Origin of the sequence: Streptomyces sp. NPDC001351, assembly GCF_042896045.1 — a bacterium.
Lineage (GTDB): Bacteria > Actinomycetota > Actinomycetes > Streptomycetales > Streptomycetaceae > Streptomyces.
Map to the genome: position 1 here is coordinate 398,932 of NZ_JBIAWS010000005.1, position 230,686 is coordinate 629,617.

Annotated in this window: 184 protein-coding genes and 11 pseudogenes (2 of these 195 running past the window's edge); 114 read left to right on the top strand and 81 right to left on the bottom strand. The window is 71.0% G+C overall.

From position 1 onward, the window contains the following. From ACFY1U_RS20620 to ACFY1U_RS20655, 8 genes are all read right to left on the bottom strand, one after another. Positions 1–89 carry the 5' portion of a VOC family protein gene (locus tag ACFY1U_RS20620; RefSeq protein ID WP_390695555.1) on the bottom strand. It extends 340 nt beyond the left edge of the window, so 89 of the gene's 429 nt are visible here — the first part of the coding sequence; its start codon is at positions 87–89; its stop codon lies off the left edge, out of view. Between the two features lie 65 nt (positions 90–154). Beyond that, entirely contained in the window at positions 155–1,036 is an 882-nt protein-coding gene (locus tag ACFY1U_RS20625; RefSeq protein WP_390695556.1) for an AraC family transcriptional regulator, read from the bottom strand. A 33-nt stretch (positions 1,037–1,069) separates the two neighbouring features. Further along, entirely contained in the window at positions 1,070–3,355 is a 2,286-nt protein-coding gene (locus tag ACFY1U_RS20630; RefSeq protein WP_390695557.1) for a Tat pathway signal sequence domain protein, read from the bottom strand. 138 nt (positions 3,356–3,493) lie between these two features. Next, positions 3,494–4,138: a class I SAM-dependent methyltransferase gene (locus tag ACFY1U_RS20635; RefSeq protein ID WP_390695558.1), complete on the bottom strand. Its 645-nt coding sequence runs from the start codon at positions 4,136–4,138 to the stop codon at positions 3,494–3,496. A 63-nt stretch (positions 4,139–4,201) separates the two neighbouring features. Next, the gene (locus tag ACFY1U_RS20640) at positions 4,202–6,583 is read right to left on the bottom strand and encodes an ATP-binding cassette domain-containing protein (RefSeq protein ID WP_390695559.1); all 2,382 of its coding nucleotides are present in this window, start codon (positions 6,581–6,583) and stop codon (positions 4,202–4,204) included. 55 nt (positions 6,584–6,638) lie between these two features. Further along, complete coding sequence (locus tag ACFY1U_RS20645; RefSeq protein WP_390695560.1) at positions 6,639–7,901, bottom strand: MFS transporter; 1,263 nt, start codon at positions 7,899–7,901, stop codon at positions 6,639–6,641. A 277-nt stretch (positions 7,902–8,178) separates the two neighbouring features. Next, positions 8,179–8,913, bottom strand: coding sequence for a YqjF family protein (locus tag ACFY1U_RS20650; RefSeq protein ID WP_390695561.1), 735 nt, complete (start codon positions 8,911–8,913; stop codon positions 8,179–8,181). Between the two features lie 80 nt (positions 8,914–8,993). Continuing rightward, entirely contained in the window at positions 8,994–10,049 is a 1,056-nt protein-coding gene (locus tag ACFY1U_RS20655) for a LacI family DNA-binding transcriptional regulator (RefSeq protein WP_390695562.1), read from the bottom strand. Positions 10,050–10,241: 192 nt separating this feature from the next. Here ACFY1U_RS20655 and ACFY1U_RS20660 point away from each other — a divergent pair, with 192 nt between their 5' ends. After that, positions 10,242–11,294, top strand: a complete 1,053-nt coding sequence (locus tag ACFY1U_RS20660; protein WP_390695563.1) for a glycoside hydrolase family 5 protein — start codon at positions 10,242–10,244, stop codon at positions 11,292–11,294. Positions 11,295–11,367: 73 nt separating this feature from the next. On the opposite strand, the gene ACFY1U_RS20665 is transcribed toward ACFY1U_RS20660, so the two are convergent. The 3 genes from ACFY1U_RS20665 to ACFY1U_RS20675 are packed head-to-tail and all read right to left on the bottom strand — an operon-like array spanning position 11,368 to position 13,339. Further along, the gene (locus ACFY1U_RS20665; protein WP_390695564.1) at positions 11,368–12,174 is read right to left on the bottom strand and encodes an SAM-dependent methyltransferase; all 807 of its coding nucleotides are present in this window, start codon (positions 12,172–12,174) and stop codon (positions 11,368–11,370) included. Continuing rightward, positions 12,171–12,464 carry a DUF397 domain-containing protein gene (locus tag ACFY1U_RS20670; RefSeq protein WP_390695565.1) on the bottom strand — a complete coding sequence of 98 codons (294 nt, stop codon included), beginning with the start codon at positions 12,462–12,464 and terminating at the stop codon, positions 12,171–12,173. Before ACFY1U_RS20670 ends, ACFY1U_RS20665 begins: the two co-directional genes overlap by 4 nt. Beyond that, positions 12,461–13,339 carry a helix-turn-helix domain-containing protein gene (locus tag ACFY1U_RS20675; RefSeq protein WP_390695867.1) on the bottom strand — a complete coding sequence of 293 codons (879 nt, stop codon included), beginning with the start codon at positions 13,337–13,339 and terminating at the stop codon, positions 12,461–12,463. Before ACFY1U_RS20675 ends, ACFY1U_RS20670 begins: the two co-directional genes overlap by 4 nt. Before the next feature lie 190 nt (positions 13,340–13,529). Here ACFY1U_RS20675 and ACFY1U_RS20680 point away from each other — a divergent pair, with 190 nt between their 5' ends. Then, entirely contained in the window at positions 13,530–13,970 is a 441-nt protein-coding gene (locus tag ACFY1U_RS20680; protein ID WP_390695566.1) for an ATP-binding protein, read from the top strand. Between the two features lie 21 nt (positions 13,971–13,991). Here ACFY1U_RS20680 and ACFY1U_RS20685 read toward each other — a convergent pair whose 3' ends face one another. Beyond that, entirely contained in the window at positions 13,992–15,434 is a 1,443-nt protein-coding gene (locus ACFY1U_RS20685) for a PP2C family protein-serine/threonine phosphatase (RefSeq protein ID WP_390695567.1), read from the bottom strand. A gap of 45 nt (positions 15,435–15,479) precedes the next feature. Here ACFY1U_RS20685 and ACFY1U_RS20690 point away from each other — a divergent pair, with 45 nt between their 5' ends. Together ACFY1U_RS20690 and ACFY1U_RS20695 are read left to right on the top strand one after the other, a co-directional pair. Beyond that, positions 15,480–16,292, top strand: a complete 813-nt coding sequence (locus tag ACFY1U_RS20690; protein ID WP_390695568.1) for an SAM-dependent methyltransferase — start codon at positions 15,480–15,482, stop codon at positions 16,290–16,292. 127 nt (positions 16,293–16,419) lie between these two features. Then, positions 16,420–17,253 (top strand): SMP-30/gluconolactonase/LRE family protein, encoded by an 834-nt coding sequence (locus tag ACFY1U_RS20695; RefSeq protein WP_390695569.1) that lies wholly within the window; start codon positions 16,420–16,422, stop codon positions 17,251–17,253. 18 nt (positions 17,254–17,271) lie between these two features. Here the strand turns inward: ACFY1U_RS20695 and ACFY1U_RS20700 are convergent, their stop codons facing one another. The 3 genes and pseudogenes from ACFY1U_RS20700 to ACFY1U_RS20710 all read right to left on the bottom strand — a co-directional run bounded on the left by ACFY1U_RS20700 (position 17,272) and on the right by ACFY1U_RS20710 (position 19,035). After that, positions 17,272–18,444, bottom strand: coding sequence for an acyl-CoA dehydrogenase family protein (locus ACFY1U_RS20700; protein WP_390695570.1), 1,173 nt, complete (start codon positions 18,442–18,444; stop codon positions 17,272–17,274). A 105-nt stretch (positions 18,445–18,549) separates the two neighbouring features. Then, positions 18,550–18,708, bottom strand: a pseudogene (locus ACFY1U_RS20705) (helix-turn-helix domain-containing protein); the annotation flags it as partial. A gap of 15 nt (positions 18,709–18,723) precedes the next feature. Further along, complete coding sequence (locus tag ACFY1U_RS20710) at positions 18,724–19,035, bottom strand: hypothetical protein (protein WP_390695571.1); 312 nt, start codon at positions 19,033–19,035, stop codon at positions 18,724–18,726. On the opposite strand from ACFY1U_RS20710, the gene ACFY1U_RS20715 reads away from it, so the two are divergent. Both ACFY1U_RS20715 and ACFY1U_RS20720 read left to right on the top strand, forming a co-directional pair. Next, the gene (locus tag ACFY1U_RS20715; RefSeq protein ID WP_390695572.1) at positions 18,931–19,293 is read left to right on the top strand and encodes an NAD(P)/FAD-dependent oxidoreductase; all 363 of its coding nucleotides are present in this window, start codon (positions 18,931–18,933) and stop codon (positions 19,291–19,293) included. The two genes, ACFY1U_RS20710 and ACFY1U_RS20715, sit on opposite strands and share 105 nt — an antisense overlap. A 60-nt stretch (positions 19,294–19,353) precedes the next feature. Continuing rightward, positions 19,354–19,674 (top strand): hypothetical protein, encoded by a 321-nt coding sequence (locus ACFY1U_RS20720; protein ID WP_390695573.1) that lies wholly within the window; start codon positions 19,354–19,356, stop codon positions 19,672–19,674. A gap of 84 nt (positions 19,675–19,758) precedes the next feature. On the opposite strand, the gene ACFY1U_RS20725 is transcribed toward ACFY1U_RS20720, so the two are convergent. The 4 genes from ACFY1U_RS20725 to ACFY1U_RS20740 all read right to left on the bottom strand — a co-directional run bounded on the left by ACFY1U_RS20725 (position 19,759) and on the right by ACFY1U_RS20740 (position 23,794). Beyond that, positions 19,759–21,138, bottom strand: a complete 1,380-nt coding sequence (locus ACFY1U_RS20725) for a Tat pathway signal sequence domain protein (RefSeq protein WP_390695574.1) — start codon at positions 21,136–21,138, stop codon at positions 19,759–19,761. A gap of 215 nt (positions 21,139–21,353) precedes the next feature. Further along, a complete protein-coding gene (locus ACFY1U_RS20730; protein WP_390695575.1) occupies positions 21,354–22,064 on the bottom strand; it encodes a type 1 glutamine amidotransferase in 711 nt (236 codons plus the stop codon). Positions 22,065–22,171: 107 nt separating this feature from the next. Further along, entirely contained in the window at positions 22,172–22,744 is a 573-nt protein-coding gene (locus ACFY1U_RS20735) for a MarR family winged helix-turn-helix transcriptional regulator (RefSeq protein ID WP_390695576.1), read from the bottom strand. 48 nt (positions 22,745–22,792) lie between these two features. Then, a complete protein-coding gene (locus ACFY1U_RS20740; protein WP_390695577.1) occupies positions 22,793–23,794 on the bottom strand; it encodes an amidohydrolase in 1,002 nt (333 codons plus the stop codon). Here ACFY1U_RS20740 and ACFY1U_RS20745 point away from each other — a divergent pair. Together ACFY1U_RS20745 and ACFY1U_RS20750 are read left to right on the top strand one after the other, a co-directional pair. Continuing rightward, positions 23,789–24,082 (top strand): response regulator transcription factor, encoded by a 294-nt coding sequence (locus tag ACFY1U_RS20745; RefSeq protein WP_390695578.1) that lies wholly within the window; start codon positions 23,789–23,791, stop codon positions 24,080–24,082. The two genes, ACFY1U_RS20740 and ACFY1U_RS20745, sit on opposite strands and share 6 nt — an antisense overlap. Beyond that, on the top strand, positions 24,079–25,008 hold the full coding sequence (locus ACFY1U_RS20750; protein ID WP_390695579.1) for an LLM class flavin-dependent oxidoreductase: 930 nt from the start codon (positions 24,079–24,081) through the stop codon (positions 25,006–25,008). Before ACFY1U_RS20745 ends, ACFY1U_RS20750 begins: the two co-directional genes overlap by 4 nt. A gap of 112 nt (positions 25,009–25,120) precedes the next feature. On the opposite strand, the gene ACFY1U_RS20755 is transcribed toward ACFY1U_RS20750, so the two are convergent. From ACFY1U_RS20755 to ACFY1U_RS20770, 4 genes are all read right to left on the bottom strand, one after another. Next, on the bottom strand, positions 25,121–26,749 hold the full coding sequence (locus ACFY1U_RS20755) for a protease pro-enzyme activation domain-containing protein (RefSeq protein WP_390695580.1): 1,629 nt from the start codon (positions 26,747–26,749) through the stop codon (positions 25,121–25,123). A 140-nt stretch (positions 26,750–26,889) separates the two neighbouring features. Then, positions 26,890–29,823: an AAA family ATPase gene (locus tag ACFY1U_RS20760; protein ID WP_390695581.1), complete on the bottom strand. Its 2,934-nt coding sequence runs from the start codon at positions 29,821–29,823 to the stop codon at positions 26,890–26,892. Positions 29,824–29,887: 64 nt separating this feature from the next. Beyond that, entirely contained in the window at positions 29,888–31,327 is a 1,440-nt protein-coding gene (locus ACFY1U_RS20765; RefSeq protein WP_390695582.1) for a DUF2079 domain-containing protein, read from the bottom strand. Positions 31,328–31,482: 155 nt separating this feature from the next. Beyond that, positions 31,483–32,550, bottom strand: coding sequence for a glycerophosphodiester phosphodiesterase family protein (locus ACFY1U_RS20770; RefSeq protein WP_390695583.1), 1,068 nt, complete (start codon positions 32,548–32,550; stop codon positions 31,483–31,485). Positions 32,551–32,996: 446 nt separating this feature from the next. Between ACFY1U_RS20770 and ACFY1U_RS20775 the strand changes: the two genes are divergently transcribed. From ACFY1U_RS20775 to ACFY1U_RS20785, 3 genes are all read left to right on the top strand, one after another. Continuing rightward, complete coding sequence (locus ACFY1U_RS20775) at positions 32,997–34,112, top strand: GNAT family N-acetyltransferase (protein WP_390695584.1); 1,116 nt, start codon at positions 32,997–32,999, stop codon at positions 34,110–34,112. Between the two features lie 108 nt (positions 34,113–34,220). Next, a complete protein-coding gene (locus ACFY1U_RS20780) occupies positions 34,221–35,204 on the top strand; it encodes a S1C family serine protease (protein ID WP_390695585.1) in 984 nt (327 codons plus the stop codon). Positions 35,205–35,442: 238 nt separating this feature from the next. Beyond that, entirely contained in the window at positions 35,443–36,444 is a 1,002-nt protein-coding gene (locus ACFY1U_RS20785) for an alpha/beta fold hydrolase (RefSeq protein WP_390695586.1), read from the top strand. 6 nt (positions 36,445–36,450) lie between these two features. Here ACFY1U_RS20785 and ACFY1U_RS20790 read toward each other — a convergent pair whose 3' ends face one another. The 3 genes from ACFY1U_RS20790 to ACFY1U_RS20800 form a co-directional block, all read right to left on the bottom strand. Then, on the bottom strand, positions 36,451–36,999 hold the full coding sequence (locus ACFY1U_RS20790; protein ID WP_390695587.1) for a hypothetical protein: 549 nt from the start codon (positions 36,997–36,999) through the stop codon (positions 36,451–36,453). A gap of 781 nt (positions 37,000–37,780) precedes the next feature. Beyond that, on the bottom strand, positions 37,781–38,434 hold the full coding sequence (locus tag ACFY1U_RS20795; RefSeq protein ID WP_390695588.1) for a hypothetical protein: 654 nt from the start codon (positions 38,432–38,434) through the stop codon (positions 37,781–37,783). Between the two features lie 130 nt (positions 38,435–38,564). After that, positions 38,565–40,406 (bottom strand): glycoside hydrolase family 15 protein, encoded by a 1,842-nt coding sequence (locus ACFY1U_RS20800; protein ID WP_390695589.1) that lies wholly within the window; start codon positions 40,404–40,406, stop codon positions 38,565–38,567. Positions 40,407–40,662: 256 nt separating this feature from the next. Between ACFY1U_RS20800 and ACFY1U_RS20805 the strand changes: the two genes are divergently transcribed. Together ACFY1U_RS20805 and ACFY1U_RS20810 are read left to right on the top strand one after the other, a co-directional pair. Further along, on the top strand, positions 40,663–41,544 hold the full coding sequence (locus ACFY1U_RS20805) for an SIS domain-containing protein (protein WP_390695590.1): 882 nt from the start codon (positions 40,663–40,665) through the stop codon (positions 41,542–41,544). A gap of 28 nt (positions 41,545–41,572) precedes the next feature. Then, complete coding sequence (locus ACFY1U_RS20810; RefSeq protein WP_390695591.1) at positions 41,573–42,457, top strand: ketose-bisphosphate aldolase; 885 nt, start codon at positions 41,573–41,575, stop codon at positions 42,455–42,457. Here ACFY1U_RS20810 and ACFY1U_RS20815 read toward each other — a convergent pair whose 3' ends face one another. Beyond that, positions 42,458–43,591 (bottom strand): methyltransferase, encoded by a 1,134-nt coding sequence (locus tag ACFY1U_RS20815; protein WP_390695592.1) that lies wholly within the window; start codon positions 43,589–43,591, stop codon positions 42,458–42,460. It abuts the gene before it with no gap. Between the two features lie 68 nt (positions 43,592–43,659). Between ACFY1U_RS20815 and ACFY1U_RS20820 the strand changes: the two genes are divergently transcribed. The 16 genes and pseudogenes from ACFY1U_RS20820 to ACFY1U_RS20895 all read left to right on the top strand — a co-directional run bounded on the left by ACFY1U_RS20820 (position 43,660) and on the right by ACFY1U_RS20895 (position 68,812). Beyond that, on the top strand, positions 43,660–44,325 hold the full coding sequence (locus tag ACFY1U_RS20820; protein WP_390695593.1) for an alpha-ketoglutarate-dependent dioxygenase AlkB family protein: 666 nt from the start codon (positions 43,660–43,662) through the stop codon (positions 44,323–44,325). A 36-nt stretch (positions 44,326–44,361) separates the two neighbouring features. After that, positions 44,362–45,603 carry an ROK family protein gene (locus tag ACFY1U_RS20825; protein ID WP_390695594.1) on the top strand — a complete coding sequence of 414 codons (1,242 nt, stop codon included), beginning with the start codon at positions 44,362–44,364 and terminating at the stop codon, positions 45,601–45,603. Positions 45,604–46,387: 784 nt separating this feature from the next. Beyond that, entirely contained in the window at positions 46,388–47,887 is a 1,500-nt protein-coding gene (locus tag ACFY1U_RS20830; RefSeq protein WP_390695868.1) for an arabinofuranosidase catalytic domain-containing protein, read from the top strand. A 102-nt stretch (positions 47,888–47,989) separates the two neighbouring features. Continuing rightward, a complete protein-coding gene (locus ACFY1U_RS20835) occupies positions 47,990–50,440 on the top strand; it encodes an RICIN domain-containing protein (protein ID WP_390695595.1) in 2,451 nt (816 codons plus the stop codon). 59 nt (positions 50,441–50,499) lie between these two features. Further along, positions 50,500–51,633, top strand: coding sequence for a ricin-type beta-trefoil lectin domain protein (locus ACFY1U_RS20840; RefSeq protein WP_390695596.1), 1,134 nt, complete (start codon positions 50,500–50,502; stop codon positions 51,631–51,633). A gap of 73 nt (positions 51,634–51,706) precedes the next feature. Next, a pseudogene (locus tag ACFY1U_RS20845) lies at positions 51,707–53,179 on the top strand (endo-1,4-beta-xylanase); the annotation flags it as partial. Positions 53,180–53,575: 396 nt separating this feature from the next. Beyond that, positions 53,576–54,994: an arabinofuranosidase catalytic domain-containing protein gene (locus ACFY1U_RS20850; protein WP_390695869.1), complete on the top strand. Its 1,419-nt coding sequence runs from the start codon at positions 53,576–53,578 to the stop codon at positions 54,992–54,994. Positions 54,995–55,047: 53 nt separating this feature from the next. Then, positions 55,048–56,685 carry a glycoside hydrolase family 27 protein gene (locus ACFY1U_RS20855; RefSeq protein ID WP_390695597.1) on the top strand — a complete coding sequence of 546 codons (1,638 nt, stop codon included), beginning with the start codon at positions 55,048–55,050 and terminating at the stop codon, positions 56,683–56,685. Between the two features lie 71 nt (positions 56,686–56,756). After that, the gene (locus ACFY1U_RS20860) at positions 56,757–58,295 is read left to right on the top strand and encodes an arabinofuranosidase catalytic domain-containing protein (protein ID WP_390695598.1); all 1,539 of its coding nucleotides are present in this window, start codon (positions 56,757–56,759) and stop codon (positions 58,293–58,295) included. A 102-nt stretch (positions 58,296–58,397) separates the two neighbouring features. Further along, entirely contained in the window at positions 58,398–60,230 is a 1,833-nt protein-coding gene (locus ACFY1U_RS20865) for an RICIN domain-containing protein (protein WP_390695599.1), read from the top strand. Positions 60,231–60,283: 53 nt separating this feature from the next. After that, positions 60,284–62,692: a ricin-type beta-trefoil lectin domain protein gene (locus tag ACFY1U_RS20870; RefSeq protein WP_390695600.1), complete on the top strand. Its 2,409-nt coding sequence runs from the start codon at positions 60,284–60,286 to the stop codon at positions 62,690–62,692. 53 nt (positions 62,693–62,745) lie between these two features. After that, entirely contained in the window at positions 62,746–64,728 is a 1,983-nt protein-coding gene (locus ACFY1U_RS20875) for an alpha-L-fucosidase (RefSeq protein WP_390695601.1), read from the top strand. 45 nt (positions 64,729–64,773) lie between these two features. Continuing rightward, positions 64,774–66,093 carry a ricin-type beta-trefoil lectin domain protein gene (locus tag ACFY1U_RS20880; protein ID WP_390695870.1) on the top strand — a complete coding sequence of 440 codons (1,320 nt, stop codon included), beginning with the start codon at positions 64,774–64,776 and terminating at the stop codon, positions 66,091–66,093. Between the two features lie 82 nt (positions 66,094–66,175). Continuing rightward, complete coding sequence (locus ACFY1U_RS20885) at positions 66,176–66,631, top strand: RpiB/LacA/LacB family sugar-phosphate isomerase (protein ID WP_390695602.1); 456 nt, start codon at positions 66,176–66,178, stop codon at positions 66,629–66,631. 76 nt (positions 66,632–66,707) lie between these two features. After that, a complete protein-coding gene (locus ACFY1U_RS20890) occupies positions 66,708–67,859 on the top strand; it encodes a PfkB family carbohydrate kinase (protein ID WP_390695603.1) in 1,152 nt (383 codons plus the stop codon). Further along, positions 67,856–68,812 (top strand): pseudouridine-5'-phosphate glycosidase, encoded by a 957-nt coding sequence (locus ACFY1U_RS20895; RefSeq protein ID WP_390695604.1) that lies wholly within the window; start codon positions 67,856–67,858, stop codon positions 68,810–68,812. The genes ACFY1U_RS20890 and ACFY1U_RS20895 overlap by 4 nt, the downstream gene beginning before the upstream one ends. A gap of 335 nt (positions 68,813–69,147) precedes the next feature. Here the strand turns inward: ACFY1U_RS20895 and ACFY1U_RS20900 are convergent, their stop codons facing one another. Continuing rightward, on the bottom strand, positions 69,148–69,708 hold the full coding sequence (locus tag ACFY1U_RS20900) for a DUF308 domain-containing protein (RefSeq protein ID WP_390695605.1): 561 nt from the start codon (positions 69,706–69,708) through the stop codon (positions 69,148–69,150). Positions 69,709–69,959: 251 nt separating this feature from the next. Here ACFY1U_RS20900 and ACFY1U_RS20905 point away from each other — a divergent pair, with 251 nt between their 5' ends. The 3 genes from ACFY1U_RS20905 to ACFY1U_RS20915 all read left to right on the top strand — a co-directional run bounded on the left by ACFY1U_RS20905 (position 69,960) and on the right by ACFY1U_RS20915 (position 72,449). Then, on the top strand, positions 69,960–71,141 hold the full coding sequence (locus tag ACFY1U_RS20905) for a sensor histidine kinase (protein ID WP_390695606.1): 1,182 nt from the start codon (positions 69,960–69,962) through the stop codon (positions 71,139–71,141). Then, positions 71,138–71,800: a response regulator gene (locus tag ACFY1U_RS20910; protein WP_390695607.1), complete on the top strand. Its 663-nt coding sequence runs from the start codon at positions 71,138–71,140 to the stop codon at positions 71,798–71,800. Before ACFY1U_RS20905 ends, ACFY1U_RS20910 begins: the two co-directional genes overlap by 4 nt. 121 nt (positions 71,801–71,921) lie before the next feature. Then, positions 71,922–72,449 (top strand): SMI1/KNR4 family protein, encoded by a 528-nt coding sequence (locus ACFY1U_RS20915; protein WP_390695608.1) that lies wholly within the window; start codon positions 71,922–71,924, stop codon positions 72,447–72,449. 9 nt (positions 72,450–72,458) lie between these two features. Here the strand turns inward: ACFY1U_RS20915 and ACFY1U_RS20920 are convergent, their stop codons facing one another. The 5 genes and pseudogenes from ACFY1U_RS20920 to ACFY1U_RS20940 form a co-directional block, all read right to left on the bottom strand. Continuing rightward, a complete protein-coding gene (locus ACFY1U_RS20920) occupies positions 72,459–72,854 on the bottom strand; it encodes a tautomerase family protein (protein WP_390695609.1) in 396 nt (131 codons plus the stop codon). Between the two features lie 22 nt (positions 72,855–72,876). After that, a complete protein-coding gene (locus ACFY1U_RS20925; RefSeq protein ID WP_390695610.1) occupies positions 72,877–73,788 on the bottom strand; it encodes a phosphotriesterase in 912 nt (303 codons plus the stop codon). Beyond that, complete coding sequence (locus ACFY1U_RS20930) at positions 73,782–74,366, bottom strand: DUF4865 family protein (protein WP_390695611.1); 585 nt, start codon at positions 74,364–74,366, stop codon at positions 73,782–73,784. The genes ACFY1U_RS20925 and ACFY1U_RS20930 overlap by 7 nt, the downstream gene beginning before the upstream one ends. An 11-nt stretch (positions 74,367–74,377) precedes the next feature. Continuing rightward, positions 74,378–74,787 (bottom strand): annotated as a pseudogene (locus ACFY1U_RS20935) (cupin domain-containing protein). 12 nt (positions 74,788–74,799) lie between these two features. Next, positions 74,800–75,369, bottom strand: coding sequence for a TetR/AcrR family transcriptional regulator (locus ACFY1U_RS20940; RefSeq protein WP_390695612.1), 570 nt, complete (start codon positions 75,367–75,369; stop codon positions 74,800–74,802). 187 nt (positions 75,370–75,556) lie between these two features. Between ACFY1U_RS20940 and ACFY1U_RS20945 the strand changes: the two genes are divergently transcribed. From ACFY1U_RS20945 to ACFY1U_RS20955, 3 genes and pseudogenes are all read left to right on the top strand, one after another. Further along, positions 75,557–75,844, top strand: coding sequence for an SHOCT domain-containing protein (locus ACFY1U_RS20945; protein WP_390695613.1), 288 nt, complete (start codon positions 75,557–75,559; stop codon positions 75,842–75,844). Next, entirely contained in the window at positions 75,841–76,590 is a 750-nt protein-coding gene (locus ACFY1U_RS20950; protein ID WP_390695614.1) for an ABC transporter ATP-binding protein, read from the top strand. Before ACFY1U_RS20945 ends, ACFY1U_RS20950 begins: the two co-directional genes overlap by 4 nt. Beyond that, positions 76,587–79,148: pseudogene (locus ACFY1U_RS20955) on the top strand (ABC transporter permease). Before ACFY1U_RS20950 ends, ACFY1U_RS20955 begins: the two are co-directional and overlap by 4 nt. Before the next feature lie 332 nt (positions 79,149–79,480). On the opposite strand, the gene ACFY1U_RS20960 reads toward ACFY1U_RS20955, so the two are convergent. Together ACFY1U_RS20960 and ACFY1U_RS20965 are read right to left on the bottom strand one after the other, a co-directional pair. Then, positions 79,481–80,011: an ATP-binding protein gene (locus ACFY1U_RS20960; protein ID WP_390695615.1), complete on the bottom strand. Its 531-nt coding sequence runs from the start codon at positions 80,009–80,011 to the stop codon at positions 79,481–79,483. 227 nt (positions 80,012–80,238) lie between these two features. Continuing rightward, a complete protein-coding gene (locus ACFY1U_RS20965) occupies positions 80,239–80,562 on the bottom strand; it encodes a hypothetical protein (protein WP_266963703.1) in 324 nt (107 codons plus the stop codon). A gap of 329 nt (positions 80,563–80,891) precedes the next feature. On the opposite strand from ACFY1U_RS20965, the gene ACFY1U_RS20970 reads away from it, so the two are divergent. Then, positions 80,892–82,016, top strand: coding sequence for a PLP-dependent cysteine synthase family protein (locus ACFY1U_RS20970; RefSeq protein ID WP_390695616.1), 1,125 nt, complete (start codon positions 80,892–80,894; stop codon positions 82,014–82,016). Positions 82,017–82,149: 133 nt separating this feature from the next. Here the strand turns inward: ACFY1U_RS20970 and ACFY1U_RS20975 are convergent, their stop codons facing one another. Beyond that, a complete protein-coding gene (locus ACFY1U_RS20975) occupies positions 82,150–82,626 on the bottom strand; it encodes an SRPBCC family protein (protein ID WP_390695617.1) in 477 nt (158 codons plus the stop codon). Positions 82,627–82,714: 88 nt separating this feature from the next. Continuing rightward, positions 82,715–83,533 (bottom strand): DeoR/GlpR family DNA-binding transcription regulator, encoded by an 819-nt coding sequence (locus tag ACFY1U_RS20980; protein ID WP_351463382.1) that lies wholly within the window; start codon positions 83,531–83,533, stop codon positions 82,715–82,717. A gap of 286 nt (positions 83,534–83,819) precedes the next feature. On the opposite strand from ACFY1U_RS20980, the gene ACFY1U_RS20985 reads away from it, so the two are divergent. Then, positions 83,820–86,174: a hypothetical protein gene (locus ACFY1U_RS20985; RefSeq protein WP_390695618.1), complete on the top strand. Its 2,355-nt coding sequence runs from the start codon at positions 83,820–83,822 to the stop codon at positions 86,172–86,174. Here ACFY1U_RS20985 and ACFY1U_RS20990 read toward each other — a convergent pair. The 4 genes from ACFY1U_RS20990 to ACFY1U_RS21005 all read right to left on the bottom strand — a co-directional run bounded on the left by ACFY1U_RS20990 (position 86,144) and on the right by ACFY1U_RS21005 (position 90,825). After that, positions 86,144–88,588, bottom strand: a complete 2,445-nt coding sequence (locus ACFY1U_RS20990) for a right-handed parallel beta-helix repeat-containing protein (protein ID WP_390695619.1) — start codon at positions 88,586–88,588, stop codon at positions 86,144–86,146. The genes ACFY1U_RS20985 and ACFY1U_RS20990 overlap by 31 nt on opposite strands. A 108-nt stretch (positions 88,589–88,696) precedes the next feature. Then, a complete protein-coding gene (locus ACFY1U_RS20995; RefSeq protein ID WP_390695620.1) occupies positions 88,697–89,302 on the bottom strand; it encodes a hypothetical protein in 606 nt (201 codons plus the stop codon). 217 nt (positions 89,303–89,519) lie between these two features. Next, positions 89,520–90,347, bottom strand: a complete 828-nt coding sequence (locus ACFY1U_RS21000; protein ID WP_390695621.1) for an MOSC domain-containing protein — start codon at positions 90,345–90,347, stop codon at positions 89,520–89,522. A 43-nt stretch (positions 90,348–90,390) separates the two neighbouring features. After that, positions 90,391–90,825, bottom strand: a complete 435-nt coding sequence (locus ACFY1U_RS21005) for a DUF6643 family protein (protein WP_390695622.1) — start codon at positions 90,823–90,825, stop codon at positions 90,391–90,393. Positions 90,826–91,126: 301 nt separating this feature from the next. On the opposite strand from ACFY1U_RS21005, the gene ACFY1U_RS21010 reads away from it, so the two are divergent. Continuing rightward, a complete protein-coding gene (locus ACFY1U_RS21010) occupies positions 91,127–92,458 on the top strand; it encodes a TerD family protein (RefSeq protein WP_390695871.1) in 1,332 nt (443 codons plus the stop codon). Positions 92,459–92,463: 5 nt separating this feature from the next. Here the strand turns inward: ACFY1U_RS21010 and ACFY1U_RS21015 are convergent, their stop codons facing one another. Further along, a complete protein-coding gene (locus tag ACFY1U_RS21015; RefSeq protein WP_390695623.1) occupies positions 92,464–93,663 on the bottom strand; it encodes a glycosyltransferase in 1,200 nt (399 codons plus the stop codon). 39 nt (positions 93,664–93,702) lie between these two features. Here ACFY1U_RS21015 and ACFY1U_RS21020 point away from each other — a divergent pair, with 39 nt between their 5' ends. Together ACFY1U_RS21020 and ACFY1U_RS21025 are read left to right on the top strand one after the other, a co-directional pair. Next, positions 93,703–94,488: a glutamate racemase gene (locus ACFY1U_RS21020; RefSeq protein WP_390695624.1), complete on the top strand. Its 786-nt coding sequence runs from the start codon at positions 93,703–93,705 to the stop codon at positions 94,486–94,488. Between the two features lie 106 nt (positions 94,489–94,594). Next, complete coding sequence (locus ACFY1U_RS21025; RefSeq protein WP_390695625.1) at positions 94,595–95,140, top strand: hypothetical protein; 546 nt, start codon at positions 94,595–94,597, stop codon at positions 95,138–95,140. Positions 95,141–95,149: 9 nt separating this feature from the next. Here the strand turns inward: ACFY1U_RS21025 and ACFY1U_RS21030 are convergent, their stop codons facing one another. Then, the gene (locus tag ACFY1U_RS21030; RefSeq protein WP_390695626.1) at positions 95,150–96,217 is read right to left on the bottom strand and encodes an O-antigen ligase family protein; all 1,068 of its coding nucleotides are present in this window, start codon (positions 96,215–96,217) and stop codon (positions 95,150–95,152) included. Positions 96,218–96,462: 245 nt separating this feature from the next. Between ACFY1U_RS21030 and lnt the strand changes: the two genes are divergently transcribed. The 4 genes from lnt (at position 96,463) to ACFY1U_RS21050 (ending at position 101,501) form a co-directional block, all read left to right on the top strand. Next, a complete protein-coding gene (lnt, locus tag ACFY1U_RS21035) occupies positions 96,463–98,073 on the top strand; it encodes an apolipoprotein N-acyltransferase (RefSeq protein WP_390695627.1) in 1,611 nt (536 codons plus the stop codon). A gap of 67 nt (positions 98,074–98,140) precedes the next feature. Continuing rightward, positions 98,141–98,620 carry an NUDIX domain-containing protein gene (locus ACFY1U_RS21040; protein ID WP_390695628.1) on the top strand — a complete coding sequence of 160 codons (480 nt, stop codon included), beginning with the start codon at positions 98,141–98,143 and terminating at the stop codon, positions 98,618–98,620. A 54-nt stretch (positions 98,621–98,674) separates the two neighbouring features. Next, a complete protein-coding gene (locus ACFY1U_RS21045; RefSeq protein ID WP_390695629.1) occupies positions 98,675–99,475 on the top strand; it encodes a 3-hydroxybutyrate dehydrogenase in 801 nt (266 codons plus the stop codon). Between the two features lie 76 nt (positions 99,476–99,551). After that, positions 99,552–101,501 (top strand): helix-turn-helix domain-containing protein, encoded by a 1,950-nt coding sequence (locus ACFY1U_RS21050; protein ID WP_390695630.1) that lies wholly within the window; start codon positions 99,552–99,554, stop codon positions 101,499–101,501. Positions 101,502–101,541: 40 nt separating this feature from the next. Here the strand turns inward: ACFY1U_RS21050 and ACFY1U_RS21055 are convergent, their stop codons facing one another. The 6 genes from ACFY1U_RS21055 to ACFY1U_RS21080 form a co-directional block, all read right to left on the bottom strand. Next, a complete protein-coding gene (locus ACFY1U_RS21055) occupies positions 101,542–102,927 on the bottom strand; it encodes an MFS transporter (protein WP_390695631.1) in 1,386 nt (461 codons plus the stop codon). A 307-nt stretch (positions 102,928–103,234) separates the two neighbouring features. Then, positions 103,235–103,357, bottom strand: coding sequence for a hypothetical protein (locus tag ACFY1U_RS21060; protein WP_390695632.1), 123 nt, complete (start codon positions 103,355–103,357; stop codon positions 103,235–103,237). Then, positions 103,354–103,803, bottom strand: coding sequence for an ABC transporter permease (locus tag ACFY1U_RS21065; RefSeq protein WP_390695633.1), 450 nt, complete (start codon positions 103,801–103,803; stop codon positions 103,354–103,356). The genes ACFY1U_RS21060 and ACFY1U_RS21065 overlap by 4 nt, the downstream gene beginning before the upstream one ends. Before the next feature lie 117 nt (positions 103,804–103,920). Continuing rightward, a complete protein-coding gene (locus ACFY1U_RS21070) occupies positions 103,921–105,408 on the bottom strand; it encodes a protein kinase (protein ID WP_390695634.1) in 1,488 nt (495 codons plus the stop codon). Positions 105,409–105,453: 45 nt separating this feature from the next. Beyond that, positions 105,454–105,618 carry a hypothetical protein gene (locus ACFY1U_RS21075; protein WP_390695635.1) on the bottom strand — a complete coding sequence of 55 codons (165 nt, stop codon included), beginning with the start codon at positions 105,616–105,618 and terminating at the stop codon, positions 105,454–105,456. After that, the gene (locus ACFY1U_RS21080; protein WP_390695636.1) at positions 105,615–106,604 is read right to left on the bottom strand and encodes a hypothetical protein; all 990 of its coding nucleotides are present in this window, start codon (positions 106,602–106,604) and stop codon (positions 105,615–105,617) included. The genes ACFY1U_RS21075 and ACFY1U_RS21080 overlap by 4 nt, the downstream gene beginning before the upstream one ends. A gap of 81 nt (positions 106,605–106,685) precedes the next feature. On the opposite strand from ACFY1U_RS21080, the gene ACFY1U_RS21085 reads away from it, so the two are divergent. The 31 genes from ACFY1U_RS21085 (at position 106,686) to ACFY1U_RS21235 (ending at position 145,655) form a co-directional block, all read left to right on the top strand. Next, positions 106,686–106,997: a PadR family transcriptional regulator gene (locus ACFY1U_RS21085; protein ID WP_390695637.1), complete on the top strand. Its 312-nt coding sequence runs from the start codon at positions 106,686–106,688 to the stop codon at positions 106,995–106,997. Then, positions 106,994–107,752, top strand: coding sequence for a hypothetical protein (locus tag ACFY1U_RS21090; RefSeq protein ID WP_390695638.1), 759 nt, complete (start codon positions 106,994–106,996; stop codon positions 107,750–107,752). Before ACFY1U_RS21085 ends, ACFY1U_RS21090 begins: the two co-directional genes overlap by 4 nt. Before the next feature lie 516 nt (positions 107,753–108,268). Beyond that, the gene (locus tag ACFY1U_RS21095; RefSeq protein WP_390695639.1) at positions 108,269–109,570 is read left to right on the top strand and encodes an extracellular solute-binding protein; all 1,302 of its coding nucleotides are present in this window, start codon (positions 108,269–108,271) and stop codon (positions 109,568–109,570) included. A 7-nt stretch (positions 109,571–109,577) separates the two neighbouring features. Further along, positions 109,578–110,498: a carbohydrate ABC transporter permease gene (locus ACFY1U_RS21100; RefSeq protein WP_390695640.1), complete on the top strand. Its 921-nt coding sequence runs from the start codon at positions 109,578–109,580 to the stop codon at positions 110,496–110,498. Further along, the gene (locus tag ACFY1U_RS21105) at positions 110,495–111,376 is read left to right on the top strand and encodes a carbohydrate ABC transporter permease (protein ID WP_390695641.1); all 882 of its coding nucleotides are present in this window, start codon (positions 110,495–110,497) and stop codon (positions 111,374–111,376) included. Before ACFY1U_RS21100 ends, ACFY1U_RS21105 begins: the two co-directional genes overlap by 4 nt. Then, positions 111,373–112,728 (top strand): carboxylesterase family protein, encoded by a 1,356-nt coding sequence (locus tag ACFY1U_RS21110; RefSeq protein ID WP_390695642.1) that lies wholly within the window; start codon positions 111,373–111,375, stop codon positions 112,726–112,728. Before ACFY1U_RS21105 ends, ACFY1U_RS21110 begins: the two co-directional genes overlap by 4 nt. Before the next feature lie 8 nt (positions 112,729–112,736). Beyond that, positions 112,737–113,867 (top strand): ROK family protein, encoded by a 1,131-nt coding sequence (locus tag ACFY1U_RS21115; RefSeq protein WP_390695872.1) that lies wholly within the window; start codon positions 112,737–112,739, stop codon positions 113,865–113,867. 59 nt (positions 113,868–113,926) lie between these two features. Continuing rightward, entirely contained in the window at positions 113,927–115,489 is a 1,563-nt protein-coding gene (locus tag ACFY1U_RS21120) for a GMC oxidoreductase (RefSeq protein ID WP_390695643.1), read from the top strand. Positions 115,490–115,504: 15 nt separating this feature from the next. Beyond that, complete coding sequence (locus ACFY1U_RS21125; RefSeq protein ID WP_390695644.1) at positions 115,505–116,113, top strand: nucleoside deaminase; 609 nt, start codon at positions 115,505–115,507, stop codon at positions 116,111–116,113. Next, entirely contained in the window at positions 116,110–117,105 is a 996-nt protein-coding gene (locus tag ACFY1U_RS21130) for a sugar phosphate isomerase/epimerase family protein (protein WP_390695645.1), read from the top strand. Before ACFY1U_RS21125 ends, ACFY1U_RS21130 begins: the two co-directional genes overlap by 4 nt. 1,002 nt (positions 117,106–118,107) lie before the next feature. After that, positions 118,108–119,586, top strand: coding sequence for a sugar transferase (locus ACFY1U_RS21135; protein WP_390695646.1), 1,479 nt, complete (start codon positions 118,108–118,110; stop codon positions 119,584–119,586). Between the two features lie 103 nt (positions 119,587–119,689). Continuing rightward, positions 119,690–121,006 (top strand): nucleotide sugar dehydrogenase, encoded by a 1,317-nt coding sequence (locus ACFY1U_RS21140; protein WP_390695647.1) that lies wholly within the window; start codon positions 119,690–119,692, stop codon positions 121,004–121,006. Beyond that, positions 120,996–122,261: a glycosyltransferase family 4 protein gene (locus ACFY1U_RS21145; protein ID WP_390695648.1), complete on the top strand. Its 1,266-nt coding sequence runs from the start codon at positions 120,996–120,998 to the stop codon at positions 122,259–122,261. Before ACFY1U_RS21140 ends, ACFY1U_RS21145 begins: the two co-directional genes overlap by 11 nt. Then, positions 122,258–123,628 carry a Wzz/FepE/Etk N-terminal domain-containing protein gene (locus ACFY1U_RS21150; protein WP_390695649.1) on the top strand — a complete coding sequence of 457 codons (1,371 nt, stop codon included), beginning with the start codon at positions 122,258–122,260 and terminating at the stop codon, positions 123,626–123,628. Before ACFY1U_RS21145 ends, ACFY1U_RS21150 begins: the two co-directional genes overlap by 4 nt. Continuing rightward, positions 123,625–125,142 (top strand): Wzz/FepE/Etk N-terminal domain-containing protein, encoded by a 1,518-nt coding sequence (locus ACFY1U_RS21155; RefSeq protein WP_390695650.1) that lies wholly within the window; start codon positions 123,625–123,627, stop codon positions 125,140–125,142. Before ACFY1U_RS21150 ends, ACFY1U_RS21155 begins: the two co-directional genes overlap by 4 nt. Before the next feature lie 3 nt (positions 125,143–125,145). Continuing rightward, a complete protein-coding gene (gene asnB, locus ACFY1U_RS21160) occupies positions 125,146–127,080 on the top strand; it encodes an asparagine synthase (glutamine-hydrolyzing) (protein ID WP_390695651.1) in 1,935 nt (644 codons plus the stop codon). Between the two features lie 17 nt (positions 127,081–127,097). Continuing rightward, positions 127,098–129,278, top strand: a complete 2,181-nt coding sequence (locus ACFY1U_RS21165; protein WP_390695652.1) for a bi-domain-containing oxidoreductase — start codon at positions 127,098–127,100, stop codon at positions 129,276–129,278. Then, positions 129,275–131,233, top strand: a complete 1,959-nt coding sequence (locus ACFY1U_RS21170) for an alginate lyase family protein (RefSeq protein WP_390695653.1) — start codon at positions 129,275–129,277, stop codon at positions 131,231–131,233. The genes ACFY1U_RS21165 and ACFY1U_RS21170 overlap by 4 nt, the downstream gene beginning before the upstream one ends. A gap of 8 nt (positions 131,234–131,241) precedes the next feature. Further along, positions 131,242–132,783: a right-handed parallel beta-helix repeat-containing protein gene (locus ACFY1U_RS21175; RefSeq protein ID WP_390695654.1), complete on the top strand. Its 1,542-nt coding sequence runs from the start codon at positions 131,242–131,244 to the stop codon at positions 132,781–132,783. Between the two features lies 1 nt (position 132,784). Then, positions 132,785–134,065, top strand: a complete 1,281-nt coding sequence (locus ACFY1U_RS21180) for an O-antigen ligase family protein (protein WP_390695655.1) — start codon at positions 132,785–132,787, stop codon at positions 134,063–134,065. A gap of 2 nt (positions 134,066–134,067) precedes the next feature. After that, positions 134,068–135,312: a glycosyltransferase gene (locus ACFY1U_RS21185; protein WP_390695656.1), complete on the top strand. Its 1,245-nt coding sequence runs from the start codon at positions 134,068–134,070 to the stop codon at positions 135,310–135,312. Next, the gene (locus tag ACFY1U_RS21190; protein ID WP_390695657.1) at positions 135,309–136,568 is read left to right on the top strand and encodes a class I SAM-dependent methyltransferase; all 1,260 of its coding nucleotides are present in this window, start codon (positions 135,309–135,311) and stop codon (positions 136,566–136,568) included. Before ACFY1U_RS21185 ends, ACFY1U_RS21190 begins: the two co-directional genes overlap by 4 nt. After that, on the top strand, positions 136,565–137,359 hold the full coding sequence (locus ACFY1U_RS21195) for a glucose-1-phosphate cytidylyltransferase (protein WP_390695658.1): 795 nt from the start codon (positions 136,565–136,567) through the stop codon (positions 137,357–137,359). Before ACFY1U_RS21190 ends, ACFY1U_RS21195 begins: the two co-directional genes overlap by 4 nt. After that, on the top strand, positions 137,356–138,003 hold the full coding sequence (locus ACFY1U_RS21200) for a PIG-L deacetylase family protein (RefSeq protein WP_390695659.1): 648 nt from the start codon (positions 137,356–137,358) through the stop codon (positions 138,001–138,003). Before ACFY1U_RS21195 ends, ACFY1U_RS21200 begins: the two co-directional genes overlap by 4 nt. A 3-nt stretch (positions 138,004–138,006) precedes the next feature. Next, complete coding sequence (locus tag ACFY1U_RS21205; protein ID WP_390695660.1) at positions 138,007–139,032, top strand: NAD-dependent epimerase/dehydratase family protein; 1,026 nt, start codon at positions 138,007–138,009, stop codon at positions 139,030–139,032. Further along, positions 139,020–140,303 (top strand): DUF4910 domain-containing protein, encoded by a 1,284-nt coding sequence (locus tag ACFY1U_RS21210; RefSeq protein WP_390695661.1) that lies wholly within the window; start codon positions 139,020–139,022, stop codon positions 140,301–140,303. Before ACFY1U_RS21205 ends, ACFY1U_RS21210 begins: the two co-directional genes overlap by 13 nt. 4 nt (positions 140,304–140,307) lie before the next feature. After that, positions 140,308–141,597, top strand: coding sequence for a hypothetical protein (locus ACFY1U_RS21215; RefSeq protein ID WP_390695662.1), 1,290 nt, complete (start codon positions 140,308–140,310; stop codon positions 141,595–141,597). Next, on the top strand, positions 141,594–142,541 hold the full coding sequence (locus ACFY1U_RS21220) for a glycosyltransferase family 2 protein (protein WP_390695663.1): 948 nt from the start codon (positions 141,594–141,596) through the stop codon (positions 142,539–142,541). The genes ACFY1U_RS21215 and ACFY1U_RS21220 overlap by 4 nt, the downstream gene beginning before the upstream one ends. After that, entirely contained in the window at positions 142,538–143,758 is a 1,221-nt protein-coding gene (locus ACFY1U_RS21225; protein ID WP_390695664.1) for a polysaccharide pyruvyl transferase family protein, read from the top strand. The genes ACFY1U_RS21220 and ACFY1U_RS21225 overlap by 4 nt, the downstream gene beginning before the upstream one ends. Then, complete coding sequence (gene rfbC / locus ACFY1U_RS21230; protein ID WP_390695665.1) at positions 143,755–144,315, top strand: dTDP-4-dehydrorhamnose 3,5-epimerase; 561 nt, start codon at positions 143,755–143,757, stop codon at positions 144,313–144,315. The genes ACFY1U_RS21225 and rfbC overlap by 4 nt, the downstream gene beginning before the upstream one ends. Beyond that, positions 144,312–145,655 carry a glutamate-1-semialdehyde 2,1-aminomutase gene (locus ACFY1U_RS21235; protein ID WP_390695666.1) on the top strand — a complete coding sequence of 448 codons (1,344 nt, stop codon included), beginning with the start codon at positions 144,312–144,314 and terminating at the stop codon, positions 145,653–145,655. The genes rfbC and ACFY1U_RS21235 overlap by 4 nt, the downstream gene beginning before the upstream one ends. A gap of 2 nt (positions 145,656–145,657) precedes the next feature. On the opposite strand, the gene ACFY1U_RS21240 is transcribed toward ACFY1U_RS21235, so the two are convergent. From ACFY1U_RS21240 to ACFY1U_RS21250, 3 genes and pseudogenes are all read right to left on the bottom strand, one after another. Then, complete coding sequence (locus ACFY1U_RS21240) at positions 145,658–146,344, bottom strand: phosphatase PAP2 family protein (RefSeq protein WP_390695667.1); 687 nt, start codon at positions 146,342–146,344, stop codon at positions 145,658–145,660. Between the two features lie 143 nt (positions 146,345–146,487). Beyond that, entirely contained in the window at positions 146,488–148,668 is a 2,181-nt protein-coding gene (locus ACFY1U_RS21245; RefSeq protein ID WP_390695668.1) for an RICIN domain-containing protein, read from the bottom strand. A gap of 30 nt (positions 148,669–148,698) precedes the next feature. Continuing rightward, a pseudogene (locus ACFY1U_RS21250) lies at positions 148,699–148,947 on the bottom strand (chitinase); the annotation flags it as partial. A 440-nt stretch (positions 148,948–149,387) separates the two neighbouring features. On the opposite strand from ACFY1U_RS21250, the gene ACFY1U_RS21255 reads away from it, so the two are divergent. Then, positions 149,388–149,768 carry a hypothetical protein gene (locus ACFY1U_RS21255; protein ID WP_390695669.1) on the top strand — a complete coding sequence of 127 codons (381 nt, stop codon included), beginning with the start codon at positions 149,388–149,390 and terminating at the stop codon, positions 149,766–149,768. Positions 149,769–149,848: 80 nt separating this feature from the next. Here the strand turns inward: ACFY1U_RS21255 and ACFY1U_RS21260 are convergent, their stop codons facing one another. The 4 genes from ACFY1U_RS21260 to ACFY1U_RS21275 form a co-directional block, all read right to left on the bottom strand. After that, positions 149,849–151,120 carry an SGNH/GDSL hydrolase family protein gene (locus ACFY1U_RS21260; protein WP_390695670.1) on the bottom strand — a complete coding sequence of 424 codons (1,272 nt, stop codon included), beginning with the start codon at positions 151,118–151,120 and terminating at the stop codon, positions 149,849–149,851. A gap of 53 nt (positions 151,121–151,173) precedes the next feature. Then, positions 151,174–153,591: a glycoside hydrolase N-terminal domain-containing protein gene (locus ACFY1U_RS21265; protein ID WP_390695671.1), complete on the bottom strand. Its 2,418-nt coding sequence runs from the start codon at positions 153,589–153,591 to the stop codon at positions 151,174–151,176. Positions 153,592–153,680: 89 nt separating this feature from the next. After that, entirely contained in the window at positions 153,681–155,549 is a 1,869-nt protein-coding gene (locus ACFY1U_RS21270) for an alpha-galactosidase D (protein ID WP_390695672.1), read from the bottom strand. A gap of 128 nt (positions 155,550–155,677) precedes the next feature. Then, positions 155,678–156,865 (bottom strand): ROK family protein, encoded by a 1,188-nt coding sequence (locus ACFY1U_RS21275; protein WP_390695673.1) that lies wholly within the window; start codon positions 156,863–156,865, stop codon positions 155,678–155,680. A 228-nt stretch (positions 156,866–157,093) separates the two neighbouring features. Between ACFY1U_RS21275 and ACFY1U_RS21280 the strand changes: the two are divergent. Next, a pseudogene (locus tag ACFY1U_RS21280) lies at positions 157,094–157,225 on the top strand (IS630 family transposase); the annotation flags it as partial. Between the two features lie 74 nt (positions 157,226–157,299). Here the strand turns inward: ACFY1U_RS21280 and ACFY1U_RS21285 are convergent. Continuing rightward, positions 157,300–158,004, bottom strand: coding sequence for a hypothetical protein (locus tag ACFY1U_RS21285; RefSeq protein WP_390695674.1), 705 nt, complete (start codon positions 158,002–158,004; stop codon positions 157,300–157,302). Between the two features lie 335 nt (positions 158,005–158,339). Here ACFY1U_RS21285 and ACFY1U_RS21290 point away from each other — a divergent pair, with 335 nt between their 5' ends. From ACFY1U_RS21290 to ACFY1U_RS21310, 5 genes are all read left to right on the top strand, one after another. After that, positions 158,340–159,545 carry a glycosyltransferase gene (locus tag ACFY1U_RS21290; protein WP_390695675.1) on the top strand — a complete coding sequence of 402 codons (1,206 nt, stop codon included), beginning with the start codon at positions 158,340–158,342 and terminating at the stop codon, positions 159,543–159,545. 421 nt (positions 159,546–159,966) lie between these two features. Next, complete coding sequence (locus tag ACFY1U_RS21295) at positions 159,967–163,938, top strand: amino acid adenylation domain-containing protein (RefSeq protein ID WP_390695676.1); 3,972 nt, start codon at positions 159,967–159,969, stop codon at positions 163,936–163,938. Beyond that, complete coding sequence (locus ACFY1U_RS21300; protein ID WP_390695677.1) at positions 163,935–173,105, top strand: amino acid adenylation domain-containing protein; 9,171 nt, start codon at positions 163,935–163,937, stop codon at positions 173,103–173,105. The genes ACFY1U_RS21295 and ACFY1U_RS21300 overlap by 4 nt, the downstream gene beginning before the upstream one ends. A gap of 26 nt (positions 173,106–173,131) precedes the next feature. Then, positions 173,132–174,004, top strand: coding sequence for a TauD/TfdA dioxygenase family protein (locus tag ACFY1U_RS21305; protein WP_390695678.1), 873 nt, complete (start codon positions 173,132–173,134; stop codon positions 174,002–174,004). Between the two features lie 260 nt (positions 174,005–174,264). Then, on the top strand, positions 174,265–175,785 hold the full coding sequence (locus tag ACFY1U_RS21310) for a carboxylesterase/lipase family protein (RefSeq protein ID WP_390695679.1): 1,521 nt from the start codon (positions 174,265–174,267) through the stop codon (positions 175,783–175,785). Between the two features lie 40 nt (positions 175,786–175,825). Here ACFY1U_RS21310 and ACFY1U_RS21315 read toward each other — a convergent pair whose 3' ends face one another. The 3 genes from ACFY1U_RS21315 to ACFY1U_RS21325 all read right to left on the bottom strand — a co-directional run bounded on the left by ACFY1U_RS21315 (position 175,826) and on the right by ACFY1U_RS21325 (position 178,219). Continuing rightward, complete coding sequence (locus tag ACFY1U_RS21315; RefSeq protein ID WP_390695680.1) at positions 175,826–176,449, bottom strand: DUF6817 domain-containing protein; 624 nt, start codon at positions 176,447–176,449, stop codon at positions 175,826–175,828. Positions 176,450–176,510: 61 nt separating this feature from the next. Then, entirely contained in the window at positions 176,511–177,584 is a 1,074-nt protein-coding gene (locus ACFY1U_RS21320; protein ID WP_390695681.1) for an endonuclease/exonuclease/phosphatase family protein, read from the bottom strand. A 23-nt stretch (positions 177,585–177,607) separates the two neighbouring features. Continuing rightward, the gene (locus ACFY1U_RS21325; protein ID WP_390695682.1) at positions 177,608–178,219 is read right to left on the bottom strand and encodes a M15 family metallopeptidase; all 612 of its coding nucleotides are present in this window, start codon (positions 178,217–178,219) and stop codon (positions 177,608–177,610) included. A gap of 224 nt (positions 178,220–178,443) precedes the next feature. On the opposite strand from ACFY1U_RS21325, the gene ACFY1U_RS21330 reads away from it, so the two are divergent. Beyond that, a complete protein-coding gene (locus ACFY1U_RS21330; protein WP_390695683.1) occupies positions 178,444–179,736 on the top strand; it encodes an MFS transporter in 1,293 nt (430 codons plus the stop codon). A 93-nt stretch (positions 179,737–179,829) separates the two neighbouring features. Here the strand turns inward: ACFY1U_RS21330 and ACFY1U_RS21335 are convergent, their stop codons facing one another. Then, the gene (locus ACFY1U_RS21335; protein ID WP_390695684.1) at positions 179,830–180,237 is read right to left on the bottom strand and encodes a hypothetical protein; all 408 of its coding nucleotides are present in this window, start codon (positions 180,235–180,237) and stop codon (positions 179,830–179,832) included. Between the two features lie 207 nt (positions 180,238–180,444). Between ACFY1U_RS21335 and ACFY1U_RS21340 the strand changes: the two genes are divergently transcribed. Then, on the top strand, positions 180,445–182,091 hold the full coding sequence (locus tag ACFY1U_RS21340; RefSeq protein ID WP_390695685.1) for a sigma-70 family RNA polymerase sigma factor: 1,647 nt from the start codon (positions 180,445–180,447) through the stop codon (positions 182,089–182,091). A 29-nt stretch (positions 182,092–182,120) separates the two neighbouring features. On the opposite strand, the gene ACFY1U_RS21345 is transcribed toward ACFY1U_RS21340, so the two are convergent. The 4 genes from ACFY1U_RS21345 to ACFY1U_RS21360 all read right to left on the bottom strand — a co-directional run bounded on the left by ACFY1U_RS21345 (position 182,121) and on the right by ACFY1U_RS21360 (position 187,032). Continuing rightward, positions 182,121–182,903: a polysaccharide deacetylase family protein gene (locus tag ACFY1U_RS21345; protein WP_390695686.1), complete on the bottom strand. Its 783-nt coding sequence runs from the start codon at positions 182,901–182,903 to the stop codon at positions 182,121–182,123. A 274-nt stretch (positions 182,904–183,177) separates the two neighbouring features. Then, a complete protein-coding gene (locus ACFY1U_RS21350; protein ID WP_390695687.1) occupies positions 183,178–183,885 on the bottom strand; it encodes a LuxR C-terminal-related transcriptional regulator in 708 nt (235 codons plus the stop codon). Positions 183,886–184,032: 147 nt separating this feature from the next. Then, positions 184,033–185,484 carry a purine-cytosine permease family protein gene (locus ACFY1U_RS21355; RefSeq protein WP_390695688.1) on the bottom strand — a complete coding sequence of 484 codons (1,452 nt, stop codon included), beginning with the start codon at positions 185,482–185,484 and terminating at the stop codon, positions 184,033–184,035. 102 nt (positions 185,485–185,586) lie between these two features. Beyond that, complete coding sequence (locus ACFY1U_RS21360; RefSeq protein WP_390695689.1) at positions 185,587–187,032, bottom strand: glyceraldehyde-3-phosphate dehydrogenase; 1,446 nt, start codon at positions 187,030–187,032, stop codon at positions 185,587–185,589. A 196-nt stretch (positions 187,033–187,228) separates the two neighbouring features. On the opposite strand from ACFY1U_RS21360, the gene gndA reads away from it, so the two are divergent. From gndA to ACFY1U_RS21390, 6 genes are all read left to right on the top strand, one after another. Further along, the gene (gene gndA, locus ACFY1U_RS21365; RefSeq protein WP_390695690.1) at positions 187,229–188,668 is read left to right on the top strand and encodes an NADP-dependent phosphogluconate dehydrogenase; all 1,440 of its coding nucleotides are present in this window, start codon (positions 187,229–187,231) and stop codon (positions 188,666–188,668) included. A 138-nt stretch (positions 188,669–188,806) separates the two neighbouring features. Further along, complete coding sequence (locus ACFY1U_RS21370; RefSeq protein ID WP_390695691.1) at positions 188,807–190,312, top strand: purine-cytosine permease family protein; 1,506 nt, start codon at positions 188,807–188,809, stop codon at positions 190,310–190,312. Further along, complete coding sequence (locus ACFY1U_RS21375) at positions 190,309–190,866, top strand: cysteine hydrolase family protein (RefSeq protein ID WP_390695692.1); 558 nt, start codon at positions 190,309–190,311, stop codon at positions 190,864–190,866. The genes ACFY1U_RS21370 and ACFY1U_RS21375 overlap by 4 nt, the downstream gene beginning before the upstream one ends. After that, positions 190,863–191,585: a Type 1 glutamine amidotransferase-like domain-containing protein gene (locus ACFY1U_RS21380; RefSeq protein ID WP_390695693.1), complete on the top strand. Its 723-nt coding sequence runs from the start codon at positions 190,863–190,865 to the stop codon at positions 191,583–191,585. The genes ACFY1U_RS21375 and ACFY1U_RS21380 overlap by 4 nt, the downstream gene beginning before the upstream one ends. A gap of 108 nt (positions 191,586–191,693) precedes the next feature. Further along, complete coding sequence (locus ACFY1U_RS21385; RefSeq protein WP_390695694.1) at positions 191,694–192,935, top strand: acyl-CoA dehydrogenase family protein; 1,242 nt, start codon at positions 191,694–191,696, stop codon at positions 192,933–192,935. A gap of 132 nt (positions 192,936–193,067) precedes the next feature. Continuing rightward, complete coding sequence (locus tag ACFY1U_RS21390) at positions 193,068–193,469, top strand: SseB family protein (protein ID WP_030926690.1); 402 nt, start codon at positions 193,068–193,070, stop codon at positions 193,467–193,469. Positions 193,470–193,684: 215 nt separating this feature from the next. Here ACFY1U_RS21390 and ACFY1U_RS21395 read toward each other — a convergent pair whose 3' ends face one another. Genes ACFY1U_RS21395 through ACFY1U_RS21435 form a run of 9 tightly spaced genes read right to left on the bottom strand, consistent with a single transcriptional unit; the run spans position 193,685 to position 202,444 of the window. After that, the gene (locus tag ACFY1U_RS21395; protein ID WP_390695695.1) at positions 193,685–195,061 is read right to left on the bottom strand and encodes an FAD-binding oxidoreductase; all 1,377 of its coding nucleotides are present in this window, start codon (positions 195,059–195,061) and stop codon (positions 193,685–193,687) included. Beyond that, the gene (locus ACFY1U_RS21400; RefSeq protein WP_390695696.1) at positions 195,058–196,179 is read right to left on the bottom strand and encodes an acyl-CoA dehydrogenase family protein; all 1,122 of its coding nucleotides are present in this window, start codon (positions 196,177–196,179) and stop codon (positions 195,058–195,060) included. Before ACFY1U_RS21400 ends, ACFY1U_RS21395 begins: the two co-directional genes overlap by 4 nt. Further along, complete coding sequence (locus ACFY1U_RS21405; protein WP_390695697.1) at positions 196,176–197,180, bottom strand: ABC transporter substrate-binding protein; 1,005 nt, start codon at positions 197,178–197,180, stop codon at positions 196,176–196,178. The genes ACFY1U_RS21400 and ACFY1U_RS21405 overlap by 4 nt, the downstream gene beginning before the upstream one ends. Before the next feature lie 20 nt (positions 197,181–197,200). Further along, positions 197,201–198,301, bottom strand: coding sequence for an LLM class flavin-dependent oxidoreductase (locus tag ACFY1U_RS21410; RefSeq protein ID WP_390695698.1), 1,101 nt, complete (start codon positions 198,299–198,301; stop codon positions 197,201–197,203). 23 nt (positions 198,302–198,324) lie between these two features. Next, positions 198,325–199,296, bottom strand: a complete 972-nt coding sequence (locus ACFY1U_RS21415; RefSeq protein WP_390695699.1) for an ABC transporter substrate-binding protein — start codon at positions 199,294–199,296, stop codon at positions 198,325–198,327. Continuing rightward, on the bottom strand, positions 199,293–200,009 hold the full coding sequence (locus ACFY1U_RS21420) for an ABC transporter ATP-binding protein (protein WP_390695700.1): 717 nt from the start codon (positions 200,007–200,009) through the stop codon (positions 199,293–199,295). Before ACFY1U_RS21420 ends, ACFY1U_RS21415 begins: the two co-directional genes overlap by 4 nt. Before the next feature lie 2 nt (positions 200,010–200,011). Further along, complete coding sequence (locus ACFY1U_RS21425) at positions 200,012–200,890, bottom strand: ABC transporter permease (protein ID WP_390695701.1); 879 nt, start codon at positions 200,888–200,890, stop codon at positions 200,012–200,014. Between the two features lie 10 nt (positions 200,891–200,900). Then, entirely contained in the window at positions 200,901–201,743 is an 843-nt protein-coding gene (locus ACFY1U_RS21430) for a sulfurtransferase (RefSeq protein ID WP_390695702.1), read from the bottom strand. Next, complete coding sequence (locus ACFY1U_RS21435; protein ID WP_390695703.1) at positions 201,740–202,444, bottom strand: alpha/beta hydrolase; 705 nt, start codon at positions 202,442–202,444, stop codon at positions 201,740–201,742. Before ACFY1U_RS21435 ends, ACFY1U_RS21430 begins: the two co-directional genes overlap by 4 nt. 341 nt (positions 202,445–202,785) lie before the next feature. Between ACFY1U_RS21435 and ACFY1U_RS21440 the strand changes: the two genes are divergently transcribed. The 4 genes from ACFY1U_RS21440 to ACFY1U_RS21455 all read left to right on the top strand — a co-directional run bounded on the left by ACFY1U_RS21440 (position 202,786) and on the right by ACFY1U_RS21455 (position 206,621). Then, positions 202,786–203,640: a LysR family transcriptional regulator gene (locus ACFY1U_RS21440; RefSeq protein WP_390695704.1), complete on the top strand. Its 855-nt coding sequence runs from the start codon at positions 202,786–202,788 to the stop codon at positions 203,638–203,640. 29 nt (positions 203,641–203,669) lie between these two features. Further along, complete coding sequence (locus tag ACFY1U_RS21445) at positions 203,670–204,104, top strand: VOC family protein (RefSeq protein WP_390695705.1); 435 nt, start codon at positions 203,670–203,672, stop codon at positions 204,102–204,104. A gap of 234 nt (positions 204,105–204,338) precedes the next feature. Further along, positions 204,339–205,610 (top strand): hypothetical protein, encoded by a 1,272-nt coding sequence (locus ACFY1U_RS21450; protein ID WP_390695706.1) that lies wholly within the window; start codon positions 204,339–204,341, stop codon positions 205,608–205,610. 15 nt (positions 205,611–205,625) lie between these two features. Then, on the top strand, positions 205,626–206,621 hold the full coding sequence (locus tag ACFY1U_RS21455; RefSeq protein ID WP_390695707.1) for a hypothetical protein: 996 nt from the start codon (positions 205,626–205,628) through the stop codon (positions 206,619–206,621). Here the strand turns inward: ACFY1U_RS21455 and ACFY1U_RS21460 are convergent. Next, the gene (locus ACFY1U_RS21460; RefSeq protein WP_390695708.1) at positions 206,611–207,738 is read right to left on the bottom strand and encodes a M20 family metallopeptidase; all 1,128 of its coding nucleotides are present in this window, start codon (positions 207,736–207,738) and stop codon (positions 206,611–206,613) included. The two genes, ACFY1U_RS21455 and ACFY1U_RS21460, sit on opposite strands and share 11 nt — an antisense overlap. A gap of 491 nt (positions 207,739–208,229) precedes the next feature. On the opposite strand from ACFY1U_RS21460, the gene ACFY1U_RS21465 reads away from it, so the two are divergent. After that, complete coding sequence (locus ACFY1U_RS21465; protein WP_390695709.1) at positions 208,230–209,336, top strand: hypothetical protein; 1,107 nt, start codon at positions 208,230–208,232, stop codon at positions 209,334–209,336. A gap of 375 nt (positions 209,337–209,711) precedes the next feature. Here the strand turns inward: ACFY1U_RS21465 and ACFY1U_RS21470 are convergent, their stop codons facing one another. After that, positions 209,712–210,626, bottom strand: a complete 915-nt coding sequence (locus tag ACFY1U_RS21470) for an oxidoreductase (protein WP_390695710.1) — start codon at positions 210,624–210,626, stop codon at positions 209,712–209,714. 100 nt (positions 210,627–210,726) lie between these two features. Between ACFY1U_RS21470 and ACFY1U_RS21475 the strand changes: the two genes are divergently transcribed. Then, entirely contained in the window at positions 210,727–211,326 is a 600-nt protein-coding gene (locus ACFY1U_RS21475) for a TetR/AcrR family transcriptional regulator (protein ID WP_390695711.1), read from the top strand. A gap of 111 nt (positions 211,327–211,437) precedes the next feature. Then, the gene (locus ACFY1U_RS21480; RefSeq protein WP_390695712.1) at positions 211,438–212,418 is read left to right on the top strand and encodes an Ig-like domain-containing protein; all 981 of its coding nucleotides are present in this window, start codon (positions 211,438–211,440) and stop codon (positions 212,416–212,418) included. Between the two features lie 31 nt (positions 212,419–212,449). Here the strand turns inward: ACFY1U_RS21480 and ACFY1U_RS21485 are convergent, their stop codons facing one another. From ACFY1U_RS21485 to ACFY1U_RS21495, 3 genes and pseudogenes are all read right to left on the bottom strand, one after another. Next, positions 212,450–212,863, bottom strand: a complete 414-nt coding sequence (locus tag ACFY1U_RS21485) for a MarR family winged helix-turn-helix transcriptional regulator (protein ID WP_390695713.1) — start codon at positions 212,861–212,863, stop codon at positions 212,450–212,452. Positions 212,864–212,936: 73 nt separating this feature from the next. Beyond that, on the bottom strand, positions 212,937–213,287 hold the full coding sequence (locus ACFY1U_RS21490) for a VOC family protein (RefSeq protein WP_030926708.1): 351 nt from the start codon (positions 213,285–213,287) through the stop codon (positions 212,937–212,939). Between the two features lie 166 nt (positions 213,288–213,453). After that, positions 213,454–214,488 (bottom strand): annotated as a pseudogene (locus ACFY1U_RS21495) (LacI family DNA-binding transcriptional regulator). 20 nt (positions 214,489–214,508) lie between these two features. Here ACFY1U_RS21495 and ACFY1U_RS21500 point away from each other — a divergent pair. From ACFY1U_RS21500 to ACFY1U_RS21510, 3 pseudogenes are all read left to right on the top strand, one after another. Further along, positions 214,509–214,777 (top strand): annotated as a pseudogene (locus tag ACFY1U_RS21500) (beta-galactosidase); the annotation flags it as partial. Next, positions 214,759–214,977, top strand: a pseudogene (locus tag ACFY1U_RS21505) (arabinogalactan endo-1,4-beta-galactosidase); the annotation flags it as partial. The pseudogenes ACFY1U_RS21500 and ACFY1U_RS21505, both read left to right, overlap by 19 nt. Before the next feature lie 59 nt (positions 214,978–215,036). After that, positions 215,037–215,153: pseudogene (locus ACFY1U_RS21510) on the top strand (hypothetical protein); the annotation flags it as partial. A 60-nt stretch (positions 215,154–215,213) separates the two neighbouring features. Here the strand turns inward: ACFY1U_RS21510 and ACFY1U_RS21515 are convergent. After that, the gene (locus tag ACFY1U_RS21515) at positions 215,214–216,056 is read right to left on the bottom strand and encodes a ribonuclease BN (RefSeq protein ID WP_390695714.1); all 843 of its coding nucleotides are present in this window, start codon (positions 216,054–216,056) and stop codon (positions 215,214–215,216) included. Positions 216,057–216,209: 153 nt separating this feature from the next. Between ACFY1U_RS21515 and ACFY1U_RS21520 the strand changes: the two genes are divergently transcribed. The 6 genes from ACFY1U_RS21520 to ACFY1U_RS21545 all read left to right on the top strand — a co-directional run bounded on the left by ACFY1U_RS21520 (position 216,210) and on the right by ACFY1U_RS21545 (position 220,294). Continuing rightward, complete coding sequence (locus ACFY1U_RS21520) at positions 216,210–217,169, top strand: SMP-30/gluconolactonase/LRE family protein (RefSeq protein ID WP_390695715.1); 960 nt, start codon at positions 216,210–216,212, stop codon at positions 217,167–217,169. 170 nt (positions 217,170–217,339) lie between these two features. Then, on the top strand, positions 217,340–217,801 hold the full coding sequence (gene crcB / locus ACFY1U_RS21525; RefSeq protein ID WP_390695716.1) for a fluoride efflux transporter CrcB: 462 nt from the start codon (positions 217,340–217,342) through the stop codon (positions 217,799–217,801). Beyond that, positions 217,798–218,178 (top strand): DUF190 domain-containing protein, encoded by a 381-nt coding sequence (locus ACFY1U_RS21530; RefSeq protein WP_390695717.1) that lies wholly within the window; start codon positions 217,798–217,800, stop codon positions 218,176–218,178. Before crcB (ACFY1U_RS21525) ends, ACFY1U_RS21530 begins: the two co-directional genes overlap by 4 nt. Next, the gene (gene crcB / locus ACFY1U_RS21535; RefSeq protein ID WP_390695718.1) at positions 218,175–218,549 is read left to right on the top strand and encodes a fluoride efflux transporter CrcB; all 375 of its coding nucleotides are present in this window, start codon (positions 218,175–218,177) and stop codon (positions 218,547–218,549) included. Before ACFY1U_RS21530 ends, crcB (ACFY1U_RS21535) begins: the two co-directional genes overlap by 4 nt. Positions 218,550–218,622: 73 nt before the next feature. After that, positions 218,623–219,459, top strand: a complete 837-nt coding sequence (locus ACFY1U_RS21540; protein ID WP_390695719.1) for an undecaprenyl-diphosphate phosphatase — start codon at positions 218,623–218,625, stop codon at positions 219,457–219,459. 178 nt (positions 219,460–219,637) lie between these two features. Further along, positions 219,638–220,294 carry a TOPRIM nucleotidyl transferase/hydrolase domain-containing protein gene (locus ACFY1U_RS21545; RefSeq protein WP_390695720.1) on the top strand — a complete coding sequence of 219 codons (657 nt, stop codon included), beginning with the start codon at positions 219,638–219,640 and terminating at the stop codon, positions 220,292–220,294. 133 nt (positions 220,295–220,427) lie between these two features. Here ACFY1U_RS21545 and ACFY1U_RS21550 read toward each other — a convergent pair whose 3' ends face one another. Continuing rightward, entirely contained in the window at positions 220,428–221,117 is a 690-nt protein-coding gene (locus ACFY1U_RS21550; protein ID WP_390695721.1) for a GAF and ANTAR domain-containing protein, read from the bottom strand. A 158-nt stretch (positions 221,118–221,275) separates the two neighbouring features. On the opposite strand from ACFY1U_RS21550, the gene ACFY1U_RS21555 reads away from it, so the two are divergent. From ACFY1U_RS21555 to ACFY1U_RS21590, 8 genes and pseudogenes are all read left to right on the top strand, one after another. Further along, positions 221,276–221,953, top strand: a complete 678-nt coding sequence (locus ACFY1U_RS21555; protein ID WP_232649234.1) for a FadR/GntR family transcriptional regulator — start codon at positions 221,276–221,278, stop codon at positions 221,951–221,953. Then, positions 221,950–223,386: an amino acid permease gene (locus ACFY1U_RS21560; protein ID WP_390695722.1), complete on the top strand. Its 1,437-nt coding sequence runs from the start codon at positions 221,950–221,952 to the stop codon at positions 223,384–223,386. Before ACFY1U_RS21555 ends, ACFY1U_RS21560 begins: the two co-directional genes overlap by 4 nt. A 42-nt stretch (positions 223,387–223,428) precedes the next feature. Further along, the gene (locus ACFY1U_RS21565) at positions 223,429–224,445 is read left to right on the top strand and encodes an asparaginase (RefSeq protein WP_390695723.1); all 1,017 of its coding nucleotides are present in this window, start codon (positions 223,429–223,431) and stop codon (positions 224,443–224,445) included. Positions 224,446–224,694: 249 nt separating this feature from the next. Beyond that, a complete protein-coding gene (gene aspA, locus ACFY1U_RS21570) occupies positions 224,695–226,107 on the top strand; it encodes an aspartate ammonia-lyase (protein WP_390695724.1) in 1,413 nt (470 codons plus the stop codon). Between the two features lie 327 nt (positions 226,108–226,434). Next, positions 226,435–227,462, top strand: a pseudogene (locus ACFY1U_RS21575) (UDP-glucuronic acid decarboxylase family protein). A 5-nt stretch (positions 227,463–227,467) separates the two neighbouring features. Next, positions 227,468–229,321, top strand: a complete 1,854-nt coding sequence (locus tag ACFY1U_RS21580; RefSeq protein WP_390695725.1) for a glycosyltransferase — start codon at positions 227,468–227,470, stop codon at positions 229,319–229,321. Positions 229,322–229,396: 75 nt separating this feature from the next. Further along, the gene (gene galE, locus ACFY1U_RS21585) at positions 229,397–230,467 is read left to right on the top strand and encodes a UDP-glucose 4-epimerase GalE (RefSeq protein ID WP_390695726.1); all 1,071 of its coding nucleotides are present in this window, start codon (positions 229,397–229,399) and stop codon (positions 230,465–230,467) included. Beyond that, positions 230,458–230,686, top strand: the start of a protein-coding gene (locus ACFY1U_RS21590; protein WP_390695727.1) for a UDP-glucose dehydrogenase family protein. It continues 1,199 nt past the right edge of the window; only the first 229 of its 1,428 coding nucleotides appear in the window; it begins with the start codon at positions 230,458–230,460; its stop codon lies off the right edge, out of view. The genes galE and ACFY1U_RS21590 overlap by 10 nt, the downstream gene beginning before the upstream one ends.

The window sequence follows — 230,686 nt, forward strand, 5'->3', positions numbered from 1 at the left end:
ATCAGCGCGCGGGCGTCGTGGGCGCGCAGGGTGGGCCAGACCTGCGGGGCGGGCGGCTGCTTGGCGTTGTCGGGCGTACTGGTCGTCATGGTGATGCGCCTCCGTTTCGCGGGAGCCGGGAGCCTGCCGGGCTGCCCGGCTGCTCTCCCCAGGGTCACGCGGGCGGATGGTGCCCGGATTGGATGTTTCGGAACTCCTGCGCCAGCCAGGCGCTCGGTGTGCAGGAGGCCAGGGCGGCGAACTCGCGGTCGAGGTGGGACTGGTCCGCATAGCCGCAGTCGGCGGCCAGCCCCGCGAGGTCGGGCGGGCCCATGGGGGTCCCCCCGCCAGAGCGGAGCCGAGAGTGGGGGAGGGCCGCCAGGCGGCGTCGCGCCAGGTCGAAGCGGATGACCCGGGCGGCAGCCTTGGGGGTGAGGCCGATGTCGGCGCGGAAGCGGTTGCGCAGATGCCGCTCGCTGAAACCGGTGTCGGCGGCCAGCTTGTCGATGCGCAGGCGACCGCCCGCGGACAGCAGCCGCTGCCAGGCCTCCGCCACCGGGGTGATCGTTTCCGCACCGTCGCCTCCGGCCATGCGGTCGAGCAGCCAGTCGTCGACGACGGCGAACCGGGTTGCCCAGTCGGGTGCCTCACGTACCTTGTCGTGGACCTCGTGCACGCCCGCGCCCAGCACGTCCTCGGCGTGGACGTCGGTCCCGGCCAGCTCTCCGGCCGGCAGCCCCAGCAGGACGCGGGCGCCGAGGGGGCTGATCGCGATCTGGATGCCGGACTGCCGCCCGGGGATGTCGATCAGCGCGGGCGTCAGGTGCAGGCCGCCCAGCAGGGTGGGGTAGTCGCCGGGGGCGGCGCCCGGATCGGGATGGCCGGCCATGCTGAGCGGCTCGTCGAGGGTGATGATCAGCGTCAGCCACGGCGACGGCAGCCCCCGGTGCCGGCCGTGCGGGATGCCGCGCTGACGGTAGCCGGAGTACCAGCCGACCAGCCCGCGCAGCGGCGGCGCAGGCACCGCCCGCACCGCCTCGTCCACCGGCTCACCCATGCGGTCATTGTCCTGCGCCGGGCGCGGACGGCGCTACGGCAGCCCCCACGCCGCACCGGGCTCGCTCACGGCGACCGGGGCGATGACGAGATCGGGCCGTTCGCCGGTGTACAGCAGGACCTCGCGGCCCTTGGGGAGGTCGATCGCGAGGGTGCCCTCGGAGGTGGCGCGGGTGTGCGCCGGGCGGCCGTCGTCGAGGACGGCGGTCAGCCGGCCGTCAGGCAGCCCGTGGCGCAGTTCCAGTGGCTCACCCGCCAGGCTGCGCACGCGCACGAAGCGGGTCACCCCCTTGGTGCGGACCGCGCTGACCAGGAAGGCGCCCTGGGTGCGGAAGTCGTGCAGGGTGACGTCCGGCCAGGAGGACGGGACGGCGGGGAAGACACGTACGACTCCGCCCCAGCTCTGGCACAGCATGTCGTGCAGGGACTGCGAGGCCGACAGCGGTGTCTCGATGACCGGACCGGCCTCGGTGTAGTGGGTGTTGGCCCGGCACGGATAGCGCGTGGTGGGGTCGAAGAACTTCTTCAGATACGTCAGCGCCGTGTCTCCGCGGCCCATCATCGCGTACATCGACGCGGCGCCGGTGTAGCTGTAGCCGCGGTGCGCACCGGTCAGCGCGTGCCAGCGCACCACCGTCTTCTCGATCAGCTCCCGCTGCTCCGGCTGGTCCCAGTTCACGAGGTACAGCGGATAGACCATCAGCAGATGCGAGTAGTGGCGATGGGACTGGGCGTACGGCGTCTCCGCGCCGATCATGAAGCCGTTCTCGTCGACCGGATACGGGGTCAGTTTGGCCAGTATCTCCTGCCAGCGCTGCTTCAGCGGGTCGTCGATCCCGAGCCGTGCGGTCGCCTCCAGGAGCGTGGTGCAGCCCCAACGGATCAGCGCCAGGTCGTAGTTGGTGTCCCGCGGGGGCACCACCGGATACTCCGGGGAGAGTGTCGAGGGCAGGTGGAGCCGGCCGTCGTCGCCGGGCTGGAGGAAATGCCAGTAGTAGTTGATGGTGCGGCGCAGCAGCGGGTGGATGGTGTCGCGCAGCAGGGCCTCGTCCATGGTGTGCCGATAGCTCAGCCACGCGTTGTGCAACGCCCAGGTCAGGTCGCCCACTTCGGCGCCGGTGCCGGGCATGCCGACGCCGCGGTCGGCGAACATGTCGGAGCTGCGGCCGATGCCGGCACTGTCCGGGCGGTAGGCGGAGGGCACATTGGCGATCAACTGCTCCTGGCTCTGCCTCAACGTGCTGACGAGCGAGTCGAGTTCGAGATGGTTGGAGCCGTGGATGAGCCAGTACTCGAGCTGGACGTTGAGGTTCCACCACACGGCGGGCCACGGCGTCGCCTCCAGCCAGGGCCCGGAGGTGGCCATCACGGGGCCGCCCGCGCGGCTCGCCGACGCGACCTTGTACAGCTGGATCCAGTGGAAGCTCTGCAGCCGCTGGTCGGGGATCGAGACGAAGCTCTTGCGGTAGAACGCATGCCACCAACGGGTGTGCCGGGAGCGGAGAGCGCCGTAAGAGCCGGCGCGCTGGATCTTCCTGAGCGAGACCTTCGCGGCCCCGGTGTCGGAGGGGTGGCTGTGGGCCACGCTGAGCAGGAGCGTGTCGCCCGAGCGGCGGTGGGCGGTCGCGGTCTGGCCGCCGCCGACCAGCGGCTGCAGGACCTGTTCGACGTCGCCGGTGGTCTGTGTGGTCCACGGCGGGTTGGCGACGTAGCCGGCCGGTGGGGCCTCCTGGATCTTCCGGGGGCTGATGGCCTCCTCGGGGTGGAAGGTCCAGCGGACCTGCTCCTCGCCGTCGGCCGTCACGCGTGCGGCGAGGATTCCGTCGTGGATGAGCGCGGAGAGCGTCAGGGTGCCCTTGTCCGTGGTGACCGTGCCGGTGAGCTCGGCGTCCCACAGGCTCAGCCGCCAGTCGACGGAGGTGATGGTGCCGGCCGGGTCGAGGGTCAGGTGCCCCACGGGCAGCCGGGCGGTGCCCCAGCCGCTGCCGAACTCCGGCCGGTGGTCCTGCACTTCGCCGTGCTGCACGGTGAAGCGGACGCTGTTCGCGTCCGGCTCCCGGTAGACCATGCTGCCCAGGCGCCCGTCGCCGAGGAACGGGCCCTCGTACCAGACCGTCGGCAGCCGGTGCCACACCAGATCCTGCCCGCGCAGAAAGCCGGCCCACGCGTCGTCGGAGTCCATCCGGTTGCGCAGCTGCCAGCGGCCGGCGGGCGCGGAGGCCTTGAGGGGAGCGGTGGTGGCGGCAGCGGCGACGCCGGGTAAGGCGGCGGCCGTCGTGGCGCCGAGCGCTGAGCCGAGCACGGTTCGTCTAGAGGTCATTGCGGGGTGCCTCCACGATGCGACGGACAGTTCCTGACGGTTCGATTCATCGGATCTATGTCCCGGCGAAGCGTAGGACTGGCGCACAGTAGGCGTCAACGACCTCAACGCGTCAGAGATTGATCCGATGTACGGGTGTCAGTTCGCAGGTTCCGCGATGCCGATGAAGTGCCCGGCCACCGGTCGGATGCGGACGGACCAGCCCAGCGCGGCGAGGTCGCGCGTCAGCGCCCGGGCATCGTGGAAGACCTTGACTATGCGGTACTCGCTGCCGTCGTCGAGCCGTCGCACCGCCGCCGGGACGGGATGATCCGCGAGGACGTCCTCCGTCGCGGCCTCGGCGGGCCCGTCGTCGATGAAGATCACTTTGCCGCCCGGAGCGAGCGCTTCGGCGACGGTGCTCCAGAAGCGGGGCAACCGCGCCGGCGGGACATGCGAGAGCCAGAAGGCGAAGAAGACGGTGTCATAGCGCCGCGGCGGACGCCAGGCGAACAGGTCGCCCTCGACGAACTCGACAGCGGGGGCGTCGGTACGCGCACGGGCGAGTGCCAGTGTCTCGGCCGCCGCGTCGACGGCCGTCACCGAGCGCGCCCGTGCGGCAAGCAGCCGGGTCCACTGACCCGTTCCGCAGGCCAGCTCCAGCACATCTCCCGCAATCGGCAGATCGTCGATGGAGGCCAATAGTTCCTGCAGGTCTGCGAGCTGCGCATAGGGCCGGTCGTATTCGGCCGCGCCGGCCCGGTAGTAGGCCAACTGCTCGGCCAGCAGCGCGTCGTCATCCATGGCGCCACGGTCGGCCCTGCCCTTTGGGCAAGGTCAAGGCCGACCCGACAGGTGGCGCACCGGTCAGGCGCCGACGTACTCCGCCAGGTGCTCGCCCGTGAGGGTGGAGCGGGCCGCGACCAGGTCGGCCGGGGTGCCCTCGAAGACGATGCGGCCGCCGTCGTGGCCCGCGCCGGGGCCGAGGTCGATGATCCAGTCGGCGTGCGCCATGACCGCCTGGTGGTGCTCGATGACGATCACGGACTTGCCGGAGTCCACCAACCGGTCCAGCAGACCCAGGAGTTGCTCCACATCGGCGAGATGGAGGCCGGTGGTCGGCTCGTCGAGGACGTAGACGCCGCCCTTGTCTCCCATGTGCGTGGCCAGCTTCAGACGCTGGCGCTCACCGCCGGAGAGCGTGGTCAGCGGCTGGCCGAGGGTGAGATAGCCGAGCCCGACGTCCGCGAGACGCTCCAGGACCTTGTGCGCGGCCGGGGTGCGCGCCTCGCCCTCGGCGAAGAACTCCAGGGCCTGGGACACCGGCATCGCGAGCACCTCGGAGATGTCCCGGCCGCCGAGCCGGTATTCGAGGACCGAGGCGTCGAACCGCTTGCCCTCACAGTCCTCGCAGGTGCTGGCGACCCCGGCCATCATCCCCAGGTCGGTGTAGATGACGCCCGCGCCGTTGCACGTCGGGCAGGCGCCCTCGGAGTTGGCGCTGAACAGGGCGGGCTTGACGCCGTTGGCCTTGGCGAACGCCTTGCGGATCGGTTCGAGAAGACCGGTGTACGTCGCCGGGTTGCTGCGCCGCGAACCCCGGATCGGGCTCTGGTCGACCGAGACGACCCCCAGCTCGGCGGGGATCGATCCGTGCACGAGCGAACTCTTGCCGGACCCCGCGACACCGGTGATCACGGCGAGCACGCCGAGCGGGATGTCCACGTCGACGTCCCGCAGGTTGTTCGCCGTGGCGCCGCGGATCTCCAGGGTGCCGGTGGACTTGCGCACCCCGTCCTTGAGCTTCGAGCGGTCGTCGAGATGGCGCCCGGTGACGGTGTCGCTGCCGCGCAGCCCGTCGAGCGTGCCCTCGTAACAGACGGTGCCGCCCGCAGTCCCGGCGCCGGGGCCGAGGTCGACCACGTGGTCCGCGATCGCGATGACCTCCGGCTTGTGCTCCACGACGAGCACCGTGTTGCCCTTGTCGCGCAGCCGCAGCAGCAGACCGTTCATCCGCTGGATGTCGTGCGGGTGCAGGCCCGCGGTCGGCTCGTCGAAGACGTAGGTGACGTCAGTGAGCGAGGAGCCGAGATGGCGGATCATCTTCACGCGCTGCGCCTCGCCACCGGAGAGCGTGCCCGCGGGCCGGTTCAGCGAGAGATAGCCGAGGCCGATCTCGACGAACGAGTCGAGGGTCTGCTGCAGCGAGGTGAGCAGCGGCGCCACCGACGGCTCCGCGAGTGCGCGCACCCAGTCGGCCAGGTCCCTGATCTCCATCGCGCAGGCGTCCGCGATCGAGATCTCCTTGATCTTCGAGGCGCGGGCGTGCTCGGCGAGCCGGGTGCCCTCGCACTCGGGACAGACGGTGAAGGTGACCGCACGTTCCACGAAGGCCCGCACGTGCGGCTGCATCGCCTCCTTGTCCTTGGACAGCATCGACTTCTGGATACGCGGGATCAGACCCTCGTAGGTCATGTTGATGCCCGCGATCTTCATCCGGGTCGGCTCCCGGTGCAGGAGGTCGTGCAGCTCCTTCTTCGTGAAGCTGCGGATCGGTTTGTCCGGGTCGAAGAAGCCGGACTCCGCGTACAGCCGGGAGTTCCAGCCGCCGCCGGTGTAGCCGGGGATGGTGAACGCGCCCTCGTTGATCGACTTGCTGTCGTCGTAGAGCTGGGTCAGGTCCAGGTCGGAGACCGAGCCGCGGCCCTCGCAGCGCGGGCACATGCCGCCCACCTTGTTGAAGGTGACCTTCTGCTTGGCGCCGCCGCCCACCGAGATCGCACCGGCCGCGGAGACCGAGGGGACGTTGAAGGCGAACGCCCCGGGCGGGCCGACGTAGGGCTTGCCGAGCCGGCTGAACAGGATCCGCAGCATCGCGTTGGCGTCGGTGGCGGTGCCGACCGTGGAGCGCGGGTCGGCGCCCATCCGCTGCTGGTCGACGCTGATCGCGGTGGTCAGACCGTCCAGGACGTCGACCTCGGGCCGCGACAGGCTGGGCATGAAGCCCTGCACGAAGGCGCTGTAGGTCTCGTTGATCAGGCGCTGCGACTCCGCGGCGATCGTGTCGAAGACCAGCGAGCTCTTGCCCGAGCCGGAGACACCCGTGAACACCGTCAGCCGGCGCTTGGGGATCTCGATACTGATGTCCTTGAGGTTGTTCTCGCGCGCGCCGTGCACGCGGATCATGTCGTGGCTGTCTGCGGCGTGCAGCGCGGGCACCTGCGCGTTCGTCCTCTTCGCCGTGGTCATCGTCTCTCCATGGGTCGGGCCGGGCGGGCGCGGGAGTCGTCGTTGTGCGGTCACGTTAGCCGTGGCTCACCAGGGCGCGCTTCTCGATTCCTGACCGGTTCCCGCGCCGGGCGAGCAGCAGGACGCACGCGAGCGCGCCGACCGTCACGGTGGCGAGCCCCGAGCCGCCGAGCGTCGCGCGCGGGCCCAGCGCCGTGGTGAGCGGTCCGCCGAGGGCCGTGCCGAGCGGCGACGCGGTGAGCAGCACCGCGCTGCGGGCCGCGAGCATCGCCGTCAGGTGCCGCGGGGGCGACTTGGCCTGCATCAGCGTCTCCGACAGCGCCACGAACGGGCCGTAGATCGCGCCGCCGAGCGTGAAGCACGCGACGGTGACGGCGGTCGGCGCCCCGGCCCCGAACGGCACCGGTACGAGCCCCCAGGCCGTCACGATGCCGACCGTCACGGGCCACAGCGGCAGCCGCCGCAGCGCGCCGACCGTCAGCGAGCCGAGCACCGCGCCGAAGCCGAACAGCATCCAGTACAGGCCGAGCAGCGTGCCGGGTGCGTGCAGGTCCTCGGTCACATGCAGCGGCAGGGCGACCTCGACCGGGCCGTACAGGAAGTTGAAGAACCAGGTGAGCGCCAGCAGCCCCAGCAGCTCGGGATGCGACCGCAGCAGCGCGAGCCCGCCGCGGGCGGCCGCGCCGTCGACGGGGGAGACCTGCCCCGACTCCGGCAGCCGGGTGCGTACGACGAGCACGGCGAGGAACACATAGGTGAGCGCGTCCAGGCCCAGTACGAGCGCCGGGCTCCCGTACGTCACCAGCACTCCGGCGAGGGCGGGCCCGGCGATCGTGGCGGCGAAGTCGAGCGCGCCCACGAGGGTGTTCGCGGCGAGCCGCCGCTCTTCCGGCAGCAGTTCGGCGAGCAGGGTGTACTTGCCCGCGCTGCCCCAGGCGTGCAGCAGCGACGAGACCGTGAGCAGCACGACGTACAGCGACGGCGAGAGCAGCCCGGCGAACCAGGCGAGCGGCACGGCGCCGAGGAACACACCGCGCACCACGCTGTCGGCGATCAGCAGCCGCCCGGCCGGCACCCGGCGCAGCCTGCTGCCGAGCAGGAGCGCGCCGAGCACGCCCGGCAGGGTGTACGCGGCGACCGCGCCACCGACCCACAGCCCCGCACCGGACTGCGGCGCGAGCTCGATGGCCAGCCACGCCACGGCGACGAAACTCATGCCGTCGCCGAGGCAGGAGACCGCGAAACCGAGGATCAACCGCCGGAAGAGCCGGTGCGTGAGGACCGGCCGGTACGTGGAGGGAACGAGGCGTCGGATCACCCCGGTCACGCTAGGTGCGCCCGGGGTGGCGGCGCTTCTCGATTCCTGACCGCTCTGTACGGGTGCCCGTGAACGACCGCGGGCAGCCCCGCGCACCCCTGTGGTACGCCCGTCCGCCCGGGGCGGGGCCGGACAGCGCCGAGACGGAGACGCACGTGTTGCCGCGCCCCCCGGCGAGGACGCACCGGTGACTGCCGCCCCGGAAGCGGGTGGGTGGTCAGCGCGCAGCCGAAGGCCCACGAGGTACTTGCCCCCGTACACGGCGGCACCGGGCCCGCTAGTGGGCGGCGGACGGCGTCCCGAACCGGACCGAGACGCCGGGTGAGTAGAGCACGCTGACCGGTGCGTCCGTCATCGGCGGCAGACCGGCCGCCGTGATCAACTCGTCGTCCAGGTCGAGCAGTTCAGCCCGGTGCAGCGGCCAGGGCGCGTGCTCGTTCGGCAGGTGCACGGTGCGGCCGTGCCACGGGACGTGCATGCCCCAGCGGGCGGTGAGGAACAGCTCCAGGGGTGTGGGCTGCGCTATGGGAGCACCGGGTCGCACCACGACCCGGCTTCGGGGGCCGCGGCCCGCGGACCGTCCGCGACGGCAGGTGTAGGTGATCCTGTCGTTCTCGCGGTGCAGCCGCATCGCCGACCACACATAGGGCAGCCGCACGCCCAGCCGCCCCACCAGCACGGGCAGCAGCCGGGTCGCGTCCAGGGAGCGGAACACGACACCGCGGCGGCCCTGCCCGTCCACCGAGTACAGCCGTACGTTCGTCTCGCAGGACGTTCCGAGATACGGCAGACCGGGCCCCGGACCGAGGCCCACGCCGCGCATCAGGAACGGCACCAGGCCGACGTAGGTGACCCCGTCGAGAGTGTCCGGCCGGGTCCCGGAAGGCAGCAAAGGGGCCACCCGCTCCGGCTCCACCGGCCAGTGCAGGAAGGTCAGTTCGTGCCAGCCCTGCACCAGCGTCGCCCGGCGCACCGGCCGCGGGGTGGACGGGGTGACCGGTTCGATCTCCATGCCCAGCCTTCTAGCACACGGGCGGTGGCCGGGCTGCTCGAAGGGGCCCGGGTTCGCCGGCGGTGTGCGCGACGGCACGGTCATCGCTGCCGGTCCGGCGGTGCCGCGGTGCTGTGCCTGACCACCAGGCTGGTCGGGACGAGATCGGTGCCGGGCTCGGAGTCGCCGCGGGTGCGGATCTGCTGGAGGGCGTCCTGCACGCACCGGCGGCCGACCTCCGCGAAGTCCTGGTGGACCGTGGTCAGCGGTGGCACGAAGAAGGCGGCGTCGGGGATGTCGTCGAAGCCGACGACGCTGATGTCCGCGGGCACCCTCAGACCGCGCTCGTGGAAGGCGCGCAGCAGCCCGAGCGCCATCTGGTCGTTCGCGGCGAACACGGCGGTGCAGTCCGGCTCTTCGGCGAGCACGAGGCCCGCCGCGTAGCCGGACTCGGCCGACCAGTCGCCGTGCAGGGGCGGCGGCACCGGGCGTCCCGCCTCCTCGAGGACGGCGCGCCAGGCATGGGTGCGGCGCTGCCCGGCGTAGGACGTCTCCGGGCCGGTCACATGCCAGACGGTGCGATGGCCCAGGTCGAGCAGGTGGCTGACGGCCTTGCGGGTGCCGTCGGCCTGGTCCGTGTCGACCACGCTGTAGCGGTCACCGGCGTCGGAGTCCACCACGACGACGTGCACACCGGGCGGCAGCTGCACCGTGCCGGTGTCCAGCAGATGGATCTCCATGATGACGATCACGGCGTCGACGGCCAGCTCTCCCATGCGCGTGAAGGCGCCCAGCACATTGTCCTGGGTGGGCACGTCGATGGGGATCAGGGTGATCGCATACCCCTCGGCCGCGGCATGGGTGGCGATCGCCTCCACGGTGCGGCTGTTGCCCGTCGAGGACAGGCTGAAGAGGATCACGCCGATGGTGTTGAACTGGCCGTAGCGCAGGGCGCGCGCCGCGCTGTTGGGCCGGTAGCCCAGGTCCCGCATCGCCGAGAGCACCTGCTCCCGGGTCGAACTGATCACCCCGGGATAGCCGTTGGAGACCCGCGAGACCGTCTGGGAGGACACACCGGCCAGCTTGGCGACGTCGGCCATGGAGACCCGCTGCTTGCGGCGTCCGCCCGGAACGCCGGTGCTGCCCCGTTCCACCACTGGTGCCTCCCTCGGGTGCCCGACCTGTTGCGCGACGCACCGGATGTTACGCGTGAGGAGCCTTGACGGCCGCTGAGGCGGATGCCACGATTCCGGCGCCGCCAAGTTTACGTAAACATCCGCTGCGACGACAGCGCATGTTTACGTAAACATGCGGAGCGCCGAGCCGCCACCTTCCGAAAGGCCACGTCGATGCGCAAGACCCCCACCCACCGCCTCGCTCCCCGGCTGCGCGCCGTCTGCGCGGCGGTCGCGATCGCCGCGGTCAGCGGCGCGACCCTCACCGGCAGCCCCGCCTCCGCCGCGCCGAAGACGGACACCACCCAGTTCAAGGGCGTCAACTGGGCCGACCCCCGCGACAACTACGCCAACGACCCGGTGGTCCTGTCCGGTCTGTCGCTCTCCGACACCTACGCCCAGACGTACACCAAGGCGAGCCGGGTCATCTCCGCGTTCCGCGCCAACCTCGGCGCCAACACCGTCCGCCTGCCCATCAACCCGTACACCGTGAACGGCTCCTACTGGAAGTCGTACCGCGGAGTGATCGACGCGGCGACGGACAGGGGCTTCAAGGTGATCCTGTCGTACTGGGAGGGCACGGGCGCCCAGAAGGACGGCTTCATCGACGACGAGGCCACCTACTGGCCGATGTGGAGCACCGTCGTCAAGGCCTACCAGGGCAACTCGAAGGTCTACTTCGAGCCGATGAACGAGCCGCACGGCTACACCGACGCCCAGTGGGCCGACATCGCCGCCAAGTGGCTGTCGACGTACGGGTCCGTCCCGCGGGGCCGTGTCTTCGTCAGCGGCGCCGGCTACAACGACCACGTCACCTCGGTCTGCGCCGACCCGCGGCTGAAGGGCACCTACCTGTCGCTGCACCACTACGGCTTCTGGAAGTCGTACGCCACCTACGACCAGTGGACCGTCGACCTCAAGGAGCGCATCGGCGACTGCGCGAGCCGTACGGTCATCGACGAGTTCGGCGCCCCGATGACCACCGGCCTGAACTACGACAAGCCGGCGCCCGACGACAACTACGTCAACTTCATCCAGGCCGAGACCGACACCGCCCGCGAGCTGAAGATGGGCTCGGTGTACTGGCCGGGCCTGCGCACCGACGACATCTACTCGATACAGAAGCTCGTCGGCGACGCCTCCCGCCCCTGGCTTGCCACCACCAACCAGTCCGGCGCCGACCGCCTCGCCTGGGCCTGGGGACGCGGCAGGCCCGTCCAGCCCTGACCCCACCAGCCGCCGGACGGTCCCGGAGCCACTGGGCCCGGGGCCGTCCGGCACCTCGCGAGACGTCGCGCGGCTAAGGCTTGATGCCCACCCCGGTCCAGAGGCTGACCTCGGCGTCCGTGGCGCCGGGGTCGCCGTCCGGCCGCCAGCGGTGGCCGACCGCGATTCCGGGGTCGAGCAGATCCAGCCCGCTGAAGAACCTGGCGACGTCGTCCTTCGAGCGGAACTGCACCGGCGTACCCGCATTGGTGTAGATGTCGGTCACCTTCTGCCAGGTGGCCGGGTCGAAGTCGGGCGTGCAGTGGCTCAGGGCCAGCGCGCTGCCCGAGGGGAGCACGGCCAGCAGACGGTCCACGATGCCATACGGGTCCTGCGCGTCCGTCACGAAGTGCATCAGGGCGTTGAGGGACAGGGCCACGGGCTGGTTCAGGTCCAGGACCTCGGCCAGCGCGGGGGAGTTCAGCAGCGAGGCCGGGTCGTTGACATCCGCCTCTATGTACGTGGTGCGGCCCTGGGCCGTGCTGCGCATCAGCCGCTCGGCGTACTTGAGGACGAGCGGGTCGTTGTCCGCGTAGACCACCCTGGCCTCGGGGACCACGGACTGGGCCACCTGGTGCAGGTTCGGCTCGGTGGGGATGCCGGTGCCGATGTCCAGCCACTGGCGGATGCCGTGCTCCTGGGCGAGCACGCGGGTGGCGCGATGCATGAACGCCCGGTTCTCCCGGGCGCACACGAAGATCGCCGGATAGGCCGAGGCGACGGTCTCCGCGGCCTGCTTGTCGACCTCGAAGTGGTCCTTGCCGCCGAGGTAGTAGTCGTACATCCGGGCGGAGTGGGGCCTGCTGGTGTCGATGTCCCGCGCGGCGTGCGAGCTGGTCATGCTGTCCCTTTCGGTGGGGTGCGTGGGGGGTACAGGGCCGTCAGATGATCGGCGAGACCTCGTTTGACTCCCGCGACGAACGCGGTGATCTCCTCCGGGGTGTAGATCAGCGCGGGGCCGGCGGGGTCGGTCGACTGCCGCAGGGCCACACGGCCGTCGGCGAGCTGTTTCGTCTGCACGCACTGGCCCCCGTTGGGGCCGCTCCACGGAGACTCCCAGCCCTGTTCGCCGAGGTCCGAGGCCGGCATGCCGTTGTAGACACCGCGGACAGCGCCGTCGGCGCCGGTCATGAGTACTCCTTTCGCATGCGGTTCAGGAGCGCCCTGCTGTCCGTGTCCGAGGTCAGCAGCGACATGCGGTTGTGCGCTTCGAGATGGGCCGAGACGTCCGAGCGCTGGTCCAGGTACATGGCGCTGGAGAGGATCTCGCTGTAGACGATGTCGGGCAGCTCGGGCTCCTTGAACCGGAAGTAGGTGAAGGGGGCGCACGCGCCGACGTGGGCGCCCGCGGAGAACGGCACGACGTCGACGCTGACGTGCTCCAGCTCCGAGACCTCCAGAAGCCGGTCGATCTGCTCCCGCATCACCTCGGGGCCGCCCACCACCCGGTGCAGCACCGCCTCTTCGAGCACCACCCACAGCGTGGGCGCATCGGGTCCGTCCAGCAGGCACTGGCGGCGCAGCCGCAGATCCACCCGCCGCTCCAGTTCCTCCTCGCTGCCGCCCGGGAAACCGCCGCGCAGCACCTCGCGCGCGTAGTCGTGGGTCTGCAGCAGCCCGGTCACATAGTGCGGCTCGTAGGTGCGCAGCGTCGTCGCCCCGGACTCCAGGCTCACATAGCCGCTGAACCAGCTCGGCAGCACATCGCGGTACACATGCCACCAGCCGGGCTCGTTGGCCCGCTCGGCGAGGGCGACGAACTCGTCGATCTCCTGCCGGTCGGCCCCGTACGTCTCCAGCAGCTTGTCCACATAGAGGGGCTTGAGGCCGACCTCCGCCTTCTCCAGGCGGCGGATGGTCAAGGACGTCACCCGCAGGGCCCTGGCCGCCTCGTCCAGCGTCAGACCCGCGTCCTGGCGCCGCTCCTGCAGCCGCCGGCCGAGGATCATGCGCAGAACGGTAGGTGCGCTGGGGCTGTTGCCCGCGCCCGACCGACCTTCGTTCACCACGCCCTACCTCCTGAGTGGCCGTCACCGCGACGCTGCGCAAGCGACTTGACGGCGCGGACGGACAGATACCGGCTCCATGAAATTATCAGGCAGCTGGTTGCAGCTTGAACTGCCCTGTGAGCATAGTTACTTGCGTGATTCGTTTCGACGGTCACTGCGCGCCCCGCTCCCCACGGAAGGCAACTGCGTGTCCCCCCACACGACTTCCTCTCCGCAGCTCTTAGACGCCCCGAACCAGGAGCGCACCCACTGGCTCGAACTGCCGCCGCACCGTTCCAGCATCAAGGTCGCCCGCCGCTCCATCGGCGCGCGGCTGAGCGCCTGGCGGCTGCCGGGCGACCTGTGCGCGGACGCCGTCCTGCTCGTGTCCGAACTGGCCACCAACGCCGTACGGCACACGCTCAGCGCCCGGATCCTGTGCGGCATCGGGCTCGTCACCGAGCAGTGTCTGCGCCTCGAGGTCCACGACCACGACCGCACGGACCGCGCTCTGCCCCGGTGCGAGCCGTGCCCCGACGACGAGAGCGGCCGCGGGCTGCTCATCGTGGAGGCGATCGCGGACAGCTGGGGAGTCGACCGGTCCAGACTCACCGGCGGCAACGCCGTGTGGGCGCACCTGACGGCCTGAAAGCCTGCCGGGGACAGGCGTTCAGCCCTGCTGGGGGGTCAGCTCGGCGAGCAGCAAGGTGCGGTCGTCGGCGGCGGCCGCGGCGGAGGGGGTGCTCAGCAGCCGGCGGCACAGGGACTGCAGCGGGTCCTGCTCGCCGGCGGCCGCGGACTCGACGGCCGCCGTGTCCAGGGCGCCGGCGAGGCGGATGATCTCCTGGTCGATGTCGGCGTCCCGGGACTCGACCAGGCCGTCGCTGTAGAGCACGAGCAGAGCGGGCTCGTCCACGGTCAGCACGGTCGCCTCGTAGCTGCCCGTGCCCAGCCCCAGGGGCAGGCCCGGGCCGGTGAGCGCGACCGGCGCGGTCCGGCCGTCGGGGCCGCGCAGCAGCGGGGGCGGGTGGCCGGCTCCGACCAGGGTGCAGGTGTGCTGCCGGGCGTCCCACTCGGCGTACATACAGGTCGCGAACGATGCTCCCGGGGTGTCGCAGGCGAGTGCGTCGAGGCGGCGTACGAGCTCCGCCGGGGGGATGTCGAGGGTGGCCAGGGTGCGGACGGCGGTGCGCAGCTGGATCATCGCGACGGCGGACTCCGGGCCGTGCCCCATGGCGTCCCCGACGACCAGACTGACCCGGTCACCGGGCCGTCTCAGCACGTCGAACCAGTCACCGCCGATGATGTTGCCCTGCCCGGCGGGCAGGCAGCCGTGTGCGATGCGGCAGCCCTCGACCTCCTGTGCCGTTCCGGGCAGCAGGCTGTTCCGGATGGCCAGGGCGGTGCGGCGCTCGCGCTCGTAACGGCGCGCGTTGTCCAGGGCCGTGGCCGCTCGTGCGGCCAGTGCGTCCGCGGCCACGACGTCCGCAGGCCGGAACGGGGACCGGTCCGGGCCGCGCGAGCAGGCGACGAAGCCGACCGCGGTGCCCCGCAGTTGCAGCGGGACGACGAGAAAGGACGACACGTGCAGCAGATCGTCGATCCGCGCGTCGCCGCCCCCGGAGGCCGACAGACGCTGGGAGGTGTGCGGGTCGATCGTGTCGAGCAACTGCGCGTGGCCGGCGGCGAGCGCACGCGCGTACGGCGTCTCACGCGGGAAGACGATCACCTCGCCGACCGGCAGCACGCCCTCCCAGTCCTCCACCGCGTCGGTGCCGATGCGCAGCGCCAGGCGGCGCGCCTCTATCTGGGGCGGGTCCGTGACCGTGTACGCGTTCTCGTCGCGCAGCCAGCGCTCCAGCAGGTAGACCGATGCCGCATCGCAGAAGCCGGGGGTCAGCGCGTGCACGACATGGGTGCCGGTCAACCCCAGGTCGAGTTCCGAGCCGATGGCGTCGGCGGCGGGGGAGAAGGCCGACCGGCGGGGCGAGGGCAGTGCGGCGGGGGGTACGTCGGTGCGGCTGCGCGGTTCGTTCCGCAGGGGTCGTGCCTTTCCGGGTGTGGGGCTCCGGGCGCGCGGCGATGAGGGTGGCTCGCCGCGTGTCGTCGGCAACTATATGATGTCTCGTCAAGGTCCCTGGTCAGAAAGGGAGTTGCAGTGCCCGAGAGTGAAGGTTTCCCGCCGGGGACCGATTCGGTCAGGGCAAGCGTTGCCCGTGTGTACGACGCCTTGCTGGGCGGGGAGCACAACTTCGCCATCGACCGGGAGGCGGTGGCGGCCATCACGGCCATCGAGCCCCACGCGCGCACCCTGGCCCGGGCCAACCGCGCCTTCCTCGGCCGGGCCGTGCGCTTCCTGGTCGAGTCCGGGGTCCGGCAGTTCCTCGACCTCGGCTCGGGCATCCCCACCCAGGGCAACGTCCACGAGGTGGCGCAGGCGGTCAGCCCGGGAGCCCGGGTGGTCTACGTGGACAACGACCCGGTGGCCGTGGCGCACAGCACGTCGCTGCTGGCCGACAACCCGGACGTGGACATCGTCGACGCCGACATCCGGCGGCCGGCCGACATCCTGGCCTCGCCGCAGGTGCGCAAGCTGATCGACTTCGAGCAGCCGGTCGCCGTACTCATGAACGCGATCCTGCACTTCGTCACAGCGGAGGAGGACCCCGCCGGCCTTGTGGCCGCCTTCCGGGACGTCCTGCCGGAGGGCAGCTACCTGGCGATGTCGCACGGCACGAACCAGGACCGCCCGGACAAGGCCGCGGCGGTGGGCCAGCTGTACCGGTCCAGGGCCACCTCGCCGGTCATCACCCGCTCCCGCGACGAGATCCTCGAACTCTTCACCGGCTTCGACCTCGTGGAACCAGGCCTGGTCTACCTCCCCCTGTGGCGCCCGGACTCCGAGGACCGGATCCCGGACAAGCCGTCGGAGTACTGGGTGTATGCGGGAGTCGGCCGCAAGTGCGCGTAGCCGGGCCCTGCAGCGTCCAGGTGCCAGTCGCCGCGCGCTGTCGATTCGGCGGGTTCGCGTTCGTGTAGAGGGTGAGTGGCCGGCAGCGGGCCGGCCCGAGCGCAGGGCTGTGAGAACGATGACCCACGTGACCACACTGCTCACCGGACGGGGCCTGGTGGAGTCACCCCGCTGGCACGGCGACCGGCTGTATTTCTCCGACTGGACCGCCGGCGAGGTCCTCGCCGTCGACCGGGACGGCCGCAGCGAGGTCGTCGCAAAGGTGCCGTCGCTGCCGCTGTGCACCGCCTGGCTGCCCGACGGCCGACTGCTGATCGTCTCGTCCGCGGAAGGCCGGCTGCTGCGCCGCGAGACCGACGGCAGCCTGGTCGAGTACGCGGATCTCGGCATCCCGGGCTGGAACGACATCGTGGCGGACGGCCGCGGCAACACCTACGTCAACCGCGCCCACTTCGACCCGATGGCGGGGGAGGACGTCAAACCCGGTTCCGTCCACCTGGCCACGCCCGACGGCTCGGTCCGCGAGGTGGCCGACGACATCGCCTTTCCCAACGGCATGGCGGTGACCGCCGACGACTCCACCCTGATCGTCGCCGACTCCTACCGCCATCACCTGCTCGCCTTCGACATCGAGGCCGACGGCACCCTGTCGCACCGGCGCGTCTGGGCCGACCTGGGCGAGGGCGTCCCGGACGGTATCTGCATCGACGCGGAGAACGCCGTCTGGTACGCGGACGTGCCGGGCCGTCGCTGCGTGCGCGCCGCGGAAGGCGGCACCGTCCTGCAGACCGTGCCCCTAGACCGCGGGGCCTTCGCCTGCGTGCTCGGCGGCCCTGACCGCAGCACGCTGTTCATCACCGCGGCACAATGGCAGGGCATGACCGAGACCGAGATGGTCGCCCCCGGAACCGGCCAGGTGCTGGCGGTGCCGGTCGAGGTGCCGGGAGCAGGACAGCCGTAGAGGCGTGCCGCCTCTGCCTCACAGGAACGGCGTGCCCGCGTCGAGTCCCGACAGGACCCGGCCGTAGATCTCCAGGTTGGTCGCGGGATTGACGAACGAGTGCAGATTCAGGGCCTGCACATCGCGCACCACCCGCTGGATGGGCACCTCCCTGTGCAGCGAGGAAGCCCCGGAGGCGGAGGCGATCAGGTCGACGGCCTCCCTGCACAGCCGCGCCACATAGCCGCTCTGCCCGCGGATCCTGGCCCGCTCCTCCTGGCTGTACGGTTCGCCGGCCTCGATACGCGCGACGAAGTCGCTGGTCAGCAGCTCGGCGCAGGAGATCTTCAGTGCCGCCTCGGCCGCCTGGAGATGGGTGACCGTCGCCTCGTTCTGCCGCTGGTGGAAGGTGTAGGTGATGCCCCGCCGATGGATCCGCCCGGTGAAATCCTCCAGCGCCGCCCGCGCCAGGCCGAGTGCGTTCGGTGCCGTCCAGGCGCAGAACATCAGCAGGACGGGCATCCGGTAGAAGGGGTCGTCGGCGTTGGACTTGGAGGGGAACTCGCCGCCCAGGAGGGGCCCGACGGGCAGCACCCGGTGCGCGGGCACGAGGACGTCACGGGCGACCACGGTGTTGCTGCCGCTGCCCGCGAGACCGGAGACATGCCAGTCGTCGAGGATCTCCAACTCGGCCATGGGTATGGCGGTCCACAGCACCTCGGGGGGCCCCGCACCCGATTCCACGCGAACCGTCAGCAGATGCCAGTCGGCGTGCCGGCAGCCGGTCGCGAAGCCCGAGGTGCCGTTGACGACATAGCCGTCGGGCGTGGCGACCGCGGTGGCGCCCGGGACGAGGGTGCCGCCGATCCGTACATCAGGACCGGTGAAGATCTCGTCCTGCGCCTCGTCGGGGAAGAGCGCAGCGATGAACGCGCAGCCGGCCTGGATCAGGGCCGTGAAGCCGGTCGAGCCGCACGCGGCGGCGATCTCGGTCAGCGTGTCGACCTGGGTGCGCGGCCGGGTCTGGTAACCGCCGTACCGCCGGGGGACGTTCATACGGTAGATCCCGGCGTCCGTCAGCGCCGCGACGATCTCGCCCGGCACACTCCTCTCCTGCTCGGTACGGAGTGCGTGCTCGCGGATCAGGGGAGCGATCGCGCGTGCGCGTGCGACGATGCCGGCGTCGGAACGTGGTGCGGACGACGGAGCCATGGACGACCTCCGGACACTCCGGGCACGACTGGGCCCTCACCGTGACGCGGATCGCGTGCACTGTCAACGGCGCCTGAAGCGAGTGGAGTTGAACGGAACGGCGTGTCAGCCACTGCCCATCCGGTCGGCCAGACAGGCGAGGTAGAGGGCCATGGTGGTGCGGTGTTCGCGCAGCGGCCGGCCGGTCAGCTGCTCGATCTTGTTCATGCGGTAGACGACGGTGTTGCGGTGGATGTGCAGGGCCGCGGAGGCCCGTACGAGGTTGAATCCGCTCTCGCACTATGCGGTGATCGTGTCGCGGAGCGCGAGAAAGTCCGGTTGGGCGCGCGGCTCCGCGGTGGTGAGGTCGACCAAGCGGTTGCGGGCGGACTGTTGCACCGCGGCCAGGACCTGGTGGACCCGTAGATCGGCGATCAGCTGGACGGGGGAGTCCCCTGCCGAACGCCCGCCCAGGCGCAGCGCGTCGCAGGCGTCCTGGTACGAGTCGTGCAGACCACCCACCGAGGAGGCGGGCTCGCCGATGCCCACCCGGGCGGTGAGACCGTCCTGCGCGGCGATGACGTCGACGAGCCGTCGGCAGTCGGCGACCAACTCCGCTGGTTCGACGACCCGGACGACCTGGTCGGCCTGATCCGCGACCCCTGGGTCGGCGGCCGACCCTTCCTCCCCGACGGCCTTCCGGTCATCGACCGAGTCCCCGGCCACGACAACGCCTTCGTGGCCACCGGACACGGCATGCTCGGCGTCACCCTGGGCCCGGTCACCGGGCGCCGGCTCACCGAGTACGTCCGCACCGGCCGGCGCCCCCAAGCCCTGGAACCGTTCCGCTTCGACCGGCTGCGCCACTGATGCCGGTGTGATTGAGTGAGTCGGGTACCGGTATCGCCGCAGGACCCCGGAGGAGCCGTCATGACGCCGGCCGAAGAGCGCTTCGACGACCTGGTGAGCGAGCTGCTGGGCCTCCCCGGGGTCACTCCTCCCGGCGGCTCCGGCTTCGGTCGGAGCGCGCTGCGGGTGCACAACAAGATCTTCGCGATGCTGGTCCGCGGGCAGTTGGTGGTGAAGCTGCCCAAAGAGCGGGTGGACGCGCTGGTGGGCGCGGAGGAGGGGGACAACTTCGACGCCAACAAGGGCACGCCCATGAAGGAGTGGTTCGCTCTCTCTCCGGACTCCGCCCTGGACTGGTCACCCCTTGCGCGGGAGGCCCTGGCGTTCGTCGGCGGGCACTAGAAGGGCCCCGTCGGCGGGCACTGGCAGAACCCCGTCGGCGGGGGAGGGCCGCCGACGCAGCGGCTGGGCGCCTCCCGGGCCGGCTCAGTGTCCCCGCAGCGGATTGACGCGGGCCGCCGCGAGCAGATACCAGGCCGTGGCGCCGACGTGTCGGTACGGGTAGTAGCCGAAGCCGAAACCGGTGTCCAGAGGACTGCTGGCCGAGACCACGCCCGACCGTTCGGGCAGCACCTTGCTCCCCACCGTCTGGCCCCCGCCGAGCAGGTCCTGGGCCCGCTCGATGGAGGCGATCAGGCGCACGGCACGCCGTTCGTCTCCGCTCGCGCAGCGTTCCCGCAGGGCAAGGGCGAGGTGGGCGGTGCCCTCGAACCAGACGCCGTTGCGGTCGGGCTTGGGCTGGGAGGCCGCGATGGGCGAGCTCTCGTCGGCGACGAGGGACGCCGAACTGAAGGTGACACCCTCGTACGACTGCCCGGCGGGGACCGTGCTGTTGGGGCGGTCGGCGGTGTCCAGCACGGCGAGGTTGGCCGCGGCCCAGTCCACCGATCGGGCGCGGCGGCGGTCGTGGAGGGACAGATGGCTCCAGGTCTGGGTGTCCTCGGGCACCGGGGAGGTGTTGACGGTGACGCCGTCGTTGGTGCCGGTGTAGAAGAAGCCGCCGGACTCGTTCCACATCTTGTCGACGAACGCCCGTGCGCGGGCTCGCCGTTGCAGCCAGACGCTGTCTCCGGTGAGCCGGGCGAGACGGGCGAAGAGGCAGGTCAGGTCGATGTTGTGCTCGGTGGAGGTGAACGGAAGCTTCTGATCGCTGCCGTCGACGCCGAACTTGTAGCCGCCGAGCGGCTCGTCGGTGCGGCCGTGCGCCTCCACCCACTCGCCGATCCGCACGGCACCCGTCAGAAACCGCGCCGCTCCCGTGCGGGCGGCCAGCGCGGCCAGCGCGATGCCCGCCCAGGCCATGTCCCCGACCGCCGTACCGGTGAAGCCGAACTGGGTGCCGACGTTCACGGTGCCGTCCGCGCGCACAAAGCCGTCCGGCTGCGGTGAACCGTCGTAGAAGACGTACGGCCCCACGTTGTACGCCTGCCGGAGCCTGCCGTCCGTGTGCTGCGGGTCGTGGGTCTGTGCGTAGAGCAGTGCGTCCCCGAGGGCGATGGCTCTGGTGCGTGAACCGGGGCCGGAGCGGGTGAGGAGCGCCAGGATCGCGAGGGCGTTGTCGTACGTGAACGCCGTGCTGAAGAGCCCGGCCTGATCGCTGTAGCTCTGGGCCAGGCGGATGCCGCCGTGGTCCGGGTAGCCGTCCATGGCCGCAGCGAGGAAGGCATGGCCGCGCATCCGGGCATCTTCCGCCTCGACGGCGGGAGTTGAACCGATGGCCGCGCGAGCCGTGCCACTGCCGAACACGGCCAGGGCGGCAGCGGCGCTCCCTGCCCCGATGATCGTCCGACGGGCGATCTCGGCCATGGCTGCTCTCCTCGAAGTCGGTGACGCCGCTTGGTCCACGAGCTCAGTTTTCTGAGAGCGCTCTCAGGTGACCATAGTCTGCTGGTGCGGGGGGTGGTGGTCAAGGTGATGCGCGGGGAAAGAGGTGCCGGGGTGCCGGATGTGGTGACAGGTCGGCCGGCCCCCCCAACTCGCTCCCCGGACGGCGGTTGAGCTGTGCCCGCTACGGGCTTGCGTCAGTCCGTCGTGCCCGCCACCCGGTCGAGGAACCCGTCGACCAGGTTGCGGGCGTTCGCCCGGGCGTCCCTCGCCAAGTCGGTGCTCCGCGCGAGGAGTTGACCGGGGTCGACGCCGTGCTGCAGCGCCTGCTGTTCGCCGCCGTTCGCCAGCCACCCGCGCAGCATCCACAGCGTGATCTCCGGATGGAACTGCACCCCGAGGCTCCGCCCGACCCGGAACGCCTGCACGCCCACCTCGTTGCGCGCCAACTCCTCGGCACCCGGCGGCAGTACGCACCGGTCGTAGTGCCACTGCATCCAGGGGCCCCGGCCCACGAGCGAGGGGTCGGACGTGTCGATCTCGGTCCAGCCGATCTCGGGCCGCGGCGAGGGCTCGACCGAGCCGCCGAGGGCGGTGGTCAGCGCCTGGGCGCCGAAGCAGACGCCGAGCACCGGTGTGCCGAGGTGGTGCGCCTTGCGCAGCAGTGCGAGCTCCCCGCCGATCCAGCTGCCTATGGCTGTGTCGTCGTACACCGACCAGGGCGCGCCGAGCGAGACGACGAGATCCCAGTCGGCGGGGTCGGGGAAGTCGAAGGCGACGTCCGGGGTGTGGTGGCGGTGCTCGGGCACGACGGTCACGACCCCGAGGTCGTAACCACGCTCCACGAGGCGGGCGCCGACCAGCCCCGGTTCCGTCGTGTGGTCGTGCTGGACGACGAGTGCGCGCACGGTGGCGGCTCCTTGGTTCTTGACAGCGGGCCTCTTCGAACAGATTGTTTGAGCTCAAATGATAATGGGTGCTCGTCGCGCCCGACAGCGATCACGGTGGCCGAAACTCAGGCCTTCGCCCGTCGGCCACTGCGCCGGGGTGCCGGTTCGGCGCCGTTGAGGAGGGACTGGCGGCGCTCCTCGCCGTTCTCCTCCACCTGGATCACCACGCGCCGCAGGCCCTCCGCCAGGGTCCGGCACTCCTCGTCCGTCAACTGGCCGGTGACGAAGGCCTCTTCCTCGTTGAAGGCCGGGAACAGCCGCTGCATCAGCTGCTCGCCCTCGTCGGTGAGGCTGAGCAGCACCAGCCGGCCGTCCGTCGGGTGGCCGGCCCGCCTGACCAGTCCTCGGGACTCCAGGGTGCGTGACACCCCGGTCAGGGTCCCCTTGGAGATGCCCGCCTCCTCGGCCACGTGCCGGGTCTCCGACTCGCCCCACACCCATACGACCCACAGCACGACGAACGCCGTCCAGGTCAGGTCGGAGCCGCGCAGCACCGAGTTCTCCACGTGCTGGCGCACGGCTGAGGCGGCCCGGTAGATGTTGGCCACGGCGGCCATCTGGTCCCGTCGTATCGGGATGCCGCCGAGTTTCGCCGCGGCGAGCTTCTCGGCTTCGGTGATGGATCGCTGGCCGGGCACGGGCGCTCCCTCGCACTTCATTGACCGTTCGGAGTCAAATTGTACGGGTCAGCGTTCGTGGACGATGCGCCCGTCGAACACCGTCAGGTCCACCTCCGTGTCCGTGATCGCATGGGGATCCAGGCCCAGCAGCGGGCGGTCCAGGACGCACAGGTCCGCGACCTTGCCGGTCTCGACCGTTCCCTTCCACTCCTCCGCGAAGTCCTGCCGGGCCGCGTTGACCGTGTACGCCCGCAGGGCCTCGGCGAGGCTCACGCACTGCTCGGGGCCGCTGGGCCGGCCGCTCGCCTTCGACTCCCGCAGCATCATCGCGGCCACCCCCTGCCGCCAGTCGGGCTCGGTGATCGGTGCGTCCGAACTGGCGCAGACCGCGATCCCGGCCTCCATGGCGGACCGTACGGGCCACTGGTAGGCGGACCGCCGGGGCCCGACGACCTCGTCCATCAGGTCGGAGATCGTCCACTTGATGGCGGGGTTCATGTTGATTCCGTAGCCGTGCGCGGCGAGCTTGGCGAGGCTTGCGGCGCCTATGAAGTCTCCGTGGATGACGTAGTGCCGGGCGTCTGGCCGGGGCGCCGCCTCGTCGGCGGCGACGAAGGCGTCCACGACCGTGTCGATGGCGCGGTCACCGGTGACATGCACGCCCAGCTGGAAGCCCGCCTCGTGGGCGGTGCGGATCATCTCGCGCAGTTCGTCGACCTGGAGCGCGGGAGTCTCGCCGTGCACGCACAGCGCGCCGTGGCCGCCGCCGGCGTACGGCTCCTTCATCCAGGCCGTACGGTTCGGTGGCACCCCGTCGGCGAAGATCTTGACCCCGATGACGCGCAGCAGGCGCGGGTCTGCCGACTCCGGGCGCCGCAACTCGGCGAGGCCCTTCCGTACGTCGTCGGCGGAGCCGCCCATCGGTGCGGGCAGCAGCAGGACACTGACCCGGGCGCGGAGCTCACCGGCTGCGGCGAGGTCGGCGTAGGCGGTCCAGTTGTCGGTGCTCAGCCCGCCGAAGAGGGCACGGTGGGGCCGGGTGCCGCCCGCACCGCGGTACTGGTGCACGAGGAGCGCGTCCCACTGCCGTACGGCCTCAGCCCGCGCGAGCTGGAGGTCCTCACCCGGGCCGCCCGCGGCCAGACCAACCAGGCCATAGCGCAGGCCCGGTTCCTGTCTCCGCGCACGGTCCACAGCCATATCGAGCACCTGTTGCGCAAGACCGGCTGCGCCTCGCGCGCCGAGGCCACGGCGCTCGCCGTACGCGACGGTGTGCTGCGGCCCACGCCCGACGACCTGGAGCACTTCGTGGAACGGGCGCCCGCCGCCCGGGAAGAGGGAGAAGACCGACGATGACCCGCACGCCCCGCATGCTGCTCGTCCTCAGCGAGAACTGGACCCTGACCGGTGGCCGCGCCGATCTGCCCACGGCCGTACGGTGGGCCCGCGAGGCCGAGGAGGCCGGCTTCGACGCGGTCATGGTAAGCGAACACATCGTGCTCGGACCGGACGCCGGCGCCGACGGCATCATGGGCAACCCCCGCGACTACGCCCTCCCGGGCAACCAGGACCCGTACACCCCCTGGCCGAACTCGCTGCTGCTGCTCGCCGCCATCGCCTCCGTCACCGAACGCCTGCGGCTGGCCGCCGCGGCCGTACTGGCTCCGTTGCGTCATCCGCTGCTCATGGCACGGGAGTTGGGCACCCTCGACCTGATCAGCGAGGGCCGGCTGCTGGTGCAGCCCACGGTCAGCTGGAGCAAGGACGAGTACGACGCGCTGGGGATGCCCTTCGGCAGGCGGGGGCGGCTGCTCGACGAACATCTGGAGGACTGGGCCAAGGCCTGGGGGCCGTCGCCGATCTCGCACGAGAGCGAGCACTACCCCTTCCGGGACGTCTACTTCGAGCCCAAGGCATACCGGCCGGAGGGTCCGCGGCTGTGGTTCGGCGGACAGCGTCTGCACGGGCCCGTCCTGCGACGACTCGTGCAGTACGGCCACGGTTTTCACCCGCTGGGCCGGCCCGCACCACCGGACCTGCAGCTGCCCAAGGACGCGATGGCCGCCGTCGGCCGGGACGTGGACGAGGTGGAGATGATCGGCGGCACTCAGGCCGTGTTCCCCGACGACCACTCGCCGGCGGACCTCGGCGCGGCTCTCGCGTCGATCCCGGAGCAGCTGGAGCAGGGCTTCACGACCTTCTGCATCAAGCCGAACCAGTTCATCGACGACCCGGACGGGGTCGGAGCGTTCTGCCGGGACGTGATGCGTCGGGTCTCCTGACGTTCGCCCTCAAGGTGGCCTGACTTGATCCCCTTGGTTCCGTGCATGCCGCAGCGCGGGCCGGGGGTGGTCCCGGCCCCCGCCGCGCAGGTCCCTCTTCAGCCGCCAGGAATCAGCCGAGCAGCTTGCTCGCCAGGGTCGCGGCGTTGTACGAGCCCCATCCGGTGGTGAAGTCCCAGCCGGTGGCCGCGGAGTAGGCGCCGTTGCTGCCGCTGGTGATGTCGTGGAAGCCGGTGCCGTTCGCCGAGTACAGGGCGGGGTTGGCGAAGCCGAGGTTGGCCTTGCCGGCCGCCGCGGCCTGCTGGTTGTACAGGGCCGCGAACGCCGCCCACTCGGGAGCCGCGGCGCTGGTGCCGCCGACCGACGACCACGAGCCCTGGGAGTAGATCGAGACACCCGGGCTGGGGTTGGCGTGCGCCGAGACGTCCGGGACCTGGCGGAAGCCGCCGCCGGCGCTCTTCTGCACCGCGGTCTGCCAGCTGGGGATCTTGAAGACGGAGGACTTGCCGCCGCCACCGCCGGACCAGGCGACCTCCTTGCTGAAGGCGTTGGACGAGGTCACGGTCAGCTTGGTGCCGCCGACGCCGGTGACGTACGGGTCGCTGGCCGGGTAGTCGACGGAGGTGCCGCCGTCGCCCGCGTCGTCGGAGCCGCTGTCACCGGAGGCCGCGTAGAAGCCGAGGCCCTGGGCGGCGCCCGCCTTGAAGACGGCGTCGACCGCGTTGATGCCCGAGGTGGTGCGGGCGCTCTCGGCGGCGCCCCAGCTGATCGAGGTGGTGGGGATGCCGCTGTCGACGATGGCCTGGTAGGTGTCGACCTCGCCGGCGTCGGAGTTGGGGCCCTCGAAGACGGTGACGTTCGCCTTGGGGGCGATCGCGTGCAGGACCTCGATGTCCAGCTCGACCTCGACCTGGCCGTCGCCGAGCGCGCCGGAGCCGCCGTCGACCTTCTGCACGGTCGGGTTGGGCGAGCCCAGGCTGTAGTTGGTGTCGTACTTGGTGATGTTGGACTGCTGGAAGCCGTCGAACTCCAGCAGCGCGATCTTCTGGCCGCTGCCGGTGTACGTGCCGGAGACGTTGTAGCCGCCCTTGAGCTGGGCCGGGGTGTAGCCGCCGCCCGGTCCGTTGTGCGGGGTGACGGTGGAGGGCGCCTGGTGGTGCAGGGTGAGGCGGTTGTTGAGGCCGGCCACGTCACTGACGAGGGAGGCGACGGAGGCCGGCAGCGTCGGCGCGGTGTCGTTGGCGTAGAACGAGTGCCCCGACGCCGTGTCCTTCCACGTCGACAGCTTGGTGCCGAAAGCCTTCTCCAGCTGGGCGGCGGTGCCGCTGGCGTCGACCAGCAGATTGCCCGAGTGGACCTTGCCGACGGTGAGGCCCTGGGCGCGCAGGTAGTCCTTGAGCTGCTGGACCTCGGCGGCGGTGCGGCCGAAGCGCGCCGCGAACTGACCCTTGGTCAGGTAGTGGCCGTAGGAACTCGACCGTGGGTCGCTGACCTTGGCGACGAAGGTGTCGAGCGCCTTGTCGTTTCTGGGGGTCAGGCTGATGGCCACCGCTATCCGCTTCCCGGCGGCGACGCTGCCCGTGCGGGTCGCGTTCTTGTTCAGTCCCTTGAGGACATCTCCGGTGACGGCCGCGCGCGTTGCGTGCGGCTGTGCGGTGCCGGCGGCGTAGGCGGCGGGTACGGCGGCGGCGAGCAGCGCCGGCACGGTGACCAGGCCGAGCAGTTTCAGGCGTGACTTCACTGAGGTCCTCCGGAGGTGGGGGGTCGCGTCCCGGACGTCGGAACTGCTTCAACGTAGGAACATCCGCCCCACCCGCATAAGCGGGGGAACCCTTGCTTCACGTGTTAACAACTGATGTCACGTGAACGCCGGATGTCACGTCAGCGGCGGCTGTCCAGCGCACGGGCCGTCCGGATCCGGCCGGGCTGACTCGACGTCACCGCCTGTACGGCGGGCCTGGCTTGGTCGTCATCGTCGGAATTCACGGCCGCCGCCCCGGACGCGATGACGGCGACCGCCATGGCATGGGCGAGCGCGGTGCGCGAGCGGACACCGACCTTGCGGTAGACCCGCGACAGGGCCCCTTCCACCGTCTTCACGCTGATGAACAGCTCCGCGGCGACCTCGCGGTTGGTGGCTCCGCCGCCGACGAGTTCGGCGATCCTGGCTTCCGTGGGGGTGAGTTCGGGTCTGCTCGCGCCCGCCTCGCCGCCGCGGTCCCCCGCATCCAGCCGCGCCAGCTCGTCTCCGGCCCGCGCCGCGAGCGGAGCGGCGCCGATCCGGGTCGCGGTCTCCAGCGCCTCACCGAGCGCGGCCCGTGCCGCGGTCCTGCGGCGCGCGCGGCGCTCGACCGCGCCGAGCGCGATCAGGGTGCGCACCAGCTCCATGGGCAGGGGAAGGTGCCGCAGGTGGTCCACGGCGGCTCGCAGCCGCAGCGCCCCCTCCTTCGCCCGGCCGAGCCCCGCCTCCCGCAGCCCCTCCGCCCGTTCCAGCGCCGCCAGTACGCTGCCGGGCGTATCGCCGGACACCCGTGTACGGGCCTCGCCGAGCACCGCCCCGGCGGTGTCCGTCTCGCCCAGGATCACCAGGGCTTCCGCCAGGTCGCCGTACCAGTGCAGCAGCGGCGGATCGGCGGCGCCCATCGCCTCGCCCAGTTCCCTGACGCGGTGCAGCGCCTCGGCCGCGGCCGCCGCGCCCCGCGGGTCGCCGGCGAGCAGCTCGGCCTGTCCGAGCACGGCCAGCGCGCGCAGCAGGAACAGCCGGTCGCCGTCCGCCTCCGAGGCCCTGACCGCCTGCTCGGCCAGCTGTCGGGCCTCGTCGGCGGTGCCGCCCGCGGTCGCCGCGAGCGCCGCCGCATACAGGGCGGGAGCCGCCTGTACGCCCGTCTCGGCCAGGGCGCGCGAGCAGCGGGCCGCGGTGCGCAGAGCCTCCCGGCAGTGTCCGGCGCGCACCTGGATACGGGTCAGCGCCACCAAGGTCGCCATGACCTCCTCGACCCCGGCGAACTCACCGATGTCCGCGAGGAGTCCGGCGACCTGCTGTCCGGCCTCGGTGACCTGGTCGGAGTCCAGGGCGAGGATCGCCCGCATCCGGATCAGCCCCCAGCTCTCCGGGCCGGCGTCGGCGCCGCCGACCAGCGTGAGGGCCTCCTCCAGCGCGGCGCCGGCGGCGGCCGGTTCCCCAGCCAGGGACTGCACCCGGGCGAGGGTGGCGAGGGCGCCGATCCGGGTGTCGGTGTCGCCTACCCGGGCTGCCTGCCGGGCAGCGCGCCGGGCATGCCGGGCCGCCTGAGCCAACTCCCCGCACAGCAGGCCTCGTACGGCAGCCCAGTGGTGCAGCCATCCCTCGGCCTCAGGGTCGCCGTCGGCGTCCCGCAGGCCCTCCTCGATCAGGTCACGGGCGCCGCCCAGCGCCTGACCGGCGTTGCGCAGCAGGATCAGCCGGGCCTGCACCCGCTGCCGTGCGGAGCCCGATCCGGCGAGCACGGTCTCGGCCGCCTGCCCCGCCTCCTCAGACTGCCCCGCGTCACATGCGTAGTCGGCCGCGGCCAGCAGCCGGTCGGCACGGTCCGCGGGGCGGTCGCCGGGAGTGCGCAGGGCGGCCAGCCCGGCCAGTTCGAAGGCGGCATCGGGTGCGCCGTCGCGGCGCGCCGACTCGGCCGCGGACATCAGCGTGCGCGCGGTGGCCTCGTCCTCGTAGGGGTGCGCGAGAGCGAGGTGGCGGGCCTGCTCCACGGGCTCGATGACCGCACGGGCCAGCAGGGTGTGCGCCTGCCGGCGGCTGTGTTCCGGGGCGTCGGCATGGACGGCGGCCCGGATCAGCGGATGGCTGAAACGTACGGTTCCGTCGGCGTCGACCGCCGCGACACCGAGCCGTTCGGCCTCCGCGAGGTCCGCGGCGGGGTCGTCCAGCCCGGCGGCACGCAGCACGGTGAGGCTGGGCCGGGCGGCGGTGCACGCGACGAGGAGGGTGTGCCGCACGGTCTCCGGCAGCGTACGTACCTGGTCCAGCAGCAGGGCGCGCAGCCTTGGGGGCACGGGCAGCGCCCGGCCGAAGCCGACGGAGGCCGCGTCGCGCGGGGCCGCCCGGCCCAACTCCAGTGCGTACGACGGGTTTCCGGCAGCGGTGTCCTGGACCGCCCGCAGCACCGCCGGCGGCAGCTCGGCACCGATCGCCGTGCGCAGGAGGTGGGCCACCTCGGCATCCGTCAAGGATGGCACCGGCAGTTCGACGGTGCCCGGCGGGCAGCAGCGCAGCCGTACGGGCTGCTCGCCGTCGGCCACCCGCTCGGCGGCCACCATCCGTACGGCGAGGCCTTCGAGGCGGCGTACGGCGAAGGCGAGCACCTCGGCGCTCGGCTCGTCGAGCCACTGGAGGTCGTCGACGACCAGGAGTACGGAGCCGGTGGCGGCAAGGATGCGCAGCACGTCGACAACGGCGACGCGTACCGCGAGACGGCCCTGGTCGTCGGCCGGTTCCGGGCCGTGCAGCAGGACCGCCCGCAGCGCCGCCCGGCGCTGGGGTGCCAGGGCCTCAAGGCAGTGCTCCGGCACCCGTGCGAACAGGTCGATCAGGCCGACGAAGGGCAGCCGGGCGTCCTCCTGGGCGGGCGAGCAGTACAACACCGTGCATGGCTTGTCCTGCGCGGCCCGGGACGCCGCCAGGGCAGTCAGGAGCGTGGACCTGCCGATGCCCGCGGGGCCGTGGAGGAGCACTCCGGGGCGGGCCGTCAACTCGGCCAGGGCGGTGTCGAGCAGCGCGCGGCGCCCGCTCAATGACGGTACCCGCGGCGAGCGCAGCAGGTCCCAGGGCATCGCAGCATGTGGACATGACAACCTTGGTTGATCCGGCTTGTCAATGACGTCCGGCGCCTGCCGGTCACGAGCTCCGCTTGAGGACGACGTAGCCGTAGGCGGCGTCGTCGATCACGTAACGGGCGTCGGGGTGCAGCTGACGGGCGTATGCCTGGACGTCGCCGACCCACTTGCTGCTGTTGTTGAGGGCGATGTAGTCGGGGGTGATGCCCCGGGTGGCGCCGATCCAGAAGACACGGCAGCGGGAGGTGAGCCGGCTGCTGGGGCCGATGTCGGCCTCGACCGTGGCGCCGTCCGGAATGCGGTCCAGGGCGCGTTCGACGCGGGGGACGCCTTCGGGGGTGTCGTAGGTGGCGGATTCCGTCAGCGTGGACAGCGGGAGGGTGGTCGTGAGGGCCAGGGTGGCTGCGGCGACCGCCGCGGGCAGGTGCTGGGCGTACGAACGCAGCCAGGGCCGGGAGCTCGCCCGCGCCCGGGCGAGCGCGTCGACGAGGGCCAGTGCGACGACCGGCATCAGCACCGCGCTGTAGTGCCAGTCGGTGCCCCAGTAGTGGTCGTCGGCGGAGCAGAAGCGCCAGCCCAGGGTGGGCAGCGCCACGACGGACAGCGGTGAACGCAGGGCGAGCAGACCGCTGGTGGGGATCAACAGCCAGGCCAGGGTGCGCAGTTTGACGTCTGTCCCGTCGAAGACGGTGAAGCCGCTGCCGACCTTGGTCCAGTAGGCATAGCCGCCGGTGGTGTTGAAGGCGGGGATGACGAGGGTGAGGGTGACGAAGGTGGCCGCGATGCCGAGGACCGCAACCACGAGGGCGTACCCGAGCGGGCGCGGGGAGCGGCGGCAGCGCAGGGCGACGACCAGCGCGATGGCCGCCACCGTCAGGCCAAGATCCTCCTTGACCAGCACCAGGGGCAGCGCCCACCACAGCGCGGGCCGCCACCGGCGGGCCAGCAGCGCCTCCAGGCTGAAGGCGATCAGGGGTACGGCGAAGCAGATCTCGTGGAAGTCGAAGTCGACGGCCCGTTGCAGACCCCAGGACAGGCCGTAGGCGACTCCGAGGACAAGCCCGCTCGGCCGCCCCAGCAGCCCGGCGGCCGCACGCGTCACCGGCACGGCCGACAGCGCGAACAGGGCGGCCTGGGCGGCCAGCAGCGTGACAGGGGAGGGGAAGAGCCGGTAGACCGGGGCGAGCAGAGCGAGCACCGGGCTGAAGTGATCGCCCAGGATGTTGGCCCCGGGCCCCTTCAGATCGACGACCGGCGCCCGCAGATGGGCGTACGCGCGGACCGCCTGCTCGAAGATGCCGAGGTCCCAGGACCGGGTCTCCAGATGCTCGTACCGCAGGACGGACAGGGCCGCGTACACGGCGAACAGGGCGGTCGCCAGGAGGTAGGGATCGCGGCGGCCGGGACGGGGGCGCCGGTCACGCGGGGGAGGCGCGACCGGCGCCCGTATGGACGTGTCGGGGAGAAGTGAAGCGGGGGTGTCCTGCTGGGTGTTGGGCACGGTGGGGGGCGTCCTTATGTGCCGGCACGGATCATCCGCCGCGGGCACTCGATGACTACGTCATCTGCTGTGACCGAGTTCGCCGCCCCCCGGTTCACCCGCTGAGACGTAGATCACTTACCGCTGAGGCGGGCGGCGCCGGCGGGGTGCCCGTGTCAACGGGGCTCGTACGGCCTGGGCAGGCGCATGCCCCGGTCGGCCATGATCTGCCGTACGTGGTTGGGGTAGTTGGTGATGATGCCGTCGACGCCCATGTCCATCAGCGCCTCCACGGTGGCCGGATCGTCGCAGGTCCACGGGATGACCTTCAGGCCCCGGGCGTGGGCCTCCTCGACCATCGTCCGGTCGGAGTAGAAGCGGAAGTCCGGGTCGCCGACCTTTCCGGTCTGCGGGAAGCCGTAGTTGGGGGAGAGGGCCCTGACACCGGGGATGGTGGCGGCCGCCTTCACGAAGTCGCCGCCGTAGTCGTCGGCGTCGATCCCGCCGAGCCACGGCGAGGCGCCGGGCTGGCCGACCTGGAGGAAGTCGTAGTTCGTCAGAGCGACGAGAGGCCACTTCGGGGCCAGTTCGTGCATGGCTTTGAGCGCGCCCCAGTCGAAGGACTCGATGGTGACCTGGCGCTCGATGCCGGAGCGGTGGATCTCCTCGTAGACCCGCCGCACGAACAGCGCGCGCGGCGCGGTCTGTTCGGGGGCGCCCGCCTCGACCTTGGTCTCGATGTTCAGCTTGAGCTGCCTCGCGTGATAGCTCCTGACCAGGTTCAGGACGTCCTTCAGCTCGGCCATCCGGAACCCCTTGACCACCTCCTGCTCGGGGAACCCGGGCAGCTGCTGGTAGCCGCAGTCCATGGTCTTGATCTGGGCCAGCGTGAGGTCCTTGATGTACTTCCCGACGTACGGATACATCGGGTCGCCCGGCGTGACGGGTGCGGTGTCACGGCACTTCTGGGCGCTGACCTGCCGGTCGTGGTTGACCACGACCTTCTCGTCCTTGGTGATCTGGGTGTCCAGTTCCAGGGTGGACACCCCAAGGCGCATCGCCTTGCCGAATCCCTCCAGGGACTCCTCGGTCGTCATGCCGATGCCGCCGCGGTGGGCCTGCAGATCGAAGTGCGTCTTCCCGGGCGGCACGCGGGAGCCGTCGTACGTCGTCGCATGAGCCGCCGCCGGGAAGGCGAGCACCGGAGCCAGCGCCAGGGCGGCGAGGGTGTGTCTTGCGGACATCGAAACCTCACTCGGGTCGGTTCGGGCCACCGCACGACGCTAGTGGGAGCCCGGCCCGGCGAAACGGCCCGCACATGAGGACGGCGTGAAATGTACGTGCGCGGCAAGGACCGCTTCTTCTGCTGCCGTTTTGTAGCGGCAGGCACTCTTGACAACATGCGTACTGTTTCGCGACGTTTGATCCTCGGCGGACAGTTCCGAACCCGGGGATCGACCGCGGATCGACCGCGGATCGACCGCGGATCGACCGCGGAACGACCGTGTACACGGACGGGAACCGGCGGATACTCGAAGAACGTGGTAGGACGCGGACGGCGCGCCGCGGGGGACGTCACGGGGGGAGCGGTCGCGGATGCGATCAATGAACAGCGGTCCACACGCTCTACCGGCCTGCCCTGCGGCCGGGCCGTCCCTCGCGGAGCCTGGGGAAGGGCGGATGATCTGACGTGGACGTCACGATCCACAGAGCCGACGAACTGAGCACCTCGCTGCGTACGGCATGGCATGCGGCGATGGACGAGTCCCCCGAGTACGCCAATCCTTTCCTGGCTCCGGAGTTCGCCCTCGGGATCGGCAGATACCGCGCCGGCACCCGGATCGCCGTCCTGCGGGAGGACGGGGCGCCGGTCGGCTTCTTCCCGTACGAACGCAACGCCTTCGGCGTCGGCCGGGCCGTCGGGCTCGGCCTCTCCGACTGCCAGGCGCTGGTGCACCGCCCCGGAGTCACCTGGGACGCCCAGGACCTGCTGAGAGCCTGCGGGCTGTCCATCTTCGAGTTCGACCATCTCGTCGAGGAACAAAAGCCGTTCGGCCGGCATGTCACGGGGATGTTCGCCTCCCCGGTCGTCGATCTGAAGCCCGACGAGAGCGGCTATGCGCCGTGGCTGCGCGGTGCCTACCCGGGACTGGCCAAGACGACGCTGAAGAAGGAACGTCGGCTCGGGCGTGACGTGGGCGAGGTGCGCTTCGAGTTCGACGAGCGCGATCCGCGGATGCTGCGCCGGCTCATGCAGTGGAAGTCCGCCCAGTACCGCAGGACGGGCCGGATGGACCGCTTCTCGCGGCCGTGGATCGTCGACCTGGTGGACCATCTCTTCGAGGTCCGCGAGGAGCACTTCACCGGTGTGCTGTCGGTGCTGTACGCGGGCGACCGGCCGGTGGCGGCGCACTTCGGGCCCAGGTCGCGCACCGTGCTGGCCGCCTGGTTCACCGCCTACGACCCCGACCTGCACTACTACTCGCCCGGCCTGATGATGCATCTGCGCACCGCCGAGGCGGCTGCCCGCAACGGGGTGACGCTGATGGACCTGGGACGCGGCGACAAGGAGTACAAGGACTGGCTCAAGACCCGCGAGCTGCGCGTGGCGGAAGGATTCGCCAGTCGCCCCCACCCGGTCGCGGCGGCCCACCGGCTGTGGCGCAGACCGGTGCGGGGCCTGCGCAACACGGTCAACGCCCACCCCGAGCTGCGCGCACCCGCCGACCGACTGCTGAAGACCGTCGGCACCCTGCGCACCTCGCGGCGTATGAACTCCGGCACCGCGGGGTCCCGCACACGCTGAACAGACGCCGGCGTCAGCCCGCAGCGAAGTCCGGTCCGCCTGCCGATGCAAGGGTGTAAGCATGTAACACACGCATGCATGCCCTTGGGCCAGCGGAAAGGCCGACTCGTGGCAGAGACACTTTCCGAGCCCGACCGCTCCCGTCAGGAGCAGGCCGCGCTCGACTCCTACTCGCAGATCGTCACCTCCGTCGCCACCGAACTCACCCCGAAGGTGGCGGCCCTGAACGTCTCGCACCGCCGCTCCAGAGGCCGATTCGTCATGGGGACCGGCTCCGCGGTGGTCTTCACCGACGACGGTTTCCTGCTCACCAACGCCCATGTCGTGGGGCACTCCGACGCCGGTACGGCGCACTTCGCCGACGGCACGACCACCCCCTTTCACGTCATCGGCGCCGACCCGCTCTCCGACCTCGCGGTGGTCCGCGCCGACGGGCCGACCCCGCCCCCGGCCCGGCTCGGCGAGGCCGACGCGCTACGGGTGGGGCAGCTGGTCGTGGCGGTCGGCAACCCCCTCGGACTGGCCGGCAGCGTCACCGCCGGCGTGGTCAGCGCGCTGGGCCGGTCGCTGCCGGCGAGCACGGGCCGGGCGACCCGCGTCATCGACGACGTCGTCCAGACCGACGCCACCCTCCACCCCGGCAGCTCGGGCGGGGCGCTCGCCACGGCCGACGGCAGCGTGGTCGGCATCAACACCGCCATCGCCGACGTCGGCCTGGGCCTCGCCATCCCGGTGAACGGCACCAGCCGCCGGATCATCGCCACCCTGCTCTCCGACGGCAGAGTGCGCCGCGCCTATCTCGGCCTCGCCGGCATCCCCGCCCCGCTGCCGCCCCTGCTGCGGGCGCGCACCGGCCGCCGCACGGGCCTGCGGATCGTCGAGGTGGTGCCCGCCTCCCCCGCAGCCCGGGCCGGACTGCGGGACGGTGACCTGCTGGTCACCGCCCACGGCGAACCGGTGACCAGCGCCCAGGCCCTGCAGCGGCTGATGCTGGAGGACGCCATAGGCCGCCCCCTCGCCCTCACCGCACTGCGCGGCGACGCCCTCGTGGACGTCATCGCCACACCGGTGGAACTGATCGCGGAGGACTGAGCGGCGGAGCACCCCCGCGGGCCACGGTGGCGGACCTGCCGACGGATGCCCGACCTCCTCGCACGCCTCGCGGCCGGCGCCGGAGCTGGTACGGGGGACTGCCGCCCGGTGCCTGGGTTCGCGGCCCGGCCGCACGTTCGCCGTTTTGCCGAAACGGCAACAGGCATCGACCGCCTCGTCTCGCCCCCGGCATGATCGTCGCCCGCGCCTTCGGGCACGCTCGCCCCGGGAGGGACCCATGCCGCAGACCCCCGCCGCCGACCGCCTCCACCACCGCCTTGTGCCCTCACCCGCCGGCCGCGCCCACCTGGTCGAGCAGGGCAGCGGGCCCCTGGTGCTGCTCGTGCACGGCTTTCCGGAGTTCTGGTACTCGTGGCGGCACCAGCTGCCGGCCCTGGCCGTCGCCGGCTACCGCGCCGCGGCCCTCGACGTCCGTGGTTATGGACGCTCCTCCAAACCCACGGACGTGTCCGCGTACCGCATGCTCGATCTGGTCGCGGACAACGTCGCCGTGGTCGACGCCCTCGGCGAGCGGTCCGCCGTGATCGTCGGACACGACTGGGGTGCGAACATCGCCGCCCTCTCGGCTCTGCTGCGGCCCGATGTGTTCCACGCGGTCGGGCTGCTGAGCGTGCCCTACTCCCCGCCCGGCGGGCCCAGGCCCAGCGAGGTCTTCGCGGGAATGGGCGGCGAGGAGGAGTTCTACGTCTCCTGCTTCCAGAGCCCCGGCCGGGCCGAGGCCGAGATCGAGCCCGACGTACGAGGCTGGCTCGCCGGCTTCTACGCGGCCCTGTCCGCCGACACCATGCCCGCGCCCGGCGCGCCGGACCCGCACTTCGTCGCCCGCGGCGGGACGCTGCGCGAGAGGTTTCCGGGCCGTCTGCCGCACTGGCTCGGAGAGACCGAACTCGACGTCTTCGCCGGGGAGTTCGAACGATCCGGCCTGAGCGGGGCCCTGAACCGCTACAGGAACATGGACCGCGACTGGGAGGACCTGGCCGCCCACCACGGCGCCCCTGTCGTGCAGCCCTCGTTGTTCCTGGGCGGATCCCTCGACGCGTCCACCGCCTGGCTGGCGGACGCGATCGAGGCGTTCCCGGCCACCCTTCCCGGTCTGACCTCCTCTCACGTCCTCGAAGGCTGCGGCCACTGGATCCAGCAGGAACGCCCCGAGGAGGTCAACCGGCTACTGATCGACTGGCTCGGCTCTCTCGATTCTCTCGACGCTCCTGGCGTCTGATGTGCGTCAGGGTTTGCCATTCCAGGTGTGGGCCACGTCCACGATCACGTGGCCGTCCGTCCGCAGCACGCGGAACGGCAGCCGGGCCCGGACGCCGAGCCCGAGCTGGGTGTCGCCCTCGAAGCTGCCGGCGAACCGGGTGTCCCTGAAGGCGCGGTAACCGGTGAGGTCGACGCCCGGCAGCGGATGGCCCGGCCGGGCGGGATAGGTGGGCGCCCCGGTGTGGGGGTCGAAGCTGGGCGCATGCACCCGTATCTCGAGGACGGCGCCGCCGCCGACGTGTATGAGGCGCCCGGATCCGTCCTGGCGGAGATGGCTGACGTACTTGACGGAGTAGCCGAGGCTGCTCCGGCCCGCGCCGGGGATGTCGATGACCATCCGGTCGTAGCAGGTGTGGCGGCTGGTCCTGACGTTCCTCACCGGCTTCGTCGTGGATGCTGCGCGCGTCTTGGCGAGGCTGCCCCAGCCGGTGGGGCAGGTGACGGTCTGGGTGGTGGCGGCCGGTGCGGCGTCGGCCGGGATCGCGGTCGCCCCCATCGCGGTGCCCAGGAGCATGAGCGTCGCCCATGCGGTTCTGCTGCGTGTTGCTCTGCTTCGTCTCATCTCGTCCCCCGAAGCATGGTTCGTACTGGTATTTGATGAGACATCCAGGATGACAGAAAGGTTGCGGTTTTTGGCCGGTTTTCTGCGGGGGCTGCCGGGCCGGACCGTCAGTGCGGCCCGTGTGTCCACCGCCCGCACCTTTGAGCGTCCCTGTGCCGACGCCGCGAGCGCCGCCGCCACCGGGATCCGCTGCTCGGGATGCCAGGCGGGTCGCTCGTCGTCCGTCCGGTGTACGGCCGCTGCGATGCCCAGCCAGGGGTCGAGCGGTGAGACCGGGGCGTCGGAGCCGAATTCCAGCCGGGCGCCGGACGGCGTGCTCGGTGCGGCCCCGGCAGCCGACGTCCGCGAACGCGTCGAGCGCGAGTGTGTTGGCCCGGTCGCCGATCGCGTGCACGGCGGAGAAGGTCTCCTGCCCCCAACCCGCGATCGAGGACCGTGTCCAGGTGCCGGGGGTGGACGGCCGTACGGTTTCAGCGGCCGCCCGCGCGGACTCCAGCCCGGAGAGATCGACCCGATGACGGTTGCCGGCCAGTGCGCCGCGTGCACATGGGCGTCCCACAGGCCCGGCAGTACGGTCCGCCCTTCCCTGTCGACCGCCGGGCCGCCGAGGCCCCTGTCCCCCTCGACGGCGACGACCCGGCCGTCCGCGATGCGCACACGGCCCAGCGGACCGCCGCACTCGGCGCAGCGTCAGAGGCTCCGGTCGCCTGGTCCCGGTGATCCGCGTCCGAGGCTACGCGGCGACGGAGTCGCGCAGGCGGATGGAGCTCCGGTAGGCGGAGATGCCGACGGCCAGCAGCCAGTAGCTGAGGATCGCCCCCATCAGAGCGGTCGTGCCCCAGCCGTTCGCCGCGTAGAAGTGCCCGGGGGTGTTGCCGAAGAACAGGGACGGTACGAAGGCCAGGTTGATCGCGGCCAGGACGTAGGCCGAGCGGCCGACCCAGCGGGGCAGGACGTCGGTGTGGGTGACGACGTGGCCGACCGCGGCCAGGAAGAGGCCCAGCATCAGCCGGGAGATCGACCCGTAGAGGATGTACGTGCCGCTGACCGTGATGGTCGGATCGATCGGGTGGTCGGTGGCGATGACCGCGCCGGCCTCCAGTCCCATGGAGACCAGGGTGATCGTCGCGTAGACCAGCCCTGTGGCGGAGGCGATCGAGGCTGCCCACTCGTAGGCGGGATGCGTGCGTTTGATCAGTTCACGGAAGGCCGTCACGAACACGACCAGACACGCGAGGGCGACGATTCCGAGCAGCAGCCGGGCGAGCACGTTCGCGTCCGGCGGCGGGCCCGAGTAGACGAAGTACAGGGGTACCTCGACGATGAGCGCGGCCGCGGCGGCGATGCCGGCGGCGCCTGTCAGGCGCCTGGCGAAGGTTTCGGTCATGGGTGTTCCCCCCGAGTCCGTGAGGTGGATTCCGCGTCGGCCCGGTGGCCGACATCAGGAATCCTTCCGGCCGCGGGGCCCGCCGTCGCTGGGCCTGGGGACCGGATTCACGGTGTCCTCGGCACCACCCTCAGCCCAGGGCCTTGTCCAGGTTGAAGGCGGCGCTGATGAGGGCCAGATGCGTGAACGCCTGGGGGAAGTTGCCCTGTTGCTCGCCGGTGTGGCTGATCTCCTCGGCGTACAGGCCCAGATGGTTGGCGTAGGTGAGCATCTTCTCGAAGGCGAGGCGGGCCTCGTCGATGTGACCGGCGTGGACCATGGCCTCGACGTACCAGAACGAGCAGATGGAGAACGTGCCTTCGTCGCCGCGCAGCCCGTCGGGGCTGGCCAGGGGGTCGTAGCGGTAGACGAGGGAGTCGGACACCAGGTCGTGGGTGAGCGCGTCGAGGGTGGACAGCCACTTGGGGTCGGTGGGGGCGATGAACTTCGTCAGCGGCATCATCAGGACGGCCGCGTCGAGCACGTCGTCGCCGTCCTCGTGCTGGACGAACGCCTGCCGGGTCTCGGACCAGCCTTGCTTCATGATCCGCCGGTAGATCGTGTCGCGGGACTCGCGCCAGCGGGGCAGGTCGGCGGGCAGACCGCGCCGGTTGGCCATGCGGATGGCCCGTTCGATGGCCACCCAGCACATCAGGCGGGAGTAGAGGAAGTTCTTGCGGCCGCCGCGGGTCTCCCAGATGCCCTCGTCGGGCTGGTCCCAGTGCCGGCACACCCATTCCACCAGCGTGCACACGTCGTCCCACTGGGCGCTGGATATGGGCTTGGCCCATTTGTCGTAGAGGTAGATCGAGTCGATGAGGGCGCCGTAGATGTCGAGCTGGAGCTGGTCGGCGGCCGCGTTGCCGATCCGTACGGGCGCGGAGCCCTGATGCCCTTCCAGATGGCCGAGTTCGAGTTCGGTGAGGTCGGTGCGGCCGTCGATGCCGTACATGATCTGCAGGGGTGCGGAGGTGCCGTCGGCGCACGGGCTGACGTGCCGGGTGAGGAAGTTCATGAATGCCTCGGCCTCTTCGGTGAAGCCGAGCCGCAGCAGCGCGTAGACGGCGAAGGCGGCGTCGCGCACCCATACGTACCGGTAGTCCCAGTTGCGTTCGCCGCCCAGCTGCTCGGGCAGGCTCGTGGTCGGCGCGGCCACGATCGCGCCGGTGGGCGCGTAGGTGAGCAGCTTCAGGGTGAGGGCGGAGCGGTGCACCATCTCCCGCCAGCGGCCCCGGTACTTGGACGCAGACAGCCAGCGCCGCCAGTACGCCACCGTCGTGCCGAACTGCTCCTCCGCCTCCAGCTTCGCGCACCGGCGCGGCTGCACGTCGCCGCCCACCTGGTCCAGCGCGAACACCGCGGTCTCGCCCTCGGAGAGCTTGAAGTCGGCCTGTACGTCCGGTCCGTCGGCCTCCAGCGGCACGGTCGCCGTCAGCGCGAGCGACAGCTCCTCGGATGCGAACACCGCGACCTCGCCGACCAGGCGCACGGTGTGCGGCCGGGCGCCGTAGCCGAAGCGCGGCGCGACCCGGGTGCGGAACGGGATGGAGCCGCGCACGCACACCACCCGCCGGATCAGCCGGTGCCGCTCGGTCTCGGCGTTGCCGCCGCCCAGCGGCATGAAGTCCTGCACCTCGCCCACGCCGTCCTCGGTGAAGAACCGGGTGATCAGGACGTTGGTGTCGGGGAAGTAGAACTGCTTCGTCTTCGCCGGCACGGACGCCGCCAGCTCGAAGGAGCCGCCGCGCTCCGCGTCCAGGATCGCCGCGAAGACGCTCGGCGCGTCGAAGGCCGGGCAGCAGTACCAGTCGATGGTGCCGTCGGTGCCCACGAGGGCCACGCTGCGCAGATCGCCGATCAGTCCGTGCTCGGCGATGGGCAGATACCGGGCAGCGGCCCTCGGGACGCCCTGGTCGATCGCTCCTGAGCTCATCGCAGCCTCCCTGCCCCGACCCGCGTCCGCACTCCCAGCCTAGGCGGAATCAACCGGCCGGGCGTGTGGATCGCGGGGGCCGGGGCGCACTGTCGGGAGTCGGAGCGTGACGACCGCTCGGTTCCTCGGTCTCCCGGCGCCCCTGGCGCGACTGTATGCGCTCGCATGCTTGATTCTGCTTGAAAGGTGCCTATATCTTGCAAGAACAATCAAACGGGGCATCGGGACGAGGGATCGAATCAGGGGAGGGCCCGGCATGACCCATGTCGAGGACGAGCTGACCAGCCAGCCCGAGTGCTGGATGCGCGCCGCGTCGGAGGCGGACCGGCACCGCGGAGCGCTTCCGGTGCCGGGCGAGCGGGTCGCGATCGTCGGATGCGGCACCTCGTACTTCATGGCGCAGGCGGCCGCCGCACTGCGCGAGGGTGCGGGACAGGGCGAGACGGACGCCTTCGCCGCCTCCGAGTTCCCCCACGGCCGCTCGTACGACCGTGTCGTGGCCCTCACCCGGTCCGGCACCACCACCGAAGTCCTCGACCTGCTCGGCCGGGTGAAGGGACGCACGCGCACCACGGCGATCACCGCCGACCCGGACACGCCGGTCATGGCGGCCGCCGACGACCTCGTCGTCCTGGACTACGCGGACGAACGGTCCGTCGTGCAGACGCGGTTCGCGACGACCGCGCTGACCCTGCTCCGCACCCGGCTGGGCCTGCACGCCGACGCCGTCGTCGCCGACGCCCGCACCGCCCTCACGACCCCGCTGCCCGAAGGGCTCGTCGCCTGCACCCAGTTCACCTTCCTCGGCAGGGGCTGGACGGTCGGCCTGGCCAACGAGGCCGGGCTGAAGATGCGCGAGGCCTCACTCGCCTGGACCGAGGCCTACCCGGCGATGGAGTACCGGCACGGCCCCATCAGCATCACCACCCACGGCACGGCGACCTGGATGCTCGGCGAAGCCCCCGAGGGCCTCGCCGAGCAGGTGCGCGCCACCGGCGGGCTGTGGATCGCGGGCGGCCTCGACCCGCTCGCCGAACTGGTCCGCGCACAGCGCCTCGCGGTCGCCTTCGCCGCGGCCCGCGGCCTCGACCCGGACCAGCCGCGCCACCTCACCCGCTCGGTGATCCTCGCACCCTGACCGCCCCGAAAAGCCCGAAGGAGAAGCCGTGCCCCTCGTCACCACCGGCGAACTCGTCACCCGGGCCGCCGCCGAGCGCTCCGCCGTCGCCGCCTTCAACATCATCACCCTCGAACACGTCGAAGCCGTCGTCGCCGGCGCCGAGTCCGCCGAGGCCCCCGTCGTCCTCCAGGTCAGCGAGAACGCCGTCAAGTTCCGCTACGGACGGCTGCTCCCGCTGGCCCGCGCGGCCGTCGCCGCCGCCGAACGCGCCTCCGTGCCCGTCGCGCTGCACCTCGACCACGTCCAGAGCGACGACCTGCTGCGCCAGGCGGCGGACGCCGGATTCAGCTCCGTCATGTACGACGCGGCCCGTCTGCCCTACGAGCAGAACCTCGCCGCGACCAGAGCCGCCGTCGACTGGGCGCACGCCCAAGGGCTGTGGATCGAGGCCGAGTTGGGGCAGGTCGGCGGCAAGCCGGGGCCCGGTGGCCGGGAGAAGCCCGCCGAGCCCCCGCTGGACGCCCACGCGCCCGGCGCCCGCACCGACCCCGCCGAGGCGCGCGCCTTCGTCGCCGACTCCGGCGTGAACGCCCTCGCCGTCGCCATCGGCAGCACCCACGCGATGACCACCCGCACCGCCACCCTCGACCACGACCTCCTCAAACGCCTCTCGGCCGCGCTGGACGTGCCCCTCGTCCTGCACGGCTCCTCGGGCGTACCGGACCATGAACTCGCCGCGGCGGTCGCGGGCGGCATCGCCAAGGTGAACGTCGGCACGGCCCTCAACATCGCCATGACGGGCGCGATCCGCGACTTCCTCGCCGCCCATCCCGAGGCGGTCGACTCACGCACCTACCTGAACGTGGGGAGGGAGGCGATGGTGCGGGCGGTGGCCGGGATCATCCGGACCATCGGCCGGCCCGCCGTCTGATCACTTCCTGACGGCCTTCAGCACCACGAACTTCGGGTCGCCGGCGACCAGTTGACTGTTGCCGAACACCTTGCGCAGCTTCACGTGGTAACCCAGGTGCCGGTTGCCGACCACCCACATCTCACCGCCGGGACGCAGCACGCGCCGCGCCCCGGTGAACATCCGCCACGCCGTCGTGTCGGTCGTCGCCTGGTGCGAGTGGAACGGCGGATTGCTGAGCACGAGGTCGACACTCCCGTCCGGCAGCCCCGCCAGTCCGTCCCCGACCCGGAACTCCGCGTGCCCGGGCACGCCGTTCGCCTTGTACGTCGCCTCCGCCGAGGCCACGGCCTGGAACGACTCGTCCACGAACAGCACCTCGGCCGACGGCTCGGCCAGTGCCACCGCCGTGCCGACCACGCCGTTGCCGCAGCCCAGGTCCACCACCCGGCGGCCGCCGAGCGCGGCGGGCAGGTGCTGCAGGAAGAAGCGGGTGCCGATGTCGAGGCGGTCGGCGCAGAACACCCCCGCGTGGTTGACCACGGTGCGCCCCGAGACCGGACCGATGCCCTCGGGCAGCGCGTAGCTGTACGGCCACGGGTTCGCGGGCCGCTCCGGCGCGGCTTCGGGTGTGCAGAAGATCAGCCGGGCCTTCCGCTCGGCCAGCGAGGTGCGGGTCGGGCCCAGGATCCGCTCGAACAGCTGCAGTGTCGAGGTGTGGATCTCCTTCACCATCCCGGTGCCGACGACGACCGTCCCCTCGTGCACCGCGGGCGCCAGCCGCAGCAACTGGTCCTCCAGGAGCGCGAGACTCTTGGGGACCCTGACCAGGAGGACGTCGATGCGGTCGGGCGGCGGGTCCTGGGTGGTCAGCAGCCGTACGGCACCGGTCCCGACGCCGGCCCGGGCCAGGTTCGCGCGGGTCGCCTCCTGCGCCAGGAACGAGTCGGTGATCTGCACGGGCCGGTGCGCGGCGAGCGCGGTGACCAGGGCGCCCCAGCGGTCGCCGAGGACCACGACCGTGCCGGACAGCGGGACCCTCTCGGCCGCGAGGTGCCTGAGCAGGTACTCGTCGGAGGCGTCCCAGGCACGCAGCCTCTCGCGCGGGTCCTCGGGGAAACGGGCCAGCGCGAGCTCGCCCCACGGCGTCGTCATACGGTCGTTCATCGTGCGTCAAGGCTAGCCGAGCCGCAGCTCACGGCCGGTGGGGGAGGATGGGCGGCATGGATGCCGAGCTGTTCCCGCGGGAGCGCACGGAGGTCGCGCCCGGCGCGGTGCACGTGCCCGGCTGGCTGGCCGCGGACGCCCAGCGCGAGCTGCTGGACGCCTGCCGCGCGTGGGCGCGCCCACCGGCCGGCCTGCGCACGGTCCGCACGCCCGGCGGCGGCACGATGACCGCCCGGCAGGTCTGCCTGGGCCGGCACTGGTATCCGTACGGCTATGCCCGCACGGTGGTCGACGGTGACGGTGCCCCGGTGAAGCCGTTTCCGGGATGGCTGGGCGAGCTGGGGCGGCGGGCGGTCGCCGACGCGCTGAGGACGGCAACCGTGGCATGGGACATGGCACGGCCCCTGCCCTACGACATAGCGCTGATCAATTTCTACGACGGCGACGCCCGCATGGGCATGCACCGCGACAGCGACGAGAAGTCCGACGCACCGGTGGTCTCCCTGAGCCTGGGCGACACCTGCGTCTTCCGCTTCGGCAACACCGAGACCCGCACGAAGCCCTACACGGACGTCGAGCTGCGCAGCGGCGACCTGTTCGTGTTCGGCGGACCGTCCCGGCTCGCCCACCACGGCGTGCCGCGCGTGTACGCGGGCACCGCGCCCCCGGAGTTGGGGCTGAGAGGACGGCTGAACATCACGCTTCGGGTCAGCGGCCTGTAGCCCGGCGTAACTGCGGATCATGGGAGACTCGCCCTCATGAGCGGCAAGGCGGACCCCCGGCCGACGGGGGAAGGGACCACCTCGAGGACGCGGTTGGACCGGGGGCGTGGTGCGCTCGGGCCCGCGTTGGAGCTCGTGCACACCGGGCGCGCGCCCACGAGGGCGGTACTCACCGCCGAGCTCGGCGTGACGCGGGCCACGGCCGGAGCGGTCGCCGCCGAACTGGAGGCGCTCGGGCTGATCCGGGTCGACGCCCGTCCCGGCGCGGCGGCCGGCTCGCAGGGCAGGCCCTCGCACCGGCTCGCGGTCGCCGAGGACGGCCCGGTCGTCCTCGCCGCGCAGGTGCACGCCGACGGGTTCCGGGCGGCGCTGGTGGGTCTCGGCGGCCGTATCGTCGCCACTGCACCCGGCTGCGAGACCGTGGACGCCGACCCGGCGAAGGTGCTCGGCTCCGTCGTTGAGGCGGGCGCCGAGCTGCTGCACTCGACGGGACGGCGCTGTGTCGGCGCCGGACTCGCCGTACCGTCCGCGGTCGCCGAACCGGACGGGCTCGCCCTCAACCCCCTGCACCTGGCGTGGCCCGCCGGTGCGCCCGTCCGCCGTATCTTCGCCGAGTGTGTGCGCGCCGCCGGTATCTCCGGGCCCGCCTTCGCGGGCAACGACGTCAACCTCGCCGCCCTCGCCGAGCACCGGCACGGCGCGGGCCGCGGCGCCCGGGACCTGCTGTGCGTGGCCACCGGCCACCGGGGCGTGGGCGGCGCGCTGGTCCTGGACGGCCGCCTGCACACGGGCAGTTCGGGCCTGGCCCTGGAGGTCGGCCATCTCACCGTCAACCCCGAGGGCCGCCCCTGCCACTGCGGCAGCCGCGGCTGCCTCGACGTGGAGGCCGACCCGCTGGCCCTGCTCACCGCCGCGGGCCGCGACCCCGGCCCCGAGGTCAACCTCCTCCGCCAGGCCAACGACCTGATCCGCCTCCACTACGACGACCCCGCCATCCGCACCGCCACCGAGGCCCTCATCGACCGCCTCGGCCTCGGCCTCGCGGGCCTGGTCAACATCCTCAACCCCGACCGCATCATCCTCGGCGGCCTGCACCGCACCCTCCTGGATGCCGATCCCGAGCGCCTGCGCGCCGTCGTCGCCGACCGCAGCCTGTGGGGCCAGAGCGGGGGAGTGCCCATCCTGGCCTGCACCCTCGACCACAACAGCCTGGTCGGCGCGGCAGAGTTGGCGTGGCAGCCGGTACTGGACGATCCGCTGGGGGCGCTCAGCCGGTAGGGGGCGGGGCTGGAACGCGTAGCGCTCGTACCGCACCTCGCCCGCTCCACAAGACCGTTGCGGCGTCCGCCCGGCACAGGACGCCGCCCGGTCGGCAGTTCACCGGTTCGGCGCCGAGCCGCCGGCATTGGCATACGTCCGAGTCGCACTCGGCACCGCAAGGTGTGGGCGAATCGGTTCGACGCAAGCGCTTCGACGGGACGCCACGACGGGCTGTGTGCCGGGTCATTGGCGTGCCTGGCGCGAATTGCGTCAGCGACGCGTGGGTGAGGCGCGACAGCTTCGGCCAGTGCCCCGTGAACTGGCTCTCCGTGGCCCGGTCTACTGACGGCATACCTGCTCACCAGCATGATCGTGGGGCCTGTGGAGGACCCGGGCGTCACACCCGCCTCCCCCCGGCGTCCGTGCGGAAGGCGGTGGCGCCGTGGTCCTACTGCCGCCACATCGCAACTTTTCGACGGCGCCGACGGCTTGCGCACCACAGGAATCAGCAGTCGAATCGATTCCGCAACAACGTTCGCAGCACTGGGCTTTGTGCCCTTGCCACCCCCCACGACACCGGGAGCCCTGTCTCCCCCTGAAACCTCTCTGCAATCCCCTGGCAATACCGCACGTTCGAGCGCTTCCGCTTCTGGCAGCGCCACCGCCACAACCCGACCGGGTTGCGCCGGCACGGTAGGGAGATCAGATGGGAACCACACGTACCAGACGCCGACTGCCTTTCGGACGCGGTGGCGTCCAGCGGTGGTGCGCAGCGCTTCGCCACCGCGGCACGCCGGACGACATGCCGCTGCGGGCAGACGCGCCTGCGCCGGGCCGCTCGGCCCGCACTCGCTGGAGGACAGTCGCCCGGGCGGGGGCCGCGGCCGCGCTCGTCGCCGGGGCGCTGGCCGGGGCCACGGCCACGGCCGGGACGGCCCGGGCCGCCACGTCCGGTCCGTGCGACATCTACGCCGCCGGCGGTACGCCCTGCGTGGCGGCGCACAGCACGACGCGAGCGCTGTACGCCTCGTACAACGGGCCGCTCTACCAGGTCAGGCGTGCCTCGGACAACACCACCCGCAACATCGGCGTCCTGAGCGCGGGCGGGTACGCCGACGCCGCCGCCCAGGACTCGTTCTGCTCGGGGACGAGCTGCCTGATCACGGTCATCTACGACCAGTCGGGCCGCGGGAACAATCTCACCCAGGCGCCCGGGGGCGGCGCCGCGGGCGGACCGGACAACCTCGCGAACGCGACCGCGGCGCCGACCACGGTGGGCGGCCACAAGGCGTACGGCGTCTTCGTGGCGCCCGGCACCGGCTACCGCAACAACCGCACCAACGGCATCGCGACCGGGGACAACCCCGAGGGCATGTACGCGATCTTCGACGGCACGCACTACAACGGCGGCTGCTGCTTCGACTACGGCAACGCCGAGACGGACAGCAACGACGACGGCAACGGCACGATGGAGGCCATCTACTTCGGCAACATCAAGGTCTGGGGCTACGGCAGCGGCAACGGCCCCTGGATCATGGCCGACCTCGAGAACGGCCTGTTCTCCGGCGTCAACCAGCACTACAACGCCAATGATCCGACCATCAACTACCGCTACACGACCGCCATCATCAAGGGCGGCCCCAACCACTGGGCGATCCGCGGCGGCAACGCCCAGTCGGGCAGCCTGTCCACGTTCTACGACGGGGTGCGCCCCAATGTCGCGGGCTACAACCCGATGCGCAAGCAGGGCGCCATCATCCTCGGCACGGGCGGCGACAACAGCAAGGGCGCCCAAGGCACCTTCTACGAAGGCGTGATGACCTCGGGATACCCCTCGGACGCCACCGAGGACGCCGTCCAGGCCAACATCACCGCGGCCGGCTACAGCAACGCCTCCGGCGGCATGGGCACGGGCGCGCTGCAGGCGGTGGGCGCGGGCAAGTGCCTGGACGTGCCGGGCTCGTCCACCACGGCCGGTACGCAGCTGCAGATCTGGGACTGCAGCGGTGGCGCCAACCAGACCTGGACGCGCACGTCCGCGGGCCAACTGACCGTCTACAGCGGCAGCAGCCAGATGTGCCTGGACGCCTACAACAACCAGACGTCCGCCGGCACCAAGGTGGTGACCTGGCCCTGCAACGGCGGTGCCAACCAGCAGTGGCAGGTGAACTCCGACGGCACCGTCACGGGCGTCCAGTCCGGGCTCTGCCTCGACGTCACCGGCGCCTCCACCGCCAACGGTGCCCTGGCCGAACTGTGGACCTGCAACGGCGGGTCCAACCAGCAGTGGCGCCTGAACTGACCTGAAGGGCTCCGGCCCGAGGCCGGCTCGCCGCCGGTCTCGGGCCGCACCACCGCGTGACAGACAGCACAGGACCACAAGCGTCACCACCGGAGGATGACGATGTCCAGAGCCAGAGCGCTGCGTGGCCTGTGGGCCACCCCCATGGCGCTGCTCGCCCTGCTGGCCTGCGGGCCGGCCACGGCCGGGGTCGCCCACGCGCTGTCCGTCGAGCGCCCCGTGGCGGCCGCCGACCTGTACGTGGCGCCGGACGCGGCGCCCGGCGGTGACGGCAGCGCCGCGCATCCGTTCGCCGCCCTCGACCAGGCGCAGCAGCCCGCGCACAAGCTGTCGGCCGACACGGACGTCGTCGTCCATCTGGCGGGCGGCACCTACCGGCTGTCCAGGCCCCTGACCTTCGGCTCCGGCGACGGCGGCCAGAACGGTCACACCATCAGCTACCAGGCCGCGTCCGGTCAGCAGCCGGTCGTGTCCGGCGCCCAACAGATCACTGGTTGGCAGGTCCATGACCAGGCGAAGAACATCTGGTCCGTCCACGTGGGTACGGGCATCAACACCCGCCAGCTGTACGTGAACGGCAGGGAGGCGCCGCGGGCGGCGATCCAGGTGCCCCGCTCCGCCTTCACCTTCACCCAGACCGGCCTGACCGTCACCGACTCCTCCCTCGACTACCTGGCCGGCCTCTCGGACCAGAACCACATGGAGGTCGAGAGCCTCAACTCCTTCACCGACCGCTACGCCCCGGTCCAGTCCATCAGCGGCAGGACCATCACGATGCAGCAGCCCGCATGGAACAACAACTCCTGGGGCTACGACACCATCAACGCGCCGTTCGCCGGCGGGACGATGTACCTGGAGAACAACTACGCGTTCCTGCAGCAGGCCGGACAGTGGTACCTCGACTCGTCCACCGGCGATCTGTACTACCGCGCCCCATCGGGCCAGAACCCGAACAGCCTCGACGTCGAACTGCCCCGGCTGCAGAGCCTGCTCGGCATCAGCGGCAGCTACGGCACACCGGCGACCGGGCTCGCCTTCAGCGGCATCCGGTTCACGGGAACCTCCTGGCTCGGACCCGGCGGACCCGACGGCTACGCGGACCAGCAGAGCGGCGCGCACATCACCGGCGCCTACCCGATGCCGGACAACTGGCTGAGCAGCTGCAAGTCGGGATGCACCCAGTTCGAGGCCACCCGAAACCGCTGGGCGCAGATGCCCGCGGCCGTCCAGGTCTCGGCCGCCGGCGGCATCACCTTCTCCGGCAACACCTTCTCCGAGCTCGGACAGGCCGGGCTCGGCGTGGGCAACGACGGCGTCGCCAACGCCTCCGGCACCGGACTCGGCGCGAACGGCGTCACCATCACCGGCAACACGTTCACCGACACCGCGGGCAGCGGCATCCAGGTCGGCGGGATCCAGCCGGACGCGCACCATCCCAGCAACCCGCAGATGACCAACCAGAACATCACCATCAGCAACAACAAGGTCAGCGGGGTGGGCACCGACTACAAGGAGACCGCCGCGATCCTGTCCACCTACGTCACGAACGCGACGATCACCCACAACCAGTGCGACCACCTGCCCTACGACGGGATCGACATCGGGTGGGGCTGGGGTGCCAACGACCCGGGCGGCAGCCAGGACTACGTCAACCGGGGCACGTACAACTACCAGCCCGTCTACAGCACCCCGACGACGCTGAAGAACAACACCGTCACCCACAACCTGATCTTCGACACCAAGAACGCGATGTTCGACGGCGGCAGCATCTACAACCTGTCGGCGAACCCCGGCTCGGTGATCTCCGAGAACTACATGTACGACAACCACCGCACCACCGCGCTGTACCTCGACGAGGGCTCCCGGTATCTGAAGGTGTCCAACAACGTGGTCCAGGACGCGGGCAATTGGGCGCTCACCAACGCCAACGCCAACAACCACACGGACGACAGCACGTTCTCCGGCAACTGGTACAACGGCGGCAACACGTACGTGGCCACGGGGCCACCGCACAACAACGTGCTGACCGGCAACGTCCAGGTCAGTGGCACCAACTGGCCGCAGGGCGCGCAGCAGGTCATCCAGCAGGCGGGCGTCCAGGCCTCGGGCGGCGGTGGCGGCTTCCCCACCGGTTACCACCAGTTGGTGATCGGCAGCGACAGCCTGTGCCTGGACGTGTACGGCAACTCCGGCAGTGCGGGCGCCGCGATCGACCAGTGGACCTGCAACGGGCAGAGCAACCAGCAGTTCCAGTTCGTGCCGGTCTCCGGAGGTTACGGGCAGCTGCAGGCGCAGAACTCGGGCCTGGTGGTGGGGGTTTCGGGCAGCCTCACGGCCTCCGGTACGCCCGACATCGTGCAGCAGGCCCCGAGCGGAGCGACCGGCGCCCTGTGGCTGCCGGTACGGCAGTCCGACGGCTCGTACTCCTTCCAGAACCAGAACAGCGGCCTGTGCCTGGACGTCTACGGCGGCGGCAGCAACCTCGGCCGGCAGCTCGACCAATGGCCCTGCAAGAACACGGCAGGCAGCAACCAGGCGTTCACCCCGCGCTGACCGACTCACCCGCGCTCGTTCACCCCCACCCACTGTCCCGCACCCAGTGAGGAACACAGATGAAGAAGTACGCGGCACTCCTGGCCGTCGCTCTGACGGCAGCGATCGGCACGGGCACCGCGTTGCCTGCGGCGGCCGCCACCGGCACCAGGTCACCGGCCGCCGCCGCTCCCACTGCCCTGCGGCTGATGCCGCTGGGCGACTCCATCACCTGGGGCGTCGGCAGTTCGTCCGGGAACGGCTACCGGGGCTTCCTGTGGAACCGGCTGGCGAACGAGGGGCATGGCCTGGATTTCGTGGGGTCGGGCCGCAACGGCACCATGTCCGACCCGGACAACGAGGGCCACTCCGGCTGGCACATCGGCGAGATAGCCGGCATCGCGGACTCCGTGCTGGCCCGGTACCGGCCCAACGTGATCACCTTGGAGATCGGCACCAATGATCTGAACGGCGGCTCTCAGGCCGAACCCGCAGCCGAACGGCTCCATGCGCTCATCGACCAGATCACGGCCGACGCCCCTGACGCGACCGTCCTCGTCGGCACCGTGATCGTCTCCACCAGCAGCACCGAGGAGGCCACCCGCCCCGCGTTCAACGCCAAGCTGCCCGGCATCGTCCAGGCCGAGCAGGCTGCCGGCAAGCATGTGCGCCTGGTGGACATGAGCGCTGTGACCACCGCGGACCTGTCCGACCCCTTCCACCCCAACGACAACGGCTACAGCAAAATGGCTGACGCCTTCAACGCCGGAGTCCAGGCCGCGGACGCCGCAGGCTGGATCAAGCCGCCGGTCTCCGTGGGCGGGCCGGTGTACTCCGGGGTGGCGGGGAAGTGCCTGGACGTCAACGGCGGCAACAGCGCCAACGGGACCGCCGCGCAGATCTGGTCCTGCAACGGCGCCGACGCGCAGCAGTGGTCCGCGCGCTCGGACGGCACCTTGCGGGCGCTCGGGAAGTGCCTCGACGCCACGGGCGGTGGTACCGCCAACGGCACCAGGATCGAGATCTGGGACTGCAACGGCGGCAGCAACCAGCAATGGCAGGCCTACAACGGCGGTTACCGCAACCCGGTCTCCGGCCGCTGCCTCGACGACCCGGGTGCGTCCACCACCGACGGTACGCAACTGGTCCTGTGGGACTGCAACGGCGGAGCCAACCAGCAGTGGAGCGCACTGCCGGTCAGCTCGGCCCAGTGACCGGCCCGACTCGCGACCCCGGCACCGGCTTGTGATCGGTGCTCCCCCACACACACAAGGAGAAGAATCCGTCATGTTCTGGCTCAACGCAGAGCCTCGTCCGCGCAAGGCCTTGGCCCTGGCCGCCGTACTGGCAGCCGGCACGGCTCTGGCCCTGGCCGGCCCGGCGAACACCGCCGCCCACGCGGCCTCCGGCACCCTGGGCGCGGCAGCGGCCGACAGCGGCCGCTACTTCGGCACAGCCGTGGCCGCGGGCCGTCTCGGCGACTCGACGTACTCCACGATTCTCGACCGGGAGTTCAACATGATCACCCCGGAGAACGAGATGAAGTGGGACACCACCGAACCGTCCCGCGGCACCTTCAACTTCGGGCCCGGCGACCAGATCGTCAGCCACGCCTCCGCGCACGGCCAGCGCATGCGCGGGCACACGCTCGTCTGGCACTCCCAACTCCCGTCCTGGGTCAGCTCCATCAGGGACGCGAACACCCTGCGCAGCGTGATGGACAACCACATCACCACCGAGATGAACCACTTCAAGGGCAAGATCTACGCCTGGGACGTGGTCAACGAGGCCTTCGCCGACGATGGCAGCGGCCAGCAGCGCAGTTCGGTGTTCCACGACGTGCTGGGCAACGGCTTCATCGAGGAGGCGTTCCGCACCGCCCGGAACGTCGACCCGGCGGCCAAGCTCTGCTACAACGACTACAACATCGAGAACTGGTCCGACGCCAAGACCCAGGGCGTCTACAACATGGTGCGCGACTTCAAGTCCCGTGGCGTGCCCATCGACTGCGTCGGCTTCCAGTCCCACTTCGGCACCGGCGGACCGCCCGCGAGCTTCCAGACCACGCTGTCCAACTTCGCCGCGCTCGGCGTCGACGTACAGATAACCGAGCTGGACATCGCGCAGGCGCCGGCAAGCGCCTACGCGAACACCGTCAAGGCGTGCATGAACGTCGCGCGTTGCACCGGTATCACCGTGTGGGGCATCCGGGACAGCGACTCCTGGCGCAGCGGCGAGAACCCGCTGCTGTTCGACAACAACGGCAACAAGAAGCCCGCCTACGACGCGGTCCTGTCCGCGCTGGGCGGCGGCACCCAGAACCCGGGCGGCGGCATCGTCTCCGGCCAGGTGTACCAGGTGAGCGTGGCCTCCGCGGGGCGGGTGCTGGACGTGCCGAGCGGGCAGACCGGGAACGGCACGCCGGTGCAGGTCTGGGACGCCAACGGGAGCGCCGCGAACCAGCAGTGGCGGGCGAACCAGAACAGCGACGGCTCGTACACGCTGACCAACATCGCCAGTGGGCGGGTGCTGGACGAGCCAGGTGGCCAGACCGGCAACGGCACGCGCCTGACGATCTGGGACAACAACGGCGGTGCGAACCAGCACTGGCGGGCCACCCAGAACGGCGACGGTTCGTACACCCTGATCAACGTGGCCTCCGGCCGGGCGCTGGAGGTTCCGGCGGGGCAGGGCGCCAACGGAAGTCCCGTCCAGGTCTGGGACGCCAACGGCGGTGCCAACCAGCACTGGAACCTCAGGTGAGGTGATCGGGGCCCACCCCCGCGTCCGGCACGGCGGGCCGTCGCCGGACGCGGGTTTCGGCATGCCCTCACAACCGTCTGACCGGGACCAAGACATGGGATGTATCCCGCCTTGAATCGCCAAGACAGGTCTATTGACAGGGAGATGAGGCTGTGGGATCACTAGGCGTCATGGGATGTCTGAGTGTTCCCTGTGGGCGCTCCAGCGCGCGCTGACGGGAGCATCGACGCCCCTCCCGAGCACCTTCGGACAGGCACGGCACTCTCCGTCCCCTTTCCCCCGCAGATCCGAGGACACAGAATGCAGCCTCCATCCGCTCCGCCCTGCCGCCCCGCGGCTGGTGTCCCACGCTTACCGGCGGCCGCAGCCGTATGCGTGACCGCACTGCTGGCCATGCTGCTGGCGTCCGCACCGACCTGGTCGGCGCCGGCGTCCGCGGCAGCCCTGGTGAGCGCGGCGTCGGGGCGGTGCCTGGACGTCAAGGGCAATGTCGACACGTCGGGCACGGCGCTGGAGATCTGGGACTGCAACGACCAGGCCAACCAGGCGTTCGAGTTCACGTCGGCGGGTGAGCTGCGGACGATGAACGGCACCCGGTGCGTGGACGCCTACGACAACCGCACGGCTCCCGGGGCCCCGGTGGTCATCCGGCCGTGCGACGGGCGGCCGACCCAGAGGTGGCGGCAGAACTCCGACGGGTCCGTCACCGGTGTCGCCGCCGGATTCTGCCTGGACGTCAGCGGTGCGGACACCGCCGACGGCACCGCCGTCATCCTGTGGACCTGCAACGGCCAGAGCAACCAGAAGTGGGCGACCGCGTCGATCCCACCGCCGCCGTCCGGCGGGTCGGACCGCCCGTGCGACCTCTACGCCGCGGGAGGTACGCCGTGCGTGGCCGCGCACAGCACGGTGCGGGCGCTCTACGGCTCGTACAACGGCTCCCTGTACCAGGTCAGGCGTTCCTCGGACAACGCGACCAAGGACATCGGCGTGCTGGCGCCCGGCGGTTTCGCCGACGCCGCGGCGCAGGACTCGTTCTGCGCGGGCACCTCCTGCGTGATCACCGCCGTCCGCGACCAGTCGGGACACGGCAACGACCTGTGGTACCAGGGCTCGGCCCAGGTCCCGGGCTCGAGTCAGAGCAGCCCCGCCAAGGCGACCTCCGAGTCGCTGACCGCCGGCGGCACCAAGGCGTACTCGCTGTACATCAACCCCGGCAACAGCTACTGGCGGGACGGACACCTGACGGGCGTGCCGACCGGCGCCGCACCCGAAGGGGCGTACATGGTGACCAGCGGCACCCACGTCAACGGCGGCTGCTGCTTCGACTACGGCAACAGCGAGACGACCAGGAAGGCCGACGCCGCCGGCGCGATGGACGCCATCAACTTCGGTACGGAGTGTTGGTTCGGCGGCTGCTCGGGAAGCGGTCCCTGGGTGCAGGCCGACCTCGAATGGGGCCTGTACCCGGGCGGCAGCCAGTCCTGGAACCCCAACCAGCGGGCGTTCACGAGCAAGTTCGTCACCGCGATGCTGAAGAACAACGGCACGTCGAGGTTCGCCCTCAAGGGCGGCAACGCCCAGTCGGGCGGCCTGACCACCCTGTGGGACGGCGGGCTTCCCGGCGGCTACAGCCCCATGAAGAAACAAGGGGCCATCGTCCTGGGCAGCGGCGGCGACTGCTGCAAGCCCGGCGGCGGCGCCAACCTGAGCGCCGGCACCTTCTACGAGGGAGCCGTCGTCGCAGGCTACCCCTCCGACGCCACCGACAACGCGGTGCAGGCCGACATCACCGCCGCCGGCTATCGCTGAACGCCTTTCAGTCCCCAACTCGCCCCAGGAGCCGATGACTTATGCCCATGACCATGTCGAGAACCAGGCGTCCTAGGCCGCTGCCCCCGCTGCTGTCCCTGCGCAGAACGCTGGCGCTCACGTTCTCGGCCTTGCTGCTCATCCTGGCCGCCCCCGTGCTCTCGCTCAGCACGGCGCAGCCGGCCGCGGCGCTCGGCAACGGGCTCGCGCCCACCCCGCAGATGGGCTTCAACGACTGGAACGCGTACGGCTGCAACGTCTCCGAGTCACTGATCAAGTCCACCGCGCAGGCGATGCACACCAACGGCATGCAGGCGGCGGGCTACACGTACGTCAACATCGACGACTGCTGGATGACCAACAGCCGCGACTCCGGCGGCCACCTGGTGCCGGACCCGGCGAAGTTCCCCGACGGCATCAAGGGAACCGCCGACTACGTGCACTCGCTCGGGCTGAAGCTCGGGATCTACGAGGACGCCGGCACCGCGACCTGTGCCGGATACCCGGGCAGCCTCGGGCACGAGACCACGGACGCGCAGTCGTTCGCGTCGTGGGGCGTGGACTACCTGAAGTACGACAACTGCAACAACACCGGTGTGCCGGCGCGGACCCGGTACACCGCGATGCGGGACGCGCTGGCGGCCACCGGCCGGCCGATCCTGTTCAGCCTGTGCAACTGGGGTCAGGAGAACGTGTGGACCTGGGGCGCGGACGTGGGCAACAGCTGGCGCACCACCGGGGACATCAGCCCGAACTTCTCCAGCATGCTGTCGATCTTCCACAGCAACGTCGGACTGGCCTCCTACGCCGGACCCGGCCACTGGAACGACCCGGACATGCTGGAGGTCGGCAACGGCTCGATGACGGCCACCGAGAGCCGCAGCGAGTTCAGTCTCTGGGCGGAGATGGCCGCGCCGCTGATCGCGGGCACCAACATCCCCTCGGCCAGTTCCGACACCCTGTCCGTCCTGACCAACTCCCGGGTGATCGCGGTCGACCAGGACTCCCTCGGCAAACAGGGGACCATGGTGTCCTCCTCGGGCGGCCTGGACGTGCTGGCCAAGCCCCTCGCAAACGGGGACGTGTCGGTGGCGCTGTTCAACGAGACCGGTTCCACGGCGACCATCACCACCACCGCGGCCGCGATCGGCAAGACCGGCGCGTCCGCCTACACCCTCACCGACCTGTGGTCGGGAGCGTCCTCCACCACCTCCGGCACGATCAGCGCCTCGGTTCCGGCGCACGGCACGGTGATGTACCGGGTCGCGGGCGGCACCAGCGGCGGGGGCACCGGCGTGACCGGTGAGCTGCACGCGGTCGGCGCGGGCAAGTGCCTGGACGTACCGAACTCCACCACGACCGCCGGTACCCAGGTGGAGATCTGGAGCTGCAACGGCGGCGCCAACCAGACCTGGACACACACCACCTCCAACCAGCTCACCGTCTACTCCGGCAGCGGTCAGATGTGCCTGGACGCCTACAACAACCAGACCACACCGGGGACGAAGGTGGAGATCTGGCAGTGCAACGGCCAGAGCAACCAGCAGTGGTCGCTGAACTCCGACGGCACGATCACCGGCGTCCAGTCCGGCCTGTGCCTTGACGTCACGGGCGGGGCCACTGCTGACGGAACCCTCGCCGAGCTGTGGACCTGCAACGGCGGCAGCGGTCAGCGCTGGACGCTGGGATGACTCGCCCCTCCCACAGCCACGGGCAGCTTCGGTGCCGTCAGCGCGGCGGCACCACCGCAGAGGAGGTCTCCATGCCCCGATCAGCGGCAGATCGCCGGCACAGGCGATTCCCCGCCGTGCTCCTGATCATCCTGGCGCTGGCCCTGGCCGCGCTCGGCACACCGGCGTTCGCCACATCCCCGCGGACCGGCACGCCCGCCGGCGTCCGACCGGCGGCGGTGTACGCCCCCGCGGCCGACACTCCGCTTCCCTGCGACATCTATGCCGCGGGCGGAACGCCGTGTGTGACGGCGCACTCCACGACCAGGGCGCTGTTCGCGGCGTACAACGGGCCGCTCTACCAGATCCAGCGGTCCTCCGACCACGGCTACCGTGACATCGGGGTGCTCGCCGCGGGCGGGTACGCCGATGCCGCGTCCCAGGTGTCGTTCTGTGCGGGCACCTCGTGCACGATCACGAAGATCTACGACCAGACCGCCAAGCACAACGACCTGCCGATCTCCTGGGGCGGCTACTGGAAAGGCCCCGGCCCGAACGGCTCCGACGTCGGGGCGGACGCCATGGCCCTGCCGGTCACGGCGGCCGGCCACCAGGTCTTCGGCGTCAAGGTCACCCAAGGCGTCGGCTACCGGATCGACCACGCGAATGGTGTGGCCACCGGATCCCAGCCCGAGGGCATCTACATGGTGACCTCGTCGAACTACACCAACCAGTGGTGCTGCTTCGACTACGGCAGCGGTGAGAACTCCCACACCGACACCGGGAACGCCACCATGAACGCCATCTACTGGGGCAACGCCTGCTGGTTCGGCGGCTGCACCGGCAGCGGCCCGTGGGTCGAGGCCGACCTGGAGAACGGCATGTTCCACACCAACACCGGCTCCAACAAGGACCCGAACAACCAGGGCGTGCACTACCCGTTCGTCAGCGCGTGGGAGAAGAACAACGGCACCAGCAACTTCACTCTCAAATACGGAAACGGTGCCGGTGGCAGCCTGACCACCACCTTCTCCGGCCCCCTGCCGAACGGCTACTCGCCGATGAAGGCCGACAATTCGGTGCTGCTCGGCACCGGCGGCGACAACAGCGTCTCGGGCGTGGGCGAGTTCTTCGAGGGCGCGATGACCGCGGGCTACCCCTCCGACGCCACCGAGAACGCCGTCCAGGCGAGCATCACCGCCGCCGGCTACGGCACGGGAAGCGGCGGGGGCGGCACGACGGGCGCGCTGCACGCCGTGGGCGCGGGCAAGTGCCTGGAGGTGCCGGGCGGGTCCACGACGCCGGGCACACAGACGCAGATCCGGGACTGCACAGGAGCGGCGAACCAGTCCTGGTCCCAGAGCGCCTCCCACGAGCTGGCCGTCTCCGTCGGCGGCAGCCGCCTGTGCCTGGACGCCTCCGGGCAGGGCACCAGCTCCGGCACCAAGGTCATCACCTGGACCTGCAACGGCCAGAGCAACCAGCAGTGGACGCTCAACGCCGACGGCAGCGTCACGGGCGCCCAGTCCGGCCTGTGCCTGGACGTGACCGGCGCCGCCACCGCCAACGGCACCCCCGTACAGCTGTGGACCTGCAACGGCCAGTCCAACCAGAAGTGGTCCATGAGCTGACCCGTCAAGGGACCTCGCACCCGACTCCGGGGCGGCATCCGACCGCCGCCCCGGCAGGCCGCTGCGCCGCGGCGCAGCGGCGCCCAACCGCAGGAGGATCGGATGAGGAGCAGAGCGAGACCACCCCGCCCGGCACTGGTGGCCGGCATCGTCCTGGCACTCGTGCTGGCGCTGCTGTCGACGGCCCCGAGTCAGGCGGCCTCGGCCACGTCGCTGAGCGTGAACCTGGCGTCGACGCGCGGGCCGTCGACCGGAGTGGGGGAGGGGTTCCTCTACGGCATCAGCGAGGACGGCAGCCAACCCGTCGACCAGTACCTGCAGCCGCTGGGGATCAACGCCTTCCGCGGCGGTGGATGGTTCTCCGGCGGCTGGATCAAGGACGGCTATCAGTACGGCTCGGCGACCCGGGCCGACCTCGACTCCATCATCGCGCAGGCGAAGCGGCTCACCCGTCCGCCGTACCACACCCAGTACCAGGTGCTGGTCAGCGACATCTACGGCGCGAACGGCGGCCAGCCGTCGAACACGAAATACCCGTGCGACAACGGCGACTGCTCGAACTGGATCAGCTTCATCGACTCCACGGTGGGCGCGCTGCAGGCCTCGGGCCTGACGTTCTCGTACGACATCTGGAACGAGCCGGACATCTCCGTCTTCTGGACCCGGGGTGTCAACAGCACCCAGTACTTCCAGATGTGGGACAGCGCCTACCGGGAGATCCGGCGCATCGCGCCCGGCGCGCAGATCGTGGGACCTTCCCTCGCCTTCACCCCGCAGCGCAACCCGGGTGAATGGCAGGCCTGGCTCGCGCATGTGAAGGCGGCCGGGACGGTCCCGGACATGATCACCAACCACAACGAGGGCGATGTCGACGACCCGGTCACTGTCGCCCAGAGCCTCCGCAACGCCCTGAGCTCGGCGGGCATCGGCCCGTTGCCGCTGTCCTCGAACGAGTACCAGCCGGCCGACCAGCAGACCGCCGGGGTGACGGCCTGGTACCTGGCGCGGTTCGCGCAGTCCGGGTACACCAACGCGATGCGCGGCAACTGGGTGTGCTGTGTCACCCCCAACCTGACGGGGGTCCTCACCCAGAGCGGGGGCACCTGGCAGCCGACCGGCAACTGGTGGGCGCTTCGCGACTACGCCGACATGACCGGCACCCTCGTCGACACCTCCGGCCAGGTCGGCTCGACGGCGATCGCGGCCTCCGAGGACCCCGCCAACCAACGTGCGGTGGCCGTCATCGGCGACTCGAACGGCTACACCGGCGCCGCGTCCGTGACCTTCAACGGGCTGTCGTCCCTGCCCTGGCTGACGAATGCCGGAAGCGTGCACGTCACCGTCCACCGCATCCCGGACCAGGCGCCGCTGGGTGCGCCGCAGACCGTCTACGACCAGAACGTGAGCGCCTCGGGCGGCTCGATCACCGTGCCGTTCACGTTCCAGGGCGCGCACGACGCGTTCGCCGTCCAGCTGACCCCGGGCTCGTCCGGCGGCGGCGGTTATCCGGACGGTTACCACCAACTCGTCGTCGCCAACAGCAACTTGTGCCTGGACGTGTACGGCAACTCCGGCAGTGCGGGCGCCGCGATCGACCAGTGGGGCTGCAACGGGCAGGGCAACCAGCAGTTCCAGTTCGTGCCGGCCTCGGGCGGTTACGGCGAACTGCGCACCCAGAGCTCGGGGTTGGACGTCGCGGTCGCCGGAACCTCCACGGCGGCGGGCACCCCGGACATCGTCCAGCAGGCTCCCGGCACGGCGGCCAACGGCCTGTGGCTGCCGGTGCGCCAGTCCGACGGCTCGTACGCGTTCCAGAACCGCAACAGCGGCCTGTGCCTGGACGTCTACGGCGCCGGCAGCAACGCGGGCCAACAGCTGGACCAGTGGCAGTGCAAGAACGCTCCGGGCACCAACCAGGACTTCGTCGTCCGCTGAACCGTCCGCCGGCCGCACCGGCGGCGGACACCCGACCTGCGAAAGGAACCACCGTGTCAGCATTCAGACGGCTGCTGCGGCGCCTGCGCGCCTCGACGGCCGTGCTCGCGGGCCTCGTCCTGGCGGTCGGCGGCCTCGTGGGCACGGCCGCCGCCCCGGCCCAGGCCGCCACATCCATCACCATCAACGGCGCATCCGGCGGGCGGACCTTCGACGGCGTCGGCGCGATCAGCGGCGGAGGCGGCAACAGCAGGCTCCTGATCGACTACCCCGAGCCCCAGCGCGGCCAGATCCTCGACTACCTCTTCAAGCCCGGCTACGGCGCCTCCCTGCAGATCCTCAAGGCCGAGGTCGGAGGGGACACCAACTCCACCTCGGGAGCCGAGCCCAGCCACCAGCACACCCGCTCCGACCTGAACTGCGACCGGGGCTACGAGTGGTGGCTGATGGAGCAGGCCAAAGCGCGCAACCCGAACATCAAGCTGTACGGGCTCGCGTGGGGCGCCCCGGGCTGGATCGGCGGCGGGAACTTCTGGTCCACCGACATGATCAACTACCTGGTCTCGTGGCTCGGTTGTGCCAAACAGCACGGACTGTCCATCGACTACCTCGGCGGATGGAACGAGCGGGGCTACAACGTCTCGTGGTACGAGCAGCTGCGCAGCGCGCTCAACAGCGACGGCTACGGCAGCGTCAAGATCGTCGCGGCCGACTCGGACTGGGCCGTGGCGAACGACGTCAACTCCAACCAGGCGTTCGCCGCCGCCGTCAGCGTCATCGGCACCCACTACCCCTGCGGCTACCGTTCCTCCCAGTCCACCTGTTCGGTGCCGTCGGCCGCCACGTCGTCCGGCAAGCCGCTGTGGGCGAGTGAGAACGGCTCCGACGACTACAACGGCGGAGCGCCGGCCATGGCCCGCGGCATCAACCGCGGATACATCGACGGCCGCATGACCGCGTACCTCAACTGGCCGGTGGTCGCCGCGATCACACCGAACCTGCCCTATCCCACCATGGGGCTCGCGCTGGCCTCGCAGCCGTGGTCGGGACACTACGCGATCGGCAAGAACACCTGGGTGATGGCGCACACCAGCCAGTTCACCGCCCCCGGCTGGCACTACCTCGACTCCTCCAGCGACTACATCGGCGGCAACCGCAACAACGGCAGCTATGTCTCGCTGAAGTCCACCGACAACTCCGACTACTCCACGGTCATCGAGACGATGGACGCCGGCAGCGCCCAGACGCTGAACTTCAACATCACCGGAGGGCTGTCCACCGGAACCGTCCACGTCTGGTCGACGGACGTCAACTCCGGCAATCCCGCCGACTACTTCGTGCACACCACGGACCTCACCCCGTCCGGCGGCGGTTTCAGCCTGACCGTACAGCCCCACCACGTCTACACCCTGACCACCACGACCGGTCAGGGCAAGGGCACCGCCACCGCTCCCGCCCAGGGGGCGATGAGCCTGCCCTACAGCGACTCCTTCGACGGCTACACCAGCGGCAGCGAGGCGAAATACCTCATGGACTGGCAGGGCGCCTTCGAGGTGGCGGGCTGCGGCGGCGGCCGCAGCGGCAAGTGCGTGCGCCAGATGAGCCCGCAGAAGCCGATCACCTGGGACGCGCTGTCCGATCCGCACGCCCTGCTCGGTGACGTGGGCTGGGGCAACTACACCGTCTCGTCCGACGTGCTGCTCGAACAGCCGGGATACGCCGAGCTGATCGGCCGCGCGAACGGGCAGGACTACACCAGCACGGGCCAGCTCAACGCCTACCACCTGCGGGTGAGTGACACCGGGGCCTGGTCGATCCTGAACTCGGGCACCAACGGCAATGTCTCCACCCTCGCCCGCGGCACGGTCGCGGCGCTGGGCACCAACCGGTGGCACACGCTGGCACTCGCCTTCTCGGGCACGACCCTCACCGCCGTCATCGACGGTGCCACGGTCGGCTCCGTGAGCGACCGCACCTGGGCCGGAGGACAGGTCGGCTACGCGACCAGCCAGGGCGAGACGGCGCAGTTCGACAACCTCTCCCTCACTCCCGGCAGCGGGGGATCCGGCGGCGGCACGGTCGGCTCGATCGTCGGCGTCGGCTCCAGCCGGTGCGTGGACGTGCCCAACCAGTCGCAGACCTCCGGCACCCAGGTCGAGCTGTGGGACTGCAACGGCGGCGCCAACCAGCAGTGGACCAGCACCTCCGCCGGTGAACTGCGGGTCTACGGCAACTCCTGTCTGGACGCCGCGAGTGGTGGTACCGGCCCCGGCACCAAGGTCGACATCGGGACCTGTGACGGCAGCGCGAACCAGCAGTGGAAGTTCAACGCCGACGGCACGATCACCGGTGTCCGGTCCGGCCTGTGCCTGGACGCCACCGGTGCGGGAACGGCCAACGGAACCCTGCTGGAGCTGTGGACCTGCACCGGCGCCGACAACCAGAAGTGGACGCGCAACTGATCCGGTGACGGACGAGATCACCCACCCCCCACGACGACGCTGAGAGGCTCCGCATGACTTCCTCCCCCCTCCCGATCAGCCGGCGTCGGCTGCTGGCGGCGACCGGCGCGGCCGCGGCCTTCGGCCTGCTGCGGTTCGCCCCCGAGGCCGCCGCGACCGACGGCCCCTCCAGCTACACCGCGACCTGGCCCTCCGTGGACCAGCACCCCCCGGCCGCGGCCTGGTTCAAGGACGCCAAGTTCGGCATCTACTACCACTGGGGCGTCTTCAGCGTCCCCGCGTTCGGCAACGAGTGGTATCCGCGCAACATGTACATCGGAGGCTCGGCCGAGAACAATCACCACATCGCCACGTACGGAGACCCCTCGGTGTGGCCGTACAACAACTTCATCGACGGCGCCCGCGACAAGGCCGGCAACTTCGTGCAGTTCGCCCCCAAACTGGCGTCCCAGGGCGGTAGTTGGGACCCGGACGCCTGGGCCCGGCTGTTCAAGGCCGCGGGCGCGCGGTTCGCCGGCCCGGTCGCCGAGCACCACGACGGCTTCTCCATGTGGAACAGCCGCGCCAACCCGTGGAACTCGGTCCGGCACGGCCCCAGACTCGACCTCGTGGGGCTGCACGCCCAGGCCATCCGCGGGCAGGGCCTGAAGTTCATGGCCTCCCTCCACCACGCCTACCACTTCAACGGCTACTACGACCACGTGCCGAACCAGTCGGATCCGACCCTGCGCATCCTCTTCGGCCAGCAGGGCTCGGCCGCCGAGAACCAGCTCTGGTACGACAAGCTGGTCGAGGTCGTCGACGGCTACCAACCCGACCTGATCTGGCAGGACTTCGACCTCAACCTGGTGCAGGAGTCGGACCGGCTCCAGTTCCTCGCGTACTACTACAACCGGGCGGTCGCCTGGAACAAGGACGTCGTCGCCACCTACAAGGACGGCCTCGACAACAAGGGCGAGGTCTTCGACTTCGAGCGCGGCGGCCCGGCAGGGCTGCTCACCCCGTACTGGCTGACCGACGACAGCATCTCCTCCTCCAGCTGGTGCTACACGGTGGGCATCGGCTACTACTCGACGCAGGCACTGCTGCACTCGCTGATCGATCGGGTCAGCAAGGGCGGCACCATGCTGCTGAACATCGCCCCCATGGCCGACGGCACCATCCCCTCAGGGCAGCAGTCGATCCTGCTCGGCATGGGCGACTGGCTCGGCCGCTTCGGAGAGGCGGTCTACGGCACCCGCTCCTGGACCAGTTACGGCGAGGGCCCCACCAAGATGGGCGGAGGTTCCTTCAGCGGACCGGTGGCCGGCAAACCACAGGACATCCGGTTCACCCGCACCCAGGACAACAAGGTCCTCTACGTCACCGCGCTGGGCTGGCAGGGCGGCACCATGACCGTCACCACGCTCAACTCCAACCAGATCAACCTCAGCAGCCTGACCGGCGCCCAACTGCTGGGCAACGCCGCCGGCACCTACATCAACCTGCCCGCCCCGACCCAGGACGCCTCCGGGCTGCACCTGGCCATGCCCTCGGCCAACCCGCCGTTCAGCGCCCTGGCGTACACGGTCAAGCTCACCTTCTCCGGAGAGATCCCCGTCCTCGGCGCTCCGGGCGGCTCCACGACCTGGGTGAAGATCGCCAACGCGACCAGCGGACTGGTGCTCGACAGCGGAGGCAAGGTCGCCTCCGGCTCCAACCTCAAGCAGTGGAACTACGACGGCAGCACCAACCTGCAGTGGCAGCTCATCGACCTCGGCAACGGCTACCACCGCATCGTGAACCGCACCAACGGCATGGTCGCCGACAGTTACGGCAATTCCGCCAACGGCGCTCCCGCCCGCCAGCAGGCGTGGAACGGCGGCAACAACCAGCAGTGGTCGCTGGTCGGCCTCGGCGACAACCGCTACCAGATCGTCAACCGCGGCACCGGCACCGCCCTCGACGGCAGCGGCAGCACCACGGCCGGATCCACCACCGTGCTGTGGACGCCGAACTCCAGCACCAACAACGCATGGACCATCACCGCCCTCTGAAGTCGACTACGGAAGAAGGTGTGCATGAAACGCAAACCGCTCTTAATGTCCCTCGTGGCCGCGGTACTCCTCGTCCTGACCGCTGCGGGCACCTCGTTCAGCAGCGGCCTGGGCGCGCCCGCCCCGGCCACGAAGACCGCCGCCGCGGCGGCGAGCACCGGCTGTGGCAAGGCCCCGGCGCTGACCAGTGGTAACCACACGATCCAGAGCGGCGGCCAGACGCGCAGCTACATCCTGCGGGTGCCGGCCGGCTACGACAGCAACCACCCCTACCGGCTGATCTTCGGCTTCCACTGGCGGGGCGGCACAGCAAACGACGTCGACTCGGGCGGAACGGACGGATACAACTGGTCCTACTACGGCCTCAGGCGCCTGGCGGACAGCGCGAACAACAGCACGATCTTCGTCGCCCCCCAGGGCAACGGCAACGGCTGGGCCAACCCCGGCGGCCAGGACGTGGCCTTCGTCGACGCCATGGTCAACCAGATCGAAGCGGGTCTGTGCGTCGACACCACGCAGTTGTTCTCCGCCGGCTTCAGCTACGGCGGCGCGATGTCCTACGCCCTCGCCTGCTCCCGGGCGACGGTCTTCCGCGCGGTCGCGGTCTACTCCGGCGCGAACCTCAGCGGCTGCGACGGCGGCACCCAGCCCATCGCCTACATGGGACTGCACGGTCTCAGGGACAACGTGCTGCCCATCCAGTCGGGACGAGACCTGCGCGACACCTTCGTCCGGAACAACGGCTGCACCCCGCAGAACCCGCCCGAGCCGGCCTACGGAAGCCTGACGCACATCATCACCACCTACTCCGGATGCAGGTCCGGATACCCCGTCGTCTGGGCCGCGTTCGACGGGGCGGGCCACGACCCCGGCCCCATCGACGGTTCCACCGGTGACGGCTGGCGCACCTGGACGTCGGCAGCGGTGTGGCAGTTCTTCACCCAGTTCGGGTCGAACCCGCCGCCACCGCCGCCCTCCGGCAACCAGGAGATCGTCGGCCAGCAGTCGGGGCGCTGCCTCGACATCAACAACTCCACCACGGCCAACGGCACGCAGGCACAGCTGTGGGACTGCAACGGCGGCGCCAACCAACGGTGGACCTACTCCGCCGGAAAACAGCTGGTCGTCTACGGCAACAAGTGCCTGGGCGTCGGCCAGTCCGCGGGCAACGGCACCGCCGCGGCCATCTGGGACTGCAGTGGACAGGCGGACCAGCAGTGGAACATCAATCCCGACGGCACGATCACAGCCGTGCAGTCGGGGCTCTGCCTGGACGCCAGCGGCCAAGGGACCGCCAACGGGACGAAAGTCCAGCTGTGGAGCTGCTCGGGCGGTGCGAACCAGCACTGGCGCCTGCAGAACTGACCCACCGGGGCCAGGCACGCCCCCTCTGCGGGCCTGGCCCCGCGGAGGGGGCGTGGACAGCGGCCGGCGTTAGGCTCCGCACATGCGGATCTCCGTTTCCTCCGACATGGACGAACCCGTGGCGCGCTCGCTCGTCGCGGAACTGGGCAGGCGCGGCCACGAGGTCGTACCCCATGGGGCGCTGAGCCCCGGGGACGACCCCCAGTGGGCCGCGTGCTCGCAGGCCGCGGCCCGCGAGGTCGCCGAGGGAAGCTCCGACCAGGCGGTCGTGTGCTGCTGGACCGGCACCGGCGCGTCCATCGCCGCGAACAAGGTGCCCGGCGTACGGGCCGCCCTGTGCACCGACGCGTACACGGCGGAGGGCGCCCGCCGCTGGAACGACGCCAATGTGCTGGCGCTCAGCCTGCGCCTGACGTCCGAGCCACTGCTCAAGGAGATCCTCGACGCCTGGTTCGCGGCGCAGCCCAGCCAGGATGCCGAGGACCGCGAGAACGTGGAGCGCGTGGAACGGCTCGACAACGCCAGGCGCGCTGGCTGACAAGGCGCACCGCCGGGGCAAGACCTCCACGATCACCTCTTGCTTACTCCAATAAAGGCGCTTTAGTTTAGTCAGCATGATGTTGACCCAGCGGGAGCGCGAGATCATCGCGCTGCTGCGCCGCGACCCGCTGGCCGGGCCGCAGGCGATCGCCGACGCCCTCGGCAGCACCCGGGCCGCGGTGAACGTGCACCTGTCCAACCTGGGCAAGAAGGGCGCCATCCTGGGCCGCGGCTACATCCTCCGCGAGGAGAACGCCGTCGTGGTCGTCGGCGGGGCCAACGTGGACGTGAAGGTACGCAGCCTCGCCCCCGTACGGCAGCGCACCAGCAACCCCGGGCGGGCCGACACCACCGCGGGCGGCGTGGGCCGCAACATCGCGGAGAACCTGGCGCGGCTGGGGACCCCGACCCACCTGATCGCCGCCGTCGGCCGGGACGCGGCGGGCGAGCGGCTCCTCGCCGAGACCGCGGCGGCCGGGGTGCGCCTCGACCACGTGCACCGCAGCGCCCACCCGACGGGGACGTACACGGCGGTCCTCGATGCCGACGGGGACCTGGTCGTGGCGGTCGCGGACATGGCGGCCACCGAGGCCCTGGCGCCCGGGGACCTGCACCCGGCCCGCGAGCTGATCGCCCACGCCGACATGCTGGTCCTGGACGGCAATCTGCCCGCCGAGGTGCTGGCCCACGCGATGGACGTCGCGCAGCCCGCCGCCGTACCGGTGGTGATCGACCCGGTCAGCGCCCCCAAGGCGGCCCTGCTCGCACCGCTGCTCACCGCCCGCCGCCCGCTCTTCGCCCTCACCCCGAACCTCGACGAACTGCGGGCCCTGCTCGGCCACCCCGTCGGTGACAGCGAGGCCGAGGTGACGGCCGCCGCCGACACGCTGCACGCGCGCGGGGTGCGTCATGTGTGGGTACGGCTCGGGGCGCGCGGCAGCGTGCTGAGCACCGCGGGCGAGGAGGCGGCCTTCCTTCCCGCGCCGCCCGCGGAGGTCGCCGACGTCACCGGCGCCGGGGACGCGATGCTCGCCGCGTTCGTCCACGCCCTGCTGGCGGGCGGCGACCCGGTGGACGCCGCCCGCTACGGGCACGCGGCCGCGGCCCTGACGGTGCAGAGCCCGGCGACGGTGCGCCCCGACCTGACCCCGCGTCTGATCGAGGACGCACTGACCGACCCGACCGAACCGAACGACCTGAACGATCCGATGCGGAGCCAGAGATGACCACGCCCACCCCCGCCCCGACTCCCGCGACCCCCGTCCCGCACCCGCGTCTGGTGCTGACCGACGAGGTCCGCGAGGCGCTGCGCGACGGGCGTCCCGTCGTGGCGCTGGAGTCGACGATCATCAGCCACGGCATGCCGTACCCGCAGAACGTGCAGATGGCCGTGGAGGTCGAGCAGATCATCCGCGACGGCGGCGCCGTCCCCGCGACGATCGCCGTCCTGAACGGCCGGCCCCACATCGGGCTGACCCAGGCGGATCTGGAGCTCCTCGCGACCGCGCCGGACGTCACCAAGGCCAGCGTCCGCGACCTCGCCTACGTCATCGCACGGGGCACCCACGGCGCGACGACGGTCGCCGCGACCATGCGGCTGGCCGCGCTCGCCGGTATCCGTACCTTCGTGACCGGCGGCATCGGCGGGGTGCACCGCGGAGCGCCCACGACGTTCGACATCAGCGCCGACCTGACCGAACTGGCCGCGACGGGCGTCGCGGTGATCAGCGCGGGCGTCAAGAGCATCCTCGACATCGGCCTGACCCTGGAGACCCTGGAGACCCTGGGCGTCCCGGTCCTGACCTACGGCACGGACGAGTTCCCGGCGTTCTACTCGCGCCGCAGCGGCTTCACCTCACCCATGCGCGTGGACTCGCCCGCCGAGATCGCCGCCGTCATGCACGCCCGCTGGGACCTCGGCATCCCCGGCGGCGTCAGCATCGCCAATCCCGTGCCCGAGGACGAGGAGGTCCCGGCCGAGCGCATGGACGGCGTCATCGCCCAGGCCCTGGCCGAGATGGACAAGGCCGGCATCACCGGCAAGGACACCACCCCCTACCTCCTCGGCCGGATCGTCGAGCTCACCGGCGGCGAGAGCCTGCGCACCAACATCGCGCTGGTCAAGAACAACGCGCGGCTCGGCGCACGCATCGCCGTCGAGTACGCCAAGCTCGGCTGAGACCCCCGCGGCGGCTCACAGGTCCAACAGGGCCGCCACCAACGGCAGCCGCAGGTCCGCCCGCCGTACGCACAGCCCGATCGGGAACCGCTCCGGCGGCGGATCCGCGGGAACCGCCGCCGGCCGGTCGCGCACCGCACTGTGCTCAGCAGATCGCCCACCCGGCGGCCGAACGCCCGGCGGACAAAGCCCTGTTGACGGCCTTCGACAGCCACCGTTGCACGAGCCCCTGGCCGCGGCGGCGAAACTGCGGCCGTCCGTGGACATCTCCGTGTCCTGGCCGGAGGAGCCCGATGTCTGGGCACCGCCGGTGCGGTGGCTGCGGCGGTCGATGGTCAATGCTTTCCGCGTCGGCCGCGGATGCTCAGGGCGATGCCGGAGACGAGGAACCAGAAGGCACCGAAGGCCGAGTATCCGGCGACGGAGGACAGGCTGCTGGTCGCCGAGGCGGACATGGCAGCGAAGGAGATACCGGCCAGGACGGACAGTCCGCCGCTGATGACCATGGGCCACTGGGCACCGACGGTGCGTCGGCGCCGGATCGCCACGGCGAGCTGGATCGCCCCGGAAAGGAGGGCCCAGACGCCGAACACGAGCAGGGTCGTCCCGATGGTGGTGAAGACGGCGGCGATCATCCCGGCGGCGGTGGCGAGGCCGACAGCGATGTTGGTGGTACCGACGCGGTCCGTGGAGCCGTCGCCTGCCATACGACGCTCGAGGAGCGTGGCGATGACGTCCCACAGGGGGTAGATGACGAGCAGCACGGCCGCGATCGTCGTGGGCCTGTCCGGCGACACGAGCGAGGCGGAGGTCGTGACGACGAGTGCCACCCAGATCAGGGAGAAGGCGACTCGGATCAGGTGGAGCCGTCGGAGCCCGGAGGAGGACGTCGTCATGGTCGTGGTCGTACTCGAAGTCACAGTGGTCTGAGTCATCGGGTGTCCCGTTTTGTGATCGTGGTGGTGTGAGACGGTCGCCTCGATGAGGAGTCTCAGCGGCCTCGGAAGGGGCCGCGTACTTCGAACGAAGTAGTTCTGCCGTCGACCTTGGATCGAACGAGTTCCGCCGTCCCCACCACCCCGCCCGGGCCTGCCGTCTACATCGTTCGAAGTACACGGCCGCAGCACATGTGCACGAGAATCAGGCCATGGGCAAGGCACAGAACAATCCCGACGGTCCTGTGGCACCCCTGTGGGTCCGCCGCCCCGAGGCGCTGCGCCTTGCCGCCTATTCGGTGGCCGCGCTGGTGTTCACCGGCCAGATCGTGGCAGTGATCCTGCGCGGGTCGGACTGGCCGACGGCCCTCTCCGTGCTCCTCGCCGGCGGCGGTGTCGCCCTGTCATGGTGGCGGCCGTGGGCAGGACTGGTCGTGGCGAGCGCGGCGTCCTTCGCCGTCACAGCGGTGGGCCACGACCCCCTGTCGGTGTGGATGATGGCAGTGCTCGTGCTGTTCTCGGTCACCCTCAGGGGCAAACAGCCGCTGGTCGCAACCGGCATTGTGGCGGCGTTCTTCCTGGGGGCGTTCATGACGCTGGGAGGATTCCGCGGCGGCGCGATCGTGGGCGCCGCCGCACTCTTCTCAGCCGTAGGCGGAGGCGCGACAGGGGCCGCGCTGCGCATCCATCGAGAGCACTGGCGCACTCTGGAGGAAAGGGCGGAGAGCGCCATCGCCACCCGCGAGATCGAAGCCACCCGACGGGTGACCGAGGAACGACTCCGCATCGCCCGGGACCTCCACGACGTCATCGGCCACCAGGTCGCGATGCTGAGCATGCACCTCGGTGCCGCGGAGATCGGGCTGCCCGAGGAGGCAGAGTCCGCCCGGCAGGCCCTCGTGTCAGCCAGGTCGAGCGCCCGCACCGTCGTCGTGGAAACGCAACGCATCCTCACGCTCCTGCGCCTCTCAGACGAGATCTCCGACGACGAGGCGCTCCGGCCGACCCCGGCGCTCAGCGGCCTGGAAGGTCTTGTCGCCTCTTTCGAGAGCATCGGCCTCGACGTCCGGCCCTCCATCGACATCCCCGCCGGCTTCGTGGAACCCAGCGTCGGCGTGACGGTCTACCGGGTCGTTCAGGAAGCACTCACGAATGCCTACCGGCATGGAGAGGGGGCGGCGACGGTGGACGTGCGCGAGCGCAACGGCAGGATCTGCGTCACCGTCGAGAACCGCGTCGGTCACTCACCGCGCGGATCCGGCTCGGGCAGCGGACTCGGACTCGTGGGGATGCGTGAACGCGTCGAGTCCTCCAGCGGGCGACTGACGATCGACAGTGACGACGGGCGATTCCGGGTCCATGCGGAATTCAGCCCGCTGGGAGCCGCCGTATGACCACGCGGATTCTGATCGTCGACGACCAGGCCGAGATCAGGGCCGGGATCCGGGCGATGCTTCGGCTCGACCCGAGTCTCGTGGTCGTGGCTGATCTCTCCGATGGACTCCAGGTCGTCCCCTATCTGCGGGACCACCCCGTCGACCTCGTCCTGATGGACATCCGTATGCCGGGCATCGACGGTGTCGAAGCCACCCGCCGGATCCGCAAGGAGCACCCACCCGAAGAACTGCGGGTGATCGTGCTGACCACTTTTGACCAGGACGACATCGTTCTCGCCGCCCTTCGCGCGGGGGCCAACGGTTTCCTCAGCAAGACCGTGAGCCCTGCTGAACTCGTCGCCGGAATCACCGAGGTCGTCGGCGGTGGCGGTGCGCTGTCGGCCGCTGCGACGGCCGCGCTCATCGGTCACATGACCCACAGTCCGCCCCCGGTGATCGACCAGGAACTGCTGCGCCGCTTCGCCGCTCTGACGCCCAGGGAGCGGGACGTGGTCGTCCTCGTCGCGAGCGGTCTCGGCAACGACGAGATCGCGGCCCAGATGTCCGTGTCGCCGTTCACCGTGAAGACGCATGCGGTGCGAGCCATGACGAAGGTCGGCGCACGTGATCGAGCGCAACTCGTCTCGTTCACCTTTCGCGCCGGCCTGTACCCCTGAGCCTGCCGGGCTGAACGCCGCGCCTGCCGAGCAGGGCCTGCTCCATGGCAAGGTGGACGAGCTCTTCCTGGGGGCGACAGCGCCCAGGGACGTTGTCGGTGGTGCCGATTAGCCTGCACCCGTGATCGAGACGACCGGCGACGACCGCCGACTTCCGCCCGCCCTGGCCGCCGTGGCCGAGGTGGAGTTCGACTACGACGACGGCGAGGGCATCGACTTCGAGCCCTACGAGGCCTTCGACTCCGCGGAGGAGACCACCGACTGGATCCGGCACTGGACCGGCAACCACGAGCTGGACGGCGACGCCTACCGTGTCTTCGGCCAGGACGGCACCGGAGGCCTCGCCGCCCTTTGGTGCGCGCGGCCCGGGCGGCCCCTCGCCGAACAGCCCGTGGTGTTCCTGGGGTCGGAGGGAGAGCGGGGCGTCATCGCCGGCAACCTCTCCGACTTCCTGTGGGTGCTGGCCGACGGCCTGGGCCCGATGGAGGTCATCGAGCACGAGCACCGCGAGGCCCGCCCCAACTCGACGCTGGCAGAACTGGCCGAGCGACACGCCACCACCCCCCGCCGGACCGCCCGGGAGATCGTCGCCGAGGCGCAGGCCGAGTTCCCTGCCTTCGCCGAGGACCTGGACGAGCTCTGCCGTTGATGCGACCGGTCAGGAACCGGCCGCATCGAGGTACTGCGCCGCCCCGTGACCGAGCGACCAGTCGGCCGACTCGTTCTCGGTCACGGTGACGAAGACGTTCCGCGGCTCGGTCCCCGCGTGGGCCTGGGCGAGTTCGGCGATCCGCCGGTACAACGCCTGTTTCTGGGCAGCCGTGCGGCCGGAGCGCATGGTGATCGCCACATAGACGATGCCGTGGTCGCGTTGCACACCGAGATAACCGCCGTACCGCAGCGTGCCGTTGGTGCCGTCGTGTCCGACCAGGATCTGGAAGTGGTCGTCGGCGGGGATGCCGAGCGTCTCCACCAGAGCCTCGTGCACGGCTCGGCCGAGCGCGTCGAGGCGTGCCGGATCGGCACCCAGTGCGTCGATACGGACCAGGGGCATCGGTGGTGGTCCTCCTTTCCGCTCAGCGCCACTCGACGGCGAACGCCCGGCCGGGGTTCTCCGTGAGGACGCGGTTCATCAGTTCCTCACCCAGCTCCCGCGCGAGACGTGGCCGGACCCTGCGCAGCAGATACGGCATCCCAGGTCCGCCGTCGACCGACCGTGCCCCGGCCACGACCGTGTCCCCGCCGAGCAGCAGCCGGTGCCCGAACCCTGCCTCGGCGAGGGCCCGTACCGCGTCCGGCATGCGCCAGTCGGTGGCGTGGTGGGCGCGAGACGGGCCGTCGAAGGCCAGCCAGCAGCCCGCCTCCGCGGCCTGCCGCTGGACCACGAGGTCGGGGGAGCGGTTGAGGTGGCCGAGTATCACGCGCCCCGGCGGGACGCCCAACTCGCCGCACAGCAGGTCCAGTACGTCGAGCGCGCCCGTGCCCATCTCCAGGTGGACGGCGATCGGCGCCCCCGTGGCGTGGTGGGCCTCGGCCGCCGCGGTCATGGTCCAGCGGGTGTGCGCGTCGAGGCCGTGGAAGCCGCCCGCCACCTTGACGAGGCCGGCGCGGACGCCCGACGTGCCGATGCCTTCGGTGAGTTCGGAGACGAACACGTCAGCGAGCCTGCCGCGCAGCTCGTCGAGCAACTCCGGTGCGTAGTGGGCGGCTTGGTGCAGTCCGGTCGCGCAGACCACGTGCACACCGGCCGCCCGGGAGAGGAGCGGCAGGTCAGCGGCCCGCCGCCCCATCCCGAGCGGGGTCCATTGGACGACGCTCGCCCCGCCCGCCGCACGGAACGCCTCCAGCTCGGCCCGCGCGGCGGTGGCGTCGTTCAGCTCCTGGCCGGGCAGTTGCGGGCTGCGGAGGAAGAGATGGTCGTGCGCGTCGCACACGCCCAGGTCCTCGGGCCGTACGTCCCCCAGCACCGTACGGACACTGCTCACCACTGCCGCCCGCGCGGCAACTTCTCACGCCCCGGCGCCGACATGTGCAGCACCTCGAACACATCGCCGTCGGCCTTCGGCGTGTCGTGCTCCCACAGCGAGAAGTGGACCAGCTCCCAGCGGCTGGAGTCCACGGCCGCCGCCGCGAGCACGGCGCCGTCCTCGCCGGCCAGCCGCGCGGTCTCCTGCGCGGCGTCCGCCATGACGTCGGCCAGCACCACACCCTCGGCCACCGGTTGACGCCGCCGCACCGCGAACCGCGCCGGTGAGCCGGGGGTGCCGCCCTCCTCGTACGCCAGGCCCGTCCACTGCCGGACGGCGGGTCGCCCGAAGTCGTTGCTGAGCCCCTGGAAGGCGCCGCCCCACAGGAAGGTGTTCATGCCCTCCATGGTGTTCCACAGGTAGAACGGCGCGTACTGGTTGACCGGCGAGCCGTTCACCCCGCGCTCCCGCAGGAGATACGTCTTGAAGCCGAGGCCCTCCCAGTCGTCCAGCAGATGCCCGATGCGGGCGACACGGCCGCGGATGATGCCCGTGTCGTAGTCGGCGGGCAGCGTCAACTCGTACTGCATGGCGTGCATCGGATGCCTCCTCAGGCAGAAGAGCCGTTCGCGGGGTAGTCCCCGGGGCCCACGTGCGCGTCCCACTCCGTGGTGGTGCCGTCCTCGGCGGCCTCGACGACCGCGAGATGCGTCAGGAAGGTGCGCGGCCCGGCGCCGTGCCAGTGCCATTCGTCCGGCTCGATCCACACGGTGTCGCCCGCGCGGATCGCCTCCGGCGCGCCGCCCTTGCGCTGCACGAGCCCCTCACCCTCCAGGACGTGCAGCACCTGGCCGTGCGGATGGCGGTGCCAGGCCGTGTGGGCGCCGGGCGCGAAGTGGACGTTGAACATGCGCAGCCGGGAGGGGGCCGCGGGGGCGGCTATCTCGTCAGCCATACCGAGCCGGTGAAGTTCTCCGCCGGGCCCTGCCGGGTGTCGGGGCGCTTCTTCGTGATGTGCACGGACCTGAACTCCTAACGCGGGGCCAGAAGGGAGAGCAGCCCTCGGACGCCGGCGTCGAAGGCGGCGGGGGAGCCGGAGGCACGCGCGAGGACATAACCGCCCTGGACGGTCGCGAGGACGGTCGCGGCGATCTCCTCGCCGTCCAGCGAGGGCGCGAACTGCCCCTGCTCCTTGCCCTCTTCGACGATCCCGGCGATCAGCTCGCGGATCGCGTCGAGCGTGTCGTCGACCGGCGCGCGCAGTTCGTCGCTGGCGTTCACGTCCGGGTCCATCGTCAGCCGCCCGACGGGGCAGCCGCGCAGCACGTCACGCTCCCGCCGCAGATAGGCCTCGATGCGCTCGTACGGCGTTCCCGGCCCGCCCAGTACTCCCTCGGCGGTAGCCCGCAACTCCTCGGCCGTCCGCCGGATCGCCGCCAGTGCGAGATCCGGCTTCCCCTTGAAGTGGTGGTACATGCTGCCCTGTCCGGCGCCCGAGCGCTCCAGGATCGCCTTGGGGCTGGTGCCCACGTAACCGCGCTCCCACAGCAGCTCACGGGTGGACTCGATCAGCCGTTCCGAGGTGCTCTCCGAGGTGCTCATGAACGGACTGTACATACTAGTAGTTACAAAAGTCGAGCCCATTGGGGAGCAGCGGACCCCACTCCGTGTACTCCCCGGGAGGTACGCGCACTGCCGCTGGCCGTACGACGACCCGGACCCCTCCCCGGCGGGAGCCTCGAGCCATCACCACAAGACGCACCACAGACCGTTCAGGAGATGACCCGAGATGCAGACCCTCGCAGACTGGCACGGCGGCCCCGGCCCGTGGATCCTCTTCCTCCCGCTGATCTGGGCGGCCGTCGTGATCGGCGTCGTGACCGTCCTGCGCCGCACCGTGTGGCGCGGCCGCGGCGGCCCGTGGCGGGCCATGGGGGACACTCGCCCCTCCGGCGACTCACCCCTTGCCGTGCTCGGCCGCCGCTTCGCCTCCGGAGAGATCGACGAGGACGAGTACTGGCGCCGGCTGTCCGTGCTCGACGAGCAGTTCGGCCGCACCAAGGGCGGTGCGGCGTGACCACCACGACCGCCCTCCGTGCGGCCGCCCGGGTCGTCGACGCCGTGAAGGTGTACGGCCGCGGCGACACCGAGGTGAGGGCCCTGGACGGGGTGAGCGTCGACTTCCCGGCCGGCCGCTTCACCGCGATCATGGGGCCCTCGGGCTCAGGAAAGTCCACCCTGATGCACTGCGCTGCCGGCCTCGACACGCTCAGCTCGGGCACCGCGTACATCGGTGACACCGACCTCGGCGGCCTCGACGACCGCCGTCTGACCCTGCTGCGCCGCGACCGCGTCGGCTTCGTCTTCCAGGCGTTCAACCTGGTGCCCACGCTGAGCGTCGCGGAGAACATCACGCTGCCGCTGGACCTCGCCGGCGGCAAGGGCGACCCGGAGTGGATCGAGGCGCTGATCGACGTCGTCGGCCTGCGCGACCGCCTCCACCACCGGCCCTCCGAACTCTCCGGCGGCCAGCAGCAACGCGTCGCCGTGGCACGGGCGTTCGCCGGGCAGCCCGACGTCGTCTTCGCCGACGAACCCACCGGCAACCTCGACTCCCGCTCCGGCGAGGAAGTCCTCGGCCTGCTCGGCCGCGCCGTGCGCCAGACCTCCCGCACCGTCGTCATGGTCACCCACGACCCGGTCGCCGCCGCCCACGCCGACGAGGTCGTCTTCCTCGCCGACGGACGCCTGGTCGACCGCATGGAATCCCCGACCGCCGACGGGGTCCTGGACCGCATGAAAGCCTTTGAGGTGCCCTCATGAACGCCGCCGTACGCCTGAGCGTGTCCTCCCTGCGCGCCCACAAGCGGCGCTTCGCCGGCACCTTTCTCGCCGTGTTCCTCGGCGTCGCCTTCCTGGCCGGCACCCTCGTCATGGGCGACACGCTGCGCGCCGGCTTCGACTCGATGTTCGGCAAGGCCACCAGCGGCACGGACGCCGTCGTCCGCAGCGCCGACGCCATCACCACGCCGGGCGAGAGCCAGGGCGTGCGGCAGCCGGTCGACACGGCCCTGGTGAACACCCTCGAACAGGTACCCGGGGTCGCGGCCGCCGCACCCGACATCGAGGGCGCCGGCCAGCTCGTCGGCAAGAACGGCAAGCCCATCGGCGGCAAGGGCCCGCCCACCCTCGCCGGCAACTGGATCCCCGACGCCGAGCTCAACCCCTACCAGCTGGCCGAGGGCCGCGCGCCGCAGAAGTCCGGCGAGGTCGTCGTCAACCGCGGCGCCGCGAAGAAGGGCAGCCTGAAGATCGGCGACACCACCACCCTCCGAACCCCCGACCCGGTCAAGGTGACCATCGTCGGCCTCGCGACCTTCGGCGGCGAGGACGGCATGGCGCAGGTGACCTTCACCGGCATGACCCGAGCCGACGCCGAGAAATACCTCACCGCCCGCCCCGGCGAGGCGGCGAGCATCAAGGTGCGGGCGGGCCCAGGCGTCAGCGAGAAGGAACTCGTCGACCGCCTGACCCCCGTACTGCCCAAGGGAGTTGAGGCCATCACCGGTCAGGCCTCGGCTCAGGAGAACACCGACATGATCTCCAGCCAGTTTCTGACCATCTTCACCACCTTCCTGCTCGTCTTCTCCGGCATCGCCCTCCTCGTCGCGACCTTCTCCATCCACAACACCTTCGCGATCGTCGTCGCCCAACGCACCCGCGAGAACGCCCTGTTGCGCGCCCTCGGCGCCTCTCGCCGCCAGGTGACCGCCACGACCCTGACCGAGGCCACGGCCGTCGCCGTGACCGCCTCGGCGGCGGGCCTCGCGGGCGGCATCGGCATCGCCGCCGGACTGCAGGCCCTGTTCCCGGCGATCGGATTCCCCTTCCCCGACGGCAACCTGGTCATCAGCGCCCTGTCCATGACGCTTCCGCTCGCGGTCGGCATCGTGGTCTGCCTGGGCTCCGCGCTGCTGCCCGCCGCACGCGCCGGCCGCACCGCCCCGCTGGCCGCCCTGCGCGAGACGGCCGTCGACACCTCCGGCGCCTCCCGCACCCGCGCCGTCACCGGCATGGGCCTCGCCACCCTCGCCGTAGCCACCACGCTCGGCGGAGTACTTGTCTCACCGTCCCTCTGGATGGCCGGACTCGGCGCCGTACTGGCCCTGGCGGCGTTCGTGGTCCTCGGCCCCGTCGCCTCGACCACGGTTGTACGCATCCTCGGCAGCCCGCTCGACAAGCTCCGCGGCGTCACCGGTGGCCTCGCCCGCCGCAACGCCCTGCGCAGCCCCAAGCGGACGGCCGCCACCGCGAGCGCCCTGATGATCGGCGTGGCCGTCGTGTCCCTCTTCACCGTCTTCGGCGCCTCGCTGAAGGCCACCATGGACCAGACCGTGTCCCGCTCCTTCGCCGGCGACGTCGCCGTCAGCACACCGTCCTTCGGCGCGGGCGGCAGCGGCCTGAGCCCCCGGCTCGCCGACGCGATACAACAACTCCCCGAGGTCGACACGGCCGTGGGCCTTGGCCGCGGAGTGGCGAAAGTCGACGGCAAGGGGCGTGCGCTGACCGTCACCGACCCCCTCGCCCTGGAGCGCACCTTCGACCTCGGCAAGGTCGACGGCTCACTCCGCGCCCTCGGCACCGACGGCATAGCCCTCACCAGGGCAGAAGCCGACAAGCAACACCTGTCCACCGGGGACAGGGCCCAACTCACCTTCACCGACGGCAAAAAGCAGACCTTCACCGTCCGAGCGGTCTACGGTCAGTCGGAACTCGCCGGCGACTACGTCATCACCCGCGCCGCCTGAGCCCCGCACCGCACCCAGGACTCCGACACCCTGGTCGCCGTCTCCTTCAAGGACGGCGTGAGCACGGACACGGGGAAGGCCGCCGTGCAGAGGGTCGCCGACCGGTACGGCAACCCCGAGGTCCAGACCCGCAGCGAGTACGCGCAGTCCTCGGCCGGCGGCATCGACATGATGCTGACCCTCGTCTACGCCCTGCTCGCCCTCGCGGTCCTCATCGCGCTGCTCGGCATCGCCAACACCCTCACCCTGGCGATCCATGAACGCACCCGCGAACTGGGCCTGCTCAGGGCAGTCGGCCAGACCCGTCCCCAACTGCGGGCCATGGTCCGCTGGGAGTCGGTCCTCGTCGCCGCCTTCGGCACAGCCGGCGGCCTCGGCCTGGGCACCTTCCTGGGCTGGGTACTGGTCAAGGCCTCGGACGGCGCCGGCGACAGCACCTTCGCCTTCGCGATCCCGCCCACGCAGCTCGCGATCGTGGCCCTGGTGGGCCTCACCGCCGGCGCCCTCGCAGGCCTGCGCCGGGCCCGACGGGCGGCACGCCTGGATGTACTGCGGGCCATCGCCACCGAGTGACCGACGCTCGGCAGCAATACGGTCGCGGCCGCGCAAAACGGCACCCAACGGCCGACCGCCCACCGGTACAGGCCCTCCAACGCCCACTGCACCGCCGGACACCGGCCGGGAGGGAGCCGCAGGGGCGCGTCGGTGTCGAGACGGCGAACGCGCGGAGGCGCGAAGCGCTGAGCACGATCGCCGTCTCGACACCGACTGAGGCGCCCCGGAGGCGACCGACCCAAAAGAGGGGTGGCGCGAAGCGCTGAGCACGATCGGCCTCTCGACACCGACTGAGGCGCCCCGGAGGCGACCGACCCAGAAAAAGAGGGCGACTCAAAATCACCGCCCGGTCAGCCGGGAACGGCGGACCGGGCGGGAGCGTGCGTGGACCTGTGGCTGTCGGCCGCGTGCTCGAGTTCCACGAGCCGGCGGGCCGGCGTGTCGGCCGTACGGCGTGGAGGGCGGGCCGGCGCCGTGACCGGAGCGGGCGTGGTGGGCAGCGCGAACCAGACGACCTTGCCCGAGTCGCCGTCCGGGCGCGCGCCCCAGCTCTCGCTCACCGCGGCCACCATGGCCAGCCCGCGTCCGGTGGTGGCGGAGGCTTCGACGTCCCGGACCTCGGGCAGGCGGGGGTCGTGGTCGTGCACGGAGACCATGAGCCGGTCCAGCACGAGCTCTATCTCCACGGTGCACAGCTTGTCGGGCTGGGCGTGCAGGTGGACGTTGGTCAACAGCTCCGTCACACCGAGCGCGGCCCGGTCGATGAGGGCGTCCAGATGCCAGTAGCGCAACTGCGCAGAGACGATTCTGCGGACCTGGCCGATCCGCGACGGCAGGGCTTGCAGCTCTACCGTGCAGTGCCTGCTTGGGTGACTGATCACGGCTGCGACTCCCCGACTTAAGAGGTCCGGAAGAACACGGAGTACGGATCCAGCAGGTGCCTGAGGGCCTGGCCACCTGCCGTCGTGCCCGGCGGGCTGGTTCGCAGCGTTATCGCCGGTAAACCCAGAGTGACGTGAGAACAGCGTGACCCAGGGGGCGCGGGACCGCAACTCGCGATCGATGCCAACCGACCGGGGGCGAGCCCGCCACCGTCCCGTGGGTTCCGTCAGCCGCCGCGCCCCGCCGCTTTGCGTACGGCCTCGATGAAGCGGCGTGCCGCGGGAGGCCCCGGCTCGCCCGGCGCCGGGTCGTGATCGCCCAGGGTCAGCAGGTACCGCTTGCCGTTGAGGTCCGCGAGCGCCCGGTCCTCGGCGGCGAACCAGGGCTTGGAGGCACGCACCGCCTGCACCGGCGCGCTGTCGATCTCGGTGCCGTAACTGGTGAGCAGCGCGAGTCTGCCGTCGCTGATCCGGACCTGCCCGGCCCGGGTGAGCGAACGCAGCCGTTTGCCGATCCGCACGCCCGTCGCCGTGAACTCCGGCTCCGCCATGCCGCCCGCCCCCTTGTGGCCGTCCGGTGCGCTGGACCGTCCTCCTGCGTGGGTCGTGATCCAGCTCGTGTCGTGATCCAGTGTGCGCCCCTGTTCGGTGCAGTCTGCCCGCACCCGACGTACAGCACCAGTACGCACGACACGCTCGGAGCGAGCGCCCGGAGCACTCGCGCGAATGCGCCCCCACCTTCGCCCGCCCCCGGCTCCAGGGTGTTCTTTGGGGTGCTCAAAGGTGCGTTTATGCAGGTGAGAAGCGTGCTGAAGGTGTTTATGATCGGTGCGTCGGCCGCGCGACGCGCCGTCGGCGCACAGCCTAAGGAGCACCCGTCGTGAGCACCCCCCAGCAGACCCGGACCGGCAAGACCCTCGATGTCGACCACAGCGACGCCGCCTACCGCGACTGGCTGAAAGAAGCCGTCCGCAAGGTCCAGGCCGACGCCAACCGCTCGGCCGACACGCATCTGCTCCGCTTCCCGCTGCCCGAGAAGTGGGGGATCGACCTGTACCTGAAGGACGAGTCGACCCACCCGACCGGCAGCCTCAAGCACCGGCTCGCCCGCTCGCTCTTCCTCTATGGACTGTGCAACGGCTGGATCCGGCCGGGCCGTCCGGTGATCGAGGCGTCCAGCGGCTCGACGGCCGTCTCCGAGGCGTACTTCGCGAAGCTGATCGGCGTGCCCTTCATCGCGGTCATGCCGCGCACGACGAGCGCGGAGAAGTGCCGCCTCATCGAATTCCATGGCGGGCAGTGCCACTTCGTGGACGACTCGCGCAAAATGTACGAGGAGTCGGCGGGCCTCGCGGTGGAGACCGGCGGCCACTACATGGACCAGTTCACCTACGCCGAACGGGCCACGGACTGGCGCGGCAACAACAACATCGCCGAATCCATCTTCCGCCAGCTGGAGTTGGAGCGGTTCCCGGAGCCCGCGTGGATCGTGGCGACGGCGGGTACCGGCGGCACCTCGGCGACCCTCGCGCGCTATGTCCACTACACCCAGCGAGACACCCGCATCTGCGTGGCCGATCCGGAGAACTCCTGTTTCTTCGAGGGCTGGACCACCGGCGATCCGGACGTCACCAGCGACTGCGGATCACGTATCGAGGGCATCGGCCGGCCGCGGATGGAGCCGAGCTTCGTGCCTGGCGCCATCGACCGGATGATGAAGGTGCCCGACGCGGCCAGTGTCGCCGCCGTACGGGCGCTGGAGCGGGCCATCGGCCGCAAGGCGGGCGGCTCGACGGGCACCGGGTTGTGGAGCGCGCTGAAGATCGTCGCTGAGATGGTGGCCGAGGGGCGGCAGGGGAGCGTGGTGACGCTGCTGTGTGATCCGGGGGACCGGTACCTGGACAAGTACTACTCGGATGCGTGGCTCTCCGAGCAGGGGCTGGACATCGAGCCGTACTCGGCGGCGATCGATGCGTTGTTGGAGACCGGCGTCTGGCCCTGCTGAGTGCTGCTTGGGGAGCGCCATCCCTTGTCTGCGGCTTCGTCGTGGTTGGTCACGCCCGCGCGGCGGGGCCGTGAATCGACACGGCCCCGTGCCCCTGTGGGGCGCTCCCGAACCGCAGGTAGCTCAGAACTGCTCAGCCCTCGCGCGCGAGCCGGCGGTCCAGCGACCTCACCGCGTCCCGGAATGCCCGCCCGAGCCCCGCCCGTGCCGCCTTCACCGCGAACCTGAACGGGGCCGTGCCGTCCGCGGCGAAGGTCCACCGGACGCGTGTGCCCGTCCCGGCCGGTACCAGCCGCCACTCCTCGGCGAGGGCGCGGGCGCCGGGTGCGTTGGTGACGTCGACCCGGTAGGCGTACACCTCCGCTTCTTTCGCCGCGATGACCGTCTCCTGGAAGCGCCCGCCGCCCTTGAGCCGTATGTCGCGCCCGGCACCGTCGTCGAGGGGCCGCGCGTGTGTCACGGCCGCGAACCACTCCGCCCACCCCGGCACATCGTCGTTGAGGGCGTGGAACACCGCCTCGGGGGTCGCGGAGATCTCCTGGGCGAAGACCAGACGCACGGGTGCGGTGTCGACGAAGTCGAGCCCGACGGGACGCAGACGGTGTGCCATGAACGCGAACCCCCTTGGCGGAGAAGGGTGACCGGGGCGACGTCACGATAGCTGACGACCTGTCAGATGTCAGCAGCGCCCTGCGTGGTCAGCTCTCCGGCTCGCCCACCACGACCAGCCGGCGCAGATGCTCGGAGATCTCCTCGCGCGCGTCGCCCGCCAGGCCCGCGTCCGTCACCAGCGTGTCGACCTGCTCCAGCGCCGCGAACGAACTCAGGCCCACCACGCCCCACTTGGTGTGGTCGGCGACCACCACGACCCGCCGCGCCGACTGCACCAGGCGCCGGTTGGTCTCGGCCTCCGCGAGGTTCGGCGTCGACAGACCGGCCTCGACCGATATGCCGTGCACACCGAGGAACAGCACGTCGAAGTGGAGCGCCGCGATCGCCTGGTCGGCCACCGGTCCCACCAGCGAGTCGGAGGGCGTGCGCACCCCGCCGGTCAGCACCACCGTGGCCGCACCCTGCCGGGGGCCCGACGTGCGCTGCGCCGCATGGAAGACGTCGGCCACCCGCACCGAGTTCGTCACGACGGTCAGATCCGGCACGTCCAGCAGATGGTGGGCGAGCGCATACGTCGTCGTACCGCCCGACAGGGCGATCGCGGTACCCGGCGCCACCAGCTGGGCCGCCGAGCGCGCGATGTCCTCCTTGGCCGTCAGCTCCAGGCCCGACTTGGCCTCGAAGCCCGGCTCGTGCGTGCTCGCCTCCACGACCGGCACCGCGCCGCCGTGCACCTTCTCCAGCACGCCCTGGCGGGACAGCGCGTCCAGGTCGCGGCGCACCGTCATGTCCGACACGCCGAGCTTGCGGGTCAGCTCGTTCACGCGGACCCCGCCCCGGCGCCGGACCTCGTCCAGGATCAGGGCGCGCCGCTGCTCCGCGAGGAGGTTCTGATTCTCGCTCACGTACGCTCCGGTCCTTTCGCCTCAAGCCGTCCGACACGCCCTGCGCACCTGCTCCGACAAGGACATTCTCCCCTGCCCCGGTGCGCGGACGTCCCATCCTTGCACGGGTGGGCACCCATGACGCCATCTGCCCGACGCGCGCATGTCACCAATGCCCCTTCTGTTTCCCGCAGATCACCCGGATCGGGGAGATTCCGTGTTCACGGGTGTACGCCCCCGCCCGAGCGGAGATCCTTGTGCCCGCACGGTGACAAGAAGACGGCGCGTCACGGGGGAAGTGCGAACAGTGGAACATGCACAGGAACGTGTCCCGACCAGCGGTCCCGTCCCGGGACCCGAGAGATCCGCAACCGCCCTGGAGCTCCTGGTCCACGGCGTGGGCGGCACCACGCCCCAGGAGATGCTCAATGATCCGCGCACGGTGCGGATCACCGGCGACGACACGGCGGCCGTCTTCCGGCGCGCCGAGGACGTCGACGCGGAGAGCCGGCCGGAGGACTACCGGGGCAGACCGGTTCCGGAGGCCTACGTCTGGTGCAATCTCACCTCCGGCAACAGCGCGCGGGCCCTGTGGCTGCTGCTCCTGCCGTTCATGGTGGTCAACCTCGCCCACTGGATGCGGCCCACCGCGCGCGGCCACCGGCGGACGGTCCGCCTGTACGGGCTGCTCGTACGGCTGGCGGGCCTGACGCTGACGGTGCTGCTGGTCGCGGCCGCCTGCGAGGTCGCCCTGGACCTGGCGGCCTGGCAGTGCGCGGGCACGCGCGCGTGCGCCGAGCGGCACTCCTGGCTGGGCTTCCTGTCGCCCGAGGTATCGCAGAACGGCTGGTGGAGCAGGCCCGGCCGGCGGCTCGCCCTCGCGGCCCTGGCCCCTGCCGCGCTCACCGCCCTGCTCTGGTACCTCTCCCACCGCACCTGGAGCGCATACGAGTCCCAGCAGCCCATCGACCGCCGGCCCGAACCCGACGAGGACACCGGCCGCACCGCCCTGGGCCGGCCCGGCTTCTGGTACGGCCGCCGGCTGGTCGCCCGGCTGCGCGCCGCGCACACCGCGGCGGGCCTGCTGACGGTCGCCGCGGCGGTCGTGTCCTCCGCGGCCCGCTTCGACCGCAGGCCAGGCGGCCCCGCGGCACTCGACACCGCGGGCCGGCTCCTGGAGATCGCACTCGTCGCCACCGCCGCCGTCGTGGTGTGGGTGGTCTGCCGCCGGGGACGCAGCGAGAACCGCCTCGACCAGGAAATGGACGAGCACCTCGTACGACGCCTGCCGCTGACCGCCCTCCTCCTGCTGCTGCTTTGTGCGGTGTACGCCGGCTGGGAGCGCCCGGGCTGGCGCTCGGCCGGTCTGCTGCCCGGCGGCGGCACCACCTTCGGCGCCCTCGCCCTGGTCCAGGGCTTACTGGTGATCGCCCTCGCGGTGGTCGCCCACCTGCTGTACCGCAGCCACCCCGATGCCCGCACCGTGCTGCGCGGCCAGGGCGGACCCGCCGTCGCCATGCTGGCCTGCGCCCTGGGAGGGGTGATGTCCGGTGGCGTCTCCCAGCGGGTGTCCGACTGGCTGGACGGGACCGGGACCTCCATCGACGGCCCGCCGGTCCTCTTGACCTGGCAGGCGTCCGTGATCCCCGTACTGCTCCTCGTCCTGCTCGTCTTCTGCGCCGGGCTCGGCCGGCGGGCCTGGTTGCTGCGCCGCACCGAACTGGGCACCGTCGAGTTCGACTACCCCGGCGAACCCAAGGACACGGCACGCACCCGACGCATCGCCACCACCCGCGCGCTGGCCGCACTCACCGACCGCGGCCCCCTCGTCGTCGCCGTCACCTCCGCCACCACCCTGCTGCTGGGCGCCGGAGCCCTCCTCGGCGCGAAGATCACCGAAAAGGTGCCCGGCGAGGCCGCACAGCACGCCTTCGCCTTTGTGCACGGCGCCGCACAGACCGCCCAGGCACTGGGCTCCTGGCTGATCGGCCTGGGCTTCATACTCTTCGTCACCTGGGGCAGGCGCGCCTACAAGGACGCCTCCGCCCGGCGCACCATCGGCATCCTGTGGGACGTCGGCACCTTCTGGCCGCGCGCCGCCCACCCCTTCGCCCCGCCCTGCTACGCGGAGCGCGCGGTGCCCGACCTGACCTGGCGGATGGCCACCTGGACGCGCGCCACGGGCGGGCGACTCGTCCTGTCCGGGCACTCCCAGGGCAGCGTGCTCGCGGCCGCCGCGGCCTGGCAGCTGAAGCCGTCCGTCCGCAGACGGGTCGCCCTGCTGACCTACGGCTCCCCGCTCGAGCGCCTCTACGGCCGCTGGTTCCCGGCCCACTTCGGCGCCGCCGCCCTCAGCTCGCTGCACCACGACGTCGACTGCTGGCGCAACCTGTACCGGCTCACCGACCCCATCGGCGGCCCGGTCCGGCTGTCCGGCGACTGCGGCCCCGAGGTGGACCGCGCACCCCTGAAGGACCCCCTCGCCTACGGCCGCACCGCACAGCACCCGCTGCCCGCCCCGATCCTCGGCCACGGCGACTACCAGGCCGACCCGGCCTTCGCCGAGGAGCGGGAACGGCTGCTGGCCCGCCTGCGCTCGGAGCTACCCGGTCCACGCCCCGAGCAGGTACCTCAGGGGGACTCGGGCAGATCCTCGGCGTAGAGCAGGGTCAGATCGTCCGTGCTCGGCTCGTCGACCTGGGCGACCCGGCCCGCATGCCGCTCCACCATCGCCTCGAAGGTCTGGCGTGCCGTCCGGCCGTTGCCGAAGGCCGGGCCCTTCGGGAGCGCCGTGAAGTACTTCAGCAGCGCCTCCGCGGTGCCCGGCGCCAGCCGGTACTCGTGCTCGTCGGCCTGCTGCTCGACGATCCTGAGCAGTTCGTCGGGCTCGTAGTCGCTGAAGGTGATGGTCCGTGAGAATCGGGAGGCCACACCGGGGTTGACCGAAAGGAACCGCTCCATCTCGGCCGTGTAGCCCGCGACGATCACCACGACCGCGTCCCGGTGGTCCTCCATCAGCTTCACCAGTGTGTCGATGGCCTCCTTGCCGAAGTCCCGGCCCGAGTCCTCCGGCGACAGCGCGTACGCCTCGTCGATGAACAGCACACCGCCACGCGCCCGGTCGAAGGCCTCCTGGGTGCGGATCGCCGTCGAGCCGATGTGCTCGCCGACCAGGTCGACCCGCGACACCTCGACGAGATGCCCCTTCTCCAGCACGCCGAGCGAGGCGAGGATCTCGCCGTAGAGCCGGGCCACGGTCGTCTTGCCGGTGCCGGGGGAGCCGGTGAAGACCAGGTGCCGCTTGACCGAGGCCGCCTTGAGGCCCGCCTGCTGCCGGCGCCGGCCCACCTCGATCATGTCGGTCAGCGCCCGCACCTCGCGCTTGACGCTCTCCAGGCCCACCAGCGCGTCCAGTTCGCCCAGCACGGCCTTCGACGTCCGTGCCGGCTGCTCGGGCTGCGGGGGCTGCGCGGCGGCGAGCAGGGGCTCCTGCTCGGTGCTGCGCTGCCCGGGGATCGCGCCCAGCAGTCCGGGCGACTGAGCGGCCTGCTGTACGGCGGCCTCCCGGGCCGCGGGAGGCCTCAGGCCCGCGCTCTCGTCGCTGGTGCAGTCCTCGACGACCGGGCCGGAACCGGGGGCCGCGTCGCCGCCCTCCGCGAACTCGTACCCACCGCGTGCGCACCGCTCGGTGCGGCACTTGCGCAGCGTCGTACGGCTGCCGTCGATCACATGGAAGCCGTAGCCGCCGCTGCCGGTCACCCGGCAGCCCACGAAGCTGCCGCGGCCGCCCGCCGACACGTAGAAGCCCGCCTCGGCGGGGGAGTCCACCGTGCAGCGCTCGATGGTCGGGTCCGCGCCCTTGGTGACGATCACGCCGGTCTGGGTGGCGTCGATGGTGCAGTTGCTCAGGGTTCCGCCGCTGCCGTGGTCGCGGAACCAGGCGCCGGTCGCGGCGTCCCGGATGCGGCAGTCGTCGAGCTGCGCGGTGGCGCCGTCGCTCACCGACACGGCCGTGTTGCGGACCTGGGTCAGGTCGCTGTCGACGACGTCCGCGCGCGAGCCGCGGTCCAGGACGAACAGGGCGTCGGGCACGTCGTGCACCCGGCAGGACTCCAGCACCGCGGTGGCGCCGTCGCTGACCCACACGGCCGGGTAGTCGCCCGTGCTGTCGAAGATCTCGCACTGGTTGGCGTCCACGCGCGTGCCCGGATCCCACACCGACAGGCCGTTGCGCCCGAACTGACGCACCGTCGTGCGGGTCAGCGTGAGCACCGAGCGCGAGCGCAGATCGACCGCGTTCTCCGGGATGTCGTGGATGCGGCAGTCGGCCAGGGTGAGCACCGCGTCCGTGTCGAGCGTGACCCCGTCCGCGGTGGTGCGGTGCACATCGCAGTCCGTGAGGTGCGCGGTGGCCCGGCCGGTGACCTGGACGCCGCTGCCCCGCACCTCGTACACCTCGCAACCCACCGCTTCCAGGGCGGAGTTCTCCCCGGTCGCCGACAGCCCCGCCCCCGAGGCGTGATGGATCCGGCAGCGCTCCAGGCGCGGGTGCGCACCGCCGCGGACCGCGACCCCCGACTGACCGGCGGCCACGACCTCGCACTCCTCGAACACCCCGCCCCCGCCGTCGAGTACGGCGATACCGATGCCGGCCGGGTTGTCCACGGTGCACCGCCGCACGGTCGGACGGGCGCCCGCCCGCACCTCTATGCCGGCCGCGGACCGGGTGATGATCCGCACGTCCAGCAACTCCGGTGTGCCCTCCTCGACCAGCAGGGCCGGCACCGAAGCGTCCTGCCCCTCGACGTGCAGGTCCTGGACCACGGCAGAGGCACGCACGGTCAGCGGCACCCCGTCCACCGGTGCGATCCGCACCGAACCGGGGGAGCCCTCGGGCCCTCGCAGCGTCACCGACCGCTGGACGACGAGGTTTTCCCGGTAGGTGCCGGGCGCGACGGTGAGGACGTCACCGTCGGCGGCGGCCTCCAGGGCGGCGGCGAGCGATGCGTACTCACCCGTGCGGCGTCGCCACCGCGATGTGCCGGTGTGCGTCACCTGGACCGTGCCCTGTGCCATGGCGTTGCTGTGCCCCCACCTCGTGGTACGCGGGTTGATGCCGATTGCGTTCGGCCGGTCCACCGTAGCGTGCGCGCGGGCGGTGGGTTGACCAGAGCCGTAAGGCCGTCAGCTGCCCGTGCCGGTCCTGCCCCAGTCCGGGCCCGCCCGGTCCCAGGCCTGGTCCCAACGGGCGTACCGGCGACGGACCATGCGCCAGACGATCAGCCGTCGGCCGGCCTCGACGGCACCCGCGGTGAGCATGGCGGCACCGAAACCGGCGAGCACCGCGTGGGTCGTCGCCGTCGTGGAGTCCAGTGGACGGGCCACCAGCTGGCCGTGCAGGTCCGTCCATATCTTGAAGTGGTCGCCGTGGTGCGGGGACTTGAGCTCCGCGAGGGCCGCGCCGTGACGGCGGGAGCCGTCCGGCGCGGTCCAGTCGGCGATGACGCGGCTGCGCAGGTCCCGCGCCGCGGAGGTCTCCGGGTCGGTGTCCAGCGGGGAGCGGTCCAGTTTGCGCACCACGGTGGCCGTCACCAGGTGGCGGGCCGTGCGCTGGTCGCGGACGGACTGCTGCAGGGCGTCCTGGGCGATGCCGCCGACGAGGGAACCGATCACGGGCGCGACGGCCAGGATCAGCAGCAGCGCCACCAGCGCCACCCACGCCTCGATGAGATCGCTCGTGCGCCGCAGCGGATTGTGCCGCCAGCGCCAGAGTCCGCCGATTGCTCGCACTGTCCCGCACCCCCTTCCCGCTCCGTGATAACCCCCGGCGGAGCCGTTCACCCGCGGGCCCGGTCAAAGAGAGATCGAAATCACCTGTTCCCGGGGCCTCTCATGAACTTCTCACGAAAACTCAACGCCCAGGCCCCTGCCGCGGGTTCCCGCGTACCGGTCCTTGTCCGGATCTTTCTCCGCGGGCCGCCGCGCAGCCTCCCACCGCTCCGCAGGGCTATGCGAGGACCGTCACCGGGTCCCCGGCCCGGATCGTGCCGGTGGAGAGGGGTACCAGGTTCTGGCCGAACGCCAGCCTGCCGTCGATGCGGCGGTGGCGTTCCAGCGTGGCCAGTGGTTCCTTGCCGCGCACGGCGCTGCCCTGGTCGGTGGTGGTCACCACGCAGCGCCCGCAGATCTTGGCGATGCGGAAGGTGACCTCGCCGATCGCGATGCGGGACCAGTCGTCCTCGGCCCAGGCCGCGGTGCCGGCCACGACCACGTTCGGCCGGAAGCGGTTCATCGGCAGCGGCCCCTCCGCCGGGTGGGAACCTTGAGCGATCAGGGAGTTGAGAGCGTCGAGGGAGGCGACCGTGGTGAGCAGCAGCGGGTAGCCGTCGGCGAAGCTGACCGTCTCGCCCGGCTGTCCGTACTCCGGGTCGACCGGTCGGCGCGTGGCCGGGTCGTCCATGTGCACGAGGCGCGCACCAATGCCGAGATACTCGCTGCACCAGGCGTGCGCGGCGGCCTCCGCGGCGGGGACCCCCTCGACCTTGTCGCCGAAGATCTCCACCGGGACCGTGCCGACCGGGCGGGGTACCGGCACGGTCAGCGGGTCCATGCCCGGCGCGGACAGGCGAACGCCGCCGCCGGGCAGGAGCTCGGCGGCGGCCAGCGCAAGGCGCGGCTGCTGACGTTGTGTGACGACCTTTCCCCCGTCGTCGATCAGCACCCAGCGACGGTCTCCGGCCAGCCCCCAGGGCTCCACGACGGCTTCCCGGGGCACAAGGCCCCGGAACGCCTTCACCGGATGGACGTGAATCGACTGCAGCAGCGCGTTCCCCATCAGGCCATCCTGCCAGGCGGCAGTGACGACCCGGGAGGACGGCTCAGTAGCCGCGGTACTGCTGCTGGTTGTTGTACGGATCCTGATACGGAGCCGGAGCGGGCCGGGCGGCCGCGGGGCGCATCGCCTCGTAGCCCGTGCCGGCCGCCATCGGCCGTTGTGGCTGCGGCGGCTGCGGGCCGGGATAGCCGCGCGCCGCCGTGGCCTGCTGAGGGATGTAGGCCGCGGGCGCCTGCTGCAGCGGAGCCGGCTGCTGCGCCTGCGGATAGCCGTAGGAGGGCTGGGAGGGACCCGCCGGAAGGGCGGGCAGGGCCGACGGCAGGGCCGGCAGATAGCTGCCCGGCGCGTCGTACGCGGCGGGGACCCGGATCGGAGCGATCTGCGGGGTGCCCCGCTCGGCGACGAGCCGGTCGTAGATCGGGGTGTCCGGGAAGGCGGAGTAGTAGCCGCCGCCGAAGGTGGAGCGGGGGGAGGTCATGGCTCATAAGTTAAGCCCTCGATGTGCTAGTTGGGGAGACCGATAAGAGGGTTGTTTTGAGTGTTCGCAGTGACCGGGGATCCCCAATGCGAGCGAACTTGGCAAAAAGGGGCGCCGATCCAGGTACCGGTCCTGTAAAGGCCAAGCTCCGGGCGGGTTACCGGCGGGTTGGTCACTTGCTCTTCCTGTGCTTCTCGTAGGAGTTCGCCGTGCCGGGGAATAGGTTGTGCGGGTAGAGAGCCGGAAGAGCCGCCGGGGCCACGGACTGGCGCAGTGACACGTGATGGGGGCGGACATGTCAATGCCGAAAGGATCGAATACGCCGGTGCCGACGACGGCACTGCGGGTGGAATTGGGCTGGCGTTCCGGCCCCGGTGTCCCGGACGCGGACGCCTCGGCCCTTCTGCTCGTGAGCGGCAAGGTCCGCTCGGACGGCGACTTCGTCTTCTACAACCAGCCCGCGCACGCCTCCGGGGCGGTCCGGCACGAGGGCAAGCGCGACGGCGGCGGCCGCGTCGTCGACACCCTCCTTGTCGACCTCACGCGCGTGGAGCCCTCGGTCGAGACGATCGTCCTCGCCGCCTCCGCGGACGGCGGCACGTTCGGACAGGTCCCCGACCTCTACATCGAGGTTCGCGATGCCGCCCAGGGCGGTGTGGTCGCCCGCTTCGACAGCACGGGCGCCAGCGTGGAAACCGCTTTCGTACTCGGTGAGTTCTACCGCCGCCAGGGCGCCTGGAAGTTCCGCGCCGTCGGCCAGGGCTACAGCAGCGGACTCGAGGGACTGGCGACGGACTTCGGGATCACGGTGGACGAACCGCAGCACACCGCTCCCGCATCCCCGCCCCCGGTTGCGCCGCCGATGACCCCGCCGCCCGTCGCGTCGCCGGTGACCATGCCGCCGCCCGCCGCACCGCCGGTCCACATGCCCCCACCGGTCGCACCCCCGGCCGCCGTGCAGCCACCCCCGCCACCCGCGCCCCCGGCGCAGCCGGTCCGCCTGAGCAAGGTGACACTCACCAAGGCGGCGCCCGCGGTGTCGCTGGCGAAACAGGGCGGCACTTCGGGTGCGATGCGTGTGAACCTCAACTGGCAGGTGCGCAAGCAGTTCTCGGGATGGGGCAGCAAACGCGGCCGGGCGGTGGCCATGCACGCGGACCTCGACCTCGACCTGTGCGCCCTGTACGAACTCACCGACGGCAGCAAGGGCGTCGTCCAGGCCCTGGGCAACGCGTTCGGGTCACTGCAGCGGCCGCCGTACATCCATCTCGACGGCGACGACCGCACCGGTGCCCTCGCGAGCGGCGAGAACCTCACGATCAACCTGGACCACAAGCAGTCCTTCAGGCGGATTCTGGTCTTCGTGACCATCTACGAGGGTGCCCGCTCCTTCGCCGACCTGCACGCCACGGTCACCCTTCAGCCGCAGCACGGCGCCGCGATCGACTTCTCGCTCGACGAGTGCACGGTCCCCTCGACGGTGTGCGCCCTCGCCCTGATCACCAACACGGGCAGCGACCTGGTCGTCCAGCGCGAGGCCCGCTATCTGGTGCCCGAGCGCGGGGTGAGCCCCCAGCGGACCGTCGACTACGCCTACGGGTGGGGCATGAACTGGACTCCCGGCCGGAAGTGAGCGCCCTAAAGAGGGTGCTCGTCCGCGACGGCGTCCGGGCGCGCGTAGGTGCGGCCCTTCCAGGCCGCGCCGTGTCCCCGGTAGTGCTGCACCGCTGAATCGACCGTCATGAGGAGATAGAGGAACGCGGTGAACGGCAGCAGCGGAGCCAGCCACAGCGGCTGGCGGTAATAGCGGAGCATCGGGACGTACGTCCCCGTCATCACCAGCCACGCGGAACCGCCGACGACCGCGGCTGCCCCGTCCCCGGTGGCCAGACCCGCGACCAGGGCCGCCGGCGGCACCAGATAGACCAGGATCAGCCCGGCGACCGTCCCGAGCAGCAGCAGGGGGTTGTGCCGCAACTGCGCGTACGCGCTGCGTGACACCATCCGCCACAGGTCGTGCAGCCGCGGATAGGGCCGCACGCTGTCCACCAGCTCGGCCAGCCCCAGCCAGATGCGTCCGCCACTGCCCTTGACCGCGCGCGCGAGCGCCACGTCGTCGATGACGGCGTGCCGGATCACGTCCGGGACCCGCGCCCGCTCGGCGGCCTCGGTGCGCAGCAGCACGCAGCCGCCCGCGGCGGCAGCCGTCCGCGTCCCCTTCCTGCCGATGCGGCGGAACGGGTACAGCTGCGCGAAGAAATAGACGAAGGCGGGCACCACGAGCCGCTCCCACAGGCTCTCCACCCGCAGCCGGGCCATCTGCGACACGACGTCGAAGCCGCCGCCGCGCGCGGCGGCGACCAGCTCGCGCAGACTGTCCGGTGCGTGCGCGATGTCCGCGTCCGTGAGCAGCAGATATTCCGGTCCACGCGCGCGTGCCAGGTCGATGCCGTGCCGCACGGCCCACAATTTGCCCGTCCAGCCGGCGGGCGGTTCACCGGGGGAGGCGACGGTCAGGGGCAGTCCGCCGCAGCTGTCCGCGAGTTCGCGGGCCAGCTCGCCGGTGCCGTCCGAGCTGCCGTCGTCGACCAGGAAGATCTCCGCCCGGCCCGGATACTCCTGGGCGAGCAGCGACGGCAGGCTCGCGGGCAGCACGGCGGCCTCGTCACGCGCGGGGACGACGACGCACACCGACGGCCACTCGTCGGGATCCCGGCGGGGCGGCAGCCTGACATCCGTCCGCCAGAAGAAGCCCTGACACAGCAGCAGCCACAGCCAGGCGGCGAGTGATACGGCGGCGATCCACACGATGGCGCTCACTCGCGCAGTCTGCCCCACCCGACCTGCCCGCAAGGGCCCATCGTCTATCGTGGCCGGGTGAAGATCGCGCTCATGGACTCCGGAATCGGTCTGCTGGCGGCCACCGCTGCGGTACGGCGTCTGCGGCCCGACGCGGATCTCGTGCTGTCCCTGGACCCCGACGGCATGCCCTGGGGCCCCAGGACCCCCGAGGACCTGACCGCGCGCGCTCTCGCCGTCGCCGAGGCGGCCGCCGCGCACAAGCCGGACGCCCTGATCGTCGGCTGCAACACGGCGTCCGTGCACGCCCTGTCCGCGCTGCGCGCCCGCCTCGAACCCGAGCTGCCGGTCATCGGCACCGTCCCGGCGATCAAGCCGGCCGCTGCGGGCGGCGGCCCCCTGGCGATCTGGGCGACACCCGCCACCACCGGCAGCCCCTACCAGCGCAACCTCATCGCGGAGTTCGCCGACGGTGTGACGGTCACCGAGGTGCCCTGCCACGGGCTCGCCGAGGCCGTGGAGCACGCCGACGAGGCGGCCATCGACACCGCCGTCGCCGCGGCCGCCGCACTGACCCCCGGCGATGTAACGACCGTCGTCCTGGGCTGCACCCATTACGAGCTCGTCGCCGAGCGCATCCGTGCCGCCGTGCAGCAGCCCGGCTTCCCGCCGCTCGTCCTGCACGGCTCCGCGGGCGCCGTCGCCGCCCAGGCGCTGCGCCGCCTCGGCGAGCAGCCCGCCCCCGAAGCGCCGGCCACCGGAACCCTGACGGTGCTCCTGAGCGGGCGCGAGGGCGCCCTCCTCGCGCCCGCCCTGGCGTACGAGGAAGGCCGGCTCCTGCAGGCGGTCAGCCCCGCACGGTGACCGAGAGCCGCGAAACGGACGCCCTGGGTCCGCGATCGGTGCCGTCGGCACAGTCACACTCCGCGACTCGGTGCCCGCACAGCGAAACCTGAGTAACCTCGTAGCCATGAGGGACCACCCCCACGGTGAGAAAGCCAAGCACCCCGATGTCTGGACCGGGCACGCCACCAAGCGGGTCCAGTGGCTGCCGGCGCTTGCCGGCGCGGCTGTCATGGCGCTCGGCATCGAGCTGGCCGTCGACTCCGCCTGGACGTCGGGCATCGCCCCGCTCGTCATGGCCGTCGTCGGCTGCATCGCCGCCGGGCTGCTGGTCCTCTTCGGCACGCTCGCCTTCCTGCACGTCGATCTGAAGCTCGACACGGAGTGCCTGGAGGTGCGCTGCGGGCACATCGGGGTGCCGCGCCGCCGCATTCCGCTCTCCCATGTCGCGGGCGCCGAGTTCGCGGAGCACGTCAACCCGCGCCAGTGGGGCGGCTGGGGCTACCGCTGGCGTCCCGAGAAGGGAACCGCGGTCGTCGTGCGGCGCGGCGAGGGCGTCGTCCTGCGCCTGTGGGACGGCCACACGTTCACCGTCACCGTGGACAACGCCGAGGCGGCGGTACGGGTCATCAAGGACCGGCTGCGTCCGGGCACGACCGGCGCACTGCACTGAGCAGCCACGTCACGGTGTGAGCCGGTCACGACGCGGGCGTACGGCCACCTCCTGCTGAGGTGAGTCCTCGGCCAGCGGCCGGGCGGTGGCCAGGCCGGCGAGGAGGCCGGCGCCGACCGACACGGCGGTGAAGCTGAGCGCGTTGCCGACCGCGGCGATCGCCGCGAGTCCCGTCAGGGCCGCTCCCGCGGTGAGCACCACCGGCGTGGGCCGGGGAGAGCGCCAGAGCCCATGCAGCACCCAGCAGAACGACGCCCCCAGCAGAACCACCCCTACGGCGCCCTGTTCCGATGCCTGCTGCAGCAGCGCCGAGTGCGGCTTGCCGTCCGAGAGCAGGGTGCGGGTTGCCGTCGTGCTCAGTTCACCGAAACGCTCCGGTCCCACGCCCAGCGCGGCGTTGTGGTGCGCCATGTGCAGGGCGTCCTGCCACAGCTGGACCCGGTGCTGGGTGAGCGGGCCGTCCAAGGACGTGGTCAGCCCCTCGGGCAGCGCATTTCCCGCGACGGCCCAGGTCAGACCGGTGACCAGGGCCACGGTCAGCGCGAGTCCGGCGATGCCCGCTGCACGGCTGTGCATGCGGCCGGCGGCCAGCGAGCACAGCAGCACGGCGCTGCAGAGGACGAAACCGCTGATCGACCCCAGGAAGGCCGCGGTCACGGTGATACCGGCGGCCAGCACGCCCATGGCGAACCGCCCCGCCGGCGAGTCGGCGGCCCAGGCCGCGCAGCACGCGGCGCCCACACACAGGGTCAGCAGCGCGGCAGTGGCACCGGCGTGTCCGAGCGGTGCCACGATCTGCGGCCCAGGGGTGAGGTGCGGCACGGCCACCGCCAGGCCCAGCCCGGCCAGCGCCCCGGCACACGGCGCGGCCACCGGCAGCAACGCCCCGCAGATCCGCCCCGCGGCATAACCGGCCGCCACCGCCAGGACCGCGAGCAGCACACCCTCCGGGCGGCCGTCATGCACGGTCGCCGTGACCAGCGACCAGGTGGCGCACGCCCCGAGCACCACCACGCCCACCGCATCGGAAACGCTTCGTCTCTCGCCGGCCTCCCCCGGACCGGCTTCAGACGTCATCCCTGTGGAACCCACCCCGCCCCCCGAACCGGACCGAAGCCCCCCGACCTCGAACGACCCAGGCCGCCGAGGCCGTGACCGGCCGCGCGACTGTGGCTGGGCACACCGTAACGGCTGATGGAGGTTTTGTGGATGAGTTGGACCGAGTTGCGCAGGAACGATACGGCTCCTGTGCGGTCCGGGGTCCCGTGCCGCCCTGCGGACCGTGCTGTCCCCGTCAAAGTCACGCGCCGTACACTCCCGGAGTGACCGTCACCGCAACCTCCGTGGACGAGTCGGACCAGTTGCAGCCGCAGGGCGCGCCCGCATCGCGCGCGGCGCGCCTCGTACGCTTCGTTCCGGCCCTCGCCGCGGCGCTCTCCGGAGTGCTGCTCTACGTCAGTTTCCCGCCCCGCACCCTGTGGTGGCTGGCCGTTCCGGCCTTCGCCGTCTTCGGCTGGGTGCTGCGCGGCCGCACCTGGAAGGCGGGCCTGGGCCTCGGCTACCTCTTCGGCCTCGGCTTCCTGCTGCCGCTGCTGGTGTGGACCGGAGTGGAGGTCGGCCCCGTGCCCTGGCTGGCGCTGGTGGCCATCGAAGCGATCTTCGTCGCGCTGGTCGGCGCGGGCGTTGCCGCGGTGTCCAAGCTGCCCGCGTGGCCGGTGTGGGCGGCAGCGGTATGGACGGCCGGCGAGGCGGCACGCGCGCGCGTGCCGTTCAACGGCTTCCCCTGGGGCAAGATCGCCTTCGGTCAGGCCGACGGCGTGTTCCTGCCGCTGGCGGCGGTCGGCGGCACCCCGGTCCTCGGTTTCGCGGTCGTGCTGTGCGGCTTCGGCCTCTACGAGGTCGTACGCCTCGCCCTGGACGCGCGGCGCACCCGGGCCGTCCAGCGGTCGGCCGCGGCCGTCGCCCTGCTGAGTGTGGCCGTCCCGGTCGTCGGCGCGGTCGCCGCCCGCTCGCTGGTCAGCGACAAGGCCGAGGACGGCTATGCGACCGTCGCCCTCATCCAGGGCAATGTGCCGCGCTCCGGGCTGGAGTTCAACGCCCAGCGGCGCGCCGTGCTCGACAACCACGCACGCGAGACGTTGCGCCTGGCCGCCGAGGTCAAGGCCGGCAAGACGCCCAGGCCCGACTTCGTGCTGTGGCCGGAGAACTCCTCCGACGTCGACCCCTTCGCCAACGCCGACGCGTACGCCGTCATCGACGGCGCGGCCAAGGCGATCGGTGTGCCCGTCTCGGTCGGCGGCGTCGTCGAGCGGGACGGCAAGCTGTGGAACGAGCAGATCCTGTGGGACCCCAAGAAGGGTCCCACCGACAGCTACGACAAGCGGCAGATCCAGCCGTTCGGCGAGTACCTGCCGCTGCGCTCTTTCATCGGCGCGATCAACAGCAACTGGACCTCGATGGTCCACCAGGACTTCAGCCGCGGCACCAAGCCGGGCGTCTTCAGCATGGACCACGCCAAGATCGGCCTGGTCACCTGCTACGAGGCCGCCTTCGACTGGGCCGTACGCTCCGAGGTCACCGACGGGGCGCAGCTGATCTCCGTGCCGAGCAACAACGCGACCTTCGACCGCAGCGAGATGACCTACCAGCAGCTCGCCATGTCCCGCGTCCGCGCCGTCGAACACAGCCGGACCGTCACCGTCCCCGTCACCAGCGGCGTCAGCGCGGTCATCATGCCGGACGGGAAGATCACGCAGAAGACCGGCATGTTCGTCCACGCCCACCTGGTGCAGAAGGTTCCGCTGCGCTCCTCGGAGACGCCCGCCACTCGCGTGGGCATCCTGCCGGAGATCGCCCTGGTACTGGTCGCCGCGGGGGGCCTCGGCTGGGCGATCGGCGCCGGTGTACGCGGGCGGCGCGCCCGGAACGTGTAGCCGTACGCCCGGCGCACGCCCCTTGAAGTGCGCCGGGACCGGGACACCGGCCCTTAGGGTCGGTGTCATGCCAACTCCTGACTTCATCCGCGAGATCCGGGCCTCCGCAGGCCACCAGTTGCTCTGGCTTCCCGGCGTGAGCGCCGTGGTCTTCGACGACGCGGGCAGAGTCCTGCTCGGGCAGCGCGCGGACAACCACCGCTGGGCGCTGATCTCCGGCATCCCGGACCCCGGTGAGCAACCCGCCGCCGCCATCGTGCGCGAGGTGCAGGAGGAGACGGGCGTCCGGGCCGAGGTCGAGCGGCTGATCACGGTGCGCTCCGGACGGCAGGTCACCTACCCCAACGGCGACATCTGCCAGTTCATGGACCTCTGCTTCCGCTGCCGCGCCATCGACGGCGAGGCCCGGGTGAACGACGACGAGTCCCTGGCGGTCGGCTGGTTCGCGCTGGACGAGCTGCCGGACATGACCGACTACCACCACTTCCGGATCAAGCAGGCCCTGTTCGACGAACCCACATGGTTCGAGCCCATGAGTTCCGAGTGAAATATGGGTGGTGAGCACATGTGGGGAGGCGGGGCTGCTGCTTAGGGTCGGGACATGACCCCGCCCAGCGCCCTCCCGGCTCCCCACGCCCCCTCCCTCGACCTCGGCGGCCGCACCGCCCTCGTCACCGGCGCCGCCGGTGGCATCGGCGGCGCCTGTGCGCTGCGCCTCGCGGCCGCCGGGGCCAAGGTGAGAGCGGTCGACCGGGACGCCGAGGGCCTGGACACGCTGGCCGAGCAGGCCCGGGGCCTCGCGGGCACGGTCGAACCCCTCGTCCTGGACCTCACCGACCTCGACGCCGCCGAACTGGCCGCCGCGGGCACCGACGTGCTGGTCAACAACGCCGGGCTGCAGCTGGTGCGCCCCATCGAGGAGTTCCCGCCCGAGGTCTTCCACACCGTGCTCACCGTGATGCTGGAGGCGCCGTTCCGCCTCATCCGCGGAGCGCTGCCCCACATGTACGGCCAGGGGTGGGGCCGCATCGTCAACGTGTCCTCCGTCCACGGACTGCGCGCCTCGGCCTACAAGTCGGCGTATGTGGCGGCCAAGCACGGTCTGGAGGGCCTGTCCAAGACAGCCGCCCTCGAAGGCGCACCCCACGGCGTCACCTCGAACTGCGTGAACCCCGCCTATGTGCGCACCCCCCTCGTCGAGAAGCAGCTCGCCGACCAGGCGCAGGCGCACGGCATCCCCGCGGAACGCGTCCTAGCGGAGGTGCTGCTTCAGGACAGCGCCGTCAAACGGCTCATCGAACCGGAGGAGGTCGCTGAGGCCGTGGCCTATCTGTGCAGCCCGCAGGCCTCCTTCGTGACCGGTACCTCGCTCGTCCTCGACGGCGGCTGGACCGCGCACTGAGCGGGCAGGCCGCAGTGCATCGGCAAGTTGTCCACAGGGCTGACGGGGCGGCCGTGTGATGAGTAATCCTGTGGGCATGTCCCGCGATCACGTGCAGTCCGCCGAGCGCACCGACGCAGAAGCCGCAGCTGGGGCGCTCACCGGCGCCGAGACGCCGTTCCTTCAGCTGCTGGCCCGGGGTGCGTCCGCCGACGCCTACGAGCAGCCGGTGCTGCTCGCCCGAGCCGAGGGTCGACCCGCCGAGGCGATCGCCGCGCTCGAGCACGCCAAGCTGCTCGCGCTGCGCGTGCGCGCGGAACTGGAGGGGCGCCGTCGCCGCGAGGCCGAACTGTCCGCTCTCTTCGAGACCGCCCACGACCTGGCGGGCCTGCGGGACCTGGACGCCGTACTGCAGGCGATCGTGCAGCGCGCCCGCTCCCTGCTCGGCACCGATGTCGCCTACCTCAGTCTGAACGACCCGGACCGCGGCGACACCTACATGCGGGTGACCGAGGGCTCGGTCGCCGCCCGCTTCCAGCAGCTGCGGCTCGGCATGGGGGAGGGGCTCGGCGGCCTCGTGGCCCAGACGGCACGCCCGTACGTCACCGACGACTACTTCAAGGACGACCGCTTCCAGCACACGCACGCCATCGATTCCGGAGTGCGCGACGAGGGCCTGGTCGCCATCCTCGGTGTACCACTGATGCTGGGCCACCACGTCATCGGCGTCCTGTTCGCGGCCGACCGGCGCGCCCGGGTCTTCGAACGGGAACAGATCGCGTTGCTCGGCTCGTTCGCCGCACTGGCCGCGGCCGCCATCGACACCGCCAACCTCCTCAGCGAGACCCGCTCGGCCCTCGCCGGTCTGGAACGCGCCAACGAGATCATCCGGGACCGCAGCGCCGTCATCGAGCGCGCCTCCGACGTCCACGACCGGCTCGCGGAGCTGGTGCTGCGCGGCGGCGGGGTCCACGACGTGGCCGCGGCGGTCTCCCAAGTCCTCGACGGCACGGTCGAGTTCACCGAGGCGGGTGACGCACCGGCAGCACCCCTGGAGGCGTCCCGGGCCGAAGGTCACGCCGTACGGCACGAGGACGACTGGATCGCCGCCGTGGCCGCCGGCGGCGAACTGCTCGGCGCGCTCGTCCTGCGTGGCCACCCCGGCCTCGACCCCGTCGACCAACTCACCCTGGAACGGGCCGCGATGGTCACCTCGCTGCTGCTGCTCGCCAGACGCTCGGCCGCCGAGGCCGAACGGCGCGTCCGCGGCGAGCTGTTGGACGACCTCCTGGACGCCCGCGACCGCGACCCGCGTCTGCTGTGCGAGCGGGCGTCCCGGCTGCACGCCGACCTCGACGCCACCCACGTGGTGCTCGCCGCCCGACTCGACGGCACCGCACCCGACGCCGACCAGGAAGCGGCCGCCCGCCGCCGCCTGTGGTCCGCTGCCTCGCACCTCGCCGCGACCCGGCACGGCCTGGCCGCCGCGCGCGACGGCGGCACCGTCCTGCTGCTGCCGCTGGCCCCCGGCGACACCGCCACCGATGTGGCCCGCCGCACCGCCCGCCAACTGGGCACGGCGGTCCACGAGGCGGTCACCGTCGGCGCCTCGGCCCCTGTCCGGGACCTCGCCGCCCACCCCGACACGGCGGCCGCCGCCTACGCCGAGGGCCGACGCTGCCTGGACGCCCTGCGCCTGCTGGGCCGCTCCGGCGACGGGGCAGCGGCCGAGGACTTCGGCTTCCTCGGCCTGCTGCTCGCCGGGGACCGGGACATCGCCGGCTTCGTGGAGCGCACCATCGGCCAGGTCGTCGCCTACGACGAACGACGCGGCACCGACCTCGTGCACACCCTCGACGCCTACTTCACCTGCGGCATGAGCCCGGCCCGCACCAAGGACGAACTGCACGTCCACGTCAACACGGTGGCGCAGCGCCTGGAGCGCGTGGCCCGCCTTCTGGGCGACGACTGGCAGGACCCCGCCCGCGCCCTGGAGATCCAACTCGCCCTGCGGCTGCACCGGTTGTCGGCCCGCGCACAGCACTGACCCCCGTACGCGAGGCGTACGGGGGCGGGCTGACGGCAGGTCACACGGTGCGGGCGTCCGCCGCCGGGGCCGGCGCAGGCTCCGCGCCCGTGGACGCTTCGACGTCGGCCAGGTCCCGTTGACGTGTCTCTTTGGCGACCGCCACCGCGAGGACCGTCAGAGCGGCCGCGGCGATGACGTACAGGGCGATCGGGGTGGAGCTGCCGTAGTCCTCCAGCAGTGCGGTGGCGATCAGGGGGGCCGGGGCGCCCGCCGCGACCGAGGCGAACTGGGCGCCGATCGAGGCACCGGAGTAACGCATCCGGGTGGCGAACATCTCGGAGAAGAAGGCGGCTTGTGGTGCGTACATCGCACCGTGCAGCACCAGACCCACGGTGACCGCGAGGATCAGGTTGCCGAAGCCGCCGGTGTCGATGAGCGAGAAGAACGGGAACATCCACAGCCCCACGCCCACCGCGCCCAGCAGATACACCGGACGCCGTCCGACCCGGTCCGACAGTGCGCCCCAGGCCGGGATGACCGCGAAGTGCACGGCAGATGCGATCAGTACCGCGTTGAGCGCGGTCTGCTTGGTGACGCCGGCCGAAGTGGTGGCGTAGACGAGGATGAACGCGGTGATGACGTAGTAGCTGATGTTCTCCGCCATGCGCGCCCCCATGGCGACCAGCACGTCCCGCCAGTGATGGCGCAGCACGGACACCAGCGGCAGCTTCTCCGCCTGCGCACCGCGGTCGGCCTTGCGGGCCTCGGCCTGTGCCAACGCCTGCTGGAACACGGGCGATTCATCGACAGACAGACGAATCCACAAACCGACGACCACCAGCACTCCGGAGAGCAGGAACGGGATCCGCCAGCCCCAGGTCCCGAAGGCGTCGTCCGACAGCACGGCCGTCAGCAGGGACAGCACACCGGTGGCGAGCAACTGCCCCGCGGGCGCACCGGTCTGCGGCCACGAGGCCCAGAAACCGCGCCGCCGGGCATCCCCGTGCTCGGAGACCAGCAACACGGCCCCGCCCCACTCGCCGCCCAGCGCGAAGCCCTGGATCAGGCGCAGAGTTGTCAGCAGCACGGGCGCGGCCGCTCCGACCGTCGCGTGCGTCGGCAGCAACCCGATCGCGAACGTCGCCCCGCCCATCAGCAGCAGACTCAGCACCAGCAGCTTCTTGCGCCCGATCCGGTCGCCGTAGTGCCCGAAAACGAGCGCGCCCAGTGGGCGGGCGGCGAACCCGACGGCGTACGTCAGGAAGGACAGGAGCGTGCCGACCAGGGGGTCGGAGTCCGGGAAGAACAGCTTGTTGAAGACGAGCGCGGCGGCGGAACCGTAGAGGAAGAAGTCGTACCACTCGATGGTGGTGCCGATGAGGCTGGCGGCGACGATGCGCTTGAGGTTCACGGGTGGTGGGGGAGCGGTGGTTCCGGAGGCCATGTGCGCCACTTCCTCGTGTGCGTCGGGGACGGGTACGTGTCGGCACACGGTAGAAACATGCAGGTCAGGCGCACATGTGGTGGGGCAACATAGTTCGAGCGTTGCCTATGCGTGCGGCCACCATGCCGGCTCACGGAAGGGCGGTTCAGGGGCTCGAAGATGGTCGAAACGAGTGCTGTCCCGGACGCACGGTTCGAGGTGATGTGACGGTGCGGTGCTGACTCCCGTGCTGCTTTGGTGCTGACTACGCTCCGTTGAACCGGACATCTGGGGTTGATCGGCTCAGCGTCGGGTCTGCGTCTGAAAGTCAGCGGTCGGCGGGCTGCGCTGCGAGCGGCCGGAGGCGGTGGGCGTCGTCGAACAGGACGCGTTCGGCGAGGCGGACCGCGATGAGGGCGGCCAGTGCGGCGGCGAGCAGCATGTTCATCACGACCATCTGGTATCGGATCGCGGTGAAGGGTCGACTCCGGCGAGGATGAGGCCGGTCATGGCGCCGGGGAGGCTGATGAAGCCGGAGACGATCATGCCGCCGACAGGGATGACGACGCGGGCCCGGGTGGCGATCACGCCAAGGGCGAGCAGGGTGCCCATGGTCGCTGCCGTGCCCAGGGTGATTCCGACGGTCGCGGTGAGCGGGGCCCGGGGCAGGGCGGGGGTGCGGCGGGCGATGACCCGGTCGGCGATGAGGACCGTGAGGGCGAGCCGGCCGATGGCTCCGGCGAGTCCGGTGTGGCGGAAGACCAGGAGCAGCAGGGCACCGACTGCGGCGAGTTGGAGTGCTGCGCGGGCGGCGGCCACGGTGATGTCGCGGGCCAGGCGGAGGCGGCCGTGCCAGGCGCCAGCGATGGTGAGGAGGACCAGCTCGTCACCCCTCACCCCGGCGTCTGCACACTCACCGCACGCCAACTGGCCGGTGAAGACGACAGCTCCGACCTCCCAAACGGGTGTCGCGGGCCGCCCCGGCTCCCGGCCCGCCCTACGACCTCGACCTCGTCATGCCCTGAGGTTTCGGGTCGGTGTGGTCGTGGGCCGGCGACCAGGTGGCGTCAGGCCGGCGGAGAGCCCTTCCGGCGCCGACCGTCCGTTCCTCGCCCGGCGCCGTACGAGTCCGACCGTCTCCCACGACACAGTGGCAATGGCCACGAGGGACAGCAGCAGGTAGAAGACGAAGAGCTTGTGCAGGTCGTCGAGGAAGTACCAGATCGACGCGGTGGCACTGAACCAGAAGGCGACCAGCGAGCCGACGGCGCGCTCCCGGCTGCGTACCGCGCTGACGAGGCAGCAGACGGCGGCCAGTGCCAGCAGAGCGGCGATACCGACATACGAACCGTGCCATCCGACGTAGGCGCGCCGCAGTTCGGAGTTGACCGCCACAGCCTCGGCCACCGGCCCCCAGCCCAGCGCACACGACAGGCGTGTCGACCACGGCAGCGTCACCACGCCCAGCACACCGGCCGCGATGGCGATCCGGCCGAAGTGGGCGGTGTCCACCAGTTGGCCATGTGCGCACAGCACCGAAAGCAGGCATCCGAGCAGAGCCAGGGCGCTGTCGGCGGAAGGGCGCAGTGAGATACGGAACTTGTCGCGGAGCGTGGTTCGGTCGGCGGACCTCGTCGCCGGGGGCCGGGGCGTGGTGGCCTGGGCCGTCGGCATGGAGGCCTGTGCCAGGGCGTCGGCGAGGGCTGCGCGCATCTGTCCCGCATCGACGAATCGTTCCGCCGGGTCCTTGCGCAGCGCGCGCAGGATCACTGCCTCGACCGCCGGCGGTATCTGCGGTCGAAGCCGGGAGACCGGCTCGGGTTCGGCGTACAGGTGCTGGTGCATGACGGCGAACGGCGAATCGCCACGGAACGGGGTCTGCCCGGTCAGCAGTTCGTGCAGCAGGCACCCCATCGCGTAGAGATCGGCCCGGTGGTCGATCTCCGCGCCGCTGATCTGCTCGGGAGAGAGGTAAGCCGGGGTGCCTATGGCCGCACCGCTGCCGGTGATACGGGTGGCGGCCTCGGTGAACGCCTTGGCGATGCCGAAGTCGAGGACCTTCACGGTTTCGGGTCCGGTGAGCATGATGTTCGAGGGCTTGATGTCCCGGTGCACGATTCCGCGTTCGTGACTGTGTCGCAGCGCATCCAGTACCGCGCAGGCCGCGTTGACCGCCTTGGCGACGGGGAGCGGGCCGTCGTGCAGGACCTCGGCGAGGGTGGCGCCTTGCACGTACTCCATGACCAGGTACGGCCGCGGACCGTCCGGGTGCGGCTCCTCGCCGACGTCGTGGATGGTGGCCACCGCTGGATGGTTGAGCGCGGCGGCAGCGTGGGCCTCGCGCCGGAAGCGGGCTCGCGACTGCGGATCGTGCGCCAGCTGTGAGGAGAGCAGCTTGACTGCGACGGTACGGCGCAGCTGCCGGTCCACACCCCGATGGACCGTTCCCATGCCGCCCTGACCGAGCTTCTCGACCAGCTCGTACCGGCCGCTGAGGACCATATCCCGCCCCACCCACGCCTCCCGCGATTAGAACCCCGGCGCAGCTTACGGCGCCACCGCGACGGGTTGATCGCCACCGCCGCAGCCCGGCGGGTCGCGGAGCGGGCGCGCGAGCTCACTGCCGGGCCTGCGCCTGGTGCACGGGAGGACGACCCGCACCGCGTGCAGGGCGTTCGAGCCGTTGAGGAGTATGCGCGGGGTGGTGATCACGCCGAAGCGGCACCGTCGTGATCGCGAGGCGAGGCACCGCGTGTGCAGGTGAGCAGGAGAGCCGCCGTGATCATGGACGTGCCCAGACCCGCGCCGAGCGTGAGTGCGACCAGGGCCGGTACGGACGTCAGCGATCCCGATCCGAAGACGGGCCACAGTACGTCGCGGAACGCCGTCGCCACGCTGATCGCGATGCAGCCGGCGACCACCGACGCCTCGCCGATACGGCGGAGCCGGGTGCGCGGCGGGCGCGCGATGAATCCGGCAACCGTGTTGCTGATCACGCAGAACACGAGGTTGGAGGTGGCCGCAACGAGCAGAAACCAGGCGATGAGCAGAGGGTCCGTCCAGCGTTCGCCGATGGCCTGCGCACTCGTCACCGTCGCTGCCGCCAGCAGGCTCAGCACCACGAACACGGTCATCGTGCGGCGGCGCACCCAGGCCGCGGTGTCCGGACCGACCCAGCGTCGCAGCACGGGAACGCGCCGGCAGACGATGACGGCGTCGCCGAGCCAGTCGTGCCGCCAACCGCCTGACGAGCCGTGCCGACGACGACATCGCACGAGCGACGCCGCCGCCCTCACGGTCAGTACGGAGTTGACGACCAGTCCGCCGATCAGCACCGATGCCCATCCAGAGACCGAGAAGGAGCCCCTGACGACGACTGCGGCCCACTCGGAAGCCAGCGTGAGCCCGGCCAGCGTGAGCATCACCCCCGCCGCACGCAGCGTCTGCCGCGCCCGGTCCGCACCGCCCGGCGCCCCCCACACGAGCAGCCGCAAGGCGATGACCAGGGCGAGCATCGGCACCGTGAACTGAGCCAGGGACACCATCACGTCGTACGGGTCGTCCTGCCACGGGCTCGCGGCCCTGACCGTTTTGTCCTGGGTCTCCAGCACCGTCAGAGCCTCGAACACAGCGGCGGCGCCGAGGGCTGCCCAGACCACGGCCGAGGGCGCCCACCCGTTCTCCTCCATGGGTTCCATGAATCGTCATAGTACGCGTCTCGTACTACGTGACAAGTAGTATCGCGGCTCGTAGTATGGGGTCGGGAGACGAGGAGACCCATGCACAGCAACGACGCCCAGATGCTCGTGCTCACCGCCCTCGCGGACAGGTCGCTGCACGGATACGCCATCAACACGGCGATCGAGGAGTTGACCGGCAGCAGACTCGGTCCGGGCAGCCTCTACGGCGCGCTGGCCCGGCTGGAAGGGCGCGGGCTGATCCAGGCCGCGGACGAGGAGGGCGAGGCCCGGGAACGGCACCGCACCATGCGGATCACCGACGCGGGCCGGGACCAACTGCGCGCCGAACTCCAGCAGATGGCCCGGATCTCCGCCGCCGGCCTGCGCGCACTCGGGATCACCCCGGCATGAACGCGGCCACACTCCTGATCCGGCTCTACCCGCCGGCCGTGCGTGAGCGATGGGGCGAGGACATCAGTCACGAGGTGTCCGCCAGCGGAATCCGCTCCTGGCCCGACACTCTCGCCGGTGCCGCCCGGCTCTGGCTCCACCCCGGCGACTGGCCCGAGACATTCACCGGCCAGACCCGCCGCGTGCTGACCGTCGCCCTGTTCGCGCTCACCGCGGCCACCGGGCTGCTGCTGCGCTCCGCCGAGCCCTCCACCACCCTGACGGCCGACATCCGTCAGCCCGCGACCAGCCTGTGGCTGGTCCCGTTCCTGCTGGGCATCGTCCTCGCCGCACCGCTTCCACCGCTGAGCGGACAGGCACTTCGCGGCATGACCGCCACAGCGGTCCGCACCCTGGCCGCCCCGGCCGCCGCGGTCGTGGCCCTGTGCCTGACGGCGTGGAGCGGCACGGCCGAACACCTCACCGGCTTCGCCGATACCGCCGTGGTCACCTACTACTGGCTCACGCTCGGATTCGTCGCACTCCGCCTGTGTGTCCTCGTCGCCCGCATCGCCCGGACCGCCACGCTGCCCACCACGCACCGACTGTCCACGGCCCTTGTGTGCACCGGGACCGGACTGGCCGTCGCCGCGGGCCAGAACCTCCTCGCCGCCGTCGGCACCGCTGCTCGCCCGGATTCCCTCGCCGTGACGCCGGCGCTGGGTCTTCTGGCCGCCACGGCCATCAGCATCGGTCACGATCTGCGACGGCACTGAGACGAACGCCCCGGAGGGGCGCCGGAGCGGTGGCCGCGGCGGATTCGTGCGCTTCCCACCCGCCGCGCGGTACAGCGCTACCGCGTCGTTCCTGAAGTCGATGCGGATCGGCTGCACTCACCCGCCCGGACGAGGAAACCCGAGGGCGACGCGCCCGACGGCCCAGGCGGGGCCTGGCGCGCATCTCCGACCGCGCCGGCGTCAGCTGCTTGCCCTGCCCGGCGGTCCACCCGAGCCGTCCACAGCACCGAGCTGGTACTTGCTCGACGAACCGCCGTGCTGAATCACCCACCAGTCAGCACGCACCGGGCCCCGGTCGGATGCGGCGCAGATGGATTTTGCTACAACTTCCGAAATTTCGCGGTGACGGACGCGCGATGCCGCGGCAACCCGTCACGCCTACGGTCACTGCCACGCCGTAAAGGCGCCATCACGCCGATCACATCCCATCGGACCCAAATCGCTACTTTCCCCGAAATCCCCTGTGCGCTCAGCGCCATGAGACAGGAGCCCAGCGTGTCCCACCCCTCCAGACGCGGTGTCCTACGGCTGACCGCCGGCACAGCTCTCCTCGGCAGCTTCGCCCTGGCAGGCTGTGGTCGCGGCAGTGACAACGCCGCGAGCGCCGCAACCGCCAAGCCCGTCGACAACTCCCAGGCCAAGGGAACCGTCAACGTCTGGGCCGCCCAGGGCGACGCCGACGTGCTCGACAAGGTCATCAAGCCCTTCAAGGCCGCGAACCCCAAGCTCACGGTGAAGTTCACGCTGATCCCGAACGCCGAGTACTACACCAAGCTCCAGTCGGCGATCGCAGCGGGCAAGGGGCCCGATGTCGCACAGTTCTTCCCCGAGTCGCAGGCGCAGTTCCTCGATCCGTCCATCCTGCGGCCCGTCCCCGACGGTCTCGTCGACCCGTCCGCCTTCTTCACGAGTCTGTGGGACGCGGGTGTGGTGAAGAACGTCGTCTACACGGTGCCCTGGTACGCCTACACGTACGCGCTCGTCTACCGCTCCGACCTCGCCAAGAAGGCGGGCGTCAAGGCGCCGACGACATGGGACGACGTGGTGCCGTTCTTCAAGGCGTTGCAGCGCGCCGGCGCCGGCCACGGGCTCGGGGCGGACATCGGCTGGGACATCTTCAACGGCCAGGATGTCGCGATGTACGCCTGGCAGGCGGGCGGCTCGCTGCTCTCGTCCGGCGGCAAGTGGACGCTCGACACGCCGGCGATGGTCGACGCGATCAAGTACAACGCGTCGTTCTTCACCTCGGGCACCGCCGACACCAGCGGGCCCACGTTCCTCGACGCGCAGCCGTACTTCGTCTCGGGCAAGACCGCCTGCATGATCACGGGCCCGTGGGTCATCGGCCAGCTCGACGCGGTCGCGAAGAAGACCGGCTGGACGGCGTCCGACGTCGCCACCGCACCGCTGCCGGCCGGACCGTCGGGCAGCACCTCCTTCTCCGCCGGGGGCAGCTGGGGGGTGCTCGCCGACAGCGGCAACGCGGACGCGGCCTGGAAGTTCATCCGGTACGTCTCCGAGCCGAGCACTCAGGTCGCGCAGTACAAGGCGTACAGCTCGCTGCCGGCCGTCGCCTCCGCCTGGGCCAACCCGGCCATCGCGGGCCAGCCGCTGCTGGACGCCTTCCTCGCGCAGCTGAAGAACACCCGGGCGTTCCCGCAGGTGAGCACCTGGCAGCAGGTCGCCACCCGGCTGGGCAAGGAGATGGAAGCCGTGGCCAAGGGCAAGGGGACCGCCGCGAAGGCCGCCGCCAACGTGCAGGCATACGCCGAGAGTCTCGGCACGGGCAAGGGGTGATCCCCGGATGACCGCCATCATCGGACCGGCGACGCCGCGCGGTGCGCGTCGGCCCCGGGGCGCCCGGCGAACCGCTGTCGCCTGGCTGTTCCTCGCACCGTTCGCCCTCGTGTTCCTGCTCTACACGGCGATACCCACCGTCGCCGCGCTCGGGTTCAGCCTCACCGATCTGCGCGGCACGGACCTGCGGCATCCGCTCGCCGTCAACGTCACCGGAGTGCAGAACTATCTCCGGCTGCTGGAGGACCCGAGCTTCCTGCGGGACATCCTCAACACCGTCCTGTTCGTGGCCGTCGGTGTGCCGTTGACGATGGGGGTCGGGTTCGCGCTCGCCCTCGCGCTCAACTCCGGCATCCGGCGGCTGCGCGGCACCTTCCGTACGGTCTTCTTCGCGCCGGTCGTCACGAACGTCGTCGCCGTCGCCATGATCTGGCAGTACGCCTTCAACGTCGACGGCACCGTCAACAAGGTGCTCGGCGCCATCGGTTTCGCCGGACCGAACTGGCTGGACGACACGCACCTGGCCATGCCCGTGGTGATCGCTCTCGGTGTCTGGCGCAACTTCGGCATCGCGATGGTGCTGTTCCTCGCCGGTCTGCAGGCGGTGCCGCAGGACGTGTACGAGGCCGCCTCCCTCGACGGGGCCGGCCGGTGGCGGCAGCTCAGGCACATCACACTGCCGTTGCTGATGCCGACCACGCTGATGGTGTCGGTGCTGCTGACCGTCTTCTACCTCCAGGTGTTCGACGAGCCGTATCTGCTCACGGGCGGCGGCCCGCTGGGCTCCACCGAGTCGGTGGCGCTGTACACCTACCACCAGTTCGGCGTCGGCGAGTTCGGCATGTCCTCCGCGGCGTCCTTCGTGATGCTCCTGCTCGTGATGTTGGTGAGCATCGTCCAGTTCCGAATGCTGAGGCCTCGCGCATGACCACCATCGCCGCACCGCGGAATGCCGAGATGACAGGCGAACGGACGGACGTGCGCCGCCGGTCCGTCGCCCGTCCCGTGCTGTACGGCGCGCTCGTACTGTGCGCGCTGCTCACGCTGCTGCCGTTCGTCTGGGTGCTCAGCGGCTCGCTGCGCAGCCTCGGCGAGATCCGTTCCGACCCCGGCGCCTGGCTTCCGCGCCACGTCACCCTCGACAACTTCGTACGGTTGTTCAGGACCCAGGGCTTCGGGCGGTTCCTGGTCAACAGCATCGTGGTCGCGGTCATCGTCGTCGCCGGCAACATCGTGGCGGCCTCGGCCGCGGGTTACGCGCTCGCCAAACTGGACTTCGCGGGCAAGCGGATCGCGTTCGGCGCGGTCATGGCGGCGCTGATGGTGCCGTTCACCACGGTGTTCGTCACCCAGTTCGTGATCACCGTCGATCTGGGCCTGGCGGACACCCTCACCGGTATCGCCCTGCCCGGTGCGGCGCTGCCACTGTCCGTGTTCATCATGCGGCAGTACGCCCTGTCGGTCCCTGACGAACTGCTGGAAGCGGCCCGGATCGACGGGGCGGGCGAGTTCCGGATCTTCTTCCGGATCTTCCTGCCGCTGGCGGGCCCCGCCGTCGCGACGATCACGATCATGTCGTTCCTCTACTCGTGGAACAACTTCATCTGGCCGCTCGTCGTCGCCCAGAGCACCTCCAGCTACACGCTACCGGTGGGCCTGGCCGCCACCAGCCAGGCCTCCGCGCACGTCACCGACTACGGTCTGATGCTCGCCGGCGCGATCGTCGTGATGCTGCCGGTCCTCGTCCTCTTCCTGTTCCTGCAGCGCTACTTCGTGCAGGGCATCTCCGGAACGGGAATGCGGTGACCGCGGTGGACGTGGTGGAGGCTCCCGCGGGTACGGTCGTCGGCCGCCGTACCGGCCGGGTACGGCGTTTCCTCGGCATGCCGTTCGCCGAAGCACCCGTGGGTGCACGGCGGTTCGCGGCGCCGGTGCCACGCGGCCGGTTCACGCAGCCGTTCGACGCGTCCCGGCACGGTGCCACCTCGCAGTGCGTGCCACTGTTCACCGCGACCACCATTCCGGAGCCGTCGGTGCCGGGCGACGACGTGCTGAACCTGAGTGTCGTCGCTCCCGCGGACGGTGTGTCGTGCCCGGTGCTGGTGTGGATCCACGGCGGCGGCTTCCTCGCGGGCAGCCCGGCCAGTCCTTGGTACGACGGCCGCGCCTTCGCCCGCGACGGAATCGTCACCGTGACGCCCGGCTACCGCCTCGGCGTCGACGGGTTCGCCCCGCTGGACGGCGTACCCCCGAACCTCGGGCTGCTCGACCTGCTGCTCGCGCTCGACTGGGTGCGGGAGAACATCGCCGCGTTCGGCGGTGATCCGGACCGGGTCACCCTCGCCGGTCAGTCGGCCGGCGGCGGTGCGGTGCTCGCCCTGCTCTCCTCGCCCCTCGGCACTGGTCGCTTCCATCGGGCCGTCAGTGTGTCCGGCGGTTTCTTCGAGGTGGGCGCGGACACCGCGCGCCACTTCGCCGGGCAACTGGGTGACCGGCTCGGGGTGCCGCCGACGCGTGACGGCTTCGGCGGCCTCACGGTGGAAGCCGTTCAGCTGGGCGTCCAGCTGCTGCGCAGCGAACGTGGCGACGACGGCCCGCCCGTGTTCGGTCCGGTGGTCGGCGACGACGTCCTTCCGGTGCCCGTCGCCGAGGGACTGGCCGTGCACGGGCACGGCGTACCGCTGCTGCTCGGCGCGACGGGCGACGAGTTCGACGGCGGCGGTGGCATCCGTAACGCCGCCGCTCGCGCGATGGGCACCCGGGTGACGGACACCCTGTTCCGCGCCGCCTGTCCGCGCGCGGCGGCCTCGCGTCGCGACGCCACCGCCGGCACCTGGCTGTACTCCTTCGAATGGCCCTCCCCCGTACTCGGTGGAGCCGTGCACTGCGCGGACATCCCGTTCTTCTTCGACGTACTCGACGCGCCGGGTACCGCCGAGGCCCTCGGAACGCAGCCGCCCCCGGAACTCGCCGCGTCCATGCACGCCGACCTGGCCGCGTTCGTCCACGGCCGGTCGCCGGCCTGGGAGCCGGCGACCGGGAGGCTCGGCGACCCCGCTCGCGAGTACGGCAGGCCCGGGGCGCCACCGGCGGCCGACACCACAGGCGTGTTCGACCCGGTGGTGGCCGCTGGGTCCGTTACGGCGGAGGCGTGCTGATGCCCGGGATGAACCAGAGCGCCGTCCGGCGGGTCAACACCTCGGTGATCCTTCGCGCGCTGGCGGTGTCGGCTGGGTCGATGACGCTGGCCGAGCTGTCCGAGCGGGTCGGCCTGTCCCGCCGCACCATCGAACTCATCCTGGACTCACTCGTCGACGCGGGCTGGGTGAGCGAACTCGACCGGGTGCCGGTGAGCGGCTGCGCCGGGCGCCCCGCCCGCCGGTACGAACTGCGGGCCGACCACGCGCTGCTGGCGGCCGTGCGCATCACCACCCAGGATGTGTCCGCGGTCGTCGCCGACGTGCGCGGCCGCATCGTCGGCCGGGCGCACCGGCCGCTGCGCGCCTACCAGGATCCGCAGGCCACGCTCGACGACGCGGCGGCGCTGGTGCTGGAGGCGCTCGACGACGCGGGCGGGTCGGCCGACCGGCTGCGGGCCGGCGCGCTCGCGAGCGGTGGCGCGATCGACGACGACGGCGTCGTACGACGTCTGGTGCACACCACGCGATGGGAAGGCGTGCACCTGCCCAAAGAACTCGGGCGGCGCATCGGCGTGCCGTGGTTCGCGGACAACGACACCAACCTCGGTGCGCTGGCCGAGCGTTGGCGAGGCGCGGCCGGTGACCACGACAACGTCGTATGGGCGATGCTCGGCAACCGGACCGGTCTCGGCATCCTCATACGCGGGGAGGTACACCGTGGTCTCGAAGGCGCCGCGGGCGAGATCGCCGAGGCCGTGTCGCTGCCGGCCGGCTCGGTCGAGGACCGTCCCGCGGCGTGGCTGACCTCACCGGATCCGGCCCGGCGGCGGGTCGCGCTTGGCCGCTTCGACGCGGCTCGGGCCGGTGATGCGGCAGCGCTCGCGGAGGTCGACGAGTTCGTCGAGAACATCGCATCGATCCTCACCACCCTGTCGTGGACGGTCGCGCCGTCACTCATCGTGCTGGGCGGGGGGCTGGAGGACGCGGCCGACGTGCTGCTGCCCCGGGTGCGCGAGGCGATGCGCGGCGCCCGTACCCCCGCCGTCGAACTGCGCGCCACCGCACTGGGCTTCGACGGCCCGCTCATCGGCGCCGTCAAGTTCGTGCTCGACCACATGGACACCGAGCTGTTCGGCCCACCCGTCCCGAGCGCGTGATCGCGCACCCCCGTCCCCACCTTCCCCCGCACCACGTTTCGCAGGACAGGAGCCCAACCATGACCGGCACCAGCAGGACCGGCGTCCTCATCGTGGGCAGCGGCATCATGGGATCCGTCGTGGCCCGGCTGCTGCGGGACACCGATCCGACGCTGGACATCACCATGGTCGACGGCGGCCGGCCGATCGGACCGGCCCCCGGCCTGCACCTGCACGACCTCGACGACCCGACCCTGTGGTCGCGCTACAACGAACGGATCGCCACGGGTATCCAGGGCCTCTACACGGGCGCCGAAGTGGTGCGCGAGGTCGCGGACAGCATCACCGGTCTGCCACCCGGAATGTTCCACGCGCTCGCCTTCGGCGAGGACGCCGAAGCGATGCCGGCTGCCGCCCTCGCGTGGAACGCGGGCGGCATGGGAGTGCACTGGACCGCCGCGACCCCCTGGCCCGCCGGGGACGAGGTGTTCGACTTCGGCGACCCGGACCGCTGGGCGACGGATCTGGACACCGCGCGCCGTCTGCTCGCGGTCACGCCCGCCGCCATCGGCCCAACTCCGGTCGGCCAGCGGGTACTTGATGTGCTGCGCCGACGCTACGACGGCGTCGGACCGGACGACCGGCGGCCGCAGCCGATGCCGATGGCGGTCACCGCGACCTCGGCGGGACCCATGCCGCGCACGGCTCCCGGCACGGTCTTCCCCGCGATCGCGGCGGGCGGCGACCCGGCCTTCACGCTCCTCACCGGCACCCTCGCCACCGCTCTCGTCACCGAGGGCGGCAGGGTCGCCGGCGCCCGGCTGCGCCGCGTGGCCGACGGCGCCGAGTCCGAACTCCTCGCGGACACCGTGGTGGTGTGCGCCGACGCCCTGCGCACCCCGCAACTGCTGTTCGCGTCCGGCATACGGCCCGCGGCACTGGGGCGTCAGCTCAACGAGCACGCGTTCATCAGCGCCCGGGTGCTGCTCGACCTCGACCGGTTCGGCATCGACCTCGACGCCCTGCCCCTGCCGCTCCCCGGCGAGTTCGCCACCGACTCGCTCTGGCTGCCGCAGAACGGAGCGGCACAGCCGTTCCACGGCCAGATCATGAACCGCACGTACGTGGACGAGGCCGGCCGCCCCCTTGCGCACTCGGTGGGCCTGTCGCTGTACGCCCCTGTCGAGTCCCGCCCCGAGAACCGGCTCGTCTTCTCGGAGTCGGACACCGACCTCGCCGGAATGCCGCGGTTCACCGTCGAGTTCGGCTACTCCGACGCCGACCGCGAGCTGATCGGCCGGGCGCTGGACCAGGTCCGGTCACTCGCCGAGGAGTTCGGCACGTTCGATCCCGAGACCGAACTGGCGCTGCTGCCGCCCGGCTCGTCGCTGCACCAGACCGGCACCGTCCGGGCGGGCAGTGCCGACGACGGCACCAGCGTGTGCGACCCCGACGGCCGGGTGTGGGGCTTCGACAACCTGTATCTCGCCGGCAACGGCGTGATCCCCACCGCGATGGCCGCCAACGTCACGCTGGCCGGCGCGGTGACCGCCGTGCGGGCCGCGCGCGCCGTCGCCGAACGCTCCCCCACGCTCGAACAACCTCGCGCGGGAGGGGCCCCCATCGCGCCCGCCGTCCACTGAGAGGGATCCACAACCGTGATTGACATCGTGAAGGAATACCGCGTGGCGCTGCCCGCGTGGATCGACGACGAACTCGCCGACGTGCCGGCCGTCATCCCCGATCGCGAGGACCGGATGCACCTCGTGCACCGCCTCGCCGACCGCAACTGGCGCGAGGGCAACGGCGGTCCGTTCGCGGCACTCGTCGCCGAGCAGGACACCGGCCGGATCCTCTCGGTCGGCGTGAACGTCGTGCTCGCCTCCGGTGTCTCCAGCGCGCACGCCGAAGTCGTCGCGCTGGGCCTCGCCCAGATGGCGACCGGAGGCTGGGACCTGGGCGCCGAGGGCCTGCCGGCGCACGAGCTGGTCGTCAACTGGCGTCCGTGCGTGCAGTGTTACGGCGCGACGATGTGGTCCGGGGTGCGGGGGCTCGTGGTCGCGGGCGAGGGGCCGGACCTGGAGGAGATCACGACCTTCGACGAGGGCCCGCTCGGCGCGGACTGGGCCGAGCAGTTCGAGGCCCGCGGCATCAAGGTCGTACGGGATGTGCTGCGGGACGAGGCGCTCGCCGTGTTCCGCGGCTACCGGGACGCCGTCGACGCCGACGACGTCACCGTCTACAACGCCCGCGGAGGCACCGCATGACACCACTGGATTCGCCGGCACCGCGCTTCGCGACCGACGTCATCACCTTCTACCACCCGGACTTCTGGGGACTGGACTGCGCCGACACCCTGCGCGACTGGGCCCGCGAGCACCCTCGGCCCTTCTGGGAACGTGTGATGGACGCGCTGGCCGAGGCCGGGGTCACCGGCCTGGAGCTGACCTTCGCACCCGGCGACATCGACTCGGCCCTGCGCGCCTTCGGCAGCGCGGCCTCCTTCCGCCGCGAGCTGGCGGCCCGTGGCCTGTCCGTGGTGAGCGCGTTCGTCGCCGGCAGCGACGCACCCGACTGGCGGCAGGGCGGCAACCTGCCCGAGATCGTCGCCGACGCCGAGCGGCGCGCCGCCTTTCTCTCCGAGGTGGGGGCGGAGGTGCTCGTCGCCGGACTGCCGATGCGGACGACGTTCGGTACGCGTCCGCCCTTCTTCGTGGACGCCGCGTACATGACCCGGATGGCCGACATCGCCCATGTGGTCGGCGAGGCCGTCTCCGGGTACGCCGTGAAGCTCGCCTTCCACACGGAGTCCAGCAGCACACTCTGGTACGAGAGGGACATCGACCTGTTCATGGCCCTGACCGATCCGCGCTACGTGTGGCTGTGCCCCGACTCCTGCCACATCGCACTCGGCGGCGGCGACCCCGTCGCCGTCGCGCGCCGTCACTCCCGGCGCATCGCACTCGCGCACTGGAAGGACGCCGTCAAGCCGATCGACGTCGAACTCACCATCGACGAGACGGTCTTCGCTCAGCAACAGCCCTACATGACCGAAATGGGCACCGGCATCGTGGACTGGAAGGCATGGGCCGACGCGATGTCCCGTACGCCCGGCGCCGACATCGTCCTCGTCGAGCTGGACGAGGCGGCTGATCCCATTGCCGCTCTGCGGGCGGGGAGGGCCGTCGTGGAGGAGGCCCGGGCGTGGCCGCCGGCGGACGATCACACCGCGCACATCGAACGGCAGGGCCAGGCTTGACGGCTCCCGCCGGGCGCTCCCCGCACGCGCCCGGCGGCGACGGCACCACCCCGCCCGGTCCGCCCCCATGACGGCGACCGCGGCCGTCCGGACGCGGCGCGCCCCGCGCCTGCGGGCAGCGGTCATCGGCGCGGGCATGATCGGCGACGTCCGTCTGCGCTGCGCACGCGCGAGCCGGGCCGAGGGCGTCGGCGTCCTGGCCCGGACGGCCGAGCGGGAGCGGGGACGGCGTCGGCCACGTGCCGTGCGGAACGCGGCACCCCATGGCGGAGATTGCCGAAAGTGACCCTTGACTTCCCCCTGGTCCGGGGCAGGCCGTCTGCGCGGCCTCGGTGTCTGCCTGCGTGAACAGGGCGGCGAGATTCCGTTTTCCGGGTGCCGTCGACCGCCCCCGCTCGCAGCCACCGCCCCGTGCTCACCGACGAGATCTCGCCGGACAGACCCCGTCCGAGCCCGGCAGCACAGGTCACAGGCACGTCCTCCGTCGCCATGGCACCCGCAGGCCGCCACCGATCCATTGGAGCCATCTTCAAATCTCGGGCACAAATTCCACACGTTCCTCTCTTCATGCGGGTTCCGATGGTCTAGATTGACCTTGCTTCGCATGCTGGGACACGAGGCGACAAATGGTGATCCATGGGTCGGCGATGCAGACGGCGAGAAGCCGCGTCTCTGGCGCCGACGTGGGGGTGATCAATTCTTGGGGCCCGAAAGGGGCTTCGGGTGCGGGGAGCATCCGAGGTGCCGACGGGTCTCCGTGCAACTCGGGAGTCTGGCCGGGTATATGAGTCCGCTGCGGCCAGGGCGAGTTGTTCAGGTGGGGTTGCAGTAGCCGTGATGTCGTGCGCGGGAGGCGGGGGCCTCTCTCGGGAAGGGACAGCGCATCGCGGGGGGCGGGGACCTCCCAAGGGGAGGAAGCGTGCGGGAGGCGGGGGCCTCCCGTGGGGGAGGGGCAGCCGTGTTGGACGAACACGTCGTATCACTGGGGACCGGGGGGTTTCTGTGCGGCAGGGGGGAATAGTCGACCCTTTTTCGTCGGCGCGCGGGCGTCTGGCGAAAGAGGCGATGAGCCAGCCCGCGAACGACTGGGAACAGCGGTACCGCCGTACCGTGATCACCAGCGACACCGTGGCCACCGCCTTGGTGGTGGCATCGATAGGCAACTTCTTCGGGGCCCGGGACGCGGCCAACTGGCATGAGAAATGGGGGATACTCGCCTTCGGTACCTGGCTGCTGGTGCTGGCAGCGCTTGCGGTCGGCCGGGCGTGGGCTCCGGCCGTGCTCGGCCAGGGCGCCGAGGAGTTCCGAAGACTCGGACGCTCACTGTTCGCGGCCACCGTCGTGCTGGCGCTCGGCGGGATAGCCCTCACCTCGCGCAACATCAAGCTCTGGATCTTCGTCGCCATCCCCGCGATCGCGCTGGTCACCATGACCGCGCGGTATGTGCTCCGCCTGTGGCTGCACAAGCAGCGCAAGGAAGGCCGGTGCCTGAGGCCGGTGCTCGCCGCCGGAAGTCCGGCCACCGTGCGCGACCTGATCACCCGAACCCGCAAGTTCCCGCACATCGGCTGGCGTGTTGAGGCCGTGTGCACGCCGGACGGCCGCGGGCGCGACGGCGACCAGCTGGACGGAGTGCCGGTCGTCGGCCGACTGACGGACGTCGCCAAGCACGTCCACCACGACGGCTACCGCGTCGTCGCCGTCACACCCGACCCGCACTGGACACCGGACCGGCTGCAGCGGCTGGCCTGGAACCTCGAAGGCAGCGATGCCGAAATGGTCGTGGCGCCGGTGCTGATGGAGGTGGCCGGACCGCGGCTGCACGTCGACGCGGTGCTCGGTATCCCGTTGCTGCGGGTCAGCCTGCCGGCCTTCACCGGGGGGCGCCGGGCCATCAAGGCGGTCGTCGACCGGGTCGGCTCGGCGGTGCTGCTGATGCTGTTCGCGCCGCTGATGGTGTTCGTCGCGCTGCTCGTGCTGGCGGACAGCAGGGGCGGGGCCTTCTACCGCCAGCGCAGGGTCGGCAAGGACGGCCGCGAGTTCACCATCCTCAAATTCCGCACCATGGTCGTCGACGCCCACCGGGCACGTGCCGAACTCGCCGACCAGAACGAGGGCGCAGGGCTGCTGTTCAAGGTCCGCGACGATCCGAGGGTGACCCGGGTGGGGGGAGTGCTGCGCCGGTACTCGATAGACGAACTCCCGCAGCTCTTCAACGTACTGACGGGATCGATGTCGCTCGTCGGTCCACGGCCGCCCCTGCCGGAGGAGTGCGCCGCGTACGACCCGGACATCCGGCGGCGGCTGCTGGTCAAGCCCGGGCTCACCGGTCTGTGGCAGATCAGCGGGCGCAGCGACCTGCCGTGGGAGGAGGCGGTCCGCCTCGACCTCAGGTACGTGGAGGACTGGTCGCTCGCCCTCGACACGGTGATCTTGTGGAAGACGATGCGTGCGGTGCTTCACGGGCAGGGGGCCTACTGATGCGCGGGGTGCGTCGTCCGGCCGACATGTGGACGGCAGGCCACAAGGGCCTTGCTGGGGGGACCGCAGGCCACAAGGGCCTGCGTGGGGGGAGGAACGGGTCATGAGAGTCAGCGTTTTCGGGCTCGGCTACGTGGGCTGCGTATCGGCCGCGTGCCTGGCCGGCATGGGGCACGAGGTCATCGGCGTGGACGTCAACCAGGTGAAGGTCGACCTGGTCAACGACGGCAAGGCCCCGGTGGTCGAGGAGCGGATCGGCGAGCTCATCGCCGACGTCGTGCGGACCGGGGCCCTGCGCGCCACCGCCGACGTCCGCGAAGCCATCATGGACAGCGAGATCTCGCTCGTCTGCGTCGGCACGCCGTCGGAGCCCAACGGCAGCCTGTGCACCACGTACTTGGAGCGGGTCACCGAGGAGATCGGCGCAGCGCTGGCCGAGCGCGGCGGGCGGCACACCGTCGTGTTCCGCAGCACCATGCTCCCGGGCACCTGCCTGAACCTGCTGGTGCCGATCCTGGAGAAGAACCTCGGCGGCACGGTCGGGGTGGACGTCGGGGTCGCCGTCAACCCGGAGTTCCTGCGCGAGGGCACCAGCGTGCGGGACTTCTTCGACCCGCCCAAGACCGTCGTCGGCGAGCTCGACCCGGCCAGCGGCGACGCGGTGATCGCGCTGTACGAGGGCCTGCCCGGCGAGGTGTTCCGGGTGCCGGTCCCCACGGCCGAGGCGATCAAGTACGCGGACAACGCCTTCCACGGCCTGAAGATCGGCTTCGCGAACGAGCTGGGCGCGGTGTGCCAGGCGCTCGGGGTGGACTCGCACCAGGTGATGGACGTGTTCCTGGCCGACCGCAAGCTGAACATCAGCCCCGCCTATCTGCGGCCCGGCTTCGCCTTCGGCGGCTCCTGCCTGCCCAAGGACCTGCGCAGCCTGGTGCACGCGGCGCAGCGGGCCGACGTCTCGGTGCCCATCCTCTCCCATGTGCTGCCCTCCAACGCCGACCATCTGCAGCGTGCGGTGGACCTGGTCGAGCGCACCGGCAAGCGCCGGGTGGGAATGTTCGGGCTGTCCTTCAAACCCGGCACCGACGACCTCCGCGAGAGCCCGCTCGTCGAGCTGGCGGAGCGCCTCTTCGGCAAGGGGTACGAACTCAAGATCTACGACGCCAATGTGAGCCTGTCCCGGCTGCTCGGCGCGAACCGCGAGTACATCGAGAACCGGCTGCCGCACCTCGCGCAGCTGCTCGCGGAGTCCGTCGAGGAGGTGCTCGACCATGCCGAAGTGTGCCTGGTCGGCACCAGGGACCCGGCTGTGCTGTCGGTGCTGCCCCATGGGAACACCCCGGTGATCGTCGACCTCATCCACCTTCCCGACGCCGACGAGCGCCGGGCCGAACCGGGGTACGTGGGCCTTGCTTGGTAATGCAATCAGCGGTGAGGGATCGGGGCGACGCGCCCTGATCCTGGTGGAGAACCTGTCGGTGCCCTTCGACCGGCGGGTGTGGCAGGAGTGCACGACGCTGCGCGACGCGGGCTGGACGGTGGACGTCATCTGTCCGCAGGGCACCAAGCGCGACACGGAGCCGGAGGCCGTGATCGACGGGGTGCGGATCCACCGCTACCCGCTGCGCGCGGCCACCGGAGGACCGGCCGGCTATCTGAAGGAGTACGGATCGGCGCTGTGGCACACGGCCCGGCTGGCCCGCAAGGTCGGCCCGGTCGACGTGGTCCACGCCTGCAACCCGCCCGACCTGCTGTTCCTGCCGGCCCTGTGGCTCAAGCGGCGCGGCGCGCGGTTCGTCTTCGACCAGCACGACCTGGTGCCCGAGCTGTACCTGTCCCGGTTCGACCGCGGCAAGGACCTGCTCTACCGCGGTGTGTGCGCGCTGGAACGGCGGACCTACCGGGCGGCGGACATCGTCCTCGCCACGAACGAGAGCTACCGGGACGTCGCGGTACGCCGTGGCGGCAAGCGCCCGGAGGACGTCTTCGTGGTGCGCAGCGCGCCCGCCATCGAGCGCTTCCAACCGGTGCCGCCCGAGCCGGAGTTGAAGCGCGGCAAGCCTCATCTGCTGTGCTACCTCGGTGTCATGGGCCCTCAGGACGGCGTCGACTACGCCCTGCGGGCCCTGGCGAAGCTGCGGGACGAGCTCGGCCGGACCGACTGGCATGCGGTGTTCGTCGGCTCCGGCGACGCCTTCGACGCGATGGTGGGGCTGTCCAGGAAGCTCGGTCTCACCGAGCAGGTGCAGTTCACCGGGCGCATTCCGGACGCGGACCTGGTGCGCTACCTGTCCACCGCGGACGTGTGCCTGTCTCCCGACCCGCGCAATCCGCTCAACGACGTGTCGACGATGAACAAGGTCCTCGAGTACATGGCGATGGGCCGGCCGATCGTCTCCTTCGAGCTGAAGGAGGCGCGCGTCTCCGCCGGTGACGCCGCCGTCTACGCACCCGCCAACGACGAGGCCCGGTTCGCCGAGCTCGTCGCCGAGTTGATGGACGATCCGGACAAGCGGGCCCGCATGGGCAAGATCGGCCAGGAGCGGATCAGCGGGCCGCTCTCCTGGGAGAACTCACAAGCGTCGCTGCTCGCCGCCTATGCCGCCGCCTGCCGTGACCACACCCCGGTGCCGGCTGTCGAGCCGGTCCGGACAGGGAAGAGGCAGCGCAGTTGAGCGAGGACACGATACGCCTGGTCACCATCGGGCGGATATTCCGTCGGCGCTGGCGGCTGCTCGCCGTCCTCGCCGTCGTGGGCGCGCTGGTCGGCTTCGGCGCCTCGGTCGTGGTGTTCCCACCGCGTTACACGGCGTCGGCACCGGTGCTGCTGCCGGGACTGTGGGAGGAGCGCGAGCTGCTCACCCAGGTGGACCTCGCGACCAGTTCGGCAGTGGTCGACCGCGCGGCCGACGCTCTGCACTGGTCCGGCGTCAGCAGCACCGACCTGCGGAAACAAGTGAGCGCCAAGGCCGCGGACGGGAACATCATCACGATCGCGGGTACGGCCGACACCCCCAAGCGCGCGCAGCAGCTCGCCGACCAGGTGGCTCAGCAATTCGTGCAGTACACCGCGCAGATCGCGGGCAGCGGCACGGACTCCGCCACCACCACCGCGAACGACGCGCTGCGCAAGAAGGTCGAGGAGACCAACCGCCGCATCAGCGACCTGGCCAAGGCGGCCGATCCCGGTCAGACGGTGGAGAGCGTGCAGGCCCGCACAGCGCTCGAGAACCTGCGCACCTCGCTGGAGGGGGCCATGAAGAAGGTGGACGAGGCCAACCCGGCGACCAACAAGGCAGGCATGGTGGTCATGGGGCCCGCCGCCCCGCCGACCGGGGAGGCCGCGCCGACGAGGATGCAGCTCATCGTCGGCGGAGCGCTGCTGTTCTTCCTGCTCGCGGTCATCGGCCATCTGGTCGCCGCCCGGATGAACCGCCGGCTGCGCACCGAACCGGAGATCGCCGCGGCGCTGGGTTCGACGCTGCTGGGCACCGTCGACGTGGCCGGTGAACGGCGCGCGCACCGGCCCGAAGGCGGGGGCTCACGAGTCCGGATCCGCCGACTCCTCGGCGCCGACACCCCGTGGAACGTACCGGCCCCGCAGAAGTCCGGCGACGAGGCCGGCCGACGGCTCCGCTACCGGCGGGTGTGTGCCCGTCTGAAGGAGCGGCTGCCCTCCGCCCAGCGGCTGTTGCTCGTCGTACCGGAGGGCGACGAGATCGCCCGCCGGGCCGCAGGACAGCTCGTCGCCGAGGCCAGAAGCGGTCCGATGCTGCGGATGGTGGAGGTCTCGGTGGACCGGCCGGTGGTCCCGGACCGCGACAACGAGTCCGGCGCCGTGGTGGTCCTCAGCGCAGACAGCTGGACCGCGGAAGAACTCGTCGGCATCGCGGAGGCGTGCGCGGACGGCAGGCACGAGGTGGTCGGCATCGTCGTCGCCGACCTGGTCCAGGCCCGCCCCACCAGGTCCGCCGGCCCGCTTCCGGACGACGCCACGCTGGCTCTCGCCGTGCCCGGCCACGCAACGGGAGGTTCAGCGTGACGACAAGCACGACCACGGAGTCGTCGGCCGCCACCCCGCTCATCGACCTGCAGGCGCTGGTGGTGGCGGTGCGCAGGCGCCGCCGACTGTGGACGGCCATGGCGCTGCTCGGCCTGCTGGCGGGCGCCGCGGTGGCGGTCCTGATGCCGCCGCCGCCGACCGCGGTGACCAAGGTGCTGGTCACGCACGCGGAGGACCAGCCGAACGACACCGGAACCCTGATCCGCACCGACGTCCAGCTGCTGCAGACCACCCAGATCGCCGACAAGGCCCTGCAGGCCCTGAAGTCCCCGGTGAAGGCAGAGGACTTCATGAAGGACTACCAGGGTGCCGGTCTGACCAACAACCTGCTGCAGATCACCGTGACAGGCGACAGCGACGCACAGGCGGTGGCCCGCGCCAAGGCACTGGCCGACTCGTTCATCGCCGACCATGTACGGCGGATGAAGGACACCGCACAGGCCGAGGCCAAGGCCCTGCTCGACCAGCGCGACCGCATGCGGGTCGAACTCGCCCAGGTCAACCAGGAGATCGGAAACCGGTCGCCGGACAGCGACCCGAAGGCGTCGGCCGGCATCGAGTCGCTCTTCGCCCGCCGGGCCGAACTCAACTCGCGCATCTCCGACTTCGACCAGCGCGCCGCGGACGCCCGCACCGGCACGCCCCAGGTCATCGCCGGCACGCAGATCGTGGACGCACCGCGCACGGTGCCCCACTCCCTGCCCAAGGCCCTGGTCACCGACGCCGCCGTCGGGGGGATCCTCGGGCTCGTCCTCGGGCTTGCCATCGCCGCGGTCGGCACCGTGGTGGCGGACCGCCCCGTGCTGCGCCGGGACATCGCGGCGAACCTGGGCGCCTCGGTCATCGCGGAGCTGCCCCGCCGCTCGGGCAAGCTGTGGCGGCGCCGACGCACCCGGGTGACCCGTGAACGGCTCACCGCGACCCTGGCCCGCACCACCGGTGACTCCGCGGAACCGGTGTCGCTGCTGGAACTGGGCTGCGCGCGCAGCACGAGCGTGATCGCCCTGGACCTCGCCAGGGCCCTGGCGGCACAGGGCCCGGTGACCGTCGTCGACGATCTGCCCGGCGGGCAGCTCGAAGGGCGCAAGAAGCCGGGAGATCCGCCCGTGGTCAGCGGCGAGCGTGCCGCGACCCTGTCACCTCAGGAGCGCCGCATCGGCGTCGGCTCGGTGGCGCCCGGCACGGCGTGGACCGACCTGCGCCACCTCGGCACCCAGACCGTGCTCGTCGTACGGGCCGGACACGGCAGCGCGGCCTGGCTGCACACCGTGGCACGGCAGCTCGCGGACCAGCGCATCCCGGTGATCGGTGTGGTGCTGATCGACCCCGATCCGCGCGACCGTACCGACGGGACCCTGTGGGACGGGCTGCACACCGCGCTGCGCGGCCGCGCCGAGCGGCCGGCCCGGCAGAACGGCACCAACCAGCCGCGGACGGAGCGGCAGCCGATCTGGGCCGCACGCATCCCGGGCAACGACCAGGACGGGCGGTAGCACATGTGTGGCATCGCAGGCACGTACCGCTGGCCGGACGGAAAGGTCGTGACCGACCGGCTCACCGAGACCCTCGCCCACCGCGGCCCGGACGGGGCGGGCCGCTACGGCCACCCCGTCGGTGACGGCGAGGTGCACCTCGGGCACCGCCGCCTCTCCATCATCGACCTGACCGAGACCGGCGCCCAGCCGATGGTCTCGGACGGCCTCGCCCTGACGTACAACGGCGAGCTGTACAACGCGCCCGAGCTGCGCGCCGAGCTGGAGGCGGCCGGGGTGCGCTTCCGCGGCACCTCCGACACCGAGGTGCTGCTCGAGGCCTGGCGGCGCTGGGGCACGGACTGCCTGCCCCGGCTGCGCGGCATGTTCGCGTTCGGGATCTTCGACGAGCGCACCGGTGAACTGGTCCTGGTCCGCGACCAGTTGGGCATCAAGCCGCTGTTCCTGCTGCGGCGCGGCGAGGGCCTGGTGTTCGCCTCCGAGCTCAAGGCGCTCGCCGCCGCCACCGGCGGCAAGCTGGAGGTGGACCACGCGGCACTGGTGGCCTCACTCCTCTATTACTGGGTGCCGGACTCGCGGTGCGCGTTCCGCGAGGCTGAGAAGCTGCCGCCGGGCAGCTGGCTGCGCTGCCGGCCCGACGGCCGGGTGGAGCGCGGCCGGTTCTGGGACCTGAAGGAGGTCGCCGCCGAGGGCCGGGAGCGGGCCCGGGCCGGAGACCAGCCCGACCTGGCCGCCGTCGTCGAGGAGTCGACCCGGCGTCACCTGCTCTCCGACGTACCCGTGGCCACCTTCCTCTCCGGCGGCCTCGACTCCAGCTACCTGACCGCGCTGGCGGCCCGCCACCAACCGGGCATCTCCGCCTACACGATCGGGTTCCGCGCCGAGGACGCCAAGTTCGAGGCGATGCCGGACGACCTGCGCTACGCCCGGCAGGTGGCCCAGCGGTTCGGCGTCGACCTGCACGAGATCGAGATCGCCCCGAACGTGCTGGACCTGCTGCCGGAGATGACCTACCACCTCGACGAGCCGATCGGCGACCCCGCCGCGATCAACACCTACCTGATCTGCACGGCCGCACGGGAGGCCGGGGTCAAGGTGATGCTCTCCGGGATGGGCGCCGACGAGCTGTTCGCCGGGTACCGCAAGCACCTGGCCAACCTGATCGCGCTGCGCTACCAGCGCGTCCCGCGGCCCCTGCGGCGCGGGGTGTCCGCGGCCGTGGACCGGCTGCCGGTCGCCACCTCCCGCCGGGGGTTCAGGTCCGTGCGCTTCGCCAAGCGGTTCCTGTCCTTCGCCGAGCTGCCGGAGGAGACCGCCTTCCGGCGCAGCTACACCATGTACGACCAGGCCGAGCTGCTCGCCCTGCTCGACCCGGACCTGGCCGGCACGGTCGACGACGTACTGACCGAGCACGCGGACGTCTACCAGGACAACGACCTCGACGACTTCGTCAACCGGATGTGCCTGACCGACGCCCGGATGTTCCTGCCGGGCCTGAACCTCACGTACACGGACCGCTCCAGCATGGCCGCCTCGACCGAGGTACGGACGCCGTACGTGGACGTCGAGGTGGTCAAGGCGGCGTTCGCCATCCCCGGCGACCGCAAGATCGCCGGACGGCAGGGCAAGGCGGTCCTGAAGGAGGCGGCCACCTCGATCCTGCCCCAGGAGATCGTCTACCGGCCCAAGGGCCTGTTCAGCGCCCCGCTACGGGCCTGGATGAGCCGGGACCTGGCACCGCTGGTGCGCGAGGTGGTCAACGACGGCGAGCTCGTCCGTTCCGGGATCCTGCGCCGCGACGCACTGCAGCGGATGGTCGCCGAGGACGCGGCCGGGCAGCAGGACTTCTCCAAGCATCTGTGGCATGTGCTGACCCTCGAGTACTGGTATCGCGACGCGACCTCTGGGTCCCGCCAGAGCACTCGGCAAACGGCTTAGGAATCAGGGGAGTTCGAGTGAAGCAGGTTGTACAGAACTACAAGAGCGGCGAGCTGGCGGTGCTCGACGTTCCGGTGCCGGGGTGCAAGCCGGGCGGGGTGCTGGTCCGCAGCGCCTACTCGCTGATCTCCACCGGCACCGAGATGATGAAGGTGTCCGAGGCCGGCATGTCGATGCTGGGCAAGGCCCGCTCCCGCCCGGACCAGGTGGCCAAGGTCATGCAGAGCGTGGCCACCAACGGGGTGCCCGCCACCTACCGCAAGGTGATGGGCAAGCTGGACTCCTACACGCCGCTGGGCTATTCGCTGTGCGGGGTGGTCGAGCAGGTCGGCGCCGGCGTCGACGACGTGAAGGTCGGCGACCTCGTGGCCTGCGCCGGCAACGAGCACGCGCTGCACGCCGAGCTCAACTGGGTGCCGAAGAACCTCTACGTCCCGGTGCCGGACGGCCTCGCGCCGCAGCACGCCGCGTTCGGCACCGTCGGGTCGATCGCGATGCAGGGCGTCCGCCAGGGCGAGCCGCAGCTCGGCGAAGTGGCCCTGGTCATCGGTCTCGGGCTGATCGGGCAGCTGGTCGTGCAGCTCCTGGCCGCCGCGGGAGTCCGCGTCGTCGGCGCCGACCCCGACCCGGCGCGCTGCGAGCTCGCCGAGCGCCTGGGCGCCGCGGCCTGCGGCGACCCGGCCTCCGCCGCCGTGGAGAACGCCGTCGCCGAACTCACCGACGGTCACGGCGTGGACCAGGTGTACCTGGCCGCCGGCGGTGGCAGCAACCAGCCCGTCGAGCTGGCCGCCAAGCTGGCCCGGGACCGCGGCCGGGTCGTCGACATCGGCAAGTGCCGCCTGGACCTGCCGTGGAACGCGTACTACGAGAAGGAACTCGACGTCCGCTTCTCCCGCTCGTACGGCCCCGGGCGCTACGACCCGGAGTACGAGCTGGAGGGCCGCGACTACCCGATCGGCTACGTCCGCTGGACCGAGCGCCGCAACCTGGCCTGCTTCCTCGACCTCGCCGCCCGCGGCAAGGTCGACGTGGAGCCGCTGATCTCCCACGTCGCCGACTTCGACGACGCCGTCGAGACCTATCAGCGCCTGAAGGACGGCGAGCTGAAGGCCATCACCGCGCTGTTCCGCTACCCGGAACCGGCAGGGGAAGCGGAGGAGACGAAGGCCCCGGCGGTGGCCGTGCCCGCGGTGACCGTGCAGCCGAGTCCGGCCCGCCCCGCCAGCACGCCGGTGAAGCTGGCGTTCGTCGGCGCAGGGAACTACGCGACGTCGATGCTGCTGCCGCACCTCACGCAGCGCGAGGGCGTCGAGTTGTCGACCGTCGTCACCACGACGGCGCTCTCCGCGGCCAACGCGCAGCGGAAGTTCGGCTTCACCGAGGCGACCACCGACCTCGACGCCGTGCTCGGCGACAAGTCCATCGACGCCGTCTTCATGGTCACCCGGCACAGCTCGCACGCCGACCTGACCCGCAAGGCACTGCTGGCGGGCAAGACCGTCTTCGTGGAGAAGCCGCTGGCGCTCACCGAGGACGAGCTGGCCGGTGTGCTCGCGGCGGTGGAGGAGTCCGGCAACGACCGGCTGCAGGTCGGCTTCAACCGCCGCTTCGCGCCGCTGCTGCAGGAGGCCAGGAAGCAGTTCGGTGCCCGCACCGGCCCGGCGAGCCTGCGCTACCTGGTCAACGCGGGCCGGCTGCAGCACGGCAGCTGGTACCTCCAGCAGGGCACCGAGGGCTCGCGGTTCGCCGGGGAGGGCGGCCACTTCATCGACACGGCGAGCTGGCTGCTCGACGCCGACCCGGTCTCCGTCTACGCGGTCGCCCCCTCCGGCAACGAGGACCTGCAGGTCGTGCTGCGCTACCCGGACGGGTCCACCGCCACCATCAGCTACGTCACCACCGGCGCGGCCGGCTTCCCCAAGGAGACGCTGGACCTGGTCGCCGACGGCAAGGTGCTGCGGCTGGACGACTTCGTTCGCGCCTCGGTCTACGGCCGTAAGAAGTGGGTCAGCTCGCGCCTGCCCAAGGCCCGGGACAAGGGCCAGAACGCCGAACTCGCCGCGTTCATCAAGGCCGTGCGGACGGGCGGGCCGATGCCGGTGCCGCTTCAGTCGCTGGTCGCCACCACCGCGGCCACCCTCGCCGTGCAGGCCGGCCTGGCCGGCGGCGCGCCGGTGACGTTGGAGAACGCACGATGACGATGAGCGCGGGCTGGTACCTGCGACGGCTGTCCCGGATGGGACCGCAGGAGGTCGCGGGCCGGGTGGGCGACACGGTGCGCCGTCGGCGGTGGCGGTCCGCGCCGCCGGCCTGCCCGAGCGTGACCGGGGCCCGGTTCACCGCGGTGCTGCCCGCCGAGGCGATCGCCGCGGTGCCGTCGGACGCCGCGAAACGCCTCGTCGCCGAGGCGGACCGGCTGATGGAGGGGCACGTCGAGTACTTCGGGGTGGCCCGCGACGACCTCGTCGACCCGGACTGGTGGTACGACCCGAAGACCGGGCGCCGCGCCCCGTCGGGCTACGCCTTCGACGTGCCGTACCGCAGCGAGGACGCGGTCGGGGACATCAAGCAGATCTGGGAGCTGTCCCGGCACCATCACCTCACCCAGCTCGCCGCCGCCTACGCGATCACCGGGGACGAGCGGTACGCCGAGCGCGTGTCAGCGCATCTGCGGTCGTGGTGGGAGGCCAACCCGCCGCTGCGCGGGGTCCATTGGATCAGCGGCATCGAGCTGGGCATCCGGCTGCTGTCCTGGGTGTGGGTGCGCCGGCTGCTGGAGGGCTGGTCGGGCGCGGCCGGGCTGTTCGAGGACAACCCGGTGGCGCTGAACCAGATCTGGCACCACCAGCGCTGGCTGGCCGCCTTCCCCAGCCGGGGATCGTCGGCGAACAACCACGTCATCGCCGAGGCCGCCGGGCAGTTCGCCGCGGCCTGCGCGTTCGGATGGTTCCCCGCCTCGGAGCGCTGGCGGGCCGACGCCCTGCGCTCGCTCGACCGGCATCTGCGCAGCAACACCTTCCTCTCCGGCCTCAACCGTGAACTGGCCTCCGAGTACCACGGCCTGGTGCTGGAGCTCGGCCTTGCCGCCGTGGCCGAGGCCGATGCCGCAGGCGTGCCGGTCCCCGCGACCGTCCGGCTCGTCCTGCTGCGGATGACCGACGCGCTCGCCGCCGTCGTGGACAACCGGCTGCGGCCGCCGCGCCAGGGCGACGCGGACGACGGGCACGGTCTGATCCTGGACGGCGAGGGCACCGACCGCTGGGGCTCGCTGCTGTCCACCGGGGAGGCGGTGTTCGGCCGGCTCGACTGGTGGCCGACGGTGACCGGCACCGATGTGCGCACCCCACTGCTGGCCGCGCTCATCCGGCCGTACGCGAAAAACGGAAGCGGACCGGCCGTGTCCCGCCAGGACAGCAGGCCGGGCCACTTCGCGGACGCGGGCATGACCATCCTGCGCGGCCCGGAGGAGATCTGGTGCCGCTGCGACGGCGGCCCGCACGGCTTCCTGTCCATCGCCGCGCACGCCCACGCGGACGCACTGTCCGTGGAGGTCCGCCACGACGGCGTCGACGTGCTCGCCGACCCGGGGACGTACTGCTACCACGGGCAGCCCGAGTGGCGGCAGTACTTCCGCTCGACCCTCGGCCACAACACCCTCGAGCTGGACGGCGCCGACCAGTCCGTCTCCGGCGGCCCGTTCCTGTGGACGCGGCATGCCGAGAGCCGCGTGCTGGTCGCGGACCCGTCCGGGGAGGGGACGGCCCGCTGGAGTGCGGAGCACGACGGTTATCAGGGGTCGGTGCACCGCCGCCAGGTGGAACTCACCGCCGAAAGCCGGGAGTTGAGGGTGCTCGACGAGGTGCGCGGCCCCGGTGGGGCCGTGCGGCTGGCCTTCCACCTCGGCCCGGCGATCACCGCGGACCTGGTGGACAACCGGGCCGAACTCACCTGGACCCGGGACGGCGAGGACCGCTTTGCGGTGCTCGACCTGCCAGGGCAGCTGTCCTGGCAGGCGCATCGCGGCGAGACCGATCCGCCGCTGGGCTGGTACTCCGCCGGATTCGGGCGCAAGGAACCCGCCACCACCCTCGTCGGCACCGGCTTCACCGACGGCACGGAGGGCTTCACCACCGTGCTCAGGTTCCACGGCTAGGGGGGCACGTGGGGATCAAGAGGCGGCACTGGGCGTGGGCGGCGGCACCGCTGACGCTGGCCCTGCTCGCGTTGACCGGCTGCGACAGCACACAGCCCGCCGAGGCGAAGGCGACGACCGCCGCGCCCACCATGTCCGGGGCGCGGTCCACGGCCGTGGCCCGGGTGTGCGCCAAGCCCGAGGCCGGGCCGGCGAAGGCGCCGGCGGGCGCGGTGACGGTCGACCCCGCGAAGGTCGGTGACCTGGCGGCGAAGACCAAGGACAACCCCCCAGGCACCACGTTCTGGCTGCGACCGGGCAAACACCGGCTCGACCCCGACCGCTATGCCCAGGTCATCCCCAAGAAGGGGGACCACTACCTCGGTGCGCCCGGCGCGGTGCTCGACGGCCGGAAGATCAACCAGTACGCGTTCGCCGGCACCGCCGAGGGCGTCACCATCGGCTACCTGACCGTGCAGGGCTTCGTGCCGCCGCAGAACGAGGGCGTGGTCAACCACGACTCGGCCGACGGATGGGTGATCGAGCACTCGACGATCCAGAACAACCTGGGGGCCGGGCTGATGGCCGGAGCCCGTCAGCAGGTCCGCGGCAACTGCCTGCGCGCCAACGGCCAGTACGGCATGAACGCCTACAAGGGCAGCGGCCGTATCAGCGGCCTGGTGGTCGAGGGCAACGAGATCGTGGGCAACAACACCGGCGACTGGGAGCGGCGCCAGCAGGGCTGCGGCTGCACCGGCGGCATCAAGTTCTGGGCCGTCGACGGCGCCGACGTACGCGGCAACTGGGTGCACGACAACCGCGGAACCGGGTTGTGGGCGGACACCAACAACAACGACTTCCGCATCGAGGACAACGTGCTGGAGGCCAACGACGGTGCCGCGCTGATCTACGAGACCAGCTACAACGCGGTCATCCGCAACAACACGATCCGGCGGAACAACTGGGTCGAGGGCCGCAAGGCAGCAGGCCGCGGCGACACCTTCCCGTTCGCAACCGTCTACCTGTCCGAGTCCGGCGGCGAACCACGGGTCAAAGCCCGCACGAACAAGATCGAGATCTACGGCAACCTGCTGGAGAACAACTGGTCCGGGATCACCCTGTGGGAGAACGCCGACCGGTTCTGCAACAGCCCGGCCAACACCTCCTCCGGCGACTGCACCTTGCTGGTGAAGAAGACCAGCCGTTGCACGAAGTCGACGATCACCAGGGCACCGCTCTACGCCGACTGCCGGTGGAAGACCCAGCGGGTGGACATCCACGACAACCGCTTCGTGCTGGACAAGTCCGTCCTCAAGTGCACGACGAAGTGCGACCGCATGGCGGTGCTGTCCAACTACGGCACCTATCCGGACTGGTCGCCCTACAAGGGCGAGACGGTGGCCGACGCGATCACCCTCAAGCAGCACAACCGCTGGCACGACAACGTCTACGTCGGGCCGTGGGCCTTCGTCGTCCACGATCCCAGCAAGGTGCTCGACTTCCAGAGCTGGCAGGGCGTGCCCTACCAGCAGGACGCGGGCAGCACCTTCAGCGCACAGGCCGGTGGTTGAGATGAGTACGCTCTCCGGCGCCGAACCGCGCCCCGCCGGCACACCGAGGATCATCGGGATCGTCTGGGGGCTGCTGGTCCTCAACACGCTGGGCTCCGCCGGGGCGAAGACCATCGTCCCGCTGCCCCGCTCCCTCATCCAGATGGTCACGATGGGCGCCCTGGTCACCGCCTTCACCCTGGCGCTCGCGGTCAACCTCCGGCTGCGGATCCGGCCCAGCGCCTACGTGCTCCTGCTCACCCTGCTGCTGGTCTCGAGCGTGATCTCCAGCGCGCACCTGGAGTCCGGTTTCGGCGCGCTGTTCCGCTGCTTCCGGCTGACTCTCTTCGTCGGCACCCTGTGGCTGGTCACCCGCTGGTGGGACGGCGGCCTGACGTTCGTCCGGCACCACATCCGGATGTACTTCGCGGTGCTCGGATCGGTGGCCGCGGGCCTCGCCGTCTCACCGGGCGCGGCCCTGCCCGACCTCTACGGCGGGCGCCTGGTCGGCGCGCTCTGGCCGCTCACCCCGCCGCAGATCGGACAGTACGCCGCGGTGATCATCGGGCTCACCGTGCTGCTCCTGCTGGGCCGCCGGACCGACAAGAAGAGCGCGGCGATCATCATCGTGCCGTCCCTCGTCCTGCTCGCGCTCACCCATACCCGTACGGCCACGCTCGGTCTGATCGTCGGGCTGGTGCTGGCGATCGGCTCGCTCCTGCTGACCAGCGCCGCCGCGCGCCGCTTCTTCAGCTGGACGGTGGTGTTGGCCACGGTCGCCGCGGTGGGGTTCGCCTCCATGCTCCAGTCGTGGTTCCTGCGCGGACAGAGCAAGGAGAACTTCTCCAGCCTCACCGGCCGGGCCAAGGTCTGGGACGCCCTGCTGGCCGCGCCCCGCTCGACCTCGGAGCAGCTGTTCGGCGTGGGCCTCGGCGACAAGTCGTTCGGCGGGCTGCCGATCGACAACAGCTGGCTGGCCGTCTACAACGAGCAGGGCCTGATCGGCGTGACCCTCGTCGCGGTGATCATCGTCGTGCTGGGCGGCGTCGCGCTGCTGCGGCCCCCGTCGCTGCAGCGGGCCTGCGCGATCTTCCTGATCAGCTACTGCGCGATGGCCTCGTACACCGAGGCCGGTCTCGGTGACGCGTCGCCGTATCTGCTGCATCTGGCCCTGGCCGCCTCACTGCTGGTGGCGCCGGCCCAGGCCACCGTCCTCGCGACGCCCGCAGTCCCCCGGCTTGTGATGCCGGAAGTCCCTCGACAGCGCATCCCGCGCTGGGCCCGCCGATCGGAGGCGACCTGAGCATGCACATCCTCGTGGTGCACAACCGCTACGCCTCGGCGCAGCCGAGCGGCGAGAACAAGGTCGTCGACCAGGAGGTGGAGCTGCTGCGCGCGGCCGGCCACCGGGTCGAGGTGTTCGAGCGGCGCAGCGACGACATCGCCGCCCGCTCCCTGCTGGGCAAGGTCGCGGTGCCGCTGCTCGTGCCGTGGAACCCGGCGGTGCGCACGGAGCTCGCCGCCAAGCTGCGCAATGAGCGGCCCGACGTGGTGCACGTCCACAACGTCTTCCCGCTCCTGTCGCCCGCGGTCCTCGCCGCCTGCGCCGACGCCGGCGTGCCCGCCGTGGCCACCCTGCACAACTACACCCAGGTCTGCCCGCCCGGCACCCTGCAGCGGGACGGCCGGCCGTGCACCGAGTGCGTCGGAACGGCAGTGCCGCTGCCCGCCGTCCGGCACGGCTGCTACCGGGGCTCCCGCCTGGCCACGGTGCCGCTCGCGGTCAGCATGTCGGCCAACCGGCGGCGCTGGTGGTCCGGCGTGGAGCGGTTCTTCTGCATCTCCGCGGCGCAGCGCGACACCCTGGTGCGGGCCGGCATGCCGGCCGAGCGGCTGGCGGTGAAGCACAACTTCGTGCCCGACCCGGGCGAACGCCGAGCGGGCGAGGGCGAGCATCTGCTCTATCTCGGCCGGCTCGCGGAGGCCAAGGGCGTACGGCTGCTGATGGCCGCGTGGGACGAACTCGCGGCGAGCGGCTGTGTGGGCGTGCCGCTGGTGATCGCCGGCACCGGGCCGCTGGAGGCGGAGGTGACCGCCTGGGCGGCGGGCCGGGACGACGTGCGCTACGTCGGCCTGTACGACACGGCGGAGTGCCAGAAGGCCATCGCGCAGTCCGTCGCCGTGGTGGCTCCCTCGACCTGGCTGGAGGCGTTCGGCCTGGTGGTCGTGGAGGCGATGGCGGCGGGGGTCCCGGTCGTCGCGGCCGGGCACGGCGCCTTCGTCGAACTCGTCGAGGAGGGCGTGACCGGGCTGCTGCACAAGCCGGGGGAGTCCGCCTCGCTCGCGTCCTGCATACGCCGCATCGCGGCCGAGCCGGGCCACAACCGGGAGATGGGCCGAGCGGCCCGGCTCCGGTACGAACAGGGTTTCAGCCCGGCGGTCGGCCTCGACCGTCTGGTTGATGAGTACCGCACCGCGATCGCGGGGCGGTCAGCACAGACTCGCGGCGGGGACACCCGCGCGAGCAGGGGGGATGGGAACAGCAGATGACACGATGCCGACTGTGCGGCTCGGAGGCGACGGCGAGCGTCGTCGACCTCGGGGCGACGCCACCGTGCGAGAGCTTTCTCGCCGCGGACCAACTCGACCAGCCGGAACCGGCGTACCCGCTGCACCTGCGGGTCTGCACCGACTGCTGGCTGGCGCAGATCCCGCCGCTGATCACGCCGGAGGAGACCTTCAAGGAGTACGCGTACTTCTCCTCGTACTCGACCTCCTGGGTGGAGCACGCCCGGACGTTCGTCGCCGACGCGGTGCAGCGGGTGGGGCTCGGCACCGAAGGCTCCGACGCCTTCGTGGTCGAGGTCGCGAGCAACGACGGGTACCTGCTGAAGCACGTGGTGGACCGCGGGATCCGCTGCCTGGGCATCGAGCCGTCGGTGAACGTCGGCGCGGCGGCACGGGACAAGGGCGTGCCCACGCTCACGGAGTTCCTGAGCCCTCAGACCGGCGCGGCCGTCCGCGCCGAGCACGGCCCGGCGAACCTCGTCGTGGCCAACAACGTGTACGCGCACATCCCCGACGTGGTCGGCTTCACCCAGGGGCTGCGCGCCCTCGTCGCCGACGACGGCTGGGTCTCCATCGAGGTGCAGCACCTGCTGACCCTGATCGAGGACAACCAGTACGACACGATCTACCACGAGCACTTCCAGTACTACACGGTCGCCTCCGCGATCCAGGCGCTGGCGAGCGGCGGACTCGCGCTCGTGGACGTCGAGTTGCTGCCCACGCACGGCGGCTCCATCCGGCTGTGGGCCCGCCCCGCCGATGCGGCCGGCGAACCGAGCGAGCGGGTGGCCGACGTACTGGCCCGCGAGAAGGCCGCCGGGCTCCAGGAGCTGTCCGGCTACACCGAGTTCTCCGCCCGGGTGGCCAAGGTGCGCCGGGACCTCCTCAAGTTCCTCATCGAGGCGGCCGAGCGCGGCCAGACGGTCGTCGGCTACGGCGCCCCCGGCAAGGGCAACACCCTGCTCAACCACTGCGGCATCCGGCCCGACCTGCTCGCGTACACGGTCGACCGCAACCCGTACAAGCACGGCAGGTTCACCCCGGGCACCCGCATCCCGATCCTCGCGCCCGAGCAGATCGCCATCGACAAACCGGACTACGTCCTCGTCCTCCCGTGGAACCTGCGGGCCGAGCTGACCGAGCAGCTGTCCTACGTGCACGAGTGGGGCGGCCGGCTGGTCTTTCCCATCCCGGAACTGAGCATCGTCGAGGCCGCGTCGGAAGAGGTCACAGCATGAAGGTCGTTCTGTTCTGCGGCGGTTACGGGATGCGGATGCGCAACGGAACCTCCGACGACGTGCCCAAGCCCATGGCGATGGTCGGCCCCAGGCCGCTGATCTGGCACGTCATGCGCTACTACGCGCACTTCGGGCACAAGGAGTTCATCCTGTGCCTCGGCTACGGCGCCCACCACATCAAGGACTTCTTCCTCAACTACGAGGAGACGACGTCCAACGACTTCGTGCTGCGGGGCGGGAAGACCGAGCTGCTGTCCACCGACATCGCCGACTGGACCATCACGTTCGCACAGACCGGCATCGAGTCGCCGATCGGCGAGCGGCTGCGCCGGGTGCGCCACCACCTGGACGGCGACGAGATGTTCCTCGCCAACTACGCCGACGTCCTCACCGACGCCCCGCTGCCGGACATGATCGACAACTTCGCCCGGCGCGACGCCGGCGCGTCGATGATGGTGGTGCCGCCCCAGTCCTCCTTCCACTGCGTGGACCTGGGCGAGGACGGCCTGGTGGGCGGCATCACCGCGGTGAGCGACATGCCGCTGTGGGAGAACGGCGGCTACTTCGTGCTCCGCCAGGAGGTCTTCGACCACATCCCGGAGAACGGCGATCTGGTCGCCGACGGATGTGCCCAACTGGCCAAGCGGGGCCGCCTGGTAGCGCACCAGCACCGCGGTTTCTGGAAGCCGACCGACACCGTCAAGGAGCGGGCCGCGCTCGACGAGGCGTACGCCCGGGGCGACCGTCCGTGGGCCGTGTGGGAACACGACAACGCCGGGGTGCACGCGTGATCCGCCTCGAAGCCGGGCGCCTGGACCGGATCGTCGCCGTGGGCGCGCACTGCGACGACATCGCCATCGGGGCCGGCGGCACCCTGCTGACGCTGTGCCACGCCCGGCCGGGCCTCCGCGTCGACGCGCTGGTGCTCTCCGGCGGCGGTAGCGAGCGCGAGCAGGAGGAGCAGGCCGCGCTGGCCGCCTTCTGCCCGGGCGCCGACCTGCGGCTGACCGTGCACAAACTGCCGGACGGCCGGCTGCCCGTGCACTGGGACGAGGCCAAGGCCGCGGTCGAGGAACTGCGCGCGCAGACCGACCCGGATCTCATCCTCGCCCCGCGCACCGACGACGCCCACCAGGACCACCGCGGCCTGGCCCAGCTGATACCCACCGCCTTCCGCGACCACCTGGTCCTCGGCTACGAGATCGTCAAATGGGACGGCGACCTCGGCCGCATGGCCGCCTACCAGCCGCTGTCGCCGGAGATCGCCGAAGAAAAGGTGCGGCTGCTGCAGGAGCACTACGCCTCACAGCGCCACCGGCCCTGGTACGACCGCGAGGCCTTCCTCGGGCTTGCACGGATCCGCGGCATCGAATGCCACGAGCGATACGCCGAGGCGTTCGCCGTCACCAAACTCACGCTCAACCTGGGGGGTTGAACCATGCGCGTACTCCTGACCGGACACCAGGGATACCTGGGCACCGTGATGGCCCCGGTCCTCGCCGCCGCCGGACACGAGGTCGTCGGCCTCGACTCCGGCCTGTTCGCCGACTCCGTCCTCGGTCAGACACCCGCCGACCCGCAGGGACACCGGGTCGACCTGCGCGACGTCACGGCCGAACACGTGGCCGGCGTGGACGCCGTGATCCACCTGGCCGCCCTGTCCAACGACCCGCTGGGCTCGCTGGCCCCGCAGCTCACCTACGACATCAACCACCACGCCTCCGTACGGCTGGCCCGGCTGGCCCGCGAGGCCGGAGTGCGGCGCTTCCTGTACGCGTCCACCTGCTCGGTCTACGGCGCCGCAGGCGGCGACGACCTGGTGGGCGAGGACGCCCCGCTGCGCCCCGTGACGCCGTACGCGGAGTCCAAGGTCCGCGTGGAGGACGACCTGCACGCGCTGGCCGACGACGACTTCACCCCGGTGTACATGCGCAACGCCACCGCCTTCGGCTACTCGCCCCGGCTGCGCGCCGACATCGTCCTGAACAACCTGGTGGGCCACGCGCTGCTGTCCGGCGAGGTCCTGGTGCTCTCCGACGGCACCCCCTGGCGGCCGCTGGTGCACGCCGCCGACATCGCGCGGGCCTTCACGGCCGCGCTGACCGCGCCGCGCGAAGCGGTCCACGACCGGGCGTTCAACATCGGCAGCGAGACCAACAACGTCACGGTCGCCGAGATCGCCGAGCAGGTCGCCGAGGCGGTGCCCGGCGCGAAGGTGCGGATCACCGGGGAGAACGGGGCCGACCCGCGCTCCTACCGGGTGGACTTCGCCCGGTTCCGCGCCGCGATCCCCGGCTTCGACATCGAGTGGTCGGTCAAGCGCGGCGCGCTCGAACTCGCCGACGCCTACCGGAAGTTCGGGCTGACCAAGGAGGACTTCGACCAGCGCTTCACCCGGCTCGCCGTGCTGCGCGCGGCGTCCGAGGCGGGCACCGTCGACGACACCCTGCGGTGGCGCCGATGACCCTTCCCGGCGAAGAGATGCACGCCCTGGTGGAGCGGATGTACCCGCTGTGCCGGAGCATCACCGGCGACGGTGTCCGCGCCACCCTGGACATCGTCGGCGAGTACCTGCCGCTGCAGGTGCACGAAGTGCCGACCGGGACGCAGGTGCTCGACTGGACGGTGCCGCAGGAGTGGAACATCCGCGACGCGTACATCGCCGACAGCGCCGGGAACCGGATCGTCGACTTCGCCGCGTCCAGCCTGCACGTGCTCGGCTACAGCGTCCCTGTGTCGGCGACCATGCCGCTGGCCGAACTGCGGGAACACCTGCACACCCTGCCGGACCACCCGAGCTGGGTGCCGTACCGCACCAGCTACTACAAGCCGGAATGGGGATTCTGCCTGGCCCAGGAGACCCTGGACGCGATGCCGGACGGCGAGTACGAGGTCCGCATCGACTCCACGCTCGCCGACGGCCACCTCACCTACGCCGAGCACGTGGTCCCGGGGCAGGTCTCCGACGAGGTGATCGTCTCCTGCCACGTCTGCCACCCCTCGCTGGCCAATGACAACCTGGCCGGCATCGCGGTGGCGACGTTCCTGGCCCGGGCGCTCGCGGAGGAAACGCCGTACTACACCTACCGGTTCATCTTCGCGCCCGGCACCATCGGGGCGATCACCTGGCTGGCCCGCAACGCCGAGCGGGTGGAGCGGGTCAAGCACGGCGTCGTGCTGGCCTGCGCCGGGGACCGGGGCCAGTTGACGTACAAGCAGAGCAGACGCGGCGACGCGGAGATCGACCGGGTGATGCGGCACGTCCTGACCGCATCCGAACGGCCGCACCGCGTCAACGAGTTCACTCCGTACGGCTACGACGAGCGGCAGTACTGCTCACCCGGGTTCAACCTCGGCGTGGGCTCGCTCACCCGGACCCCGTACGCCGGTTATCCCGAGTACCACACCTCGGCGGACAACCCGGACTTCGTCTCCCCGGAGGCGATGGCGGACACCCTCGCGGTCTGCCGCGAGGCGTTCGCCGTCCTGGACCGCAACCGGAGCTATCTCAACCTCAGCCCCTACGGCGAACCGCAGCTGGGCCGGCGCGGGTTGTACGACGCGCTCGGCGGCCGCAGCGACACCAAGCAGGCCCAGATGGCCATGCTCTGGGTGCTCAACCTCTCCGACGGCGAGCACAGTCTGCTGGACGTCGCCGAGCGGTCCGGGCTGCCGTTCGACACCGTCGCCGCCGCGGCCGACGCCCTGCACGGCGCCGGACTGATCAAGGCGTGACGCGATGACCATCGAGGGGGAGAAGACGACCAGACCGGCCGGGTCCGCCAAGCGGGCCCTGGTCGGCCGGCTGTCCTGGGGGCTGGCCGACCAGGCGGCCTCCAGCATGTCCAACTTCGCGGTGGGCATCTACGTGGCCCGCTCGCTCGGGGTGACCGCCTTCGGCGTGTTCAGCCTGGCCTGGGTGACCTACGGCGTGGTGCTCAACGTCTCCCGCGGCCTGTCCACCGACCCGCTCGTGGTGCGCTTCAGCGGCGTCCCGGACGCGTCCTGGCGCGGCGCGGTGGCTCGCTCCACGGGGACCGCACTCGGCGTCGGCACCGCCATAGGCGCGGTGTGCCTGGTGGCCGGGCTCGGTCTCGGCGGCCGGCTGGGGCCCGCCTTCGCCTGCCTCGGCGTCATGATGCCGGGCCTGCTGCTGCAGGACGCCTGGCGGTTCGGGTTCTTCGCCGCCGGCAACGGGCGCAAGGCGTTCGTCAACGACGTCGTGTGGGGGGTCGCGCTCGTCCCCGCCATGGTCGTCGCGGCCCATGTGGGCAGCGTGGCCGCCTTCGTGCTCGCCTGGGGCGCGTCCGCCGCCGTGGCCGCCGCCTACGGCTGCCTCCAGTCCGGCATCCGGCCCCGGATGGCCGAGGCGCGCGGATGGCTGCGCGAACAGCGCGATCTCGGCTACCGGTACCTGGTCGAGAACGTCAGCCTGAGCGGCGCCAGCCAGCTGCGGGCGTACGGGCTCGGCGCGATCGTCGGGGTCGGCGCGGTGGGTGCGGTGCGGGGCGCCGAGCTTCTGATGGGCCCGTTCCTCGCCGTGCTGATGGGCCTGTCGCTGGTCACCGTCCCGGAGGCGGCACGCGTGCTGCGCCAGGCCCCGCACCGCCTCGGCCCGTTCTGCCTCCGGCTCGGCGGCGGGCAGGCCGGCGCCGCGCTCCTGTGGGGCGGGGCCCTGCTGCTGGTGCCGGACCGGCTCGGCAGGCTCGTGCTCGGCGACGTCTGGCACTCCTCCTCGCACCTCATCGTGGCGATCACCTTCAGTGTCGCGGGCGCGGGTCTCGGCACCGGCGCGGCGGCCGGGCTGCGCGCGCTCGGCGCGGCCCGGCGCAGCCTGCGCTGCCAGCTGTTCGCCTCCGCCTGCTACGTCGGCGGCGGGCTCGGCGGCGCCGCCCTGGCCGGCACGGTCGGCTCGGCCTGGGGTGTCGCCGCCGCGACCCTCAGCGGCTCGGCCGTGTGGTGGCTGCAACTGCGGTCGGCCCTGCGCGAGCGCGACCCCAACTCCGTTCCCGAAGTGAGGACCCCATGACGGCCCAACCCAGGCTGAGCATCGGCCTGCCCGTGTACAACGGCGAGGAGTACCTCGCCGAGTCGCTCGACGCCCTGCTCGGGCAGACCTACGAGGACTTCGAGCTGGTCATCTCCGACAACGCCTCGACCGACGGGACCGAGGACATCTGCCGCAAGTACGCGGCGCAGGACTCCCGCATCCGGTACATCCGGCTGCTCAGGAACGTCGGCGCCACACCGAACCACAACTACGTGTTCACCCAATGCCGCGGCGAGCTGTTCAAGTGGGCCTCGCACGACGACTTGTACGCCCGCGACCTGCTGCGGCGCTGCATCGAGGCCCTCGACGAGCAGCCCGACATCATCCTCGCCCACGCCGACCAGGCCGTCATCGACGGAGACGGCCAGGTGAAGGTGCCCTACGAGTACACGCTCGCCACCGACTCGCCGCACGCGCCGGAGCGCTTCCGCAGCCTGCTGTTCGAGCCGGGCGGCGACGACTTCTACGGGGTGATGCGGGCCGACATGCTGCGCCGGGTCAAGCCCCTCGACAGCTACCACCACGCGGACCGCACCTTCGTCGCCGAGATCACCCTGCACGGGCGCTTCCACCAGGTGCCGGAGCTGCTGTACTTCCGCCGCGACCACCCCAACCGCGCCGAGCGGGCCAACCCGTCCAAGCGGGCCCGGTGCGTCAACCTGGACCCGCGCCGTGCGGGCCCGCTGCACCCGACGCCCCGGCTGCTCGCCGAGTACATCTGGGGCTTCGGCGCGGCGATCCGGCGGGCACCGCTGTCCCCGGCCGACCGGCGCGAATGCTACCGCCACATGGCAGCCTGGATGACCAGCCGGGTCCGGCCGGGCGCCGGCGAGCGCGTCGAGGACCGCGCCCCCGTCGACCCGGCCGCGCTCAGCGTCTCCGTCGACGCCCTCGTCGCGGGCCGCGAGGGGCGGCGGGCATGAAGACGGCACCACGCGTGGGGGTGTTCGGCCTCCTCGGCTCCGGCAACCTCGGCAACGACGGCTCGCTCGAGGCCGTCCTCGGATATCTGCGCACCGACCACCCGGACGCGGCCGTGGACGCACTGTGCGGCGGACCCGAGGCCGTGACCACCCGGTTCGGGATCCCCGCCACGCGGCTGCACTGGAACCGCGCGGAGTACCGGACCGCGTCACGTGCGGGCGCGATCGCGTCGAAGGGACTGGGCAAACTCGTCGACGTCTTCCGCACCGCCGCCTGGGTGCGCAGGCACGACGTGGTGATCGTGCCGGGCATGGGCGTCCTGGAGGCCACCCTGCCGCTGCGGCCCTGGGGCTTCCCGTACTCGCTGTTCCTGCTCTGCGCGAGCGGCCGGCTGCTCGGCACCCGGGTGGCACTGGTCAGCGTCGGCGCCGCCGAGATCCGCAACCGGCCCACCCGGGCGCTGGTGCGCTGGTCGGCGCGGCTGGCCGCGTACCGGTCGTACCGGGACGCCCAGAGCCGTGACGCGATGCGCGCGATGGGCGTGGACACCGCGCACGACGAGGTCTACCCGGACCTCGCGTTCTCCCTGCCGACGCCGCAGACGAGCGCGCCCTCGGGCGCGCCGGGCACCGTCTGCCTCGGTGTCATGGACTTCCACGGCGGAAACGACGACCGCGATCGGGCCGACGAGATCTACCGGCGCTATCTCGACGGGACGATCCGCTTCGTCCGCACGCTGGTCGAGGAGGGCAGGCCCATCCGGCTGCTGACCGGCGACCAGTGCGATGTGGCGGTGGTCGAGGCGATCCTCGACGCGGTGGACTCGCCGCTGGTCACCGCCGCCGAGCCTGCCTCACTGGCCGACCTGATGAAGGAGATGGCGGCAGCGGACACCGTGGTCGCGGTCCGCTATCACAATCTGATCTGCGCGCTGAAGACCGGCACACCGGTGCTCGCCCTCAGCTACGCGGCCAAGAGCGACGCGCTCATGGACCGCATGGGCCTGGGCGCCTTCTGCCATCCGGCCCGCGAGGTCGACGCCGACCGGCTCCTCGAACAGTTCCGGACGCTGGAGAAGCGGTCGACGGAGCTGCGGCAGGTCCTCACCGAGCGGAACCAGGCGGCCGCGCGGCAACTCGAGCACCAGTTCACCGCCTTGAACGCGGCCCTGTTCCCGGCGGCCGAACAGCCCCACACCCTGCGGAAGGCTCCATGAAAGCGACCCAAGTCCCGGACATCGCCGGCGCGTACCTGTTCGAGCCGACTCCGTACGCCGACGAACGCGGCTTCTTCTGCCGCACCTTCGACGCCGACGTGGTCCGCTCGGTGGGCCTCGATCCGAACGCCTTCGTCCAGGACAGCGTCTCCCGCTCGGTCGGGGGCGTGCTGCGCGGCCTGCACCTTCGCTCAGGCGCCGGCGAGGCCAAGCTGGTGCGCTGCTCGTACGGGAAGATCTTCGACGTCGTCGTGGACCTGCGCCCGGACTCACCGACCTACCGCAACTGGGCCTCTTTCGAGCTCTCCGGCGAGACGCAGAAGACCCTGTACATCCCGGCGGGATGCGCACACGGCTTCCAGGCTCTTACTGAAATCGCGGACACCTCTTACCGTATCGATCGTCAGCACGATCCGTCCGAGGACGTGACGATCGCCTTCGACGACCCCGAACTCGCCATTCCCTGGCCGCTGCCGGTCACGTCGATGTCCCAGCGGGACCGGGAGGCGCCGAGCCTCGCAGAGGTCCTCAAGCACAAGGAAGGTGAAGTCGGTTGACCACCGAACACACCGAGGAGACCACCAAGTTCGTCCTGCCCCGGTCACGGGCGGCGAACGAGCGGCTGCACGCCATGATCCCCGGAGGCGCCCACACCTATGCCAAGGGCGACGACCAGTACCCCGAGGACCTGGCCCCGGTCATCAGTCACGGCCGCGGCGCCCATGTCTGGGACGTCGACGGCAACCGGTACATCGAGTACGGCTCCGGCCTGCGCTCGGTCAGCCTCGGCCACGCCCACCCGCGGGTGACCGAGGCGGTGCGGCGGGAGATCGACCGCGGCAGCAACTTCGTCCGGCCGTCCATGGTGGAGGTCGAAGCCGCGGAGCGCTTCCTGGCCACGGTGCCGACCGCCGAGATGGTGAAGTTCGCGAAGAACGGCTCCGACGCCACCACCGCGGCGGTACGCCTGGCCCGCGCCGCCACCGGCCGCCCGCGGGTGGCCCTCTGCGCCGACCATCCGTTCTTCTCCACCGACGACTGGTTCATCGGCACCACGCCGATGTCCGCCGGCATTCCGGCGGCGACGAACGAGCTCACCGTGTCCTTCCCCTACGGTGACCTGGCGGCCACGGAGGAGCTGCTCACCCGGTACCAGGACGAGGTCGCCTGCCTGATCCTCGAAGCCGCCACCCAGACCGAGCCGCCGCCCGGATACCTCCAGGGCCTGCGCGAACTGGCCGACCGGCACGGCTGCGTGCTGATCTTCGACGAGATGATCACCGGCTTCCGCTGGTCCGAGGCGGGCGCCCAGGGCCTGTACGGCGTCGTCCCCGATCTCTCCACCTTCGGCAAGGCACTGGGCAACGGGTTCGCCGTCTCCGCGCTGGCCGGTCGCCGCGAGCTGATGGAGCGGGGCGGGCTGCGCCACTCGGGCGAGCGGGTGTTCCTGCTGTCCACGACGCACGGTGCGGAAACGCACTCGCTGGCCGCCGCGATGGCCGTGCAGAGCGTCTACACCGAAGAGGGCGTCACCGCGCGGCTGCACACGCTCGGCGAACGGCTGGCCGCCGGTGTCCGCGAGGCCGCGGCCGGCATGGGCGTCGGCGAGTATGTCGTCGTCCGGGGCAGGGCCAGCAACCTGGTCTTCGCCACCCTCGACGAGAACGGTCAGCCGTCGCAGGAGTACCGCACCCTGTTCCTGCGCCGGCTCCTGGAGGGCGGGGTGCTGGCTCCGTCCTTCGTGGTGAGCAGCGCGCTCAGCGACGCGGACATCGATCACACCGTGGATGTGGTGGCCCAGGCATGCGCGGTGTACCGGAAGGCACTGGATGCCGGTGACCCCACCCCCTGGCTGGCCGGACGACCGGTGAAGCCGGTGTTCCGCCGCTTGGCGTGACGTCAGCGACGCTCCAGCCGACCCGCGTCGGCCGTGCGATCGGCCCGCCGGTCGGCCGCACGGTCGACCAGCCAGGCGGTCGCCGGTACCACCGCGAGTGCGGTGCACCAGCCGCCCAGCGCGTCGGTCGGGTAGTGCGCACCCAGGGCGACCTCCGCCCACCCCATCGCGGCGCCGGCGACCAGCGCCGCGGCGAGCACGAGTGACATGCCGGCCGCCCTGCCGAGGCGGAGCCGGCCGGTCGCGGGCAGCACCGCCGTGAGGGCGAGCGCGGTGAAGAAGGCGGTGTGCCCGCTCGGGTAGGACAGGTTGCCGGGGCCGTGGATGGTGCGTCCCACCACGTGCTTGAGCAGCGTCGCCGCCCCCACGGTCAGGCCGACACCGGCCACGACGAGGACCGCGACGCGAGGGCTCCGAAGCAGCAGACACCCCGCCACCGTGGCCACGATCACCATGACCGATCCGGCGGGCTCCCCCAGGAAGTCCAGGGTCAGGGCGACATACCGCCACGGCGGACGCACACTGTCCGCCGTCGGCTCGACGATCCACCGGTCCACCCTGCCGGGCTCGCTGTGACCGGCGTACAGGACCCCGATCGCGGCGACCACCAGCACGGCGAGAACCGCGATCAGTGCGAGCAAGGGGCGCAACGACGAGGGCAGCACCGCGGGCGCCGGCCGGCCGGTCACACGCACACCGCGTACGGCCGGCCCGCGCCGACTTCCGGGCCCGCTCCTGCCAGGCGATCCAACGCGAGCCCCCTGTCGTGTCCAACTCCCCTCCAGCGATCATAACCGGCGCGTGGACACCCGTTCTGGGCCTTTTACGACTCCTACGGATAGCTGGTCAGGTTGGCCACATTGGTGCTGGAGTCGGACGGGCCGCCCGTGTCGTTGATGACGTGGCTGATGGTGCCGGTGCCGCCGAGAGAGACCGTCACCATGCTGGTGAAGCGGACGCCCGCATTGTTCGGCGCCTCGACGGCATGTGCGGCGACCACGCCCGGATTGACGTTGAAGTAGCAGTAGCTGCCGAGGCCGTACGCCTGGTGGCTGGTCACCGAGTCGGCGACCTTGTAGGCCGCGTAGCCCTGGGTGGAGCCGTTCATCCAGGCCGCCTGGTTGGGCGGGTCGTAGGGCATCTCGTTCTGGAAGAAGTAGGTGCGGCCGCCGTTGCCGTTCCAGAGGGTCTGGTACTTCTGGAAGTGCTCGACGAACAGGCCGTACATCGTCACGCTGTCGCCGTTGACGATCATTCCGGTGTCCGCGGTGTTGCTGGTCCAGCCGACGCCGCTGCCGTGGTCGGCGCGCCAGATCCACATGTGGTCGCCGATGACGTTGTCGCTGTTGACGATCAGGCCGGTGGTCACCTTGCCGACGCCCGCGCCGCCGACGCGGAAGTAGACGTCGTGCAGGGAGGTCGGGTCCGCCGTGTGGGAGGCGGAGGAGCCGCTGGCCCCGACCTCCAGCAGGCTCGGCGAGTTGGTGGTGCCGGCGTCGAACAGCAGGCCCGCGATCTTCACTCCGTCGACGTCGGCGACCTTCATGGCGGTGATGCCGTTGTCGGGGACGAAGGTGGCCAGGCCCAGGCCGAGGACGACCGTGTCGGCGCGGTCGATCCGCAGGGTCTGGTCGAGATGGTAGACACCGGGGGTGACCAGGAGGTTCTTGCCCGCGGCCAGGGCGGAGTTGATCTGCGAGGCGGTGGCGCCCGGCTTGACGACGTAGAAGGAATCCAGCGAGAGGGAGGAGCCCGAGGCGCCGCCCGACCAGCTGGTGCCCGAGGAGTTGGACCGCAGGGACGGCACGAACACCTGGTAGGCGCCGTTGCCGTCGACGTACAGGAACGGCTTCTCGCGGGAGACCGGGCTCTGGGCGACCGTCGTGTAGGGCGGGTTGGGGAAGCTGGTGGCGGGGACTCCGGTGCTGCCGGTGAAGACCATGTTCCAGTTGGAGCCGGTCCAGCTGCCCAGCTGGGAGTTGCGGGTCAGCCACTGCTGCTGGGTGCCCGATCCGACCTGGCCGTCGATCCTGCTGTCGGCGATGAGGCCACCGCTGGACCAGCCGCCGTCGTCCAGGGCGAGGTTGCCGCGAAGATGCATCCGGCGGTACGGCGCCGCCTGCGAGACCGCCCAGCGGTCGCTGCCGCCGGACGGGTTGACCGACAGATTCTCGGCGCCGCGCCAGAAGTTCTGGGTGGCGTTGCCCTGGAACCAGTCGGCCTCGGCGTGCACCGCGCCGTTGATCGTCACCGCGTCGGGGGACAGACCGAGGCCCAGCACCTGTGTGTAGAAGCCGACGTTGACGTCGGCACTGTAGGCGCCCGGCTTGAACAGCACGGCGTAGCGCTGGGAGCCGAACTGGTTGGTCTCCTGCTGCTGGAAGATCGAGTCGAGCCTGCTCTGGATCGTCGAGGACGACATCGACGGGTCGAAGACGACGACGTTCGGGCCGAGGTCGGGGTTGGCGGCCGACTGGGTCGCGGGCACTACCTGGAAGCGCTGGGCCGCGGTGCCGTTGCAGGTGTACTGCACGAACTGCACGCTGTCGGCGGTCGAGGCCGCGGGGTCGTCGAGGCACTTTCCGCTGTTGCGGTTGACGAAGTGGTAGGCGCCGCCGCCCTCGTCCACCGGCAGCCACTGCTGGTTGGCGCCGCCACCGTAGGCCCACAGATGGACCACTGCGTTGTCGGCCGTGGAGACGTCGGCGACGTCCGCAACCTGGTTGGTGTCGTTGGCGTTGTTGATCCGGACGTATTCGCCGCTCGTGGCGGTGAAGCTCCACTGCTGCGCCGCGGTGCCGTTGCACGAGTACTGCTGCACGACGGTGCCGTTGGCGGTGCCGGCCGCTTTGGCGTCGAGGCACCGGCCGCTCGCGGCGTTCATGACGGTCGCGAAGCCGGTGGGCAGGGCTGTGGTCGCGGCGTGTGCGGGGGCGCCGGTGAGCAGGGACGCGGCGGCCGCGACCACCACCGCGGCCGCGGCGGACCCGCCGCGCCTTGGGAGGGAAAGCATGAGGTGTTCTCCTGGCCTCGTGGGGGGGAGTCAGCCGGTGTATCCGGCGAAGACGCGGGTGTAGTCCCAGTCGGACTGGCTCACACCGGAGCAGCTGTCGGCGGAGCCGCCGGTGCAGGGCCGGTCGCGGTTGGCGGACCAGAAGGTGAGCCGGGCCGGATGGTGCTGCTGGGCGTAGCCCAGGATGGTCCGGAAGTCGGCCACCGTGACGGTCTCGGTGTTGTCGGTGATGCCGTTCATGGACGAGATGCCCATGTCCCGGTGGGCGGTGTCTTCGCTCCGGGGTTGTCGGCCTTCACGGTCTTCAACGCGGGGATCTGGGCATGGCCGGGCGCCCTTTCGTGGGGGGTGGGGTGCTCGGGCCGCGTTCACCTTGTGAACGGGCCAGTACACGCGCGGGGTTGGGGCTGCCGGTGAAACTAAAGGTACGGACCACTTTCGTCAAGGTGTGAAGTAAGAGTTGAGAGAAGCGAGTTGCTGCGGTCCGGGCGCCGGTTCACAACCGGAAGGCCGCGTGTTGCCTGTGCCGGGGGAGTGAGGCGGGAACGCCCCCGTGTCAGAGGGGTGTGACGGTATGTCCTCAAGGCGATCGTCGGGGCGGGCCGGGTCTTCTCGAGCACCTACCGTCGGCACCAGGCTTCGCATCGCCCGTCGACTCGAAGGTGCCGACAGGATGCGGGCCACGCCATGAGACAGGGACCAGACAGACGAGGAGGACCATGCGTTCTTCCATGTTCCGGCGAATGTCCGCCGCCCTGGTCGCGGTCGCCGCGACGGCGACCGTGGGGGCCGCTGCGCCGGCCGCCGGCGCGGCACAGCAGGACGGCGCGGACTACTGGGCGTTCTGCTGGATGGCACCGTCAGGATCGGTGAAGGTCACGTTCGCCGACGGGGGCACCTCGTGCCTCAGCGGCCAGGGCTTCGTCGGGTTCGACCCCAACGACCCGGACTGGACCGTCCAGAAGATCGAGACGAACAACAACTGGGGCGCGGTCGTCTACCCCGGCACCGTCGATCCACCGACGGCCCACTTCGACCGCAACCAGGACCTGTCCGTCAACTCGCGCATCAACGGGATCTATCTGAACACCGCCGCCTGACCCCGAGCCGGATCTCGGGAGACAGTGTCCGCCCGCGCTGTGTGTGCGTGCGGACACTGCCGTGTCGAGTGCCGGGGGCGTCAGCTGCGCAGGAGCCGCAGGTCGATCGCGTCCGCCATGGCTTTCATTCCCGTGTCGTCGGGGTGGATGTGGTCGCCGGAGTCGTACGCCGGGCTGAGGGCGGCCGGGTTCGCGGGGTCACGCATGGTCCGGTCGAAGTCGACGACGCCGTCGAAGGCGCCGCCGGTGCGGATCCACCGGTTGACGCTCTGGCGGACGGCCTCGGCGGCGGGTGTGTAGTAGCCGTTGCCCTCGTCGGGCATGAGGGTCGCGCCGATGACGTGGACATGGGCGGCGTGTGCCTGGTCGATCAGGGTGCGGTAGCCGGCGATGAGGTCCTGGGCGGTGAGCGGCCGGCCGTCGGGGCCGGCGTTGTTGCCTATGTCGTTGATGCCTTCGAAGAGGATGACGTCCCTGACGCCAGGTTGTCCGAGGGCGTCGTGGCCGAAGCGCTTGAGGGCGCTGATCCCCTGCCACAGGTTCGGGACGTCGGTGAGGACGCGGTTGCCGCCGATGCCGGCGTCGACGACGCTCAGCCTCTGCGGGCCCCCGCCGGCGCCGAGCCGGCGTGCGAGGAAGTCGGGCCAGCGGGTGTAGGTGCCGGTCGAGGAGTGGTAGCCGTCCGTGATGGAGTCGCCGAACGCGACGACGGTCCCCCTTGCGGTCGATGACAGGACGTCAAGGCCCGCCAGGTAGTACCACGAGGTCGTGGTGGTGCCGAAGGCGGCGGCGCTGTCGTCACCCGTGTGGTTGCCGGAGGCGATGTAGGTGGTGTCGAAGGCGTCGGAGTGCCAGGTCGACATGCCGGTCGCACCGGGGACGTAGAGGCTGACGAGCAGGTTCTCGCCGGCGCCGACCGGGATCGGGACGACGTCACTGATCGCCTGCTCGCCGGCCGGGATCGTGAGGTGGCGGGAGCCGGCGAAGGTGACGTTGCGGATGGTCCCGCGTGTGGCCTCGCCGCCGTCCGCCTGGACGGCCATGTCCACCTCGCCGACCTCGAGCGGGGCGCTGCTGTACCGGTTGGACAGGGTGATGTGTGCGCCCGAGCCCGCCACACTGCTGTGGACCACCATCCGGATGGTCTGGTTGTCGAAGGACGGGCCGCCGGTGGTCATGCTGGGCGACCAGGCGCTGACCCTGGTGGCCTTGCCCTGCGGCGCAGAAGTGGCCGCGCGTGCCAGGTCGGCGGTGCGCAACGGAACGACCGTGAGCGCCATGCCGGTCAGTGCGGCGCACACGGACAGCAGCGGTCGGCGAAACGCCGCCGGTCTTCCCTTTGCAGAGGACATCGTCGTTCTCTCCGCTCAAGTCGTCGTGTCGGGGGATCAGGGCCGGACCGGACTCAGCCGAAGTCGCTCAGCGTCACGGACGCCCCGGGCTTGAGGCTGACCTTCCGGGAGGTGCTGCCCGCGAAGACGGTCGTGTCGCGGCCGCCGACGCTCCTCAGCGTCAGCTGCGTGACCTTGCCGCCCCGCCACTTGAGGTCGGCGACGAAGCCGCCGCGGACGCCGACGCCGGACACCGAGCCGGATGCCGCCCACGCGGCGGGCAGGGCGGGCAGCAACTCGACGTGACCCGGCCGCGAATAGACCAGCATCTCGATCATCGCGGAGGGGGTGCCGAAGTTCGCGTCGATCTGGAAGATGCCGCGGCCCCCTCCCATGTCCATGATGTCGAAGAGATTGGACGCGCTGCCGTTGCTGCCGTTCACCGACGGCCTCAGGTTGTTGACGACCAGCTGGTAGGCCTTCTCCGCGTTCTTCAGCCGCGCCCAGCACAGGCTGCGCCAGGCGTTGGACCAGCCGTAGCTGTTCATGCCGCGGGCGGTCAGCAGGGCCGTCGCGCCGGCGAGGATGTCCTTCGGTGTGGAGTCGTCCGGGCGGATCCGGTCGCCGGGGAAGAGGCCGAAGAGCGGGGAGAGATGACGGTGCGTGGTCTCGCCGAGGTTGTCGGGCGACATCCACTCCTCCAGCCAGCCGGTTGTGGGGCTGACCACGGGCAGATACAGGCGCTCACGCAGGCCGTCTACGGTCGCGCCGTAGGAGAGGTCCCTGCCGAGTACACGGGTGGCGGTCCGGTAGGTGCCGAAGAGGTTCCATACCGCTTCCTGGGCGTAGGTGATGCCCTTGGCGTCCTGCGGGCCCTGCTCGGGCGACCAGTCGCTGTCGTCGACGAGGACCTCGCGTGAGGTTCCTGAGGCGTCGGTGACGGTCGTGGTGATGAGGCGGGCCTCCCAGAACTCCACGGCGCCCTTGAGGAGGGGGTAGATCCGTTCGAGGTAGGCGCGGTCCTGGGTGAACTCGTAGTGCTCGAACAGGTTCTGGCAGAGCCAGGCATTGCCCGCCGGGTGCCACCACCAACCGCTTCCGCCGTAAGGGTTGGTGGAGAAGGCCACGGCCCAACCGGCCACCTTCCCACTGGAGTTGCGGAACCTGTTGGTCGAGGTGTTGAACAGCCGTCGCGTGACGTCCGTCCACGAGGGCAGCTGTGCGAGGCAGTAGTCCGCGAAGGCGTCGAAGCAGTCGGACAGTCCCGTCCGGTCGGCCATCCAGTAGTTCATCTGGACGTTGATGTCCGTGTGGTAGTCGCCCATCCAGTCCGGGTCGTTGCCGTCCAGCCACGGGCCCTGCAGGCCCATCGGCAGGCTGCCCCGCGACCCGGAGATCATCAGATAGCGGCCGAACTGCAGACAGGCCGCCTCGAGCTCGGGGTCGGGGACGTCGTCCCGGTAGCGCGCCTGTATCCGCTGCCAGGTGTCCAGCCTGCGCTGGGCGGTGGACGACGTGCCCAGGTTGATGTCCTGCTGCTCGAACACCGGGCGGAAGTCGGCGACATGGGTGTACAGCAGTGTGCTCGCGGAGTGCCCGGCGGCGGCCATGACCTTGGTCCGCGCCAGGCGCTCTGGGTCCACGGACGGGTCGCGGAACCCGGCGGCCGCGTCAGGGGCGTAGTTGGTGCCCCCGCTGACCACGACGGTCAGGTCCTTGCAGCTGCGGAACGAGATCGACGTACCGTCTGCCGCGACCGTGCCCGTGCTGCTGTGGGCCGTGACGGCGGCGCCGTACTTCAAGCCGTTGGCGAAGGAAGCACCGAACGAGGCATAGTGCCCCGCGCGGTTCGCCGTGGTGGTCTCGCCGTGAGTGCCGGCGAGGGAGACGGTGCCGGTGTAACTGCCGCCGCCCTGCTGGGAGAAGTACAGGACGATGACGTCGTCGGGGCGGCTGGCGAAGATCTGCCGCCGGTAGGTGACACCGGACAGGGTGTACGAGGCGCTGACGAAGCCCTGGGCCAGGTCGAGGGTACGGCGGTAGTTGTCGACCGAGCCCAGGTCGTGCGCGGGGATGTCGACGGTGAGCTCGGCCAGCAGCGTCAGGGAGCCGAAGTCGTCGCGGCCGTAGGGGAATTGGCCGTCACTCTGCAGGGTGTCGTTGCGGCCGCCGGTCCACAGGGTGGAGTCGGTGATCGTCAGCAGTTCGGCGGCGGGATCGTTGCTCGTGAGCGCTCCGAGGCGCCCGTTTCCGACCGGCAGGCCCTGCTGGATCATCGAGGTGGGGGAACCGGGGGCCCGCCACCACAACTGGTTCTTCGCGGCGGCGGCCGCGGACAGCAAGGGGGAGGAAGCCGGCCGGAGCGGGGCCGCCGAGGCGGTGAAGGCGGGCAGACCGCCGAGCGCGGCGACCGCGCCGGCTGTGGAGGCGAAGGTCAGAAAGCGTCTGCGGCTCGGGTGGTTGTCGGATGACTCGGGGTGCTGAGTGTCCACGTTGTGCACTCCATGTCCGAGGGAAAGGGCGCATGCGGGAACGACGGACGGGGGCCGTCGTGAGACGGACTGATCAGGGCGGGGACTGGTCACGCGGATTTGGGTACGTCGATCCGGTCGATGTCGGGGGAGTAGTCCCAGCCGCTGTCGAATGTGATCGTGTTGGTGCCCGCCTTGAGGGCGAGCTGGACGCTGACGGTCTCGACCGTGCTCCAGTCGCCGGTGGAGGGGAACTTCAGACTGGTGCCGTGGCCGCTGTTGGAGTAGACGGTCACCGAGCGGGGATCGCCGCTGACATAGGCGACGTTGACGGTGTAGATACCGTCCTTCTTCACCGTGATGTCGTTGAACTGCAGCTTGCTGTCGAGGTACAGGTTGCCGACCTTCTTGCCGCCGGAGCAGGAGTCGCACGAGGCGACGGAGGCGTTCCCGGTCAGGGTGTTGTCGCCGGACTCGGCCTCGTAGCGGGTGGTGGCGAGGGAAGCGCCGCCGGGCTTGACGGTGAACAGCCGGGAGCCGTGTGCGGGCACCGTCGAGGTGATCCGGTTCTTGTACGTGCCGAGGTCCTGGTGGTTCCACAGGTCGCGCACGGCGGCCGCGCCGGTGAAGCCGAAGGAGGCCCAGTCCGCGGTGACGGAGGCCGGCGAGCCGCCGAGGTTGAACAGCGCGACGGTGTAGGTGCCGTCGGGGTTCTTGGTTCCCCAGACCTGCTGGTCGCCCATCGGTGTGACGGGACGTGCGACGGGCGAGGTGTTCTGGTCGACCGCTATGACCTCCTGGTTGGTGAGCAGGGAGAGGCCGTAGCTGTCGAGCTGGGTGAGGTCGTCACCGGTGAACAAGGGCGACTTGTCGATGGCCCACAGCGTCATGTAGCTCTGCCGCTCGGCCTTGGTGAGGCCGTCCATGGCGCCGTTGCCGACGTCGATCGCGTCGAGGTCGTTCCAGCCGCCGGGGCCTGCCTCGCGGCTCCACGCGGGGGCGTCGTTCCAGCGGTCGTTGACCGAGTTCTCCCAGGTGACCAGGGTGTTGCAGTAGCACTCCACGTCGGTGTCGATGCGCCAGCCGTTGGAGTACTTCTTCCAGTCCGCGGCGTGGGAGATGTCGAGGGACCAGGACAGCTCCAGGTGGATCGGCCGCCCGGTGCCGGCGATGGCCTGGTGCCATGCGGCGACGTCGGCGACGTTGTTGTAGTTGTCACCGGACTTGGACGAACCGGGGCCCACACCGTCGAGCTTGAGGAAGTCGTAGCCCCAGCCCGCGAGCAGCCGCGCCTGCGAGTCGATGTACTTCTGCGCGCACGGGTTGTCGAAGTTCAGCTTGTAGGCGCTGTCCCAGCCATTGGTGGTGCGCAGGTCCGGGTAGACGACGTCCGCGGTGGTGCAGCCCGGGGCGTCGTGGACCGGCACCTTGCCGTCGCCGTACGCCCCCTTCTCCAGGCCGACGGGCAGATAGATACCGGCCTTGAGGCCCTTGGTGTGGATGTGGTCGGCTACCGACTTCATGCCGTGCGGGAAGCGCACGGGGTCGGGTGTCTGCCGGCCGTACTGGTCGAACTCGGAGGTCCAGTTCTTGTCCATCCACCAGCCGGCGTCGATGTTGACGTGGTCGTAGCCGTACTTCTTCAGCGTGGTGGCCAGGGCGTCCGTCTGCTTCAGTACGTTCGCCTCGGTGAGGTAGCTGTAGTTGCCGTCCGGGTTCAGGCCCGGGTACTGGGAGGACTGCATGCTCCAACTCGACCAGCCCATGTACGGCTTGTCCGCCGGGCCGGGGGTGGTGGTGTCCCCGGCCGCCGGAGCCGAACTGGCCGCCGCGGCCGCGGACTTGGAGGCGACGGGCGCTGTCTGAGTGGCGGCGGCCGGGACCGCGGTGCCGAGCGCGGTCGTGACGGCCAGCACCAGCATGGCTCTGAGGGAACGGCGCGTGAGGCCGGGGAGGGCTCTGGAGGGGGATGAGGGCATGGCTCGCCTCCTGCTGTTGCGGTGAGTGGGGTGATGCGGCGGAACGCGGTGGGGGCCGGGGTATCGCTGAGATCTGGGCTAGGGGAGGTCGGTGACTGTGGCGGACCGCGGGCTGCGGCTCCGCGGCGTCATGGCTGTCCCTCGTATGTGTCCGACCCCATGAAGGACTGGATTGCGGTGGCCGCGGCCCCGCGCGCCCACTCCTCGAAGGGCAGCGGACGGGTCATCACGTCACACTGCGAAGCCGTACCGAAGGCGGAGGCGGCGAATGCGTCCCGGATGCCTTCGGCGTAAAGGTCGTACGCGGCCAGGCCCTCCCCGGAGATGACCACCCGCTCGGGACCGAGGAGGTTCACCAGGGAGGCGATGGCCTTGCCGATGGCTTCACCGGCCTGTGCGTAGACCGCTCGGGCACCGGCGTCTCCACCGTGGGCCAGGTCCAACGCCTCGGCAGGATCGGTCAGTTGCCTGCCCGTGGCCGCGCTCACCGCGCGGAGAATCGCGGGGTCCGCCGCGATCGCCTCCACGCATCCGCGATTGCCGCAGTGGCAGAGCGGGCCCCTCGGGTCGAGGGACAGATGCCCGATCTCGCCGGCCACACCGTGCGCGCCCGAGACCACCCGGCCGTGCACCACCAGGCCGCAGCCGACGCCGGCGCCCACGGTCACCAGGGCGAAGTCCGAGAGTCCGACTCCGGCCCCGAACCAGTGCTCGGCGACCGTGAGCGCCCGCACGTCGTTGTCGACCGTGACCGGCAGACCCGTCGCGGTGGCGGCGAGCTCGGCGAGCGGTACGTCGCGCCACTCCAGGAAGGGGGAGTAGCGGACCAGTCCGTTCGCGCGGTCCACGTCCCCCGAGATCGCGATGCCCAGCCCCCGTACCTGCACACCGAATCCGACGGCCTCGATGAGCAACTCCTGCACCAGCGCGGTGATGGCGGGCAGTACGGCCTGCGGCTCGCGGCCCGTGAGGGCTACGTGCCGGGACACCCGGATACGGCAACACAGGTCGGCCAGCACGCCGATGATCTCGTCACCGGTCACCTTCACACCGATGAACAGCGCCCTTCCCGCGTCCACCGACACCAGGGTGGCCGGACGCCCCACCGCGGGCCGGGCCTCCTCGTCCGCGCCCTCGACGAGATAGCCGAGCTCCATCAGCGGCCGGACCGCCTTGGTGACCGCGGCCGGAGAGAGCTTGGTGCGCCGCCCCACCTCGGCCCGGGTGAGCGGGCCGTGGGAGAGCAGCGTGGTGAAGACCAGGGAGGCGGCCGGAGTCATGGTGGGAGCCGACTCGCGGGCGAAGGTCGGGCGCATGGCCGGAAACCTAAGGTCGGATCTTTTCCGCTGTCAATAAAAAAACCACACTTGTTCCAGTACCTGGAGGGGGCGGCGTTGAGCCGATGAAAGTAAGGCCTGTGGGCGCGTTACACCACCGAATCGATGGCGCGGATCTCGGGGGTTGCCCATCCAGATGAGAGAGTGGAGGCATAGAACTGCAGCCGGGAGTTGGCTGTGCCAGAACCGGCCACTTAGGGGACCGGCGCCTCCTTCGAGCACCTCTACGCGATAGCCGACGGCGAGGTCATGTCCGACAAGGGCGAGCCCGAAGTCGTCCTCTGCGTGGACGAGTTCGGACCGGTCAACCTGATGGCCCACCTGGGCCGGCAGTGGGCCGGCACTCCAGCCGGACTTCCGTGTTTCTTCTGGTCAACGGGTTGGCGCGGGCGCGGTGCCGACCGCGTGAGACGTCAGCCCGCGGGGGTGTTGTAGTTGACGATCCCCTCCACCATGAGGGCGACCGCACCGGCCAGCGGGTTGGCCGTCCCCATGCACACGACGTCGGGCAGCTTGTGCGCCTCGCTCTCGGTGACCGCCACCATGCCCCAGAACGCGTTGAAGCCCGAGGGATCCGCCGGCTTGTCCGTGGCCGCCCCCACGGTCAGGACCCCTCCCACCTCGGTCACGGCCAACGCGCCCATCTGCCGCAGCGTGTCGTGATCCCGTTCCTCGGCGGCCACCACACTCCAGTCCGCGACCTCCAGCCGCCGGAAGGCGTCCAGGAGCTTGCCCGGTGTATCCGGCCCCGCGACAACGATGTCGGGCAGCACGAGGGCCACCGGCCCCCGTGTCAGCGGCAGGGCGGACCGTATCGCCCCGTCGAGACCGGGTCCGAACGACTCCGCCTGGTAGACGAAGACCATCTGGAAGATGTCGGCATAGCGAGCGAGATGACTCACCGTGTCCAGCTTGTGCGGCCCGAACACGACGACCAGGCGCACATTCAGTCCGCTCTTGGCGAGTTCGACGACGGCTTCCAGGCTGCGGTCCAGCACCGTGACCCCGGGAGCCAGACAGTGCAGCTCCTTCGGGTAGGGCGCACCGAAACGTGTTCCGTGTCCGGCGCAGGGCAGGATGACTGAAACATCGGGTACGGGTGTGAACGAACTCTGCATCGCGTGGCACTCCGATTGTGTGGATGAGGGGGGCCTTGCACACCGCGCCGAGCACAGACTGCCCAGATCCGGCCACCACTGAACCTCCCGCCCCACGTGCACCGTAGGACCGGGGCGGCCGTTTCCGTAGCTCCCGAAGGCACAAGTCCGCTGCGACATGGCCGAGTTCACCTGGGCGACCGAGCGAGACGGCCGTCGGCCGCCCAGACCCACACGCGGCCTACACTGCTGCCGATCATTCCCGACGGCCGACGCATCACCACCGCCGACTAGCACTCCGGGCCTGGGCGGAAACGGCAGAAACGCATGCAAGACCCGACGAAAGAGGACGCTGAATGCGGGTGCTGTTGTCTACATACGGGACACGTGGCGACGTCGAACCGCTGGTGGCACTCGCCGTGCGGCTACGGGCGCTCGGCGCGGCGGTGAGGATGTGCGCCCCGCCGGACGAGGAGTTCGCCAAGCGGCTCGCAGGTATCGGCGTGCAGTTGGTGCCGGTGGGGCCACCGGTCAGGGAGTTGATGCGCGGGAAGACCCTGCCCTCGGCGGCGGACCTGGCCCGCTACCGCAACGAGTTGGTCGAGACGCAGTTCGGCGCCTTCCCCGGGGCGTTCGACGGATGTGACGTGGTGGTGGCGGCAGGCCTGGCTCAGGTCGCGGCGCGTTCCGTGGCCGAGGCCGCTGGTATCCGCTACGTGTACGTGAGCTATGCGGCGGTCCACCTGCCGTCACCGCACCACGCGCCACCGCCCCGGCCGGGCTGGCCGGAACCCGAGGCCGCCGACAACCGGACCCTCTGGGAGTGCGATGCCCGGAACGTCGACGCACAGTTCGGTGAGGCACTCAACCGTCACCGGGCAGCGCTCGGTCTGCCTCTGGTGAACAATGTGCGCGACCACATCCTCACCGACCGTCCCTGGCTGGCTGCGGACCAGGTCCTGGGGCCGTGGCGGGAGACCCCCGGCCTTGACGTCGTGCAGACGGGCGCATGGACCCTCCCGGACGAACGCCCCCTCCCGGCGGACTTGGCGGGGTTCCTGGACGCGGGCAGCCCGCCGGTCTATGTGGGCTTCGGCAGCATGTCCCCGGCCGAAGGCATCGGCGGTATGGCAGTCGATGCGATCCGCGCACAGGGTCACCGCGTGCTCGTGTCCCGTGGCTGGGCGGACCTCGATCTCCTCGACGACGGGGACGACTGCTTCGCCATCGGTGAGGCCAACCATCAGAACCTGTTCCGCAGGGTGGCCGCGGTGGTCCACCACGGTGGCGCGGGTACGACACTGACGGCGGCCCGGGCGGGCGTGCCGCAGGTGGTCATACCTCTCCAGCTGTCGGACAACCCGTACTGGGCCAGCCGGGTGGCGGCTTTGGACCTCGGTGCGGCCCTCGACGCTCCGGCCGCGACCGCCGAATCCCTGGGCGTCGCACTCAAGACCGCGCTGTCGCCCGAGACCCGCGCGCGTGCGAAGTCCCTGGGAGCCCGGCTCCGTACCGATGGAGCGGAGGTGGCCGCGCACCGGCTGCTCGACGAGTCGCGGTGAACGACGCCGGCTTGTAGTCACCGGAGTGAGCCATTGGTCCCATGTGGTCCACTACATGCGGATGGGCCCTTGATGTCGCATGCCGAACGTAAACAGCATTCCGCAATTAAATGGATGTGGCACTGGTCACAGTTGACCGCCCAATCGGAGCGCATTTAGCATCATCGCAAATAGGCCACCGCACGGGCGGCCGAATAAATACAAGCGTCCATAACCTTCACTTCGCGCACACTTCGCGCACCCTTCAGGAATTCACTCAACGGCGTTATAAGGGCGTTGAACAGGTAAGACGGCCCGCCGTCTCGGCATTGCTTTCAGATCGCACGCCGATCGCGACGCACACGTTCTCGACGTCGGTCCGATACTCCGGGAACGCCGGAACTGTTTTCCGTCACGCTTCTCTTCTCGTGAAGGGTAATCCGTGTCTTTGCCCCGAATCGCAGTCAGTAAACATTCCGGCGAGGAAACAGAGTCCGCGCCCTTGTCTCTGGCGCAGGAGCGTCTGTGGGTCATGGCGCGCATGGACGGGGACGCAGGCGCCGCCTACAACGAGCCGATGCCCTTCGACATTCGGGGGCCGCTGGACCAGGACCTGCTCATCAAGGCGCTGGATCTGCTCGCGACCCGGCACGAGGCCCTGCGGACCCGGCTGGTCCCCTTCGAGGGGTCGGCTCTCCAGGTCGTCGATCCGCCGGACACGGGGTTCCCGGTGACCTTCGAGGATCTGACGGGCCTGCCGGACCGGGCCGAACGACTCACGCGCATACGGGCCAAGGTGGAGGGCGCCCCCTTCCGCCTGGGGGAGGAGCCCATGGTGCGCGGCTGCCTGATATCGCTCCAACCGCACCATCACGTACTGATCCTGACGGCGCATCACCTCGTCTTCGACGGCTGGTCCCGCTCCCTGCTGCTGAGAGAGCTGGGGCTGGTGTACTCCGCGCTCCAGCAGGGGCAAGAGGTCTCGCTGCCCGCACTGACCTGGCAGTACAGCGATTACACGCGCTGGCAGTGGGAGTGGATGTCGACAGACGAGCCCCTCGCGCACGCCGACTACTGGACCACCGCGCTGGCCGGCACCCCGGCCGTGGTCTCCCTGCCGACCGACCGGCCCCGCCCGCCCGAACAGGACTTCCGCGGCGCCCGGTTACCCGTGACCGTCGACGAGGAGCTGACGCGGGCCCTGCGCGCGCTGGCAGCCGACAACGATGTCTCCCTCTACGCGACCGTCCTCACCGGCTGGTCAGTGCTGCTGTCCCTGCTCTCCGGGCAGGACGACATCGTTGTCGGCGCCCCCACCTCCAACCGCCGGCGCGGGGATGTCGAGGGGCTGATCGGTTTCTTCGTCAACACCGTCGCCGTACGCGCGGACCTCTCCGGCTCGCCCAGTGTCAGGGATGCCCTGAAGGGGGTGAACCAGCGGATCCGTGACGCCCTGCACCACGTCGACCTGCCCTTCGAGCGAGTCGTCGAACTGGTCAACCCACCGCGCAGCCCCGCCTGCACCGTCCTGTTCCAGACCATGTTCGCCTGGGTCCCCTCCATGCGCAGGGAGCTCGAACTGCCGGGTCTGAGGGTCGAGCTCCGGGAAGACGCCGCCCACGTTCCCGCGAAGTTCGACATGGTCCTGGCCCTGGCCGACGAGGGCCGGCACCTCACCGGTGAGATCGACTACGCGGTGGCGCTCTTCGACCGGACGACGGTCGAACGGTACCTGCGCCAGTTCCTCCGCGTGCTGCGCCTCATGACCGAGCGGCCCGACGCCGAGATCACCGACCTGACACTGCTCGACGAGGACGAACAGCGGGCGCTCCTCGCCGACTTCAGCATGGGGCCCGCGGTGCCCGACACCGAGTCGCCGGGTGTGCTGGAGCGCTTCGCCGCACAGGCCCGCGAACGCCCCGCGCAGTGGGCGGTGGTGGCCCACGACGGGGAGCTGGACTACGCGGCACTCGACCGCCGGGCCAACCGGCTCGCCCACGCGCTGATCGCCCGCGGTGCCGGCCCCGACCGTGTGGTGGGCCTGCACGCCGGACGGACGACCGACCTCGTCGTCGGTGTCCTCGGGATCCTCAAGTCCGGAGCCGCCTACCTGCCCCTCGACCCCGGCCAGCCCCCGGAGCGGCTCGCCGCCATGGTGAGCGACGCCGCGCCGGTCCTGGTGCTGACCGACCGGGGGGACGACGACGGACAACCGTGGGAGCGCCTGACGAAGGTGGAGGTGGAGGGGACGCACGACGAGGCGCCGGACGTCGCCACGGACCCGGCCCGGCTCGCCTATGTCATCTACACCTCGGGATCGACCGGCCGCCCCAAAGGTGTGGCGGTGACGCACGGCAGCGTCGTCAATCTCTTCGACCACTGGCGCGACCTCATGGGGGACGCCCCCGGCGAGGCGGCCTCGGCCTGGTCGAGCATCGGCTTCGACGCGTCGGTGCACGAACTCCTCGTCCCGCTCACCACTGGCGCCGTACTCCACCTGGTCCCCGACGAACTGCGCGGTGACCCCCGGGAACTGCTGGACTGGATGCGCGAACGCAAGGTCACCCAGGCGTTTTTGCCCCCGTCCTACGTTCTGTGGATCGGCGAGGACCCGGCCGCACGGCTGGCCGGATCGAGCCTGCGCCAGCTCCTCACCGGAGTGGAATCCCTGCCCGAGAACACCCTGCACCGCATGCGTGAGCTGCTGCCCGGCCTGCGCGTCTGCTTCGGCTACGGCCCGACCGAGGCCACGCTCTACTCCACCGCCTACACCGACCCGCAGCCGTACGAGCGGTCGTGTCCCATCGGCCGGCCGCTGCGCGGCACACGCCTGTACCTGCTCGACAGCCGGATGCGCCCGGTACCCGTCGGAGTCCCCGGCGAGGTCTACCTCGGCGGGGCGAGCCTGGCCCGCGGCTACCTGAACCGCCCCGACCTCACAGACGAACTCTTCGTGCCCGACCCGTTCGTCCCCGGTGAACGGCTCTACCGCACCGGCGACCTGGCGCGCTGGTTGCCGGACGGCAACGCCGAGTACGTCGGCCGCCACGACGATCAGCTCAAGCTGCGCGGCTTCCGCATCGAACCCGGCGAGGTCGAGGCGGCGCTGCTGGCGGTCCCCGGGGTGCGGGAGGCCGTCGTCCTGGCCGATCGCGACGCACCCGGCGGCCCCCGCCTGGTGGCCGGCGTGGGCTGCGAAACCGAGGCCACGCGGATGCCGTACGAGTGGCGCGCGGCCCTGGCGGACCGGCTGCCGGACTACATGATCCCCGCCGTGGTCGCCGAGTTCCCGCGCCTGCCGCTGAACCGCAGCGGCAAGGTCGACCGGGCACAGGTGCTGCGCGCCACGGCCGCGGCCCTCGCGGGGCGGGTCAACGCGGCAGCACCCCGTGACCACGTGGAGATGGCGCTGTACCGGATCTGGCGCACGGTGCTACTGCACCCGGACATCGGCATCGGCGACAACTTCTTCGAGCTGGGCGGCACCTCGATATCGGCGATCAAGATGGCCTCCGCCGTCGAGCGGGAACTCGGCGTCGCCCTGCCGGTCCGGGACGTCCTGCTGCACCCCACGATCGAAGCGCTCGGCGAGCGGGTGCGCGGCCACGGCCGGGTCGCGCGGTCCAGCAGTCTGGTCGAGTTCCGTGCGGGCGGCGGGCGGCGGCGCGTGGTCTGCGTGCATCCCGCCGGCGGCACCGCCTTCTGCTACCTGCCGCTGTCCGCCGAACTGGCCGACGACATCGGCGTGGTGGGGCTCCAGGCGCCCGGCATCAACCCCGGCGAGTCCACCCTGCCCGGTGTCGAGGCGATGGCCGAGGAGTACCTGCGGCTCGTCGGTCCCCGCCCCGACGAGGCACTGGTGCTGTGCGGGCTCTCCTACGGCGGTCTCGTCGCCCATGAGATGGGGCGCCGGCTGGCGGCAGCCGGCCACGATCAGGTGAGCGTGGTCCTCCTCGACACCCACGGCGCCCAGGACGACGGGCAGCGCGCCGCGCTCGCGCCGGTCGGCATGGCGGAGTTCCGGGACAAGCTGGTGCGTTTCAACGGCATGTACCCGGGCATCGACGACGACCAGGTCGCCCGGTACCTGAACGTCTACAACCACCACCGCGAGACGGCCCGCGACTACGCCGTCCCCGCGTCGCCCGCCCGTGTCGTCCTGATGCAGGCGACAGCCGTGGAGGAGTCGGACGCCGAGGACGCTGCCGCCCGCCTGCGCGCGTTCTGGCGGCAGCGGGCCCTCGGTGGGTTCGCGGTCGAGCCGGTCGCCTGCGGCCACTGGGACATGCTGGAGAGCGCCGAACTGCCCCGCGTCGCCGCCGTCCTCACCGCGGAGCTGCACCGGATGACCACCGCCCCCAGCCGGGACGCAACGGAGCGCACCGCACCTTCAGGCACGTCGGAGACACGATGACACCGCGCGGCGAGACGTCCCCCACCGACGTGGCCGGGATCGCCCTTGAGATTCACCGCCGAGCCCTTCGCACACCGCGCGCCGAGGCGGTCGTCGACGGCGATGTCAGCCTCGACTACGGGACGTTGAACGCGGCGGCCGACGCCGTCGCCCGGGAGCTGGAGCGCCAAGGCGTCGCCGCGGGGCAGGCCGTGGCGGTGGCGCTGCCGAGGTCGTGGCGGCTGGTCTGTGTGATGCTGGGCATCCTGCGGCTCGGGGCGCAGGTCGTGCCGCTCGACACGCAGAGCCCCGCCGAACGCCGGCACTTCATCCTCCGGGACTCCGCCGCCGTCGCTCTGGTGCACGAGACGGCCGAGAGCGCCGCCGAACTCCCGCAGGACGTGCGGACGTTCGCCGTACACGCCCTGCTGCCCGGCCTTCCGGAAGCGGCCGCCGCCGTGGAGGCCCCGTCCGCGCCCGGCGAGGTGTCCTTCCTCTTCTACACCTCCGGAACGACGGGCCTGCCGAAGGGAGTCGAGGTCCGCGACGCGGGAATCCGGCGCCTTGCACAACCCGGCTACATCCGCGTCGAGCCCGGCCAGCGCTACGGCTGCCTGGCCAACCCGGCGTTCGACGCGCTGAGTTTCGACGTCTGGGTGCCCCTGCTGACCGGTGGCTGCTGCGTGGTCCTGAACGACGCCGACGTGCAGACCCCCGAGCGGCTCGCCGAGGCGCTGCGGCGCGGCCGCGTGCACACCTTCTTCATCACCGCGTCACTGTTCAACGCGATGGCCACGGCCGTGCCGGACTGCTTCGCCGAGGCCGGCCAGGTGCTCGTGGGCGGCGAGCAGCTCAACGCCCAGGTGATCCGCCGCTGGTACCGGGACAACGCACGCAGCGCCGCCCGCCTGTTCAACGCGTACGGGCCGACGGAGGCCACCACCTTCGCCTTGTGCCATCCGATCCCGCCGGACTTCGACGGGGACGTGGTGCCGATCGGCCGGCCCTTGCCGCAGAGCGGCGCGGTCCTGGTCGTACCGGGCCAGGAGCGGGTCGCCGGGCCCGGTGAGGTCGGCGAACTCCTGCTGAGCGGAGCCGGGCTGGCCGTCGGGTACCGCAACCTTCCCGAGGAGACCGAGCGGCGTTTCGTGCGGCTGCCGTGGCTCGACGGCGGCGAGGAGCGGTACTACCGCACCGGTGACCTCGCACGGGTCGACCACGAGGGCCTGGTGGAGTACGTCGGACGCATCGACCGGCAGGTCAAGGTCCGCGGCTTCAGGATCGAGCCCGGCGAGGTGGAGTTGCGCGTGCTCACCCACCCGGCCGTCCAGCGCGCCCACGTGTGCACGCGCCGTGCGGGCCCGGAGGGGCCGAGGGAACTGCTGGCGTTCGTCGTCCTCCAACAGGAGCTGTCCTACGAGGAGTTCGACCGTCACCTGGCAGCCCGTCTGCCCGTCTACATGCGCCCCCATCAGATCCATCTCGTGGCCGGGATTCCGCTGAACGCCAACGGCAAGGTCGACCAGGCCGCTCTGCTGCGGCAGGCCGGCCGGCCCTGGCGGCCCGCCGCCTCCGACGCGGGCGCACCGGCCGCGACGGAGACCGAGCGCCAGGTCGTCGCCCTGGCCGAGGAGATCCTCGGCACCACCGGCCTCGGGCCCGGTGACCGCTGGATCGCCAGCGGCGGCGACTCCTTGAAGGCGCTTCGGTTCTGCTTCGCCGTACGACAGCGCTGGGGCCGCGAGCTGACGCAGGCGGCCGTCCTGCACGGCGACCTGGCCGCCGTCGCCCGGTCCCTCGCCGCGGCCCGTCCCGGCGAGGAGAGCGCGGTGCCGGCACCGGTGGTCTCCGGCGCCCGCTCGGCACCCGCCACCAGCGAACAGCAGCGGCTGTGGCTGCTGCAGCGCCGCGCTCCGGGCTCTCGGGCCTACTCAGTCCACCAGGTCTTCGGCGTGGACGGCCCCGTCGACACCGCCGCGCTCAGGCGAGCACTGCGCGGCCTGGTGGTACGGCATGAAGCGCTGCGGACGGGTTTCACCCTCGGCCCGGACGGCCTGGAGCAGACCGTCGGTGAGCCGTACGACCCCTGGCAGGAGCCGGGCCACGGGCGGGCCTGGGACGAGGAGGAAGCGCACACCTTCGCCGACACCTTCTTCGCCGAGCCCTTCGACCTCGCCGTCCCCCGTATGCTCCGTGCCTGCTGGCTGCCGCGCGACGGCGGCGGCAGGCTCCTGCTGCACCTGCACCACATCGCCGTGGACGGCTGGTCGTTGAGCGTCCTGCTGCGCGACCTGTCGGCCGCCTACGCCGGAAGCGGCCGCGACGAGGTACCCGCTCCGACCCCGCTGGACTTCGCCGTCTGGCAGCGCAACCGGTTCGCGAGCCCGGCGTACCGGGCGCAGCGCGACGAACTCCTCGCGTTCTACCAGGGGTTGGCCGAGCCGCAGGAGCCGCTGCCGGACCGGGACACGGATCCGGCACCTCGGGCGCGCGTGCTGCACACGCAGCTCGACGCCGCTCGGCGTGACCAAGTGGACCGGTTGTGCGCCGAGTTCGCACTGACCCGGTTCCAGATCCTGCTGAGCGTGTTCTCCTGGTGCCTGTACGGCGTGCGGGGCCTGGTCCGCCCGCGCATCGCCGCACCGGTCGCGGGCCGCCCGGTGCGCGAGTTCGAGAACAGCGTGGGCATGATGGCGAACACCGTGCTGCTGCCGCTGACCGTCGCGCCCGGTGAGGACCTGCGCTCACACCTCGCCCGTACCGGCACCGGCACGGGGCAGGTGCTGGGACGCCAGGACGTGGCGCTCACGGACGTCCTGACCGGCTGGGAGAGCGTCGGCGACAGCACACCGTTCGACTTCCTGTTCGTCCTGGAGAACACCGACTTCGGGGCGCTGCGGCTGTCTGGCTGCACCGCGCGGCCCCTGTGGTGGGCGGCACCGGAGGCCAAGTGCCCGATGACGGTCTCCGTGGTCGAGCACGCGGACGGGCTGGACGTGTTGTGGGAGTACGCAGAGGACCGCTTCACCGACGAGGACGTCGAGGCGATGGCGCAGCTGTTCGGGCGGGGCGTGGACGCGCTCGCGGCCGGCGGCGGCTCCCGCGCGCGTGAACTCGTCGCGCCCTACCGGCGGTCCCTTCCGCGGCACGGGCGCGGACCCGCCCCGGAGCCCGGCTTCAGCACGGTCGCCGAAGGCTTCGCCCGGCAGGTCGCCCGCACTCCGCACGCCCCCGCCGTCGTCACGGCCGACGGCACCACCCTGAGCTACGCGGCCCTCGACGCCCGTGCCGCGGCCCTCGCCGCGGAACTGGCCGACCGTTACCCGATCCCGGCCGACAGCAGTCCCTGCCGGGCGGCCCTGTACCTGGATCCCTCCGCCGAACACGTGGTGGCGCTGCTGGCGCTGGCTCGGCTGAACGTCACCGCCGTCCCCCTCGATCCCTCCTACCCGGCTCACGTGCTGCGCCGCGTCCTCGACCGGACCGACCCGCTGTGCGTCCTGACCACGCGGGACAGCTCGCCCGCGCTGGAGACGCTGCTCCCGGACGGTGTGGCGCGCCACCTCGTCGTACCACCGCACGACGACGCCCGCCCCTCGCACACGCCACCGCACAACGGCGCCCGCCCCCTGTACACCCTGTTCACCTCCGGCTCCACCGGCGTCCCCAAGGGCGTCCAGATCCACGACCGCACCCTGTGCGACCTGATCAGGTGGCAGTCCGGTCCCGGCGGCCTCACCGCCCCCGCGGCCACCCAGCAGTTCTCGATGCTGGCGTTCGACGTGTCCTTCCAGGAGATCTTCGGGACCCTGTGCACAGGTGGCACCCTCCAGCTCATCCGTCCCGAGTGGCGTCAGGACGCTCCCGCGCTCCTGGACCGGCTGGAGTCCGCGGGCACCGAGCGCGTCTTCATGCCCTACGTGGCCCTGCAACTGCTCGCGGAGTACGCCGTCCGCCTGAACAGGTATCCCTCCCGGCTGCGCGACGTGGTCACCGCGGGCGAGCAGTTGGTGTGCACGGACAGCATCCGGCGCTGGTTCGCCGGACTGCCCGGGGCGCGCTTGTTCAACCACTACGGCCCGACCGAGACACATGTGGTCAGCGCCCTGTGCCTGGAGGGAGATCCCGGGCTGTGGCCCGAGCGGCCCGCCATCGGGCGCCCGGTGGCCGGCGCCGATCTGCGGGTGGTGGACGCCCAGGGCGACCCGGTCCCGGCCGGGTGCACCGGCGAGCTGCTGATCGGCGGGACCATGACCACCCGCTGCTACCTCGGCGAACCCGCACGCGACGACACCCGGTTCGTCGAACTCCCCGGCGCGGGACTGTTCTACCGCAGCGGCGACCGGGCGTTCTTCGACCGTGCGGGCCTGCTGCACTACGCGGGCCGCGACGACCAGCAGATCAAGGTGAGCGGGCACCGGCTCGAACTCGGCTCCGTCGAGGCGGCTCTGCTGCGCCATCCGGCGGTGGTCAACGCCGTTGTCACAGCCGAGGGCGGCCGGCTGACGGCGGGCCTGGAGGTCCGTGACGAGGCACCGTCCGCCGACGACCTGACCGCGCATCTGTCGGCCCTGCTGCCCTCCTACGTCCGTGTGGACCGCTTCCGCAGGCTGGAGAGGCTGCCCCGCACTCCCAGCGGCAAGCTGGACCGGCAGGCGGTCGTCCGGGCACCGGGGGAGGAGATACGCCGTTCCGTCGTCGTCCGCGCGGGCCTGTCGGCCGAGGAGGAGCGCCTCAGCGCCGCTTTCGAGGAGGTCACCGGTTCGGTGATCGCACCGGACCAGACCTTCTTCGAGGCGGGTGCCTCCAGTCTCGCTCTGATGCGCTTCCACCTGCACTGCAGCACGGCGCTCGGTCTGCGCTTCAGCGTCGCGGACCTGTTCGAGCACGTCACCGTCCGCTCCCTGGCCCGCCACCTCACCGCCCCACGGACCCTCACCCCGCCGGCCGCGAAGGACGACGCACCCCTCGACCCCGGCGAGCCGGTGGCGGTCGTCGGCATGGCGGTACGCGTGCCCGGCGCCCCGGACCTGGGCGCCTTCTGGGAGCTGGTCGTCTCGGGGGGCACCGGAATCCGCCGTATCGACGCGCCGGAGGGAGTCGTCGGCGCGCACAGCACACTCGACGGCATCCTCGACTTCGACCCGGGCCACTTCGGCATCAGCCCTCAAGAAGCACGTGTGATGGACCCCCAGCAGCGTCACCTGCTGATGGCCGGCGTGCAGGCCCTGGCACACGCCGGAGTGACGGACACCCCGGAAACGCGGGTGGGCCTGGTGGCCGGTGCCGGGGAGAACACCTACTTCCAGTCCCTGCTGCGCGAGGCGGACCGCGACCGGCTGCCCGACGGCTTTCAGCTCGCGCTGCACCACGAGAAGGACTTCCTGGCCACGAAGGTGGCCTACCACCTCGGGCTGACCGGTCCCGTCTTCAGCGCCCAGACAGCCTGCTCCAGCTCCCTGGTCGCCGTGCACCTCGCCGCCGGTCTGCTCAGACAGGGCGAGGCCGACGTGATGCTGGCCGCGGGAGTACTCATCGACCCCGGGCTGACCGGCGGCTACCGCTACCGCCCGCAGCACATCTTCTCCGCGGACGGCGACTGCCGGCCCTTCAGCGACGACGCCACCGGCACGGTCGGCGCGAGCGGCGTCGGCGTCGTCGTCCTCAAGACGCTGCGGCAGGCGCGCCGCGACGGCGACACCGTCCACGCGCTCATCACCGGCTCCGCGATCAACAACGACGGTGCGGCGAAGATGAGTTACACCGCGCCGTCCCTGGCCGGACAGCGGGAGGTGATCCAAAGCGCCCTGTCCCGCGCCGGACGCACCGGCGCCGACCTCGGCTATGTGGAGGCCCACGGCACCGGCACCCGGCTGGGCGATCCGATCGAAGTGGCGGCGCTGCGGCAGGCGTTCGACGTGAGTGAATCCGGCCGCTGCGCACTGAGCTCCGTCAAGAGCCAGCTGGGCCACCTCGGCGCGGCCGCCGGCGTGGTGGGTCTCGTACGGGCGGTCCTCGCCGTGCGCTTCGGAATCCTCCCGCCCAACCTCAACTTCCGTGCTTTCAACCCGGAGATCGGCCCCGATCCCACGCCCTTCCACGTCCCGGTCGAAGCCACGCCCTGGCCCGAGGGACGTCAACGGGTCGCCGCGGTCAGCAGCTTCGGGATCGGCGGCACCAACGCCCACGTCATCGTGGAGGAGGACACCGCGCCCGGACCGGTGGCCGTCCGCGAGGTACCCGAGTGCCTCGTGCTGTCGGCCTCCAGCGCGGACACGCTCGCCGCCGACGCCGCTCGAATCGCCGACCACCTCCAACGGCACCCGGAGCGCCTCGGGTCGGTGCTGCGTCACCTCCAGGCCGGGCGGGTCGCCCGCCGCCTGCGGGCCGCGGCCCCCGTGGCGGACGCCGCCGCGGCCGTGCGCTGGCTGCGCACGGTGGCCGAGGGAGGGGTGCCGCCGGGTGCCGCGGACCCGGACGCCGTGGCGGTCCGCGCGGCCGGCCGGACGGCCCACGAGCTCGCTGAGGCCTGGGCCGCCGGACGCCCCGTCGAGTGGGGGCCCGGCGCCGCTCCGGCGCCCTGGGACTTCCCGCCCCCGTCCTTCTCCCTCGCGGAGTACGACTTCGACCGGCTGCCCGAGGCCTCGCGTGAGACCCCGGCCGCCGCACCCCGGCGGCTGCCCCGGAAGGACTGGCTGCACCAGCCGCACTGGGTCCGGGTACGCCGTGCCACGCTCGCGGACACCGCCGGGCCGGCCGACCGCGCGTCCGCCGTGGTCGTCGTAGCCTCGAAGAACACTCCGCAGGCAGCGCTCGCGCCCTTCCACGCGGTGGCGTCGCGAGTGATACGGGTGCACCCGGCCGGTGCGTTCGCCCGCACAGGACCGGACGCCTACGACGTGGACCCCGCCGATGCGGCGTCCGTGCGCCGGCTGCTCGACGCGCTGTCCGAGGACGGTGCTGCGGCCTCCACCGGCATGGAGTGGGTGCACGCCCTGCCGCTCGACGTGTCGGGGCCGGTCGGTCCCGGCACCCTGGAACACGCCCGTCACACCTGCCTGGACAGCACGGCGGCCCTGGCCCAGGCGCTGACCGCGCGGGCCGGCTCCCCACGTGTGTGGTGGCTGTCGTACGGAGCCCGGCCCGTGGCAGGAGCGGTGGAGCGGCCCGAACTGGCGCTTCTCGCCGGGCCGGTCGAGGTCGCCTCGCAGGAGTCCGCCCTGAACGGCCACTGGCTCGACCTCCCGGACGGCGACCTCACCCGCTGGGCCGGACCTGTGGCCGCGGTCGTCGCCGGAGCACGGGAGGCCGGTCGTTCCGGCGGATCTGCCCTGCCGCGCCAACTCGCGCTGCGGCACGGTTACTGGTGGCGGCCGGAGACCCTGCCCGTACCGGAGCCGGAAGGTACACGGTCCCTTGTGCCGTCCGGTGCGCACACCGTCCACCTGGTGCTCGGTGGCACAGGCGGTATCGGCCGCGCCCTTGCCGCCTGGCTGCTCGAACACACCCGCGGCCGGGTCCTGTTGCTGTCGAGAAACCCGCGGTTGCCCCAGCAGCTGAGCGAATGGGCACACCGCATCGACCTCGTCCCCGCGGATCTCACGACCATGCCCGTTCACGACGTGGCGGCGGCCGTCGGCGCCCACACATCACGGCTGGACGGTGTCGTCCACGCGGCCGGTCTCGGACACGGCGGGCTGCTCGTACGACGTGACGCGACCGCGATGCGCGAGGCCGCCGCGGTCCGCGAGCGGGGCGCACTCGTCGTCGAGCACCTGATCAGGGCCTTCCGCCCGGAGATCGCGGTCTACTGTTCCTCGATGTCCGCCTTGCTCGGCGGCATCGGCCAGAGCGACTACGCGGCCGGCGCGAGCCTCCTCGACGGCTTCGCCCACCACCGGGCCACGGAGACGGAGACGACCGCCCGGATCGCCATCGACTGGGACATCTGGAACGAGACCGGAATGGCGACCCGGGTCCTGGACACGGACAGCCGCCATCAGGCCCATCTCGCGGTCGGTCTGACTGTCGAGGAGGGCAAAGCGGTCTTCGGCCACGCCCTCGCCCTGCAACTGCCGCAACTCCTCGTGTCGACGACCGACATCGATGCCTCCCGGGCCTTTTATGCCCCTGCCGGCATCGCGGACCGGCCCACGGCACCCGGGCAGGCGCGGGACACCGCCGCCGCCGACGGTGCCGGGGAGCGAGCGGACGCCGTGGCCCGGGTGGTCCGGGATCTGCTGGGCGTGGCCGAGCTGGACCCCGAGGACTCGCTCTACGACCTGGGTGCCGACTCGCTGACACTGATCAGCCTGATCGCGCGGATCGAGGACGACTACGGCGTCGAGGTCGACCTCGCCTCCCTGAGTCACCGCGTCAGCCTCACGGAGGTCCTGAAACACGTCGAGGCGGCCCTCACCTCCGCCGAGGCGGGCACGGGCGCCTCCCGGGTCGCACTCGACATCTGGCAGGAGGGAACCGGTTCGGCCGTCCTGTGCCTGGTGCACCCCGTGGGCGGAGACGTCCAGGCCTACCGCTCCCTGGTGGCAGCGCTCGGACCCGAGCCGACGGTGTGCCTCATCGCCGATCCGGCACTGCGCAACGCCGAGATGCCCGCATGGTCACTGGCCGAGCGGGCCCGGCACTACGACGCGGCACTGCGTGAGCGCTTCGGCGGCCCGGACCACCGCCTTCACCTGGCCGGATGGTCCTACGGCGCACGTGTGGCGATGGAGATGGCGTGCCTCGCCGAGTCGGCCCACCAGCCACCGCAGGCGCTGTACCTGCTCGATCCGCCGCCGCCCCGGGCACAGGAGCTGGTCGCCGCCTACGACGAGGAACACCTGGAAATGGTGTTCGCCGCCGAACTCGGCGCCCAGGCCTCCTCGTTGCCGGCCGAGCACGCACAGGCGTACGCCGAGAGGCTGGCTCGCTGCTGCCGCGCCAACCTGCGCAGTCTCGGGGAACATCGCGTCCGGCCGCTCGTCTCGGTCCCCACGTATCTGTGGCTGGCCGAACACTCCACGGCGGGCATGCCCACCCCCGCCACCCCTCAAGAGCCGCAGCGCCAGTGGAACAGCTGCCTGCCCCCGTCCGCCGTACTCACCTACCTGCCCACGGACCACTACGGCATCGTCGCGGCACCCCACGTGGACACAGTGGCCGACACCATCAGGGCGAACCTGTAAAACCCCACCCCCCCTTGGAGATTGACATGGAGTCGTACGAGCGCGAAGCGCTGGAAGCGGTGACGACACGTCCCGTGCACCCCTACCGCACCCTCACCGTCGAACGGATCACCCCCGTTCTGGGCGCGGAGATCTCCGGCGTCGACCTGTCGCGGGAGATCCCGGCGGAGCAACTGGAGGAGATCCGGACCGCCTTCCGCGACCACCACGTCCTCGTCTTCCGGGATCAGACGATCACCGCCGAGCAGCACAAGCGCTTCGCCGCCGCCTTCGGAGAACTGCGCCCCGTCAACCCGCCGCCGCCCGAGGGCGATCCCTTCATCCTGGAGATCCGCACGACGTCGGCCGCGGCGAACGTGGCGGGCAACGGCTGGCACGCGGACGGCACCGCCGACGCCGAACCCTCCCTGGGCTCGATGCTCTACATCACCGAGATACCCGAGCCGGGATGCGGCGGCGACACCCTGTTCGCCAACATGCACCTCGCCTACGACATGCTCTCACCGGCGATGCGCGCCCTGCTGGAGCCGCTGACCGCGATACACGACGGCGCGCAGGCACTGGCGGGATACCCACTGCCCCCGGACTACGTCATCCCCAAGAGCGAACACCCGCTCATCGCCCGGCACCCCGAGACCGACCGCCGCCTGCTCTATGTCAACAAGGCCTACACCAGCCGTATCCCGCAGCTCTCCGTGGACGAGAGCCGGGCCCTGCTCGACCTGCTCTTCGACATCATCGCCCGCAGGCCGGTCCTGCACTGCCGCGTCCGCTGGACCCCGGGCACGCTCGTCTTCTGGGACAACCGGTGCGTCCAGCACCACGCAACGTACGACTACTACCCCTACGCTCGCTACGGCCAGCGCGTCGCCATCAACGGCGGTCCCGTCAAGGGCTGATGCCCTCGACACGTGTGGAGGAAGGACGGAGGCGTCGCTTCCAGAGAATCGTTCGGAGGCCGGACGAAGTCGGCGGGTCCCCATGAGGGAGGTCTGCGCCCGCCGGACACCGGTCACTGACCAGACCGGTCACCGATTCCGGAGGGGCCGGTGTGGTGTGTCGCAGGCAGCTGTGTTCGTCAGGTGAAGTGTGCTTCACTGGAGCCCGCAAAGTCGCGCACGGACCGAGGCCGCCGATGGCGGCTGCCGGAGGAGCCATCATGAGCAATGCGGAGTTTCCAGAGGCCGGTACCACCGCGGGCGCGGTGCGCGGCCGCCGCGAGCAGGGCCTTGCCGTCTTCCGTGGCATTCCGTATGCGCAGCCGCCGGTGGGCGAGGCCCGGTTCGCGGCGCCGCGGCCGGCGGAGCGCTGGAACGGCATACGGGAGGCGTTCGCGTTCGGTCCGCCGCCCCCGCAGGAGCCGCTCGGACCCGACGCCGGGCCCGTCGGCACCGTCCCGGCCGGTGACGACTGGCTGACGGTCAACGTCTGGACCCCGGAAGCGGACCCGACGGCGCGACGCCCGGTGATGGTGTGGATCTACGGCGGCGCCTACAAGGTCGGCTCTGCCGACGACCCCGCCTACGACGCCGGTCGGCTCTCCCGGGACGGCGAGTTGGTCGTGGTGACCTTCAACTACCGCGTGGGCATGGAGGGTTTCGCACGGATCGAGGGAGCCCCGGCGAACCGGGGACTGCTCGACCAGGTGGCCGCCCTGGAGTGGGTGCGGGAGAACATCACCGCCTTCGGCGGCGACCCGGACCAGGTCACCGTCTTCGGCGAATCGGCCGGCGCCGGATCCATCGCCTCGCTGATGGCCATGGAGCGGGCCCGGGGCCTGTTCCGGCGGGCCATCGCGCAGAGTGTGCCGGGCACGTTCTTCTCGGACGCGCTGGCCGCGGACATCGCCGAGGCGATCGCGGGTGAACTGGGGTTGCGCCCGACGGTGGCCGACCTGTCGGGGGTGGACCCGCGCAAACTGACCGAGGCGGGGGCCGCGTTGAGCGCCCGAATGCGCGAGTACCTCCACCGGTGGGGCCCGGTCGCCCTCACCCCGACTCCGTATTCGCCCGTCGTCGACGGTGAGGTCCTCCCCGCCACGCCATGGGAGGCACTCGCGGGCGGATCCGCACGGGACATCGAGCTGATCGCCGGGCACAACCGGGACGAGTACCGGCTCTTCCTCCTGCTCGGCGGACTGCTCGGCCAGGTGGACGACAACCTCGCGTCGATGGCGCTGGGGCTGTTCGGCCCGACGCCGGACGCCGGGCAGGACTACCGGTCCGCCTTCCCGGAGGCCTCCGCGGAGTCCCTGTTCGAACTCGTCCAGTCGGACTGGCTGTTCCGCATGCCCACGCTGCACCTCGCTCAGGCACAGGTGGCGGGCGGCGGGCGGGCGCACCTGTACGAACTCACCTGGTCCGCGCCTGCGAACGGCGGCGCCCTGGGCGCCTGCCACGGCTTGGACGTGCCCCTGACCTTCGGTGTGTACGGCGGCCTGGGCGCCATGCTCATCGGACCCGCGCCCACACCCGAGACCGAGGCACTCTCCGCCCGCTTCCGCTCGGCCTGGACCACCTTCGCCGCCACCGGCGACCCGGGCTGGCCCACCTACGACAGTGAACGCCGTCTCGTCCAACTCCTCGATGCCGAACCGGCGGTGGCTGCCTACCCCGAGGAAGCCTCCCGTCGTCTCTGGGAGCGGCACACGTTCGCTCCCCTCGGGCTGACAACGCCGTAACGACGCCTCGAACCGACAGGTCGCCCCCGGACGGACCATCTCAACTCTCCGGCGGCAGAGCAGAGTTCATCCCCACTTGCTCATCTTGGTGGACCTGCCCCAGTTGCCGGTCGACGGCGTCCTGAGCGGCAGGGGACAGCAGCGAGCCGGCGCGTTTGAGGAAGCCGTACAGCCCTCGGCCGTGCTGCTCGGCCAGTTCGGCGTTGTGTGCCAGTACGTCGAGTTCGTTGGCGGCCGTGATCTCGAGGAACGCCCTGAGGTCGTCGGGGGAGGGCTGGTGCTCGCGGCCGGTGAAGCGGTCCCGGAAGGCGACCGCCGTGCTGCCGTCGATCCTCGGGTAGACGGTGGCGCGGTCGCAGCTGGCGTACAGGTACACCAACTCCTCTGCCGACTCACCGATCAGGGCGACGAGTGTGGCCCGCTCGGTGAGCGGCAGCAGAGTCGTGGCGAAGCCGTCGGTTCCGTAGGTCGCGTGACACAGTCCCGCCGTCTGGACGTCGGGGCCCGCTCCCCATGCGGCCAGCAGCCGCTGAACCCGCTGCAGATGCTGGAGCAGGGTGCCGCCCGGATGAGGCAATCGGTCGGCTCCGTGGCCGCACAGGAATTCCTCGGTCGCTGTCTGAGTGCTTCCCTCGAACGAGGGGTGCTGCCGGGCCGATGGCATCGTCGGACGTCCTCTCACGCGGGGTGGTATCGCAACGAAGACCAGCCTATTGCGCGGGTGTTCACCAGCTGATTCCGGCCGCCACCGGCAGGTGGTCGCTGCCGGTGGCCGGCAGCACCCACGAGCTGTCCGGCCGCACGCCGCGGACCAGGATCTGGTCGATCCGCGCCACCGGGAACGTCGCCGGCCAGCTGAAACCGAAGCCGTCCCCGGCCACCTCCTGCACGGAGCGCAGCTGCGAGGTGAGGCCGGCGAACGCACGGTCGTCCGTGGTGCCGTTGAGATCGCCGAGCAGCACCACCCGCTTGCACTTCTCGGCGGCGACGGCCTTGCCCAGCGCCTGCGCGTTCCTGTCCCGTGAGTCCGTCGCGAAGCCCGCCCTGGGATTCACCCGTGCGGATCCCAGGTGGGTCACATACACCGCCAGCGGACCGTGGTGCGTGGCCACCGTGGTGCGCAGCCCCCGGTTGTAGGACAGCTTGACGGCGGCCGGTTTGGTGGCCGCCAGCGGCCCGTAGTCCATTCCGATGTCGACCGGCCGGGTGTCCGAGATCGGCAGCTTGCTCCACAGCCCGACCGTGCCCAGCACCTTGTGGTACGGGTACGCCTTCGCCAGCCCCTTCTCGTAGACGCCCTGCGCCTGCGGGGTGATCTCCTCCAGCGCCAGCACGTCCGCGCCGGAGGCGACCAGGTCGCGGGCGGTGCCGACCGGGTCGGGATTGCCGGCGCCGACATTGTGGCTGGCCACGGTGAGGTCGCTGCCCGGGTGGGACTTGTCGCTGAGCATCCCGCCGAAGAGGTACAGCCACACCGTCACCGGCAGCAGCAGCGCGGCCACCGCGGAGGCGGAGCGGCGCCAGAGCGCCCCGGCCAGCAGCACCGGGACGAACACGCCGAACCACGGCAGGAAGGTCTCCACCAGGCTGCCGAGGTTCCCGACCCGGTTCGGGATCTGAGTGTGCAGCAGCATGAGCAGGCTGAGCAGCACCGCCAAGGCTGCGAGGACCGGGCCGCGCTTCCAGGGCTCCGGCCGCGACCCGCGACGGATCGCCCGCCGGATGGGCGCGCTCCAGGCGCGGGAGCCGGTGGCCCGGCGGCCTCCCCGTCCGGTCTCCGCCGTGTCCACCCGCGTCATCGTCCGTCCTCGCTCACTGCCGGTCACTGCTGCATCCTCGGGTCCTCGGTGGGGTCGGCGTACATGGGCGGGCACCCATGAGCGATCGCACTGGTGCGCAGCTCGTAGTGCCAGGTTTCGTTCCTGTAGATCTGGCACAGCCCGTACTCGGCGCCGTGCCGGGACAGCCACGCCGTCGCATCCGAACGCCCGAGGTCGACCGCGTCTCCTGTGACGTGCGGAGAGGTCCGCGCGGTGGCCACCCATCGGGCGGCCTCGTTCTCGGATCCGTACTTGGCGACCGCCTGGCGAAGCAGCTGATTCTGGTACGCCTCGGAACGCCAGCCGCTGTTGACGTAGAACTCGACTCCGTCGTGCGCGGCAGCCGACGCCGCCCGGCGCAGGGCCTTGAGCAGATCCGGATCGAGCTTGGCCACAGCCGGAATCGTGTCGTCGAAGACCGTCACGCCGTCGGGGACGATCCCGTCGGCCTCGCCCAGCGCGCCGCTGTGCTCACCGCGGTGAGCATCCGGCGGTAATGCGGCCGACGGAGGTGAAAGTGACGAGGAGGACGAGGACTTCGGCACCTGGTAGCCGAGGACTGCGGTCATCACCGCTATGACCACTGTCAGGCCGACGACAAGCAGGCCGCGCATCCGGCCATTCGTTGCGGGTGCCGATGGCGGAGTTCGAGTCATGCCACCAGTCAAGGCAGCAGGGTGTTGCCGGCCCGTATGTGGTTTTCGATACGCCGACGATATACGCCGACCCGAAGCGTAAATGACGTGCGTGGCCGGGGCGTTGAGGGCGAACCTTGTCCGGCAGAAGCCATCGGGGGCCACAGCGAGGCGTCCCGCCTTCGGCCGTACGAGAGGTCCCTGTGCCGTTGTCTTCCTCCGCCGTATCCGATTCCGGCCGACGTGCTCCGGCAAGCCTGTGGCGGGACGGCGACTTCCGCCGGCTCTGGATCGGCCAGACCGTCTCCCAACTGGGCGAGCAGGCAGGCCTGGTGGTCCTGCCGCTCCTTGCCGTCCTGACGCTCGACGCCGGCCCCGGCCAGTTGGGCGCCCTGCGCGCGGCGGGGCAGGCGCCGCTCCTGCTGCTGTCGCTGTTGGCCGGCGCGTGGGTGGACAGGTGGCGGACCCGTACGGTGATGGTGCTGACGGACGCCGGTCGGGCCCTGGCGCTGGGCGCCGCCGCCGTGGCCGGCCTCCTCGGACGGCTCAGCCTGCCGGAGCTGCTGGTGGTCGCCTTCGCCGTCGGGGCTCTGTCCGTGTTCTTCGACATCGCCTACCAGGCCTCACTGGTACGGCTGGTGGAACGCGACCAGTTGGTACGGGGCAACAGCGCGCTCGAGGGCAGCCGGTCCGCTGCGCAGATCGGCGGTCCCGCCCTCGGCGGTGCGCTGGTGTCCCTGCTGTCGGCGCCCATCGCTGTCGCCTCCGGCGCGGTGCTCTTCACCCTGTCGTTCCTGTCGATCCGACGGATGGGGCGCCGCGAATCGGTCCCGGAACGCTCGCAACGACCTCCTCGGCTGTGGCGGCGCATCCATGAGGGCCTGCGTTTTGTCGCCGGCGACGCCTTGCTGCGGACCGTCTGCCTCGCGTCAGCCGCCTTCCAGTTCTTCTTCGCGGCTGCGATGACCGTCTATCTGCTGTTCCTGCCGCGGGATCTGCACCTGTCGGGCACCGCGATCGGGCTCGCCCTCGCGGCGTCGGGACCCGGCGCGCTCCTGGGCTCGCTGCTGGCCGCCCGTCTACCGGGCCGCCTCGGATACGGCCCGGTGCTCGTGTCCGCGGCAGCGCTCGGCGACGGTGCGTTCCTGTTCGTGCCCGCACTGCACGGTTCCTCGGCGGTGACGGGTCCCGCGCTCGTCGCGCTCAACTTCGTCTTCGGCACGTTCAGTCAGCTGGTGAACGTCACGGTCATGGCCGTACGGCAGACCGTCACTCCGGACGGGATGCAGGGCCGCGTGGCCGCGACGATCAACTTCGCCGGCATGGGGTTGGCCCCGCTCGGCTCCCTGCTCGGCGGCTTCCTCGCGGAAGCGTGGGGGACACACACCAGCCTCCTGATGACCGCGGCAGGCATGCTGCTTTCGCCGGCGCTGATGGCCCTCTCCCCACTCGCCCGCCTGGGACCGCAAGGTGCGGACGTCGTCCATGGCGCTTGAGGAAAACGTGGCGGGCGGAGAGGGGACAACCCTCTCCGCCCTTCCGTCCGGCGGTCCGAGGCCGGACCTCATGCCCAAACGGTCAGTCGCGGACTACGCGTGCCCGAACCAACTGCCGCCCCACACCGCGCGGGTTCCCGCAGGACAGGTCAGACGGAAGTCCCACCGGCCGGAGTAGGAGCGCCGGAACTCATGGCGGCCGTCGGTGCAGTCCACATACACCGGGTACGTGTGGCTGTCGCAGGTCAGATAGACGCTGCGGTTGCCGTCGGTGCGCCCATTGAAGCAAGCCACCCCCAGCTCGCTCTCCTCCGGGGACGAGGCGCGCTGCACGAAGTCGAGCAGCGAGTGCTCCAGCGGGGCGCTCTCCTGGACGGTTCGCCCGTCGACGTTGGTGGCCTGGGCCTGCGCGTCGCCGGCCGTGTCCGCGGCGCCGGCCGGCACGGACGCGCCGGCCAGCGCGGTGACAGCGATCGCCACGGTGACTGCGACGTTCCTCATGGACGTCAAGTTCTCCTCCACAGAACGGGCAATGAGCAACAGATGCAACGGAAGGTAGCGAATTACTCACGGCACCTCCAGCCAGACATCCGCCGGAACGCCACTGGTTGACTGAGCGTGTGTCCGAAGAACTGTTATCCGAGACTCACCCACCGGTCTCCCAGGTATCGGGCAGGATCGTTCGGCGTCGAGGACGGGACAGTTTTCATGGGTACACAGCGCACGATGGAGCCGGCGGCACTGGTGGCCGCCGCCCGAGGGGGCGATCCGGAAGCTCAGGACGCCCTGGTCAGTGCGTTCCTCCCGCTGGTCTACAACATCGTGGGGCGGGCGCTGAACGGCTCCGTCGACGTCGACGACGTGGTGCAGGAGACCATGCTGCGTGCCCTGCACGGACTGGGCGGTCTGCGCACCCCCGAGAGTTTCCGTTCGTGGCTCGTGGCGATCGCGATGAACGAGATCCGCAAGCACTGGCAGGACCGTCAGTTCACCCCGGGCACCGTGGAGGAGGCCGAGGAACTCGCCGATCCGGGCGCCGACTTCGTGGACCTGACCCTCGTACAGCTCCAGCTCTCCGGGCAGCGGCAGGAGACCGCGCGCGCCACTCGCTGGCTGGAGCCGGACGACCGGGGACTGCTGTCGCTGTGGTGGCTGGAGTGCGCGGGCGAGCTGACCCGGGCCGAGGTGGCTGCCGCCCTGGAGTTGTCGCCGCAGCACACCGCCGTACGGGTGCAGCGGATGAAGGCGCAGCTGGAGGCGGCCCGCGTGGTGGTGCGGGCGCTCGACGCGCAGCCGCCGTGCCTGGAACTGCACGGCATGCTGGGCACCTGGGACGGACGGCCCTCGGCGCTGTGGCGCAAACGAATAGCCCGGCACGCCCGTGGCTGCGGGCGGTGCTCCGGCCTGTGGAGCGGGCTGATGCCCGTGGAGGGACTGCTGGCCGGGCTGGCACTGGTGGCCGCGGCGCCCTCGCTGCTGGCGGGTGTGCGCGCCGCCGGCGGAGGGATGGCCGAGACCGGGATGGCCCTGCCCGGCACGGGGCCGCGGCCCTCCGATGGCCGTACTGAATCGGGCCCGGGAGCCGGACACCGTGCCGTGCGCGGCGGGGCGGCATCCCGGAGCGAGGTGCGCCGGCGCCGGCGCAACCGGCGCAGGGCCGTCGGCGGTGCGGTCGTCGCGGCGTGTGTGGCGGGCGGCGGCCTGTGGTACTTCGGCACGGACCCCGGCACCGGCGGCGAAGCGGCGAGCGCCGAGCGGACCGCGGGCGCCCCCGTCGCGGACCTGTCGGAATCCGGAGCCGTCGAGACGCCTTCGTCGGCCTCCACGTCTCCGTCTCCCTCCGCGTCACCCACGAAGAAGGCAGGCGCGTCCAAGAGCCCGCGCCCCGTGAAGAAGGACGCCCCGGCCCCCCGCCCCTCCGCCCGGCCCTCGCGGACGGCGACCACCACACCCGAGGCGTCGTCGACGCCGTCCGGCACCGTCGCGCAGGTGGTGGCGCTGGTGAACAAGGAACGGGCGGCCAACGGCTGCGGTGCACTCACCGAGGACCCGCAACTGGAGAAGGCCGCGCAGGGCCACTCCGACGACATGGCCGCCCGCAACTTCTTCGACCACACCAATCCGGACGGCCTCGACCCCGGGCAGCGCATCACCGCGGCCGGCTACAAGTGGTCCACGTACGGGGAGAACATCGCTCAGGGGCAGCAGACGCCGGAGGCCGTGATGGAGTCCTGGATGAACAGCCCCGGCCACCGCGCCAACATCCTCAACTGCTCGTTCAAGGACATCGGCGTGGGCGTCCACAACGGGTCGGGCGGGCCGTGGTGGACGCAGGACTTCGGCGCCAGGCTCTGACGCACCAGAGGAAGTTGCCCGGCCGGGGTTCAGCGCACCGGGAAGCCGAAGGAGCGCCCCTGCTGCTTCAGCCAGGGCAGGATTTCGCGCAGCGCGGCCACCGTCTGCGAGCGGTCTCCGCCGGCGTCGTGGAAGAGGATCGTCGGGCCGTTGGGCAGCTCGTTCTTGACGGTGGCGATGATGGCGGCGGTGCCGGGGCGTTCGAAGTCCTTGGAGTCCACGTTCCAGCCCAGCGGCCGCATCCCCTGCGCGGCGGCGAGTTGCCTGCTGTAGGGCGTGAAGGCACCGCCCGGGGCCCGGTAGTACAGCGGCCGGACGCCCCCGGAGGCCTTGGTGATCATGGCGGCGGCGTCCAGGATCTCCTTGGACTGGTAGGAGTCGGCCTTCTTGTCCATGGCGGTGTCGTGCGACACGGTGTGGTCGCACAGCCGGTGCCCGGCCGCCACCACCGCCTTGACCAGGTCCGGGTGCGCCTGGGCCTGAGTGCCGACCATGCAGAAGGTGGCCTTCACCCCGTTGTCCTTGAGCACCTGCAGGACCTGCGGGGTCCAGACCGGGTCCGGCCCGTCGTCGATGGTGATGTTGACGCCGCGGGCGCCCTGGTCCGAGGCATGGACGATGCTCACCGCCACCGGGGTCGTCCGGCCGGCGCCGGCCGCCGCTGAGGAGGGGTGGGCCGAGGCGCCCGAGTGCTGCCCGCCGACGGGGCCGGCCTGCGCGGTCCATATCGAGGTGGCCGCCGCCACCGCCGTCACCCCGACCGCCGCCGCGAATACCCGGCCGTACCAGCCCCGCCCGCCATGCCGCGCCATTTCTGCCCCGCCCCTGTGATCCCGGTGTTTCTTGTGCACCTGTCAGGACGGCGAAAGGTTGCTCCGGGATCCGTCTGTTACTGATCACGGACAATTCCGCGGGAGTTCCGAGACGCACGACCGGCGCACAGGGGCGGAGCAGGGGCGATGCCGCCGTTGGAGGGCCGGTTCTGCAAGGCCCGGGCGGGGTTGGCCCGGCCGATCGGCCCATGCCGCGCGTGACGGCCGCGACAACGAATGACCGGCACGGCGAGGCCGACTGGAGAACGCCTCCTCAGGCCGCCGGCCGTATCAGCCCCGACTCGTAGGCGAAGGTCACCGCCTGGACGCGGGCGTGGGCGCCGATTTTGGCGAGGATGTGGCTGACGTGGGATTTGACGGTGGTCGGGGCGATGGACAGCCGTACCGCGATCTCGGTGTTGGACCAGCCGGAGGCGACGGCGGTCAGGACGTCGCGTTCGCGTTCGGTGAGGGTGTTCAGTCCGGCCTCGCGCCCAGCGGGGCGGGAGGCCGGCTGCTCGCGGACGGCGTCGATAAGCGCCCGGGTCAGGGCGGGGGTGATCGCCGCGTCTCCGGCGGCCACCACGCGGATGGCCGCGGTCAGTTCGTCCGGGGCGGCGTCCGTGAGGAGGAATCCGGCTGCCCCGGCGCGCAGGGCGGCGTAGGCATGCCTCTCGTGCAGGGCCGAGGTCAGAACCAGGACGCGGGGAGGGGGCCCGCCCGCCGTGGTGGTCTCGGAGGCCGGGAGGAACCGGGGGAGGTGCGCGGGACGTGCGATGCGCCGGATGGCTTCGATGTCGTCGGTAGCGGTGAGGTGGCTGTCCATGAGGACGACGTCCGGACGGAGCGCGGAGCACAGGCCGACCGCCTCGGCTGCGCTCGCGGCTTCGCCGGCCACGGTCAGGTCGGGCTCGGCGGCCAGGAGCATGCGCAGGCCGACGCGTTGCAGGGACTGGTCGTTGACGATGAGTACGGAGACCATGTCTGTCCTTCCCGCCTCTAAACGAAACGGTTTCGTTCACTTGGGGATCAGGATAGTCCCCTCCATTAGCGAAACGGCAGCGTTCCCCTTATGGGCTGGGTCACATCTCTCGACCGTCTTGGAAGGACGTTGCTTCTCGGGGAGCGGTCAGGGCTCGCGGTGCTCGTGTGCCGCCTGTTCCAGCGCCTCCGCCTCGGCCTCGGCCAGCCGCTGCTCGGCCTCCACGTCGATCGAACGGGTCAGCAGCCAGTAGAGCGCCCCGGCCACCGGCAGTCCGATGAACAGGGAGATGTCGGCTCCGTCGAGTGCGTGTGCGACGGGACCGGTGTAGAGGGTGCCGACGGAGAAGAAGGGAATCATGACGGCGAAGCCCACCAGGTAGGCGATGATGCCGTGCCAGCCCCAACGTCCGTAGATTCCACGGGGGTTGAAGATCTCGGCGATGGCGTAGTGGCCGCGGCGCACCACGTAGTAGTCCATCAGGTTGACCGCGGTCCACGGGATGAACAGGTACAGCACCAGCAGCAGGAAGTTGTTGAAGTTCTCGAGGAAGTTGGAGGTCGCGGCCAGCGCGCCCACCAGGGAGAGCGCCGCCGTCAGCCCGATGGTCACCAGCCGCACGCCGAGCGTCGGCGTCACCCGCTTGATCGAGTCGATCGCGCTGATGAGGGTCAGCGAACCGCCGTACATGTTCAGCGCGGTGACGGAGACCAGGCCCAGGACGGCGAAGAGCAGGACGATCGCGCCGAACCCGCTGAAGATCTTGTCGCCGGCCGCGTTGATCGACTTGATCGTCTCGAAGTCCTTGCCCGCCCAGGCGGCGAGCAGCGCCCCGAGGACCATCAGCCAGATGCCGCCGAGCGCCGAACCGAAGTAGGTCCAGTAGAAGGTCTTGCGGACGGTCACGTCCGGCGGGAGGTAGCGCGAGTAGTCGGAGACATAGATGGCCCAGCTGATCTGGTAGCCGGCGACCACGCCGAACTGCGCGAGGAACGGTGTGGCCTTGAAGGCCCCGAGGTCGAAGGAGCCCGCCGGGTAGTGCAGAGCGACCAGGACGCCCACGGTGAAGATCCCGAAGACGACCAGGAAGGAGTACGTCAGGAACTGCTCGGCCTTGTGGATGACGTCGTAGCCGACGAGCGCGATGACCAGGGCCACGGCGGTGACCACGACCACCCACAACTTGACGCCCCCGTGCACCGTGGTGTGCATCGCCTCACCGGCGAGGATCGTGTTGAAGACGTTGAAGCCCGCGTACTGCACATAGGCGAACAGCCACACCAGGAGGGCGCCCACATAGCCGAACTGGGGCCGCGACTGGATCATCTGCGGGAGGCCCAGCTGCGGGCCCTGGGCCGAGTGGAAGGCCATGAAGAAGGTGCCGAGGACGGTGCCCGCCACGATCGCGATCAGTGACCAGATGAGGTTGGCGCCCTCGGTGATGCTGATCAGACCCACCGCGAGGGTGGCGATCTGCGCGTTCGACATGAACCACAGAGGGCCCAAGTGCCACAGCTTGCCGTGGCGCTCGTCCAGCGGGACGTAGTCGATGGAGCGGATCTCCAGGCCCGACACCCGCGGTTCCGACGAAGTGGTCACGGCACCTCCAGCGTGATGACCCGCCCCTGTGGCCGGATTCATTCCCCGGAGGCGTCCGGTCAAGCGGTCATTGCCGACCCTTGACCGGACGGATCACGGAGGTCAGACCGCCGGGCTGGGGAAGGTGGGGTACTCCACCCCGGAGACGTGCTGGACTACACGGATGACCTGGCAGGAGTAGCCGAACTCGTTGTCGTACCAGAGGTAGAGGATGGCGTTGTCGCCGTCCACCTTGGTGGCACCCGCGTCGATGATCGAGGCGTGGCGTGAGCCGATGAAGTCGCTGGAGACCGCGTCGGGAGCGGTCGTGAAGTCGATCTGGCGCCTCAGCGGCGAGGTCAGCGACACATTGCGCAGGTAGTCCAGGACTTCCTCGCGGTCGGTCTCACGGCCGAGCCGCAGGCTGAGGATCGCGATCGAGACGTCCGGCACGGGCACGCGGATCGAGCTGCCGGTGATGGGCGCCTTGAGGTCCGGCAGCGCCTTCGCGACGGCGGAGGCGGCACCGGTCTCGGTGATGACCATGTTGAGCGGCGCGCTGCGGCCGCGGCGGTCGGCCTTGTGGTAGTTGTCCAGCAGGTTCTGGTCGTTGGTGAACGAGTGGACGGTCTCCACATGCCCGCGCAGCACGCCGTACTCGTCCGCCATCGCCTTCAGCGGCGGCACGATCGCGTTGGTGGTGCAGGAGGCGCAGGACAGGATCTGCTCGTCCGGCTTGATGGTGTCGTGGTTGACGCCGTGCACGATGTTCGGGACGTCGCCCTTGCCCGGAGCGGTCAGCACGACCTTGTCGATGCCGGGGCGCAGGTGCTGGGAGAGGCCCTCGCGGTCGCGCCACTTGCCGGTGTTGTCGATCAGGATGGCGTTGCTGATGCCGTACGCGGTGTAGTCGACCTCGGACGGGTCGTTCGCGTAGATCACCTTGATCGCGTTGCCGTTGGCGAAGATCGTGCTGCTCGCCTCGTCCACCGTGATGGTGCCCTGGAACTGGCCGTGGATGGAGTCGCGGCGCAGCAGCGAGGCCCGCTTGACGATGTCCTGCTCGCCACCGCCGCGCACCACGATCGCGCGCAGCCTGAGACCGTTGCCGGAGCCCGCCTTCTCGATCAGCAGGCGGGCCACCAGACGGCCGATGCGCCCGAAGCCGTAGAGGACGACGTCCCGGCCCTCGCCGCGCTCGATCTTGTTGGCGCCGGTCGCGCCCGCGACGGCCTCCGCGGTGAACGCCTCCACCGGCAGACCGCGGTCGTCGGCCTTGTACGTCGCCGCGAGCATGCCGATGTCGATCTGCGAGGGACCGAGGTCGAGCGCGGTGAGCGCCTCCAGGAACGGCAGGGTCTCGGTGACCGAGAGCTCCTCGCCGGCGATCTGCCGGGCGAACCGGTGCGTCTTGAGGATGCTGACCACCGACTTGTTCACCAAGGAGCGGCTGTGCAGCAGGACCGTCACGTCCCGCTCGCGGTGCAGCTTCCCGATGATCGGGATCATCGACTCCGCGATCTCCTCGCGGGTCTTCCAGTTGGTGAACGAGTCGTCGTTGACAGTCACAGATCCATCTTTCGAGCTAGGCGGCGCTCATATGTTAATCCCTGTTTGATCGATCGTTTGAGCGGGGTTCGTCACACCGCTCCTCACAGCGGCCCAGACCTGCAATCGAGACGATCCGGCCGCCCGTCCGTACCTGACGGGCATGGGGCACGCCCGCCCCTCAAACCGCCACCGGACCGACCGAGGGACGTACACCATGAACGCAACCGCAGCCATCGGCGTGACCGGCCTGGGCGTGATGGGCCGCAACCTGGCGCGGAACTTCGCCCGCAACGGCTACACCGTCGCCGTCCACAACCGCACGGCGGGCCGCACCCGCGCACTCATGGAGGTGTACGGCGACGAGGGCACGTTCGTCCCGGCCGAGACGCCCGCGGACTTCGTGGCCGCCCTCCAGCGCCCCCGCCGGCTGATGGTCATGGTGCAGGCGGGAGAGGCCACCGACGCGGTCATCGACGAGTTCGCCCCGCTCCTCGAGCCCGGCGACATGATCATCGACGGGGGCAACGCCCACTTCGCCGACACCCGCCGCCGCGAGGCCACCCTGCGCGGCCGCGGTATCCACTTCGTCGGCACCGGCGTCTCGGGCGGCGAGGAGGGCGCCCTCGAAGGCCCGTCGATCATGGTCGGCGGCTCGGCGGAGGCGTATGACGTACTCGGGCCCATGTTCGAGACCATCAGCGCCAAGGTCGGCGGCGAACCCTGCGCCGCGCACATCGGCAGCGACGGCGCCGGGCACTTCGTCAAGATGGTCCACAACGGCATCGAGTACGCCGACATGCAGCTCATCGCCGAGGCCTACGACCTGCTGCGCCAGGTCGCCGGCTACACCCCCGCCGAGATCGCCGAGGTGTTCAGCCACTGGAACAAGGGCCGGCTCGGCTCCTACCTGATCGAGATCACCGCTGAGGTGCTGGCCCACACCGACCCGGTCACCGGCGCACCCTTCGTCGACGTCGTCGCGGACGCCGCGGGGCAGAAGGGCACCGGCCGCTGGACCGTGCAGACCGCGCTCGACCTGGGCTCGCCGGTCACCGCCATCGCCCAGGCCACCTTCGCCCGCGCCGCCTCCGGCCAGCGCGACCTGCGTGCCGCCTACTCGGGCCTGCCCGGCGGCACCCGGCCCCCGCTCAGCCGCACCGAGGCCGAACGCTTCACCTCACAGGTCGAGCACGCCCTGTACGCGTCGAAGGTCATCGCCTACGACCAGGGCTGGAAGATGATCCAGGACGCGGCCGCCGAGTACGGCTGGAAGATCGACCTCGGCACAGTCGCCCGGATCTGGCGCGGCGGCTGCATCATCCGCGCCTCCTTCCTGGACCGCATCCGCGCCGCCTACGCCTTCGACCGCGACCTGGTCAGCCTGCTCGGCGAAATGGAATTCGCCATGGAGATCACCGACGCGCAGGTCCCCTGGCGGGAGATCATCGCCTCCGCCGCCCGGCGCGGCATCCCCGTCCCCGCCTTCTCCGCCGCCCTCGCCCACTACGACACCCTGCGCGCCGACCGTCTGCCCGCCGCCCTCCTGCAGGGCCAGCGCGACTACTTCGGCGCCCACACCTACCACCGCACCGACTGCCCTGGCACCTTCCACACCCACTGGACCGCACCGGAACGCTCCGAGACGACGGCCTGACCCGGAAGGCCCGCACCGGGGCCCCGTACTCCTCCTGGGGTTCCCGGTGCGCGAACCGGTACGTCCTGTGCAGCCTTGACGCCCCGACCTGCGCCGACAAGGCTTCGGGCAACACCCGCCCGGACAGGTAGGACGACGATGGCAGACTCCCCGGACACTCCCGACAACAGAGCCGCGGGCCGGCAGCTCCAGGTGGAGACGCACGGCCTCGACGTCATCGCCGACGCCGAGCGCAAGGGCACCCCGCGGACGCTGTTCTGGCCCTGGTTCGGCGCCAACGTCTCCATCCTGGGGCTGAGCTACGGCGCCTTCGCGCTCGGCTTCCGGATCTCCTTCTGGCAGGCGCTGACCGCGGGCGTCCTCGGCATCGTGTTCTCGTTCCTGCTCTGCGGGTTCATCGCGGTGGCCGGCAAACGCGGGTCGGCGCCGACCATGGTCCTCAGCCGCGCCGCGTACGGCGTGCGCGGCAACCGCCTGCCCTCGGTGATCTCCTGGGTGCTCACCGTCGGCTGGGAGACCGTGCTGTGCGCCCTGGCCACCATGGCCACCGCCACCGTCTTCGGACGGCTCGGCTGGGGCGGCGGCACCGGGACCCAGGTCGTCGCGCTGATCGTGGTCGGCGCTCTCACTGTCATCGGCGGCGTGATGGGCTTCGACCTGATCATGCGGCTGCAGACAGTGATCACGGTCGTCACCGGGGCCCTGACCGTCGTGTACATCGCGCTGGTCGCCGACCACATCCACTGGAGCACCGTCAGCGCCCTCCCGGCGGGCTCCGCCCAGGAGTTCATCGGCGCGCTGGTGTTCATGATGACCGGCTTCGGCCTCGGCTGGGTCAACGCCGCCGCCGACTACTCCCGCTATCTGCCCCGCAGTTCGTCGAACCGGGGCGTGATCGGCTGGACCACCTTCGGCGCGTCCGTGGCCCCGCTGCTCCTGCTGGTCTTCGGACTGCTGCTGGCAGGCTCCTCCACGAAACTCGACACGGCCGTCGCCGCCGACCCGATCGGCGCCCTCACCACCATCCTGCCCACCTGGTTCCTGGTCCCGTTCGCCGTGGTCGCGGTGCTCGGTCTGGTCGGCGGCGCGGTCCTCGACATCTACTCCTCGGGCCTGGCCCTGCTGTCCGCGGGCATCAGGATCCCCCGCCATCTGGCCGCCTTCGTCGACGGCGTCCTGATGATCGCCGGCTCGATCTACATCGTCTTCTTCGCCGGCGACTTCCTCGGCCAGTTCATGGGCTTCCTGACCACCCTCGGCGTCCCCATCGCCGCCTGGTGCGGCATCATGCTCGCCGATCTCGCCCTGCGCCGCCGCGACTACGACGAGGCAGACCTCTACCGCCCCGCGGGCCGCTACGGCGACGTACCGCCCGCCCCGCTGCTCCTCACCCTCGCGGCCACGGCCCTCGGCTGGGGCCTGGTCACCAACTCCGCGGCGAGCTGGCTCAGCTGGCAGGGCTACCTCCTCGAACCCTTCGGCCTCGGCGGCAAGTCCGGCGCCTGGGCCTACGCCAACCTCGGCGTCCTCGCCGCCCTCGCCCTCGCCTTCCTCGGCACCCTGGCCCTGGGCCGCGCCCGCGTCCGCGCCCAGGAGGCCGGGGCGCCGAGCCCGGCCACGGGGGAGGAGGTGCCGATCGCATGACCCCGTCCGCCACCGGACTGCTCGCGGTCATCGACATGCAGCGCGTCTTCGCCGACCCCGACAGTCCCTGGGCCACCCCGCGCTTCCCCGAGGCCGCGGCAGGAGTGCGACGCCTGCTGTCGGCCTACGGCGACCGGGTCGCCTTCACCCGCTTCCTGGCCCCGGCCGAGCCGGACGGCGCCTGGCAGGCCTACTACGAGCAGTGGCCCTTCGCCCGGCAACCGCCGGACGCCCAACTCTGGCAACTGACCGACGAGTTCACGCCTCACGCGAGGCATGTCGTCGACGCCACGACCTTCGGCAAGTGGACACCGGAACTCGCCCGGCACCTCGGCCCCGAGAAACGCCTGGTCCTGGCCGGCGTCAGCACCGACTGCTGCGTCCTGTCCACCGCGCTCGCCGCCGCCGACGCCGGTGTCGAGGTGCTGGTCGCCGCCGACGCCTGCGCGGGCGCGGACGACGACTCGCACGCCAAGGCGCTGCAGATCATGGACCTGTACCGCCCGCTGATCCGCGTGACCACCGTCGCCGAACTCCTCGGGGAGGCGGGATGAGTGAATCCCCGCTCAAGCAGCGCCGTCTGGCCCTCCTCGGAGGCGGCTTCAGCCTCGACGACGACGGCCTGCTGGACCACTGGCTACTGAGCCACGCACGCACCACCCGACCCCGTGTGTGCTTCGTGCCCACCGCCAGCGGGGACGCCGCCGCCTACATCGAGCGGTTCTACGACGTGTTCCGGTCACGCCACACCGGTGAGGCGACGGTACTGCAGTTGTTCCGGCGGGAGTCGGACGACGAAGCGCTGCGGTCGTTCGTACTGGCGCAGGACGTCGTGTATGTGGGAGGCGGAAACACCGCGAACATGCTGGCGGTGTGGCGCGCACACGGCGTGGACCGGCTGCTGCGCGAGGCGTACGACCGGGGCACCCTGCTGTGCGGCATCAGCGCAGGCGCCAACTGCTGGGCCGAGGGCTCGCACACCGACTCCTTCGGCCCCCTCACCTTCCTGCCGGACGGCCTTGGCCTGCTGCCCGGCTCGGTCTGCCCGCACTACGACAGCGAGCCGGGCCGCCGTCCCTCGTACCGTGCAGCGGTCGCCGACGGCTCGCTGCCCGCCGGCTGGGCGCTGGACGACGGGGTGGGCGCACTCTTCCTGGACGGGCAGCTGACGGAGACCGTGACGCGGGTGCCGGGCGCCCAGGTGCACCGGGTGGAGCCGGACGGGCGGGGCGGTGCCGACGAGCGCGCGCTGCCGTGCCGCCTGCTCACCTGAGCCCCGGGCGACCTTGGCCTTATCCGGTCGGTACCCGCAGGGCACTTGCCGTGTTCAATCACCTCTATCGCGTGACGTGACAGACGGCCCCACCCGTCAGGAGGCACCGTGCTCGCCGCTCCCGAACCCGACCTCACCGCAGACGACATCATCGAGCGCGCCGTCGCGCTCAGGCCCGTCCTGCTCGAACGTCAGCCGGAGACCGAGCAGTTGACGCACTACCCGAAGGACACCCACGACGACTTCCTCCGGGCCGGCTTCTACCGGATGCTCCAGCCGCGGCGCTACGGCGGCTACGAGTTCGGCCTGCCGGTCTTCTACCGCGTGGTCACCGAGATCGCGCGCGGCTGCCCCTCCACGGGGTGGGCGCTCTGTCTCACCGCCGCCCATGTGCTCCAGGTCGCCACCCTCTTCGACGAGCAGGCGCAGGACGAGATCTTCGGCGCAGACGGAGACTTCCGGGCGGCGTCCACCGCCGTACCCGTCGGAGTCGCCCGGCCCGACGGCGACGGCCATGTCGTCCTGGACGGCACCTGGCCGTACTCCTCCGGCGCCCCCTACTCCACGCACTACGTCGGCCAGACCCTGCGCGCCCCGGCCGCACCGGGCGAGGCGCCGGGACCGCCCGTGCTGTTCGTCGCGCCCCGCTCGGTGTGGACGATGCTCGACGACTGGCACGGTGTGCTCGGCCTGCGCGGCAGCGGCTCCAACAGCGTCCACATGGAGCAGGCCCGCATCCCGGCGTACCTCACCCGCGAGGCCTTCCTGCTCGACCTGCCGGTCGAGGGCGGCAGCGTCGGCTCGGAACTGCACGGCAACCCTATGTACGCCGGGCGGGCGGCGAGCTTCTTCCACGGCGAGCTGGCCGCCATCATGATCGGCACCGCGTACGCGGCCGCCGACGAGTACGCCCGGGTCGTCGCCGCCCGCCCCCTCACCCTGGAACCCGACCGCACCCGTGCCGACCTGCACGACTACCAGCGCCACCTCGGCGAGGCACTCGGCATCATCGACATGGCCGAGGCGGCGCTGCGGCAGACCGCGCAGGACTGGATGGAGACCTGCCGGCGCAACGTCACCGGTGAGGCACCCTTCACCGTCGTCGAGGACAACCGGCTCGCGCTGATGTTCCTGAACGCCGGGCGCGCGGCCTGGGACGTGCTGCAGGGCATCCTCTTCCGCACGGCCGGCTCCCGGCACGCCCGCGACGGCGAGCGGATGCAGCGCTACTTCCGGGACGCGGCCACGTACTGGACGCATGTGGGAGCCGGCATGGCGGAGCCGCTGACCCGCCGTGTCGGCTGCGACCGGCTGGGGTTGCCCTCGCAGGACATACCGCTGATTCCCTGAGGCAACCACCCGTGTGAATTCCTGGGGAACGGATGAATGGGCTGGTGGGGATCGGGTACGCGAGCAGGACCGCGCCGGGGGCCGATCTTGTCCCGGGCGGGCCGTACGACCGCCGCTACCAGGGGATCTGCCATGGAGATACCTGCCAACGACCACACCACCACACCGGCCCGGCAGGCGCTGGACGCGCTGGCCGTGAACACCGAGGACACGGCGGCGCTGGACACCCTCGCCGGCAGCGAGGTGCTCGTTCCCGTGCCCGACGACGCGAGCCAGGAGGATGCAGTCGATCCGAGCGCGGTGGCGCTGCCGGTCCTGGAGCAGCCGGGCGGCGACCCGGTGGTGCCCGTGTTCACCTCCGAGGGGGAGATGGCCGGGCTGCTGCCGTTCGTCTCCCGCTACCGCCTGGTGCCGCTCGGCGCGCTGGCCTCGCAGTGGCCCGCCGACGATCTGTCGCTCACCATCGACGCCGGGTCCGAGCACCCGCTGACGCTCACCTCCGAGGGCGTACGGACCCTGTTGGTCCGGCCCTGACAGCCGCCGAGTGAGACAAGGGGAGGCGCCGGGCCCGGGAGATGAACGGCGCCGACCCCGCTCACGCCCGGGCGCCCACGGTCGCCGTGCCAGACGATACGACTGCCGCGGCCGCCGCATGGCTCCCGGACGCGTGGCCACTGCCCGCAGATCACGGCGGATGGTGGCATTTCACCGAGAGCGACTCTCCTTGAGCAGCACGGGTTCTCGCAGCATCAGAGGCTCTTGCCCGGGTTGAGGATCCCCCGTGGGTCGAACACGTCCTTGAGCCGCCGCTGCAACGCGTGGGCGGCGGGCCCGAGTTCATCGGCGACCCACTGCCGCTTCAGCATCCCCACGCCGTGCTCGCCGGTCAGCGTCCCGCCGAGCCGCAGCGCCAGCGCGAAGATCTCGCCCGCCGCCTCCCAGGCCGCCTCCGGCAGCCGGTCCAGGGCCGGATCGACCACGATGATCGGATGCAGATTGCCGTCCGCCGCATGCGCGACGGTGAAGACCGGCACGCCGTGGCGCGCGGAGATCGCCCGGATCTCCCGCACCGCCTCCGCCAGCCGGGAACGCGGCACCGCGATGTCCTCGATCAGCGGCCGGCCCAGCCGTTCCAGCGCGGGCAGAGCCTGCCGGCGGGCCGCCAGCAGCTGCTCGGCCTCGGCCGGGTCCTCGGTCGTCTCCACCGCCGACGCCAGCGGCGCCAGCAGCCGGGCGACCGCCGCCGCCTCGAGTGCGGCGCCCGCGCCGTCGCACTGCACGACCAGCAGCGCCGCGCCCCGCTGCCGCAGCGCCGGGTCGATCGCCTGCAGCACCGGCCCGTCGACCAGCTCGGCCAGCGCGGGCACCACTCCGGCACGGGCGATGGCGTACGAGGCATCGGCCGCCGCCTCGAACGAGTCGAACCAGGCGGCGAGCGTCGCCGTCGCCACGGGGAGCGGCCGCAGCCGCAGCGTCGCCGAGGTGATCACGGCGAGGGTGCCCTCGGAGCCGGTGAGCAGCGCGGTCAGGTCGTAGCCGGTGACGCCCTTGACGGTACGGCGGCCGGTTGTGACCACCGTGCCGTCGGCGAGGACGGCCTCCAGACCGAGCACGCTGTCCCGGGTGACGCCGTACTTCGCGCAGCGCAGTCCGCCGGCGTTGGTCGCGATGTTCCCACCGACGGTGGACAGGGCCGCACTCGCCGGGTCGGGCGCGTACCGCAGTCCGTGCGCGGCCGCCGCCCGGTCCAACTCGGCGGTGATCAGGCCCGGTTCGACGACGGCGAGCTGGTCGTCCACCGACAGTTCGCGGATGCGGTCCATCCGGGACAGATCCAGGACGAGCGCCCCCTCGCCGGTGGTCGCCCCGCCCGACAGCCCGGTGCCCGCCCCACGCGGCACCACCGGCACACCCAGCGCATGGGCATGCCGGAGGGTGACCGTCACGTCCGCGGTCCGCCGGGCGTGCACGAGAGCGAGGGGCTCACCGGCGGGGCGGGTGCCGGAGCGGTCGGTGGCATGTGCCGCGAGCGCGGCCGGGTCGGTGGTCAGCCGGTCGGGCGGCAGATCGCGGGCCAGCAGGCCCAGGAACTGCGCGGACACGGTCGTTTCCGGTGCTGCCGTCACGGGTTCAGCGCCTTCGTTCCGATCGCGAGCAGGGAGATGTCCTCCTGGGGTGCGTGCACGGGCGCGCACTGGATGTCGCGGAAGTGCCGCTCCAGCGGGTTGTCGCGGGACAGGCCCGGATTGCCGAGCAGCCGCACGGCCAGCTCCACGGCCCGCACGCCGTGCCGGTCGGCCAGCACCCGTGCGCCAAGGGCCTGTTCGGGCGTGTACGAGGGGTCGCCGGCGTCGAGCTTCGCCGCCCCGCCGAACACCAGCTGCTCGGCGGCGGCCAGCAGCACCTCGATCTCCCCGGCGGTCCGGCGGAAGCGTTCCGTACGGGCCACCGGATGGCCGAGGTTGGCGGGCACGCGCGCGTGGGCGAAGGTGTGGAAGAAGGACTGTGCGGCCCGGGCGACACCCAAGTAGAGGGCGGCGAGCGGGAGATGGAGGGCGGCGCCCGCCCGGTTGTCCTGCTCGGCGGCCGGACCGTGCGGCCCGATCCCGATCACGTGCTCGTAGGGGACCTCCACCTCCCGGAACGTCACGTCGTGACTGCCACTCGCCCGCAGCCCCAACTGGTCCCAGCGACCGGTGACTTCGATCCCGGGCGAGCCGCCGGGCATCAGGAAGGTACCCACGCGAGGCTCGGTCTCGTCGGTGGTCGCCCACACCAGGAACCAGTCAAGACCGTCCGCGCCGGTCACGAACCGTTTCGTCCCGCTGATCGCCCAGCCGTGGGCCGTCCGCCGGGCCTGCGTGGCGGGCAGTCCGCCGCGGGCGGGGGAGCCCAGGTCGGGTTCCACGCGCGCGTGGTTGACGAGAACGGGACGCTCCAGCGACTCCTTCACCACGCGCGCGTACAGCTCTTCCGGCCAGTGCGGCTGTGCCGCCTGCCGGGCGTGCGTGGCGAGCGTCATCGCCGCGATCAGGGCGACCGAGGGATCACCCTGGCCCAGCGCGTGCAGGATGCGGGCGCTGTCTTCGACGCCGGCGCCCGAACCGCCGTACTGCCGCCCGATGGTGGCGGTGAGCAGTCCGGCCTCGTGGGCGATGCCGAGGGAGTCCTCGGGGAAGGTGCCCGACCGGTCGTATCCGGGGGCCAGTTCGGCGATGCGCTCGATCACGCTCGGGGCGGTCACAGTGCCTTCTTCAGGTCGGCGTCGAGTGCCGTGGTCCAGAAAGACTTCACGTCCAAGTGGTCCTTGAGTGCGCCGAGTCGGGTGAAGGCGTCGGCGACCTTCTGCTGGGAGGCGATCGTGTCGTCGCCGACCGGGCGCGCCTGCGTGGGCCGCTGCTTCTGCTGCGCGATCAGGTCCCTCTGCGCCTGGGCGAGGGGCTGGTGCGTGTTTTCGGCGATCACCTCGGCGAACCCGGCCTCGTGGCCGTCACGGACGTACGCGTACGCCTTGCTGATGCGCGCGACCAGATCGGCCAGCGCCGCCTTCTGCGCCGGGCTCTTCAGCACGCTGTCCCGTGCCGACCAGAGGAAGTTGCCCGACAGGATGTCCGCGCCCGAGCCGATCGTGCGGGCGCCCTGCTGGTGGGCGGTGATGATCGAGGTGCCGTAGGAGGCGAAGGCGTCGATGCTGCCGCCGTTCAGGGCGGCGAGGCCGTCGCCCGGCAGCAGCGGCTTGGCGTCGACGTCCGACCACTTCAGGCCCGCCCGCTTCAGCAGCTCGTACAGGAAGTAGTGGGCGGTGGTGTTCTGCACAAAGCCGACCTTCTTGCCCTTCAGGGCGGCGATGCCGGTCACCTTCGAGTCCTTGGGGACGACGACCTCCTGGTTCAGGGTCGAGCCGCGCTGGACGGCGACGACCTTGAAGTTCGGTTTCCCGTCGGCCGCCGCGAAGACCGGCGGGATCTCACTGGAGGAGGCCACGTCGAGCGCCCCGGCCCGGATGGCCTGGAGCTGCTGGTCACCGCCCTGGAACACACTCCATTTGATCTTGTACGGGGTGTTGTCGAGGTGGGCGAACTTCAGCACCGCCTCCTCGGTCTTCCAGCCGGTGGCGCCGACCTTCAGGGTGACGGAGGAGGGATCGGACGAGGACTCGGCCTGGGCCTGGTTCCCGCAGGCCGCCGCGAAGGGCAGCAGCAGAAGGGCGAGGGCGGCGGACGCGCGGAGGGTGCGAGGGAACACGGAAGCTCCATGGGAGTGGGTCAGGCGGCCTGAGTCGTGGCGGCGCGGTGGGCGAGCTCCTGCCGGACCAGGGGCAGGACGTGACGGGCGTAGTCGATGGCGTCGTTGAGCGGGTCGTAGCCGCGGATCGAGAGCAGGTCGCAGCCGATGTCGACGTAGTCGAGCAGCGCCTTGGCGACCGTCTCCGGGGAGCCGACCAGCGCGGTCGAGGCACCGGCGGCATTGGTGGCGACCGCGGGCGCGGTCCACAGGCAGCGGTCGTGGACCTCGCCGCGCTCGGCGATGTCGAGCAGCCGCTGGGAGCCGACGTTGGCCGGGCGCCCGGTGGTGCGGTAGTGCCGCAGCAACTCGGTGTTGCCCGCCTGGTCCTTGAGCACGCCCAGCGTGCGGTGCGCCTTCTCCCAGGCCAGTTCGTCGGTGGGCGCGATGATCGGGCGGAACGACACCCAGATACGGGGACGGGGGCGGCCTGCCGCATCGGCGACCGCGTTCACCGCGGCGATCTGCTCGGCCGTCTCCTTCAGGGGCTCGCCCCACAGCCCGAAGATGTCGCCCTGCTGCCCGCCGACCCGGTAGGCGTCCTGGGAGGAGCCGCCCACCGAGACCGGCACGAGCCCGTGCACGGGCTTCACGTCCGAGTAGTAGCCCTCGAACCTGAAGTACCTGCCCTCGTGCGAGACGGGCCCGTCTGCCTGCCACACCTTCCTCAGGATCTGGATGTATTCGTCCGAACGCTCATATCGCTCGGCCTTGCCCAGGTAGTCCCCCTCGCGGTGCTGCTCCTCGTCGCTGCCGCCGGAGATGATGTGCAGTGTGAGCCGGCCGTTGCTGATCCGGTCCAGGGTCGCGAGGGCGCGGGCCGCGTGCGTCGGGAAGATCACGCCGGGCCGGTGAGCCAGGATCGGCCGGACCCGCTCGGTGTGGGTGGCGACGAACTGGGCGACCTGGAAGGCGTCCGGCGAGGCCGAGTGGTAGGCGACCAGGGTGTGGTCGAAGCCGCCGTCGTCCAGGGCACGGGCGTACCTGCGCAGATATGCGGGGTCGAAGCCGGTACGGCTCGCGGCCGCCGGGCCCGAGGCCCCGGCGTCGGTGTGGACGGCGCTGATGAATTCGACAGGCATGGGCAACTCCCGGGTTTCGAAGGTCACTTGAGGACAGAGGTGTCGGCCGACTTCGCCACGTCGACGTTCGGGTCCAGGACTCCGATGCCGTTCATCAGGTCGGCCACGCCCTGCACGGTCCGGTTCACGTCGGAAGTGATCGGCAGGACCTTGCTGTACGCGGCGGAGGCCAGCGTCCTCGCCACGGTGGCGTCGGCGCCGTTGCGCTGCTCGATGGCCTTCGCGTACGCGTCCTGGTGGGTGCTGGTCCACTGCAGTGCCGTGCCCAGGCGCCCCAGGAAGTCGGTGAGCGCGGCCTTCTTCGAGGAGTCCGCGAGGGCCTTGTCGGAGGCGTTGATGAAGCCGTAGCCGCTGACGCGGCCGTCGCCGCCGTCCACGAGGAGCTTGCCGCCCTGCTCCAGGCCGACCGCCTGGTAGACACCGAAGGTCGCCCAGGTCTTGATCTTCCCGGAGGCGAAGGCGGCCTGCGCGTCCGTCGGCAGCAGGTACTGGACGTGGACGTCCCGGTAGCTGAGGCCGTTCTGTTTGAGCACGTTGGCCAGCAGATACTCCGAGATGCTGCCCTTGGCCGAGGACACCACGACCTTCTGGCCCTTGAGGTCCTTGACGCTGCCGATGCCGGAGTCCTTGCGGACGACGATGCCGACGTGCCGGCCGTCGTTCTTGAGGGCGGCGACGTTCTTGACCCGCACCCCGCCGCTGAGGGCCTGCAGCGCCGGCAGGTCGGCCGAGTACCCGGTGTCGGCGGCGCCCGCCTGCACGGCCTGGTAGAGCGGGGCCGCGCCCTGGAACTCGGCCCACTTCACCTTGTACTTGGCACCCTTGAGGGCGTCGGAGGCGTTGACGATGGTCTGCAGGGTCTTGGCCTGGTCGCCGATGGTGAGCGTGACCTGGCCGTCCTCGGCGGAGGCGTCCGCCGAGGAGTCCGCGCCGCAGGCGGTCAGCGCCGACAGGGCGGAAAGGCTCAGCGCGACGGCGGCGATGTGGCGGATCACGAGGGGGTTCCTTCCAGGGTGTGGGTCACGCCGAGCCAGTTCAGGAGGCGGGCGCGCAGGGTCACGAACTCGGGGGCGGTCAGATCGCGGGGGCGGGGCAGCTCGACGGTCAGCTCGTGGGCGATACGGCCCTCGTCCATCACCAGGACACGGTCGGCGAGCAGCAGGGCCTCCTCCACGTCATGAGTGACCAGGAGGATCGCGCAGCCGTGCAGCCGCCACAGCTCGGCGACCAGTTGCTGCACCTTGCCGCGGGTCAGCGCGTCCAGGGCGCCGAACGGCTCGTCCAGCAGCAGCAGTTCGGGCTCGCGGACCAGGGCGCGGGCGAGCGAGACGCGCTGGGCCTGACCGCCGGAGAGGGTCTTGGGCCAGACGCCGGCGCGGTCCGCGATGCCGACCTCGTCCAGCGCCTTCTCGGCGAGGGCGCGGTCGGGCCGTCCGGGAAGGCCGAGGACGACGTTGCGCCACACCTTCAGCCAGGGCAGCAGCCGCGGCGACTGGAAGGCGGCACTGCGCCGCGCGGGCACCGTCACCTCCCCGCCGATCTCCTCGTCGAGCCCGGCGAGAATCCGCAGCAGCGTCGACTTTCCGCAGCCGCTGTGCCCGAGCAGGGCCACGAACTCGCCGTCACGGATGTCGAGATCGAGGTCGTGCAGGACGGTGTTGCCGTCGAAGGCCCGTGAAAGGCCCCGTATGTCCACGCTGTTGGGCATGTCTAGGCCTCGCCCTCGAAGTTGGCCCGCCAGGTCAGCAGCCGCCGCGACAGGATCCGTACGGCGAAGTCGCAGGCCAGGCCCAGCAGCGCGTACACGACCAGGCACAGCACGATGACGTCCGTGCGGAAGTACTGCTGGGCGTTGCTCATCAGATAGCCCAGCCCCGCGTCCGCGTTGACCTGCTCGGCGAAGACGAGCGCCAGCCAGGCGGTGGACAGCGCGTACCGGAGCCCCACGAGGGCACCGGGCAGCGCGCTCGGCAGGATCACGTACTTGATCAGCCCGAACCGGCCGAGGCCCATCATCCGTGCGGCCTCGACGAGCTGGGAGTCCGTGGAGCGGATGCCGCCGTAGATGTTGAAGTACAGCGGGTAGGTCACGCCGAGGGCGACCAGGGCGATCTTCGGGGTCTCCTCGATGCCGAACCAGACGATGAACAGGGGGATCAGGCCCACCCAGGGGATCGCCCGGAACATGCCCATCGAGGAGTCGATGACGTCCTCGCCGAGCCGGAACAGCCCGGCCAGCAGGGACAGGCCCAGTGCGACGCTCGCGCCGATCAGGAAGCCGGTGGCCGCCCGGCGGCCCGACGCGGCGATGGCGCTGGGCAGTTCACCGTTCTTCGTGAGCTCGACGGCCTGCTGTACGACGTCCACGGGAGAGGCCAGTACGGACTCGGGGAGCACTCCGGTGGCCGAGGTGAGGAACCACAAGAGGACCAGACCCACGGGGCCTGCCGTCCGGCGGACGGAGCGGGGGACGGTGAAGCGGCGGCCGCTCCTGGCGGTGCCGCGGATGGTGACGCGGGCGCGCTGCTCGGGCGCCTCGGGGAGGTCCTGTTGCGACAGCACTCCCGCGGCGAGCGGTTTCGTCGTCATGGCGGTTCCTTCAGGAGGGCGACGGCCCGGTCGCGGCCGGGCGGGCGGGATCGGCGGACCAGGCGGACCAGGAACCGGGGAAGAGGACCGCCTCGAAACCGGCGATCTCCAGCGCGGCGACCTGATGGGCGGCGGTGACCCCCGACCCGCAGTACACGCCGATGCGTGAGCCCGCCCCGGCACCCCGCGCCTCGAACCGTTTGCGCAGCACCTGAGGCGGCAGGAACGTGCCGTCGGCCGCGAGGTTCTCCCCGGTGGGAGCGGACACCGCGCCCGGGATGTGCCCCGCCCGCGGGTCCACCGGCTCCACCTCGCCCCGGTAGCGCTCACCGGCCCGTGCGTCCAACAGCAGCCCCGTCGCGGCGAGTTCGGCGGCACCGTCGGCATCGGTGACCGCGAGGCCACCCGCGTGCAGGACGACGTCCCCGGGCGGTGGATCGGCCGGCATCCCGGATTCCAGCGGCAGTCCGGCGGCCCGCCAGGCCCCCAACGCCCCGTCGAGCAGCGTCACCTGTGCGACCCCCGCGTACCGCAGCAGCCACCAGGCGCGAGCGGCAGCCGTGTTGCCCGAGTCGTCGTGCACGACGACCCGCCGGCCTGCGCTCAGACCCCACCTGCGCGCCGCCGCCTGCAGATCCGACAGCTCGGGAAGCGGATGCCGCCCGCCCCGCGCACGCGGCGGCGCGGCCAGCTCGCGGTCCAGGTCGACATACACGGCACCCGGAATGTGTCCGTCGGCGTAGTGGTCGCGGCCGTGCGGATCGCCCAGCGCCCAGCGGACGTCGAGCACGGCGGGCGGGGCGTCGGAGGCGAGCAGCTCGCGCAGCTCGGCCACCGTGGTCGTCACGCTCATACCAGGCCCTCCGCGATCGCGGGCAGCTCGGGGGAGAGCCGCAGCCGCTCCATGAACAGCACGACCGTGGCGGCGGCGGTGCGGTGCAGCGCGTCGTTGAGGACGTCGTGCCGGCCGCCGTTGAAGGTCACCGCCCTGACGCCCGCATGCCCCGCATACGCGGAAAGCGCGTCCTCGACCGGGCTCACCGCGTCGTCCTTGCCGTGCAGGGCGAGGACCGGGACGCGCACGAGGCCGAGGCGCAGCGCGGGCAGCTCCGGGGTCACCTCCAGCGCCCCGCGCCGGAAGGCGGGGTCCTGGGTGAGACGGCCCTGATGGGTGGGGCAGGCCGTACGGGCCTCGACCTCTTCCTCCCAACTCCCGGACGCCCAGGACGTGGTGGGCAGCCCGGCCAGGATCAGCCCGTCCACACCCGTGGCGTGTTCGGTGGCGAGATGGGCGGCGTAACGGGCCCCGGTGTCCGAACCGACCAGCACCTTCGGACCCGGCAGCGACTCGTCGGCGAGCAGCTTGGCCGCGTCGTCGAGCACGGACGGATCGGCGGACGCGTCGCCGAGGGCACGCACCCGGTACGCGTCGAAGGCGAGCCGGCGGCCGAACCGCTCGTACACACCGCCGTGCTCACCCCGCCCCGCGAGCACGATCAGCGTGCCTCGCGCGGCGAGACCTTCGGGTTCGTCCCAGGAGAAGGAAGAGGACATGAGGGGGCAACTCCCGTTTCAGGGCAGGGGACATGCAGGGGTTCATGCGGGGATTCATGCAGGGAAAAGAGGGCAGGCGCGCGGAACTGTCACGTGTCAGCGAAGCGCTGACGTGATCAGCTCGTACGGTGGCGGCGCACCGAGGGGGAAGTCAGCGACAGCGCGCGCTGCACGCCACGCCGAAGTCGATGACTCGGCGCTGCGTCAGAAGGGCAGCAGAAGCGGTCGCGTGCAGCATGCGCCCATCATGACCGGCGGCGAGCGACGGCGTCCAACGATGATTCCGCATCGAAACCGATCAGGGATCGCGATCGGTGGACGGCAGCGGTTACTGTCACGGCATGCCCCAACCCGTCCTCGACATCGTGGCCCTGCGCAGCCTGACCGCGATCGCCGACTGCGGCGGCTTCCACCGCGCGGCGCAGGTGCTCTCGCTCAGTCAGTCGGCGGTCAGCCAGCATGTCCGCAGACTGGAGAAGACACTGGGGCGGCCCGTGGTCGAACGCGAGGGCCGCGGCACCCGGTTCACGTCCGAGGGCCGTCTGCTGCTTGAGCAGGCGCGGCGCATCCTCGCCGTGCACGACGAGGCCCTACGCAGCCTGCTCGACGCGGATGGCGACACCGTCACCGTGGGCTCCACCGAGCACGCCGCCGACCAGTTCCTGCCCCGGCTGACCGCGGCCGTCCAGGAGGTGCGCCCCGGCTGCCGGGTCCGCTTCCGCATCGACCGTTCCGCACGCCTGGTCGAAGCAGTGGAGCGCGGCAGCGTGGACGTCGCGGTGTACGTCACCGAGGCCGCCGCCACCGAGGGCACCCGCGTCGGCGGCCTCCCGCTGACCTGGCACGCCGTCCCCGGCTGGGAGCGTCCGGCCGCGCCCGCCCCGGTGCCGCTGGTCGCCATCGAGGACCCGTGCGCCATCCGCCGCCGCGCGATCGCGACCCTCGCCGCCCACGGCGTGCCCGCCACGGTCGTCGGCGACGCGGGCTATCTCGCGGGCGTCCTCGACATCGCCCGCACCGGCGAGGGCGTGGCCCTGCTCGCCGCGGTCGGTCCCGCCCCCGACGGCCTGACCCCCTACGAAGGCCTCCCGTCCGTCACCCCGATCCCCATGAGCGCCCTGGCACGACCGGGCGCCGACCCGGCGACGGCCGAGGCCGCCTTCGCCGCCGTAAGGGATCTGCTGCGTCAGGAGTGAGACGTGTGCGGCCGAAGTAACGTGATCGCATGGAACAGCGCATCACACTGATCACGCTGGGAGTGTCCGATCTCGCCCGCGCCAAGCGCTTCTACGAGGCGCTGGGCTGGCGGGGCCAGGAAGTCGAGGAGACCGTCTTCTTCCAGGCGGGCGGTCTGGGGCTGGTCCTGTGGAGCCGCGAGAAACTCGCCCGGGACTGTGGCCTGGAGCCCCGAGCCGCCGGGGGTTTCGGCGGGATCGCCCTCGCGCACAACGTCCGCTCCGAGGCGGAGGCCGACGCACTGCTCGCCGCCGTCGAGCGGGCGGGCGGAACGATCACCAAGCCTGCCGCCGTCAACGCCATCGGCTTCTACTCCGGCGCCTTCGTCGACCCGGACGGCCACGCCTGGGAGATCGCCCACAACCCCGGTTTCCCCTTGGCTGACGACGGCTCGGTGACACTGCCCGACTTCGGCGCCCAGTAGTGCCTGACGCGGTGTCCGTCCGGCCACCGGCCCGGCGCCGGCGGGAACGTGCGGGCCCGACCGTGCGGACACCGCAACTGCGTTCCCTCCGCCCGGCGTCCATGGCCGTAGACCCGGCGTCGTGCGCGGCTCGGTGCGCGTTCCCGTCCGTATGAGAGTTGTGGATTCAAGGGGTACCGTAGCCCTCACATTGGCGCGAAATGGCTGATAGGGCCGAAGGGAAGGGTGGTGATAGTGGACTCTCCAGTTGCGGCGTCGTATGACGATTTGCAATCGTTGCCGGCGCTTTTCGAGGCGGTTTCGAAAGGGGTCGTCCCCGAGCGCGGCAGCTCCTGGCAGGCGCTGCGTGCTCTGTTCCAGGCCACGGAAGTCAGCCTGGTGAACCTGGGGGAACTGGCAGCCGCAGCTGTGAACAAGCTCAGGGCCGGTGACGAGGCGGGTGCGGCCCGATGCCTGGAGTGGATGGTCGGTTTCGGCCGCGTGTGGAACGAATTGGCCTGGCTGGTGCAGGACTTCTCCCCGCTCGGTCAGGAGGACGGCCCGCACGTCCTCGCCGTGGTGAGTTCTCCGTCGTGGCGGCATCTGATGAATGCGGAGCGGGAGCTCGCGCAGGAGTTGAAGCCGCTCGTGGAGTCTTCGCGGGACGTGCAGTGGAAACGCCATGTGCTGCGCTATGCGATGCTGCAGAGGGCGTCGCTCGAGTACTCCTGCGTGGGCGGGGCGCCGAGCGGGTATGACGACTTCGTGCAGCCGGAAGCAGTTCGAGAAGCTGTGCGAGAGCGGCAGCTGCCCGGGGAAACGGTATTCATGCAGTTTCGGGCTGCCCATCAAATGCCGGAACTGCTGATTCAGGTGGTCAATGACCACCTCGAGCGTGCTGTCGACGCTATGGGGGGCGAGGATGAGCACAGGGCCGTGCCGCTGCTCAGACGGGCGGACCGCCTTCTGGACGCCGTCGTACGCATGACGGATCTGCTGGTGGATCAGATGACGACCGAGGAATATCACGAGATCCGTGTAGCCCTCGGCGTGACCAGCGGTAGCCATTCCGTCGGGCTGCATTTCGAACTCATGAGGGATTTGTATCCGGCGCTCGCTCGAATGTCCCAGGGCAGGTCTCGCGAAATCCAGACGCTGACCCGGACGATCGGGCTGCACATCGACCGCTGGCGGCTGGGACACATCAACCTGCCGCGTACGAACCTCGGGGGAGCGGACACCGGAACCAGGAGTCTCACGGGATCTCCCGACGCACTGCAGACCGTGGCGCGCATGCGGGAGGCGGGCAGGGCACGCGATCCCTACACACAGGCCGACCGGCCGTTCCGGGCCACGGACTGGACGTCCGACGCCCCGCCGTTGGCCGAGATCGAGAGGTCTCTGCTCGGAGATGTCGCACAGCGCACCCAGGAGCGCTTCCGGGACGTGCAGGACCGCACGGGGCGGTACGCCGGACCGTCGGCCTTCTCCGCTCCGTCCAAGAGGTGCCCCAACCGGCCGAATTGAGGGGGAAACCAGGCCGTGCCCGAATCCGATCTCCGACGATTCCTCAGGCGCCATTTCACCGCCATCGACCTGCTGAAGATCATTCTGTCGCTCGCCTCCGGATACGGAATCGCGCTGCTGGTGGAGGACACCCGGGTCGGCGTCGGCGTGCTCGCCCTGTGTGTGCTGGCGGCCTCGGGGGCCTTCGCCATCGACCGGCTCAGGCTCGCCACGGAGGACGAGGTCTCCAGCGCGCTGAGGGAGACCAAAGAGCAGGTCCACACCGACCTGAGCACGCTGAATCGCGAGGTCTCGACGCATCTGGCCCGTCTGCGCAACGAGTTGGACCGGCACATCGACCTGGTTCACGCGGGGGTGCGGTTCATCCCTGACAGCCAGGGCGACGAGGAAGACGGAACGGGATACGACGTCGCGACGGCCGCCGTACGCAAGGCCCGTCGTCGTATCTACGTCGTCAGCGACTACAGCCCTCCCGAAGGGGAGGGCGCGACTCTCCTCGACCCGCCCGACAACAGGTCGGAGTATCTCGACGCGATCGAGGACTGCCTCACCCAGCGGCTGTCCGCCAACGGCAGGGCCGGCGCCCCCCTCTCGTACCACCGGCTGATCCAGCGGCCCCCCGAGATCTACGCCGAGATGGTCCAACGCTCCGTGAACGGCGTGGAGTTACGCCGTGAGGACATGGAGGGGGACCTGCAGGCGTTCGAGCATCTGGCCAGGGTCATGGACATAGCCCGGCACGCCGGAGCCAACCGCCGGATCGACATCCAGATGCGGGTGATCCCGTTTCTGCCCAACTGTCCGTCGATTCTGCTGGTCGACGACGAGGAACTGCAGTTCACCATACCGACCCGCATCGATCAGCCCGGGGACCGCTTCGCCCTGCTCGGGCTGCACGGTGTGATGGTGATGGAGGACCGCGCTTCCGGGACCCAGTTGTGCGACCACTTCAGCAGCTTGTTCGGCCGCCTGAAGACCAAGTCGCTGCCCATCGTGAAGGTCAGGGTGTGAGGTCTGCTCCCGGAGTGCCGGCCGCCGCCAGATAGCCCAGGGTCTGAGCCAGTGCCACCTGGCGGACTGCGTCATCGGGCGGAAGGAAGAAGGGGTTGTGCAGGCCCGCCGGAACGAAATCCGGGCCGCTGTCCAGACCGACGAAGATCATGACGGACGGCCACCGGGTTCCGTAGCGGGCGAAGTCGTCCCCACCGCAGGAACGCCACGGCTCGGCGAGGCGGGCACCGGCCTGCTGTGCCAGCGTGCGCGTGGCCAGGGTCAGCCGGGGGTCATTGACCAGCGCGGGCTCGTCCCTGGTCTGACGGACGCTGCCGGCGCAGCCGTGTGCCTCGGCGACCTGGGAGACGACGGTGTGGACGAGCTTGCGCAACCTCTCGTGGTCGTCGGTGTCCATCGCGCGCAGGGTGCCGAGGGCCCGTGCGCTGGACGGAATGACGTTCTCGCCGGAGCCGGCCGACAGACAACAGATGCTGAGGACCGCCGGATGCAGTGGGTCGACCCGGCGGCCGGTCATCGTGTGCAGGGCCACTACCACCTGGGCGAGGGCCAGCACCGGATCCAGGGTCGTGTGCGGATAGGCGCCGTGACCGCCCCTGCCCTCGACCAGGATTTCGAAGCCGTACGTGGCAGCGTTGACCGTGCCGGGATCCGCTCCCAGGCATCCCCAGGGGATCTCGGGGTGCACATGGGCGCCCACGGCCGCTCGGACGGTCTTGAGCAACTCATCGTCCTTCAGGATCTCCTCGGCCCCCGACGGGGTGCGTTCCTCACTCGCCTGGAACACGGCGAGCAACGGAGCCGGCAACCTGTCCTGGAGCCGGTGCGCCGCTCGGACCAGTGCGACCAGCGCGGCGCAGTGCACGTCGTGCCCGCAGGCGTGCATGCGTCCGTTCGTGGCGGCGTGGGAGACCCTGGTCTCCTCCTGCAGCTCGATGCCGTCGAGTTCGGCGCGGACCAGAACCGCGGGGCCCGGTCCGCCCACGCGTGCCACCAGGTTCGTCGAGTTGTTCACGAACCTCGGCCGCACGGGCAGGGAGTCGGCGACGAGACGAGCGGTGTCGAACTCCTGTCCGCCCAACTCCGGTGTGGCGTGCAGCTTTCGGCGAAGAGTCACGGCGAAGGGGAGCTCTTCCTCCGCAGCCGCCAAGAGATCCCGAAGCACGGCGCCTCCGTTCACAGCGTCACTCGAGCATGGCAACAGGGACGGACGCTGTACAGAGAGCCCGGACAGCGGGACGGTGTCGCAAGGGCCCAGGGCAGGGACAGGCGCCCGGCCCAAGCGGAACTGACGAGGATTCAGAGCGGCCTGGATGCAACGGCACGTCGGCAACCGTCTGGCACCGCTGTTCGGGCGGTCCGTCGTGTCACGGCTGCCGGTGCGCGGCCGCAGTGGCGGGCGATGGCGTACGGTGCCCGTCGCCGTGCTGGTGCATGAGGGTGAGCGCTACCTCGTCTCCTACCGCGGCCTGAGCGACTGGGAAGTACGTCAGCATGCCGACGGTGTCCGCGGTTCTGACCGCCCCGCCCGACCCCGCCGACCATCCGGTCCTCCGCCTCCACGCCCGTAACTGATCGTCCCGGGCCACCGCGGTCCACAATGGCCGCATGGACTGGATCTCCGGCGTGGCCGGCGGGCTGCTGCTGGCGGCCATGAGCGTCAGCGTCCTGCGCACCCTGGTGGTGCCCCGCGGCCTCTACTCCCCGCTGGTGTTCCGGTTGTGGTGGGCCCTGCGCCGCCTGCTGCGGATCTTCGCACCCCGAGGCGGGTACGACGCCATCGACCGGGCGCAGACCTGGCTCGCTCCGCTGATCCTGATCGGCATGCTCGTGACCTGGCTCGGCGGAGCGCTGGCAGGCTACGGGCTGCTGCTGCACGCCGTGTCCGGGCTGTCCTGGGGCAGCTCCTTCCGCGAGGCGGGCTCCAGCCTGCTCACCCTCGGCTTCGCCAGCGGCGCCCGGCTGCGCCTGTCCGCGCTCGACTTCCTCGCCGCGGCCACGGGGCCCGTCCTGATCGCCCTGCAGATCGCCTACCTGCCCACGCTGTACGCCGCCTACAACCGCCGTGAGCTGGAGGTGACCCTGCTGCAGTCACGGGCCGGCGAACCCGCCTGGGGCCCGGAGATCCTGGCCCGCCAATGGCTGGTCGACACCGAGACCGCGCTGCCCGAGCTGTACCGGGCCTGGGAGCGGCTGGCCTCCGACATGGGCGAGAGCCACTCCACGTACCCCGTGCTGGTCGCCTTCCGCTCGCCGCGCCCCTACCGGCACTGGCTGGTCGGCCTCGTCGCCGTCATGGACGCGGCGGCCGTACAGCTCGCGCTCACCCCGCGCAGCGCCCCGCCGGAGGCGCGGCTCGTCCTGCGGGCAGGGTTCACGGCCCTGCGCGACATCGCCCGCGCCCTGCGCCTCCCGTTCGACCCCGACCCGGCCCCAAACGCCTCCGTCCAGCTCACCTTCGCCGATTTCGGCGCCGCGGCCGACATGCTGGAGGCGGCGGGCTTCCACGCCGAACGCCCCACCGCCGAGGCCTGGCCCCACTTCCGCGGCTGGCGGGTCAACTACGAGGCGATCGCCTATGCGTTGTGTCGACGCTGCGACGCGGTGCCTGCCCTGTGGACCGGTCCGCGCGACTTCACCTCGACGCCGATTCCGCCGCACCGCCCGGCGGATCGCCGGCCCGGCGAAGAGCGGCCGGGACCCCCTCTCGTATGAGCGGGCCATGATCACAGGCACTCAGGAGTGCTTGCCGGCGTTCGCCCGCATCAGCGGAGATCAGCCTGCTCGTCGACGACCTCGTCGCCCCGAAGCCATGGTGCTCAACGCGGCGGTGCCGGAGTTCTGGGACAGGGTGACCCGGCGGAGGCCGCTGCCGGAGCCGGTGAGCGCGAGCACCGGCGGACTGGTGAAGACTCTCGGCAAGCTGGTCCGGCAGGGTGTTGACGAAGGGTTCATAACCCGCGCGAACACGCCGCCGCGGGCGCCGACCGTTCACAAACGCTGCGACGGGACCGGGTACTCGAACCCACCCGGACACAAGCCTGGTTCGACCGGGTGGCGCCCCCCGTCGCGAACGATCTGATGGCGGAATCAGGCCGAGACCGAGGCCGGCTGAGGGAACGCGACCCCGGTCAGCTCCTCGGAGACCGTCCACAGCCGGCGGGCGGTGGCCGGGTCGCTGGCCGCCGGTGAGCGGCCGACCAGGGTCGGGGCACCGCGCATCTCGCCGAGGCCGTCAGGGCCGACATAGCTCGCGCCGGGCAGGTCCTGCACGGCGGCGTACAGCGTGGGCAGCGCCCCGGCCTTGCTGTCCTGGGCCATGAAGCGGTTGCCGACCCGCATGAGGGCGCGGCGCAGTGCACTGCCGTCGTGGCTCTGGAGGTTGGTTGCGGCATAGCCGGGGTGGGCGGCCAGGGCGCGTACGGACGAGCCCGACTCGGTGAGGCGGCGCTGCAGTTCGAGGGTGAAGAGCAGGTTGGCCAGCTTGGACTGGCTGTACGCCGTGATGGGCGCGTACTCGCCGGTGAGGTTGAGGTTGTCGAAGTGGATGCGCGGGCTGCCCGGCATCTTGTGCGCGCCAGAGGACACCGTCACCACCCGGTCGGTGATGTGCGGCAGCAGCAGGTTCGTCAGGGCGAAGTGCCCCAGGTGATTGGTGCCGAACTGCATCTCGAAGCCGTCCTTGGTGGTGGACTCCGGGATGTTCATGACGCCGGCGTTGTTGATGAGCAGATCAAGCGCGCCCTGCCAGCCGGCGGCGAACTCGCGCACCGAGGCGAGATCGGCGAGGTCGAGCCGGCGCACCTCCACGCTCCCTCGCACGCCCGCGGCGGCGGCCTCGCCGCGCTTCACGTCCCGTACGGCGAGCACCACATGCGCCCCGGCGCCGGCCAGCGCCTCGACGGTGGCGATGCCGAGCCCGCTGTTGGCGCCGGTCACGACGGCGGTACGGCCGGTCTGGTCGGGGATGTCGGTCACGTTCCACTTGCTGGGTGAAGTAGTCATGACCGTCAATGTAGGCGGCGCCAACAATGCTGTCAATGACAACAATGGTGACGGTGACAACAATGTAGGCGGCACAAACATGACCGATACACTGGCGTGCATGCACACCCGCAACCGCCGCTACCACCACGGAGACCTCCGCGCCGCTCTGCTGACCCGTGCCGAGGACACGCTCCGCGAGAAGGGGCCGGCCGCGCTGTCCCTGCGCGAACTCGCCCGCGACCTCGGTGTCAGTCATGCCGCGCCGAGCCGTCACTTCAAGGACAAGCAGGCACTGCTGGACGCGCTCGCGCTGACCGGATTCGAGCGGCTGACCGCCGTCCTCGGGGCTTCGCGGGAAGGCGTCGGCGAGACGTTCGCCAAGCGGCTCGACGCGATGGTCCGGGCGTATGTGGGTTTCGCCCGGGACAACGCCGAACTGCTCGACCTGATGTACTCGATCAAGCACGATCCGGGGGCTTCCGACGCGCTGCGCGAGGCCGAGCAGCGCTGGTCGGACCTGGTGGTCCGGCTGATCGGCGAGGGGCAGGCCCAGGGCGAGGTGCGGGAGGGCCCGATGGAGCGCGTCGGCCTACCGGTGTTCGCGGCCCTCCACGGCTACGCCGACCTCGCGGTGACCGGCATGCTGCCCCCCGAGGTGGACGAGCACGGGCTGGACGACGTGATCGCGTTCATCCTTCGGGGATGCGCGCCGGCGTGACATGGATCACTAAAGATCTGCCCGCCTGATGCAACTGCCGCCCGTGTCGTAACTGTCTGACAGGGAAGCAGGCCCCTCTGGGGCCGAGGTAGCGAGAGAGCGGGGCAGGTCGTGGGACGGCGCAAGGGCATAGGGATCGCACTCGTCACGGTCGCGGTGCTGGCGGGTACGAGTGCCTGCGGTGGAGCCGGCAGCAGCAAGGCGAGCGCGGACGACGGAAAGGCCGGCAAGGCGAGCGCGAGCGCCTCGCCGTCACCGACGAAGCCCGCGGGTCCGCCGATGCTGCTGGACACGATCACCCCGCAGACGGGCACCACGGTCGGTGTGGCCATGCCGATCTCGGTGATCTTCACCAACCCGGTGGCGGCCAAGGCGCGGGCCACAGTCGAGAAGCACATGAAGGTGAGCGCCTCGCAGCCGGTGGCCGGCGCCTGGCACTGGATGGGCGACCGGCGCGCCGACTGGCGGCCGAAGACATACTGGCCCTCCGGTACCAAGGTGAAGATCGACGCCGACCTGAAGGGCATCAGCAACGGCAACGGACGCTACGGCGTGCACGGATACACGCACACCTTCACCATCGGTGACGACGTGCGCGCGGATGTCTCGGTGACCGGCCACACCATGAAGGTGACCCGGAACGGCAAGCTGGTGCGCACCCTGTCGATCAACGCGGGCAGCGCCCAGTACCCGACCTGGGACGGCACGATGGCCGTCATCGACAAGCAGGAGAAGGTCCACATGACCTCCTGCAGCGTCGGCATCAGCTGCGACAAGAGCAGCCCCAACTTCTACGACCTGACGCTGCCCTGGGACGTCCACCTCACCCAGTCCGGCACCTACGTGCACTACTCGACCGGCGACCCCAACCCGGGCAGCGGCAGCGCCCGCGGCTCGCACGGCTGCGTCCATCTGTCCATGTCGGACGCCAAGTGGTTCTACGGCCAGGTCAAGCAGGGCGACCCGGTCACCGTCACCGGCTCACCCCGTGGCAAGGCCCCGGCCGACAACGGCTACGCAGCCTTCAACCTGAGCTGGTCCGAGTGGCTCGCAGGCAGCGCGGCCGGGGAGCAGACGGCCGCACAGCTGTGACGCCGAGGAGGCAGCGAGCTCGACACGAGCTCTAGGAAGAACCCTGGGCCGCGGCCCGGCCGCCCAGCAGCCGGGCCAGCACCTCGCGCTGCAGCGGCAGCACCTCGGTGTGCAGGTCGCGGCCCTTGCCCGTCAGGGCGACATACACCCCGCGCCGGTCCTCCGCGCAGACGGAACGCTCCACCAGGCCGTCCTTCTCCAGCCGGCCGATGAGCCGGGACAGGGCGCTCTGGCTGAGGTGGACCCGTCCCGCGAGGTTCTGCACCCGGCACTGGTCGCCCTCGCCGGGGGCCTCGGACGCGAGGATGTCGAGCACCTCGAAATCGCTCGCGCCCAGGCCGTGCGGGTGCAGGACCCGGTCGATCTCGCACATCGTGCGGGCATGCACGGAGAGGATGTCGCGCCATCTCTCTTCGAGCCGGGACTCGGCCGTCTTCACTGCCATACCTGCACGGTAACACCGAATCAACCGTTAGTTGACTGTGCAATGAATGCGGGTGCATACAGCCCGTCGGTGGTCAGGCGGGCGGGTCCTGGAGCAGTCCGACCAGATTGCCGTCGGCGTCCTTCAGCGAGGCGATCAGCCTGCCGTTGCCGACGTCCTGGACGTCCTGCACCACCTCCGCACCCGCGTCCACCAGGGCGGCGAGCCGGCCGCGGATGTCGTCGACGTGCCAGTACGGCACCGGCCCGGTGAGGCCCTTCGCGTGTCCGTTGGGGTCGAGGCCGACGTCCTGTCCGGCGTCCTTGAAGCCGACGTAGTACGGCGCGTCCGCGTACGGCTCCACCTGCAGCAGGGCGCTGAAGAGGGCCTTCGCCCGGGCGATGTCCTTGACGGGGTAGATGATCGTCTTGAGGCCGGCGGTCATGGCGAGCTCCTCCGCAGTGGTGGGCCGACGGATTTCGTCGGTGCTTTCACGCTAGAGCGGGGGAGGGGGAATCTGCTTCTTCGATCCTGATCGGTCGACCGGGCGAGCCGGGGCCGAGGGCGCGCAGGCGGCCGGATCGCCGGCCGGCGCGCCCTCCGCGGAGTCCTTACGTCGAGTCCCGCTTCACCAGCTCCGTCGGCAGATTCACCGCTGTGGGGTCCTCGCCGCCGATCTGTGCCGGCAGCACCCGTACCATCTCGGAGCTGATGCGGTCGTAGGGCCGGCGGATCGTGGTGAGGGCGGGGGGGGCGCCTCCGTCGCGGCGACGGAGTCGTCGAAGCCGCCCACGGACACGTCCTCGGGCACCCGGCGGCCCACCCGGCGCAACACCGTCAGGGCGCCCTGTGTCATCAGGTCGGAGGCCACGAACACGGCGTCCATGTCCGGGGCCTGCGCCAGCAGCCGTTCGCAGCCGGCCTCGCCGCCGGCCCGGCTGTAGTCGCCGGAGACGATGAGCCGCTCGTCGATCTCGACGCCCGCCTCCGTGAGCACCTCCTGGTAGCCGGCGAGGCGATCGACGCCGCCGGGGGTGTCCGGCGGGCCGCTCACCATGCCGATCCGGCGGCGGCCCCGTGACAGCAGGTGGCGCACCATGTCGCGGGCGCCGTCCCCCTCGTCCGCGGCCGCATGACTCACCTTGGAGCCGAGCCCCATGGGCTTGCCGCACTGGACGAGGGGCACCCCCGCCTCGCGCAGCTGCTCGGCGACCGGGTCCCCGGAGTGGCTGGAGACCAGCAGCACCCCGTCGACGTGCCCGGCCGTGATGTACCGCGTGATGCGCCGCCGTTCGTCCTCGGTGCCCGCCGGCATCAGCAGCAGCGGGATGTCGTGCGCGGCCAGCGCCTGGGTTGCACGCGCTCAGCAGGACATTGAAGTTCGGGTCCTCGAAGAACCGCTCCTGAGGCTCCGTCAGCAGGAAGCCGACCGAGTCCGAACGCCCGGTGATCAGCGAACGGGCGTGCCGGTTCACCACGTAACCCGTCTTGCGGATCGCGGCGTTGACCGCCTCCTGGGCGGACGGGCTGACGTAGTGCCCGCCGTTGAGCACCCGCGAGACGGTGCCCCGCGAGGCACCCGCCTCGCGGGCCACGTCGTGGATCGTCGGCGGTCTGCGTCGGCCCCCCGTGTTGGTGCCCGTGATCACCAGGGTGTACAAGGCGGCCCCGCAACCCCGCCAAAGCCCCCGGCCAGATGGCCCGCAACTCCCTCGCCCACGTGGCCCGCGGCTCCGACGGCGCGATGTTCTTCCAGTGGCGCCAGTCCAGGCGCGGCGCCGAGAAGTTCCACTCGGCGATGCCCCCGCACGGCGGCACGGAGACCCGGGTCTGGCGCGGGCTCGTCGAACTGGGCGCCGCTCTCGACTCGTTGAGCCAGATCAGCGGCACCGGCACCCGCGCCGATGTGCCGTCCTGTGGCCGGGCTCGCCCTGGTCGCCCTGCCCGCACCCGGCGCGCAGGCGGCCGGCACCCTCACCAACGGCGGCTTCGAGTCCGACGGCACCGGCACCGCCACGCCGGCCGGCTGGTCGACGTACTCGGCAGCCGGCCAGAACGCCGCCTCGTACACCGAGTCCGGTGGCCACAGCGGCAGCTACCGTCTGTCCCACTACTCGGCCTCCGCCTACAGGGTGCCGTCCCCGACAACAAGGGCCTCGGCGTCTTCTCCTGGGAGGCGACCCGGACCGCGGTCACCGGCAACGGCTGGGACCCGACCGACTCCAGCTCCGGCAACGGCGGGGAGAACCAGGCCCTCTTCGACTACGGCAACAAGGCCACCTCGGCCACGAGCTGGTTCAGCCACCGCTGAACCGGTGTGGAGGGGGCCCGGTCGCAGGGGAGCCGCCGGGCCCTCGCCCAGGTGCTTGTGTCAGGAACGCAGGGCCGACGGTCCCTGCCCGCGGTCCGTCGGTTCCCGTGCCGTCCGGCCGGGCTGGTCCGGCGGCTCGTCGAGGTGTCCGAGCCACTCGCATATGAGGCGCCCCAAAAGCGCTCCGCCGTAGACGACGAACCCCACTCCGACCAGCCAGGACTCCACCACCAGGACCGTGCCGACCGGGCCGTAGCTGATCGCGTTGGTGACCAGGAGCGGAGTGAAGACCAGATAGGAGAAGCCGCGCAGGCCCACCAGGCCCGCCATCGTGGCGAGCGCACCGGGCAGCAGATAGCGCCAGGGCACCTGCCGGCTGAGCAGGAAGTGCGGCCCCCACCAGAAGAACAGCACACCGACCCCCATGCTGAGCAGGATGCGGGGAGGGCCCTCCAGTACCGTCCGGGTCTGCACCTGGGCGTACAGGTACGCCATCAGCATGATCAGCCAGATCGCGTGCCGCCAGAGGTGGTGCCAGGGAGCGGCGGCCGTCCTCCAGATCCGTTCGTAGCCGTTCTGCACGCTGGAGGCGAAGGACATGCCGAAGAACGCGAGCAGGGCCAGGCTCAGCGCGCTGGTGGTGCTGATCACCTTGCGGGTCGGGCCGAAGACATGCGCGAGTGCGTCGGCGGACCGGCCGTTCAGAGCCATGCCGTCCACCAGCCACCCCGCGAAGCCGCCGTGCCCCAGCGGATCCGCGGCGGCCACCACGATCAGCAGCGGCGCCAGGGTGACCAGGGCGAGCGTCGCGAACCCCATCGCCCGGTGCATCAACTCCAGCTCATTGCCGCGCCGGTGCAGCTCGGCAAGCCCCAGCCGGTGCCAGGCGGCCAGCCGTGACATGGGGACCACCCCTTCCTCCGGCCGGGGTTACCGGTGGTGATGTCCTGAGTGGCCAGAACGCATCCCGGTAAACCTGATCGGGTGACGCGGCACCCGATGGGCATCCCTACACATGCCAGCATGAACTGTCCCGACCTCGACAAGGAGGTTTTCATGGACCGTCCCAGTGAACTCGTCCCGCTCCGGTACGTCGCCATCGGCGGCCGTGGCCCCGAGGACGTCGTGGCCGACGCCCGGGGCCGGGTGCTGACCGGAGTGGAGGACGGCCGCATCCTGCGCATCGACGGGCTGACCGAGCCCTCGGCCGCCCGCGTCGAGGTGCTCGCCGAAACCGGTGGCCGGCCGCTCGGCCTCGAACTTCTCCCGGACGACGCCCTGTTGGTGTGCGACGCCGAACTCGGGCTGCTGCGCGTCGACCTCCGTGGGGGCATCGTGCGGATCCTCGCCGACTCGGTGGCGGGGGAGAGGCTACGGTTCTGCAGCAATGCGGTCGCGCTGTCCGACGGCAGCGTCTGCTTCACCGTCTCCAGCCGCAGCTACCCGCTGGACCAGTGGATCGGCGACATCGTCGAACACACCGGAACCGGCCGCCTGCTGCGCCTCGCCCCGGGCAGTGAAAGCCCCGAAGTCCTGCTGGAGGGGCTCCAGTTCGCCAACGGGCTGGCGCTGAGCGCTGATGAATCGTTCCTGGTCGTCGCCGAGACCGGCGCCCGCAGGCTCACCCGCTACTGGCTCACCGGCGAGAAGGGCGGACAGAGCGAGCCCTTCGTGGAGAACCTCCCGGGCATGCCCGACAACCTCTGGCGGGCCCCTGACGGCCCGGTCTGGGTCTCCCTGGCAGGGCCCCGCGTCCCCCCGCTCGACCTGCTGCACCGTACCGCCCCCGCCGTCCGCGCCGCCGCCGCCCGCATCGCCGTCCGTGCCCCCTACCGCCCCACCGGCACCATCGGCGCCCTCGCGGTCGACGACCAGGGGGCGTTCGTCCACCACCTCGCCCGCCGGCACTCCGGCTACCGCATGGTGACCAGCGTCTGCGAGGCGGCCGGGCAGCTGGTCCTGGGCAGCCTCTGGGAGCGGGGCGTCGCCGTGTGCGAGCGACCGGCCCCGAAGTGACCCGGGTGCGGGCCGGGCGCTACCCTGTTGCTCGGCCGCGAGCACCCCTTGCGGCGCGGCGGTGGGGCCCGCCGTACCCGAACCGCGGCAGTGGTGCCGCCAACGGTCCCTACTTGCGAAGGAGCGGCGCCCGCATGCCCCGGGCCCCGGCGAGTAGGAGACGTACGACCATGACAGCCCCGGAAGCCGAGAGCGTCCGCGCCCGCCCCCGCCCCCCGCGACCGCCCGCCTGGCGCACCCAGGCCCCCGTCGTCGCGGTGGTCGCGCTCGGCGGCGCCCTCGGTGCCACCGGCCGCTACGCCCTGTCCCTGTGGTGGCCCACCCAGCCCGGCGGATTCCCCTGGGCGACCTTCTGGACCAACGTCGTCGGCTGCGCCGTGATCGGCGTGTTCATGGTCGTCATCACCGACGTGTGGGCCGCCCACCGCCTGGTACGCCCCTTCTTCGGCACCGGCGTGCTCGGCGGCTTCACCACCTTCTCCACCTACGCCGTCGACATCCAGAAGCTGGTCGACGCCGGCCACCCGCGCACCGGGCTGGCCTACCTCGCCGCGACCCTGCTCGCGGCGCTCACGGCGGTGTGGCTCGCGGTCACCGCGGCCCGCCGCGTCCTGAAGTGGAGGCAGCCATGACGAGGCTGACCGGCAGCGCGCTGCGCGTGACCGTCTTCATCGGCGAGAACGACACCTGGCACCACAAGCCCCTCTACTCGGAGATCGTCCACCGCGCCCACGCGGCGGGCCTCGCCGGCGCCAGCGTCTTCCGCGGGATCGAGGGCTTCGGCGCCTCCTCCCTGATCCACACCTCGCGGCTGCTGTCGCTCAGCGAGGACCTGCCCGTCGCGATCGTCGTCGTCGACACCGAGGAACGCGTCCGCGCCTTCCTGCCGCAGCTCGACGAGCTCGTCGGCGAGGGCCTCGTCATCCTCGACGACTGTGAGGTCATCCGGTACGTGGGCCGCGAGAGCGGATCCGACAAAACGGATATGAAGGGTAAGAGGTCGTTGTGAACTGGCTGCTGGTCGTCGCGGGCGCCACGGTCGGTGCCCCGCTGCGCTACCTCACCGACCGCGCGGTGCAGTCCCGCCACGACTCGGTCTTCCCCTGGGGTACCTTCGCGGTGAACGTCACCGGCTGCCTCATCCTCGGTCTGCTCACCGGCGCGGTGGCCGAGGGGGCCGCCGGCCTCCATCTGCAGCTGCTCCTCGGCACCGGCCTGTGCGGGGCCCTGACGACGTACTCGACCTTCTCCTACGAGACCCTGCGGCTGACCGAGACCGGGGCGGGGCTCTACGCTGCCGCCAACGTCGTCGGGAGTCTGGCGGCAGGCCTCGGCGCTGCATTCGCCGGGGTGTCGGTCGCCCAGGCCCTGTGGGGGTAGGCGAGCGGCCCGGATTCCGCACGTAGTAAGACTGTCTACAGCACTGTCGACCAACTCCTCAGAACTGGATCCCATGAGCGTCATCAACGTCGGTCAGGCCGCCGTCCTCGGAGTCGTGGAAGGGCTGACCGAGTTCCTTCCCGTCTCCTCCACCGGACATCTGAAGATCACCGAAGGGCTCATGAGCATCCCGGTCGACGACAAGGCCGTCGTCGGCTTCTCGGCCGTGATCCAGGTCGGCGCGATCGCCGCCGTGCTCCTGTACTTCTTCAAGGACATCGTGCGGATCGTCTCCGCCTGGGGCCGGGGCCTGCGCAACAAGGAGGAGCGCTACCACCACGACTACAAGTTCGCCTGGTGGGTGATCTACGCCACCATCCCGATCGTGATCGTGGGCCTGGGCGCCAAGAAACTCGTCGAGGGGCCGCTGGGCTCGCTGTGGGTGGTGGCCGCTTCCCTCATCGTCGGGTCCGGTGTGATGTGGGCGGCGGACCAGATGGGCCGGCACAAGCGCGGTGAGGACGACACCACGTTCAAGGACGCGATGCTGGTGGGCAGTGCGCAGATCCTCGCCCTGCTCTTCCCCGGCTTCTCCCGCTCCGGTGCCACCATGTCCACGGCCCTCATCCTCGACCTGGACCGCGTCGCCGCCACCCGCCTCTCCTTCTTCCTCGGCATCCCGGCCCTGACCGGCGCCGGCCTGTACGAGCTCAAGGACGCCCTGGGCACGGGCGTGGGCGCCGCCCCGCTGGCCGTCGGCACGATCGTCTCCTTCGTCGTCGCCTATGCCTCCATCGCCTGGCTGCTGAAGTTCGTCGCCAAGCACTCCTTCAACGCCTTCGTCGTCTACCGGATCGTCGTCGGCGTGCTGCTCCTGGGCCTGCTCAGCACGGGTGGCCTCAGCAGCTGACGGCGGGCGCGGAAACGGGCGCCTCTCGGAAAGCCGGACATGGTCGTGGACGAGCCCTTGGTACGCGGCGATGCCGAGCAGGCGCCGTATCCGCCGGTTCCTTGCGGCGATCCCCCGGAAAACGCGCGTGCGTACGGGATCTCCGCCGTGCCACGATGGCGCGGGGAAGCGAGGTCTCGTGGACGAGATGAGGCGATTTTGCCGGGCGCTGGTCGCGTGGGCGGCCGGGGGAGCGGGTGCCGGCGCAGCCGCCGAGGCGGCGCGGCAGCTGGCCGGCGGCGGTGTGCGGACGGTCGTGCTCGTCGAGGGCAGCAGTGATCAGGTCGCGCTCGAAGCGCTGGCCGCTCGCCACGGCCGCGACCTCGCTGCGCAGGGCGTTGCGGTGGTGCCGCTCGGAGGGGCGACGAACATCGGGCGCTTCCTCGACGTGTGCGGCCCTCCGGGACTCGGCCTCCCGTTGGCCGGTCTCTGCGACATCGGCGAGGAGCGGCACTTCCGGCGGCATCTGGAGCGGGTCGGGCTCGGGTCCGCTCGCACCCACGCCGGGCTGGAAGCACTCGGATTCCAGCTGTGCGTGGCCGACCTGGAGGACGAGCTGATCCGCGCGCTCGGGGCGGAAGGCGTGCAGCAGGTGATCGAGGCCCAGGGCGAGACGCGCCCCTTCCACACCTTCCAGGGCCAGCCGGCACAGCGGGAGAGGCCCGTGGAGCACCAGCTGCGGCGCTTCATGGGCACCCACAGCGGCCGCAAGGCGCTCTACGCGCAGGCGATGGTCGAGCACCTGGACCTCGCGCGTGTCCCGCGGCCGCTGGAGCGCCTGCTGGCGCAGGTCTGACACCGCTCGGATGCGTGAGGGATGCGGTGCGGGGGACTTGGGACTGAGGCCGGGTTGAGCGGCGTTCCCCTAGGGGGCCGGCCTGGCCAGGCTCCTCTGGTTCAGACAACGAGCCGGGGGAGCCGCTGCCTGGTCAGGAGACGCTGCCCCGCTCGCAGACCCGGCGGGCGACCTCGCGGAGTTTGATGTTGTTCTCCTGCGAGAAGCGCCGAAGGGTGTCGAACGCCTGCTCCTCGGTGAGACTGTGGGCGCCCATGAGGATGCCCATGGCCTCGCCGATGAGGTGGCGGGTGGCGACGGCCTGTTCCAGCTGGGCATGCGTGCGGGCGCTGGAGAAGGCGACCGCGGCGTGGGAGGCCAGCAGCCAGCCGGCCAGCTCGCTGGCCGCGGTGAAGGCGCCGGGCTCGCGGGAGTAGAGGTTCAGCGCACCGAGCTCTTCGTCCTCGGTGAACAGCAGGAATCCCATCATGCTGCCCACGCCGAGTCCGCGCGCCTGCGGGGCGTAGGCGGGCCAGCGCGGCTGCTCCTTGGTGAAGTCGGCGATGCGGAAGACCCGCTCACCCTCGGCGGTGCGGGCGGCATCGAAGCACGGCCCTTCGCCCAGCCGTTCCTGCAACTGGTCGCTGTCGACGACCAGCTTCTGCGTGGGGGCCAGTGTCTCCACCGTTGTGCCGTGCAGCATCAGAATGCCCGCGGCGTCGCACCCCTCCACCAGCTCGATGGCCGAGTGGGTGATCCGCTCCAGGGTGGCGTGGACCGACTCCTGGGCGAGCAGGTCCCGGGCCATCGACGCCATCTGCTGCGCGAACCGGCCCCAGTCCATACCGTCCTCCCGCGTTTCGGCTCGTCCTCATCAAGAAGCCCTCTACCCATCTTCTCTTTCGCCTCCCTTGACAGCCCCCGCCCGGCACCCGCAGGATCGCTCCCGTGAACCTGTCAGACAGCAAGACAGCCAGTCAGGGTCCGCGGCGCATCAGCGCCATGGAAGCAGTCCTGGCGCACCTGCGCTCCGCCATCGAGAACGGCGAGTACGCCGTGGGGGACAAGCTCCCCTCCGAGGCGGAGCTGTGCCGCACCCTCGAGGTCAGCCGGCCCGTGCTGCGCGAGGCCCTCAGGGCCCTGCAGACCATGGGCCTGACCGTCTCCAAGACGGGCAAGGGCACCTTCGTCGTCGCCAGCACCGTCGAGGACCCCACCTTCGGCGACTACGCGGCCAGCGACCTGCTGGAGGTGCGCCGCCACGTGGAGATCCCGGTGGCGGGCTACGCGGCCGTGCGCCGCACGCCCGAGGACCTCGACCACCTGGCGCACCTGCTGGAACGCATGGAGCGGGAGACCGACACCACCTCGTGGGTCGCCCTCGACACGCTGTTCCACCTCGCTGTCGCCCAGGCCGCCCAGAACCCGGTCTTCCGCCGGGTCATCGAGGAGATCCGCGACGCACTGGCGCGTCAGTCGGCCTTCCTCAACGAGCTGGGCGGACGCCGCGAGCAGTCCAACCGCGAGCACCGGGCGATCGTCGAGGCGCTGATGGACGGTTCCGAACTCGACGCGGTGGACGCCATGGCGCACCACCTCGACCGCGTCGAGACGACCCTCACCGACATCGTGCGCCCCGCGCGCACGGACATCCCCACGGAAGGCGGACCCGAGGCGTGAGCGAGCACCTCAAAGAAGAGACGCGCACACCGGCCGCACATGTCGACGCAGGCGACGCGGGCTACAGCAAGTCGCTGAAGTCCCGGCACGTCAACATGATCGCCATCGGCGGCGCGATCGGCACCGGTCTCTTCCTCGGCGCGGGCGGACGGCTCGCCGACGCCGGCCCCTCCCTGTTCATCGCCTACGCGGTCTGCGGCATCTTCGCCTTCCTGGTGGTGCGCGCCCTCGGCGAACTCGTCCTGTACCGGCCCTCGTCCGGTGCCTTCGTCTCGTACGCCCGGGAGTTCCTCGGCGAGAAGGGCGCCTACACCGCGGGCTGGATGTACTTCCTGAACTGGGCGACCACCGGCATCGCCGACATCACAGCGGTGGCCACCTACACGCACTACTGGGGCATGTTCTCCGACATCCCTCAATGGTTGATCGCCTTGATCGCCCTGGCGGTCGTCCTGACGGTCAACCTGATCTCGGTCAAGATCTTCGGTGAGCTGGAGTTCTGGTTCGCCATCGTCAAGGTCAGCGCGCTCGTGATCTTCATGTGCATCGGTATCTTCCTGCTGGTCACCCAGCACCCCGTGGACGGCGTCCACCCCGGCCCGGCCCTGATCACCGACAACGGCGGCGTCTTCCCCAACGGCCTGCTGCCCATGCTGCTGATCATCCAGGGCGTCGTGTTCGCCTACGCCTCCGTCGAGCTGGTGGGTGTCGCCGCGGGTGAGACCCAGAACCCCGAGAAAATCATGCCGAAGGCGATCAACTCGATCATGTGGCGCGTCGGCCTCTTCTACGTCGGCTCGGTCGTCCTGCTCTCCATGCTGCTGCCCTGGAACAAGTACAGCGCCGCAGAGAGCCCCTTCGTGACCGTGCTGTCCCACATCGGCATCCCGGCGGCCGGCGGCGTGATGAACCTCGTCGTCCTCACCGCGGCCATGTCCTCGCTCAACTCCGGCCTGTACTCCACCGGCCGCATCCTGCGCTCCATGGCGATGTCCGGGTCCGCCCCCAAGTTCACCTCGGTGATGAGCCGCAGCCAGGTCCCGTACGGCGGCATCCTGCTCACCAGCGGTATCTGTGTGCTGGGCGTCGGCCTCAACTTCGTGGTCCCGGCGGACGCCTTCGAGATCGTCCTGAACTTCGCGGCGATCGGCATCCTCTCCACCTGGGGCATGATCATGATCTGTCACCTCCTCTTCTGGAAGAAGACCCAGAAGGGCGAGCTGACCCGCCCCGGCTACCGGTTGCCGGGCTCCCCCTGGACCGAACTCGTGACGCTGGCCTTCCTCGCCTCCGTCCTGGTCCTCATGTACGCCGACGGAGGCGCCGGCCGCACCACCGTGCTGTGCCTGCCGCTGATCGTCGGAGCGCTCGTCGCGGGCTGGTACGTCATCCGCGGCCGCCTGCAGCGCACCTCAGCCAAGGCCGACGCGTAACCCGGCGCCGGCTCCAGACAACCCAGAAGTGAACAGGCAGTGATGTACAGCAGCTCTCACACGGACGCTCCCGCGATCCGCGAACCCCTCCACGCGCCCGTCGCGCACGTCGTCCGCGGCGGAGTGACCGAGGGCGTCCACTACGGCTCCGTGGTCGTCCTGGGGGCGGACGGTGAGGTCGAGTTCCAGCTCGGCGACATCGAGGCCGCCTTCTACCCGCGCTCCTCGCTCAAGCCCGTCCAGGCCGCCGCCATGGTGCGGGCGGGGCTGCCCCTGGAGGGGGAGCTGCTCTCGCTCGCCGCCGCCAGTCACTCCGGCGAGGAACGCCACCTCGCCGGGGCCCGGCGGATCCTGGAGCTCGCGGGCGTCACGGAGGACGACCTGCGCAACGTGACGGACATGCCGTACGACCCGGCGGTCCGCGACACATGGATACGTGAGGGCCGCGAGCCCTCCCGGCTGGCCCAGAACTGCTCGGGCAAGCACGCGGCCATGCTGTACACCTGCAAGCTCAACGGCTGGTCCCTCGACGGCTACCTCGACCCGCGGCACCCGCTCCAGCAGGCGATCGCCGAGATCGTCGAGGACCTCACCGGGCAGCGGATCGCCCGGGTCACCGTCGACGGGTGCGGCGCCCCCCTCTTCTCCATCTCCCTGCACGGCCTGGCCCGGGCCACCGCCCGCATCGCCACGGCGGCCCAGGGCACTCCGGAGGCCCGGGTCGCGGACGCCATGCGCGAGCACGCCGAGATGGCCTCCGGTGCCGGCCGTGACGTCGCCGCCCTGATGCGGGCCGTCCCCAGGCTTCTCGCGAAGGACGGTTTCGAGGGCGTCGAGGTCGCCGCCCTGGCCGACGGCCGGGCGGTCGCCGTCAAGATCTCCGACGGCGCGAACCGGGCCCGGATCCCCGTCACCGCCGCCGCCCTCGCCCGGGCCGGCGTCGATCCCGCCCTCCTCACCCGGTTCGCGGGCGAACCCCTCCTCGGCGGAGGCGAACCGGTCGGCGAGATCCGCCCGGTCCGCGCGCTGGAGCCCCTCACGGTCCGGGCCTGCGCCTGACGGCTCCGGTGGCCACCGAGTGTGCGCGGTGGCCACCGGCGGACCACCGGATCCGGTCGCGGTACGGCCGGATCCGTGCGGCCGGCATGCCCCCGGCCGCCCCCTGAACCACCGGCCCCGTCACCACCGGGCCGGTGCCTCGACCGGCTCGGGCGGGCGTCACCCCGTACCGCCCGAGCCGGATCCACCCACCCCCGACGTCGCCAGCCACCCAACCCTCACCACCCTCAGAAAGAGGACCCGCACCTCATGACCGCCGCCACCCGCAGCGAACACGACCTGCTCGGAGACCGCGACGTCCCCGCCGACGCCTACTGGGGTGTGCACACCCTGCGCGCCACGGAGAACTTCCCCATCACGGGCACCCCGATCTCCGCCTACCCGCACCTGATCGACGCGCTCGCCGCCGTCAAGGAGGCCGCCGCCCTCGCCAACGAGGAACTCGGCCTGCTGGAGCCGAAGAAGGCCGCCGCCATCATCGAGGCCTGCCGCGAGATCCGCGAAGGCAAGCTGCACGACCAGTTCGTCGTCGACGTCATCCAGGGCGGCGCCGGCACCTCGACCAACATGAACGCCAACGAGGTCGTCGCCAACCGGGCGCTGGAGCTGCTGGGCTTCGAGAAGGGCCAGTACCGGCACCTGCACCCCAATGAGGACGTCAACCTCGGCCAGTCGACCAATGACGTCTACCCCACCGCCGTCAAGATAGCGACGGTCTTCGCGGTACGTGGACTGCTCAAGGCGATGTCCGTACTGCAGGACGCTTTCGCCCGCAAGGCCGTCGAGTTCCGCAACGTGCTCAAGATGGGCCGTACACAGTTGCAGGACGCCGTGCCGATGACGCTCGGTCAAGAGTTCTCCGCGTATGCCGTCATGATTGACGAGGACCGCAACCGTCTTGACGAGGCCGTCCAGTTGATCCATGAGATCAACCTGGGCGCCACGGCCATCGGCACGGGACTCAATGCCCCCGCCGGATACGCCGAGTCGGCCCGCCGCCACCTCGCGGCCATCACCGGGCTGCCCCTGGTCACCGCCGCCAACCTGGTCGAAGCCACCCAGGACTGCGGCGCGTTCGTGCAGATGTCCGGTGTGCTCAAGCGGATCGCCGTCAAGCTCTCCAAGAGCTGCAACGACCTGCGGCTGCTGTCCTCCGGCCCGCGCGCGGGCCTCGGTGAGATCAACCTGCCGCCGGTGCAGGCCGGTTCGTCCATCATGCCCGGCAAGGTCAACCCGGTGATCCCCGAGGTCGTCAACCAGGTCGCCTTCGAGGTGATCGGCAACGACGTCACCATCACCATGGCCGCCGAGGCCGGACAGCTCCAGCTCAACGCCTTCGAGCCGATCATCCTGCACTCCCTGTCGGAGTCCGTCACCCATCTGCAGAGCGCCTGCCTGACGCTCGCCGAGCGGTGCGTCGACGGCATCACCGCCAACACCGAGGCGCTGCGCGCGAGCGTGGAGAACTCCATCGGCCTGGTGACCGCCCTCAACCCGCACATCGGGTACACGGCCGCCACCGACATCGCCAAGGAGGCCCTTGCCACCGGTCGCGGTGTGGCCGAACTGGTCCTGGAGAAGGGCCTGCTGCCCGCCGAGCGACTCGCCGGACTGCTGCGCCCGGAGGTGCTCGCAGGCAGCGGTACGACGCAGTCGATCTGACGGTGTATCACTCGCGTGCCGTGATGGTCGGCTCAGGCGACCGGACCATCGCGGCACGCGGACGACGTCACGCCCAGGGATGAATGCGCAACGACCGCCGTGCGTCCTCCACGCCGGGCGGTGCCCGTACTGCGCGCCGCCTCGACACGACCGGCGGTACCGGCTGATCGGCGCAGCCCCGTTCGCCATTCATCGGAAAGTGCTACTAATGCTCATATGGTGAATTCTGCGGCCTTCGAAACGGGCCGTCTCCTGCCCCGGTGAACGACCCTGTTCTTCCTGCGTCGGGCGGAGTGACGGAATGCTTCGATGAATCCAGGAGAATTCATGCGTGTGGCCGTAACGGGTGGCGGCGGTTTTCTCGGCTCGCATCTGTGCGAAACACTCCTCCGACGCGGTGACGAAGTGGTCTGCCTCGACGACTTCTCGACCGGAGAGCCCGAGAACGTCGCCCCGTTCATCGGGAATCCGGCATTTGAACTCGTCCGCACCGATGTCAGCCGGTCGATCGCGGTGTCGGGCGCCGTCGACGCGGTGGCCCACCTGGCGAGCCCTGCCTCGCCCCCTGACTACCTCCGGCGTCCGCTGGAAACGCTCGCCGTGGGCAGCCGAGGCACGGAGAACGCGCTGCGCCTTGCGACACACCATGACGCCCGCTTCGTGCTCGCCTCCACGAGCGAGGTCTACGGGGACCCCGAAGTGCACCCGCAGGACGAAACGTACTGGGGTCATGTGATCCGATCGGACCACGCAGCGTGTACGACGAGGCGAAAAGGTTCTCCGAGGCAATCACGCAGGCCTATCGCACGCACTGCGGTACGAATACCGGGATCGTGCGCATCTTCAACACCTACGGTCCGCGCATGCGCCCGCACGACGGGCGGGTCGTGTCCAGCTTTGTCGTTCAGGCGCTCGCCGGAGAGCCGTTGACCGTCTACGGCGACGGAAAGCAGACGCGCAGTTTCTGCTATGTGGAGGACCTGGTACGCGGAATCGTCGCCATGCTCGACCGCGACGAGCCCGGCCCGGTGAACCTTGGCAACCCCGTGGAACTGACCGTTCTCGAACTCGCCGACCGCGTGCTCGACCTGACGGGTTCTCGGGCCGAGGTCCAGTTCCACCCCCTGCCCGTCGACGATCCCACCCGTCGCCGGCCGGTGATCACCCGGGCCTTCGAACGCCTGGGCTGGAGCCCGGCCGTCGGGATCGAGGACGGGCTGCGGCGCACGGTGGAATGGTTCGCCGCCCGACCCGACGACGTCGCCGCCGCGCTCGCCGCGATCCGGGGCGGGCAGCAGGCCGGCGACACCATCGCCGTGGCCGGCCCGCTGGGCGCGACCCCGGCCGCCTCGTGACCCAGATGGATTCCGACCTCACGTCGGGCATCACCCTCGAGACCCTGCCGGACACCTCCGGCGACACACTCCGAGCCCAGCTGCGCACCCTTTCCCAGGGCAACGTCGTCGACACACCGGCCGACGGACCGGTGTTCGCCAAGCCGCCCAGAGTCCTGGAGCCGCGCACCGGCACCTGGGTTCCGCGGCTGCGGCGCACGGACCGGCTGACGGTGGCACTGCTCTCGGCGTGCTGGGTGGCCGCCCTCGTCTGCTTCTGGGAGTGGTGGCTGCGCGAGGAGCACAGGGTCGGCTGGTTCGGGTTCGTGGTCAACAGCGCGCTGTTGCTGTACCTGTCGCTGCTGCCGCTGTACTTCGTCCTCGCCGTGCTGCGGCTGCGCACCCTCTCCCCGTCCGTCGAGGTGCCCTCGCTACGGACCGCGTTCGTGGTGACACGGGCGCCGTCGGAGCCCTGGTCGGTGGCCCGCACCACCCTGAGCGCGATGCTGCGCCAGGACTTCCCGCACTCCTACGACGTATGGCTGTGCGACGAGGACCCGGACCAGGAGATCCTCGACTGGTGCGCGGTGAACGGCGTGCGCGTCTCCTGCCGGCGCGGCGTCGCCGCCTACCACCGGGACGTCTGGCCGCGGCGCACCCGGTGCAAGGAGGGCAACCTCGCCCACTTCTACGACCACTGGGGATACCGGTACTACGACGTGGTGGCCCAGCTCGACGTCGACCACGTACCTCACCCCCGCTACCTGACCGAGATGGTCCGGCCGTTCACCGATCCGGCCATCGGCTACGTGGCCGCACCCAGCGTGTGCGACGCCAATGCCCATACGTCCTGGTCGGCGCGCGGGCGCCTGCATCGCGAGGCGACCTTCCACGGGCCGATGCAACTGGGCCACACCGACGGTCTGGCCCCGCTGTGCATCGGTTCCCACTACGCCGTGCGGACCCGGGCCCTCCGGGACATCGGCGGACTCGGGCCGGAGCTGGCCGAGGACTTCTCGACGACCTTCCTGCTGAACTCCGCGGGCTGGCACGGCGCTTTCGCGATCGACGCGGAGGCGCACGGCGACGGCCCGATCACGTTCGCCGCGATGGTGACCCAGGAGTTCCAGTGGTCACGGAGCCTGGTGGTGATGCTGCTCGGGATGCTCCCCAAGCATCTGCGGCGCATGCCGGGCAGGCTCCGGCTCCGGTTCGCGTTCGCCCTGTCGTACTACCCACTGCTGGCGCTCACGACCACCTGCGGTCTGCTGCTGCCACCGGTCGCCGCGGTCACGGGCATCCCGTGGGTCGACGTCGACTACCTCTCCTTCCTCGGGCACTTCTGGGCCATGTCGTTCTTCCTGATCCTGCTCACGGTGTTGCTGCGGCGGCGCGGTCTGTTGCGGCCCGTGGACGCGCCGGTGCTGAGCTGGGAGGGCTGGCTGTTCGGCCTGGCCCGCTGGCCCTATGTCGCGTGGGGAACCGCAGTCGCGCTGATGCAGCGGCTGCGGCCGAAGAAGGTCGTCTTCAAGGTCACGCCCAAGGCCCGTGACGGGATGGAACCCTTGCCGCTGCGCCTGATGCTGCCGTACCTCCTGATCACCGTCGTTCTCTCCGGCGCCGCCGTGGTCGGGGAGCTGACCGGACCCGCCGTCGGCTACGTCTTCCTGTGCCTGCTCGGTTCGCTCTCCTACGCCCTGGTCACCCTCGCGGTCGGCGCGCTGCACATCCGGGAGACCGCCAGATCGGCCGGCGTCGGTGTGCGCCGGGCCCTGCACACCGCCGCCCTGCCGTTGACCGCGGGGCTCCTCGCCCTCGTGCCACTGGCCTGGGCACTGCTGATCTTCCCCCTCTATCTGCGCGGGTTCGTGACCGGCTGACACCGCCTGCCCGTCCGGCTTCCCGTGTGCGCGGACCCGCGCGGATGTCCCTTCCCTGACGAAACGAGGTGCCCCATGCCCGAGACGGTCCTGGTGACCGGTGGCGCAGGTTTCATCGGCAGCCACACCTGCGTCGAACTACTCGCCCACGGCCACGAAGTCGTCGTGGTCGACAACCACGTCAACAGCTCGCCGCACGCCCTGGACCGCATCGCCAAGACCGCGGGCCGCCCGCTCGCCGGCGCCTTCCACGTGGACGTGCGCGACCGGAAGGCCCTCGCCGAGGTGTTCGCCCGCCACCCAGTGGACTCCGTCATCCACTTCGCGGCCCACAAGGCGGTCGGAGAGTCGGTGGGCCATCCGGTCGAGTACTACGACACGAACGTGGGCGGCACCTGCACTCTGCTGTCGGTCATGCACGAACACCGGGTCCACCGGCTGGTCTTCTCCTCGTCGTGCTCCGTGTACGGCGACGCGCAGACGGTTCCCCTGACCGAGCAGAGCCCTGTGGCACCCACGAACCCCTACGCCCGTACCAAGCTGATGTGCGAGCGGATCCTGGAGGACGTCTGCACCCATCTGGCGGAGATGAGGGTGCTTGCCCTGCGCTACTTCAACCCGGTCGGAGCCCATCCGAGCGGCCGGCTCGGCGAGGATCCGCAGGGCGTACCGAACAACGTGATGCCGTACGTCGCCCAGGTCGCAGTGGGACGCCGGCAGAAGCTCAGCGTCTTCGGGAACGACTACCCCACGCCGGACGGCACCGGGGTGCGGGACTACATCCACGTCATGGACGTCGCGGAGGGACACCGGGTGGCAGTCGAGCACCTGGACGACCGCCCGGGGATGCAGACGTTCAACCTCGGCACCGGCACCGGAACCTCCGTGCTCCAACTGGTCGCCGCCTTCGGCGAGGCGAGCGGCCGCCCGATTCCCCACCAGATCGTCGATCGCCGGCCGGGCGATGTCGCCGAGCTCGTCGCCGACGCGAGTGCGGTGGCTGCGGCCTGGGACTGGACCACCACACGTGATCTCGCCGCCATGTGCCGTGACGCCTGGCGGTTCCAGCAACTCAACCCGCACGGATACTCCCGCCGGCCCGGGGAAGCGGCGGCCGGCGAGACAGGAGAACTTTCATGCGGTTGAGCGTCATCGGTACCGGATACCTCGGAGCCGTGCATGCCGCGTGCATGGCGGAGATCGGACACGATGTCCTCGGTGTCGACACGGACACCGCGAAGATCGAGGCGTTGGCGGCAGGCCGGGCGCCGTTCTTCGAGCCCGGTCTGCCGGAGATCCTGATCCGGAACATCCAGGCCGGACGGCTGCGGTTCACCACCTCGCCGGCGGAGGCCGCGGACTTCG

What these genes read in the sequence shown, in the direction of transcription:
- ACFY1U_RS20625 (WP_390695556.1), bottom strand. Translation starts at nt 1,036, where the DNA reads ATGGGTGAGCCGGTGGACGAGGCGGTGCGGGCGGTGCCTGCGCCGCCG.
- ACFY1U_RS20630 (WP_390695557.1), bottom strand. Translation starts at nt 3,355, where the DNA reads ATGACCTCTAGACGAACCGTGCTCGGCTCAGCGCTCGGCGCCACGACG.
- ACFY1U_RS20635 (WP_390695558.1), bottom strand. Translation starts at nt 4,138, where the DNA reads ATGGATGACGACGCGCTGCTGGCCGAGCAGTTGGCCTACTACCGGGCC.
- ACFY1U_RS20640 (WP_390695559.1), bottom strand. Translation starts at nt 6,583, where the DNA reads ATGACCACGGCGAAGAGGACGAACGCGCAGGTGCCCGCGCTGCACGCC.
- ACFY1U_RS20650 (WP_390695561.1), bottom strand. Translation starts at nt 8,913, where the DNA reads ATGGAGATCGAACCGGTCACCCCGTCCACCCCGCGGCCGGTGCGCCGG.
- ACFY1U_RS20660 (WP_390695563.1), top strand. Translation starts at nt 10,242, where the DNA reads ATGCGCAAGACCCCCACCCACCGCCTCGCTCCCCGGCTGCGCGCCGTC.
- ACFY1U_RS20665 (WP_390695564.1), bottom strand. Translation starts at nt 12,174, where the DNA reads ATGACCAGCTCGCACGCCGCGCGGGACATCGACACCAGCAGGCCCCAC.
- ACFY1U_RS20670 (WP_390695565.1), bottom strand. Translation starts at nt 12,464, where the DNA reads ATGACCGGCGCCGACGGCGCTGTCCGCGGTGTCTACAACGGCATGCCG.
- ACFY1U_RS20700 (WP_390695570.1), bottom strand. Translation starts at nt 18,444, where the DNA reads ATGGCTCCGTCGTCCGCACCACGTTCCGACGCCGGCATCGTCGCACGC.
- ACFY1U_RS20720 (WP_390695573.1), top strand. Translation starts at nt 19,354, where the DNA reads ATGACGCCGGCCGAAGAGCGCTTCGACGACCTGGTGAGCGAGCTGCTG.
- ACFY1U_RS20725 (WP_390695574.1), bottom strand. Translation starts at nt 21,138, where the DNA reads ATGGCCGAGATCGCCCGTCGGACGATCATCGGGGCAGGGAGCGCCGCT.
- ACFY1U_RS20750 (WP_390695579.1), top strand. Translation starts at nt 24,079, where the DNA reads ATGACCCGCACGCCCCGCATGCTGCTCGTCCTCAGCGAGAACTGGACC.
- ACFY1U_RS20760 (WP_390695581.1), bottom strand. Translation starts at nt 29,823, where the DNA reads ATGCCCTGGGACCTGCTGCGCTCGCCGCGGGTACCGTCATTGAGCGGG.
- ACFY1U_RS20770 (WP_390695583.1), bottom strand. Translation starts at nt 32,550, where the DNA reads ATGTCCGCAAGACACACCCTCGCCGCCCTGGCGCTGGCTCCGGTGCTC.
- ACFY1U_RS20785 (WP_390695586.1), top strand. Translation starts at nt 35,443, where the DNA reads ATGCCGCAGACCCCCGCCGCCGACCGCCTCCACCACCGCCTTGTGCCC.
- ACFY1U_RS20790 (WP_390695587.1), bottom strand. Translation starts at nt 36,999, where the DNA reads ATGCTCCTGGGCACCGCGATGGGGGCGACCGCGATCCCGGCCGACGCC.
- ACFY1U_RS20795 (WP_390695588.1), bottom strand. Translation starts at nt 38,434, where the DNA reads ATGACCGAAACCTTCGCCAGGCGCCTGACAGGCGCCGCCGGCATCGCC.
- ACFY1U_RS20800 (WP_390695589.1), bottom strand. Translation starts at nt 40,406, where the DNA reads ATGAGCTCAGGAGCGATCGACCAGGGCGTCCCGAGGGCCGCTGCCCGG.
- ACFY1U_RS20805 (WP_390695590.1), top strand. Translation starts at nt 40,663, where the DNA reads ATGACCCATGTCGAGGACGAGCTGACCAGCCAGCCCGAGTGCTGGATG.
- ACFY1U_RS20815 (WP_390695592.1), bottom strand. Translation starts at nt 43,591, where the DNA reads ATGACGACGCCGTGGGGCGAGCTCGCGCTGGCCCGTTTCCCCGAGGAC.
- ACFY1U_RS20820 (WP_390695593.1), top strand. Translation starts at nt 43,660, where the DNA reads ATGGATGCCGAGCTGTTCCCGCGGGAGCGCACGGAGGTCGCGCCCGGC.
- ACFY1U_RS20825 (WP_390695594.1), top strand. Translation starts at nt 44,362, where the DNA reads ATGAGCGGCAAGGCGGACCCCCGGCCGACGGGGGAAGGGACCACCTCG.
- ACFY1U_RS20830 (WP_390695868.1), top strand. Translation starts at nt 46,388, where the DNA reads ATGCCGCTGCGGGCAGACGCGCCTGCGCCGGGCCGCTCGGCCCGCACT.
- ACFY1U_RS20835 (WP_390695595.1), top strand. Translation starts at nt 47,990, where the DNA reads ATGTCCAGAGCCAGAGCGCTGCGTGGCCTGTGGGCCACCCCCATGGCG.
- ACFY1U_RS20840 (WP_390695596.1), top strand. Translation starts at nt 50,500, where the DNA reads ATGAAGAAGTACGCGGCACTCCTGGCCGTCGCTCTGACGGCAGCGATC.
- ACFY1U_RS20850 (WP_390695869.1), top strand. Translation starts at nt 53,576, where the DNA reads ATGCTGCTGGCGTCCGCACCGACCTGGTCGGCGCCGGCGTCCGCGGCA.
- ACFY1U_RS20855 (WP_390695597.1), top strand. Translation starts at nt 55,048, where the DNA reads ATGTCGAGAACCAGGCGTCCTAGGCCGCTGCCCCCGCTGCTGTCCCTG.
- ACFY1U_RS20860 (WP_390695598.1), top strand. Translation starts at nt 56,757, where the DNA reads ATGCCCCGATCAGCGGCAGATCGCCGGCACAGGCGATTCCCCGCCGTG.
- ACFY1U_RS20865 (WP_390695599.1), top strand. Translation starts at nt 58,398, where the DNA reads ATGAGGAGCAGAGCGAGACCACCCCGCCCGGCACTGGTGGCCGGCATC.
- ACFY1U_RS20875 (WP_390695601.1), top strand. Translation starts at nt 62,746, where the DNA reads ATGACTTCCTCCCCCCTCCCGATCAGCCGGCGTCGGCTGCTGGCGGCG.
- ACFY1U_RS20880 (WP_390695870.1), top strand. Translation starts at nt 64,774, where the DNA reads ATGTCCCTCGTGGCCGCGGTACTCCTCGTCCTGACCGCTGCGGGCACC.
- ACFY1U_RS20885 (WP_390695602.1), top strand. Translation starts at nt 66,176, where the DNA reads ATGCGGATCTCCGTTTCCTCCGACATGGACGAACCCGTGGCGCGCTCG.
- ACFY1U_RS20890 (WP_390695603.1), top strand. Translation starts at nt 66,708, where the DNA reads ATGATGTTGACCCAGCGGGAGCGCGAGATCATCGCGCTGCTGCGCCGC.
- ACFY1U_RS20895 (WP_390695604.1), top strand. Translation starts at nt 67,856, where the DNA reads ATGACCACGCCCACCCCCGCCCCGACTCCCGCGACCCCCGTCCCGCAC.
- ACFY1U_RS20900 (WP_390695605.1), bottom strand. Translation starts at nt 69,708, where the DNA reads ATGACGACGTCCTCCTCCGGGCTCCGACGGCTCCACCTGATCCGAGTC.
- ACFY1U_RS20905 (WP_390695606.1), top strand. Translation starts at nt 69,960, where the DNA reads ATGGGCAAGGCACAGAACAATCCCGACGGTCCTGTGGCACCCCTGTGG.
- ACFY1U_RS20910 (WP_390695607.1), top strand. Translation starts at nt 71,138, where the DNA reads ATGACCACGCGGATTCTGATCGTCGACGACCAGGCCGAGATCAGGGCC.
- ACFY1U_RS20920 (WP_390695609.1), bottom strand. Translation starts at nt 72,854, where the DNA reads ATGCCCCTGGTCCGTATCGACGCACTGGGTGCCGATCCGGCACGCCTC.
- ACFY1U_RS20930 (WP_390695611.1), bottom strand. Translation starts at nt 74,366, where the DNA reads ATGCACGCCATGCAGTACGAGTTGACGCTGCCCGCCGACTACGACACG.
- ACFY1U_RS20940 (WP_390695612.1), bottom strand. Translation starts at nt 75,369, where the DNA reads ATGAGCACCTCGGAGAGCACCTCGGAACGGCTGATCGAGTCCACCCGT.
- ACFY1U_RS20945 (WP_390695613.1), top strand. Translation starts at nt 75,557, where the DNA reads ATGCAGACCCTCGCAGACTGGCACGGCGGCCCCGGCCCGTGGATCCTC.
- ACFY1U_RS20965 (WP_266963703.1), bottom strand. Translation starts at nt 80,562, where the DNA reads ATGGCGGAGCCGGAGTTCACGGCGACGGGCGTGCGGATCGGCAAACGG.
- ACFY1U_RS20975 (WP_390695617.1), bottom strand. Translation starts at nt 82,626, where the DNA reads ATGGCACACCGTCTGCGTCCCGTCGGGCTCGACTTCGTCGACACCGCA.
- ACFY1U_RS20990 (WP_390695619.1), bottom strand. Translation starts at nt 88,588, where the DNA reads ATGGCACAGGGCACGGTCCAGGTGACGCACACCGGCACATCGCGGTGG.
- ACFY1U_RS21000 (WP_390695621.1), bottom strand. Translation starts at nt 90,347, where the DNA reads ATGGGGAACGCGCTGCTGCAGTCGATTCACGTCCATCCGGTGAAGGCG.
- ACFY1U_RS21005 (WP_390695622.1), bottom strand. Translation starts at nt 90,825, where the DNA reads ATGACCTCCCCCCGCTCCACCTTCGGCGGCGGCTACTACTCCGCCTTC.
- ACFY1U_RS21010 (WP_390695871.1), top strand. Translation starts at nt 91,127, where the DNA reads ATGCCGAAAGGATCGAATACGCCGGTGCCGACGACGGCACTGCGGGTG.
- ACFY1U_RS21025 (WP_390695625.1), top strand. Translation starts at nt 94,595, where the DNA reads ATGAGGGACCACCCCCACGGTGAGAAAGCCAAGCACCCCGATGTCTGG.
- ACFY1U_RS21030 (WP_390695626.1), bottom strand. Translation starts at nt 96,217, where the DNA reads ATGACGTCTGAAGCCGGTCCGGGGGAGGCCGGCGAGAGACGAAGCGTT.
- ACFY1U_RS21040 (WP_390695628.1), top strand. Translation starts at nt 98,141, where the DNA reads ATGCCAACTCCTGACTTCATCCGCGAGATCCGGGCCTCCGCAGGCCAC.
- ACFY1U_RS21045 (WP_390695629.1), top strand. Translation starts at nt 98,675, where the DNA reads ATGACCCCGCCCAGCGCCCTCCCGGCTCCCCACGCCCCCTCCCTCGAC.
- ACFY1U_RS21050 (WP_390695630.1), top strand. Translation starts at nt 99,552, where the DNA reads ATGTCCCGCGATCACGTGCAGTCCGCCGAGCGCACCGACGCAGAAGCC.
- ACFY1U_RS21055 (WP_390695631.1), bottom strand. Translation starts at nt 102,927, where the DNA reads ATGGCCTCCGGAACCACCGCTCCCCCACCACCCGTGAACCTCAAGCGC.
- ACFY1U_RS21070 (WP_390695634.1), bottom strand. Translation starts at nt 105,408, where the DNA reads ATGGTCCTCAGCGGCCGGTACGAGCTGGTCGAGAAGCTCGGTCAGGGC.
- ACFY1U_RS21080 (WP_390695636.1), bottom strand. Translation starts at nt 106,604, where the DNA reads ATGGAACCCATGGAGGAGAACGGGTGGGCGCCCTCGGCCGTGGTCTGG.
- ACFY1U_RS21085 (WP_390695637.1), top strand. Translation starts at nt 106,686, where the DNA reads ATGCACAGCAACGACGCCCAGATGCTCGTGCTCACCGCCCTCGCGGAC.
- ACFY1U_RS21090 (WP_390695638.1), top strand. Translation starts at nt 106,994, where the DNA reads ATGAACGCGGCCACACTCCTGATCCGGCTCTACCCGCCGGCCGTGCGT.
- ACFY1U_RS21100 (WP_390695640.1), top strand. Translation starts at nt 109,578, where the DNA reads ATGACCGCCATCATCGGACCGGCGACGCCGCGCGGTGCGCGTCGGCCC.
- ACFY1U_RS21105 (WP_390695641.1), top strand. Translation starts at nt 110,495, where the DNA reads ATGACCACCATCGCCGCACCGCGGAATGCCGAGATGACAGGCGAACGG.
- ACFY1U_RS21115 (WP_390695872.1), top strand. Translation starts at nt 112,737, where the DNA reads ATGAACCAGAGCGCCGTCCGGCGGGTCAACACCTCGGTGATCCTTCGC.
- ACFY1U_RS21120 (WP_390695643.1), top strand. Translation starts at nt 113,927, where the DNA reads ATGACCGGCACCAGCAGGACCGGCGTCCTCATCGTGGGCAGCGGCATC.
- ACFY1U_RS21130 (WP_390695645.1), top strand. Translation starts at nt 116,110, where the DNA reads ATGACACCACTGGATTCGCCGGCACCGCGCTTCGCGACCGACGTCATC.
- ACFY1U_RS21140 (WP_390695647.1), top strand. Translation starts at nt 119,690, where the DNA reads ATGAGAGTCAGCGTTTTCGGGCTCGGCTACGTGGGCTGCGTATCGGCC.
- asnB (WP_390695651.1), top strand. Translation starts at nt 125,146, where the DNA reads ATGTGTGGCATCGCAGGCACGTACCGCTGGCCGGACGGAAAGGTCGTG.
- ACFY1U_RS21170 (WP_390695653.1), top strand. Translation starts at nt 129,275, where the DNA reads ATGACGATGAGCGCGGGCTGGTACCTGCGACGGCTGTCCCGGATGGGA.
- ACFY1U_RS21180 (WP_390695655.1), top strand. Translation starts at nt 132,785, where the DNA reads ATGAGTACGCTCTCCGGCGCCGAACCGCGCCCCGCCGGCACACCGAGG.
- ACFY1U_RS21185 (WP_390695656.1), top strand. Translation starts at nt 134,068, where the DNA reads ATGCACATCCTCGTGGTGCACAACCGCTACGCCTCGGCGCAGCCGAGC.
- ACFY1U_RS21190 (WP_390695657.1), top strand. Translation starts at nt 135,309, where the DNA reads ATGACACGATGCCGACTGTGCGGCTCGGAGGCGACGGCGAGCGTCGTC.
- ACFY1U_RS21195 (WP_390695658.1), top strand. Translation starts at nt 136,565, where the DNA reads ATGAAGGTCGTTCTGTTCTGCGGCGGTTACGGGATGCGGATGCGCAAC.
- ACFY1U_RS21205 (WP_390695660.1), top strand. Translation starts at nt 138,007, where the DNA reads ATGCGCGTACTCCTGACCGGACACCAGGGATACCTGGGCACCGTGATG.
- ACFY1U_RS21215 (WP_390695662.1), top strand. Translation starts at nt 140,308, where the DNA reads ATGACCATCGAGGGGGAGAAGACGACCAGACCGGCCGGGTCCGCCAAG.
- ACFY1U_RS21220 (WP_390695663.1), top strand. Translation starts at nt 141,594, where the DNA reads ATGACGGCCCAACCCAGGCTGAGCATCGGCCTGCCCGTGTACAACGGC.
- ACFY1U_RS21225 (WP_390695664.1), top strand. Translation starts at nt 142,538, where the DNA reads ATGAAGACGGCACCACGCGTGGGGGTGTTCGGCCTCCTCGGCTCCGGC.
- rfbC (WP_390695665.1), top strand. Translation starts at nt 143,755, where the DNA reads ATGAAAGCGACCCAAGTCCCGGACATCGCCGGCGCGTACCTGTTCGAG.
- ACFY1U_RS21245 (WP_390695668.1), bottom strand. Translation starts at nt 148,668, where the DNA reads ATGCTTTCCCTCCCAAGGCGCGGCGGGTCCGCCGCGGCCGCGGTGGTG.
- ACFY1U_RS21255 (WP_390695669.1), top strand. Translation starts at nt 149,388, where the DNA reads ATGCGTTCTTCCATGTTCCGGCGAATGTCCGCCGCCCTGGTCGCGGTC.
- ACFY1U_RS21260 (WP_390695670.1), bottom strand. Translation starts at nt 151,120, where the DNA reads ATGTCCTCTGCAAAGGGAAGACCGGCGGCGTTTCGCCGACCGCTGCTG.
- ACFY1U_RS21270 (WP_390695672.1), bottom strand. Translation starts at nt 155,549, where the DNA reads ATGCCCTCATCCCCCTCCAGAGCCCTCCCCGGCCTCACGCGCCGTTCC.
- ACFY1U_RS21275 (WP_390695673.1), bottom strand. Translation starts at nt 156,865, where the DNA reads ATGCGCCCGACCTTCGCCCGCGAGTCGGCTCCCACCATGACTCCGGCC.
- ACFY1U_RS21285 (WP_390695674.1), bottom strand. Translation starts at nt 158,004, where the DNA reads ATGCAGAGTTCGTTCACACCCGTACCCGATGTTTCAGTCATCCTGCCC.
- ACFY1U_RS21290 (WP_390695675.1), top strand. Translation starts at nt 158,340, where the DNA reads ATGCGGGTGCTGTTGTCTACATACGGGACACGTGGCGACGTCGAACCG.
- ACFY1U_RS21300 (WP_390695677.1), top strand. Translation starts at nt 163,935, where the DNA reads ATGACACCGCGCGGCGAGACGTCCCCCACCGACGTGGCCGGGATCGCC.
- ACFY1U_RS21305 (WP_390695678.1), top strand. Translation starts at nt 173,132, where the DNA reads ATGGAGTCGTACGAGCGCGAAGCGCTGGAAGCGGTGACGACACGTCCC.
- ACFY1U_RS21310 (WP_390695679.1), top strand. Translation starts at nt 174,265, where the DNA reads ATGAGCAATGCGGAGTTTCCAGAGGCCGGTACCACCGCGGGCGCGGTG.
- ACFY1U_RS21315 (WP_390695680.1), bottom strand. Translation starts at nt 176,449, where the DNA reads ATGCCATCGGCCCGGCAGCACCCCTCGTTCGAGGGAAGCACTCAGACA.
- ACFY1U_RS21320 (WP_390695681.1), bottom strand. Translation starts at nt 177,584, where the DNA reads ATGACGCGGGTGGACACGGCGGAGACCGGACGGGGAGGCCGCCGGGCC.
- ACFY1U_RS21325 (WP_390695682.1), bottom strand. Translation starts at nt 178,219, where the DNA reads ATGCGCGGCCTGCTTGTCGTCGGCCTGACAGTGGTCATAGCGGTGATG.
- ACFY1U_RS21335 (WP_390695684.1), bottom strand. Translation starts at nt 180,237, where the DNA reads ATGAGGAACGTCGCAGTCACCGTGGCGATCGCTGTCACCGCGCTGGCC.
- ACFY1U_RS21340 (WP_390695685.1), top strand. Translation starts at nt 180,445, where the DNA reads ATGGGTACACAGCGCACGATGGAGCCGGCGGCACTGGTGGCCGCCGCC.
- ACFY1U_RS21345 (WP_390695686.1), bottom strand. Translation starts at nt 182,903, where the DNA reads ATGGCGCGGCATGGCGGGCGGGGCTGGTACGGCCGGGTATTCGCGGCG.
- ACFY1U_RS21350 (WP_390695687.1), bottom strand. Translation starts at nt 183,885, where the DNA reads ATGGTCTCCGTACTCATCGTCAACGACCAGTCCCTGCAACGCGTCGGC.
- gndA (WP_390695690.1), top strand. Translation starts at nt 187,229, where the DNA reads ATGAACGCAACCGCAGCCATCGGCGTGACCGGCCTGGGCGTGATGGGC.
- ACFY1U_RS21370 (WP_390695691.1), top strand. Translation starts at nt 188,807, where the DNA reads ATGGCAGACTCCCCGGACACTCCCGACAACAGAGCCGCGGGCCGGCAG.
- ACFY1U_RS21375 (WP_390695692.1), top strand. Translation starts at nt 190,309, where the DNA reads ATGACCCCGTCCGCCACCGGACTGCTCGCGGTCATCGACATGCAGCGC.
- ACFY1U_RS21380 (WP_390695693.1), top strand. Translation starts at nt 190,863, where the DNA reads ATGAGTGAATCCCCGCTCAAGCAGCGCCGTCTGGCCCTCCTCGGAGGC.
- ACFY1U_RS21390 (WP_030926690.1), top strand. Translation starts at nt 193,068, where the DNA reads ATGGAGATACCTGCCAACGACCACACCACCACACCGGCCCGGCAGGCG.
- ACFY1U_RS21410 (WP_390695698.1), bottom strand. Translation starts at nt 198,301, where the DNA reads ATGCCTGTCGAATTCATCAGCGCCGTCCACACCGACGCCGGGGCCTCG.
- ACFY1U_RS21420 (WP_390695700.1), bottom strand. Translation starts at nt 200,009, where the DNA reads ATGCCCAACAGCGTGGACATACGGGGCCTTTCACGGGCCTTCGACGGC.
- ACFY1U_RS21425 (WP_390695701.1), bottom strand. Translation starts at nt 200,890, where the DNA reads ATGACGACGAAACCGCTCGCCGCGGGAGTGCTGTCGCAACAGGACCTC.
- ACFY1U_RS21430 (WP_390695702.1), bottom strand. Translation starts at nt 201,743, where the DNA reads ATGAGCGTGACGACCACGGTGGCCGAGCTGCGCGAGCTGCTCGCCTCC.
- ACFY1U_RS21435 (WP_390695703.1), bottom strand. Translation starts at nt 202,444, where the DNA reads ATGTCCTCTTCCTTCTCCTGGGACGAACCCGAAGGTCTCGCCGCGCGA.
- ACFY1U_RS21440 (WP_390695704.1), top strand. Translation starts at nt 202,786, where the DNA reads ATGCCCCAACCCGTCCTCGACATCGTGGCCCTGCGCAGCCTGACCGCG.
- ACFY1U_RS21445 (WP_390695705.1), top strand. Translation starts at nt 203,670, where the DNA reads ATGGAACAGCGCATCACACTGATCACGCTGGGAGTGTCCGATCTCGCC.
- ACFY1U_RS21465 (WP_390695709.1), top strand. Translation starts at nt 208,230, where the DNA reads ATGGACTGGATCTCCGGCGTGGCCGGCGGGCTGCTGCTGGCGGCCATG.
- ACFY1U_RS21470 (WP_390695710.1), bottom strand. Translation starts at nt 210,626, where the DNA reads ATGACTACTTCACCCAGCAAGTGGAACGTGACCGACATCCCCGACCAG.
- ACFY1U_RS21475 (WP_390695711.1), top strand. Translation starts at nt 210,727, where the DNA reads ATGCACACCCGCAACCGCCGCTACCACCACGGAGACCTCCGCGCCGCT.
- ACFY1U_RS21485 (WP_390695713.1), bottom strand. Translation starts at nt 212,863, where the DNA reads ATGGCAGTGAAGACGGCCGAGTCCCGGCTCGAAGAGAGATGGCGCGAC.
- ACFY1U_RS21490 (WP_030926708.1), bottom strand. Translation starts at nt 213,287, where the DNA reads ATGACCGCCGGCCTCAAGACGATCATCTACCCCGTCAAGGACATCGCC.
- ACFY1U_RS21515 (WP_390695714.1), bottom strand. Translation starts at nt 216,056, where the DNA reads ATGTCACGGCTGGCCGCCTGGCACCGGCTGGGGCTTGCCGAGCTGCAC.
- ACFY1U_RS21520 (WP_390695715.1), top strand. Translation starts at nt 216,210, where the DNA reads ATGGACCGTCCCAGTGAACTCGTCCCGCTCCGGTACGTCGCCATCGGC.
- crcB (WP_390695716.1), top strand. Translation starts at nt 217,340, where the DNA reads ATGACAGCCCCGGAAGCCGAGAGCGTCCGCGCCCGCCCCCGCCCCCCG.
- ACFY1U_RS21530 (WP_390695717.1), top strand. Translation starts at nt 217,798, where the DNA reads ATGACGAGGCTGACCGGCAGCGCGCTGCGCGTGACCGTCTTCATCGGC.
- ACFY1U_RS21540 (WP_390695719.1), top strand. Translation starts at nt 218,623, where the DNA reads ATGAGCGTCATCAACGTCGGTCAGGCCGCCGTCCTCGGAGTCGTGGAA.
- ACFY1U_RS21550 (WP_390695721.1), bottom strand. Translation starts at nt 221,117, where the DNA reads ATGGACTGGGGCCGGTTCGCGCAGCAGATGGCGTCGATGGCCCGGGAC.
- ACFY1U_RS21555 (WP_232649234.1), top strand. Translation starts at nt 221,276, where the DNA reads ATGGAAGCAGTCCTGGCGCACCTGCGCTCCGCCATCGAGAACGGCGAG.
- ACFY1U_RS21565 (WP_390695723.1), top strand. Translation starts at nt 223,429, where the DNA reads ATGTACAGCAGCTCTCACACGGACGCTCCCGCGATCCGCGAACCCCTC.
- aspA (WP_390695724.1), top strand. Translation starts at nt 224,695, where the DNA reads ATGACCGCCGCCACCCGCAGCGAACACGACCTGCTCGGAGACCGCGAC.
- ACFY1U_RS21580 (WP_390695725.1), top strand. Translation starts at nt 227,468, where the DNA reads ATGGATTCCGACCTCACGTCGGGCATCACCCTCGAGACCCTGCCGGAC.
- galE (WP_390695726.1), top strand. Translation starts at nt 229,397, where the DNA reads ATGCCCGAGACGGTCCTGGTGACCGGTGGCGCAGGTTTCATCGGCAGC.